198 protein-coding genes, 1 tRNA gene, 1 rRNA gene, 2 pseudogenes, 3 riboswitches and 1 other annotated feature (1 of these 206 running past the window's edge) are annotated in these 221,144 nt (G+C 49.9%); of the genes and pseudogenes, 46 read left to right on the top strand and 156 right to left on the bottom strand.

Going from position 1 to position 221,144, the window contains the following annotated elements; genetic code table 11:
• The 6 genes from ASF12_RS23490 to queC form a co-directional block, all read right to left on the bottom strand.
• A 16S ribosomal RNA gene (locus ASF12_RS23490) occupies nt 1-68 on the bottom strand; the annotation flags it as partial.
• A gap of 531 nt (nt 69-599) precedes the next feature.
• Nucleotides 600-2,399 carry a dockerin type I domain-containing protein gene (locus ASF12_RS23485; RefSeq protein WP_056040080.1) on the bottom strand — a complete coding sequence of 600 codons (1,800 nt, stop codon included), beginning with the start codon at nt 2,397-2,399 and terminating at the stop codon, nt 600-602.
• Nucleotides 2,400-3,006: 607 nt separating this feature from the next.
• A complete protein-coding gene (gene queF / locus ASF12_RS23480) occupies nt 3,007-3,504 on the bottom strand; it encodes a preQ(1) synthase (protein ID WP_056040078.1) in 498 nt (165 codons plus the stop codon).
• A 195-nt stretch (nt 3,505-3,699) separates the two neighbouring features.
• Nucleotides 3,700-4,437, bottom strand: a complete 738-nt coding sequence (gene queE / locus ASF12_RS23475; protein ID WP_056040076.1) for a 7-carboxy-7-deazaguanine synthase QueE — start codon at nt 4,435-4,437, stop codon at nt 3,700-3,702.
• Nucleotides 4,430-4,915, bottom strand: coding sequence for a 6-pyruvoyl trahydropterin synthase family protein (locus tag ASF12_RS23470; protein ID WP_056040074.1), 486 nt, complete (start codon nt 4,913-4,915; stop codon nt 4,430-4,432). The genes queE and ASF12_RS23470 overlap by 8 nt, the downstream gene beginning before the upstream one ends.
• On the bottom strand, nt 4,912-5,625 hold the full coding sequence (queC, locus tag ASF12_RS23465) for a 7-cyano-7-deazaguanine synthase QueC (RefSeq protein WP_056040162.1): 714 nt from the start codon (nt 5,623-5,625) through the stop codon (nt 4,912-4,914). Before queC ends, ASF12_RS23470 begins: the two co-directional genes overlap by 4 nt.
• Before the next feature lie 223 nt (nt 5,626-5,848).
• Nucleotides 5,849-5,892: riboswitch (PreQ1 riboswitch) on the bottom strand.
• A 202-nt stretch (nt 5,893-6,094) separates the two neighbouring features.
• On the opposite strand from queC, the gene ASF12_RS23460 reads away from it, so the two are divergent.
• Complete coding sequence (locus ASF12_RS23460) at nt 6,095-6,889, top strand: AIM24 family protein (RefSeq protein WP_056040072.1); 795 nt, start codon at nt 6,095-6,097, stop codon at nt 6,887-6,889.
• A gap of 81 nt (nt 6,890-6,970) precedes the next feature.
• Here the strand turns inward: ASF12_RS23460 and ASF12_RS23455 are convergent, their stop codons facing one another.
• The 7 genes from ASF12_RS23455 to ASF12_RS23425 all read right to left on the bottom strand — a co-directional run bounded on the left by ASF12_RS23455 (nt 6,971) and on the right by ASF12_RS23425 (nt 13,555).
• Nucleotides 6,971-7,378: a VOC family protein gene (locus ASF12_RS23455; protein ID WP_056040071.1), complete on the bottom strand. Its 408-nt coding sequence runs from the start codon at nt 7,376-7,378 to the stop codon at nt 6,971-6,973.
• Nucleotides 7,379-7,400: 22 nt separating this feature from the next.
• The gene (locus ASF12_RS23450) at nt 7,401-8,126 is read right to left on the bottom strand and encodes a nucleoside phosphorylase (protein ID WP_056040069.1); all 726 of its coding nucleotides are present in this window, start codon (nt 8,124-8,126) and stop codon (nt 7,401-7,403) included.
• A 1-nt stretch (nt 8,127) separates the two neighbouring features.
• A complete protein-coding gene (locus ASF12_RS23445; protein ID WP_056040067.1) occupies nt 8,128-8,799 on the bottom strand; it encodes a sulfite oxidase-like oxidoreductase in 672 nt (223 codons plus the stop codon).
• Between the two features lie 44 nt (nt 8,800-8,843).
• Entirely contained in the window at nt 8,844-9,767 is a 924-nt protein-coding gene (locus tag ASF12_RS23440; RefSeq protein WP_056040066.1) for an ABC transporter permease, read from the bottom strand.
• Nucleotide 9,768: 1 nt separating this feature from the next.
• The gene (locus ASF12_RS23435) at nt 9,769-10,788 is read right to left on the bottom strand and encodes an ABC transporter permease (protein WP_155973407.1); all 1,020 of its coding nucleotides are present in this window, start codon (nt 10,786-10,788) and stop codon (nt 9,769-9,771) included.
• 37 nt (nt 10,789-10,825) lie between these two features.
• Nucleotides 10,826-12,313, bottom strand: coding sequence for an ABC transporter ATP-binding protein (locus ASF12_RS23430; protein ID WP_056040062.1), 1,488 nt, complete (start codon nt 12,311-12,313; stop codon nt 10,826-10,828).
• 171 nt (nt 12,314-12,484) lie between these two features.
• Complete coding sequence (locus ASF12_RS23425) at nt 12,485-13,555, bottom strand: BMP family lipoprotein (protein ID WP_056040061.1); 1,071 nt, start codon at nt 13,553-13,555, stop codon at nt 12,485-12,487.
• Nucleotides 13,556-13,793: 238 nt separating this feature from the next.
• Between ASF12_RS23425 and ASF12_RS23420 the strand changes: the two genes are divergently transcribed.
• Nucleotides 13,794-15,176 (top strand): hypothetical protein, encoded by a 1,383-nt coding sequence (locus ASF12_RS23420; RefSeq protein WP_056040060.1) that lies wholly within the window; start codon nt 13,794-13,796, stop codon nt 15,174-15,176.
• Between the two features lie 127 nt (nt 15,177-15,303).
• Here the strand turns inward: ASF12_RS23420 and ASF12_RS23415 are convergent, their stop codons facing one another.
• Nucleotides 15,304-15,774, bottom strand: a complete 471-nt coding sequence (locus ASF12_RS23415; protein ID WP_056040058.1) for a MarR family winged helix-turn-helix transcriptional regulator — start codon at nt 15,772-15,774, stop codon at nt 15,304-15,306.
• 226 nt (nt 15,775-16,000) lie between these two features.
• Between ASF12_RS23415 and ilvD the strand changes: the two genes are divergently transcribed.
• Nucleotides 16,001-17,686: a dihydroxy-acid dehydratase gene (gene ilvD, locus ASF12_RS23410; protein WP_056040057.1), complete on the top strand. Its 1,686-nt coding sequence runs from the start codon at nt 16,001-16,003 to the stop codon at nt 17,684-17,686.
• A 164-nt stretch (nt 17,687-17,850) separates the two neighbouring features.
• Here ilvD and ASF12_RS23405 read toward each other — a convergent pair whose 3' ends face one another.
• The 3 genes from ASF12_RS23405 to ASF12_RS23395 form a co-directional block, all read right to left on the bottom strand.
• Entirely contained in the window at nt 17,851-18,711 is an 861-nt protein-coding gene (locus ASF12_RS23405; RefSeq protein ID WP_056040056.1) for an anti-sigma factor domain-containing protein, read from the bottom strand.
• Complete coding sequence (locus ASF12_RS23400) at nt 18,708-19,346, bottom strand: RNA polymerase sigma factor (protein WP_235533257.1); 639 nt, start codon at nt 19,344-19,346, stop codon at nt 18,708-18,710. Before ASF12_RS23400 ends, ASF12_RS23405 begins: the two co-directional genes overlap by 4 nt.
• A gap of 62 nt (nt 19,347-19,408) precedes the next feature.
• Entirely contained in the window at nt 19,409-20,806 is a 1,398-nt protein-coding gene (locus ASF12_RS23395) for a polysaccharide deacetylase family protein (RefSeq protein ID WP_056040158.1), read from the bottom strand.
• A gap of 166 nt (nt 20,807-20,972) precedes the next feature.
• Between ASF12_RS23395 and ytvI the strand changes: the two genes are divergently transcribed.
• A complete protein-coding gene (gene ytvI, locus ASF12_RS23390; protein WP_056040055.1) occupies nt 20,973-22,118 on the top strand; it encodes a sporulation integral membrane protein YtvI in 1,146 nt (381 codons plus the stop codon).
• Between the two features lie 7 nt (nt 22,119-22,125).
• On the opposite strand, the gene ASF12_RS23385 is transcribed toward ytvI, so the two are convergent.
• Nucleotides 22,126-23,958, bottom strand: a complete 1,833-nt coding sequence (locus tag ASF12_RS23385) for a peptidoglycan D,D-transpeptidase FtsI family protein (RefSeq protein WP_056040053.1) — start codon at nt 23,956-23,958, stop codon at nt 22,126-22,128.
• A gap of 177 nt (nt 23,959-24,135) precedes the next feature.
• On the opposite strand from ASF12_RS23385, the gene ASF12_RS23380 reads away from it, so the two are divergent.
• Nucleotides 24,136-25,092 (top strand): phosphodiester glycosidase family protein, encoded by a 957-nt coding sequence (locus ASF12_RS23380; protein ID WP_056040051.1) that lies wholly within the window; start codon nt 24,136-24,138, stop codon nt 25,090-25,092.
• A 5-nt stretch (nt 25,093-25,097) separates the two neighbouring features.
• Nucleotides 25,098-26,111 carry a GtrA family protein gene (locus ASF12_RS23375; RefSeq protein WP_056040044.1) on the top strand — a complete coding sequence of 338 codons (1,014 nt, stop codon included), beginning with the start codon at nt 25,098-25,100 and terminating at the stop codon, nt 26,109-26,111.
• A 322-nt stretch (nt 26,112-26,433) separates the two neighbouring features.
• Here ASF12_RS23375 and ASF12_RS23370 read toward each other — a convergent pair whose 3' ends face one another.
• The 10 genes from ASF12_RS23370 to ASF12_RS23325 form a co-directional block, all read right to left on the bottom strand.
• Entirely contained in the window at nt 26,434-28,485 is a 2,052-nt protein-coding gene (locus ASF12_RS23370) for a methyl-accepting chemotaxis protein (protein ID WP_200931662.1), read from the bottom strand.
• A 377-nt stretch (nt 28,486-28,862) separates the two neighbouring features.
• Nucleotides 28,863-30,149, bottom strand: coding sequence for a peptidase U32 family protein (locus tag ASF12_RS23365; RefSeq protein ID WP_056040043.1), 1,287 nt, complete (start codon nt 30,147-30,149; stop codon nt 28,863-28,865).
• A 26-nt stretch (nt 30,150-30,175) separates the two neighbouring features.
• The gene (locus ASF12_RS23360; RefSeq protein WP_056040040.1) at nt 30,176-31,108 is read right to left on the bottom strand and encodes a peptidase U32 family protein; all 933 of its coding nucleotides are present in this window, start codon (nt 31,106-31,108) and stop codon (nt 30,176-30,178) included.
• Nucleotides 31,109-31,122: 14 nt separating this feature from the next.
• Entirely contained in the window at nt 31,123-32,220 is a 1,098-nt protein-coding gene (gene mltG, locus ASF12_RS23355) for an endolytic transglycosylase MltG (RefSeq protein WP_081418980.1), read from the bottom strand.
• Between the two features lie 89 nt (nt 32,221-32,309).
• Nucleotides 32,310-32,624 (bottom strand): DUF1292 domain-containing protein, encoded by a 315-nt coding sequence (locus ASF12_RS23350; protein ID WP_056040039.1) that lies wholly within the window; start codon nt 32,622-32,624, stop codon nt 32,310-32,312.
• A complete protein-coding gene (locus ASF12_RS23345) occupies nt 32,624-32,920 on the bottom strand; it encodes a DUF1292 domain-containing protein (protein WP_046234390.1) in 297 nt (98 codons plus the stop codon). Before ASF12_RS23345 ends, ASF12_RS23350 begins: the two co-directional genes overlap by 1 nt.
• 54 nt (nt 32,921-32,974) lie before the next feature.
• Nucleotides 32,975-33,391 (bottom strand): Holliday junction resolvase RuvX, encoded by a 417-nt coding sequence (gene ruvX, locus ASF12_RS23340; RefSeq protein ID WP_056040037.1) that lies wholly within the window; start codon nt 33,389-33,391, stop codon nt 32,975-32,977.
• A 21-nt stretch (nt 33,392-33,412) separates the two neighbouring features.
• Nucleotides 33,413-33,676 (bottom strand): IreB family regulatory phosphoprotein, encoded by a 264-nt coding sequence (locus ASF12_RS23335; protein WP_056040153.1) that lies wholly within the window; start codon nt 33,674-33,676, stop codon nt 33,413-33,415.
• 59 nt (nt 33,677-33,735) lie between these two features.
• Nucleotides 33,736-36,369 carry an alanine--tRNA ligase gene (gene alaS, locus ASF12_RS23330; RefSeq protein ID WP_056040035.1) on the bottom strand — a complete coding sequence of 878 codons (2,634 nt, stop codon included), beginning with the start codon at nt 36,367-36,369 and terminating at the stop codon, nt 33,736-33,738.
• A gap of 599 nt (nt 36,370-36,968) precedes the next feature.
• Nucleotides 36,969-38,039 carry an AI-2E family transporter gene (locus ASF12_RS23325; protein ID WP_056040033.1) on the bottom strand — a complete coding sequence of 357 codons (1,071 nt, stop codon included), beginning with the start codon at nt 38,037-38,039 and terminating at the stop codon, nt 36,969-36,971.
• 405 nt (nt 38,040-38,444) lie between these two features.
• On the opposite strand from ASF12_RS23325, the gene ASF12_RS23320 reads away from it, so the two are divergent.
• Nucleotides 38,445-39,803: an Nramp family divalent metal transporter gene (locus ASF12_RS23320; RefSeq protein ID WP_056040031.1), complete on the top strand. Its 1,359-nt coding sequence runs from the start codon at nt 38,445-38,447 to the stop codon at nt 39,801-39,803.
• A gap of 27 nt (nt 39,804-39,830) precedes the next feature.
• Here the strand turns inward: ASF12_RS23320 and ASF12_RS23315 are convergent, their stop codons facing one another.
• The 5 genes from ASF12_RS23315 to cymR form a co-directional block, all read right to left on the bottom strand.
• Entirely contained in the window at nt 39,831-40,346 is a 516-nt protein-coding gene (locus ASF12_RS23315) for a HEAT repeat domain-containing protein (protein ID WP_056040030.1), read from the bottom strand.
• Between the two features lie 97 nt (nt 40,347-40,443).
• Entirely contained in the window at nt 40,444-40,641 is a 198-nt protein-coding gene (locus tag ASF12_RS23310; protein WP_046234401.1) for a hypothetical protein, read from the bottom strand.
• A 3-nt stretch (nt 40,642-40,644) separates the two neighbouring features.
• On the bottom strand, nt 40,645-41,190 hold the full coding sequence (locus ASF12_RS23305) for a PRC-barrel domain-containing protein (RefSeq protein ID WP_056040027.1): 546 nt from the start codon (nt 41,188-41,190) through the stop codon (nt 40,645-40,647).
• Between the two features lie 15 nt (nt 41,191-41,205).
• Nucleotides 41,206-42,351, bottom strand: a complete 1,146-nt coding sequence (locus tag ASF12_RS23300; protein ID WP_056040025.1) for a cysteine desulfurase family protein — start codon at nt 42,349-42,351, stop codon at nt 41,206-41,208.
• A gap of 21 nt (nt 42,352-42,372) precedes the next feature.
• Nucleotides 42,373-42,792, bottom strand: a complete 420-nt coding sequence (cymR, locus tag ASF12_RS23295; RefSeq protein WP_056040023.1) for a cysteine metabolism transcriptional regulator CymR — start codon at nt 42,790-42,792, stop codon at nt 42,373-42,375.
• Between the two features lie 218 nt (nt 42,793-43,010).
• Here cymR and mnmA point away from each other — a divergent pair, with 218 nt between their 5' ends.
• Nucleotides 43,011-44,147, top strand: a complete 1,137-nt coding sequence (mnmA, locus tag ASF12_RS23290; protein WP_056040021.1) for a tRNA 2-thiouridine(34) synthase MnmA — start codon at nt 43,011-43,013, stop codon at nt 44,145-44,147.
• Between the two features lie 161 nt (nt 44,148-44,308).
• On the opposite strand, the gene ASF12_RS23285 is transcribed toward mnmA, so the two are convergent.
• On the bottom strand, nt 44,309-45,703 hold the full coding sequence (locus ASF12_RS23285; protein ID WP_056040020.1) for a hemolysin family protein: 1,395 nt from the start codon (nt 45,701-45,703) through the stop codon (nt 44,309-44,311).
• Nucleotides 45,704-45,971: 268 nt separating this feature from the next.
• Here ASF12_RS23285 and ASF12_RS23280 point away from each other — a divergent pair, with 268 nt between their 5' ends.
• Together ASF12_RS23280 and ASF12_RS23275 are read left to right on the top strand one after the other, a co-directional pair.
• Entirely contained in the window at nt 45,972-46,574 is a 603-nt protein-coding gene (locus tag ASF12_RS23280) for a copper resistance CopC family protein (protein ID WP_056040019.1), read from the top strand.
• Nucleotides 46,571-47,656: a copper resistance D family protein gene (locus ASF12_RS23275; protein ID WP_056040017.1), complete on the top strand. Its 1,086-nt coding sequence runs from the start codon at nt 46,571-46,573 to the stop codon at nt 47,654-47,656. The genes ASF12_RS23280 and ASF12_RS23275 overlap by 4 nt, the downstream gene beginning before the upstream one ends.
• Before the next feature lie 97 nt (nt 47,657-47,753).
• Here the strand turns inward: ASF12_RS23275 and ASF12_RS23270 are convergent, their stop codons facing one another.
• The 5 genes from ASF12_RS23270 to ASF12_RS23250 all read right to left on the bottom strand — a co-directional run bounded on the left by ASF12_RS23270 (nt 47,754) and on the right by ASF12_RS23250 (nt 54,930).
• Nucleotides 47,754-48,659, bottom strand: coding sequence for a fumarylacetoacetate hydrolase family protein (locus ASF12_RS23270; RefSeq protein ID WP_056040015.1), 906 nt, complete (start codon nt 48,657-48,659; stop codon nt 47,754-47,756).
• 153 nt (nt 48,660-48,812) lie between these two features.
• Complete coding sequence (locus ASF12_RS23265) at nt 48,813-50,132, bottom strand: replication-associated recombination protein A (protein ID WP_056040013.1); 1,320 nt, start codon at nt 50,130-50,132, stop codon at nt 48,813-48,815.
• 157 nt (nt 50,133-50,289) lie between these two features.
• The gene (locus ASF12_RS23260; RefSeq protein ID WP_056040011.1) at nt 50,290-50,631 is read right to left on the bottom strand and encodes a cupin domain-containing protein; all 342 of its coding nucleotides are present in this window, start codon (nt 50,629-50,631) and stop codon (nt 50,290-50,292) included.
• A 638-nt stretch (nt 50,632-51,269) separates the two neighbouring features.
• Entirely contained in the window at nt 51,270-53,861 is a 2,592-nt protein-coding gene (locus tag ASF12_RS23255) for a glycoside hydrolase family 95 protein (protein ID WP_081418977.1), read from the bottom strand.
• A complete protein-coding gene (locus ASF12_RS23250) occupies nt 53,842-54,930 on the bottom strand; it encodes a Gfo/Idh/MocA family protein (protein ID WP_056040009.1) in 1,089 nt (362 codons plus the stop codon). The genes ASF12_RS23255 and ASF12_RS23250 overlap by 20 nt, the downstream gene beginning before the upstream one ends.
• A 312-nt stretch (nt 54,931-55,242) precedes the next feature.
• Between ASF12_RS23250 and ASF12_RS23245 the strand changes: the two genes are divergently transcribed.
• Both ASF12_RS23245 and ASF12_RS23240 read left to right on the top strand, forming a co-directional pair.
• A complete protein-coding gene (locus tag ASF12_RS23245; protein WP_056040006.1) occupies nt 55,243-56,925 on the top strand; it encodes a hypothetical protein in 1,683 nt (560 codons plus the stop codon).
• A gap of 285 nt (nt 56,926-57,210) precedes the next feature.
• Nucleotides 57,211-57,864, top strand: a complete 654-nt coding sequence (locus ASF12_RS23240) for a FusB/FusC family EF-G-binding protein (RefSeq protein WP_056040004.1) — start codon at nt 57,211-57,213, stop codon at nt 57,862-57,864.
• 176 nt (nt 57,865-58,040) lie between these two features.
• Here ASF12_RS23240 and ASF12_RS23235 read toward each other — a convergent pair whose 3' ends face one another.
• The 5 genes from ASF12_RS23235 to ASF12_RS23215 all read right to left on the bottom strand — a co-directional run bounded on the left by ASF12_RS23235 (nt 58,041) and on the right by ASF12_RS23215 (nt 63,542).
• The gene (locus ASF12_RS23235; RefSeq protein ID WP_081418976.1) at nt 58,041-59,393 is read right to left on the bottom strand and encodes an alpha-L-fucosidase; all 1,353 of its coding nucleotides are present in this window, start codon (nt 59,391-59,393) and stop codon (nt 58,041-58,043) included.
• A 77-nt stretch (nt 59,394-59,470) separates the two neighbouring features.
• Complete coding sequence (locus tag ASF12_RS23230; RefSeq protein WP_056040002.1) at nt 59,471-60,313, bottom strand: AraC family transcriptional regulator; 843 nt, start codon at nt 60,311-60,313, stop codon at nt 59,471-59,473.
• 74 nt (nt 60,314-60,387) lie between these two features.
• A complete protein-coding gene (locus tag ASF12_RS23225; RefSeq protein WP_056040001.1) occupies nt 60,388-61,209 on the bottom strand; it encodes a carbohydrate ABC transporter permease in 822 nt (273 codons plus the stop codon).
• A complete protein-coding gene (locus ASF12_RS23220) occupies nt 61,206-62,081 on the bottom strand; it encodes a carbohydrate ABC transporter permease (protein ID WP_056039999.1) in 876 nt (291 codons plus the stop codon). The genes ASF12_RS23225 and ASF12_RS23220 overlap by 4 nt, the downstream gene beginning before the upstream one ends.
• Before the next feature lie 54 nt (nt 62,082-62,135).
• Nucleotides 62,136-63,542, bottom strand: coding sequence for an ABC transporter substrate-binding protein (locus ASF12_RS23215; RefSeq protein WP_056039997.1), 1,407 nt, complete (start codon nt 63,540-63,542; stop codon nt 62,136-62,138).
• A 184-nt stretch (nt 63,543-63,726) separates the two neighbouring features.
• Between ASF12_RS23215 and ASF12_RS23210 the strand changes: the two genes are divergently transcribed.
• The gene (locus ASF12_RS23210; RefSeq protein ID WP_056039994.1) at nt 63,727-65,658 is read left to right on the top strand and encodes a cache domain-containing sensor histidine kinase; all 1,932 of its coding nucleotides are present in this window, start codon (nt 63,727-63,729) and stop codon (nt 65,656-65,658) included.
• A 24-nt stretch (nt 65,659-65,682) separates the two neighbouring features.
• Nucleotides 65,683-66,441: a response regulator transcription factor gene (locus ASF12_RS23205; protein WP_056039992.1), complete on the top strand. Its 759-nt coding sequence runs from the start codon at nt 65,683-65,685 to the stop codon at nt 66,439-66,441.
• Between the two features lie 83 nt (nt 66,442-66,524).
• Here ASF12_RS23205 and ASF12_RS23200 read toward each other — a convergent pair whose 3' ends face one another.
• The 4 genes from ASF12_RS23200 to ASF12_RS35280 all read right to left on the bottom strand — a co-directional run bounded on the left by ASF12_RS23200 (nt 66,525) and on the right by ASF12_RS35280 (nt 71,453).
• A complete protein-coding gene (locus tag ASF12_RS23200; RefSeq protein ID WP_056039991.1) occupies nt 66,525-67,280 on the bottom strand; it encodes a tRNA threonylcarbamoyladenosine dehydratase in 756 nt (251 codons plus the stop codon).
• 76 nt (nt 67,281-67,356) lie between these two features.
• Complete coding sequence (gene aspS, locus ASF12_RS23195) at nt 67,357-69,168, bottom strand: aspartate--tRNA ligase (protein WP_200931661.1); 1,812 nt, start codon at nt 69,166-69,168, stop codon at nt 67,357-67,359.
• Nucleotides 69,169-69,252: 84 nt separating this feature from the next.
• Nucleotides 69,253-70,503 (bottom strand): histidine--tRNA ligase, encoded by a 1,251-nt coding sequence (gene hisS / locus ASF12_RS23190; RefSeq protein ID WP_056039987.1) that lies wholly within the window; start codon nt 70,501-70,503, stop codon nt 69,253-69,255.
• 776 nt (nt 70,504-71,279) lie between these two features.
• Nucleotides 71,280-71,453 carry a hypothetical protein gene (locus ASF12_RS35280; protein WP_200931660.1) on the bottom strand — a complete coding sequence of 58 codons (174 nt, stop codon included), beginning with the start codon at nt 71,451-71,453 and terminating at the stop codon, nt 71,280-71,282.
• 294 nt (nt 71,454-71,747) lie between these two features.
• On the opposite strand from ASF12_RS35280, the gene ASF12_RS23185 reads away from it, so the two are divergent.
• From ASF12_RS23185 to ASF12_RS23170, 4 genes are all read left to right on the top strand, one after another.
• The gene (locus tag ASF12_RS23185; RefSeq protein WP_056039985.1) at nt 71,748-72,302 is read left to right on the top strand and encodes a M57 family metalloprotease; all 555 of its coding nucleotides are present in this window, start codon (nt 71,748-71,750) and stop codon (nt 72,300-72,302) included.
• An 18-nt stretch (nt 72,303-72,320) separates the two neighbouring features.
• Nucleotides 72,321-73,001 (top strand): hypothetical protein, encoded by a 681-nt coding sequence (locus tag ASF12_RS23180; RefSeq protein WP_056039983.1) that lies wholly within the window; start codon nt 72,321-72,323, stop codon nt 72,999-73,001.
• 166 nt (nt 73,002-73,167) lie between these two features.
• Complete coding sequence (locus ASF12_RS23175; protein WP_056039982.1) at nt 73,168-73,758, top strand: TetR/AcrR family transcriptional regulator; 591 nt, start codon at nt 73,168-73,170, stop codon at nt 73,756-73,758.
• Entirely contained in the window at nt 73,755-74,408 is a 654-nt protein-coding gene (locus ASF12_RS23170) for an HXXEE domain-containing protein (RefSeq protein ID WP_056039980.1), read from the top strand. The genes ASF12_RS23175 and ASF12_RS23170 overlap by 4 nt, the downstream gene beginning before the upstream one ends.
• A gap of 149 nt (nt 74,409-74,557) precedes the next feature.
• On the opposite strand, the gene dtd is transcribed toward ASF12_RS23170, so the two are convergent.
• From dtd to ASF12_RS23135, 8 genes are all read right to left on the bottom strand, one after another.
• Nucleotides 74,558-75,004 (bottom strand): D-aminoacyl-tRNA deacylase, encoded by a 447-nt coding sequence (gene dtd / locus ASF12_RS23165; protein ID WP_056039978.1) that lies wholly within the window; start codon nt 75,002-75,004, stop codon nt 74,558-74,560.
• A 410-nt stretch (nt 75,005-75,414) separates the two neighbouring features.
• On the bottom strand, nt 75,415-77,595 hold the full coding sequence (locus ASF12_RS23160) for a RelA/SpoT family protein (RefSeq protein ID WP_056040147.1): 2,181 nt from the start codon (nt 77,593-77,595) through the stop codon (nt 75,415-75,417).
• A 242-nt stretch (nt 77,596-77,837) separates the two neighbouring features.
• Entirely contained in the window at nt 77,838-78,350 is a 513-nt protein-coding gene (locus ASF12_RS23155) for an adenine phosphoribosyltransferase (RefSeq protein ID WP_056040144.1), read from the bottom strand.
• A gap of 55 nt (nt 78,351-78,405) precedes the next feature.
• The gene (recJ, locus tag ASF12_RS23150) at nt 78,406-80,439 is read right to left on the bottom strand and encodes a single-stranded-DNA-specific exonuclease RecJ (RefSeq protein WP_056039976.1); all 2,034 of its coding nucleotides are present in this window, start codon (nt 80,437-80,439) and stop codon (nt 78,406-78,408) included.
• 31 nt (nt 80,440-80,470) lie between these two features.
• On the bottom strand, nt 80,471-81,400 hold the full coding sequence (locus tag ASF12_RS23145; protein ID WP_056039974.1) for a cation diffusion facilitator family transporter: 930 nt from the start codon (nt 81,398-81,400) through the stop codon (nt 80,471-80,473).
• Nucleotides 81,401-81,420: 20 nt separating this feature from the next.
• Complete coding sequence (gene secF / locus ASF12_RS33930; protein ID WP_074904695.1) at nt 81,421-82,341, bottom strand: protein translocase subunit SecF; 921 nt, start codon at nt 82,339-82,341, stop codon at nt 81,421-81,423.
• A complete protein-coding gene (gene secD / locus ASF12_RS33925) occupies nt 82,331-83,563 on the bottom strand; it encodes a protein translocase subunit SecD (RefSeq protein ID WP_046229348.1) in 1,233 nt (410 codons plus the stop codon). Before secD ends, secF begins: the two co-directional genes overlap by 11 nt.
• Before the next feature lie 82 nt (nt 83,564-83,645).
• The gene (locus ASF12_RS23135) at nt 83,646-83,885 is read right to left on the bottom strand and encodes a post-transcriptional regulator (RefSeq protein ID WP_046229349.1); all 240 of its coding nucleotides are present in this window, start codon (nt 83,883-83,885) and stop codon (nt 83,646-83,648) included.
• A gap of 160 nt (nt 83,886-84,045) precedes the next feature.
• Here ASF12_RS23135 and spoVB point away from each other — a divergent pair, with 160 nt between their 5' ends.
• Nucleotides 84,046-85,611: a stage V sporulation protein B gene (gene spoVB, locus ASF12_RS23130; RefSeq protein WP_056039972.1), complete on the top strand. Its 1,566-nt coding sequence runs from the start codon at nt 84,046-84,048 to the stop codon at nt 85,609-85,611.
• Between the two features lie 82 nt (nt 85,612-85,693).
• Here the strand turns inward: spoVB and ASF12_RS23125 are convergent, their stop codons facing one another.
• Both ASF12_RS23125 and ASF12_RS23120 read right to left on the bottom strand, forming a co-directional pair.
• On the bottom strand, nt 85,694-86,458 hold the full coding sequence (locus tag ASF12_RS23125) for a DUF421 domain-containing protein (protein WP_056040142.1): 765 nt from the start codon (nt 86,456-86,458) through the stop codon (nt 85,694-85,696).
• A gap of 197 nt (nt 86,459-86,655) precedes the next feature.
• Nucleotides 86,656-87,993, bottom strand: a complete 1,338-nt coding sequence (locus ASF12_RS23120) for an SLC13 family permease (protein WP_442952549.1) — start codon at nt 87,991-87,993, stop codon at nt 86,656-86,658.
• A gap of 133 nt (nt 87,994-88,126) precedes the next feature.
• Here ASF12_RS23120 and ASF12_RS23115 point away from each other — a divergent pair, with 133 nt between their 5' ends.
• Nucleotides 88,127-88,519, top strand: a complete 393-nt coding sequence (locus ASF12_RS23115; protein WP_056039970.1) for a TIGR04086 family membrane protein — start codon at nt 88,127-88,129, stop codon at nt 88,517-88,519.
• A 154-nt stretch (nt 88,520-88,673) separates the two neighbouring features.
• On the opposite strand, the gene yajC is transcribed toward ASF12_RS23115, so the two are convergent.
• From yajC to ASF12_RS23045, 14 genes are all read right to left on the bottom strand, one after another.
• Entirely contained in the window at nt 88,674-88,994 is a 321-nt protein-coding gene (yajC, locus tag ASF12_RS23110) for a preprotein translocase subunit YajC (protein WP_056039968.1), read from the bottom strand.
• A 15-nt stretch (nt 88,995-89,009) separates the two neighbouring features.
• The gene (tgt, locus tag ASF12_RS23105; protein WP_056039966.1) at nt 89,010-90,146 is read right to left on the bottom strand and encodes a tRNA guanosine(34) transglycosylase Tgt; all 1,137 of its coding nucleotides are present in this window, start codon (nt 90,144-90,146) and stop codon (nt 89,010-89,012) included.
• 38 nt (nt 90,147-90,184) lie between these two features.
• Nucleotides 90,185-91,231, bottom strand: coding sequence for a tRNA preQ1(34) S-adenosylmethionine ribosyltransferase-isomerase QueA (queA, locus tag ASF12_RS23100; protein WP_056039964.1), 1,047 nt, complete (start codon nt 91,229-91,231; stop codon nt 90,185-90,187).
• 10 nt (nt 91,232-91,241) lie between these two features.
• Complete coding sequence (locus ASF12_RS23095; RefSeq protein ID WP_056039962.1) at nt 91,242-93,338, bottom strand: SpoIID/LytB domain-containing protein; 2,097 nt, start codon at nt 93,336-93,338, stop codon at nt 91,242-91,244.
• Nucleotide 93,339: 1 nt separating this feature from the next.
• Nucleotides 93,340-93,807 carry a thiol-disulfide oxidoreductase DCC family protein gene (locus tag ASF12_RS23090; RefSeq protein WP_056039958.1) on the bottom strand — a complete coding sequence of 156 codons (468 nt, stop codon included), beginning with the start codon at nt 93,805-93,807 and terminating at the stop codon, nt 93,340-93,342.
• A 1-nt stretch (nt 93,808) separates the two neighbouring features.
• The gene (gene ruvB / locus ASF12_RS23085; RefSeq protein WP_056039956.1) at nt 93,809-94,813 is read right to left on the bottom strand and encodes a Holliday junction branch migration DNA helicase RuvB; all 1,005 of its coding nucleotides are present in this window, start codon (nt 94,811-94,813) and stop codon (nt 93,809-93,811) included.
• Nucleotides 94,814-94,833: 20 nt separating this feature from the next.
• The gene (ruvA, locus tag ASF12_RS23080) at nt 94,834-95,472 is read right to left on the bottom strand and encodes a Holliday junction branch migration protein RuvA (protein ID WP_056039954.1); all 639 of its coding nucleotides are present in this window, start codon (nt 95,470-95,472) and stop codon (nt 94,834-94,836) included.
• Nucleotides 95,469-95,972 carry a crossover junction endodeoxyribonuclease RuvC gene (gene ruvC / locus ASF12_RS23075; RefSeq protein WP_046229358.1) on the bottom strand — a complete coding sequence of 168 codons (504 nt, stop codon included), beginning with the start codon at nt 95,970-95,972 and terminating at the stop codon, nt 95,469-95,471. The genes ruvA and ruvC overlap by 4 nt, the downstream gene beginning before the upstream one ends.
• A gap of 178 nt (nt 95,973-96,150) precedes the next feature.
• Nucleotides 96,151-96,867, bottom strand: a complete 717-nt coding sequence (locus ASF12_RS23070) for a BofC C-terminal domain-containing protein (protein WP_056039953.1) — start codon at nt 96,865-96,867, stop codon at nt 96,151-96,153.
• Nucleotides 96,868-96,952: 85 nt separating this feature from the next.
• Entirely contained in the window at nt 96,953-97,810 is an 858-nt protein-coding gene (locus ASF12_RS23065; RefSeq protein ID WP_327204937.1) for an ABC transporter ATP-binding protein, read from the bottom strand.
• Entirely contained in the window at nt 97,807-98,583 is a 777-nt protein-coding gene (locus ASF12_RS23060) for an ATP-binding cassette domain-containing protein (protein ID WP_056039951.1), read from the bottom strand. Before ASF12_RS23060 ends, ASF12_RS23065 begins: the two co-directional genes overlap by 4 nt.
• Before the next feature lies 1 nt (nt 98,584).
• A complete protein-coding gene (gene nikC, locus ASF12_RS23055) occupies nt 98,585-99,412 on the bottom strand; it encodes a nickel transporter permease (protein ID WP_056039949.1) in 828 nt (275 codons plus the stop codon).
• 15 nt (nt 99,413-99,427) lie between these two features.
• Nucleotides 99,428-100,357 carry a nickel ABC transporter permease gene (nikB, locus tag ASF12_RS23050; protein ID WP_056039947.1) on the bottom strand — a complete coding sequence of 310 codons (930 nt, stop codon included), beginning with the start codon at nt 100,355-100,357 and terminating at the stop codon, nt 99,428-99,430.
• Between the two features lie 19 nt (nt 100,358-100,376).
• Nucleotides 100,377-101,951, bottom strand: coding sequence for an ABC transporter substrate-binding protein (locus ASF12_RS23045; protein ID WP_056039945.1), 1,575 nt, complete (start codon nt 101,949-101,951; stop codon nt 100,377-100,379).
• 282 nt (nt 101,952-102,233) lie between these two features.
• Nucleotides 102,234-102,496: riboswitch (cobalamin riboswitch) on the bottom strand.
• A gap of 225 nt (nt 102,497-102,721) precedes the next feature.
• Between ASF12_RS23045 and ASF12_RS23040 the strand changes: the two genes are divergently transcribed.
• Entirely contained in the window at nt 102,722-103,753 is a 1,032-nt protein-coding gene (locus tag ASF12_RS23040) for a hypothetical protein (RefSeq protein WP_056039943.1), read from the top strand.
• A 78-nt stretch (nt 103,754-103,831) separates the two neighbouring features.
• Here the strand turns inward: ASF12_RS23040 and ASF12_RS23035 are convergent, their stop codons facing one another.
• From ASF12_RS23035 to rplU, 12 genes are all read right to left on the bottom strand, one after another.
• Nucleotides 103,832-105,709 (bottom strand): LysM peptidoglycan-binding domain-containing protein, encoded by a 1,878-nt coding sequence (locus ASF12_RS23035; protein WP_056039942.1) that lies wholly within the window; start codon nt 105,707-105,709, stop codon nt 103,832-103,834.
• 261 nt (nt 105,710-105,970) lie between these two features.
• The gene (gene pheA, locus ASF12_RS23030) at nt 105,971-106,864 is read right to left on the bottom strand and encodes a prephenate dehydratase (RefSeq protein ID WP_056039941.1); all 894 of its coding nucleotides are present in this window, start codon (nt 106,862-106,864) and stop codon (nt 105,971-105,973) included.
• Complete coding sequence (gene thrB, locus ASF12_RS23025) at nt 106,861-107,841, bottom strand: homoserine kinase (RefSeq protein ID WP_056039938.1); 981 nt, start codon at nt 107,839-107,841, stop codon at nt 106,861-106,863. Before thrB ends, pheA begins: the two co-directional genes overlap by 4 nt.
• A 35-nt stretch (nt 107,842-107,876) precedes the next feature.
• Nucleotides 107,877-109,163, bottom strand: coding sequence for a homoserine dehydrogenase (locus tag ASF12_RS23020; protein ID WP_056039937.1), 1,287 nt, complete (start codon nt 109,161-109,163; stop codon nt 107,877-107,879).
• Nucleotides 109,164-109,208: 45 nt separating this feature from the next.
• Nucleotides 109,209-109,646 carry an ACT domain-containing protein gene (locus ASF12_RS23015; protein ID WP_056039935.1) on the bottom strand — a complete coding sequence of 146 codons (438 nt, stop codon included), beginning with the start codon at nt 109,644-109,646 and terminating at the stop codon, nt 109,209-109,211.
• A 218-nt stretch (nt 109,647-109,864) separates the two neighbouring features.
• Nucleotides 109,865-110,431, bottom strand: coding sequence for a hypothetical protein (locus tag ASF12_RS23010; RefSeq protein ID WP_056039933.1), 567 nt, complete (start codon nt 110,429-110,431; stop codon nt 109,865-109,867).
• A gap of 208 nt (nt 110,432-110,639) precedes the next feature.
• Nucleotides 110,640-111,167: a hypothetical protein gene (locus ASF12_RS23005; RefSeq protein ID WP_056039931.1), complete on the bottom strand. Its 528-nt coding sequence runs from the start codon at nt 111,165-111,167 to the stop codon at nt 110,640-110,642.
• A gap of 264 nt (nt 111,168-111,431) precedes the next feature.
• The gene (gene obgE, locus ASF12_RS23000) at nt 111,432-112,751 is read right to left on the bottom strand and encodes a GTPase ObgE (protein WP_056039928.1); all 1,320 of its coding nucleotides are present in this window, start codon (nt 112,749-112,751) and stop codon (nt 111,432-111,434) included.
• Nucleotides 112,752-112,764: 13 nt separating this feature from the next.
• Entirely contained in the window at nt 112,765-113,502 is a 738-nt protein-coding gene (locus ASF12_RS22995) for a Spo0B domain-containing protein (protein ID WP_056039926.1), read from the bottom strand.
• A 126-nt stretch (nt 113,503-113,628) separates the two neighbouring features.
• The gene (gene rpmA / locus ASF12_RS22990; RefSeq protein WP_046229372.1) at nt 113,629-113,940 is read right to left on the bottom strand and encodes a 50S ribosomal protein L27; all 312 of its coding nucleotides are present in this window, start codon (nt 113,938-113,940) and stop codon (nt 113,629-113,631) included.
• Nucleotides 113,941-113,954: 14 nt separating this feature from the next.
• Nucleotides 113,955-114,290, bottom strand: a complete 336-nt coding sequence (locus tag ASF12_RS22985) for a ribosomal-processing cysteine protease Prp (protein WP_056039923.1) — start codon at nt 114,288-114,290, stop codon at nt 113,955-113,957.
• Between the two features lie 10 nt (nt 114,291-114,300).
• Nucleotides 114,301-114,612, bottom strand: coding sequence for a 50S ribosomal protein L21 (rplU, locus tag ASF12_RS22980; RefSeq protein WP_056039921.1), 312 nt, complete (start codon nt 114,610-114,612; stop codon nt 114,301-114,303).
• 357 nt (nt 114,613-114,969) lie between these two features.
• On the opposite strand from rplU, the gene ASF12_RS22975 reads away from it, so the two are divergent.
• Nucleotides 114,970-115,833: an AraC family transcriptional regulator gene (locus ASF12_RS22975; RefSeq protein ID WP_056039919.1), complete on the top strand. Its 864-nt coding sequence runs from the start codon at nt 114,970-114,972 to the stop codon at nt 115,831-115,833.
• A gap of 184 nt (nt 115,834-116,017) precedes the next feature.
• Here ASF12_RS22975 and ASF12_RS22970 read toward each other — a convergent pair whose 3' ends face one another.
• The 36 genes from ASF12_RS22970 to ASF12_RS22795 all read right to left on the bottom strand — a co-directional run bounded on the left by ASF12_RS22970 (nt 116,018) and on the right by ASF12_RS22795 (nt 157,814).
• Nucleotides 116,018-117,259 carry an Rne/Rng family ribonuclease gene (locus ASF12_RS22970; protein ID WP_056039917.1) on the bottom strand — a complete coding sequence of 414 codons (1,242 nt, stop codon included), beginning with the start codon at nt 117,257-117,259 and terminating at the stop codon, nt 116,018-116,020.
• An 86-nt stretch (nt 117,260-117,345) separates the two neighbouring features.
• On the bottom strand, nt 117,346-118,227 hold the full coding sequence (locus ASF12_RS22965) for a M50 family metallopeptidase (protein ID WP_056039915.1): 882 nt from the start codon (nt 118,225-118,227) through the stop codon (nt 117,346-117,348).
• The gene (locus ASF12_RS22960) at nt 118,220-119,158 is read right to left on the bottom strand and encodes a M23 family metallopeptidase (RefSeq protein WP_081418972.1); all 939 of its coding nucleotides are present in this window, start codon (nt 119,156-119,158) and stop codon (nt 118,220-118,222) included. Before ASF12_RS22960 ends, ASF12_RS22965 begins: the two co-directional genes overlap by 8 nt.
• 158 nt (nt 119,159-119,316) lie before the next feature.
• Complete coding sequence (locus tag ASF12_RS22955) at nt 119,317-120,462, bottom strand: FtsW/RodA/SpoVE family cell cycle protein (protein ID WP_056039911.1); 1,146 nt, start codon at nt 120,460-120,462, stop codon at nt 119,317-119,319.
• A 7-nt stretch (nt 120,463-120,469) separates the two neighbouring features.
• Complete coding sequence (minD, locus tag ASF12_RS22950; protein ID WP_046229380.1) at nt 120,470-121,261, bottom strand: septum site-determining protein MinD; 792 nt, start codon at nt 121,259-121,261, stop codon at nt 120,470-120,472.
• A 3-nt stretch (nt 121,262-121,264) separates the two neighbouring features.
• Nucleotides 121,265-121,930 (bottom strand): septum site-determining protein MinC, encoded by a 666-nt coding sequence (locus ASF12_RS22945; protein WP_442952551.1) that lies wholly within the window; start codon nt 121,928-121,930, stop codon nt 121,265-121,267.
• A 62-nt stretch (nt 121,931-121,992) separates the two neighbouring features.
• A complete protein-coding gene (gene mreD / locus ASF12_RS22940; RefSeq protein ID WP_081418971.1) occupies nt 121,993-122,526 on the bottom strand; it encodes a rod shape-determining protein MreD in 534 nt (177 codons plus the stop codon).
• Nucleotides 122,523-123,356: a rod shape-determining protein MreC gene (mreC, locus tag ASF12_RS22935; RefSeq protein WP_235533255.1), complete on the bottom strand. Its 834-nt coding sequence runs from the start codon at nt 123,354-123,356 to the stop codon at nt 122,523-122,525. The genes mreD and mreC overlap by 4 nt, the downstream gene beginning before the upstream one ends.
• Nucleotides 123,357-123,455: 99 nt before the next feature.
• Entirely contained in the window at nt 123,456-124,490 is a 1,035-nt protein-coding gene (locus ASF12_RS22930) for a rod shape-determining protein (RefSeq protein WP_056039909.1), read from the bottom strand.
• A 42-nt stretch (nt 124,491-124,532) separates the two neighbouring features.
• Complete coding sequence (gene radC / locus ASF12_RS22925) at nt 124,533-125,222, bottom strand: RadC family protein (RefSeq protein WP_056039907.1); 690 nt, start codon at nt 125,220-125,222, stop codon at nt 124,533-124,535.
• Between the two features lie 40 nt (nt 125,223-125,262).
• On the bottom strand, nt 125,263-125,871 hold the full coding sequence (locus tag ASF12_RS22920) for a Maf family protein (protein ID WP_056039905.1): 609 nt from the start codon (nt 125,869-125,871) through the stop codon (nt 125,263-125,265).
• A 25-nt stretch (nt 125,872-125,896) separates the two neighbouring features.
• Nucleotides 125,897-126,139 carry a DUF4321 domain-containing protein gene (locus ASF12_RS22915; RefSeq protein WP_056039903.1) on the bottom strand — a complete coding sequence of 81 codons (243 nt, stop codon included), beginning with the start codon at nt 126,137-126,139 and terminating at the stop codon, nt 125,897-125,899.
• A gap of 63 nt (nt 126,140-126,202) precedes the next feature.
• The gene (locus tag ASF12_RS22910; protein WP_056039901.1) at nt 126,203-127,666 is read right to left on the bottom strand and encodes a hypothetical protein; all 1,464 of its coding nucleotides are present in this window, start codon (nt 127,664-127,666) and stop codon (nt 126,203-126,205) included.
• A 330-nt stretch (nt 127,667-127,996) separates the two neighbouring features.
• Nucleotides 127,997-129,397 carry a UDP-N-acetylmuramate--L-alanine ligase gene (murC, locus tag ASF12_RS22905; protein ID WP_056039899.1) on the bottom strand — a complete coding sequence of 467 codons (1,401 nt, stop codon included), beginning with the start codon at nt 129,395-129,397 and terminating at the stop codon, nt 127,997-127,999.
• Between the two features lie 7 nt (nt 129,398-129,404).
• Nucleotides 129,405-130,778 (bottom strand): bifunctional folylpolyglutamate synthase/dihydrofolate synthase, encoded by a 1,374-nt coding sequence (locus tag ASF12_RS22900; protein WP_056039898.1) that lies wholly within the window; start codon nt 130,776-130,778, stop codon nt 129,405-129,407.
• A 29-nt stretch (nt 130,779-130,807) separates the two neighbouring features.
• On the bottom strand, nt 130,808-133,468 hold the full coding sequence (locus ASF12_RS22895) for a valine--tRNA ligase (RefSeq protein ID WP_056039896.1): 2,661 nt from the start codon (nt 133,466-133,468) through the stop codon (nt 130,808-130,810).
• 76 nt (nt 133,469-133,544) lie between these two features.
• Nucleotides 133,545-133,777: a binding site (T-box leader), on the bottom strand.
• Nucleotides 133,778-133,933: 156 nt separating this feature from the next.
• Nucleotides 133,934-135,496: a LysM peptidoglycan-binding domain-containing protein gene (locus ASF12_RS22890; protein WP_056039894.1), complete on the bottom strand. Its 1,563-nt coding sequence runs from the start codon at nt 135,494-135,496 to the stop codon at nt 133,934-133,936.
• 131 nt (nt 135,497-135,627) lie between these two features.
• Nucleotides 135,628-136,602, bottom strand: a complete 975-nt coding sequence (locus ASF12_RS22885) for an RluA family pseudouridine synthase (protein WP_056039892.1) — start codon at nt 136,600-136,602, stop codon at nt 135,628-135,630.
• A gap of 54 nt (nt 136,603-136,656) precedes the next feature.
• Nucleotides 136,657-137,958, bottom strand: a complete 1,302-nt coding sequence (hemL, locus tag ASF12_RS22880) for a glutamate-1-semialdehyde 2,1-aminomutase (protein ID WP_056039891.1) — start codon at nt 137,956-137,958, stop codon at nt 136,657-136,659.
• 3 nt (nt 137,959-137,961) lie between these two features.
• Entirely contained in the window at nt 137,962-138,960 is a 999-nt protein-coding gene (hemB, locus tag ASF12_RS22875; protein ID WP_056039889.1) for a porphobilinogen synthase, read from the bottom strand.
• A 102-nt stretch (nt 138,961-139,062) separates the two neighbouring features.
• Nucleotides 139,063-140,610 carry a uroporphyrinogen-III C-methyltransferase gene (gene cobA / locus ASF12_RS22870; protein ID WP_200931659.1) on the bottom strand — a complete coding sequence of 516 codons (1,548 nt, stop codon included), beginning with the start codon at nt 140,608-140,610 and terminating at the stop codon, nt 139,063-139,065.
• Between the two features lie 2 nt (nt 140,611-140,612).
• The gene (hemC, locus tag ASF12_RS22865) at nt 140,613-141,587 is read right to left on the bottom strand and encodes a hydroxymethylbilane synthase (protein WP_056039885.1); all 975 of its coding nucleotides are present in this window, start codon (nt 141,585-141,587) and stop codon (nt 140,613-140,615) included.
• Nucleotides 141,588-142,232: a precorrin-2 dehydrogenase/sirohydrochlorin ferrochelatase family protein gene (locus ASF12_RS22860; protein WP_056039884.1), complete on the bottom strand. Its 645-nt coding sequence runs from the start codon at nt 142,230-142,232 to the stop codon at nt 141,588-141,590.
• Between the two features lie 16 nt (nt 142,233-142,248).
• Complete coding sequence (gene ccsA, locus ASF12_RS22855) at nt 142,249-143,061, bottom strand: cytochrome c biogenesis protein CcsA (protein WP_056039882.1); 813 nt, start codon at nt 143,059-143,061, stop codon at nt 142,249-142,251.
• Between the two features lie 46 nt (nt 143,062-143,107).
• On the bottom strand, nt 143,108-144,490 hold the full coding sequence (hemA, locus tag ASF12_RS22850; protein ID WP_056039880.1) for a glutamyl-tRNA reductase: 1,383 nt from the start codon (nt 144,488-144,490) through the stop codon (nt 143,108-143,110).
• Between the two features lie 189 nt (nt 144,491-144,679).
• Nucleotides 144,680-145,078 (bottom strand): adenosylmethionine decarboxylase, encoded by a 399-nt coding sequence (gene speD / locus ASF12_RS22845; RefSeq protein WP_056039878.1) that lies wholly within the window; start codon nt 145,076-145,078, stop codon nt 144,680-144,682.
• Between the two features lie 197 nt (nt 145,079-145,275).
• Nucleotides 145,276-145,968, bottom strand: coding sequence for a YjgB family protein (locus tag ASF12_RS22840; protein ID WP_056039876.1), 693 nt, complete (start codon nt 145,966-145,968; stop codon nt 145,276-145,278).
• 228 nt (nt 145,969-146,196) lie between these two features.
• Nucleotides 146,197-146,787, bottom strand: coding sequence for a hypothetical protein (locus tag ASF12_RS22835; protein ID WP_056039874.1), 591 nt, complete (start codon nt 146,785-146,787; stop codon nt 146,197-146,199).
• 278 nt (nt 146,788-147,065) lie between these two features.
• Nucleotides 147,066-147,653, bottom strand: a complete 588-nt coding sequence (gene yihA, locus ASF12_RS22830) for a ribosome biogenesis GTP-binding protein YihA/YsxC (RefSeq protein WP_046229401.1) — start codon at nt 147,651-147,653, stop codon at nt 147,066-147,068.
• Nucleotides 147,650-150,181, bottom strand: coding sequence for an endopeptidase La (gene lon / locus ASF12_RS22825; protein WP_056039873.1), 2,532 nt, complete (start codon nt 150,179-150,181; stop codon nt 147,650-147,652). Before lon ends, yihA begins: the two co-directional genes overlap by 4 nt.
• A gap of 37 nt (nt 150,182-150,218) precedes the next feature.
• On the bottom strand, nt 150,219-151,922 hold the full coding sequence (gene lonB, locus ASF12_RS22820; protein ID WP_056039871.1) for an ATP-dependent protease LonB: 1,704 nt from the start codon (nt 151,920-151,922) through the stop codon (nt 150,219-150,221).
• A gap of 298 nt (nt 151,923-152,220) precedes the next feature.
• The gene (ispG, locus tag ASF12_RS22815; RefSeq protein ID WP_056039869.1) at nt 152,221-153,333 is read right to left on the bottom strand and encodes a flavodoxin-dependent (E)-4-hydroxy-3-methylbut-2-enyl-diphosphate synthase; all 1,113 of its coding nucleotides are present in this window, start codon (nt 153,331-153,333) and stop codon (nt 152,221-152,223) included.
• Between the two features lie 94 nt (nt 153,334-153,427).
• A complete protein-coding gene (gene clpX, locus ASF12_RS22810) occupies nt 153,428-154,684 on the bottom strand; it encodes an ATP-dependent protease ATP-binding subunit ClpX (RefSeq protein WP_046229405.1) in 1,257 nt (418 codons plus the stop codon).
• Between the two features lie 23 nt (nt 154,685-154,707).
• Nucleotides 154,708-155,292 carry an ATP-dependent Clp endopeptidase proteolytic subunit ClpP gene (clpP, locus tag ASF12_RS22805; protein WP_056039867.1) on the bottom strand — a complete coding sequence of 195 codons (585 nt, stop codon included), beginning with the start codon at nt 155,290-155,292 and terminating at the stop codon, nt 154,708-154,710.
• Between the two features lie 217 nt (nt 155,293-155,509).
• A complete protein-coding gene (gene tig, locus ASF12_RS22800) occupies nt 155,510-156,817 on the bottom strand; it encodes a trigger factor (protein WP_056039866.1) in 1,308 nt (435 codons plus the stop codon).
• Nucleotides 156,818-156,905: 88 nt separating this feature from the next.
• Nucleotides 156,906-157,814 carry a hypothetical protein gene (locus tag ASF12_RS22795; protein ID WP_442952548.1) on the bottom strand — a complete coding sequence of 303 codons (909 nt, stop codon included), beginning with the start codon at nt 157,812-157,814 and terminating at the stop codon, nt 156,906-156,908.
• A 292-nt stretch (nt 157,815-158,106) separates the two neighbouring features.
• Here ASF12_RS22795 and ASF12_RS22790 point away from each other — a divergent pair.
• A tRNA-Arg gene (locus ASF12_RS22790) sits at nt 158,107-158,180 on the top strand.
• A 111-nt stretch (nt 158,181-158,291) separates the two neighbouring features.
• Here ASF12_RS22790 and ASF12_RS22785 read toward each other — a convergent pair.
• The 6 genes and pseudogenes from ASF12_RS22785 to ASF12_RS22765 all read right to left on the bottom strand — a co-directional run bounded on the left by ASF12_RS22785 (nt 158,292) and on the right by ASF12_RS22765 (nt 163,038).
• A pseudogene (locus ASF12_RS22785) lies at nt 158,292-158,500 on the bottom strand (DMT family transporter).
• A gap of 3 nt (nt 158,501-158,503) precedes the next feature.
• A complete protein-coding gene (locus ASF12_RS22780) occupies nt 158,504-158,839 on the bottom strand; it encodes a DMT family transporter (protein WP_056039862.1) in 336 nt (111 codons plus the stop codon).
• A 100-nt stretch (nt 158,840-158,939) separates the two neighbouring features.
• Nucleotides 158,940-159,041, bottom strand: a riboswitch (guanidine-I (ykkC/yxkD leader).
• A gap of 97 nt (nt 159,042-159,138) precedes the next feature.
• Nucleotides 159,139-160,725: a trypsin-like peptidase domain-containing protein gene (locus tag ASF12_RS22775; RefSeq protein ID WP_162241926.1), complete on the bottom strand. Its 1,587-nt coding sequence runs from the start codon at nt 160,723-160,725 to the stop codon at nt 159,139-159,141.
• Between the two features lie 214 nt (nt 160,726-160,939).
• Complete coding sequence (locus ASF12_RS22770; protein WP_056039858.1) at nt 160,940-162,199, bottom strand: TraB/GumN family protein; 1,260 nt, start codon at nt 162,197-162,199, stop codon at nt 160,940-160,942.
• A 340-nt stretch (nt 162,200-162,539) separates the two neighbouring features.
• The gene (locus ASF12_RS36205; RefSeq protein ID WP_257790761.1) at nt 162,540-162,674 is read right to left on the bottom strand and encodes a hypothetical protein; all 135 of its coding nucleotides are present in this window, start codon (nt 162,672-162,674) and stop codon (nt 162,540-162,542) included.
• Entirely contained in the window at nt 162,658-163,038 is a 381-nt protein-coding gene (locus ASF12_RS22765) for a hypothetical protein (RefSeq protein WP_056039857.1), read from the bottom strand. Before ASF12_RS22765 ends, ASF12_RS36205 begins: the two co-directional genes overlap by 17 nt.
• A gap of 160 nt (nt 163,039-163,198) precedes the next feature.
• On the opposite strand from ASF12_RS22765, the gene asnB reads away from it, so the two are divergent.
• Nucleotides 163,199-165,046 (top strand): asparagine synthase (glutamine-hydrolyzing), encoded by a 1,848-nt coding sequence (asnB, locus tag ASF12_RS22760; protein WP_056039855.1) that lies wholly within the window; start codon nt 163,199-163,201, stop codon nt 165,044-165,046.
• A 117-nt stretch (nt 165,047-165,163) separates the two neighbouring features.
• Complete coding sequence (locus tag ASF12_RS22755; RefSeq protein ID WP_056039853.1) at nt 165,164-165,721, top strand: glycosyltransferase; 558 nt, start codon at nt 165,164-165,166, stop codon at nt 165,719-165,721.
• A gap of 167 nt (nt 165,722-165,888) precedes the next feature.
• Here ASF12_RS22755 and rdgB read toward each other — a convergent pair whose 3' ends face one another.
• From rdgB to ASF12_RS22740, 3 genes are all read right to left on the bottom strand, one after another.
• Nucleotides 165,889-166,524, bottom strand: a complete 636-nt coding sequence (gene rdgB, locus ASF12_RS22750; RefSeq protein ID WP_056039850.1) for an RdgB/HAM1 family non-canonical purine NTP pyrophosphatase — start codon at nt 166,522-166,524, stop codon at nt 165,889-165,891.
• Entirely contained in the window at nt 166,524-167,273 is a 750-nt protein-coding gene (rph, locus tag ASF12_RS22745; RefSeq protein WP_056039848.1) for a ribonuclease PH, read from the bottom strand. Before rph ends, rdgB begins: the two co-directional genes overlap by 1 nt.
• 160 nt (nt 167,274-167,433) lie before the next feature.
• Entirely contained in the window at nt 167,434-168,495 is a 1,062-nt protein-coding gene (locus tag ASF12_RS22740; protein WP_056039846.1) for a GerMN domain-containing protein, read from the bottom strand.
• A 139-nt stretch (nt 168,496-168,634) separates the two neighbouring features.
• Here ASF12_RS22740 and ASF12_RS22735 point away from each other — a divergent pair, with 139 nt between their 5' ends.
• Entirely contained in the window at nt 168,635-169,174 is a 540-nt protein-coding gene (locus ASF12_RS22735) for a phosphatidylglycerophosphatase A family protein (protein WP_056039845.1), read from the top strand.
• A gap of 618 nt (nt 169,175-169,792) precedes the next feature.
• The gene (locus ASF12_RS22730; RefSeq protein ID WP_056039843.1) at nt 169,793-171,619 is read left to right on the top strand and encodes an APC family permease; all 1,827 of its coding nucleotides are present in this window, start codon (nt 169,793-169,795) and stop codon (nt 171,617-171,619) included.
• On the opposite strand, the gene ASF12_RS22725 is transcribed toward ASF12_RS22730, so the two are convergent.
• Complete coding sequence (locus tag ASF12_RS22725) at nt 171,604-172,593, bottom strand: MBL fold metallo-hydrolase (RefSeq protein ID WP_056039841.1); 990 nt, start codon at nt 172,591-172,593, stop codon at nt 171,604-171,606. The genes ASF12_RS22730 and ASF12_RS22725 overlap by 16 nt on opposite strands.
• Complete coding sequence (locus tag ASF12_RS22720; RefSeq protein WP_056039838.1) at nt 172,593-173,342, bottom strand: class I SAM-dependent methyltransferase; 750 nt, start codon at nt 173,340-173,342, stop codon at nt 172,593-172,595. The genes ASF12_RS22725 and ASF12_RS22720 overlap by 1 nt, the downstream gene beginning before the upstream one ends.
• Before the next feature lie 194 nt (nt 173,343-173,536).
• Between ASF12_RS22720 and ASF12_RS22715 the strand changes: the two genes are divergently transcribed.
• Genes ASF12_RS22715 through ASF12_RS22705 form a run of 3 tightly spaced genes read left to right on the top strand, consistent with a single transcriptional unit; the run spans nt 173,537 to nt 177,068 of the window.
• A complete protein-coding gene (locus ASF12_RS22715) occupies nt 173,537-174,868 on the top strand; it encodes a spore germination protein (RefSeq protein WP_056039836.1) in 1,332 nt (443 codons plus the stop codon).
• Complete coding sequence (locus ASF12_RS22710) at nt 174,865-175,965, top strand: GerAB/ArcD/ProY family transporter (protein WP_056039834.1); 1,101 nt, start codon at nt 174,865-174,867, stop codon at nt 175,963-175,965. The genes ASF12_RS22715 and ASF12_RS22710 overlap by 4 nt, the downstream gene beginning before the upstream one ends.
• On the top strand, nt 175,962-177,068 hold the full coding sequence (locus ASF12_RS22705; RefSeq protein WP_056039832.1) for a Ger(x)C family spore germination protein: 1,107 nt from the start codon (nt 175,962-175,964) through the stop codon (nt 177,066-177,068). The genes ASF12_RS22710 and ASF12_RS22705 overlap by 4 nt, the downstream gene beginning before the upstream one ends.
• A gap of 39 nt (nt 177,069-177,107) precedes the next feature.
• Here ASF12_RS22705 and fni read toward each other — a convergent pair whose 3' ends face one another.
• A complete protein-coding gene (gene fni, locus ASF12_RS22700; protein ID WP_056039829.1) occupies nt 177,108-178,187 on the bottom strand; it encodes a type 2 isopentenyl-diphosphate Delta-isomerase in 1,080 nt (359 codons plus the stop codon).
• 166 nt (nt 178,188-178,353) lie between these two features.
• Between fni and nagB the strand changes: the two genes are divergently transcribed.
• The 3 genes from nagB (at nt 178,354) to ASF12_RS22685 (ending at nt 181,969) form a co-directional block, all read left to right on the top strand.
• A complete protein-coding gene (gene nagB / locus ASF12_RS22695; RefSeq protein WP_056040131.1) occupies nt 178,354-179,079 on the top strand; it encodes a glucosamine-6-phosphate deaminase in 726 nt (241 codons plus the stop codon).
• A gap of 1 nt (nt 179,080) precedes the next feature.
• Nucleotides 179,081-180,274, top strand: coding sequence for an N-acetylglucosamine-6-phosphate deacetylase (gene nagA / locus ASF12_RS22690; RefSeq protein ID WP_056039827.1), 1,194 nt, complete (start codon nt 179,081-179,083; stop codon nt 180,272-180,274).
• 297 nt (nt 180,275-180,571) lie between these two features.
• On the top strand, nt 180,572-181,969 hold the full coding sequence (locus ASF12_RS22685) for a glycosyltransferase family 39 protein (protein WP_056039826.1): 1,398 nt from the start codon (nt 180,572-180,574) through the stop codon (nt 181,967-181,969).
• A gap of 133 nt (nt 181,970-182,102) precedes the next feature.
• Here ASF12_RS22685 and ASF12_RS22680 read toward each other — a convergent pair whose 3' ends face one another.
• From ASF12_RS22680 to ASF12_RS22640, 9 genes are all read right to left on the bottom strand, one after another.
• Nucleotides 182,103-182,675, bottom strand: coding sequence for a TetR/AcrR family transcriptional regulator (locus tag ASF12_RS22680; RefSeq protein WP_056039824.1), 573 nt, complete (start codon nt 182,673-182,675; stop codon nt 182,103-182,105).
• Nucleotides 182,676-182,819: 144 nt separating this feature from the next.
• Nucleotides 182,820-183,617 (bottom strand): DeoR/GlpR family DNA-binding transcription regulator, encoded by a 798-nt coding sequence (locus ASF12_RS22675; protein WP_056039822.1) that lies wholly within the window; start codon nt 183,615-183,617, stop codon nt 182,820-182,822.
• A 2-nt stretch (nt 183,618-183,619) separates the two neighbouring features.
• Nucleotides 183,620-184,576: a sugar kinase gene (locus tag ASF12_RS22670; RefSeq protein WP_056039820.1), complete on the bottom strand. Its 957-nt coding sequence runs from the start codon at nt 184,574-184,576 to the stop codon at nt 183,620-183,622.
• 80 nt (nt 184,577-184,656) lie between these two features.
• The gene (locus tag ASF12_RS22665; RefSeq protein ID WP_056039818.1) at nt 184,657-185,088 is read right to left on the bottom strand and encodes a hypothetical protein; all 432 of its coding nucleotides are present in this window, start codon (nt 185,086-185,088) and stop codon (nt 184,657-184,659) included.
• 239 nt (nt 185,089-185,327) lie between these two features.
• Complete coding sequence (gene recQ, locus ASF12_RS22660; RefSeq protein WP_056039817.1) at nt 185,328-187,535, bottom strand: DNA helicase RecQ; 2,208 nt, start codon at nt 187,533-187,535, stop codon at nt 185,328-185,330.
• A gap of 183 nt (nt 187,536-187,718) precedes the next feature.
• Complete coding sequence (gene mdh, locus ASF12_RS22655; protein ID WP_056039815.1) at nt 187,719-188,660, bottom strand: malate dehydrogenase; 942 nt, start codon at nt 188,658-188,660, stop codon at nt 187,719-187,721.
• Nucleotides 188,661-188,689: 29 nt separating this feature from the next.
• A complete protein-coding gene (gene icd, locus ASF12_RS22650; RefSeq protein ID WP_056039812.1) occupies nt 188,690-189,985 on the bottom strand; it encodes an NADP-dependent isocitrate dehydrogenase in 1,296 nt (431 codons plus the stop codon).
• A 48-nt stretch (nt 189,986-190,033) separates the two neighbouring features.
• Nucleotides 190,034-191,146, bottom strand: coding sequence for a citrate synthase (citZ, locus tag ASF12_RS22645; protein ID WP_046229430.1), 1,113 nt, complete (start codon nt 191,144-191,146; stop codon nt 190,034-190,036).
• 450 nt (nt 191,147-191,596) lie between these two features.
• Entirely contained in the window at nt 191,597-191,935 is a 339-nt protein-coding gene (locus tag ASF12_RS22640; RefSeq protein ID WP_056039810.1) for a hypothetical protein, read from the bottom strand.
• Nucleotides 191,936-192,133: 198 nt separating this feature from the next.
• On the opposite strand from ASF12_RS22640, the gene ppx reads away from it, so the two are divergent.
• Entirely contained in the window at nt 192,134-193,669 is a 1,536-nt protein-coding gene (gene ppx / locus ASF12_RS22635) for an exopolyphosphatase (RefSeq protein ID WP_056039809.1), read from the top strand.
• A gap of 87 nt (nt 193,670-193,756) precedes the next feature.
• On the opposite strand, the gene ppk1 is transcribed toward ppx, so the two are convergent.
• From ppk1 to ASF12_RS22590, 9 genes are all read right to left on the bottom strand, one after another.
• The gene (gene ppk1 / locus ASF12_RS22630; RefSeq protein WP_155973388.1) at nt 193,757-195,817 is read right to left on the bottom strand and encodes a polyphosphate kinase 1; all 2,061 of its coding nucleotides are present in this window, start codon (nt 195,815-195,817) and stop codon (nt 193,757-193,759) included.
• Between the two features lie 86 nt (nt 195,818-195,903).
• Nucleotides 195,904-196,296, bottom strand: coding sequence for an FxsA family protein (locus ASF12_RS22625; RefSeq protein WP_056039805.1), 393 nt, complete (start codon nt 196,294-196,296; stop codon nt 195,904-195,906).
• A gap of 46 nt (nt 196,297-196,342) precedes the next feature.
• On the bottom strand, nt 196,343-196,819 hold the full coding sequence (locus tag ASF12_RS22620; RefSeq protein WP_056039803.1) for an acyl-CoA thioesterase: 477 nt from the start codon (nt 196,817-196,819) through the stop codon (nt 196,343-196,345).
• Nucleotides 196,820-197,016: 197 nt separating this feature from the next.
• Complete coding sequence (gene pyk, locus ASF12_RS22615) at nt 197,017-198,771, bottom strand: pyruvate kinase (RefSeq protein WP_056039801.1); 1,755 nt, start codon at nt 198,769-198,771, stop codon at nt 197,017-197,019.
• A gap of 223 nt (nt 198,772-198,994) precedes the next feature.
• On the bottom strand, nt 198,995-200,071 hold the full coding sequence (locus tag ASF12_RS22610; RefSeq protein ID WP_056039799.1) for an acetyl-CoA carboxylase carboxyltransferase subunit alpha: 1,077 nt from the start codon (nt 200,069-200,071) through the stop codon (nt 198,995-198,997).
• Nucleotides 200,061-200,933 carry an acetyl-CoA carboxylase, carboxyltransferase subunit beta gene (gene accD, locus ASF12_RS22605; protein WP_056039797.1) on the bottom strand — a complete coding sequence of 291 codons (873 nt, stop codon included), beginning with the start codon at nt 200,931-200,933 and terminating at the stop codon, nt 200,061-200,063. Before accD ends, ASF12_RS22610 begins: the two co-directional genes overlap by 11 nt.
• 40 nt (nt 200,934-200,973) lie before the next feature.
• Nucleotides 200,974-201,162, bottom strand: a complete 189-nt coding sequence (locus tag ASF12_RS22600) for a hypothetical protein (protein WP_056039796.1) — start codon at nt 201,160-201,162, stop codon at nt 200,974-200,976.
• 98 nt (nt 201,163-201,260) lie between these two features.
• Nucleotides 201,261-201,761: a phosphatidylglycerophosphatase A family protein gene (locus tag ASF12_RS22595; RefSeq protein WP_081418968.1), complete on the bottom strand. Its 501-nt coding sequence runs from the start codon at nt 201,759-201,761 to the stop codon at nt 201,261-201,263.
• Between the two features lie 512 nt (nt 201,762-202,273).
• Nucleotides 202,274-205,936, bottom strand: coding sequence for a DNA polymerase III subunit alpha (locus ASF12_RS22590; RefSeq protein WP_056039793.1), 3,663 nt, complete (start codon nt 205,934-205,936; stop codon nt 202,274-202,276).
• Nucleotides 205,937-206,062: 126 nt separating this feature from the next.
• On the opposite strand from ASF12_RS22590, the gene ASF12_RS22585 reads away from it, so the two are divergent.
• The 3 genes from ASF12_RS22585 to ASF12_RS22575 all read left to right on the top strand — a co-directional run bounded on the left by ASF12_RS22585 (nt 206,063) and on the right by ASF12_RS22575 (nt 207,320).
• Entirely contained in the window at nt 206,063-206,389 is a 327-nt protein-coding gene (locus ASF12_RS22585; protein ID WP_056040129.1) for a YtrH family sporulation protein, read from the top strand.
• A gap of 3 nt (nt 206,390-206,392) precedes the next feature.
• On the top strand, nt 206,393-206,908 hold the full coding sequence (locus ASF12_RS22580) for a hypothetical protein (RefSeq protein ID WP_056039790.1): 516 nt from the start codon (nt 206,393-206,395) through the stop codon (nt 206,906-206,908).
• A gap of 115 nt (nt 206,909-207,023) precedes the next feature.
• Nucleotides 207,024-207,320 (top strand): YtpI family protein, encoded by a 297-nt coding sequence (locus ASF12_RS22575; protein WP_056039788.1) that lies wholly within the window; start codon nt 207,024-207,026, stop codon nt 207,318-207,320.
• A gap of 93 nt (nt 207,321-207,413) precedes the next feature.
• Here the strand turns inward: ASF12_RS22575 and ASF12_RS22570 are convergent, their stop codons facing one another.
• Together ASF12_RS22570 and ASF12_RS22565 are read right to left on the bottom strand one after the other, a co-directional pair.
• Complete coding sequence (locus tag ASF12_RS22570) at nt 207,414-208,754, bottom strand: DRTGG domain-containing protein (RefSeq protein ID WP_056039787.1); 1,341 nt, start codon at nt 208,752-208,754, stop codon at nt 207,414-207,416.
• Nucleotides 208,755-208,788: 34 nt separating this feature from the next.
• Nucleotides 208,789-209,277, bottom strand: coding sequence for a hypothetical protein (locus ASF12_RS22565; RefSeq protein ID WP_056039785.1), 489 nt, complete (start codon nt 209,275-209,277; stop codon nt 208,789-208,791).
• Nucleotides 209,278-209,457: 180 nt separating this feature from the next.
• On the opposite strand from ASF12_RS22565, the gene ASF12_RS22560 reads away from it, so the two are divergent.
• Complete coding sequence (locus tag ASF12_RS22560; RefSeq protein WP_046228758.1) at nt 209,458-209,805, top strand: helix-turn-helix domain-containing protein; 348 nt, start codon at nt 209,458-209,460, stop codon at nt 209,803-209,805.
• A gap of 69 nt (nt 209,806-209,874) precedes the next feature.
• Here the strand turns inward: ASF12_RS22560 and ASF12_RS22555 are convergent, their stop codons facing one another.
• Nucleotides 209,875-210,156, bottom strand: a complete 282-nt coding sequence (locus tag ASF12_RS22555) for a hypothetical protein (RefSeq protein ID WP_056039781.1) — start codon at nt 210,154-210,156, stop codon at nt 209,875-209,877.
• A gap of 70 nt (nt 210,157-210,226) precedes the next feature.
• On the bottom strand, nt 210,227-210,562 hold the full coding sequence (locus ASF12_RS22550; protein WP_056039779.1) for a YlbF family regulator: 336 nt from the start codon (nt 210,560-210,562) through the stop codon (nt 210,227-210,229).
• A 148-nt stretch (nt 210,563-210,710) separates the two neighbouring features.
• Here ASF12_RS22550 and ASF12_RS22545 point away from each other — a divergent pair, with 148 nt between their 5' ends.
• Genes ASF12_RS22545 through ASF12_RS22520 form a run of 6 tightly spaced genes read left to right on the top strand, consistent with a single transcriptional unit; the run spans nt 210,711 to nt 217,454 of the window.
• Nucleotides 210,711-212,075, top strand: coding sequence for a YheC/YheD family endospore coat-associated protein (locus ASF12_RS22545; RefSeq protein WP_056039777.1), 1,365 nt, complete (start codon nt 210,711-210,713; stop codon nt 212,073-212,075).
• Between the two features lie 11 nt (nt 212,076-212,086).
• Nucleotides 212,087-213,274, top strand: a complete 1,188-nt coding sequence (locus ASF12_RS22540; protein WP_056039775.1) for a YheC/YheD family endospore coat-associated protein — start codon at nt 212,087-212,089, stop codon at nt 213,272-213,274.
• Nucleotides 213,271-214,647, top strand: coding sequence for a YheC/YheD family endospore coat-associated protein (locus ASF12_RS22535; RefSeq protein WP_056039773.1), 1,377 nt, complete (start codon nt 213,271-213,273; stop codon nt 214,645-214,647). Before ASF12_RS22540 ends, ASF12_RS22535 begins: the two co-directional genes overlap by 4 nt.
• A complete protein-coding gene (locus tag ASF12_RS22530; RefSeq protein WP_056039771.1) occupies nt 214,647-215,801 on the top strand; it encodes a YheC/YheD family endospore coat-associated protein in 1,155 nt (384 codons plus the stop codon). Before ASF12_RS22535 ends, ASF12_RS22530 begins: the two co-directional genes overlap by 1 nt.
• Nucleotides 215,801-216,304, top strand: a complete 504-nt coding sequence (locus ASF12_RS22525) for a GNAT family N-acetyltransferase (protein WP_155973386.1) — start codon at nt 215,801-215,803, stop codon at nt 216,302-216,304. Before ASF12_RS22530 ends, ASF12_RS22525 begins: the two co-directional genes overlap by 1 nt.
• Nucleotides 216,261-217,454 (top strand): YheC/YheD family endospore coat-associated protein, encoded by a 1,194-nt coding sequence (locus tag ASF12_RS22520; protein ID WP_063892628.1) that lies wholly within the window; start codon nt 216,261-216,263, stop codon nt 217,452-217,454. The genes ASF12_RS22525 and ASF12_RS22520 overlap by 44 nt, the downstream gene beginning before the upstream one ends.
• 82 nt (nt 217,455-217,536) lie before the next feature.
• Here ASF12_RS22520 and ASF12_RS22515 read toward each other — a convergent pair whose 3' ends face one another.
• Nucleotides 217,537-218,217: an HAD family hydrolase gene (locus ASF12_RS22515; RefSeq protein ID WP_056039767.1), complete on the bottom strand. Its 681-nt coding sequence runs from the start codon at nt 218,215-218,217 to the stop codon at nt 217,537-217,539.
• Between the two features lie 350 nt (nt 218,218-218,567).
• Here ASF12_RS22515 and ASF12_RS36655 point away from each other — a divergent pair.
• Both ASF12_RS36655 and ASF12_RS33920 read left to right on the top strand, forming a co-directional pair.
• Nucleotides 218,568-218,744 (top strand): annotated as a pseudogene (locus ASF12_RS36655) (transposase); the annotation flags it as partial.
• Between the two features lie 36 nt (nt 218,745-218,780).
• Nucleotides 218,781-219,443 carry a hypothetical protein gene (locus tag ASF12_RS33920; protein WP_235533252.1) on the top strand — a complete coding sequence of 221 codons (663 nt, stop codon included), beginning with the start codon at nt 218,781-218,783 and terminating at the stop codon, nt 219,441-219,443.
• Nucleotides 219,444-220,729: 1,286 nt separating this feature from the next.
• Here ASF12_RS33920 and yfkAB read toward each other — a convergent pair.
• Nucleotides 220,730-221,144, bottom strand: partial view of a radical SAM/CxCxxxxC motif protein YfkAB gene (yfkAB, locus tag ASF12_RS22510; protein WP_081418966.1) — the 3' end only. The gene runs 749 nt beyond the window's last position; 415 of the gene's 1,164 nt are visible here — the last part of the coding sequence; its start codon lies off the right edge, out of view; the stop codon is at nt 220,730-220,732.

Below are 221,144 nucleotides of genomic sequence, written 5' to 3'. Positions count from 1 at the left end.
CGCTCGACTTGCATGTATTAGGCACGCCGCCAGCGTTCGTCCTGAGCCAGGATCAAACTCTCCATTTAGGATGTCTTTTCTTTCGATCAAGATCGAAGGGGAAAGAGCATTTGGTTTGACTTGCTCATTACTTTTTTTGTATCGCTTTACATTAACTAAGTTAATGTGGCAGTTTCACTCGTTGTTCAGTTTTCAAAGAACAATTTCTCTTGCTGTGTTTCTCTGTCCGAACCGTTTATCTCTCGGCCGGAATTAGAATATACCATGGGTTCCTATGTTATTGCAAGTGTTTTTTGAAAAAAGATTTTAATCTTATAACATTTGTTCAAATATATCTTTGTGAAGCCTACCTTGCACTTATAAAATCAGGACACAATGTCTTGTTTAATTCTTAAACTGACATCATAACCACTCCATACAAATTTGATTTAGAAAAATCTAATGAATCTGCTAATGCTTTTAATTTAACCAAATCAACTGCTTAATCCTATTGCCCGCAAATTGAAAGACGTGCTGCTTCCAGTAAATTAGCTTTGTATAGACTTGTATATAAATAGAGAAGAGGGCAGCAAGGGCCCCCTTCTACTCCAAATGCTATTTTACATTTTATAATTCAACACAATGAATGAAATATCCAGAAGGTCAACTGTATTATCGCGGTTAATGTCAGTGCTGCTCGCTTTTACATTTTGCCAGCCGCTTCCTTTAGATTTGCCGAAATACTTCGCTGCAAGCTGCAAATCTGCTAAATCTATTTCCCCATTTCCATTTACATCACCCGCCTCCAGAGGGCCCACATTATATGTCATATCACCGTTAACCTGAGTAGTGGCCTCAACCGCTATATGTCCAGGAACAACAACGCGTATTTTATACTTTCCTTTAGGAACGTGCAGCGTGTAGCCTCCATTAGCTTGCACCTCGGAGATGGCTGCAACAGAGCCATTCGTGTCAATAGCTTCTACTACAACTTTATGAACGCCATCTGAGCCATTGTACCAAATGCTGCTGTAATCTACAGCGCTGCCGAAAGCTTCAGCGGCTATCTTGCCAGAAAGGGTATGCTTCTGCTCTCCTGGCGCGCTCGTTACTATTACAGTAGTATTTGTCACAGTTTCATAGACAAACGCTTCTGAATAGCTGTTTAATGCTCTCAAATTGGACAGTTCAAAATCAAATGCACCTACCGTACCGCTTGAAAAATGGAACTTCGCAAAGGTACCTGCACCACTGTATCCGTTAATATCGCCTGCCAATGATACTACATAGTCGGTTCGCGCATGTCCATTTCCGAGGTCAATGGTTTTCTCACTCGTTATAAGCGCTGTGCCCGCATTTTCCTGATCCTGATAATTCGTCAGTGTAACACTTGGTTCAACTGTTCCTTTAAGCAACTCGCTGTCATACGTCAAGCTGAATTGAGCTGCATATAAATCGTTGACCTGTGCAAAATCTATGGAAACGTCAAAAGCTTCCCCCGTTACCACATTTGATTTAGAAGCAACAGCAGATATCTCAGGTGAAGGCACCTCTTCCTCTTCTTGATATTCCACATAATATTTCGGGTATTCAAAGCCATTCAACGCGGCATCGTAGATAACAATTTCAAATCCATTCGTTCCGTATTGAATAGGTACCTCAATGCTGAATTGCCCATCATCAGTAAAGATTCCAGAATACCTCGCATCGCGAGAATAAGGAATGGCTACTACAGTAATGCCAGAATAATCGCCCAATATATCAACCAACAAATCGCTAATCACTCTTCCACGTATAGTACCTAGACCATTTGCTACTGTTATAGCTGGATTATTCAATTCGGAAACAGGCTCACTCCAATCAATAATACATTCCGCAAGCTGATTCATCAGCAAGTCTGTCTCTTCCAAACCTATCCGTGGAATAATGACATAGTGGCCTTGACCTAATTCAATGTAATCCGAACCCTTCGTTACCATCCCTGAGAATGTTACTCTATAGCTGCCTGGGCTCGTTCCGTTTGCCTCCTCCATAATTTTGCCTTTCCATGTATAGGTACTACCTTCAACTGTGTACACATCTAGTGAAAAATAAGACAAGGCCGTATTTATTTTATAAGTGACGTCAGCATAATCTTTATTAAAATCCCAATTAGGCGAAAATATATAGGGTGTAAGGTTTAGATCCGAAACCGGATCTAGCTGCAAGGAAGCATTTTGCTTTTCACTGAGATCCATTTGCTTAGAGCTGGATGATAATGTTGCTCGTTCCTTATTAGCTGTGGGTAGCAAGCTTCCTGTCGTCTCTGCCTTTGCTCCCATCACCTCTGCGGGAAACAGGAGCGAAATACTAAACACAAGTACCAGTAATAGGGATAACTGTTTGTTTTTAACTGCTTTACGGTAAAACGATTGCTGCATGAAACCCCTCCTAAAGCGATATCGTAGGACTAAATAGATGAACTGCCCCTATAGCCCCCTTTAAAACCCTACTCCAGACTAAATCATGTATATATTAGGCTGTTCGTCCTTTATTCATAAAAGAAAAACCCGGCATCTTCTATGAAGATTCGGGTTTTTCTGCATTTTCGGCTTATGCAAAATATTAAGCTGCTCGCTTTTTAGCCTTTTGCTTTTTTTACACTTTTCTTAGAAGCTTTCGCTTTCAACATGTAGCTGTGGCCACGGCTTCCGCGACTACTACGACTACCTCGACTTCCACGGCTGCGGCGGCTTTTGTGACAGGAATCTTTAGTCGCATCTACGTCGGAATACTTGTATTCGTACAAATGTTTTTCACATGGAACGCAATGATAGCGGTTTACGACGTTGATTTGATGCACAACCTCAACGATTTGCGGATGAAAGACGTCGTTTACTACCGTTACAGGCGGAACAAATACCCGGACAGTTGGACAAAACGGATCGCAAGACATTCAAGGCATCTCCTTTTCTCATGGTCTACTATAATATCCGAGAATGGGTCAGGCCTTGCTTGTGTTAAAGCCTTGCGAGACAACTATCCCTACTAGCGGTTATCTATTTTTTCCGGGTATAAGTCATGGTTCATCAGGCGGTTTTCCGCCATTTGCTCGTATTTTGTGCCCGGCTTCCCATAATTGCAATAAGGGTCGATAGAAATGCCGCCGCGCGGCGTGAACTTGCCCCAGACCTCAATATAGCGGGGGTCCATCAGCTTGATCAGATCGTTCATAATAATGTTCACACAGTCCTCGTGGAAATCTCCGTGATTGCGGAAGCTGAATAAGTACAGCTTGAGCGACTTGCTTTCTACCATTAACACATCGGGAACATAGGAAATATATATCGTGGCAAAATCCGGCTGACCCGTCATCGGGCAAAGGCTCGTAAACTCCGGGCAGTTAAACTTCACAAAATAATCTCGGTACGGATGCTTGTTGTCAAAGGTCTCCAAAATGTCAGGGGAATATTCGAACGTATAATTCGTTCCCTGATTGCCAAGCAGGCTAATCCCCTGCAGCTCTTCTTCTTTTCTTCCACTCATTCGTTGTTCGCTCCTTCTCTTATCCCTCATTGCAAACCTTCTATTTATAAACCCATCTATCTATGCACAGTGAACAAGCGTAAACGCCTGTCGCCATCCTCTGGCGGCAAAGCTTTCGTTTCGCGTAGAAATATAGAGAATGGATGGAAAGACCATATCCTTTCCTATATTTAAATAAAGCTTTACTCCGCTTGGCTAAACGCCGCGTTTGTTGCCCCACACCCAGGCGTGCAGCTGCGGCAGCACCCTCACCTGATTCATATCGCTGCGCACCATCACGCGCTCAATCAGCCATTCATACCGCTCCACGAGCTTGTCGCGCAGCTTGCCATTGTCGCCTTCGGCAAGGTCATCATTGCCCGCTTGGACGAAAAAAAGCACTCCCGGATACCGCGCGTGGACACTTGCGGCATACGCCAAATCAGCGTCGTCAAATACGACGACCTTCAGGCTAAAGCTGCGTGCCGCCTCCGACAGCCGGCTTACGATCTGGTCCAGCATGTCCCAGTTGGTGACCATGCCGGAGCTGGGCGGCTTGGGCGACAACGTCAGCTCGTCAATGTCGAGCAGCCAGTCCTGCCACTTGCTGCCCTGCGTTTCCAGCGCAACCTGAATGCCTGCGGCATGCAGCCCCTGCACCAGTTCGCCCGCATGGCGAAGCAGCGCCGGATTGCCGCCGGACAGCGTCACATGCGAGAACGCTTCTCCGCCGACGGCGTGCAGCTCCGACATGACTTCCGCTGCGGTGAGCATGCGGATCTCATCCTTGCCTGTGCCGTCCCAAGTAAAGGCAGAATCGCACCAAGCGCAGCTGTAGTCACAGCCGGCTGTGCGGACAAACATCGTTTTTTGCCCGATAACCATGCCTTCCCCTTGCACAGTCGGCCCGAAAATTTCCATAACCGGGATACGCGCTTCGGCCTGCTTAAGCATCGGGAGCAGCAGCCTTATCTTGAATTTGTGTAGCCGCTAGCGGCTGCTCCGTCTTTTTGGGGCGGTAAATGACGTAGCTTGTTGGGGTTTCGCGCAAAAACACTTGAACACAGCGCGGCTTGTTCGCCAGCTGATCCAAATGATTTTGCGTAATTTCATAGATGGTGCGCGCAACGACTTCCGTTGTCGGAAAATACTCCGCGCTTTGCGCATGGAAATGCTCGTTGTCATCATTTAAATACGTATGGTCAAAGCGGTCATGAATAAGCCGCTTAATGAGAGCAAAATTAACAAGAAAGCCGGAAGCATCCAGCTCATCGCCAGCGATCGTCACATTGGCGAAATACGTATGCCCATGAATTTGAGCACATTTGCCCGCCTCGGCGCTAGGAATGCTGTGCGCGGCGGCAAAATGCATGTCTTTGTTCAGCTCATAGCTGAAGGGATGTGTTGCAGAAGGGTAAATTTGCTGAATCACTCGGCCATCTCCTCCTTGCGGGAAGACAAATATTGCCGGAGGCCCTGCGATCTGAGCTTGCATGCCGGGCATTCGCCGCAGCCATCTGCGATGATGCCATTGTAGCAGGTCAGCGTCTTGTTTCTGACGAAATCAAAGGCGCCCAGCTCATCGGCTAGCTGCCACGTTTGCGCTTTATTCAGCCACATTAGAGGGGTCTCAATGACGAACGGGTAGTCCATCGCGAGATTAAGCGTCACATTCGTTGATTTAATAAAGATGTCGCGGCAATCGGGATAGCCGCTGAAATCCGTCTCACATACGCCGGTTACGACCGTATGTGCGCCAATCTGCTTGGCAAGTATCGCTGCGAACGATAGAAACAGCAAATTACGGCCATCTACGAATGTCGTCGGCAGGCCGCCTTCTGTTTGTTCAATGGCAATATCGTCCCTCGTCAGCGCATTTGGCGCCAGCTGATTAAGCAGTGACATATCCAGCACATGATGCTTGACGCCAAGCTCCTCTGCAATTTGTGCAGCAGAGTCTAGCTCCAGCTTGTGGCGCTGTCCATAATTGAACGTCACAGCCTCCACAACGTCATAACGCTTAAGCGCCCAAAATAAACAGGTCGTGCTGTCCTGCCCTCCGCTAAATACGACGACGGCTTTTTTCGCCGCTTGTCCGCCTGATGCTGTTTGATTTTGTGTCACTTCTTGTGCTGCTTGCATTTCTTGTGTTGCTGTCATCTTTCATTCTCCTCTCTTCAATGCCGGCTAGAGCCGGAGCATGCAGAGAGATCCTTCGAACATTTTGCCCATAAAACAAGGTGAAACGGCTGAAAGCCATCCTCTGGCGGCAAAGCTGCCGTTTCGCGATGAAATATAAGAGTGTATAAAGGTGAAACTTATACCTTCTTATATTTTAAAAAACGGAATTCATCTTGCCATTCCATTTTCCTTAGTTTTTTATAGAGGGAGTTCGCGAACCTCTCCTGTCGTGATGCGCCGTGTTCGGCGTTCACTCCAGACTTTATATTTTGATACCTCTCGTACTATAGCACAGCTTCGGGCCGCTGAACAAGGGAAGACATTGGACTACAACAAGGAAAACGAGGCTTTTTGTCGAATATATGGGAGACTTGAAATACTTTACCTTCATCATCCAATATAATGCGTGCAACAGGAGGAAGATACGTCAATGGCTTTTAAATTAAATAATGTAAAAGAAAACAAAAACGTCTTCATTCAAGATCAAATGGGCGGATTCAGCATTTTGGAATACAAAGAGGATCTCAGCTCCACGAATGCGATGGAAGCACAAGCGAACTATTTTATGAATCAAAGCAATATGCGCAAAAAACAGCTGATGATTGAGCTCAGCAACAATGAAATTATGATGAGCGCCGGTGCTATGCAGTATATGATCGGAAATATTGAAATGAATTCCGGCATTAAAGGCGTTGGTGGACTAATGCGAAATTTAGTCGCTGGCGCAGTAACCGGCACGTCCGCCGTCAAACCGGTATACAAAGGGACGGGCACGATTATGCTGGAGCCGACCTATCGCTATTTGTGGCTCATTGACGTGGACAACGACCATATCGTCATCGAGGACGGTCTATTTTTAGCCTGCCACTCGACCCTCGAACTAAGCGTAAGCGCACGCAAGACGCTCTCCTCGGCTGCGCTTGGCGGCGAAGGGCTGTTTAATTTAAGCGTTAGAGGAAAAGGCGTGCTCGCTATAGAAGCGCCGATCCCTTCAGAAGAAGCGGTTGTCGTCGAGCTGCAAAATGATGTGCTTAAGGTAGACGGCAACTTTGCTTTGATGTGGTCGAGCTCCCTTGATTTCACTGTAGAAAAATCAGGAAAATCACTTCTAGGCTCCGCTGCTTCGGGGGAAGGTCTCGTTAACGTATACAGAGGAACGGGTCTGGTATGGCTAGCTCCGCTTACCGACTACAAACCGCTGCCTCAAGCAGGAGCACGACGTTAATCCGATATACACGCAAAAAAGACCGCTCTCCCCTCATAAGGGAGCGCGGTCTTTCGTATGAACGCCTATTAAGAACGCCTATTAGCGGGCAGGCAAGTTCAACTGCCACGATACGCCATATTTATCCTCCAGCCAGCCGAACAACGTGCTGACCGGCGATGGCGACAATGGCATTAATACTTTGCCTTCCTCCGCCAGCTTCGCGAAAACCTCGTTGATTTCCGCCTCGCTGTCGCAATTTACGAATAAGGAAAGCGCGGGAGTAAAGGCATGGGGATGCGAATCGCTGAGCTGATTGTCAATGCACATCACCTGCTGGCCTTTTATCGAGAAAATAGCGTGCAGCACCTTAGGCTTAGCGCCAGGCTCGCTTTGCGGATAATACTTTGCGCTTACAATGTCAGCATCCTCGAACGTGGAAACATATAGCTTCATCGCCTCGTCAGCTTGTCCCGAAAACATCAAAAAGGCAAATACCTTCTGTTCCATTTCTCCTTCACTCCCTCTCCATTTATGCGCTTGCCAGTTTCACTGCTGCGTTCAAAGCAGCAGCGATTTCCCGTTCGATTGCTTCCGCTACAACGTTCGTATGCGGATCATATTCTTGGGCCAAATCTGCATCGGCATAGCCGTCCAAAGTTAGAATCGCCCCAGCGCGTGCCCCGCGCAGCGTGGCAATAATGTAGAGTGCGGCAATTTCCATCTCGACCGCAAGCGCGCCAGCCTGCTTGTACTGCTTATGCGGAATGTCCACCACACCTGTAAAGAAAGCATCCAGCGTGACGGTAATCCCTTTTTTCACGATGCCGCCTTCCGCCACAGCTGCCGCATAAAGGGCGCTGCTTACTTCATGATCGGCAACCGCTGGAAACCCATCCGGCACCAGCTGCCGCGTCAAGCCGTCTGCGCGAACCGCAGCCGTGCTGACAACTAGGCTGCCGGCCGGATAATCGGCCGAATAAGAGCCCGCTGTCCCGACGCGGATCAGCGTCGTAACACCGCCCTTGATCAGCTCCTCAAAGCATACCGCCGCTCCCGGCGAGCCTACACCATGGCTGACTACCGCAAGGCGCACTCCTTTGTAGGTTCCGACGAAGCTGCGGTATTCGCGGCTGAATGCCAGCTCGCGCTTTTCTTCCAAATGCCTTGCAATCGTCTCCGAGCGTTTCGGATCGCCGCAAACGATAGCAATAGCGGGCAAATCTTCTGTATTCACTTGTAAAATCGGCAGCAGCAAGCTAATCCCACTCCTTTTTATGCCATTCATCTTCAGGCAAGTCTATATCTTCTCCCGAGAAACGCTGCTCCTCGAACGGATCAGCGTAATTGTGGAAGCCGTTGCGCTCCCAGAAGCCTGGGCGGTCTTCCGTCATAAATTCAAAGCCGCGAATCCATTTCGCGCTTTTCCAGAAATACAAATGCGGCACCAAGAGGCGCAGCGGCCAGCCATGCTTCGGCGTCAGCTGCTCGCCATCATAGCTATGAGCGAGCAGCACATCCTCCCGCAATAAATCTTCAAGCGGCAAGTTCGTCTCATAATCCTGATCGGCATAAATCATCACATATTTGGCTTCCGGCAACACGCGAAGCAGCGGCAGCAAATCCTTGAATTTGACGCCTTTCCACTCCGTATCCAGCTTCGACCAGCGGGTCACGCAATGAATATCGTTTACTTGCGTCGTTTGCGGCATCGCCATCAGCTGCTCATAGGAAAACACCATTTCCTTCTCTACGGCACCGCTAATTGTCAGCGTCCATTCCGCCATATTATACTCAGGCACTTCATTCTCATGCAAAATCGGAAAACGATCCGTCAGCGCTTGTCCAGGCGGAACCCGGTGGGCGATTTCTGCGGCCACTTCAATATGCCGAACCGGCGCTTTTTTCAAACGTTCAGCTTTACTGATCATGCTCACTTAAACCTCCTTCAATTATGCGGCTTGCAGCAAGGAACCTAGCGCGAGCTTTCGTTCGCCTTGCGCGCTTCCGCCAAATAGCTTTTATCCTTGAAGAAAAACATTGCTATTATCGTTACCACATATGGCAGCATCATCGTAAAATGGACCGGCAGCGCATAGCCCTGCAGCCGGGTGCTGAGCGCATCCATAAAGCCAAACAACAAGCTTGCTCCCGCAACGCCAAGCGGATTAGACTGACCGAGCATCGTCGCAACTAACGCGATAAAGCCGCGGCCAGCCGTCATGCCTTCGGTAAACATCGTAACTTGACCAAGCGACAGCTGCGCTCCGGCAAGCCCGCATAAAACGCCGCACATCAGCACAGCTCCATATTGGATATGCGTCACCTTGATGCCGAGGCTTCTTGCGGCAACCGGATTTTGTCCCGCGGCAAGCAAGCGGAAGCCGGATACGGTTTTAAATAAATAATACTGCAAACAAGCGACGAGAACGATCGATAAATAGACGAGCGGCGAATGGCCGGATACGACATCCCCGACCCAAGGAATATCCTTGATCAGCGGAATATCCCACTTGGGCAGGCCGACCATGCTTTTATCGTAATAAGCGCCTTTGACATCAAAAATCGCCCGCAAGGAAAACGTCGTCAGCCCCAGCGCGAGAAAGTTAAGCGAAATCCCGACGACAATGACGTTCGCCTTCAAATGAATGGCCATATAAGCAAGCAATAAGGAGAACACGAGCACGCAGACGATAGCGAACAATACTGCAAGCCACACGTTGCCCGTCAAATGGTTGCCGACAATCGCCGAGAAGGCGCCAATAAGAATGAGCCCTTCCAAACCGACGTTAAACAGGCCGACCCGCGCGCATAACGCACCGCCGAGCGCTGCAAGCAAAATCGGCGTAATCATGCGGAGTGTCGAAGCGAACAGGGAAACATCAAACAGCTGATCCACCTTAAGCCCCCGCCTTCTTCTTTTTCTTAAAGAACGAATAAGTAAACTTTGCGGAAATAAACAAAATAAGTACGGCCTGAATAATGCTTGATACTTCCAGCGGCACATCGGTATTGCGCTCGACGCCCATGCCGCCAGTTTGCAGCGCAGCCAGCAATATGGCAGCGAGCGCCGTGCCTAGCGGATTCGATCCGGCTAGCAGCGTCGCCATAATACCTGACCAGGCATACCCCGGAGAGGTAAGTGCGCCATCCAAATAACGGTATTGCGTGCCCAGCACCTCTCCGGCTCCGGCAAGACCAGCAAAACCGCCGCTGACGAACATGCTGTACAGCATCAGCCTTCCGCGATTAACGCCGCCATAGCTTGCGAATAACGGATTTCCGCCCATCATGCGAATTTCATAGCCTTTAACCATATAGCGCATAAACCAGGCAAGCGCTATAGCCCCAATGAGCGCAAACAAAAACCCTGCATGCAGGCTCATCCCTTGAAACAGCTTTGGCAGCCACACGCTTTTATCTACCATAACCGTCTGCGCCATTGCTGCGGAGCCGGATCTGTCCATCAATGGGTAGGAAACGACATAGCCGGCAAATAAGGACGCTATATAATTGAGCAATAAGGTCGTAATCAATAAGTTCATGCGAAACCGGGCATCCAGCCATCCGGCAAAAGCGGACCATAGCCCGCCAGCAATGACGCCGGCCAGCAGCGCTGCGACAAGCTTAAGCCAAGCTGGCCCCGGCAAATAAATCGCGGTCACTGCGGCGCTTAGCGCGCCGAGTACCATTTGTCCTTCGGAGCCCATATTGAAAAAGCCTGCGCGGAAGGCGAGCGCCACTCCAAGCCCTATCAACATAATAGGTGTAGCGCGGCTTAATGTATTGGTGAAAAAATAAAAACTGCCGAAAGCGCCCTTCCACATCTCGGCATATGTCTCGGTTATAGAACCGCCAACAATCGCGATAGCGATGGCGCCCGCTCCGAGACCGACAACGATGGCGAGAAGCGGCTGCATTAACGCCCCCAGTATTCCTTTAAGCTTGTCCACCCGTTTATCCTCCCGCCATTAACAGACTAATTTCTTCTTCCGTAGCCGTTAAGCCCGGCAATTCGCCGACGATTCGGCCTTCATTCATAACGAGCACGCGGTCGGACAGCTTTAGTATTTCCGTCAGCTCAGATGACACGAGCAAAATCGCCCCGCCAGCAGCCCGCCGCTTCAACAGCTCGCCATGAATAATTTCCATCGCGCCGATATCGACGCCACGGGTAGGCTCCGCCGCAATTAAAAATGGTGTTTCCTGGGCAAGCTCGCGAGCCACAATCAGCTTCTGCAAATTGCCTCCCGATAAATACTGCGCCTTCGTATGAATCGAGCCTGTCTTGATGCCAAAACGCTCGACCCAGCCGCTTACGAGCTGGCGAATCGCCGCGCCGCGCAATACGCCTCCGCGCTGATAGCGGCTGGCGTGGCCCATAAGGCCATTTTCCAGCACCGTCGCATCCTTCGCCACGCCCCATTGATAGCGGTCCTCTGGTATATGAGCAAGCCCTTGCTCACGAATACTGCGTACAGACTCGCCCGTAACATCTTTGCCCCGCAGCAGAGTTTTGCCAGAATCGACAGGGGCAAGTCCTGAAATCGCCTGCAGCAGCTCCGATTGCCCATTGCCAGAAATACCGGCGATGCCCACAATTTCTCCAGCGTGAACGCTGAGGCTCACTTGATCAAGCTTCGGCTTCCCATGCTCGTCTTTTATCGTTAGCTGCACCGCTTCCAGCACCTTCTCGCCACTAGCCGGGGCTTCCTTCTGCAAATCCAGCAGCTCGCGGCCAACCATCATCCGGGACAGCTCTTCAATGCTCGTATCCGCAACATTGACCGTACCGCTAAGCTTGCCGTCACGCAGCACCGTAATGCGGTCAGCTACATCCATAATTTCCTGCAGCTTATGGCTGATCAGAATGAAGCTTTTGCCTTGTGCCGCCAGCCGCTTGATCGCAACCAGCAGCTCCTTGACCTCAAGAGGAGTCAGCACTGCCGTCGGCTCATCCAAAATAATGATTTCTGCTCCCTGATGCAGCACCTTCAATATTTCTACACGCTGCTGCAAGCCTAGCGAGCAATCCTCTACCTTTTTCCACGGATCAACCGGCATGCCATAAGAAGCGCCCAATTGCTCTGTTATCAGTGCCGCTTGCTTGCGGTCAAAGCGTGCTGCCTTGGCAGGCTCGCGGCCAATGACGATATTTTCAGAAATAGTGAACGTCGGAAAGAGCATAAAATGCTGATGCACCATTCCGATTTTACTGCTAATGGCATCCGATGGACTATGAAACGCCACCTGCTTGCCATCTACAACGATGCTGCCAGAAGTCGGCGTCTCCATGCCGTACAAAATACGCATCAATGTCGTTTTTCCAGCGCCATTTTCTCCGACTAGCGCATGAATTTCCCCTTTACGCAGCGAAAAATCCACTTCGCTATTGGCCTTTAGCGCTCCGTAGGATTTTGTAATCTTATTCATTTGCAGCAGCATGCGGGCAGCTCTCCTCTCACAATAAACCAAGGTGAAACGGCCGAAAGCCGTCTTTTGACGGCGCGCGGCGTTTCAGTCCGAGAAATATAGAGAAAGTATGGCGAAATCATATACTTTCCTATATTTCAAAAACAAGCAAACCGGCTGCCCGCTGGCAGCCGGTGCATCTTCTTATTTCGCCGCTGGAAGCTCTACGACGATTTTGCCTGAAATAATATCATCGGCAATGGCTTTCACTTTTGTAATCGTGTCTTCGCCAACAAATGGGCTTAGCGCTGATTTGCTGTCTTGTGTTACGAATGTAAGACCTACACCTTTTTCCTTCAAGCCGTAGTCAGTCGCTGTAAAGTCGAATTGGTCGTTTGCGAATGCTTTTACCGTTTCATAAGCTACTGCATCTGTACCTTTCAATTGGGAAAGGACGATATGCTCAGGATCAAGCTCCGTACGGTCGATATCTTGACCGGAAGCGTACAGGCCTTTTTCCTTCGCTGCTTCAAATACGCCAAGATCGCCAACAGCCGACATGCCCGCTACGAAATCTGCGCCTTGGGAATATTGCAGCAGCGCAAGCTCCTTGCCTTTTGCCGAATCGTTGAAATTACCTACATAGTTAACCAAGAATTTTGCATCTGGGTTTGTGCTGTTAAGTCCTTGCTCAAAACCATATGTGTATTTCTTAAGCAGTGGTGTATCCATTGCCACTACTGCGCCAACTACATTCGTTTTAGTGGAGAGGCCAGCAGCTGCGCCTAGCAAGTAAGCAGCTTCCTGCTCACGGAATACGACGCTGCGTACGTTCGGCTGATCCACGACTGTATCGATAATCGCGAATGGCTTGTCCGGATTTTCTGGAGCTACTTTATTAAGGGCATCCTCCGCTTGGAAAGTTGCTGTAATAATCAGATCGTAATTGTCAGCTACCGCTGCGCGCAGGTTTTGCTCGAATGCTGCAGGGTCTGTCGACTCAATCGTTTTCACTTCTACATTAAATTCTTCACCGGCTCTTTTGAAGCCTTCATCCATTGATGCGAAAAACGGGTTAACGCCGATTTGCTCAGGAAGCACGAGCGCTACGCGTTTTTGCTTTGCATTTTCAGGAGAAGCTGTTGCTGTTCCAGCATTTGTAGCCGTGCCCGTATTCGTACCGGTGCTGCTGTTGTTTGTTCCATTCGAGCCGCAAGCCGCCAGTAAAACGACAACCATCAATATTGAAAATGTTAACGCCAGTGTCTTTTTCATCTGTGTACGTTTCTCTCCCTTAAAATAACTAGTATTTTTCTCTTTATCCTAGTAAGCTTATCGGATTTTGTCAATAGCGAATTTTCGACAAAACTCTTGTTTATTCTACATGATTTTCATGAAAGTTAGTTATAAAAATACGATGTTGACACAAAATTGTAACAATGCTAGTATAATCGTACTATTCCGAGTCATTTAATATGATTTGGAAAATATTATCCAATACCGGAGGGAATTTATGAGTACAAAATATCCTGCACTAACCAGATCCTTATTGTCCGCTTCTCTGGCCCTATCCATTGCTTTATCATCCGCTGTTCCTATTTATGCAGCTGCTTCTACTACAACAGCAACAAGCACAGCAACTACTGCTGCTTCATCAGAAGCCAAGCTGTTCCTTAAAGAAAAGTTTGGCATAGCTTTCACCACCAGCACGATTACAAAAGGACAGTTCATTAAAGCGGTAGCTGATGCGCTTAAGCTGGAGCAGCCGGAAGAGCTTCCTGCCTTCACCGATTTGGCTGAGACCAGCCCTTATTATGCTGCAGCAGCTGCCCTACATAAACAAGGCATTCTTACTTCAACAACCGTAAACGCTGAGCAAAAATTGACAGCAGCTTCCGCTTTGTATATCGCGGTTAAAGCAGCGGGATTGCAGGAGCTTGCCCATACATACCCGCAAGCGAAAATAACAGCTGGTCTGAAGAAGCTGAACATTCCGGCTTCCTCACTAGGAACAGCAGCATCGCAGGAGCTTGCCGCAGCCGTAGATACGGGCTTGCTGCCAGCCTCCCAGTACAATGCGATCAAAGGCAAAGGGCTGACGCCGCAGCTTGCCGAAACGCTAATCGTGCAAATTCTTTCCTTTAAAGGGGAATACAAGCACTTCATCGGAAACATCAACGATAGCACGATTTACGCCCAATTGAATGATGCTTTCAAAACGTCCAATATTATTCAAGCACCAGAGCTGCAAACGATTGTAGATACGGCGCTCAAAAATAATTTGGTAACGGGCTACAACTTGAAGGATGCGCGTTTTGACGCCAACTTCACGCCATCGCTATCCCTTACTTATGGACACAGCGACCTCAAGCATGTCATCCAGCTTATCGGTCTGCTGCGCAGCGAAGGCATTGACGCCAAAGTTCAGCTTGAGCCAAAAACATCCGCCTACGTCTTCATGAAGGAATGGGGCGAGCCGCCAACAAAGGACACTGAAAACTATAAAGTGGTTCAAATCGAGAATGGCAATTATATTACGTATGCGAAGGAATTCGATATCGCCTTTGAATTCAACAATGCAGCGGATAAAGCCCGCTTCCAGCCTATTATTTTGCAATATGCGAAAAAAGACAAAGCCGATCAGCCGGGCCTGATTTATGGCTCATGGTTCCAGCCTCTTTACTATTCTTCAACCAAGCTTGATGAATACGAGGTCATTACGAACAATAAAATTACGGGCACCGGCTATTATTATGCCCAGTCCTTCTCGCTGAATGATCAGTCGAAAAATATCGTAGAGGGCTTCCGCAAGCTCGATCCAGCTGTCAACATTAAATCCTATACGTTCTGGGTAGACAAGCCATTCCATAACTACTTGAATGGCGAAGGTCTATAAGCATAAGGCCAATCTTCTAGTGATAAAAAGGGATTCCTTCGTGAAAACGAAGCGAATCCCTTTTTTTGATGTGAACGCTGTTGAAAATGATCTGCAAGCAGGCGACAGCCCAGCCTTTCTGCGGGTTTTAAGCGTCGCTGCTGTCCTCGCGCTTGCGCTCCAAATTTTCACTCATTCTCGTGAACATGCTCACCGTAATGTCCATATCCTCCAGCGAAAACCCTTCATACAGCCTGAGCATGAGATCTTCGCGGACGCGCATAATGCCATCAACCAACTGCCGTCCTTCATCCGTTATGGTGAGCAGCACAATACGGCGGTCCTCTTCGCTGCGTTCACGGTCAATATAGCCAAAATTAATTAAACGATCGGCGATACCCGTGACCGCACCGCTCGTAATTTGCAGCAATTCCGCCATAACTGACGCTTTCTGCGGCCCATGCTCGGACAAAAGCAAAACCATCTTTGCATCCGTCATGCCCAGCCCTTTCACATTAAAACGATTCCACTCCGCATGGATTAGCCGTCTGAGCTGGCGAAAAGCCTCATCCATCTCGCGCATTTTTTTTATTCTTGTTTCCGAATTTTCCTGTTTCATCTATATCCCTCACGATACTGGATTTCTTCACGGCCTAATGAAAAATTTTTTTCTAGCCATATGAAAACCACGATAATTATACTTTTCCTACTACTATAGCTTGTTTTTCCTTGATAGCCAAGCCAGAAGCCGTTTAAAGCATATAAGTCCATCAACATTACTAGCCAATGCTTGTCCTCTGTGTTAAACTCAAAGGTATCGACTTTTCATACAGGAGGGAATTTTAATGGCACCTAAGAAGATGCGTTCAGACATGATAAAAAAAGGATTTGACCGTGCACCCCACCGCAGTTTGCTGCGTGCAGCGGGAGTAGCGGAGGAAGATTTCGACAAGCCCTTTATTGCTGTTTGTAATTCCTATATTGATATTGTACCTGGTCACGTTCATTTGCAGGAATTCGGCAAGCTGGTTAAACAAGCGATTCGCGATGCTGGCGGCGTTCCTTTTGAATTCAACACGATTGGCGTTGATGATGGAATCGCTATGGGACACATCGGCATGCGCTACTCGCTGGCGAGCCGCGAAATTATTGCCGACTCCGTAGAAACCGTTGTAAATGCGCACTGGTTCGACGGCATGGTCTGCATTCCAAACTGCGACAAAATTACACCGGGCATGATGATGGGCGCGCTTCGCGTCAACATCCCGACGCTGTTCGTCAGCGGCGGACCGATGAAAGCAGGTAAAACATCCGACGGCCGCTCGATCTCGCTCTCCAGCGTTTTTGAAGGCGTTGGCGCTTACCAAGCAGGCATCATCGATGATAAGGGCTTGCTGGAGCTTGAACAGTTCGGCTGTCCGACTTGCGGCTCATGCTCAGGCATGTTCACAGCCAACTCGATGAACTGTCTTGCTGAAGGCCTTGGCCTCGCGCTTCCAGGCAACGGCACGATTCTTGCCGTAGCACCTGAGCGCAGGGAATTTGTTAAGCAATCGGCTACTCAACTGATGAAGCTGATTGAGCTTGGCATCAAGCCTCGCGATATCGTAACGAAAGATACGATCGATAATGCTTTTGCCCTTGATATGGCAATGGGCGGTTCCACAAATACCGTTCTTCATACGCTGGCACTTGCACATGAAGCAGGCATTGACTACCCAATCGAGCGCATCAATGAAATCGCAGAGCGTGTGCCGCATTTGGCTAAAATCGCTCCGGCTTCCGATTACCACATCGAAGATGTGCATCTTGCTGGCGGCGTTAGTGCTGTACTAAATGAAATGTTCAAAAAAGAAGGCACTCTGCATGGCGATTGCATCACTGTAACGGGCAAGACGCTGCGCGAAAACGTAGAGGGCTGTGAAATTCAAAATACCGACGTTATTCGAACCATTGATAATCCGCATAGTGAGCGTGGCGGACTTGCTGTATTGTTCGGCAACCTTGCTCCAGGCGGCGCAATCATCAAAGTCGGCGCGATCGACAAATCGGTTAACGGCTATCATAAAGGTCCTGCTATTTGCTTTGATTCCCAGGATGAAGCTCTTGCTGGCATCGCTAACGGCAAAGTTAAAGAAGGACATGTTGTCATCATTCGTTATGAAGGACCTAAAGGCGGCCCTGGCATGCCAGAAATGCTCGCTCCTACTTCGCAAATCGCTGGCATGGGCCTTGGCGCTAAAGTCGGTCTCGTAACCGATGGCCGCTTCTCCGGCGCATCCCGCGGCATCAGTATCGGCCACGTTTCACCGGAAGCGGCTGAAGGCGGACCAATCGCTTTCGTACAAGACGGCGATATCGTTGAGCTGGATATGAACAACCGTGGCATGAACGTATTGATCAGCGACGAGGAGTTCGAGAAACGCCGTGCTGCATGGCCGGGCTTCGAACCAAAAATCAAACGCGGTTATCTCGCGCGTTATTCCCACCTCGTTACAAACGCCAGCCGTGGCGGCGTAATGAAAATGTAGTTAAAAGCAAGCAGCGCTTCGGCGCTGCTTTTCTTTTTCCCCTTATATAAATGAATAACGAAAAAGCACGCTTATCCGCATTAACTGCGAACGAGCATGCTTTTTTTGTATGGTCACGCCGATTTGCCGCTTAAAATGAGCTACTCTAGCTGGCCAGCTTGCAATTAGGAGCTCGACGTCTCGCTTTGGCTCAAAACTCCTGCAAGCACCATCGAGCCTCTAGGCTCTACCCCGTTCGCATCCGGCTCCTGCGTAATAGCAATTTGATCATATTCATCCGGATTAAAGGTAAAATAAAGCGCCCCTACCCCTTCATTCGGCAGAAACGTTCCCGCATTAACCGGCTTGCCATCTTTAAGCAGCCAAACCTGGAATGCTTCATCGCCTTGAAGCTTAGGCAGCTGCTCGACCTGAATGATCAAATGCATCCCTTTGCTGTCGACGCTAATCGTCGCCCGCCCCTCGGCTACAATGCCTGCTTCCGCCGGCTTAAGCGAAACGACACCGTTCACCTGTGAAGCAGCAGCTGGACTTTCCGCCGCCGCAATCTGCTGCTGCAGCTGCTCCAGTTGGCTCGATAAATCAGCCGTTTCATTTCTTAGGTGGTTAACCTGCTGCAATAAAAAGCCCGAAAGAATAACAAACGAAGCCGCGACACCGGTCATAACACGAACAATCCAACGTTTTCGCAATTGTGCCTGTGTTTCCGCTGTATGCTGCTGCGTTTGACCGAGCGACGGTTCATTCTCCGCGACGACTGCCGTTGCCCGCGAAGGGGTAGGGTCTGTCGCTGGCTCAGATTGCAGCACAGCAGCCAGAATACGCTGCTTCATACCGGCTGGGGGTTCTACCGAATCAACTGCAAGGGGCAGACGAGTGATTATAGGCTGCAACTCTTCCAACGTCCTCCTGCATTGCTGGCAATGCGACAAATGATGTTCAAATTGCTGTGCTGCTTTTGCATCGAGGCCACCAATTGCATACATCTCCACGTCATCACAAAGTGAATCATTAGGTTTAATCATTGCCGCACTCCCTCCTTCCATGTATGTTCAAACCGTTTGCGAAGCTGGCGTAGCGCCAGCCTGACTCTGCTTTTAACGGTACCAAGCGGAATTTGATGCTTGTCCGCTACCTCTTGCTGCGTATAGCCCATATAATAGATCCATTCAACAACCTGTTTCTGGTCATCATTCAGCTGTCCAATGGCTTCTTTCATTTTTTCCCCTAGCATGCGGTCCTCAACGACCTGTTCCGTTATAAGCGGATCGACGGTTCGCTCCAGGATCATCTCTCCCTGAACCTGCTGTGGGCGTCTTTCTTGCTTTCTAATCCAATCGATTGCAAGGTTGCGCGCGATTGCAAAAATCCAGGTGCTGATCTTTCCGGATGCCTCCTCGGCTTCAACCCGTGAAGCCGCATTCCATATCCGCACAAACAGCTCTTGCACCACTTCCTCCGACGCCATAGCATCCTTCAACATGCGATAAACGAATGAATAGACGGGACGTTCATAACGATCGTACAACTGCTCAAGCGCGGATGCATCTTGCCTTGCAATCTGTTGAATTAAATATTCATCAGATGTCGGTTCCCCCCATGCTGGGATAGCCTCCTCTATAATTAAGTGGTCGTTACTATACCTACCAACGCAGTCCACCAAACGCACCTTTTTCTCTATTTGAAAACTCCGGCTGCCTGTAAACAGACGCCGGAGCTCAATTATATGGCAGAGGTGCTGCCATCCACAGAAACAGAATCCACTGCTGCAGTTTGCGTCTTATGCAAGTTCGCCTCTTGCCCGGAGCTGACGCGCAGCAGTGCTGCATGCATATTTTGATAAGCTTGCATTTTGCTCATTGGCATGAGCAGCAAACAAGGATCAAGCGCTTTTCTGCGCTGTTTGCTTTTCTTATTTCGTTGTTTCTTCGTCAACACGCGCATGAGCAGCCGCAAATAAATTCGGGTCGTGCGAGCAAATAGACCGTTAGGCAAAGGGAACACCTCAAAGCCAAACCGATCGGCTCCCTGATGAATCATCGTAATGCCATACAGCGCCTTCGCCTCCACTGCCGCTGGATCATGCGCTAATTGGCTGGCAAGCATAGGCAATGCAGCTTCGACTTCTCGCAGCATCCGAATTCCAGCGGCAAGTGGCGTTGCCGCTTCTGCGGCAATGCCAGACAGCTTGCGGTTGTCAAAATGCAGCTCCACAACGCGGTCTCCCTTGTTTAAACGCTGGCCATCTGCAAGCTCAATCGGTTGACCGCTGTAAGCAATCGTACGATAATAGAACGCCGGTGGTGAATCCTCCCCTACCTGCTTAAGCTGAAACAGGAAATGGAATACTCGCTCATACTGCAGCCACAGCGTTATAAGTGATTTTTTCCACCAAGACAGCTGGCGCTCCTTCGCCCGTTCTGTCAGCTTAATCATTTCTTCAATCGCAACAAAACGAAAACCTTGCTTGCGGCCTTCCTGCAAATAAGCTTCAAGGGCGACCAGCATATGAGCAGGAGCCTCGTGATGGGCTCCAGGCGTTTGCCCGCAATCATGGAGCAGCAGCACTTCGCCAGGGCGGAGCTTCTTTAGCATTTTTCGCTTAAGCCGCTCAGCGCCCAGCCTCTTGTTCCAATCGCCGAACATCGACGACCATAATACAATTTGCAAATGTCCAATGCCAGCAAAATCAAACACATTGATAATGCCCCAAGGAGGCCGATAATAATTGGAACGGCTCCCCGTTGCCTCTCGTATTATTTCGCATGTACGCTCGATCTGACGCTTGACGGACCTTGGCCGCATAAACCAATTTGTTCGATGAACATAATTGTGTATGCCAAGCGTATGACCTTCCTCATGTATTTTGCGTAACAGCTCCGGGTGCGCTTCGCCATGTGCGCCAACGATGAAAAAAGTCGCTTTCGCATCATAGCGAGCCAGCAACTCGAGCAGCTTTGGCGTATAGACAGCATCCGGGCCATCGTCAAAGGTAAGGGCAATTTCCTTCTTTACCAGGCCTTTCTTAAAAACCCGAAATCCGAAAGTACGACTGATAAAAGCAGGGAGGAAAGCGTAGAACGAGAAAAAATAAAGAGTCCAGACAACCAAGTTCTCCATATATGTTTCCCCACCGTTATTAAAATTTTTGCTGCATGGAATCGGCGATAATCCAACAACGATAACTTTAATTGTATCATAAGGCATCAAAAAATAGGCAGCAAAATTAAAATTATAGTACAATCAAAGCGAGATATACGAAATTGGAAAAGAGAGGTTTTCAGTTATGCTACCGTTTTATAAAAAATATTGGCGAACCGCATTCGACATTGCACTAATCGCACTAACGGTTTATTTAATTATGCTTGCCTTTAGTCATTTTTATCGATTGGCTACACCTATCATTTTCTCCTTTGTTATTTTTATGTGCATTGAGCCGCTGGCACGCAGGCTGAACAAGATCGGCATTAAGAAATCCATCGCTTCAGGCATATCGATTTTATTGTTTTCCATTCTTATTCTTTCCGCCTTCTCCGGGCTCGGTTACATTATTTCGAAGCAGGGCTCCGAGTTTCTGGACAAGCTGCCGGAATATGAGACCATTCTCAAGGAACAGGTGGAGCTTCGCACTTCACAGGTGCAAAATAAAATTCAGGCCCTCCCGCCTGAGCTCGTCACGCAAATTACGGAATACATCCAGGGTGCTGCCGAATATGTGCCGAATTTGGTCAAAACGCTGTTTGCCGGAACCGTTGGCTACGTCTCCTCATTTTCCAGCTTTATGTTTAACTTTCTGGTCGGTATTATATTAGCTTATTTCCTTAGTATTGAAATTAATGACTGGAAAAAAACAGCGGCGGATAAAACGCCAAAAACGTTTAAGAAAGCCTTTTTCTTTTTGCGTGAAAATGTATTGAAAGGCATTACCGGCTATCTGAAGGCACAAACCAAGATGATTACGATTACGTTTTTCGTCATCTTCATCGCCCTGCTGCTGCTCGGTGTCAAAAATGCCCTTGTCGTCGCCGTCATCTCCGCTATTTTTGATGTGCTGCCGCTGCTTGGCGTAGGTACAATCTTCATTCCTTGGGTTATTTATTTGTTTATTGTGGGGCACACCTCGCTTGCGGTATGGCTGTCCGTATTGTATCTCGTCGTCGTACTGGCGAGACAGCTGTTGGAGCCAAAAATTACCGGAGATACGCTCGGCGTATCTGCATTTACGATGCTGGCGTTTATGATTATTTCGCTCAAGCTGTTCGGCATTGCTGGTGTCATCTTATCGCCCGTGCTCATTATTTTGCTCAAAACCTTATATGACCAAGGCTTCTTCCATCGCTGGATCAGAGCGCCGCAAGGCGAATTCGACAACCAGGTGCCGCCTCCAGATGCTGGAGGCCCAGGCAGCCCGCCAGTTCCTCCAAGCGTTTAAATTCGCTTTACCGCTTCGCTATAATATCCATGACGCCGCGAAACAGCTTCGTCGCCTGATTGCTTGTACCAGGACTTCGGTTCTCAGCAAGCACGGCGACGGCGTATCGCGGCGTATTTGTCGGTCCGTAGCCGATGAACCACTGGTGGACGCGCTCCTTCCCGCTGAGCAGCGTCTGTGCCGTACCGGACTTCCCGGCAACGGGCCATAGACCGTCGCGAATAGAGCGGCCCGTTCCACGCTCAGTGACCGCCTTCATCCCTTCCAGCAGCATGCCTGCGGTTCTCGGATGTATCGGCGTCCCTGCCTGCTTGGCCTGCAGGGGCTTCAGCTCCACCATCAGCTGCCCGTTCGCATAACGGATTTCACTCACGATTCGCGGCTCCAGCCGCTGACCGCCATGCAAAATCGTCACGACCAAATTCGCCGCCTGCAGCGGCGTCATCCTGACATCCCGTTGGCCGATACCGCTTTGAGCCATAATGCCCCCGTCTACGTCAAGGGTAGGCTTGTCCTGCAATTGCTGCCAAATGCTCGCAGCAAATAACTGTCCGCCTTCCTCCTCGCCAAGCAGCCGCAAACGCCCGGCAAACGGGCCAAATGCTGATTCGGCATGCCAGCCAGCCGGTGCACCAATGCCAAGCGCCGCCGCGGTCTGATACAGCTCATAGCCGCTCAGCCGCTCAGCAAGCGTTGCAAACACGATGTTGCAGGACTGGGCTAATCCTTCCTCAAGCGTCAAGCTTCCGTGGCCGTCTTGCTTCCAGCACGTTAAACCATATTTTCCATACTTCCCGCTGCATGTGAACACTTCTTTTTCGTCGACAACACCAGCCTCAAGCGCCGCCGCTTCCGTTACGAGCTTAAAAATCGAACCCGGAGCAACCGCTTGGAGCGCATGATTCGACCAATCGGTTGCCTCATTGCGATCCAGCTGCTGCGGGTTCATCTGCGGCCGAGATACCATGCTGACGATATCTGCATTTTGCGCATCCAGCACGACGATCGCTCCTGCTTTCAAGCCATTTGCATCCGCATAAAGCTCAAGCTGCTGCTGGAGCTTTAAATCCAGCGTCGTCTTTACCTTCAGTGGATAATATTCGCTATCCGGCTGAAAAACCCGCAGACCCAGCCCCTGCAGCGGATGGTGCTTTCCATCGAGAAAAAAAGATACCGACGTGGGTCCGTTGCCTCTGAGCAGCGTATCCAGCGATTTTTCAAGTCCAGCCCCACCGATTTCATCTGTCAGCTTGCGCTTGCCTGACGCCAGATCCGCCCCATAGGCCTGCTCCAGCCATTCCGGGTGCTGGCTTATAAAGCCAATAGCTTGTCTGGCATTAAACTGCGGCAAATACCGATTGTGATAAGGGAGCACCTTGGCTCCATTAATATGGAGCTGCGAAAGTCCAGCCAGTTGGCTCGCGGACAAGCTCAAAGGCGCTTTCTGTCCGTCCTCCCGCCAAAAATCGGCACCCTTCAGCGTATCCCATTTTTCCACTAATTGTTCGTAGGACACATGTAATAGCTTCGCCAGTTTGCGCAGCTCTGCCGCATCTCCCCGTGCCTTGCTCTCCACTGGAAACAGCGCCAATACAGAATAGCTTTCCCCTGTAATGGCGCTTCCATAACGATCAATAAAATCGCCGCGTCCTGAATCGAGCACCAAATTTCGCTGCCGCTGAATGGCTGCCTTATGCTTCCAGTCGGTATGCTTGCCAATTGTCTGTACAGCGGGCTGCGCCAAGCTTGGCACCAATTGCAGCGTCGCCAGCCGGATCAAATAACCTGCCATTATAACCGTTAAAAATATTGCTACAATTGCTGCACGTCGCCTGACCATTACCGCAGCCCCCTTTTCCTTTCAGTATGGCCTTAATGCCAACGCATAATCAGCATCTCCCATTCCTTAAGCCCTTCTGCCCCTGCTCCAGCTGCCAAAAAAATAGTTCAGTTTCATTTAAGGTAGCCCAAGTATGATAGCCATCAAGAACTTACAAGAAGAGGTGATGCTTCTATTATGAAGACGCACAAGAAGGCAACCAAAAAGAAGAAACGGATATGGCTGATTGCAACGATCGTAACGCTCTTAGGCCTTGGCTCATTGACATATGGTCTCGCAGACCGTTATTTGATCAAGCACGTTGAAGTCGTCGTAACAGACAATACAGCCGCATCCACCAGCTCAAACGAAACGGCCGCAACTACTGATGTTCAAGCCACTTCAGATGACTGGAATTACACCAGTGACGATATCCAAATCAAAATCAACCAAGTGCAGACCGGCTCTGGCTCAGACCTGATTACGTATTATGTCGCAGATGTCACCGTTAAAGCTGCCAGCAGTCTGCGCTCCGCATTCGCCGATAACAGCTTTGGAACGAATATTGTGGAGGATACATCGGTCATCGCTTCCAGCAATCATGCTATTTTTGCAATCAACGGCGATTATTATGGCTTCCGTGACGACGGAGTTATTATTCGCAACGGCACCGTATATCGCGATGAACCGGTGCGGGATGCGCTGGCACTGCTGGATGACGGAACGATCCAAACCTATGACGAAACAGAAACTTCTTCCTCTGACCTGCTTGCAGAAGGTGTCATCAATACGCTGTCATTCGGGCCGATCCTGATTCAAGATGGCAAAATCACTAGTGATTTCAGCAATGTTAAAATCGATACCAATTTTGGCAACCGCTCCATTCAAAATGCGAATCCAAGAACTGCGATCGGCATGATTGCCCCGAACCATTATGTGTTTGTCGTGGTAGACGGGCGGAAGGAAGGATACAGCCGCGGAATGACACTGACCGAGCTTGCTGACGTCATGGCGGGTCTTGGAGCTACAGAAGCGTACAACTTAGATGGCGGCGGTTCATCGACGATGTATTTTATGGGCAGAGTTGTCAATAATCCGCTTGGCAAAAACCAGGAGCGTGGCGTCAGCGACATCCTTTACATTGGAGAGGAGTAATCATTATGACTATATTAATTCCGTCCTACGAGCCTGATCATAGGCTGCTTGATTTGATCCAGCAGCTGCATGCGTTCCAGCTTGAGCCCATCGTCATTGTCGATGACGGGAGCGGGCCCAGCTACCGCGAAATTTTCGAAGCGGCTGAAGCGTCCGGCTGTACCGTTATAACCCACGAGGTCAACCTCGGGAAAGGACGCGCCTTGAAAACAGGGTTCGGCTATATCCAAGAAGCCGGTTTGCCGGGCCATGTCGTCTGTGCGGATAGTGATGGGCAGCATTTGCCCCATGACATTAAGCGGATTTTCGAAAAGCTGCTCAGCCAGACAACGCCAGGCATTGTGCTGGGCAGCCGTCGTTTCAGTGGAACCATTCCACTGCGCAGCCGCTTTGGCAACTCGGTCACTCGGTCAGTCTTCTCCCTCACTACGGGCACTAAAATTTATGATACGCAAACCGGCTTGCGCGGCTTTTCACTTGCAATGCTGGACTGGCTATGCCAGATTCCCGGCGAACGGTTTGAATATGAAATGAACATGCTGCTGACCGCCCATCGGGATGGATATAAAATTACCGAGGAATTTATCGACACCGTATATTTGGATCATAATAAATCCTCCCATTTTCGTCCGCTGATCGACTCTTTCCGCATTTATTTGCCGATTATAATGTTCAGCACGTCATCCCTGCTGTCGGCGCTGCTAGACTTCACGCTATTATTTCTTATTCAAAGTATTAGCCACAATCTATTCTTATCTGTCGTTGCAGCAAGATTATGCAGCTCCATCTTCAACTATACAATGAACCGAAAGTACGTGTTCACGGGCGGCAAAGTATCCAAGCTTCATCAGTCGCTGCCTAAATATTTTTCGCTGGTCATCCTTGTGCTGCTCTTAAATTATGGCTTGCTATATTTTTATAATGAAACGCTGATTATTCCCCTTGTTATCGCCAAACTGCTGACCGAGGCCTCTATTTTCCTTTTCAGTTATTGGGCCCAGCGCAAATATGTGTATTAGGGTGAAAACGGGCTTCCCTGCATGAAAAGCTTGGCTTCCGATCGCCATTACTCCTCGCATTTCTTCAAATAAGCCTCTATATGTAGAAATGCAAGGGCAAAAACGTACGCTGACGCTTCTCCAGCACAACCTTTTCATTCCGTTTCGCTTTTTTACCATGGTTCAAGGTGAAACGGCTGCCGCCGTCCTTTGACAGTGCGGCGCGTTTCATTCCGAGAAATATAAGCTTATTTATACGTGTGAAACTTATAAATTCTTATATTTTAAAAAAAGCCGTTTGAACGGGAAAGCACCCCGTTCAAACGGCTTAATATACAGCTTGCTATTCGATTTTGAATTTCGCGAGCGAATCTTTCAGCTCGCGCGATACGCTGCCCAGCTCTTCCGACAAGCTGACGAGACCGTCACTAATGCTAAGCTGCTCGCTGCTGAGGGAAGCTACCTCTTCCGATGTCGCCGAAGACTGCTCTGCTACTGCGCTGACATTCGTCATCGCCTCGGACAATACCTCCTGCGACTTGTCCAGCTCCCCGATGGAGTCCGTTACTGAATCCAGCTTGTGTACAAACTGCACCATCTGTTCCTGTACACCTACGAAAATATCTGTCGCTTGCTTCACAGAAACGATTTGCTCCTGGAATAAAGGATAGGCATCCGACAATACGCTAACCGTATTGTCAATTTCCTCTTGGATTTTTTCCGTGATTTGTCCTACGACATCAATCGATTGACGGGATTGATCAGCCAGCTTGCGGATTTCATCAGCTACAACCATAAAGCCTTTGCCCGCTGCACCTGCCCGCGCCGCTTCAATCGCCGCATTCAAGGACAAAATATTTGTTTGCTTCGTCAAATTGTTCAATACATCCAAAATTTTAACGATAGAGCCTGTGCTGTCTTTAAGGCTGTCTACCTTCTCCACCATAGAGCGGGTCATTTGCTCGGTCTGTCCAGTCTTATGGCTCAGCTCGCCCATGTAGGCCGCTCCGCGCTCACTCGCCTTCTCTACCTCACCAGCTGCACGCACAATTTCCGCATTCGCCTGCTTCACCGTTTCCATCTGCGTCGAAATATTGCCGCTCAAATCGCTGCCGCGCTCTGCCTCAACAGCAAGGCTTGAAGCGCCATTTGCGATTTCTTCGGTTGCGACTGATATTTCCCGTGAAGAGATCGCGGTCTTCCGTGATACATCCGTCAGCTCGCCTGCCGTATGCAGCACAGTATCCGCAGATTGCGTAGCCTGCTTCGCCAAATTGGTAATTTGCGTCATCATATCGTTGAAGCTGTCACTCAGCTCGCCGATTTCATCGGAACGTTTGCGAATAGCAGAACGAACCGTCAAATTGCCCCGCTGCCCCTCGTTCATCAAATTGCGCAAGTTCGTTAGTGGCTGTGCAATCGTTTTAATTACGAGGAAGCCAATCGCAATCGCAAGGAATACAGCTACAATTGCAGTAATAATGGTCATATTGCGAATGACTTTTGCATCCTCTACCAACGTATCTACCGGAATGAGGCCCAGCAGCTTCCAATCAACGGAATCAAATGTTTTATAGACTGTCAGCATGGATTCGCCATCGCTAGTATTCAGTTTTTTCGAGCCTTCTATTGCAGCGTCGCCTTCCGTTGGAAGAGCTACTGGAGCCGGCTGACCAATGAGTTCATTATTAGGAGCCGCAATATAGTTATTTTGACCATCTACAATTGAAAGCTCGCTGCCAGGTCCCAAGGATACTTCTTTGAATCTTTCCTGAATACTTGCCAAATTAATTTCAATCAGCAGCATATAGGAAACTTCATTAAGCGTGCTATCCTTCAAAAGACGGCTGATGCCAACCGTTGGCGCTCCGTTCGCACCGCCAAAGCCTTTCGGCTGAGTCGCAATCCATAGCGCCTTGCCGTTCGATTCCTGCACCTTGCCGAACCATTCTTCCTTCTTCATCGCATCGGAAGCAACAGAAGATGCATTTCCTGCTGTTACGACTGGCAGCTTGTCATCCAACGGCAGCAAATAGAGTGCCTTAATGCTAGCATTTCCAAGCACGTAATCCTGCATTTTGTTCGACAGCTCTCGGCTTGCTTCAAACCGGGTATAATCGTCCTCGCCATCACGCATTTTACCAATCAACGTATGTAAGTCTTTGTTAATCAAAATTTGCATCGTCATTTCTTCATAGTTGTCCAAAATAATGTTCAAGTTCGTCGTTACCTGGCTGACGGTCTGAAAGCTAGCCCCGGAAACTTTGCGCTCGACAATCGTTTTCGTTTGGGAATATGCAATTAGTCCTACTGCCAGAACGCAGGCTACGATGCTGGCAAATATAATTAAAAACAGCTTCGTACCTACCGATTTATTAACCTGGTTCAGCTTCATTTCCTTGGACAGCGATAAAAGCTGCTTGGATGAGCTTTTCCCGTATTTGCCTGTCTTAGAGATGATTTTTTTCATAATCGGTTTAGAGCCGCTCCAAAATCCAGAAAGGGCTTTCATAGATTTTCCTGATTCTGCTTTTTCCCTCGTAATTTTCTTCGACTGAGTTTTGTCCTCATTTTTTTTCAATGATGACACCGCCTTTTTTATTTGTTACGGACTAGGTCTCTAGAAGCGTTCAATATGTTGTCAATGAATCCTTGTGCTCTCTTTTCTTATGTAGCCCCTAATTCTATATATCGGTTTTCATCTCACAAATAATTAATAAATAATAAAAAAAACACTATTTTCAAAAATCGAAAACAGTGTCCTGGTCCTAGTTATTTTTTTATCATTAGTTTACGCAGCATATCCATCGGTTCAACAGGTGCCAGCGTCTTGATGTGGATGCGCTGAAGCGGGTGTCTTGCGGCATCCAGCTCCTGCCCCTTGTCATCGGTCATCTGCGTAATCGTCTGTTTGAAGAAGCGTCCGCCGGGTCCTACAAACTCAACTTCCTGTCCCAGTTTGAAGTGATTCCGCTGCTCTACAACCGCAACTCCAGTCTCTTCGTTGTATTCCAGAACAACCCCTGCAAAATCATAAGGAGCTGGCTTATCTTCCGGCTCATAAATATGATCCTCTGCACCCGGTGTATCGAGAAAAAATCCTGTGTTAAGCGGACGATTCGCCGCTTTGAAAATTTCATCCAGCCATTCCTGCTTCAGCACGAAATTTTCCGGGTCCTCAAAATAGGAGTCAATCGCTTGACGATACACATTCACAACCGTAGCAACATAGTGAATGCTCTTCATGCGACCTTCAATCTTGAAGCTGTCTACGCCAACATCAATCAGCTCCGGCAAATATTCTATCATGCACAGGTCTTTAGAACCCATTGTGAATTGATCTTCGCCTTCGGAATACATTGGCACATCATCAACGAACAAATCGTATTTCCAGCGGCATGACTGCGAGCAGCCCCCACGGTTGGAGTCCCGATCGGTAAAGTGATTGCTCAGTACACATCGGCCGGAAAAGGAAGAACACATCGCGCCATGAATAAAAGCTTCAATTTCGATATCGACATGCTTTTTAATTTCTGCGATTTCTTCAAAGCTCGTTTCTCTGGCAAGAACGACGCGCGGCAGTCCTTCTTCCTTCCAAAACTGTACCGCCTGCCAGTTGAGCGTGGATTGCTGAGTGCTCAGATGCGCTTCCAGCTTAGGGGCTACTCGCGCAGCCGTCTCAATAATAATCGGATCAGCTACAATGATCGCTGAAATGCCGACTTCCTCCAGATTGCGCAAATATTGTTCAAGCCCGCCGATATCCTCATTATGCGCGTAAATATTCGTAGCAACGAACACCTTTGCGCCATAGCGATTGGCAAACTCAACGCCTTCCCGCATTTCCTCAAAGCTGAAATTACCTGCGTTGGAACGAAGGCCGTATTTTTGTCCGCCAATGTATACAGCGTCAGCGCCATAATGAATGGCGAATTTCAGCTTTTCCAAATTGCCTGCCGGGGCAAGCAGCTCAGGACGATCGAGCCTATGGCGCTTCCCCTGATAGCGGGTTTTCACCGGGCTCGTTGCCCCTGAATATGTTGTTTCTGCGACTGTCATAGCAGCTGCACCTCCTGCTCAATTCCTCAATACACCTGTTCTTTATAAAAGAAACCAAAGCTCAGCTCACGCTGCGGATCTTGCGCTTCTTTAATCGGATCCAGCCACTCATCCTCAAAACGGTAGCCTTCCGGATCAGCCATATAAGCATCAATAACGTCGCGATATGCCCGAACTACGATTTCGTTATATTCCACCGACTTGAGCAGCCCTTCAATCTTCAAGCTCTCCACGCCGATTTCCATCAGCTCATGCAAGTTTTCCAGCATGCAAATATCATCCGAGCTCAAAATATGCGTGCCATTGGCATCCTCATATATAGGGAAACGCTCGTCTTTACGCTCGGCTTCCATCACGTAAAGCCCCTGCTCCTTGCTGGCGCTGCCAAGCTTGCCGGAGTCATCCTGATGATCCAAATAGCTGTTCACGAGCGAGCGCTTGGAATGATAAATATTCGTCAAGCCATGAACCTGCACCTCGATTGGCATTGTCGAGTTTTCTTTGATTTCAATAACCTGCTCCATATTCAGCTCACGGGCTAGCACAAACCGCGTAGCGCCGCGCTTTCTCCAATATTCAGCAGTCGCATAGTTCGTTGACGTCATCTCGGCATTCCAATGCAGCGGCATGTTAGGAGCAGCAGTCCGCGCAGCCATCAATACAGCGGGGTCACCGAACATAATGCCGTTTACTCCGGCTTCGGCCAGTGCCTGCAAATAGCCAGGCAACGATTCAACGACATGATTGTGAATCAAATTATTGACAGATACATAAATGTTAACTCCATGAGGCGCCGCCAGCTTCACCGCTTGCTTGATCATTTCCAGATCAAATTGTCCAGCAAGGCGCATGCCGTAACGTGCTTCTCCAATCAGGAAAGCATCAGCTCCGGCAGCAATCAGACGCTCCAGCTCCTCTAAGGATGAAGCTGTCGTTAATAATTCAGGCTTTACCGCCATGTTCCTTACACTCCTTACTTAGACTGCGCAGTCTTGTTGCTGTTGGCAATATTATTGTTATGCTCGCTAAAGGTTTTAGCAAACAGATGCTGTCCGGTTCCATCTTTCTTGGTTACATAGAAAAAATATTCCGTTTCCTGCGGATAAAGCGCCGCTTTAATCGAGCTAAGGCTTGGGGCCGCAATCGGTCCCGGCGGGAGCCCATCTACCAAATAGGTGTTATAAGGGCTGTCAACTTTGAGATCCTTATTATATAAGCGTTCCTTCGGCTTATCGAGTGCGTATTGCACCGTTGCATCTATTTGAAGCTTCATTGGCTTGTTCAGGCGATTATAAATAACGCTCGCAACGATTGGACGCTCCTCGTCAACGACCACCTCGCGCTCGACCAGAGATGCAATCGTAAGCAGCTGATGAATCGTCAGCTTGCGTTTCTCCAGCTGAATCGTCCAATCATTCGGAAGCTGGTCAAGCTTGACATCAAGCTCGGAAATCATACGGTTCAATATTTCCTGCTCCGTGCTGCCCTTCTTCATTTCGTACGTTTCTGGAAACAAATAACCTTCCAGCCGGTGGTGCAGCTTGGCGTCAGCTGAAATTTCATTGACCGCCTCCGCATTCGTCCACGTTTGCTGCTTATCGGCCAGCTCCAAAAATTTATCCTTGTCGATCAGCTTCTCTTCCGCCAGCTTATCGGCAATTTGCAGCACCGTAAGCCCCTCTGGAATCGTAAACCGGATCGTCTCCTGCTTGACGGTGCTGCCGCTGTTCAGCATAGCGATGACATCTGCCTTATCCATGCCGGGATTCATCGAATAGGTGCCTGCTTGGAATTTGCCGCCTTCTTTCTCCAGCTTCAAATAATACTTAAAGATTAGGGCATTTTTAATAATCCCTTCCTCCTGAAGCACATCGGAAATTTGGCTCGCTGAGGCGTTGTTCGGAATGACAATCTGCTTGGCCTCTGCCGTCTTAGTTGGCTCTAATTGAAGCCACAAATAAATAAATGCGCCGCCCACCACTGTAGTGATAACGCCTAAAATGCTTAAAAATACGTAAAAAGCGATACGAACCTTGCTAGGCCTAGATGACTGCCTCTTTGCGTTGTCCAACCTGCTTTCCTCCTAATTCCCCAATACGTCGAGAAAAAGAGCGGTGTGCACCGCTCCTTTTCTCGATGTATACGTATAATAAAGCTTGCTTAAGGTCGCTCATCGCCAGCGAATAACAAATCGTCATAAGCTTCAGACGCCAGTTCCCATTCTTCATCATCCTCAATCGTTTCCAGCTCCGGCTCTTGGCCAGCTTCGCCAATGACGCGGAAAAGCTCCACTTCATCCTCGCCCTTCATCGCTTCCGACTGAAGCGCTGCATAAACGTAGGAGCCGAGCTTAAACTCGGCCTTGATGACGAAGGTTTCCATAACGCCGCCGCCCGCGAGCAGCTCGATTTGAGGACCGAAGGCTTCCCGCAGCCGCTCAAGCGGCTGCGGGATCAGTACCTCGCCTTGATCCATTAATTTTCTTCCTCCAATTCGCCGAGAAGCGTATTAAACGTCTCCTCCACGATGTTCCATTCTTCTTCATCTTCAATCGTGTACAGCTTAAGATCGTCGCCATCTTCCTCATAGCGGAAGGCGTAGACCTCATCTTCCTCTTCGCTCTCACCAACGAGCGGAACGACCATCATATATTTCTGATCAGAGCCATCCACTTCAAACTTCATGATGACTTCGAATTCTTCTTCATTGCCGTCTTCATCCGGAATATAAATAATTTCCGGCTCTTCGAACTGCATATCATCCTTTGTCATCTTAACCCTCACCTTTTCGTTTTGTGCATTGCGCCAAAATAGCTTTCGCTCCTGTTAACGCAAGCCCTTAGAATCGAGATAATTTTGTAAAATGAGCGTTGCCGCCATTTTGTCCACTACCAGCTTTCGCTTCTTACGGCTGACATCCGCTTCTATGAGAGTACGCTCTGCGGCTACAGTAGTCAACCGTTCGTCCCAAAGGTGAACAGGCAAGTGTAGTTTCTGTCGAAGCTGCTCTGCGAATTCAATACTAATTTCGCCTCGCGGACCGATGGTGTTATTCATGTTTTTCGGTAGTCCCAAGACGATTTCACTAACCTCATACTGCTGCGCCAATTCGGCAAGCCGATCCAATTCGCCATTGTCACGGCGCTTCTTCACGACCTCGAGCCCTTGCGCAGTCCAGCCAAAAGGATCGCTTACCGCAACACCAATGTTGCGATCGCCGTAATCGAGTCCCATTGTTCTCATTGCTTGTCCGGCTCCTGACTATTATGTTTTCTTATTGTTCAAATAAAACCGGACAAGCTCTTCAATGAGTTCATCGCGTTCCTTCTTGCGAATCAGGCTCCTGGCGTTGTTGTGCCGCGGAATATACGCGGGATCACCGGAGAGCAAATAGCCTACAATCTGATTAATCGGATTGTACTCTTTCTCCAGAAGTGCCTCATGCACAGACAGCAAAATGTCCTGTGAGGAGGTTTCCAAACTTTCCGGCAACACATCAAACTTCATCGTTTTGTCCATGGAACTCATCGCCAGCACCTCGCTTTCCAACTACATTTCAATGAGATTACTATCGATACACATTCCTATCATATCACATTTGCTTGGGCGAGAACCAGTTCTTCCGCAAGTTTCAGTGCTTCTTCCAATTTGGAAGCGTCCTTGCCGCCAGCCTGCGCCATATCAGGACGGCCACCGCCGCTGCCGCCGCACACTGCTGCTGCTTCTTTAATAATTTTGCCAGCGTGAAGACCCTTCTTCACCAAATCAGCCGATACCGACGCTACGAGGCTGACTTTATCCTCTTGAACAGCGCCAAGAATAATGACGGCGGAAGGCAGCTTCAGCTTCAGCTCATCAGAAATGCCGCGCAGCGCGTCCATTGATGGCGCATTTACTTGAGCGCTAAGCACAGTAATTTCGCCAATCTGCTTCGCTTGCTGCTCCAGCGAGCCTGCTTCGATCCGGCTCAGCTTAGCTTGCAGCGATTCGTTCTCGCGGCCAAGCTCCTTCACCTGCGCATGCAGCGCTTCGATACGCTTAGGCACATCCCCATTGCTCGATTTCAGCAATGCTGCTGCTTGCCCCAGCAAATCAAGCTGGCTTTCCGTATAGCTGTAAGCGTGACGGCCTGTAACAGCTTCAATCCGGCGCACGCCGGAACCAATGCCGCTTTCGCTGATCAGCTTGAACACGCCGATTTGCGAAGTGCTGGCTACGTGACAGCCGCCGCAAAGCTCAAGGCTGTAGTCGCCGACTTGCACGACGCGGACGACATCGCCGTATTTTTCACCAAACAAGGCCATTGCGCCCATTTCCTTCGCTTCTGCAAGCGACTTGTTCGTAATGGTCACATCGGTGCTGTTCCAAATTTGTTCATTTACACGGCGCTCGATTTCAACAAGCTCCTCATCGGTAATGCTGCCAAAATGGGAGAAGTCAAAGCGCAGACGCTCCGCTTCCACAAGGGAACCCGCCTGGTTGACATGAGTGCCCAACACTTCCTTGAGCGCTTTATGCAGCAAATGGGTTGCCGTGTGGTTTTTAATGACGTCCTCACGAACCGCTTTCGCTACAGCCGCCTGCACTTTCTCGCCAGTCTTAACGGTTCCCGATACCACGAGCGCATGATGCACGCTTTGGCCATGCGGCGCTTTCGTCACGTCTTTCACTTGCAGCGAGAAGCTTTGGCCCGAAATAATGCCGCGGTCGCCAATTTGTCCGCCGCTCTCCGCATAGAACGGGGTACGGTCCAGCAGCACAAACACTTCGCTACCTTCGCCTGCGCTGTCAATCAGCGCGTCCTCTTGCACGATCGCCGTAATCGTCGATTCAATTACCAATTCATTATAGCCAACAAATTCGCTTTTAACCGTGAATTCGCCGAGTGCGCCGCCTTGAATCTTCATGCCGCCCGTGTCCTGGCGAGCTGCCCGCGCGCGTTCACGCTGCGCTTCCATAGCTGCGTCGAAGCCTGCACGGTCAACGGTCAAGCCATTTTCCGCTGCAAAATCCTCCGTCAGGTCAAACGGGAAGCCATACGTATCATACAGGCGGAATGCATCCTCGCCGCCGATTTCCTTGCCGCCTGCTGCGCGCGCCGTGTCGACAAGCGTCGTGAGCAATGCCAGACCGTCGGATAGCGTTTCGTGGAAACGTTCTTCCTCTGTACGAATAACCTTCTCAATAAATTCGCGTTTGGATACAACCTCGTCGTAGTACACGCCCATCACTTCCCCGACAGTAGCGGTCAGCTCATGCAGGAATGGACGGTCGATGCCGATCGTTTTTCCGTAACGAACCGCTCTGCGAAGCAAACGGCGAATAATATAGCCGCGTCCTTCATTAGAAGGCATAACGCCGTCGCCAACAGCGAAAGCAACCGTACGAATGTGGTCAGCGATTACTTTCAGCGCCACATCATGCTCATCGTTCACATGATATTTTACGCCAGCAAGCTCGCATGTACGCTCAATAATAGGCATGAACAGGTCGGTATCAAAGTTCGAATCGACATCCTGCAAAATCGAAGCGAAACGCTCCAGGCCCGCGCCTGTATCGATGTTTTTGTTTGGAAGCGGCGTATAGCTGCCATCCTTGTTATGGTTGAATTGCGAGAATACGAGGTTCCATACTTCCAGGAAACGCTCGTTTTCGCCGCCCGGCCAGCATTCTGGATCGTTCAAATCACCGTATTTGTCGCCGCGGTCATAGAAAATTTCCGTACATGGTCCGCATGGGCCTTCGCCGATATCCCAGAAGTTTTCATCCAGCTTGTAGATGCGCTCCTCTGGCAGGCCGATTTTTTTGTTCCAGAACGCGTATGCTTCCTCATCCTCTGGGTAAACCGTAACCGACAGGCGTTCTGGATCGAAGCCGATCCACTCCTTGCCCGTTAGAAACTCCCATGCCCACGTAATCGCTTCTTCCTTGAAATAATCGCCGATGGAGAAATTGCCGAGCATTTCAAAAAAAGTATGGTGGCGGCGCGTTTTGCCGACATTTTCAATATCGTTGGTACGAATGCATTTCTGCGAATTCGTAATCCGCGGGTTTTCCGGAATGACCCGTCCGTCAAAATAAGCTTTCAGCGGCGCCATGCCTGCGTTAATCCATAGCAGCGATGGATCGTTGTGCGGCACGAGCGATGCGCTCGGCTCGATCGTATGTCCTTTGCTTTCAAAAAAAGCGAGCCATTTTGCCCGAATTTCACTAGCCTTCATAGTTGATACGCCTCCAATAAGTTTCATTAATTTGCCCCTGCATTTTGCGGCCAAACCTGCTTTAAAACATCAAAAAGTCCCTGTCAGTTATGACAGGGACGAAAACTCGCGGTACCACCCTGGTTATCGCCGGCATAAGCCTTGCCCTATTTCTAGCGGCACAGCCTTGCAGCAGCAATCTCCTCGTATGGACGATAACGGGTCCTCCCGGTGAAGTTCATTCACACTCCGAAAGCAGCTTTCAGCCATCCTTCGCCATAAAAGCTCTTGCAGCCAACGCCGATTAACGGCGAAGAAGCTTCATCTCTGATTGGCGGTCTATAGCTTACTTCTTTTTCATCAACGATTTCCATTTAAAATATAAGAATTTATAAGTTTTGCACTTATACATAGGCTTATATTTCTCCGACAAAGCTCTTCGCTCGTCCCAGAAGGACGACGAAGTCATTTTTGCTTTAAATATAAGAATTTATAAGTTTCACTTTTATAAATGGGCTTATATTTCATCGCGAAACGGAAGCTCTGCCTCCAAAGGACGGCGAAAGCCGTTTACGCTTGAGTTGTACTAAAAATGAGTATATCGGCAGCAAGGCCTGCTGTCAAATAATCTTTCGCCGCACATAATAAGCAAACATATGCTGGACGATGACCTTAAGCGCTGCGAAAATCGGAACGGCGAGAATCATCCCCGCAACGCCCGCGACCTCTCCTCCGACCAGCAGGGCGAAAATAATCGCCAGCGGATGCATATGCAGCGTCCTCCCCACCACCTGTGGGGAAATGATATTGCCCTCTAAAATTTGGCACAGCGTATTGATTACGGCGACGAGAATCATCATTTTGACCGATATGGTCGAGGCCATCAGAATTGCCGGAATCGCCCCCAGAAACGGGCCCAAGTAGGGAATAATGTTCGTAATGGCGACAATGCCGGCAAGCAGCAGCGCATATTCCATTCCAATGATCGTGTAGCCGATATAGGCGAGCACGCCGACGATCAGGCAGACCAGAAACTGCCCGCGTATGTAGCTGCCGAGCGCCGAGTCGATATCCTTCATCAGCCGAACGGTGTTTTGGCGATGCGATTTGGGTACATATGTAATGATCGTCCGCTCAAACACCTCAAAATCCTTCAAAATGTAAAACGCCAGAAACGGCACAATAAAGGCAATAAACACCGTATTCAGCACCGACCCAATATTGTTGATAAAATGGATCAGCGTTTCCGACAGCTTCCGCTCCATATGGAGCAGCGACTGGTTCATGCCATCGCGCAGGCTGTCCGGCAAAAACGACGTATTGTTAATGTCGGTCACCAGATTTTGCGCCTTAATCGTCAGGTCCGGCACCCGCTCGTTGAGCTCCTGCACCTGCATCGCAAGCATTGGAATGACATTGACAAGCAAGACGGTCAGCGCTGTGAAAAATACCGTATAGATGAGCAGCACCGCCATCGTTCGCGGAACTTTACGTTCATGCAGCATCGTCACTACCGGGTTCAGCACGTATGAAATAATCATGGCAACGATAAATGGCGCAAGTATCGCCTTGAGGAAAAAATAAATATTCATAAACATCGGCTTGACCAATATGAGCAAATACAGCGCCAGCAAGCCTAGAATTACATAGACCAACCACACAAACAGACGGCTTTTTGTGAACCGTTCCACTTTCCCTCACCCCCGCTCGCTTACCAAGGTGAAACGGCTGTCGCCGTCCTTTGACGGCGGCTGCGCGTTTCAGTCCGAGAAATATAAGTCCATTTATAAGTGTGAAGCTTATAAATTCTTATATTTCAAAAAAGGCCCCTAGGCCAATCTGCTACAGTATATGTACAAGCGGGGAAAATCATCCATGGTCATTGTAGAATCTCACTTGGAAGCGGGGAGCAAGCTAAATAGAGGTCGTTTTTTCATCATACAAAATTTTCTTATCATTGACATATTGGGCTTTGAGCAGGGACAGGCCTGAGCACTTTTCCATTGACAAAAATGTTTCCCAGGCGCAATATTGTTTCATATCACAAACAAATGAGACAGCTCCAACATCTGAGTGTTAACGAAAGAAGGGTTTTTATGAGCACACAGTCCGATCAACTGGATAAAAAGTCTGGCTGGCTCCGCGCGAGTGGAAGTGTCAGCCTTGAAGAAGTGAATTCCTCTATTCATATACCGAAAAATGCAAGCGACTTTCGCAAATTTCTCGCCTTCGCTGGCCCCGGCATGCTGGTCGCCGTCGGATATATTGACCCCGGCAACTGGGCAACGTCCATTGCGGGCGGCGCACGGTTCGGCTATACGCTGCTTGCCGTTATTCTTATCGCTAATTTAATTGCGATTTTGCTGCAAAACCTGTCGGCAAGGCTCGGCATCGTGACCGGCCGCGATCTTGCCCAAGCGACCCGCGACTCCGTCGGCATCAAGGGCGCTGTCATCCTATGGCTGCTCGCCGAGCTTGCCATTATCGCGACCGATCTGGCCGAGGTTATCGGCTCCGCCATCGCGCTGAATTTGCTCTTCGGCCTGCCCTTAATCGGCGGCATTCTCATTACGACGCTAGATGTTTTTTTGCTGCTGCTCTTGCAGAAGAAAGGCTTCAGGCTTATTGAATCGCTCATCATTGTACTGATGGCTACGATATTCGGGGTATTTGTGTTCGAGGTCATTATTTCGCGGCCGGATATATCAGCGGTGCTTTCCGGGTATGTACCTAAGTTTGAAATCGTGAGCAGCCCAGCTATGCTTTTCGTATCCCTTGGCATCCTTGGCGCAACGGTTATGCCGCATAATCTGTATTTGCATTCCTCCATCATTCAGACGAGAAAATATGAACGGACGGAAACGGGGCGCCGGGAGGCGATTAAATATTCCCAATGGGATTCCGGCGTTTCGCTTACGATTGCTTTTCTGATTAATTCCAGCATTTTGATTTTAGGGGCCGCAGCCTTTTATGGAACTGGCCTCAATGTAACAGAAATCGAAGGCGCCTATCAGCTGCTTAGCCCAACGCTTGGCGTCAGCATTGCCAGCACCTTATTTGCCGTTGCCTTGCTCGCTTCAGGCCAAAGCTCAACGATTACGGGAACTTTAACGGGGCAAATCGTGATGGAGGGTTTTATTAAATTTACGATCCCCTCTTGGCTGCGCCGTATTGTGACACGTTTGCTAGCTGTCATTCCAGCCCTCATCGTCACTTGGCTGTTCGGCACGCGCGGAACGGGAGAGCTGCTGCTGTGGAGCCAGGTCGTTCTCAGCTTGCAGCTTCCCTTCGCCATTATTCCGCTCGTGCTGTTCACAAGCAGCCGCACCAAAATGGGCGTGTTCGCCAACAAGCCTTGGGTCAAAGTGCTGGCCTGGCTATGCGTCGGCGTTATTACAGCGCTAAACCTGTTCCTTGTGCTTTATTTATTCGCCACTGGGCATGAGCTAGGGTAATAAGCGGCTCAACCCAGCGGCCTTCCTTTATTCTGGCTCCACGCGATTAGCCGATATCCAGTCTAGTGCTTCCTTTGCTGCGGAAGCCTCTACCGGGGTATCCGGCTTTTTTTGTGCTTGCTCCAGTCTTTCAAGAACAGAGTCATCCACTAAAGCCGGACTAATAATCGACAACGCCCATGCTGCCCAGAAGCTCGGCTTCTCTTGATTTTGCTTATCTGTCCAGATCTGCTGGAGCGGTTTAACGCTTTCGCTCCCTATTCGAACCAAGGTCAATGCGGCGGCCATACGCAGCTTCTCATTGTCTTCATCAAGCAGCGCCGCAACCTGTTCAGCCGCAGCTCCAGACAGCGGGCCCAGCTCGCCGAGCACAATAACCAGCATCGTGCGCACAGGATCTTTTGCAGCCCGCAGCTGCACAAGCAGCTCGGGCACGATTTTTCCGCCTTCGTTTTTCAGCGCCTGAATCGCTGCAAGCGCATCTAGCGGATTTTCGCTTGCGAGCTTCGCTATTTGTGCCTGCACCTCATTTATTTCGGCCACTTTAACACCTCCTCGCCCTTCCAATTTCATTAAAAAAGAGAACAGTCAAATGACTGTTCCCTTCTAATTGTATGTCAGTATGCAACCATGCATAACACTAGGTTGCATGGATTTGTGGCATTTCATCTTCAAAAAACAGATCATCAAGTGAACTAAGCGTCCCGTCTTCCTCCACTTGGTACACGGACATCTTCTCTCCGTTGACGGTCAGTTCAATGAAGCAGCCCCAGCAATAAAATTGATGGGAACCTATTTTTCCTATATCTTTCGAATTGCAGTTGGGACATCTCATCATCTTTCATTTCTCCCTATTCTCCGAATTGGAAGCTGCGACAGGCTCCAATTCTGCTTCACTGACAGCAGGAACGATAATCGCGTCTTCCCCGAGCAGCACGGCATCTGAATCCTCGGGAGCTCTGAGCCACTTGCGCCCTTCCATCAGATCCGATATAAAACCGTCCGTAAGCTCAAAGCCTACTATTGGTGTACCCATAAATGGATGAAAATAAACGTCCGATACTTGTCCAAGCATCACGCCGTGTATGGTCACCATAGGCATACCCTTGAGCTGTACTTTACTGGTGCAAAACGTTCTGCCCAGCTGCTCAAGCTTTGTTTTCTGCACAGCTGCTTCGTCGGAAATAATAATCGCGTCTACGCCGCATGTCAGCACCGCATTCCAGCTCACCGTCTTGACGACATTAGCGAACCAGCCGCTGCTTTCGAGCACGAGACCTGTAACGTTCCAGTGGGAGTCAAAAATCGCATCCTTGATCGTACCTTCGCGCTTGCCGGAATGAATGACCAGCACGGGCAGACCGATCAATTGCTGTAGTTTAATCACGGCCGGGGAAGCCTCCTAGGCGTTATTACGGATGCGCTGCACAATCGTTGCAACTTTTTGCGCTGCGGCACCCAGTTCCTCCTTAGTATTCCCCAATCCGAAGCTGAATCTTACGGCGGAAGCCAGCCTTTCCTCCGGCAGCTTCATCGCCCGCAAAACGTGGGAACGCTCCAGCGCCCCTGATGTGCAGGCCGATCCGCTTGCCGCTGCAATGCCTGCCATATCGAGATTCATCAGCATCGTCTCGGTATCGACACCGATAAAGCTGATGTTGACGATATGCGGAAGCATCTGCTCCGCCGCGCCATTGATGACGATATTTATATCCACATTTTTCCTAAGCAGCTCTACCCATTCCATACGAAGCTCGTTTAGAAAATGTTGCTTGTTTTGCGCTTCGTTCACACAAATTTCAACAGCTTTAGCGAAACCGGCAATGCCGGCGACATTTTCAGTACCCGCACGGCGCTTGCGCTCTTGTGATCCGCCCTGCGAGGTCGCCTCAAATGGGGTGCCGGCAGCGATATATAACGCGCCAACCCCTTGCGGGCCATTGATTTTGTGGGCGGAAAAGCTCATCAAATCGACCGGCAGCTCATTCAGCTCATAATGGGAAGTCCCCAAAGCTTGCACAGCATCGACATGAAAAATAACGCCTCGCTCATGTGCCAGGCGCCCGATGTCTTCAATCGGCTGCAAACTTCCTACCTCATTATTGCCGTGCATAATGCTAATAAGCGCCGTATTTGGCTTTATAGCCGCAGCCACATCAGCAAGCGATACTTGTCCATGCTCGTCAACGGGCAGCAGCGTCAGCTCGAAGCCTTCGCGCTCAAGCGCTTCGCAGGGATGCAGCACCGCATGATGCTCAGCTTCTGATGTAATGATGTGGTTTTTGCCTTGCAGCGCCAGCGCGCGGACAACACCTTTAATCGCCATATTGTTGCTCTCCGTGCCGCCGGACGTAAATACTAGCTCAGCAGGCTTGCAGCAGATAGCGGCAGCGATCTGGTCGCGAGAGCGGTTAATATGCTGCCGCGCCGCGCGTCCGAAGGCATGCATGCTCGATGCATTGCCTCCCGGACCCTGCATCACTTCCAGCATCGCGCGCGCGACATCTGGATGCATTGGCGTCGTTGCGGCATGATCGAAATAGTGCATAGCTTGTCTAGCTCCTTCTATTTAAATGTAGAACATGTAGCTGTCTGCTTTGCCTGGATCCTGGAAGCTGACCATGTCCTTAAGCGTAGTCGAGTCTAGTACGGAGGCGATGCTGTCGCGAATACGCAGCCACAGATCACGCTTCGCCGGGTCATCCTCTTCGGTGAAATCGACTGGGGAAATCGGGCCTTCCAGTACGCGAATGACATCTCCAGCTGTAATATGCTCAGGCTCCTTGGACAAAATGTAGCCGCCATAGGCGCCGCGAATGCTTTTCACAAGTCCGGCGTTGCGAAGCGGGGCAACGAGCTGCTCCAAATAATGCTCGGACAAGCTATTGCGTTCCGCTATGCTTTTCAAAGAGATCGGTCCTTCGCCAAATTTTCCTGCAAGCTCCATCATTATCGTGAGGCCGTAACGGCCTTTGGTTGATATTTTCATAAAAGGGCACCTCGTTTTCATTAGTTGTGTTGCCTTAAGCAGCCATGACCGAGTTTAAATCATGGTATTCCCATATAGCTTATATGTTAGCATATAGTACAAGGAACATGCGAGAAAAGCTTGTCATTCTTCGTAAAAAAGTTTTTTGTGCAGCGATAAATGTATGCTACAATGAGAGATACTCGTTTTAGAGTTTGAATACAAGGCGGTGTAAGCAAATGGCAAAATCCAAACAAGAAACTAGAGTCGTTGTCGGCATGTCCGGTGGCGTAGACTCTTCTGTAACCGCACTGCTGCTGAAGCAGGAAGGTTATGATGTTGTCGGCATTTTCATGAAAAACTGGGATGATACCGATGAATTTGGTCACTGCACAGCAGAGGAAGACGCGGAAGACGTTCGCCGCGTATGCGACCAGATCGGCATTCCGTATTATACGGTTAATTTTGAGAAGCAATATTTCGATAAAGTATTCACTTATTTTCTCGATGAATACAAGCGCGGCCGTACGCCGAATCCCGACGTCATGTGCAACCGGGAAATCAAGTTCGGCGATTTTCTCAAAAAAGCAAATGAGCTGGGCGCCGACTACTTGGCGACAGGCCATTACGCGCGCGTAGAACGTACGCCGGATGGCGAGACGAAGCTGCTGCGCGGCGTGGACAGCAACAAGGACCAAACTTATTTCCTCAGCGCGCTGAACCAGAAGCAGCTCGCGAAGGCAATGTTCCCGATTGGGCATCTCCCGAAGCCAGAGGTAAGACGGCTTGCTGAAGAGGCAGGCTTGTACACCGCGAAGAAAAAAGACAGCACGGGCGTCTGCTTCATCGGCGAGCGCAACTTCAAAGAATTTCTGAGCGGCTATTTGCCAGCGCAGAAAGGCGACATGGTCGACATTCGCAGCGGTGAAGTCAAAGGCAAGCATGACGGCCTGATGTATTATACGCTTGGACAGCGCCAAGGCCTTGGCATTGGCGGCTCCGGCAATGGCGAGCCATGGTTTGTAGCGGACAAAGATCTTGAGCGCAACATTTTGTATGTGGTGCAAGGGGAGAAGCATCCGAGCATGTATTCGACTGGGCTAATTGCCAGCGGCATGAACTGGATTGCGCCAGAGCAGCCGGAAGGTCCTTTTCGCTGCACAGCCAAGTTCCGCTATCGCCAAGCAGACCAAGGCGTTACCGTGACACCTGGCGCTGACGGAACGGCACATATTGCGTTTGACCAGCCGCAAAAGGCAATTACGCCTGGCCAAGCCGTCGTACTCTATGATGGCGATGTTTGCCTAGCAGGCGGAACCATCGATATCGTAGAGAAGATTGAAGTCGACGAAGCGGCATTCCTCGCCGCTCGTTAAGTATTTCCAGCTTGCATGGCTAGATGCTAGGTGCATATGACATAACAACATTAGCACGACGCAATAAACTCAGATTAAGACAATAAGCTACGGCAAGGAACCTTTCCACCGATGGGCATCGCCCGGAGGAGGAGGTTCCTTTTTTTATACGTGCAGCGCCCTTAGGTTCCAGTTCCTGTCCCCTTTCCTTTGCCATCAACGTTTCCATTGCCACCCTTTACCCCCTCATTTTCCTTGTCTGAAGGGGAAGCAGCGAGCCGGCTCACGCGAATACGGGAAATGCGGTAATGATCCGTCTCCTCGATGACGAGCTCGAAATGGTCGGCTACTTTTACACGGTTGCCTTTGCGGGGCAGGTTTTCCAACTGGGAATACATCCAGCCGCCAATCGTATCAAAGTTGTCAAAGCTAATATTCGTCCCGAGGCAGCTGTTTACCTCCTCAATTTGCATCATTCCGCTAATCGAGTGGCTCCCTTCGCCAAGCGGCTCAATCATCGCCCGCTCCTCGTCAAACTCATCCTGAATTTCACCGACGATTTCCTCCATAATGTCTTCCAGCGTCACGATGCCTGAAGTCCCGCCATATTCATCTATTAAAATCGCAATTTGCGATTTGCTCTCCTGCATTTGGCCCAGCAGCTCCCGAATGAATATCGACTCCGGCACCGTCATAATCGGGCGTAAAATCTGACGGATGTCGGTCAGCGTATGCTGCGCATCCTTCCATAAATCTTTAATATGGACAAAGCCGATAATATCGTCCTTGTCGCTTTCACAGACGGGATACCGCGTATGCATTTCGGCAAGCGCCATCTGTTTATTTTCTTCAAGCGATAGCTGGGCATACAAGCAGATGACCTCCCGGCGGGGAATCATAATTTCTCTCGCATGCGTTTCTGTAAATTTGAAAATATTATCAACAAGCAGCAGCTCCGTATGATGAATGAGTCCGCAACGCTTGCTTTCCTTGAGCAGCAGCCGAATGTCCTGACTGGAGTACGCATGGACGGAGCCGACTCCCATCCGGACATCGCCATCCTTAACTAGCCAACTGGACAATACGTCCAGCAGCCGCGCCATCGGATACACCATTTTATGAAAATAAAATAAAGGTGCGGCTGCAGCCGCAACGACCTGCTCTGCGCGAAGTCCTGCCAGCGCCTTCGGAACGAGTCCGCCGCAGACGCTGTGCAGCACAGCAGCCAGCAGCAAAGCGGCTGCTACAGCGCCCGCTTCCACTACGGCTGGAGCGATTGGGACTCGCCCATTCACTCCAGCAAGCCATGAACCAAAGAGCAGGCGGAATGCAGGAATACCCAGCCAGCCCATTCCAAGCGATGCGACGGTTAGGCCAAGCTGGCAGGCATTTAAATAAATACGAGGCTCGCGCAGCATGGCGGCAGAAACAGCAGCTCTTCTTGATAAACGGCGCCCGGCATGCAGCTTGTGCAGCTGATCGGAACGTAAACGCAGCATAGCTGCCTCCGCCGCGGCGAAAAAACCGTTAGCCAGCAATAACCCTGCAAACAGCACAACCTGAATCGTTTCACCCAATGCGGCTTCGCCTGCCCTGCCCCAGAAAATACTCCGGTGACGGTAGGCGCACCCCCTCGTCCATCTCTCGCCGTTTTCAGTGACGGTAATTATGTGTATTCGTCGTAGTCCGTACATTATTCAGCATAGACCTAGCGTTTTTTTGCAAAAGTTCATAAAGTCGCCTATAATTTGCGGCAAGGTAGGCCGTATGTCACCCCCCTATATCTGATATAATGCTAACAGCTTGCTACAACATATTAAGCTTTGGCTTACAAGGAGGAACAACATGAAACGAATCATTCTAATTATGCTGGCTGTTATTTGGCTAATTCCGGGTGCAGCTTTCGCCCATTCCAAAATCGAGCAATCTACACCTGCCGTAGACGAAACGGTAACCGCGTCACCTGCTCAAATTTCCCTCTCGTTTAATACCGACATTGAGAAGCTGAGCACATTCAAGCTTTTGAACGCGGCTGGCGAGCAAATCGTCACCGATGAAGTCGTTGTAGATGGAAAAACGATGAGCGGTGCCGTTCCAACGGCGCTGGAGAACGGGATATACACGGTAAAATGGGCGATTATTGGCGCTGACAGCCATGCGATTGAGGGCGACTACAGCTTTACTGTCAATGCGCCGGAAGCTGTTTCAAGCGAGCAGCCTGCATCGGCATCCCCTTCACCTGAAAGCTCGTCAACGCCTGATGCAGCGGCAACTGAGTCACCTGCCCTTGAAACGGCAAGTCCTGCGGCAAGCGCTGTGCCAGCAACAGACGCCGCCACCCAAACGGAGGGAAAAGCTAGCAGCTCCACAACGAGCGTTATCATCATTGTCGTCGTCATTCTTCTCATTGCCGTGATCGCTGCCGCTGCGAGAAGACGTAAAAAATGATTTATTTGAGCGAGACGCTTCTATATGTATGCTTTGCGTTGTTAATGGGCGCATTTACTTTGCGTCTCGTGCCGGAGGGCAAGCGTCCGCAGGTTATTGTCCCTGATCGCTTGCTGCTTGCCTGCGCGCTCGCTATTCCTGTGCTTTCGTTTGTCCCGCTTGATCAAACGGCACGCACTTTCGCAGCAGATTTTGAACTCAGCTATGGGCAAATGATGAAAAGCCTGCTGCTTGATGCCGTAGCGGGCAAAGCCTTAATCTGGACGCTGCTTAGCTCCCTCGGCCTATCGGTCCTGCTCGGAATGAAGTCCTTCCGGCAGGACCGCCATATGCCGAAGGTTGGGCTGTTCATAACGTTGCTGCTTGCCGTATGGCTCGGTTATGCCAGCCACGCCTCATCGCTGTATGGGCTGAAAGGGATCGTCATTCACAGCGCCCATTTTATAGCCGTCACGATTTGGCTCGGCATTGTCATTACGATAAGCTTGTTTTCGAAAGATGAAAGCCATTGGGAGCCGTTTTTATCCTGGTTCTCAACGCTCGCCTTCGGCTGTTTTTTCGTAGCCATTTCAGCGGGCATTGCATTAATGACCTTTACGACGCCCGAATACGTAAACGCCTGGATGCTGCCGTATGGGCAGATGTTGTTAATCAAGCACCTATTGCTGCTGCCGCTGCTGCTGCTCGCGTATTCGAACGGCTTTGGCTACAAAAACAAGCTTAAGCATAACGCCGCTTTCCGCCCGCTCCCTTGGATTAAGGCAGAAAGCATCGTCGCATTGCTGATTTTTATCGCCACAAGCGTGCTAGGCCAACAGGCTCCGCCGCATGAGGTGAAGGAAACGCTGCAAACAACAGCACCTTCTTCTCTGTTCACAACGATTTATAAAGGCAGCTTTAGCCCTGATATTACGCTTCATTTTTCACTTGGGCTAGATAGCTGGCTGCTGCTTGCATCAGCTGTTGTGATGATTGTCGGTTTTTTCCGGATGTACCGCAGCGAACAGCTGATGCCTGCTTTTGCGATGGGGCTGCTGGCTGCTGCCTTTGGCTACGGCGCACTCATGTTTGCCATTGCCTGAAGCAATGGATTGGAGAAGCACTTATCATTTTTATAGCAAAAAAAGCAAGGACGCTGGCGGCATTAGCCTAGGCTTCCTTGCTTTTTTATTGCATTCATTATTGTTCCCGAATCATAAGATTCGTCAAGCTGCCGAGCTTTTCAATTTCGATTGTAACGCGGTCCCCTGCCTTGAGGAAGCTTTGCTTGTCCTCCGGATAACCGAGCATGACGCCTTCAGGCGTACCCGTCAAGATGACATCGCCCGGCAACAGCGTCATATGGCGCGAAACATAGCTGACGATTTCCTTGCAGCTGAAAATCATATCGCTCGTGTTCGAATGCTGGCGCACCTCGCCGTTTACGATACATTTCATGTCCAGCTCATTTGGATTTCCGACCTCGTCCGCTGTTACGAGATAAGGGCCGAGCGGCGCAAATTTGTCGCACGTTTTGCCCAGCAGCCACTGGCCTGTCCGCATTTGCAAATCGCGAGCCGACAAATCATTGGCAGCGCAGTAGCCGAATACGTAGCTGAGCGCTTCCTCCTCCGTCACATGCTTCGCTTCTTTGCCAATGACAATCGCTAGCTCCGCCTCATAATCCACCTTCTCGGAGGCAATAGGAAGCGGCACTGCTTCTCCATGGGCAGCGAGCGTATTGTTGAATTTGCTGAACAAAATCGGCACCTCGGGAATGGCCGCATTGGACTCCTCCGCATGCTTGCGGTAATTGAGGCCGATGCAAAGGATTTTGCCAGGGCTTGTCACAGCAGGGGCAAACGTCAGCTCCGCTTCATCGAGAAATACCGGGCCAAGCTCCGCTGCGCGGCTTATCGCTTCGCCTTCCAGACGGTAAAGGGCTTCAACGGCCTCCGCCCCGCCTTCAATGACCTGATGAATATTTTGAGGTACGGATGCACTGCCTTTACAAGCTACGCTGGCTGCCGCCACATCGAGAATGCCTTGCTCCGTCTTTACTCCCAAACGCTCTGCACCTTGCTCCGAAAATGTTAACAGCTTCATAGGTTTTTACAACTCCTTAGTTTGGTGTTATTTTGCGATATCCGGATCGGCGGCCCAGAAAAAGGTATTCGCCGTTTCGTCTTGGTCGCACCCGCGTAAAGTGTAGACCTCATTGGCTGGCATTAGAAGGTTGCCATTCTGTCCCTCAAGCGGCTATTTCTTCCCCTTCGGACGTTTCCGCAGCTCTTGGTTTTGCCGGATTTTATCCTCCATGCCCTGCTCGGTTGCCTGATAAAAGCTCATTTCCCGCAGCTTGTCCGGCAAATATTGCTGCTGCACATAATGCCCCGGATAATCATGCGGGTACTTGTAGCCTTCGTGGCCAAGCTGCGCCGAGCCTTTATAATGGGTATCGCGCAAATGCAGCGGCACCTCGGCTGCGCCAAGCCCCTCCATCATCGTCATCGCCTTGCCGATGGCCAGCGCCGTCGCATTTGATTTTGGGCTTTCTACCGCGAACAAAATCGCTTGCGACACATTGTATTTCGCCTCCGGCCAGCCGATTTTGTGATAGGCGTCCATCGCCGTTACCGCCTGCACCATCGCTTGCGGATTCGCAAGTCCAATGTCTTCGCTGCAGGCGACGATCAGCCGGCGGATAAACGTCATCGGGTCCATGCCAAGCTTCTCCACCGCGTACAAAAACCAGAACAGCGCCGCATCGCTGGAGCCGCGAACGCTTTTATGAAACGCAGACAGCACATCGTATTGCGTCGATTGATCGGCTTTGACCGCGCGATTGCGAATCGATTCCTGCGCAACCTCCAGCGTAATATGTACCGAGCCATCCGGCTCAGAAGGCGTCGTCACCGCGGCCAGCTCCAGCGCGTTCAAGGCGCGGCGAATGTCGCCGCCTGCCATATTCGCAATATGCGCCAGCGCCTCCTCGTCGCAGTGCAGCTCCATGAAGCCCAGCCCGCGTCCCTTATCGGCCAGCGCCCGCTTCATCGATTCCAGCGCATGCTGCGGGCCGAGCGGCTCCAATTGAAACAGCGTCGAGCGCGACAGAAGCGCCCCATTTACATGATGGAACGGATTTTCCGTCGTCGCGCCAATAAAAATAATGATCCCCTGCTCAACCGCTGGCAGCAGCGCATCTTGTCTTGCCGTGTTGAAGCGATGCACCTCATCGAGGAACAAAATGGTTTTTTTTCCATACATCGTCTTGCTTAAACGGGCTTGCTCAATAACTTCACGTACATCCTTCACCGAAGCGTCAACGGCGTTCAGCTTGACGAACTCGCCCGCTGTCCGCTTGGAAATAATGTTGGCCAGCGTCGTCTTGCCGCAGCCCGGCGGGCCATACAGCAAAATGGACGATACCTGATCCCCTTCAATCGCCCGGCGCAGCAGCTTGTCCTCTCCAATGATATGCTCTTGCCCAATATATTCATCCAGCGTCTGCGGCCGCATCCGGTCGGCTAGCAGCCTCGCCCGCGGCGTCTCCGCTTCCTGATAAGAAAATAAATCCATATGCTCACAACCTTCTTCCCTATTCCTATCGATCATAGCATATTCGCTTTTTATTGCGCCAGTTGGTTCCTTTAATGAGAGTATGGCCCCTTGCATATGCAAGCTTCAATTATAGCCAGTCGCGGACAACCCGAACAAGCTGGGGTTTCACATTGGATTAATCGGCTATAATCTTATCGCCTTTGCTATTCGGCTGAGAAATGACGAGAAATTCAATTTCAGCATTGCTCTGATTGGACATTCGATGCGGAATATGAGGGGAAACCTCCATTCCCTCTTGCCCATTTATAATGACAACTTTATCGCCTATTTCCATAGTAGCTGTACCTGATAAAACGAAGAAAAATTGCCGAGCAGTTTGATGATAATGCTTTACTTCCGAAGTATTTGCCGGCATTCGTTCATGAATAATGCTTAAATCTTGGTTTTTAACTAAATGCCAGCCATCACAACGGTCTCCCCAACTATAATGCTCAGCTGTATTTTTGCTTACTTTCATTGTATATCTCCTGTCATAAAATGCTTTTGATCTTTGCCGCTCGAAAAAAGCTGGCTTCTCTGAATATATGAATTATAATACGAATTAAAGAATAAAAATTCAATTTTATGTATGAATATATTCTGTCCCTGCACAGCTACTGGAAAATAGATAGGATTGGTTGTTCCTATAGCTTATATCTTGTTTTTCTATAAAAAAAGACGCACACAGCGGTCCGCTGCGTACGTCTTTGCTAGTGCATTTGTGCTAGTGCATGTGTGCTAGTGCATGTATGCAAACGTAAGCGCGCCAGCTTTAAAAAAGCCAGTGCCAACAGATTCCCGCTACTTCCGAACATTTCACTCTGCCACCTCTCTTGAATATGGGCCTACGTACCGAAAAGCAGCTTCAATCGCTTCGTTTCAGGGGTTTGATCCCTGCACAATGATAGACTTGGTGGACACAGCAGCCGCTATTTCAACCGGATCACGGGTTTCGGCATAGTCTGCGGACCCAGGAGCCGCTAATGTAGTGCCAATAGTCATTTGGACGGGATAATGAGGGCAATAGCGGCTTTCCTGTCCGCGTACGGTCTGAAATCGGAGCAAAAGCCAGATTAGCGGAATCTGTGTCCTTCAAAAAAAGGAAGGAGTATCCATTTATTTTAGATGAATATGATACACATTCCCCTGCTCAGCCTGAAAATAATAATGCAGTGGCGTTTTCTCCTCCACCACCAGCGCCATTTCTTTCCCGTGCGGCTCTATCCGCAGCGCTGTACCTGCATACAGCACACATGGGCCGCTGCGGTGGGCAAGCAGCTCTGCCGCTTGCAGCTTGCCATCACGCCAGGCGATGGCGACCTCGAAGCCGCCGCGGGCGCGGAGGCCGCTGACGCTGCCAGTTGGCCAAGCGTCCGGCAGTGCTGGCAGCAACTGCAGCCTGCCCGCATGCGACTGCACGAGCAGTTCGGCCATTCCAGCTGTTACGCCAAAGTTGCCGTCAATCTGAAAGGGCGGATGCGCATCGAACAAATTCGCATACACGCCGCCCCGCTCAAAATCCATCACCCCATCATCCGGGATAAGCGTAAGCATCCGCTTAATTAACGCATACGCCCGATTGCCATCTCCGAACCTTGCCCATAGATTGACCTTCCAGCCGAGGCTCCAGCCTGTTCCCCCGTCGCCCCGCCGATCCAAGGCGATGCGGGCGGCTTCATAAAGCTTCGGCGTATTTTCCGCTGACCAGCCATCACCCGGATAGACCGCATATAGATGCGATACGTGACGATGGAAACGATCCTCGTCCTCGTAGTCTTGGGACCACTCTTGCAGTTGGCCATGCTTGCCAATGCCTGCCGGCAGCAGCTTAGGCAGAGCAGCTTCCAATTGCTGCAAAAAGAGCCGTTCCTCTTCGGATTGAAATTCCGAGTCCAGATCCGGTTCCCATTCCCGTTTCCGTTCCTGTTCCTGTTCCTGCTCCTGCTCCTGCTCCTGCTCCAGTCCCTGCTTCGATTCAAAGCAGCTTGCCCTTTCGACTGCCGCAGAAGCACAAATTTGCTCATGGGCCGCCAAACAATGCTCAAACAGCTCGCGAATGAGGCTCATATCCATCGTTGAAGCAACACTCAGCGCTGGCGTTCGTCCGTCCTCCAGCCGGAAGCGGTGCTCAGGCGAGGTGGAGGGGGAAGTGACGAGCATGCCCTGCTCGTTTTCGACCAGCCAATCCAAATAAAACTGGGCCGCGCCTTTCATAACCGGATAAGCTCGCTGCGCTAAGTAGTCAATATCCCCGCCAAAGCGATAATGCTCCCATAAATGCTGGCACAGCCAAGCGGCACTCATCGGCCAATTGGCCCATAACGGATTGCCATGCCCGTAATCGCCTGGAGGCGCGGATTGCCGCCAAATATCCGAATTATGATGGGCGGTCCAGCCCCGGGAGCCATAATTAACCGCTGCAGTTGCCTGCCCCGTTACGGACAAATCGGCAATAAAGGCAAGCAGCGGCTCATGGCATTCGGCCAAATGGCACAGCTCCGCAGGCCAATAATTCATTTGCGTATTAATATTGAGCGTATAATTGCTGCTCCAGATCGGCCGGGCATCCTGATTCCATATGCCTTGCAAATTCGTCGGCTGCGTGCCTGATCTGGAGCTCGCGATCATTAAATAACGTCCGTAATGAAACAGCAGCTCTACGAGATGGGGGTCAGTTGCGCTATATGCGGCGATTCTTTGATCCGTCGGAAAGTGTTCGGGCAAGCTGGAGCCTTCTAGCTGAAAAGCAACTCTGCCAAATAACGCTCGGTGATCGTCACCATGCGCACGAAGCAGCGTTTCGAATGGCTTCTCCACAGCCGCTGTCAAATAGGTGCCCGCCGTCAGCTCAGCATCTTTGCCCTCTGTCCCTGGGCAGCGGTCATAGCCATTAAAGCTCGTTGCGGCTGAGACATACAGCGTCGCCGTTGTCGCCCCTTCCACATGAAGCCCATCCGCATCCGCCGACCACGAGCCCCCAGCGGCTCTAATGCCTAGGAGCGCCGCAAAACGCATAGCCTTCGTCGTATCCGGCTGCCCGTATCTAATCGGCTCATCCGTCTCATAATAATTCGGATAAACCTGCTCCGGACAATAACCGGTAAGCAGCAAACCGTCACGTACAGGAGCGGTGCGGCTGCGCAGCGGACTGCTGAGACTTGCCTTGAAGCTCAGCTTCCCGGGCTCGCTTGCGGTCAGGTGGATGACGATTACCTGATCGGGATGCGAAGCGAATACTTCCCGTGTATAAACAACCTTGCCAATTCGATATATCGTTCTCGCGATGCCGTTTGCCATATCCAGCTCGCGCCTATATTCTTCCGTCAATTGCCCGTGATAAAAGCGGAGCTGAACATCGCCTAGCGGCATATAGCTTTGCGTATAAGGCCCCATCGTCGAAGCTTTGCTTATTCGCTCAGCCTCCTCGTAATCGCCCTCTTTAATGCAGCGGCGCATGTCCGCCCAAGCCCCCAACGCTAACGGATTATTCCAATCCTGCGGACTTCCCGACCAAAGCGTATCCTCATTCAGCTGAATGCGCTCCGCATCAACGCCGCCAAAAACCATCCCGCCAAGCCGCCCGTTTCCGACGGGAAGCGCCTCCGTCCAAATGCTTGCCGGCTTGTCATACGTCAGCTTCATGCTGCTCCCCTCCCCATCCGGCCCCAATATGAAGCCTGAAAGCTTGCTAAACAATACCGAATTCATCCTTTATATCCTGAATGCGTACAAGCTGGCCGCCGCCGCTTGCGCTGCGTTCCATTGCTGCCATCAGGGCAAGCGTGTGTATCGCCTCTGAAGCGTCTGGAAGCGGAAGCTCGCCGCTGTCTAAACAATCCGCAAAATATTCAATATAGTTTTGGTACTCGCCTGCATGATGGCTTTTGCCTTCAAAGCGGAAGTAGTAGTCATGCTTGTCTTCAAACGAATAAGAGGCTGTGCCTTGCTCAGAAAAATGCGTATGGTAGCTTAAGTTCGGATATTCCGCACGCGAAATGCCATTCGTGCCGCGCAGCACGCAGCTTATAGATGGCTCGACCGCCTGCCCTAGAGTCGGCATTGTATAATTGCCGGAAATTTGCGCCATTCGTCCCTGCCCATCCCGCAGCAGAAAACGCATCGAGTCCCAAGTATCGACGGTGCCGTTGCCGCTTTCGCCGCTAGCATCTATGCTGCGGCCGAAGCCCACAACCTCCGTTACGCCGGGCAAATACCAGCGAACGAGGTCAACAGCGTGGATCATAAAACCGTACATCCAGCTAAAGCCTTTTTGACGGCTCCAATCTTTTTCAAGAAACCAGCGTCCGTCGGTTATATATTGCGCCTCCACCATTTGGAGTGCGCCATGCCGCTCCTGCTCGTAATCGCTGCGCTGATGAAGCATCGGCTCGAAAAATCGCGAGCTTTGCCCTACAAATAAACGCTTGTCTGTCCCTTTCATGATGGCCAGCAGCTCCTGCGCGCCCTCCAAGGAAGGCAGCAGCGGCTTCGTGCAGATGACATGCTTGCCCGCCTCCAGTGCTTGGCCGATATGCGTCAAATGCAGCTGGTCTGGCGTATATATCGCAATGACGTCAATTAAGGGGTTTTCCAATAAATCGCTATATTTGGTTGTCCAGCCATGAAAGCCGAATTCCTCCGCCCGCTGCTGGCAAAGCTCCTCATTTAAATCACATACCGCCACCAGCTCATACCGCTCGCTCGCCAGCGCCGCCGACATAATGCTGCGTCCTTCCCCAAGCCCAATTACACCTAACCGATAACGCTGTTTAGTCATCTCATTCACGCATCCTTTGCTTTTTGTAAAATGGTAAAAGGCTGCTGATGGCGTGTACGCTGCAGCTCCCGCTTCTTCTCAAGTATAGCGAAGCGCCTTGCAGCTTACTTGTCTGGACAAGGACGTTTATTTGCGATTTTGTTCAAAAATCGGCCTGCCGCCTCCCTTTAGCCTGAGCCAACCCTTCTGCCCCACGCTTTATGAACAAGATTGCAAACCAGCCTGCCTTTTTAGCAAAGAAAGCGTTTCCTCCGCCATGTTAAAATGGAGCCAGCAAAAAATCCGACATCCAAGTAAAGGAGAATTGGGCTCATGAAATTCGGCATGCAAGGAACGGTCATCGGCTGGCAGGACCCTTGGGCGCAGACGGCTTCAGAGCTTTATATGCGCACGGGAACAGGACAAATCTATCCTTCACAGGACCCTCCACCAGGAAGGCAGGCTTTTATGGAGCAGCTTAAGCAGCTGCAGGCCGATTTTTACGTGCATCATGTGTTTCCCGGCCTTGAGGGCCAGCAGGAGCTGCTCGCTGACATGCTTGCCTATGGAATGGAGCTTTGCCTCGGCAATGAATATGGCAACATTAACGGCCCGTGGGAAGAGGGAACGAACCGCTACGACATTCCAGACGACCAAATCCGGCTGGCAGCGGCAAGCGGACTGCTCATTGGGCTGCTCTACGATGAGCCTGAGCATTTGCAGATCAATGCGGCGCAGTATCGCAAGGATGGCTGGTTTCCGCATTGGAGCAGCCCAGCAGGGGAGCAGGAAAAAGTCGCTGCTTTGCGGGAAGCCTTGACCGCTGCGGTTGCGAAGCGCGATGCCCATGTCCGCTCTATTGTGAGCAAGGTACAAGTGCCAAGCCCCTCACCTGGCACTTCTAATGTGCCGCTCATTTCCGAGCAGGTATTTCCCGTGCTGTTCCACGCCCAGGCGCGGGGAGGGATGGCCCTTTGCCCCAAAATAATGAAGGAGTCGTTCCAATCGCTCCAACTCGCCACGGCGCTAGGTGCAGCCAAACAATACCATCGCCCGTTGTGGCTGTGCGCCGATTTATGGGGACCAGATGCCGGCGAATGGCCGATCCGCACGCCGGGCTTTCCTGGCCATTCGCCGGAGGAGTTTGCTTCCGCTCTCCAAATGGGCTATTTAATGAGTCCTACCCATTTATTTGTTGAAAATGTTGATGCGCTGATGCGATTCGACGGACACAGCTTTCAGCAAACTGCGTTTGGAGACGTCTGGCAGCAGTTCAGGCAGGAATTTGTCCCTGCCCACCCGCTGTCCTACAGCCACATGGATGCCAGTGCCGACATTGCCTTCATTCACTCCGACGACAGCAACTATGGCCAAAATGAGCGACCCTTCGGCAGCTTGGCTGCTGCCATGCCGCAGGAAAGCCAGAGCATTTTTCACGTATGGCATTTGCTCAGCCACCGCACCATTCCGGCACATGGCAGCTGTATGCACATTCCCAGCTATACATTCCCGCGCCATCGCTTGAAGGCTGCTATCGCTGAAGAACAATTCCCGCTATGGGAGGGAGCGCAGCTTCCACCAGCCGCAACCGCAACCGCTGCAAACAGGGATGGAACCGCTGCGGTTCATCCATTATTTTTCCCGCTGAACAATGTGCTCGTTTACGATGAATTCGCGGCCGAGCCGCAGCTTGCCGGCGCCAAGCTCATTATTGCGGCCGGAAGCTCGCTGTCATCCGGCACGCTTCGCGCCATGAGGCGGCGCGCCGAGCTCGCAGGCGCGGTCGTCCTTGTCGCGTTGTGGCTGCTGCCCGAAGCGTGGAAGCAGCGCTGCACCTTCCCCGGCGGCGGCGCTTGGCTGCCGACGGCTGACTTTCTCAGCGACGAAACGGCGGAGCTCGCCCGCCCGTTTCTCGGACGGCCCGATTGCTGGGTTCAGCGCTTCGGGAATAAGGAGGTTCATTTTCACAAAGGGGATCACGGCGGATTTACACTGGATTTCGAGCTTAATGGGTAGCGCAAAGAAGCTTGAAAGCATGCTGTGAATGGGATTTGCTATTGAGAAGCGGGGCTGTTTTGACTATAATAAACGGTAATTCAATGAAAAGGAGGTCGGTATGGATGGCAATTAGAGATTGCCGGATTGGCACAGCCCACTGCAGAGCTGGTTTTGGAAGCGATACTTTGCATGGGCGCACTCATAACGGATACGTTATCGCCTAGCCACGCTTATGTCGTTTCTAATACTTGGCTTTGCACCTTATTTACTGCATGATCAAAACAAATAAGGGGCTGAACCTAAATGAGTAAACCATTTATTAGAAACCATCAATATAATGTGATTAAAAAACAAGCCGGCATTTTGCAGCATGCGCTTGGCACAGTTGCCGACCGTAAAATTTTGGAGTCCGTTAAATATACGACCGAATCTAAAATTATGGAAATGTTCCCGGACGCAGCCGCCGAGCAGAAGCAAATGCTTGAAGCCGTCTCGACGCTGCGGACGAAAGAGGATTTTGCCAAGTATTTGCGGGAATTGGAAGGCTATTTAACGGAGTTTCCGACCATTATGGCCAAGCAAATCCAGAAGCTTTTTCCGAAAAATAAAAAGCTCAAGCTGCCCGATCTAGCCGCTATCGACTATCGCTATGTCACTTATTTAAGCTGGATCGATATCGCGAGCAACAAGCTGTTTATCGTTTATCCGGTAAATGGTCAGTTCGTCGGCGTCGAAGGACGCTACAACCCGACGAACAAGAAAAACTATTGCTTTGTGTGCAATCGGTTTGAGGAGCTTGCTTTATTTTCAGCCATAACGAAAAAAAGGCCTGCAGGCGCATCCCCCGACTACTACAAAGCTGTTGGTAACTACATGTGCGCCAAAAGCCATGACTGCAACAACAATATTACCGATACGACCGCACTTGAAAAATTTATTGAGGCGGTAGTTGGGTAAATAGCGGAATGGTGCTGCGCTGTTTGACATGAACACAGCAGACAGTGTCCGGCCATGTAACGGCTTCAAAGCGCGTACCGATACTCAATCGGTACGCGCTTTTTGTATGAAAGCGGAATTGCAAGGGCCGCTGACGGTGAATACCTATGCAGGCATCCTGTCAGCGGCCGATGTGATTATTTTAAAAACAGTTCAATGACCGGAACGGTGACGTTCGGTTTTTTCACTGGCAGCTCCAATGTAAGCGTATCGGCAGCCCGCCCTTCGTTAAAGGCGCCCGCCTCCATCGTCATTTCCTGCTCGCCCTGGACCATCCGGATTTCCGAAGCATCATGGAGCAGCTGGGCATAGGCGATTTTGCCCGAGAAGCCGTATAGGTGCAAATGCTTGAACGGCCAGCTGAAAATATGCAAATACAGCCGATTCGTCGATGGGTTATACGTAAAACGGCAATCCTGCGGACAAGCATATTCCTCCGGCGCTGCCGTACAGCCATAGATGGAACGGTTGTGCCGCCGCATCCAGGCGCCAATTCCTTTCAAGCGCTCCACCGCGCGTTCATCGAATTCGCCTCGCCCTGTCGGCCCGACATTCAGCAGCAAATTGCCGCCTTTGCTTACCGTATCAATCATCATTTGCACGAGCATATCAATGCTTTTCCACGATTCCTCGTCGCGGTAATAGCCCCATGAGCCGCTGAACGTATGGCATGCTTCCCAGACGACACGCTGCCCGTTCACTTTAATCCACTCCCGCGGCTGATATTGCTCCGGCGTCGTAATATCTCCCGCTATTTGCAGGCGGTCATTGAGCATAATATTCGGCTGCAGCTCACGAATCATGCGGACTAGCCGCTCGCTTTGCCATGCCTCCTTGCCTTTGCCCTCAAAGTCCGCTTCGGCGGCAATGGAGAAGTCGTAGAACAGCACATCGATGTTGCCATATTCGCTTAGCAGCTCCTTCGTCTGGCCGAACAGAAACTCAACATATTGGGCAAAATCCCGCTCCTTGCTTTGCGCCAGAAACGCCTCATTATAGCGCAGCGGATGCTTCACATCGACCGTATAATGCGGATGATGCCAGTCGAGCAGCGAATAATACAAGCCCGTGCGAATATCACGCTCGCGAAAAGCGTCCAGCATCGGCCGCAGCAAATCCCGCTTGGCCGGACTATTCACCGCATTATAGGCCGTCAGCTTCGAGTCCCACAGGCAGAAGCCTTCATGATGCTTGGCGGTGACGACCATATATTTCATGCCCGCTTCCGCAGCAAGCTCAGCCCATAGCTCCGGATCATATAAATCCGGATCAAAATGCTTGAAATATTTTTCATATTGCTCATTGCTGAGAAACTCTCTGGACCGCATCCACTCATGCCTCGCGCCAAGCGAATACAGCCCCCAGTGGATGTACATGCCGAAGCGGTCATGGGAGAACCACTTTGCGCGCTGTGCGCTGTCAAGCTCTGTTTGTGAAGGCACACCCCCGCTTGCTCGTATTCCTTCTATGTTCTCCGTTCCCTTCGCCATCTTCTTACGCTCCTCCCTTAGCCGCTTATATGCCTTGTTCGCAAGCCCTGCTTGCTGTTTCTTCTTTTATCTAGCCGCTACATCGCCTGCTTCGCCACTCTGCGGAATTCCCGCGGCGAAACCTCGCTATATTGCTTGAAATGCTTGTTGAAATAATGAATGGAATTGTAGCCGCACTCAAAGGCAATGTCCGTAATCGACTTGCTCGTCGTCTTCAGCAGATGCATCGCAATTTGCAGGCGCAGTCGATGAATAAATTGATTAGGCGTGACGCCAACCGCTTGCTTGAAATGAGTATAAAAATACGTTTTCCCCCGGCCATACAATTCAATTAAATCCCGGACATCAATGTCCTCGGTAATGTGGCGCAAAATATGCTCCACTGCCGACACGACGCCTTCGTCCACCTCTGCCTGCTCGCCTTCCCCAGTCGAGCAGGCAACCGCATAGCGAAACACATGAACCAAAATATCGATAAACCGCATCAATTGCGCGGCCTCCCAGCCCGGCTCCTTCCTCACCTGCTCCTCATAGGCGGCCTTGGCAGCAGCCTGAATGCCCTTGGCATAGGCAGAACTGGCCGGAATAAGCGGACAAGCCCCCTCGGTATAGAACGGGTACAGCAGGCGATAGCCATTTGGAATCATTCGGACGATGGATGGCGAGAACAGCACCATAATCCATTCAATCGGCTTGTCTGCCTCCTGCGCCAAATTATAGTGCGGGGCATAGGGCCGAAACAGAAACACGTCCCCGGCATCACCCGTGTATTCCCGATCCAAAAGCTGAAAGCGGGACTTGTTATGCAGCAGCACATTTATTTCGAGAAAATCATGCATATGCAGCTCATGCTCTACGACACTATCGATGCGGTGCTCGATTTTCAGCTCCCTTTCCAGCTTCAGATCATGGAAAAACATAGCTCCCCCTCCTTCAGCCTCTCTTAGCCTGCTTGCCTTTTCAATCTGTCAACCGAGCCATGGCACAGCCTATATCAGCCTTTTACCGAGCCGGAGGTCATGCCGGAAATGATATATTTTTGACCGAGCAAATAGATGATGATGACCGGCAAAGTTGTCAGCACAATATCAGCGGAAACGAGGTTCCAATTCACCGAAAAACGACCGAAGAAATTATAAACGGCAAGCGTCATCGGCCACATATTCGAGTCATTCAAATAATAGAGCGGCAGTACAAAATCATTCCACGCGCCCATAAAATTCAAGATGCCGACCGTAACAATAACGGGCGTCAGCAGCGGAGCTACGATGGAGTAAAACAGGCGCAGCGGCGAGCAGCCATCAACAATGCCCGCTTCATCCAGCTCTCTTGGCACCGAGCCAACGAAGCCATAAATAAGAAAAACGCTGAAGGGAATCGACATGACGGCAAGCAAAATGACCATGCCAAGCTGCGTATTAATCAAATGGGTGAACTGCATCACCTTCGTCAATGTCACAAAATTAATCGGCATCGCAATGCCCAAAATAACGAAGAAATACATAAACCGGTTCAACCGCGACTGATTGCGGGCAAAAATATAAGCGGCAATTGCAGCGAGCGCGATGCCCAGCACCGTTGAACCGACCGCATACAGCAGGCTGTTCAAAAAAGATTGCAGCAGCTTGCCCTGCTCCACTACGATGGCGTAATTGCTCCAATGCAGCGCCTTCGGCAGCGCAATGCTCATGGAGCTTGCCCCCATCTGATCTTTCAGCGAATTGACAATGATTAAATACAGCGGTAAAAAAGTAACCAGGCTGAGCAGCCAAGCGATGCCGTTGCGCGCCAGCTTTTGAATGAACTTCGGGGTCATTGGTCACGCCCCTCCTCTCTGGCCATCAAGCGGATGACAAAATAACCGACAATCGTCATGAATAGAAAGAGCAGCGAGGACAGCGCGGTGCCAACCCCATAACGGCCCATCGAAAATTCTTTGAAAATCGCTGTATAAAGCACATCTGTTGCATAGCCCGGCCCGCCGTTCGTCAAAACGTAAACCGCCTCGAATACTTTCAGGCCATGCAGCAAGTTCAGCACTGTCGTCACGACAAGCGCCGGCATGAGCAGCGGAAGTGTCACATACTTGAATTTATGCCAGCTGTTCGCCCCGTCGATTTCAGCTGCTTCATAATAGCTTCGCGATATCGACTGCAAGCCCGCCAGCAAAATAATCATAATGTAGCCAGCGCCCTTCCACGTATCAACGCCAATAATCGATTTGAACGCCCAATTGGCGTCAACGAGCCATTTTTGCGCCATAAAATCCAGCCCCAGCCATCTGAGCGCTTCATTCAGCAGCCCCGTCGCCGGATTCAAAATCGACTTAAAGATCAGGCCGACGACGAGCATCGGCACGATCGATGGCATAAAAATCATGACCCGATGAAAGCCTTTAAGCTTGATGCCTTCATTCAGGATAAGGGCGAACAGCAGGCCAATAGCCGTTTTTAAAATAACGGTCGATGCGGTAAAATTCAACGTATTGATAATGTAGCTGACATAATTTTCACCGGACGAAAACAGCGTCTTGAAATTGTCCAATCCGATGAAAGTAATCGTATCCGAATAGCTGTTCCAATCCGTCAGCGAATAATAGAAGCCCATCAGCCCTGGTACGACGAAAAAGATAAAATAAACGCCGACTGTGCCCACAGCAAAGTAAAACGGATAAATTTTATTTCTCATGCAGCATTCATCCCCACTCACTCGTTTGTCGTCTATAGCGGTGGCAGCCGCCTCCTATTTAGCCCATGCCGGATCTTTCGCCACAACCGCCATATCGGCACGGCGCTTGTCGATGCTTTTCAGCACATCCTCCGGCTGTATCGCGTTGCCCAGCATCGCAACCAAATCTTTGCCCATATCCATCCACTGCGGGTTGACATAGTTCACGTAATCCTGAATATCCGTACCTTTTTTCGTATACGTCGCCATCAGCTTCTTCTGCTCTTCATTATATTTGTCTTTCAGCCCTGGGAAGTTCAAATTGGAAATCGTCGAATCATTGTCAAGCATGTACTGCAAGTTATCCGGCTGCGCCAAATATGCGAGGTACTGCTTCGCTTCTTCAATATGCTTCGAACCGGAATAAATAAATTTGCTTGGGCCGCCTGGATTAATGTAATAAATTTGATTGTCCGCGAGCGGAATGACAAAATAACCGAATTGATCCGCTTTGACAGTAGGGTCTGCCTTCTCGATATCGTTGACGATGCTTTGGGCCGCAAGGGTCATTGCATATTTGCCGCTCGCCATCTTCACAGCCGAATCCGCCCCTGTATCGGAAAAAGCGTTGTCGCCCATAAAACCAAGGTCATACATTTCCTTAAACTGTGTAAGAGCCAGCTTCATCGTCGGATCGTCCACAAACTTCTTCTTATTCGCATTCAAATCATCGTATAAGCCCGGCGTTACTTCATCGTAGCGCGGTCCCGGCTCGGCGAACCACAGGACATGATGCCAGCCATCGGCAATCGGCTCATACAGCGGTGTAATGCCGGCATCCAGCAGCTTCTGGGACAGCGCCTTGAACTCCTCGTATGTTTTTGGAATGGAAAGGCCATGCGCTTCAAAAATCTTTTTATTGTACGCAATAACGAAGCTGCTTCCCGTATCCCAAATCGTCTGGGCGTAAACTTTGCCGTTCAGCGTCAACTGCTCAATGCTGAGCGGGTCCTCGCGCTTCACCCATTCTTCCCCGCTCAAATCAACGGCATTTTTCTCGACGTTATAGTTGAGGCTGATTTCGCTTTTGCCGCTTTGCCCGCCAAACAGGTCGGTCGCCTCGCCAGCGTTCAGCTTTGTTTTGAGCACATTGAAATATTGATCGGAAGGAACAATTTGATAATCGATTCGAATGCCGGTCTCGGCTTCAAATTTTTTGGCGAGCTGCATTTCCGCATCCTTTATCCAGCCTTGGCTGGCCAAGTAGGTAAGCGTAATATTTTGCTTCGTCCCTCCCGTATTGCCTGTGCCGCTGTTCGCGCTGCCTGCCGGGGATGATGCATTTCCGCCAGAACCCGAATTGCCGCCCCCACAGCCCGCAACTATAATCGCAACCAAAGCAATAACCGTTAACAGCCACATCGATTTTTTCATCATATCGCTCCCCTTTAATGTTGAATGCTCAGCTGTATGCGTTTTCATTTCCTGCTTCCCCATTATAGATTTCCGATTTTTGATGTGCCATGGATAAAACAGGGGCGTTTTATGCACTTATTTTACCACTCGCCAAATAATTATGAAGCGCTTACAAAAAGTCTTTGACAAAATGCCCGCCTAGCAGCAAAATGAAAGCAACAACGGTGCGCGTGAACGGCTGGAGGTAGTGATGCTTACTAAATTCAAAACGATTCAAGCTGTTCTGTTCTCCACCTACTCTCTTATTATTTTCATCGTGTTTACCGTGCTAGTCGTATGGCTTTGCCTTTGGTCCTCTGATCTGCTCAAGCAAAATGCAACCGATTCGCTTGCCAGCATGGGCCGCTCGATGCAAGAGCATATCGATTCGGAAATTCAAAAAATGAATGATGTTTCGCTCAATGTCATGTACTCCAATTTGGTCAAAAATCATTTCAAGCGTTACACCTCAGAGCTGCCCGATCAAACACAGACGGGAGATGGTAGTGATACGGATACCGATAGGGAGAGCAATAAACAAAAGTTAGGCCTTTCCGGCGGCATGGGCAGCGGATCGTTTCCGAGCGTCTCTAAAAGCCAATCAGTTGAAAATGCCAAGGCGCTGGCTGAAATTTTGACTGCGGCTATTGGCCCTTCGCGCCCGGTGGAGCAGCTGTATTTGTATGATTTTAAAAACAAAATGTATGGCAATGGCTTTGACAATGGCGAACGCACCTACAATCCGGCGACCAAGCCTTGGTTTAAAGCGGTTGTAGCGATGCAAAATGGCAAAATCATTTCGCTGCCCGTACCCGATGAGGAAATGTCCCGTTATATTTCATCTAGCGACATGCAATATTCAGTCTCGCTGTTCCGCCAGTTTTATGACAATTACAATGATCCAACCGGCATTGTTGAAGTGAAGCAATATTACAATCGAATTTTCAGCAGCATCCTTGCTTTTACGGGGGAAAATCCTTACGGTGCGCAGGTACTCGTATACAATGACAATGGCGATATCATTTATCCCCTGCAGGCGGATAAGCAGCACTACGCGGCTTACACCAGCTTGACGGCAGGCAAAACCAATTCGCAGACGCAGGGCAAGGGCAGTTATTTGTCCTTCGTTAATCCCAATACGGGGGCAAAGGAGCTATTGTCGCTGCACCGCTCGGAGCTGACTGGCTGGAATACGCTCATTATCGTGTCCGAGAGCAAGCTGCTCGTCCCTGTATTCGCTTTCGCCAAGCAGACTGTCCTCGTCGCCTTTGTCATTTTGTTGTTTGCGATCATGCTTTCCTATGCGGCATCCAAACGGATTACGTATCCGATCTTGAAAATCCACCGTTCGATCCGCGGCATGCGGCTGGAGGATCTAGGAACCGGCAGAGTAGCCGCCCAGACGCTCGGCAGCGGGCTCAATGAACTGGACCAGCTGCATGTTTCCTTTGTGCGCATGAGCTCGCGGCTGAAGGAATCGATGGACGATTTGCTGCTGTCCCAGTCGCAGGAAATGCAGGCGAAGCTCGTTGCGCTGCAATCCCAGATGAACCCCCATTTCCTGTATAACACGCTCGCGACCATTCATGCGATGGCCGAAGAAAATATGAATGAGCAAATTGTTGCTATGACTGAAAACATGTCCGATTTTCTGCGCTATTTCTCCACAGATGCAGCCATTGTGAGCTTGCAGGATGAGCTGCTGCATACAGGCAAGTTTCTGGATATTAACCAAATTCGCTTCGGCCAGAAGCTTCACTATGAAATGGAGGTGGACGAGCGCATGCGGGAGCTGCGCATCCCTAAGCTGGTCGTGCAGCCGCTTGTTGAAAATGCGCTGAAGTTCGGGACGCAGCATGAGCCGCCATGGCAAATTCGCATTTCCGGCAAAATCGAAGGCGAGGATTGGCACCTGGAGGTGGCAGATAACGGCCCTGGCTTTTCGGAAGAAAGCTTGGCGCATTTATTTGCGCGTATTTGCGAGGTTGATGAGACGCATGTCGTACCCGTGCTCAAGCTGGGCGGCATGGGGCTGCTGAACATTTATATTCGAATGAAGCTCACATATGGAGATGCAGCTGTATTTCAGATTCACAATCGCCCCGAAGGCGGGGCGGCTATTAGAATCGGCGGCAAACTATAGCTAGGCAAAGGGAGGCATTCGCTTATGGCTCAAGCAAACGTCATTAAAGTCGTTGTTGCCGAAGACGAGGATATCATCCGAGGTACGCTGGTGCGCAAGCTCGAAGGTCTGGATGAGGCTATTCAAATTGTCGGCTCCGCCCAAGATGGCAAAGAGGCGCTCGAGCTTGTGAACCGGGAGCAGCCGGATTTGCTCATTACCGACATTCGGATGCCTGTCATGGATGGCATTGAGCTCATTCAGTCTATCCACTGCTATTATCCGCGCATGCGCAAAATCATTACGAGCGGCTTCGCTGATTTTGAATACGCACGGCAAGCGATTCAGTACAATGTCATTGAATATTTGCTGAAGCCGATTGCGACCACTGAGCTTTCGCGGGTATACAATCGCGTAAAGACGCTAATTGAGGCGGAACGGACTGATTTTAAAACCCAGATGAAAAGCCTTCAGCCAAGCGGAGCGGATACGGAGGAATTGGTGCAAATGGTGCAAAGCTTTATGCGCGAGCATTATAGCGAAGATCTCAGCCTGGAGCAAATTGCCCGCAGCTTCAATTTTACGGCGTCCTACTTGAGCAAAATTTTTATTAAGCATACGGAGGAGCCCCCTTCCCGCTACTTGATGTCGCTGCGCATCAACGAAGCGAAATATTTGCTTCGCAATCACTCCCATCTCTCCGTCAAGGAGGTCGGTGAGCAGGTCGGCTATAGCGACCAATTTTATTTCAGCCGCATCTTCAAGCAGATGACGGGCTTTACACCGAAGGAGTTTCAGAAATAAGGATCCAAACAAAAAAACCAGAGCCAATAATATGCCTAGGCATATCCGCTCTGGTTTTTTTTTGGGCTGTAAGCCGCGACTATTTATACGGTAATATCTGCCTTCGCCAGCAGATCCTGCACGACGACGCTGACCATGATCAGCCCCGCTACAGGAGGAACAAAGGCGTTGCTCGCTGGCGGCTGCTGGGCTTTGCGAATTTCCGGCGCGTTCTCGGGCACGATGCGCTGCGTCACATCTTGTCGCGGCTTCTTCGGCGTCTCCGAGGAAAATACGACCTTCACGCCTTTATTAATGCCTTCCTTGCGCAGCTTCTGGCGCACAACGCGGGCAATCGGATCGGTGTGGGTTTTGGAAATATCGACAACTTCAAATTTCGTCGGGTCCATTTTGTTAGCGGCGCCCATGCTCGAAATAATCGGGATTTTGCGCTCCAGGCACTGCTTAATCAAATGGATTTTGTACGAAATGGTATCGGAAGCGTCAATAACATAATCAATCGGGTATTCAAAAAATTTCTCATACGTCTCTTCTGTATAAAACATGCGGAGAGATACCGCGTCGCATTCCGGGTTAATGAGCTTAATGCGGTCGCGCATCAAGTCGGCCTTCGGCTCGCCAACGGTCGTCGTAAGCGCATGAATTTGGCGATTGACGTTCGTAATATCGACAACATCTTTATCGACCAAAATAATACGGCCAATGCCTGTACGGGCCAGCGCCTCTGCAGCAATGCCGCCGACGCCACCGATGCCGAGCACCGCTACCGTACTTCCTTTCATCAGCTCAAGGCCTTCCGGCCCAATTGCCAGCTCCGTGCGTGAAAATTGGTGCAGCATCTAAAATCGCCGTCCCTTCCGTTATCTATTCCAAGCAACTACATAGGAAGGCGGGCTGTTTCGTCCGCCCGCTCCATTAAGCTTGAGGTGCTTCTGGTGCTGCTCCTGCTGGGGCAGGCTGTTTCGCAGGCTTAGGCACTGTACGGATATGAAGCTGCTCCAATTGGGACAGCTCAACTTCGGACGGCGCATTGCACAGCAGATCGGTTGCGTTCGCTGTTTTCGGGAATGCAATCGTTTCACGCAGGTTTGTGCGGCCAGCCAGCAGCATGATGAGACGGTCGAAGCCGAACGCGATTCCGCCATGCGGAGGCGTACCGTATTCGAAAGCATCCAGCAGGTATCCGAAGTTCTCTTGCGCTGTTTCTAGAGATAAGCCGAGTGCAGCAAACATTTTCTCCTGTACTTCACGCTTGTAAATACGCATCGAGCCGCCGCCTACTTCATAACCGTTCAAGACGATATCATAAGCTTGAGCGCGGATTTTGCCTGGATCTGTATCAAACAGGTGCAGGTCATCCTCATGCGGACGTGTGAACGGATGATGCTCGGCTACATAACGCTGTGCATCCTCATCCCAGCCAAGCAGCGGGAAGTCTACGACCCATACGAATTTAAATTTAGTGTCGTCGATCAGACCAAGCTCGCGGCCCACTTTCAGGCGCAGGTTGCCCATGACATCAACAACGACTTTTTTCTTGTCAGCAGAAAATGTGAGCAAGTCGCCATCTTCTACTTGCAAACGCTCAGTCAGCGCCGCGATTTCCTCTGGTTTGAGGAACTTCACGATTGGACCGCGCCATTCGCCATCCTTCACCGTAATCCAAGCCAAGCCTTTACCGCCATAACGAGCAGCGAACGGCTGCAAATCGTCAAGCTCTTTACGGCTCCAGCCGCCACAGCCTTTGGCATTGAACGCCTTCACGACGCCGCCGGATGCTGCTACGCTTGCGAATACCTTCACTTCGCTTGTCGCGACAATATCGGTAATATCTTGAATTTCCATGCCGAAGCGCAGGTCAGGCTTATCGGAGCCATATTTGTTGATGGCATCTTCATACGTAATGCGCTGGAACGGAAGCGCAAGCTCCACGCCTACCGTCTCGCGGAACAATCTTGCAGCAAGCTGCTCCATCATGCCCAGCAATTGATCCTGCGACAGGAAGGACGTTTCGATATCGACTTGTGTGAACTCAGGCTGACGGTCTGCGCGAAGATCCTCATCGCGGAAGCAGCGAGCGATTTGATAATAGCGCTCAATGCCGCCGACCATTAGCAATTGCTTGAAAATTTGCGGCGATTGCGGCAGGGCAAAAAATTCGCCTTCATGCACGCGGCTCGGCACCAAATAATCGCGCGCGCCTTCTGGTGAGCTCTTAGTCAAAATTGGCGTTTCAACGTCAATAAAGCCTTCTCCATCAAGGAAGTCGCGGAAAATTTTCGCTGCTTTCGAACGGAGCAGCAATGTTTTTTGCATTTCCGGACGACGCAGGTCGAGGTAACGGTATTTCAAACGCAGCGACTCGTCAACTTCGACGCCGTCTTCGATTGGGAATGGCGGTGTTTTTGCCGCGTTCATAATTTCGATTTTTTCAACGCGCACTTCGATTTCGCCTGTTTCCAGGTTCGCGTTAACGGTTTCTGGATCACGCTCAACGACTGTTCCTTGAACAGCAAGCACGAACTCGTTGCGGGCACGGTCAGCAATCGCCAGCGCATCGCCGGAAAAATCAGGGTTAAATACTGTTTGAACGATACCTGTACGGTCGCGAAGATCAATAAACAATACGCCACCTAGGTCACGACGACGCTGTACCCAGCCGTTCAAAATGACCGTTTGTCCAATATCGCTTTTTGTTAATTTTCCACATGGATGTGTTTTCAACATAATGGTTATGCTCCTTTTATTTAAAAGATTTAGTGAACGAAGGAGCTGCGAGGAAATTAGCGGTCCTTTATTTCGTCGCAGTCTCTAAGCTTGAATCGCTGCTGCCAGCTCGCTGATGGCTACGGTGCGCTGCTCGCCGCTTTCCATATTTTTCAGCGCAATTTCGCCGCGCTCCAGCTCGTCATCGCCAAGAATGGCAGTAAAACGTGCTTTGAAGCGGTCCGCAGACTTCATCTGTGCCTTCATCTTGCGGTCCGTGTAGTCACGGTCAGCACGCAAGCCTGCTGCACGCAGCTCGTGTACGATCTTCGTCGCCTCACGCTCTGCTGCCTCGCCAAGGCTGATGACGTAAACGTCGACCTGGCTCGCTTCCTTAATGCCTTCCGTCTTCTGATGCTCAAGCAGCAAAATCGTCCGCTCCAGGCCAAGGCCAAGCCCAACGCCCGGCTGATCCGGTCCGCCAATTTCAGCAACGAGCCCATTGTAGCGCCCGCCGCCGCCAATCGTATCGATGGCACCGATGCCCTCCGCTTTATATTCAAAGGCGGTATGTGTGTAATAATCCAGTCCGCGCACCAGCTTCGAATTGACTTCGAACGGAATATTCATCGCCGTCAAATACGCTTTAACCTTTTCAAAATGCGTTGTGCATTCTTCATCCAGACTGTCCAAAATCGACGGAGCGCCTTCAAAATGCTTCTGGTCGACTTTGCAGTCCAGCACACGCAGCGGGTTGCGGTCCATCCGCGATTGGCAATCTTTGCACAGCAGCTCGCGCTTCGGTTCAAGGAAAGCAAGCAGCCGCTCGCGGAAGGCAAGCCTTACTTCCGGCGTTCCGACAGAATTGATTTCGACGCGCACCCCTTTAAGGCCAACCTCGGTATAAAACGTATAGCCCAAAGCGATAACCTCAGCATCAAGTGCCGGATTAACCGAGCCCATCGCCTCTACGCCGAATTGGTGAAACTGGCGGTAACGCCCGGCTTGCTGGCGCTCATAGCGGAACATAGGGCCGATGTAATACAGCTTCGTCAGATCAGGCTCGCCATACAGTTTATTTTCAACGAAGGCCCGAACGACCCCGGCTGTGCCCTCTGGACGAAGCGTCACGCTGCGATTGCCGCGATCCGTGAACGTATACATCTCTTTCTCCACGACGTCCGTCGTTTCGCCTACGCCGCGCTGGAACAGCTCGGTCGCTTCGAAGATCGGCGTGCGAATTTCGCGAAAATTAAAGCGGCGGCAAATTTCGCGTGCCTTCTGCTCTACGAACTGCCAGCTGTCGATTGAGCTTGGCAGCATATCCTGCGTGCCTGGTAATTTTTGAAATGCCATGTCATTTTCCTCCTAACCTGCTGCTAAAAAACGATGAGAACAAGCAAAATGGTGCGCGCCGTGCAATGACGGCAGGGTTCATTTTGCGGTGAAATATAAGCCAGTGGTAAGTATGAGACTTATAACGTCTTATATTTAAAGCAAAAAACTCCCGCCCCTGAACAGCAAATATTGCTGTCAGGGACGAGAGTATAGCTCCCGTGGTACCACCCACATTCCGAGGCAGCTGCCAGAAGGCAGAAGCTCGCTTGAAGACGGTTAACGCCCGTCACCCGCAGTACGGCTACTGAAACAATCGCTTGCCTAGAGCTTAAGCCCCAGCAGGCTAACGTTCACCGTCTGTTCTCCGGAAAGTCTGTTCATCCCGCCATTATAAGAATGCTTGCAGCCTAAGGCATTCCTCTCTGCATATATGCGCATGGATTACTTTGTTCCATCATGAAATCATTATAGTGAATGGTGCTGATGCTTCATTTTACTTGGGCGTGGTCAGAAAGTCAAGATGCGATTCAGCTCTAATCAGCCCGATTGTATAGGAACAGCGGCAAGACCGCCAGAAGGCAGAAAAAAACCTGCAATCACATTGCAGGTCCAAAAGTAAATTATATTTTAAAAAAGGGGGTCGAGGTCTATTATAGGCTTGCGATGTTAAAATAGCGTTATCGTTTGATTACAGTAACATTACAGTTTAGAAAGCGTTTTATTTCCGGCTATTTCGACCTTATTCCCGCTTTTCCGTCAGCATATGCGAGCCGCTGTTTCCACGCTGCGCTTTATTAAGTGTCCTTTAAGTCGCTTCGCTTGCCAGCAGCAGACGGAAATCCTGCCCATTCCTCTGCCGCTTCCATGTCTTCCTCCAGCTGTGACAGCCTTATCGCTTCATGCCGATCGGCATGGAGCAGCTTGCGGCTAATCCGCTCCAGCCCTTGCTCCTTGCGGGATTGATGCATGTGTTCATTCGCCTCCGGTACAAAATAAACAGGCCTCCGGCCGCGGCCAATCGCTGCCGAATGCGCTAAGCGCGCCCATTCTCTCCCCTATTGTATCCAGAAGGCATCTGACCTAATCTTCATCTTGACGCTATTGCTTGCTCTCCAATCGAGCGAAAATAAGCATTAAACCTTTCCCCTCTCATTTTTTGAAAATACATCCATAAATTGAAACATATCCTGTTTTTCGATCGTCATTATGCTACAAGCTTGAGTGATTTGCAGCAAAAAATCAAAAAAAGGGAGAAATTAAATATGCGAAAAAAATCGTTATTAACCGCCATACCCTTCATGCTACTGGCTCTTCTTTTTACGTCATCTGCGTTCGCTTATACGTTTACCGGGCACAAATGGCCCAAATCCGCCAATAATCCTTACAACGTTTATGTGAAATACGCAACTACAAATACAGCTTATAAAGCTGCGTTTGATTCAGCAGCTGCTGATTGGAATAGTGCCCAAAGCAAAATTAAATTTAATCTTTCGGCGCTCAATACTTCAACCTTAAGCAAGGTTGGCACCCAAAATGTCGATGATCCTTCGATGTTTGGCGTATGCATCACTTATGTGAGTCCGGGTACAACTTCAACTAGTTACTTTACCGCCGATATCAATATAGGAAATCCGGCTGTAGCCAATCAATCCAATACGAGAAGAAGCGCTGCAGGACATGAATTAGGCCATGCGCTCGGTCTCGGTCATACGTCACTCCTTGTAAAGGCTATTATGAACTCAAGCAGAGATCGCGAGACCATCTACACACCTCAAACCGATGATAAAAACGGCCTAAATGCGCTTTACCCACTATAAATTAAGGGAGGGTTTAAAATGACCGTAAAATTCAATTTCAGGATGCTCCTAATTGCAGGGCTATGCTTAGCACTTGTGGCTGGGGTGCTGCTATTTACAGCGAAGGAGAAGTATTCGCCCGGCACGTTTCATGTAAATTACTCTCCCGATTATGCCGTAAGCGGGGATGTTGCAGGGTTAGTTCATAATTCCGATTACGTGGTATTCGGCCACTACGAGAAGTTTATAGAAACTTGGGACATGGGGGAAAATCATCTTAGCGAAGTATATTCGTTTGTAGTGGATGAATCGTTGCTGGGCGATGCCAAGGGCACGATTAATGTCTCCATTCCGCATACCGTCTTGTTAAAACATACGTTAAACGATGTGGACTATGAAGCCACTCTCAATTTGCCCAACTACAGCAAACCTGATTTTGATAAAACGTATGTGCTGTTTTTGAAAAAAGCACAGACGAAAGATGTATTCGGCCCGTCTTCCGTACCTTTTCAAGTAGAAGTGGATTCTGCTGGCAACGTTGCATTGAAAGTGAATACAGAAAACAAAGAACTGGCTTTAACGACTAAACAGAGTGGCACAATTCATTTTCAGACTGAGCAGATCGAACTAGCCCATATCGATAAAATAACCGGTTTAACTAAAGAAGGATTATTTGCAGAAATTAAAGCACAAGTCGCCGCGAGGGCGGAAAGCAAGTAGAGGTCGGTGTTGCATAGAAGCCCTTCACTTACTCGTTATTGCGAGTGTGCGGGGCTTATTTTAGTTGACATGTAGAATAAATATAGCGTAATCTAAACACAGATTAAAACATCGATTTAAACAATGTTTGAATTTTGATTTTAATTTTTATTTTATGGAGGAGACCATGACAAAAGAGAAAATTTTCGAAATCGCTATAGCACTTATCAAGTCGGAGGGCATCAAAGGAATTACTACGCGCAAAATAGCCGATCTAGCGGGCACCAATGTCGCGTCTGTCAATTATCATTTTGGTTCAAAGGACAAATTAATCAATGAAGTATTAAGAAGGCATCTTGAGTCATTTCATGTTACTTTCAATCTGTTGGATGATACGGAGGCTCCTCCGCTTGAACGACTAAAAAATTTTTTGCTGGCGTATTCGTCATTATTGCTGGCACACCCAGAACTAGCTAAAAGCCTCCTTTCCCAAGAGCAGCTATTTGAATCACACAATCAATTTATGGAGTTCATGAAAAGCCAGGGTATTGAGAAGCTAATCCGTACTGTAAGCGAGATCGTTGGACTATCCGACCAGGAGAGAATTATGCCCATCATTATTCAAATGTTTGCGGCAATTTTCTTCCCGACCGTCATAAAAAGCAATGCTAATCCAACGTTAACCGCAGCTATGTTAAAGACAGAGCAGTCCATCGAGCAGCAAGTTGATTTATTTTTGGAGCTTTACTTTTACAAATTTAGAGGAAAGGAATCATGAAGTTTTTCAGAAGACATTGGTATAACGTCGGGTTAGTTATCGCGCTTGCTTCGATTGTTTATTTGATTTTTGCTTGGAACGACATGGGAATTTTACAAAAAGTATTATTCATGAATTTTATCGTTATTTTGCTCCATCAATTTGAGGAATATGGTTGGCCTGGCGGTGAACCCGCAATTCTGAACATGGTATTAAAATCCAGCCCTATGCCCAGCCATTATCCTCTTAATCAAAATACGGCAATGGTTACAAATGTACTCGTAAGCTACGTATTCTATTTGCTGCCCATCTTTTTTCCTGAGACGATTTGGCTTGGTTTGCCACCGATTTTATTTGGTTTAGCGCAGTTTGTTGTCCATGGAATCGTGATTCCTAAGAAGCTAGGTCAATTTTACAATCCTGGAATGGCTGCGGCTGTGTTGGGGCATATTCCTTTGGCTTTTTATTATCTCTATCATATCCACTCAACTGGTGTTGTTACAGCAAGGGACTGGCTCTTTGCAATTCTTTACTTGGCCCTGTTCATAGTAGTCATCATGAGCAAAATGACCTTTACATGGCTTGCCGACAAAGCATCTCCTTACCCTTTCGATAATGAGGAAATGAAAAAATTCAATGTTGAAGAAAAGCTTGCCCGTCTTAAAAAATAAACCAGCAATGGCCCATTTCATAGCTAATTTGAAGGACGTAAAAAAGCAGCCGAATATGTTGGCTGCCTTTTTTTTGTCTAGGAACTGACTGGATAAGTTTCTTATATGTACGCCATACCAAGTGAAATTCGGCTGGCGGTTCTATGGATCTATTCCTTGCTGTTCAAAATCAAGGTAAAAGGACCCCAATTGACGAGCGACACGTCCATCATAGCGCCAAAACGCCCCGTCTCCACTTGCAGCCCGTGCTGCTGGCGAAGATAGGCATTAAACTGCTCGTAGAGCGGCTCCGCTTGCTCTGGGCGGGCAGCAGCCATAAAGTTCGGTCTCCGGCCTTTGCGGCTGTCTCCATACAGCGTAAACTGCGATACCGACAAAATAGCGCCACCCTTATCGACGATGGATAAATTCATTTTTCCGGCCTCATCCTCAAAAATGCGCAGGCCCGCGATTTTATCGGCCATCCATTTGATGTCGGCTTCCGTATCTTCATGGGTAATCCCAACGAGCAGTACATATCCAAAGTTGATTGCCCCTGTTACTTCTCCTTCGACGGTCACGCTCGCCTGCTTGCTTCTCTGAATAACAACCTTCATGCTTTCCATCCTCTCTCTAAAAAAGAAGAAGGCGGCAAAATACGCCGCCATCTCTATGCTAATGCTTCCGACTATGCTATTGCTTCCCACTTAGTTTATCGAGCGTAATAAATGTTTTCCCGTTTAACTGCCCTATTAAGATTTAATCAGGGCAGGGGGTTCATGACTTTGTATTTTTAGCTTGTTGCCTACTGGCAAATAGCTAAACTTGCTTTTAAAACCTTTTCGGGGAAAAGGAGGGGGGAGTGGAGTGAAAGGTTTGGGATTGAGGAGCGGAGCGTTCGCTTTTGCTCCTGAATTTCTACCGTGCAACGGTAAATTCGATGAAATTCAGGAGCAATGGCGACCGAAACCCAAACCTTTCACGCAGCGTCCCCCCGCCCTTCCCCACCAAGGCTTTTACAGCAAACTCAGTTATTCATAATCCTTTGGACGGAATAAATATCCTGTACCCGTTTAATCTTCTCCACCACAGAAGAGAGATGCTCAACGTTCTTAATCAGCACAGTCATATGAATCATGACCATTTTATTTTTCACGGAACGACCGGTCACTGCAGAAATATTCGTCTTGCTGCCAGATACGACCTGCAGCACTTCATTGAGCAGACCATTGCGGTCATGGCCGGTAATTTCAATATCGACGCTGTAATTGGCCTCGACCGATTCTTCCCACTCCACCTCTATGACGCGATCAGCTTCCTCACCGTCCATGCCGAACGGAATGTTCTGGCAATCCATTCGATGCACCGAGACGCCGCGGCCACGCGTAATGTAGCCAATGATAGCATCGCCTGGCACCGGATTGCAGCAGCGGGCGAAGCGAACGAGCAAATTGTCGATGCCTCGTACCGTTACGCCATGGTGTTGGCGATTTTTACGGCTGCCTCCCGATTTCGCATCTTTATCCGTACCGAGCTCAATCGTATTGTTTTTCTCGGCTTCCTTGCGCAGCTTCTCCGTTAGACGGGTACAAATCTGCGCAGCGGTCACGCCGCCAAAGTTAACGCCGGACAGCATATCCTCCACATCGTTAAAGGAGAACTTCGACGCAACCTCCTGCAGCTTGTCCTCGGTCAGCCAAGCCGAAGGCTCCAGACCAAGGCGCTTGAGCTCACGCTCGACAGCCTCGCGGCCCTTCGCCACATTTTCCTCGCGCTGCTCCTTCTTGAACCACTGCCTGATTTTGCTGCGGGCATGCGACGATTGTGCAATTTTCACCCAATCCTGGCTCGGTCCGTATGAATGCTTAGAGGTGAGAATTTCAATAATATCACCGGTTTTGAGCTTATGGTCAAGCGGCACAATACGGCCGTTCACCTTGGCGCCAATCGTGCGATTGCCAACCTCCGTGTGAATGCGGTAAGCAAAATCCAGCGGTACAGAGCCGGCTGGCAGCTCAATGACTTCACCGCTCGGCGTAAATACAAAGACGAGATCCGAGAAGAAATCCATTTTCAGCGATTCCATAAACTCCGATGCGTCGCGAGCGTCATTTTGCAGCTCCAATATTTCGCGGAACCAAGACATTTTATCTTCAAAGTTGCGGTTTGGCACGACCGTGCCTTCCTTGTACGCCCAATGCGCCGCAATCCCGTATTCTGAAGTACGATGCATATCCCATGTCCGAATTTGCACTTCGGTCGGCTCGCCATTGGGCCCTACAACCGTCGTATGCAGCGACTGGTACATATTCGCCTTCGGCATCGCGATATAATCCTTGAACCGTCCTGGCATCGGCTTCCACAGCGTGTGGATAATGCCGAGCGTCGCATAACAATCCTTAATGTTCTCAACGATGATCCGAATCGCCATCAGATCATAAATTTCATTAAACTGCTTGTTGCGGTCGGTCATCTTTTTGTAAATGCTGTACAAATGCTTCGGGCGCCCGGAAATATCGCCTTCAATGCCCATCTCGCCAAGCTTCTCTTCAATGCGGTCAATGACATCGGCAATAAACTGCTCGCGCTCCGCCCGTTTTTTCTTCATCAAGTTGGCGATGCGATAATATTGCTGCGGATTCAAATACCGAAGCGCAATATCCTCCATCTCCCACTTAATCGCGGAAATACCGAGCCGATGCGCAATGGGGCAAAAAATTTCCAGCGTCTCATACGCGATGCGCCGCTGCGCCTCCTCCGACTGGAATTTCAGCGTCCGCATATTATGCAGGCGATCGGCGAGCTTAATCAAAATAACGCGGATATCCTGCGCCATCGCCACAAACATTTTCCGATAATTTTCGTTTTGCTGTTCTTCCTTGGAACGAAAACGGATTTTCTCCAGCTTCGTCAGTCCGTCAACCAGCATTGCGCAGGTTTCGCCGAATTTCGCCCGTACCGTCTCCAAATCGACTGTCGTATCTTCAACCACATCATGCAGCAAAGCTGTAATAATGGACAGCACATCCATCTGCATATCCACCAATATATCTGCTACAGCAATCGGATGTAAAATGTAAGGTTCGCCTGATTTCCGCACTTGTCCATGATGAGCCTGATCTGCAAAATGATAGGCTTCCCTTATGCGTAATAAGTCCTGTTCCTTCATATAGGCCGATGCCTTTTCAATTAACTGCTCTATGCCCATGAACATCCCTTTCCGAAATGAGCCCTGCTTCGGCTCCCCTTCGCGCATTTTCCGAGTTTTCTAATATTATGCCTGTAAGCATAGCATGACGTCAACTATGCTGTCGATTGAAGTGTCGATTTAAGTCATGGAAATATTAATATTGTATCCGGTAAAATGGGACTTTATAGGGCGAAAGCCAACCAGCAGCAGCTGGTTGGCTTAAACGTTCAAACGATTTTATTTCATCCTTCAAATAATGGCTAGTAAGTAATGAGAGAAACGACGTCCATATCGCCAAGCTTCTCGCGGCCTGTCAAATAAGACAATTCGATAAGAAAGGCCGAACCAACAATTTCCCCGCCAAGCTGGCGAATTAAATTAATGGAAGTTGCGATTGTGCCGCCTGTTGCAAGCAGATCATCGGCAATCAGTACGCGCTGCCCCGGCTGAATGGCGTCCTTGTGCATAGCGAGCACATCTTTGCCATACTCCAGGTCATAGCTTGCTTCAATCGTTTCGCCTGGCAGCTTGCCGCTTTTGCGAATAGGCGCAAAGCCTACGCCGAGTGCAAGGGCAAGCGGAGCGCCAATAACGAAGCCTCGCGCTTCTGGTCCTGCAACGACATCGATTTTCAAATGCTCAACCGCTTTGCGCATTTCTTCAATGGCAGCTCGGTAAGCCGGGCCATCCTTCAGCAAAGTAGTAATGTCCTTGAAGCGAATGCCTGGCTGTGGGAAATCGGGAATGACCCGAATGTAATCTTTAAAATTAATTTGTGACTCGCTCATTAATTATTCGTCCCTTCTGTCTGTCGCCATTCTGGTGTTGTCAAACCAATATTGTAGCTGCAACCAATGGAGATTGCAATTGTTCGGCTTTACTTTTTGCCTCCTGATAGGCAGTGGCTGTACTTAACTCCCGCTTCTCCGGCGCTTCTGCAACGATCGCCAAACCATCCTCGATGCGGATAAACGAAAGCTCGGTAAATACGCGCAGCATAACCTCGGTCATTTCCTGCGGCCAGCCGCTCATCTCCGCCAGGCGCTTCGCAAGCCCTTCAAGCGGTGCCTGCTTCATTTTACGCAGCAGTTGATACACTTGACCGAAATGCTCACGCTCAGGAAACTTTGCATACGCGCCTCCGCTGAACAGGTCATGAATATGCAGCTGCGGCTTGCGCTGGCCGTTCCATTCATTGATGGACAGCTCGCCTACCAGATCGACAGGACTGCTCGCCAGCAGCCGGTCGGCAATAGCTCCCATGCTGAAGCCTACCGCTTCCAGTACAGCTTGCCCGCTTTTCACGGTCAGCTTAAGATGCTTCGCTTCCTTGCCCATCGTTCGCTTGTCTGCAAGAGCTGCTCCCTGAAAGAGCAGGCGCGGCGACGGATTGCCCGCACCAAACGGCTCCAGCTGCGCTAGCTCATTGATCGTTTGCAAATTAGCTTCTTCAACCTTGCACTGCAGGTCGATGCCTGTTTTTGGAATCCAATCCTGCTCGCTGAGCCATTCCAAAGCAAGCTCGCCAAGCTTACGTTCAAACTCAGCCAGCTGGTCACGATGCAGGCTCATGCCTGCCGCCGCTTGGTGGCCGCCGTAATGGTCCAACAGCTCATCGCAGGCGGTAAGTGCTGCATGCAGGTCGTAGCCGTCAATGGAGCGCGCAGAGCCCTTGCACATGCCGCTCTCCCCATCAATACCGAGAATAATTACAGGCTTGTAATGGCGCTCAAGCAGCTTGGATGCCACAATGCCAATAACGCCAACATTCCAGCCTTCTCCCGCCAGTACAATAACCGCCGGTTCCGCCTCGCCCGCATCCGCAGCCTGCGCTCGCTTCTGCGCCCACTGCTCCTCCGCTTCCTTGACGATGCCTTCCACGATGCGCTGCCGCTCGCGGTTGAGCATATCGAGCGAAGTTGCTGCCAATATAGCCTCGTCGTAGTTGTCGCTTATGAGCAGCTCTACAGCGCGCCGCGCATGATCGAGCCTGCCAGCCGCATTAATGCGCGGTGCCATGCCGAAAGCAACTGTCGTGGAAGTAACTGACGGCAGCTCGATGCCCGTCGACTCAGCCAGCGCTAGAAATCCGGTATTCGTCGTCTGGCGAAGCCGTTCCAGCCCGCTTTTGACTAAAATCCGATTTTCGCCAGTTAAAGGCATTAAATCCGCAATCGTTCCGAGACAGACAATGTCTGTCAGCTCCATAGGCGGGCGTTCCAGCAGCGCTTGCGCCAGCTTGAATGCGACACCAACGCCTGCCAGCCCTTCAAAAGGATAAGTGCAATCATGCCGCTTCGGATTAACTACGGCGCAGGCATCCGGAATACGTGCTGGCGGTTCGTGATGGTCGGTGACAACGACATCAAGCCCAAGCTCCTTGGCGTAGGCAATTTCATCATAGGCGCTGATGCCGGTGTCAACCGTTACGATTAAGCGGATACCCTCGGCGGCCGCCTTTTCCAGCGCCGCCTTGTTTAATCCATAACCTTCTAGAGCACGATGAGGAATATAATAATCAAAATGAAGGCCAAGCTCGCGAAACACATGTACGAGCAGCGAGGTGCTGGATACGCCGTCGGCATCATAATCGCCATAAATACGTATCTTTTCGCCAGCTGAGGCCGCCTCCCGAATACGGGCGACAGCCTCCCTCATATCTTTCAGCAAATACGGGTCATGCAAATGCTCAGAGCCGCCTCTTAAAAACTGCTCCGCCTGTGCGATCTCCTTGTAGCCGCGCTGCACCAAAAGCTTGGCGGCAAGCGGTGACAGGCTAAGAGCTGTCGAAAGCTCTTTCGCCGCCGCGTCTGCCTGCTCATCCCAAGGTGCAAGATTCCAACGTGTTTTTGCTTGAATCACGCCGACTTCAACTCCTTTCTGCCGCGCTGCGCTATTGAAGCAGCGTAGGCATATGTTCCTGATTCGGATCGTGATTGGATTTATAAGGATAACCTGGGTCATAAGGCTCGACATGAATCGTTGCGTCCGTTAGGTGGGTAAAGCGTGTCAACAGCAGTCGTTTCACCCTTTTCGCCACTTCATGCCCTTCAAGCACAGTCACGCGCGGATTAACGCTAATAACCGCCTCCGCAACGACGTAATGGCCCCGCTCGCGAGCATGCAGAGACTGTACGGTGACGACGCCTTCCACCCGTTGAACGAGCTGCATAAGCTCCTCGGTATTTTCGCTGTATACTTCTGCGGCAGCTTCCTCTCTATGAGGGGAAGGCACAATAATGCGATAGCCGCCGTTCATGACGATAACCGATATGACGATAGCAGCTGCCGAATCAAAATAATAAAGCACCGGAAGCGAAATCAGCTTGCCCAGCCACGCGGCTCCTGCACCAATGAACACAGCAAGTGTCGCATACAAGCTGCTGCCATGCTCCCGCTGTTTCCAGACGAGCTCCTTCACGAGCAGGCAGCCAGCCAGAACGACAAGCGCACTCCAATGAGGCGGCTTGCTAATGCCCTCTGCAATGTCCCGAACAGCCGAAATGCCAATTTCCAAGCCAATAAGGAGCAAGGCTGCCGCTAAAACGACATTCATGACGGTTTCTGTCTTCCGTGTTTCCTTATGCTTTCCAGCAGCAGCGCTGCTGGAAGGGGCTTCGCTGCCACTTTCATTACGCTGCGAAACGACCTTTTCCGCAAAAATAGCCGCCGCCTCAGCTGCCGATCGGCAACCATCCGCAAGCAATGCTTTGCTGCCGGACAGCCAGCCTGCTGCCCCTTTCAACAACGCCAACGCCGCATTACCCCAAATTCCTGACCAGCTGGCCGGCTCTGCTTTTGTATATCGTTGGTTCATTGTCATGACTGCCTCCTTCTACGCTGTTAGACCGCAGTCTTGGCAGGCTGCTTTGCTTTAGGCTTTTGTTTGCTTTTAAGAAGAAGCCAGAGCGGGCTCGCAATACAGATCGACGAGTATGCGCCGCTTGTCAGACCGATAATTTTCGCCAAGGCGAACAGCTTGATCGACTCGCTTCCGAAAAGGAATAAACAAACCGCGATAACGAGTACGGCCAGTACCGTATAAATGTTACGCGCCATCGTCTGCCAAAGGCTCTGATTGACCATATCTGCGAGCTGATCACGCGTTTTCAGCTTGCCAAAACGAAGATTTTCACGAATTCGGTCGAAAATAACGATTTTATCATTAATCGAATAACCGATTGTCGTCAATACTGCGGCAATAAACGGCAGATCGACTTCCAGACGGAAAATCGAAAATACAGCGACTACGACAAAAGCATCATACAAAATCGCAATGTTCGCCGCTAAAGCAAAGCGCCATTCAAAACGGATCATGACATAAATCATAATCGCAATACTTGCAATAATAACGGCATAAATCGTCTTGAAGCCAAGCTCACGCGCCATATCCGGGGATACTACGTTGACCTCTGCCGATACTTGATCGCCAAATTTTGCTTTAAACGCATTTTGAATTTCCGTGACCTTCGTTTGCTCCAATACTTCTTCAAAACGAGCTGAAACGCGATCGCCGTTCGTGCCGCCAACAGTCGGTGTAACGTTCGTAACGCCAGCTGTTGCCAAAACTTCCTTCGCTTCCGCTTGGGTCAAAGCTTTGCCGACTGCGATATCCATATTCGTACCCGCTTTAAAATCGACGCCATAGTTCAGGTTGAACAGGAACAGCGAGATAACCCCTAAAACCGTCAAAATAATAGAAGCCATGAAAAACTTTTTGCTATGCTTGATAAAGTCAAAATGCACTGTTGTTTTAAAGTTCACGGATGTCCGCCTCCTTCACGCCGAAATAGCTAGGTTTAGTAAACAGGTTGCTGCGAATCAGCAAATGTATCAGTAGGCGTGAGAAGAAAATGTTTGTAACGATACTGACCAAAATACTCAAAATCATCGTCAGTGCAAAGCCTCTGATCGCACCGTTTCCGATGTAATAAAGCACGCCGCAGGAAATCATGTTCGTAATGTTCGCATCCATAATCGTACGGAACGAGTTTTTGGAGCCTGCTTTAAGGGAGGAAAGCAAGCTTTTGCCGCTGCGGATTTCCTCTTTGATCCGTTCGTACATAATGATATTCGCGTCGACCGCCATCCCAATCCCGAGTACAAATGCGGCAATACCCGGCAGCGTTAACGTGACATTCAGCATCTCGAATACGAGTACCAGCATCCATGTAAATGTAATGACCGTAATACCCGCTACAACGCCCGGTATACGGAACAAAATAATCAGGAACACCAAAATAATCGCCGAGCCGATAACGCCGGCGCGAACGGTATCTTCAAGCGACTGCTGTCCAAGCTTTGCGCCAACGCTTTGCGTGTATTTCTCTGTCAGCTTAAGCGGCAATGCGCCCAAATTAATCGTATCTTTCAAATCATTCGCTTCATCAAGCGTGAAATTGCCGCTAATTTGCGCGCTTCCGCCGCTGATTGGCTGGTTGACGTTCGGATTCGACAGCATTTCATCGTCGAGATAAATCGCAAGCGTCTTGCCCGTCAGTCTTGTCGTAACATCCTCAAACTTCTTCGCATCTTTCAGCTTAATCGAAACGACCGGATTGTTCAGTGAATCATATTCGACCGTAGCTGCATTTTGCACAAAATCATCACCTTGAAGCTCAACCGTGCCATCTGGTGCTCTAAAGGTCAGATTAACCGGCTTCTTGATAATGTTTCTTACCTCATCCTCATTCGTAACGCCTGCAAGCTTGACGCGAATGCGGTTTGTTCCTTCTGTCGTTATCTCCGGCTCGGAAATACCCAGCTTGTCCGCCCGAGCCTCGAGGCTTTTCGCCGTATCCTTCAGCAAAGTAGGCGTTACTTTATCGCCAGCTGCAAGCGGTTCTGCTTCATAAAGCACCTCGAATCCGCCCTTCAAATCAAGGCCTAGCCGAATGCCGTTTACCAGCGATGGGCTCGTCCAAGCGATCACGCCAAACATGATGACAACGATCCCAAGGAAGGCAAATAATCTTTTCCCGTTCATATTTCCTAAGTCCCCCTTATGATCTCAATATTCCTATTATACTTGCGAGCAATTTTTGAGTCAAAAAAAAGAAACCCTTCCCTTAGAAATGGGTTCCCCGGTAGGCGCTAATCGTCAAAAAGTTCATAAAGCTCGTCACCTTCAGCGATAAAATGTCGTTGACCAGCTTGTGCAGCTCCGGCTGCCCGCTCTTTTTATATCCAGCGCTTACGCATGCCCAAATGTCTTTCCCATTCGCATGTTCATAGCCAATAAGCTGAAACTCCTCTGCCTTGCTGTTGCACAGCTGCTCAATTACCTGAACCAGGTCCTGTTCCTCCATAGCCGCGCCTCCCGTGCTTTTTTGCCTTGACTGCTACTATTCGCTGTCCATAGCACATATTCCTGCACATAAAGCGATGTTCATTATCCAATCATGATTCGGACATGCCGTGCATAACTATGATACTGCAACAATACGGCTAATGGAATGAGGGGCGAGTATGACCAAGCAAACGTTTATAAAAGGGGCCATGATTTTACTTGCAGCAGGCGTCATCAATCGAATTCTCGGCTTCGTCCCGCGCATTGCGCTGCCGCGCATTATAGGCGCCGAAGGCGTGGGGCTGTATCAGCTGAGCTATCCGTTTTTGGCGGTTATGCTGACAATAATTACCGGCGGCATTCCGCTCGCCGTTGCCAAATGGATTGCCGAAGCCCAGTCAAACGGAGATGAGGGGCGGGTCCGCCATATTTTCCGCAGTGCTCTGCTGCTTACGATTTTTCTTGCCATCACGCTGACCAGCCTGCTGCTGCTGTTCTCGCCTTGGATTACTGCGCATTTGCTGCCGGACAAGCGTGTGCAGCGCACATTTCTGTTCATGACGCCGATGCTGCTGATCGTCGGCGTCTCATCTGTATTTCGCGGCTACTTCCAGGGCAAGCAAAATATGATTCCCTCCGCCGCTTCCCAAATTGTGGAGACGGTGCTGCGAATTATTTTCTCGCTTAGCTTCGCGATGCTTCTCATGCCCAAAGGGCTGGAATGGGCAGCGGCTGGCGCCATGCTTGGCGTCGTGGTCGGTGAAATCGGCGGCCTAGCCGTCCTGCTGTGGAAATATGCGAGGGAAAAAAGGACTCCCGCTCTGCTGTCTGAGGCAAGCATGCCATCAACAGCTGCTGATAAGGGACCCATTATGGGCAAGCTGCTTAGCCTGTCCATACCGGTTACAGCCAGCCGCCTTGTCGGCTCGCTCTCCTATTTGCTCGAATCTATTTTCACCGCTCGCAGTCTTGCTACGGCAGGCATTGCTACAGGCATTGCTACGGCACAGTACGGGGCGCTGCAAGGAATGGTCATCCCGCTCATCCTGCTGCCAACCGCATTGACCTATTCCCTCGCCTCCTCGCTAATTCCGTCGCTTTCTGAAGCAGCGTCACGCGGCGATATGGCTACGATCCATAAGCGCTTGCACCAATCGATGAGGCTGGCCCTTGTCGCCGGAGCGCCTTTCGTCGTCATTCTCGGCCTATTCGCCGAGCCGATCTGCCGGATGCTGTACAACCACAGCGAGATTGCACCGATGCTGCAGCTGCTTGCTCCTGTCGGCCTTTTTATTTATTTGCAGGCTCCCCTGCAAGCAACTCTTCAGGCGCTCGATAAACCGGGCAAAGCGCTTATGAACACGTTTATTGGGGCTGCTATTAAGCTGGTCTTCATTATATATCTCGCCTCCAAGCCCGAATTTGGCATATATGGCGCTTTAATTGCGATTAATTTGAATATCGTGCTAGTCACTGCGCTGCATGGCATTAGCGTTCTCAAGCTGATCGGCTTCCGGATGAAGCTGCGCGATTTTATGAAGGTCATCTCTGCTATGGTTGTTATGGGGGCCGCAGCACGCTTCGTTATGAATCGGGAGCCCGTAGCTGCGGAATGGGTGAATTTGCTTGTGGCCTGTGCTTGCGGCGCAATTGTATATTTGGCGCTCATGGTTTGGACGAACATTATTGACCGGCATGACCTCACCCGCTTGCCCAAAATCGGCCATTGGTTTTCACGAACCTAGACCATCGCCTGCGATAATGTCTTCATATATTCGTATCGTTAAAAAAAAGCCGCGAGCAGTTTGGGACATCCTTGCTCCCAATCTACTTTCGCGGCTTTTTCGTTTTATCCAAAAACAGCTTGCCTTTATGGTCTATTGTACAAAGGAATACTTCCTTAAAGTCGGTTACCCCTTCATCCTGAAGGACATTTTTCAACCAAAAACGGGTTTTCTCCAGCTTCTCCAAATTTTCATCCTGTACTTTGCCATCCATAATGAGCGGAATAGGCAAAATCTCAAAACGATATTTGGGCGGAATGACCTTAGCATTTTGCTGCATAGACAGCTTGCCCGCCAAATCCGAATTATGCTCAGCCCTACTGCCTTCTTCCGCCTGCTGCTGCAGCTCGTGTCCGCCCCTGCTCCGTTGTTCCTCCACATTCAAACGCTCTTCCGCTATCTCTTCCGGGGACCCTTCTGTACTTTTAGGAATGACCGACAGCTTGCCGCTCGTTTCCAAAATCGCAAATTCCACATCCGAGATTCTTGTAATTTGATTTTCTCTAAGCTGGAGCATAAAATCATCCAGATTATAGCGCTGCTTGCGCATGACATCGCGATTCAGCTTGCCCTTCGCCATAATAACGCTTGGCTTCCCGTCAAATAGCTGCCGCAGCTTGCGATTTTTCAGCGCCACAAAAGCCATTCCCACCTGCACCAGCATTAAAATAACCATCGGCACAATGCCTTCCCACATCGTTCGATCCAAATCCTCTATAACGATCACAGCTATTTCCGCAATCATAACCGAGATAACGAGGTCAAAAACCGACAGCTTGCCGATTTCCCGTTTTCCCATAAACCGCATGATGAGAAATACGATGAAATAAATCAATACGGTACGCAGCACAAGGGTCAGAAATTCCAAGTGGTCCCGCCTCCTTCATCGCTCGCGCCTGCTGCATGTTGGCCTGAGCGGTCTGTACACGTATTCTCACCTGCCGCCATCTCCCTCATACGAAACGGCCAGGCACGAATTTATGGTAAAGGCGGGAAAACATAAAATTACGGGATCAGAATAAAATACACATAAGCCGTAGAGACGAGCAGCGACATAAGCGCAATTGGCGCACCTACTTTAAGAAAGGCTCTAAAATGAAAGCTTTTGCCTTCCCGCAAAGCAAGGCCTGCGGCAATTACGTTTGCGGAAGCGCCAATGAGCGTGCCGTTGCTGCCGAGATTTGCGCCAAGCGACAGCGACCACCACAGCGGCTCCATTTGACCCGCGCTCAGTCCCAGCTCAGCACCCATCGCTTGAATAACGGGAACCATTGCCGTTACAAACGGCACATTATCCATCGTGGCGGAGGCTACACCGGAAATCCACAATAGCAGCAATGACGCTATATCAACATTACCGGAAGTCATTTGCAGCACAACCAAAGCGATTTGGTTGGTCCAATTCGTTGCCGAAAGTCCCGCTACCATAATAAATAAGCCGATAAAAAATAATATCGTACCCCAATCCACCATGCGGAAGGCAATTTCTGCTTCCTTGCGCTTCAAACCTATGACCATGAGCAGTGCCGCACTGCCAAGCGCGATAGCCGCCGGCTCAATGCCTAATGCCGAATGGAGCGTAAAGGCAATAATGGTTAGCAAAAAAACGACGACCGATTTGATCATCAGCGGGCGATTTTTAATGTAGGAGCTGGCGGAAAGCTTCATCAGCTCGCTTGCTTCCTTGCTTTTATGCGTAGGCTTAAAATGCTTGCGGTACACGAACAAAAACAAGCCTATCGTAACGATTAATATAAACAACGATACAGGTCCTAAATGGATGATAAAAGCATTAAACGTCAACTGCTTGTTCGCAGAGCCAATAATCATATTAACCGGATCACCGATTAAAGTAGCAGCACCACCGATGTTGGAAGCAGCAATTTCTGCAAAAATAAAAGGGTAAGGATTCAGCTTCAGCAATTTTGTAATCGACATTGTTACCGGAATGACGAGCAGCATAATCGTTACATTGTCCAGAAAAGCTGAGCTAATGCCGGTTAAGGCAATGAGCAGTATAAAGATTTTCCACGAGCTTCCTTTGACCCACTGGGCCAGCTTGATCGCTATGTATGGGATGACACCTGCCCGGTTCAAAATGCCGACAAGCAGCATCATGCCGATGAGCAGCATAATGACCCGCCAGCCGACCGCCTCCGTAAATGCATAACGCAAGTCCAATATGCCCAGCACCAATATGAGAAATGCGCCTGCAAGCGCCGCCACTGCCCGATTGATTTTATCCGTAATGACAAAGGCATAGGTTACCAAAAAAATAACTGCTACCGCGATAACCTGCCAAGCCGCCGGATTGTAAAGCATTCCTGCTGCCTTGGTTTCCATCTCGCTTCACCCTTTCTTATCCCTCACATTATACGTAATTGGATAGAATTTCGTCCACCCTTCCGCTTGCCTGTACTATTCCGCAGAGCCTGGCCATATGGTTTAAGTAAAAGGAATTTAAAGGAGGAAAACGATGAATCCCATTAAACATGTTCCGCGGCCTCCCCAGATCGCTTCCCCTATGCTGGCGGGTCTCCTGTATGCCATCATTTGGCTTGCTTTAGGCGCATTGCTGCTCTCGCTTTTGCTGCATTTTGGAAATATGAAGGAAAGCAGCCTGCCGACTTTCGCAACATGTATTCATGGCGTATCCGCTTTTGCGGGCGGATTAACGTCCGGCAAGCGATCCGGCATGAAAGGCTGGTATCAGGGCGGATTGCTTGGCCTGCTCTATGGTTTGACCATATTGTTAATTGGCTTTCTGGCTGCCGATGCCGGATTTTCTCTGCATACCGCCATTGTCCTTGGCATTACTTTGCTGCTTGGCGCTTTTGGGGGCGTTATTGGCGTCAATCTTAAAAAGTAATTCGGCAGCCGGCATCATTTTCAGACGGCATAGGAGCGCTAACGGGGAAAAATAGAAGCAGCTTAGCCTAAAGAAGGCTTCTACATACTCATATAAAAAAGCCTGCGTCTTGAAGGATTAACCTTCAAGGCGCAGGCTTTTTGGAGCTATCCTACTAATCTTTCGAAATCGTAGGCGCACTGCTAACGACCGAGCTAATTGCGCTGCGTTCAAACGTCAGCTTAACCGTATCATTGACGCGAAGTACGACTGTGTCATCCGTCAATTCCGTGATTGTACCGTGCATACCGCCGATTGTTGAAATTTTATCGCCTTTTTTCAATTGCGACAACAGCGCTGTACGCTGCTTTTGTTTCTTCTGTTGCGGACGAATAAGCAAGAAATAGAACACGGCAAACATAAGTAGTATCGGCCATGCCATGCCCCAAATGCTATTCGCTGGTGCTCCAGCTGCATCTGCTAACCATAGTGACATTGAAATCCCCCCTTTCTAAAATCCCTTATCGTTATCCCGCAACCCATAGCTGTCAAAAAACTCATCGCGAAAATCAAGGAGCCGATCTTCGGTAATCGCCTGACGCACATCCCTCATGAGTTGAAGCAGGAAATGTAGATTATGATAAGTCGTCAATCTCATACCGAATGTTTCATCGGCCTTCATCAAGTGGCGAATATACGCGCGTGAATAATTCGTGCATGTGTAGCAAGAGCATTTCGGATCAAGTGGACCAAAATCCTCTGCATACTTGGCATTGCGAATAACGAGTCTTCCCTCGCTTGTCATCGTTGTTCCGTTGCGCGCAATTCTCGTAGGAAGCACACAGTCGAACATATCGATGCCGCGAATGGAGCCTTCCAGCAGCGCATCGGGCGAACCAACTCCCATTAAATACCTTGGCTTGCCGGTTGGAAGCAGCGGTACCGTATACTCAAGTGCTTGATACATCAAGTGTTTCGGCTCACCGACACTTAGTCCTCCAATAGCATACCCCGGGAAATCCATGGAAGTCAAATCTTTCGCGCTCTGGATGCGCAGGTCCTCGTACATGCCTCCTTGGACGATCGCAAACAGCCCTTGATCATGAGGACGCGCATGGGATTCGAGGCAGCGCTCCGCCCAGCGCGTCGTGCGCTCAAGCGACTGTTTCACATAAGCATGCTCAGCTGGGTATGGCGGGCATTCGTCAAATGCCATCATAATGTCCGAGCCGAGCGCATTTTGAATTTCCATCGCCTTCTCCGGCGACAAAAACATCTTGTCCCCATTCAGATGAGAGCGGAACTGGACGCCTTCTTCCGTAATTTTACGCATTTCGCTCAAGCTGAACACTTGAAAACCGCCGCTGTCAGTCAAAATCGGACGGTCCCAGTTCATAAACTTATGCAATCCGCCTGCGCGCCCAATCAATTCATGTCCGGGGCGAAGAAACAGATGGTACGTATTGCTCAAAATAATATGGGCATCCATCGTTTTCAGCTCTTCCGGGCTCATCGTCTTTACCGTCGCCTGGGTTCCCACCGGCATAAAAGCCGGCGTCTCAATAACGCCATGGGGCGTATGGACGCGGCCGAGCCGCGCTCCAGACTGCTTGCACACTTTTAACAATTCATAGGTTACAGCCACAATTCACGCTTCCTGTCTTCTTTAATTTTGTTGCTTCATTATTAATAAATAAACATCGCATCGCCGAAGCTAAAAAAGCGGTATTCCTCACGAATCGCTTCTGCATAAGCGCCCATAACCGCATCGCGCCCAGCAAGCGCGCTGACGAGCATAACCAGCGTCGACTTGGGCAAATGGAAATTGGTTAGCAGTGCATTAACGAGCTTGAAGGAGTAGCCCGGAAAAATAAAAATATCAGTCCAGCCGCTGCATGCCTGAATCGCTTCCTTCTCAAAGCGCGCCGCAACGGTTTCCAGCGTCCTTGCAGAGGTTGTCCCTACAGCAACGATGCGTGCGCCCTCGGCCTTCGCCTGATTCAGCAGCGCTGCGGTCTCCTCGCTAAGCTCGTAATATTCCGAATGCATCACATGCTCTTCCACTACGTCTACCGACATCGGCCGAAACGTTCCGAGCCCTACATGCAGCGTCACATAAGCAATGCGCACACCTTTATCCGCAAGCCGCTGCAAAAAGTCTGCTGTAAAATGCAGTCCAGCCGTCGGGGCTGCCGCCGAGCCATCATGCTTGGCATAAACGGTTTGATAGCGCTCACGCTCCTCCAGACGTTCCCGAATGTAAGGCGGAAGCGGCATTTCGCCAAGCCGCTCCAGCAGCTCCTGAAAAATGCCCGTATAGGCAAACCGAATCGTACGGCCGCCCATATCGCCTTCCTCTTCAACAAAAGCACGAAGCAGGGGCTGGCCGCTGCCGTCGTCGCCAAACCATACCTCTGCGCCGATCTTCATGCGTTTGGCCGGCTTCGCGAGCGCCTCCCAGCGGTCACCTTCCAGCTGCTTGAGCAGCAGCAGCTCAATCTTCGCCCCCGTATCCGCCTTCGCGCCAATTAAACGTGCAGGCAGTACCCTGGTGTCATTAAGCACCAGCACATCTCCGGCATGCAAATGCTGCGCCAGATCGGTGAAGTTTTCATGGTTCACCGCGCCATTGCTGCGGTCCAGCGTTAAAAGCCTCGATGAAGTCCGCTGCTGCAGCGGCGTCTGGGCAATTAAACGCTCTGGCAGTTCAAAATCAAACATTTCTACGTTCATCTGTCAGTCATCATTCCTTAGCGATAGTTACATCATTATAATAGTATTTCAGAATATAAGAGTAGTCATACCCTTGCTCGGCAAGGCCAAGCGCCCCATACTGGGACAGACCGATGCCATGACCGAAGCCTGTACCGATGAAACGGAAGCTCGGCGTCTTCGTCGCTTCACGAACCTTGCCTTTGCTGCCCATAATATACAGCTTGGCCTCCATCTGCTTTACTTCGCCGCCTGCCCCAATCGTATAGATCGCACTTGTACTCTCAGGCTTTGCTGTCGTTTTCTTATTCGCTCCAAGTACGTTCACGCGTGCTGTCTCGTCAATTTGGAACAAGGTGCTCGGCAGGCTTCCAAGCGCCGTCCGCAGCATATCCGGATATTTGACCTCCAGCTTTTTGCCGTTCGCCAGCATTTCCGTAGCGCGACCCGACTGTCCTGTCTTGCTCACTTGGAGCGAAGTAATTGGACCGGCTATCGTGGTGACGCTCTTGAGTGAAGCGACCAGCTCCTCTGAGCTGAAAGGGCCTCGTACCCAAGACATCGGACCCGATTGCACTGATTTTTCCAAGACGACTACCTTTGCACCCGCATTGACTTGGCCAACCAACGGAACATCATCCTGGATGAGCGGTATTTTCCGCACCTTTACGCCGTCCGTATTCACCTTCATCAGCTTAATTCCTGCGGCATTCGTTTCGCTTCTCTCCGTGAGCAAATCTTCGCGAATATAGCCGGTTAAGCCGCTTGGAAGCACAACGCGGTACCAGCTGTACAGCCCTTTTTCCGCCGAGCTGTCCGTCGGGCTTTTGACACTCGTCAAATAAGGAACGGCATTGCCCCATACTTCCTTGGCATCCGCTGTAGCCCCGCCGCCATTGGAGGAATAAAGCGCCTCAATCAGCTTGCCTTTATACAGCACGACCTCGCCTTGCGTCGCGTCTACCGCTTGAATCGTGGATTGCTTCTCCGTGCTTGTTCCCGCATAGGCTTGGCTGCTCACACTATCGACCACATGGGCGATTTGAAAGCCCGTGCCTTGATAGAGCGCATACGTTCTAGCGGCAACCGCCTGAGCCTTCAAAGCCTCCTGCGGCCAAGTTGCAACCATTTCCGAACCTACAACCGAATACAAATACTGCTCAAACGGAAGTTCATTTACGACTGCAAGCTTGCCATTAAAATCACTGAACTCAAACGCACCGCGATACGTGCGGCTGTAGCGCTCCGTCAGCTTGATTGTTTCTTTGCCTGCCGGCTCGACCCATACTTTGGCGCTCGTAACGGGGAACGTATACATCGTAAGCGGACTTCCCGACTTGCCTGTGAGCGTATGGTCGTTCTTCAGCAGCAGATAAGGCGATTTGGCGTCAGCCTGCAGCAGGCTGACGCCAGATGCTCCAGACGCTACCTTGATGAGGTCTAGATCAGCACTGCTGGCAGCAGCACCTACCATAACCGAATAACGCAGTCCGCTGGCTGGCTTGCGCACAGCGATATACGTATCAATTCCCGCTGCCTCAAATGATGACGATGCCTTAACAGCCTCAGCTTTAGAAGCATAGCCTGTGCTTTCCAGATGAAGCGGCCCTTGCAGCTCCGGCTGCGAACCGCCGGACAGCTTCGTTAACTCGCTGTCTGACTTCCATTTGCTTAGCGCAGTTTTTGCTTCTTCAACGGTTTTGTAGGTACCTTCTGTTACTTGATATACCGTCTTGCTTTTCTTCGTTAAGGAAGTAATAAAACCGCTGCCCTTCGCCGTCTGCACTCTTTTATAAGCGCTAAGCGCCGTCTCGAAGCTGGTCGTTTCCAGCACCTTGACCTTATAATCGTCCTTGGCAAAGCGGGCCTGTACATTGCCTGCCTCCCGCAGCCATTCCTCCGCGCCGGACGGCTGCTTCATTCCAATGGACAAGCCGCCTGCCGAGCTGAGTGTTGCTGCGGCTGTATTCACCGAATATTTCCCCGGAAATTGCAAAAATATAGCGACTCTTATCGAATCAAGCTGAGGTACGGCTCCTTGAGAAGGCTGTACATGCCACATCGAAATGAGCATTAGCCCAGCTAAAGTTAGAAGCGACAGCCGTCTGATCGAAAAGCGGGCGTTCATCTCACCTTCCCCCTTCTGGGTGATTATTGTTCTGCATTGGCGGCTTCCATTCGCAGCCATCCACCGAGCAGCTTTGCTCTGTTCTGCCAAACCATTCGTAACGTCGGCCCGCAATGATGCGATAAATAGCATCTGCTATTCGCCGCATGCCTGGGATCCGGTACAACAGGGCGAGCGCTCCCAGCCCTTTAACCGTGCGCAGCACGCGTATAACGCCGTCTGCTCCGGCATATAACATGCCATTGCTGTCCGCAACATGCATTTTCTCATAAAGCTGCTGCGTGCTCACCTGCTGAATGCCAGGAACGCTCACCGTTCCCGGCTGTTCCAATTGCTGAATTTGCACAAATTGCAAATGGGCCCGCGACGGAAGCTCCTTGAGCCTTGCAACCGTTGCAATGCATAGATTGCATTCGCCATCATAGACGATAAACAGCTTTTCTGCTGAATGCTTCCCCGCGCCAGCCATTCTAATTTCTCTCCGGGTATGGAATGCCTATATGGCGATACGCCTGCTCGGTCGCCATACGTCCGCGTGGCGTACGCTGGAGAAAGCCAATCTGCATTAAATATGGCTCATATACATCTTCTATCGTCTGGCTTTCCTCGCCAATTGTAGCCGCGATTGTATCCAGGCCTACTGGACGCCCGGCAAATGTCGTCATCATTGCATGCAGCATTTTATGGTCGATGCTGTCCAGTCCCATCGGATCAACCTGCAGAAGCTCCAGCGCCGAGCTTGCTATTTCGTCTGTTATAATGCCATCGCCACGCACCTGGGCAAAATCCCTTACCCGCTTGAGCAGGCGGTTGGCAATTCGCGGTGTTCCACGGGAGCGCAGCGCAATTTCCTGAGATGCTTCGCCTACGATGGAAATATCGAAAATTTCCGCCGAGCGCGAAATAATATAAGCAAGCTCATCAACCGTATAAAACTCCAGCCTGCTGATGACGCCGAAGCGGTCCCGCAGCGGAGCGGAAAGCAGCCCCGCCCTTGTCGTTGCGCCAATTAATGTAAAAGGCGGCAAATCAAGCCGTACGGATCTTGCGCTTGGCCCTTTGCCGATCATAATGTCGAGCGCATAATCCTCCATTGCCGGATAAAGCACTTCTTCTACTGTACGGTGCAGCCTATGGATTTCATCGATAAACAGCACGTCGCCCTCCTGCAAATTCGTCAGCAGGGCAGCGAGATCGCCTGGGCGCTCAATAGCTGGTCCCGATGTCGTACGCAGGTTTACGCCAAGCTCATTGGCGATTATGTTCGACAGCGTTGTTTTTCCAAGTCCGGGCGGCCCGTAAAGCAATACATGATCGAGCGCTTCCTTGCGAAGCTTTGCCGCGTCTATGTATACTTTTAAATTTTCCTTCGCCTTCGATTGACCGATATATTCAGCCAAATAACGAGGACGCAGACTTAGCTCCACCGCCTGATCATCCATCATAAGGTTGGCGGAAATAATTCTTTCGTCCATCCGTGCTCAGCTCCTTTTCGTCAACCTTTAAACAGCTGCTGCAAAGCGCGCTTCATGAGGGAATCAACCGTCTCCTCTGGAATCACCGTCTGCTGCAAGCCATGCCATGCCCGGTCAAGCTCCGCAGCTGTATAACCAAGCGCTGCGAGTGCCTCACGCGCTTCTTCCCAAGCGGTGCCTGCTCCCTGCCCGCTTCCGCTTTGGAATAAATCAGGCTCCAGGTAAGCGCCCGCCGCCGACAGCACTGCCGCATCGCTTGCGATGCCTGCAAGCTTGTCCTTCAAATCCAAAATCATCCGCTGCGCCGTCTTCTTGCCAATGCCCGGCAGCTTCGTAAGAAACGTAATGTTTTCCTGCTGAATGGCAGCAATAACGGTTTCTGGCTTGCCTCCTGCGAGTATGCCCAGCGCCACGCGCGGCCCAATGCCCGATACTTCCAGCAGCTTGCGGAACAGCGTCTGTTCCTCGCGCGTTGCAAACCCGTACAGCAAAATCGCATCCTCGCGAACGGAATGATGAATATATAGGGTTGCAGGCTCTTCCCTTTTCGCTAACGCATAGGGATTCGGCGTAAACACCCGGTAACCGACATCTCGTACATCCAGCACCACATACTCCAGCTCAACATGGGACACTATACCTCGTAAAAAATCAATCATGATCGTCCCGCCTCATTAATTTTTTGGACTAAAACTGCCGAATGGGCATGGCAAATGGCCACTGCCAGCGCATCCGCCACATCATCGGGCTTCGGAATGGCCGATAAATTCAGGAACATCTTGACCATCTCCTGCACTTGGCGCTTTTCCGCCTTGCCGTAGCCTACAACAGCCTGCTTAACTTGCAGCGGCGTATATTCCGCAACCGGAAGCCCGCGCTGCGCCGCCGCCAAAATAATAACCCCCCGCGCCTGACCAACCGCAAACGCCGTTGATACGTTCCGGTTGAAGAACAGCTTCTCCACCGCAACCGAATCGGGCTTGTACTTATCCATTAGGGCAACAGCCGAATCATAAATTTGAATGAGCCGCTCCTCGGGCGGCGTATGCGCCTCCGTCTGAATACAGCCATACTGAACGGGCTTAAGCTTATGACCCTGTTTATCAATGAAACCAAAACCCGCTATCGCAATACCGGGATCTATGCCTAGAACGCGCAAACCGCCAACTCCTTATTCCTGCCGTTTATTTCTCCTATTATACCAAAAGACAGAAAGGATGAGAACATGCGTTTGAGGAAAGTGTCGAGGAGCAGCCGATTTTCTTTACACCATCATTCATTATACAACAAGAAGAGGACGTCCTCTATAAGAACGTCCTCCGGGCTGCTATTTTCATCTAATAAGCGGATCGTTTAGCCGGTTTGCCATGTCCCAGCTCATAGTCGCTAAAGGTAGACAGGACGCTGTTAAACTCTTCGATGTCATTGATTTTAATGCCGTGGGTCAGCTGCTCTACTTTGTCGCGGGGCAAGCTGCTTTCCAAATACCCAATATCCAGTTGAAAAAAAGTTCTTAGCACCTTCTCCTGCTGGGGGGCCCCCTCAAACAGCGATAAATTCCCCTGCCTGTCCACGCCCATATACGCTTCATTCTGGCAATGCTTCGAAAACTCATCCACCGTCTGCTCAACCAGCACCCGGCTCGTTTTTTTATCGAAGCTTGCATGCCATTCGCCATTCGCCTCGAGCAGCCGGATCAGCTGGAGAGAAGTCATGCGCCCAAGCGGCCTGCTCTCCTCGCCGCATAGATAGTAGCGGCGCAGCATGACGCTGACTGGCTCCTGCTGCTCCCGCAGCTCGCGCAGCAGCTCAGAAGAGGGGCCGCTGGCGGCTCCTGCACTAGATGCTGCTCCTACGCCTACGGGATTAGCGCCAGACGCTGAATCGGCAAAATTGGCGACGGCGCTTGCCAGGTTGATGGCCGCAGCCGCCTTCGCAGGATGCCAGACAGTACCCGCTAGCGTGACGGCGAGCAAGGCGATACTGCCTAGCGTCCAAAGCGGACGGCGGCGAAGCTTTCTTTTTAGCTGCTTCCATAAGCTCATTAGCATCATGTTTGAACCCCTTTGTGCCTTTTTATTGCATAGGGTTCCACTGAGTTTCCAATATTATGCGCGTAAGAGAAACACCGAAGGAGGGCTAGCTTTTTACAAGCTCATAGGGCAGTTCCTTCTCCGCGTTTTCAACTGAGCTTTCGTCCACGTGCTCCTCTAGCGTCGCAAATAAAGCATGGGTGTACGGATGCTTAAGCTTGCCTTCCTCCCATTCACTAAACGTTTCCACGATTTCGCCCTGGTACATGACCGCGATCCGGTCGCACAGCTGACGGGCAAGCGCCAAATCATGCGTAATGAACAAGTAGGCCAGCTCTTGCTGCCGCTGAATTTGCTGGAGCATCGACACGATAGAAGTCTGCGATAAAGGATCGAGACTGGCTAACGACTCGTCGAAAATAATCACTTCCGGGCGCACCGCCAGCGCTCTCGCAATGCATACGCGCTGCTTCTGCCCTCCGCTAAGCTGATGCGGCAGCTTGCCTAGAAAGCTCTCGTCCAGGCCAACGGCGCGCATGAGCTGTTTGCTTAAGTCCCGAATTTCCAGCGGATGCTTAGCTCCAAAATTGCGCATTGGCTCTGCCAGCACCTCTTTAACAAGCATCCGGGGATGCAAGGAGGATGCAGAGTCCTGAAGGACAAGCTGTACGCTTTTGTATACCTGCAAATCCTTCATATGATGTCCATGAATAGACTGTCCGCCGAGCAAAATTTGCCCGGAGCTTAGCGTTTCCAGCTTCATAATGAGCCTTGCTAATGTGCTTTTCCCGCTGCCGCTTTCCCCAACAAGCCCAAGCGTTTCTCCGCGATGCAGCGCGAGATCAACCTGCTTCACAGCTTGAACGGCCGTGCTGCTGTCCTTCGCCTTAAGCCCTCTTCGCTTTCTCAGCAGCCGCAGCGGAAACGCCTTGGTCACTTGACGCAATTCCAACACAATCATCATAGGACGCTTCCTTTCGCTTGGACTGAAGCCATCCCGCCCGGCTGCATCGTGATGACACGATCCGCGAATTTGCGGACGCTTTGCTCGTCATGCGAAATGAGCAGCACCGTCAAGCCGAAATCCGCCTGCAGCTGCTTCAGCAAAGCTAACACTCGGTCGCGATTGAGTGCATCCAGCGCCGTCGTCGGCTCATCGGCAATAAACAATGCCGGCTCCGTGCTCAGCATCATTGCAAGCAGCACCCTTTGCCGCATGCCTCCGCTCAGTTCAAAAGGGTATGCGTCCAAAATCGCTGCCGGGTCCGCAAAGCCAATCCGTTCCAGCATCGTGCCCAAATACGCTTCCATTTCTTTGCGCGAACGCTTCGCTTGCAGCTTCAACGTCTCGACCATTTGCCTGCGCACCGTGCGGATCGGATCTAGGCCGCTCAGCGAATGCTGAATAAGAAGGGCGATTTCCTCACGGCGAAGCTTCTGCAAGCGACGCTCATCATAACGGGAAATATCATCCTCCTTATAAAAAATATGCCCGCCTGTCAGGCGCAGCCCGGTTTCCAGCAGCCCGACAAGCGCATGGGCAGTCATGCTTTTGCCGCAGCCGCTCGGCCCTACAAGCGCAGCCATTTCACCGGCATGAAGCTCCAAGGATACATTTTGGATGATAGGCAGCCATTTTCCAGCTTGCTGCCGGGAAATTTCTATATTTTGAACGCAGAGCAGCGGGGTATCGTTAAGGTTGGCGCTGTTGTTAATGTTGGTAGTGTTCGCCGCCATCTTACACCTCCTTCGGAACGTCAGCGTTCTGCTCTTTAAACCGGTCGCCAATTAATTGGCACGATAATACGAAGCTTACGATGGCAAGCCCCGGAAAAATCATGACATGCGGCGCCAGCTGAAAATAACGTGTAGCATCATGCAGCATGACGCCCCATTCAGGAGTAGGCGGCTGAACGCCCAGCCCGAGGAAGGATAGCCCGGCGATGAGCAGCACGATTTTTCCAATGTCAAGCGTACTGAACACAGCGATCGGCGCTGCAATCTGCGGCAAAATATAACGGCGCATAATCCGCAGATGCGAATTGCCGGACATGCGGGCTGTTATTAAATAATCCTCCTTGCTCACCTTAAGCACGAGCCCGCGAATGAGCCGGACATAATTGGCCCACCTCACGATGACAATCGCGATGATCATATTCGCAAACCCGGGTCCGAGTATGCCCACAATGGCAATTGTCAGTACAAAATCAGGAAAAGCGAGCGTGCCATCCATCAGCCGCATAAAAAAATGATCGGTGCGCCCGCCAAAATAGCCTGTTAACAGCCCAATCGGCAAGCTAATGCATAAGCTCAATCCCAAAATGACAAAAGCAATCGTAACCGTCGTCCGAATCCCATATAAAATGCGCGATAAAATGCAGCGCCCCAAATGATCGGTGCCAAAAGGATATTCGCCGCTCGGCGCCAGAAGCCGATTCGGTAGATTCACCTGAAGCGGATTATGAGGCGCGAGCCACGGGGCCAGCAAGCCCAGCAGCACAATACTTGCAAACAGGCCGATGCCAAGCAGCAAGCTTGTATTCTTTTTTTGAAAAAGGGTCCGCATAAAAAAGAGTTCCTCCTAGCTTGCCCGCAGCCGCGGGTCCAAGCGCACATAAAAAACTTCCACCGCCAAATGGATTGCGACAAACAAGAAGGAGGTGAATACGACATAACCTTGAATGACCGGATAATCCCGCGCCGTTATCGCTTCAATAATATATTTGCCTACACCGGGCCAGGAAAAGATCGTCTCAACGATCACATTGCCTCCCAGCATAAAAGCAAAGCTTGTCCCCAGCATCGATAAGATCGGCAAAAAGGCATGCTTGAACACTTGAAAAATGAATATTCTTCCTTTGGATAAGCCTCTCGCACGCGATGCTTTGACGAAGTTCTGGTTGTTCATCTCCAGCATATTCGTCCGCAAAACCCGGGCATAGACCGCGCCAAGCCCTAGGCCAAGCGTAACCGCCGGCATGAGGAGATGAGCAAAGCCCCCGCGTCCCATGGAAGGCAGCCAGCCTAGCCGGACCGAGAAAAAATAAATCAATAAAAAACCGAGCCAAAAGGAGGGGATCGAGGCGCCCAGCAGCGCAAGGATTCGGCCTATCCGGTCCAGCAGCCCTGTTGAAAAGATTGCGGTCACCATGCCTATAAGGCACGTTGCCAGCAGCATGACCAATGCGCCAGCAGAAGCAAGCTCCAGTGTGGCGGGCAGCCTTTTGAGCAGTTCCCCGGCAACCGGCTCCTTGGACATATAAGATGTCCCCCACTGCCATGTAAATACATCGCCTAGCCAGCCTATATATTGACTCCACAAGGAATCCGTCAGTCCCATTTCCTCCCGGAGCGCGTCAATCGCCTCCTGCGAGGCCGGGATATTATGCGTGGTCAGCAAAATTCTCGCCGGATCGCCTGGAGATACCCGCATTAATATGAAGGTAAGCGTCGCTACGCAAAAAATGACGAGCAGCATTTGCGCGACGCGTTCTAGCCAAAAACGAAGCATACTTAAGTTCACCCTTTACTTAAGGGATATCGACTTCAGCCGTCACATAATAATATTCGATCGGATGCGGTATGAAGCCCGTTACCCCTTTTTTCACGCCAAATACATTGTCAGGATGTACGATAAACGACTGCGGCAAATCAGCATTAATAATATCTTGGGCCTGTATCGCAAGCGCATAACGCGCATCGGTATCCGCCGTATCGTTAAGCTTATCGATTACCGTCTCAAGCGGCTTCGATTCATAATGGCTGACATTCGATTCGCTAGCAGCTTGATAGAAAATGTTCAAGAAATATTGCGGATCGCCCGTCTGCGCCGTCAGCATGCTGTACATCGCAAGGTCCCAATCGGACTTCGCAAGCTCAGCGTCAATATTTTCAACCTTGCGTATTTTCACGGTAATTCCTTCATTAAGCAGTTGATTTTGAATAACCTCTGCCATAACCGACAGCTCTGGGCGGTGCGGGAACGTAAGGAGCGTCGCCTCGAACGGCTTGCCTTCCTTCTCCCACATGCCTTCCGCATTTTTCTGCCAGCCGCCAGCGGTCAGCAATTGCTCCGTCGTTTCCCCTGCTGCTTGCTCCGCCACTTTGCCGAATGGCAAAATTTCCGGGAACGGGCTTTTCGCTTTCGTGCCGTAACCACGCATAACCGATTCAATAATCGCCTCGCGCGGAATCGCTTGATCTACAACCTCGCGGTTCGATTTTTCTTTAAACAAAGCAGAATTCATATTAAATAATACCATATGTGTACGAACCGATGGGGCAGACAGCACTTCCAGCTTGCTGTCCTTCTCTACCAGCTCAATGCTGTCAATCGGAATGTCCGTTGCGACATCTACTTCACCAGCTTGCAGCGCCATCAGACGCGTGTTGCCATCGGTTACAAACTTCATCGTCACTTCTGAAAGCTTTGCGGGTTCCCCCCAATAGCCATCATAACGCTCAACAACAAGCGATACGTCTTTCGTAAATTGCTTGATTTTGAAAGCTCCCGTCATGGCCGGGTAGCTGCCCGCTTCCTTCATGCTGTCAACATCAAGAATAATCGTGCTTGGATCAGCCAAGCTGGAAATGATCGCCGAGTTCGGCTGTGTCGTAATCATTTTCAGCTCGTCAGGCGCAAGCACTTCAATATCTTTAACCAGAAGCAAATCCTTCGCCAAATGGCTGTTCGCAATGGAACGCAGCAGCGATGCTTTTACGCTTTCAGCATCCATTTTTTTGCCGTTGTGGAACGTTACGCCCGTTTCCAGCTTGAACGTCCACGTATTAGCATCCTCCTGCTTCCATTCCTTCGCGAGCCAAGCGGATGGCTGCAGCTGCTCATTCAATTTAATCAGCGTTTCCCCTGCGCCCGAGCGCATAACATCCCAGCTATCGTCGCCATGCGGATCAACGCCTGCAGGGTTCCAAGTGTACGCCATTGTTAGTGTTTTTTTAGCGGCAGCAGCGTTGTTTCCCGAGGCAGCATCCGTGCCCTGCTCTGCGTTTTGGCCAGCATTCGTGCTGCATCCTGCAAGGACCAGCATCAAGCAAACGATCATCATTCCAAGTGACAAGCTAAGCGGCTTCTTCGTGTGGTTCATTTTTCTTTTGTCTCCCCTTCTAGTAAGCGTAAACGGCCGAAAGCCGTCCTGTGGCGGCAAAGCTACCGTTTCGCGTAGAAATATAGAGAAAGGATAGAAAAATCATATCTTTTCTCTATATTTAAAAAAAGCATCCCCGACCCTTAAAAAGCAGTCAGAAATGCTTTTATGTTAAATAACTAAACCTTATCTGCGTCTGCTCGCCATGAAGCAACAAATAATCGTTAGACATTTTGCAATAAATGGGCATAACCAACCACCTCCCTAAGCACCGTAGGTCAAACAGTGATGTTAAAACAGGCAGGTCTCCTGACTTGGGGCCTCCCTCTCTTCCCTTCCCAGCTAGGGTAAGCATCTGCTATTCGTCTTGCGACGAAAAGAAGCTCATCAGCCAGTGGCTTATTTGTGAGGGGAGCGCAGCCTGTGTAAGCTGCTGCCCTTTACAGTGGCGGGTCCGTGTCGGCCTTTAACCGAACTTCCCTTTTAAGCGAACGAAGACGTATAAGTTCCAGCCAACATTTCGCACCTATTTTCATTCAAGTATGAAGTTTTGCAGGCTCATAAGCCCGTCCTGTCCGTAATCCATTCTTAATCATAGGGAGGAAGCGGGAATCTGTCAATGGCTTTAATTCGAAAATGAAAGTGTTTTCAACATAAAACTTTCATATTTTTTCCAGTAATGTTATATTGAAATTACTTCACGCATGATGAGCTTATTTATTAAATTAATCCAATAGATAACCTAATCAAATAGAAAAGGAATGATCACAGTGACGGTGAAAATCCTTCCAGTTGAAGAAAAGCAAATTATTGATTCATATTGGTTTTACAGTGATTTTTATTCTATTATCTCGCGTGTGGACTCGAAAAAATTATGGTTTATGAATAATTATATTAATTTATTCGATATTCCTGATCCAAACCAATTATATACCTTTTTCTTCAACGGTTATTATAGAGATAAAATGGTTGAGTTTTATGACTGCCCATTTATTGATTTTCAGCGGATAGCGCTAGATAGGCAAAGCTCAACGATTTTAAATAACGACCTGTTTGATTTTATAAAAGCATCGATTGATGGCGGCTATTATGTAATCGTTATGATCGACCGTTTTCATATTAAAGAGTATGAAATTTCGGCAAGATCCCCACATGAAGTCATGATAAATGGGTATGATGATGCAAATAAAAAGCTGTACTTTTGTGACAATAATGCCAACGGAAAATATTCAACGAATATCACCTGTGATTACGAAGCTTTTCATAGAGCATTTCATATATTAGAAATCGATGCCCATGATTTTAAAGACCATCTTTATTTATTGAAGCCGCTCGAAAATACCGATTATACTTTTTCTCTAACATATGTGAAAAATACGATGAATGCCTACCTCTTGTCTAAGGCACATACGGATGAACATTATAACCAAGCTTTAGGCACACCCGGGCTAACCTTCGGTATTAATGTTTACGACAAGGCCTCCGAGTATTTAAAATATTTGGCTCAAGAAGAGGTAGTATTTGATATTAGATCGTTCCACCTGCTTTACGACCATAAGAAATGCATGACCATGCGATTAAACTACATGATTAATAACCATCATTTGATTGATGATAATCAAATTTTAAGCAGATGGAGAAAGCTGGAGGCTACTGCGCAGGCTGTAAGAAATTCCATCTTAAAATATTGGCTTACTCGAAGCTCGGATACGTTGTACAAGCAAATGGAGCAGCTGCAAAAATTGAAGGAGACGGAAAAGATTTTGCTGCAGGAGATTGTAGATCAGTTGAAGGATGGTTAGATTTATTAACAAATCAGAGAGCACCTCTTCTCCGTTATGAAGAAAAGGTGCTTTGCTATTAACTTATTAATTTAAAAACTAGCGGCTAATCCAAGGGCTGCTGTTTTGCTTGCTCGTTCTAGAACGAGGGGCAACGGTGCGAATTACCGCTTTTTTATTGGATTTGCGCTGCGCATTGTTTTTGCCGTTTTTCACATTGATTGTCGTTGTTTCTTTTACTTGCTCATCCTCTTCGCGCTTATCCTTGCAGCCGCAATTGCATGGCTTTTGTGACTCAACTCCTGCGGTTTGCATAGGATAATATCCGTAAGGCGGGAACGGAGGAAATGCTGAGACGGGATAGCCGTTGCAGTTGTTGCCGATTGGCGACACCATTCCGCCATAACCGTAGCCTTGTGTGTTTGCTGGCGATACGGCTCCACCATAGCCGTAGCCTTGCGTTTCTGCCGGCGATACCATTCCGCCATAGCCTTGCGTGCTTGCTGGCGATACGGCTCCACCATAGCCGTAGCCTTGCGTTTCTGCTGGCGATACGGCTCCACCATAGCCGTAGCCTTGCGTTTCTGCTGGCGATACGGCTCCACCATAGCCGTAGCCTTGTGTTTCTGCCGGCGATACGGCTCCACCATAGCCGTAGCCTTGTGTTTCTGCCGGCGATACGGCTCCACCATAGCCGTAGCCTTGCGTCTCTGCTGGCGATACCATTCCGCCATAGCCGTAGCCTTGCGTCTCTGCCGGCGATACCATTCCGCCATAGCCTTGCGTGCTTGCTGGCGATACGGCTCCACCATAGCCGTAGCCTTGCGTCTCTGCTGGCGATACCATTCCGCCATAGCCGTAGCCTTGCGTCTCTGCCGGCGATACCATTCCGCCATAGCCGTAGCCTTGCGTCTCTGCCGGCGATACCATTCCGCCATAGCCGTAGCCTTGCGTCTCTGCTGGCGATACCATTCCGCCATAGCCGTAGCCACTGCTCATACCGCCTATCGGATACATCCCAGGAGGACACGGATTATAGCCTCCTCCTTGGCTCACAGGGCTGACCATAGTTGGCTGCTGCCAATGACCGTAACCGCCTGTTTGTGCAGGTGATACCGTTGTAGGCATGCTGTAGCCTCCGTATTGCGGCAAAGAAGGAGCCGTTGCAGCGGGCGATACAACTGTTGTCGGGTAAGTCGATGAAGCTTCTACCGCAGGTGTACCGTATTGCATAAACAAGTCAACGCTTTGCTGATGATGGGAATAAACCGGGTACGTCTTTTTCTCCACTGGCTTCTCAATCGGCAGCGGTTTTGGCTGCGGTACAGGTTTTGCCTCCGGTAGCGTAGGTGTCACAATAGGAGCAGTTGGTGTCTTCGTTATTGGCGCAGTTGGCGTCTTCGGAATCGGAGCGGTTGGCGTTTTTTCGGTTACTGGCGCAGTTGGCGTTTTGCCAGGAATTTGCCCTGTTGGCGTTTTGCCAGGAATTTGCCCTGTCGGCTTTTTACCGCCAACCCATTGCTGCACGCCTTGCATGACCGACAGCGGATGAAGAGCATGATGTCCTGTATGACCGCCTGTTCCCGCTGCCGTCGTCCCCATTCCTGCTGCCGTTCCCGTTCCTGTAGACGGTGTAGTCGTCATATGGCCCGCTTTAGGCACATTGACGATTTCGCCCGTCATGAGCACATTGGGATTTTTAAGTTGAGGATTCGCTTTGATCATATCGGCGAGTGGAACTCCCCATGCTTTGGACAGCTTCCACAGCGTATCCCCCTGCTTCACCACGTATTGGTGCATAATGTCCATTCCACCCGTTTCATGGGAAGAAGACGGGATTTTAATTTTCATCCCCACCTCAATGACGTCTGGATTCGTAATGGAAGGATTAAGCTTCAAAATCTCCTCAACCGTAACATGGTGCTTCTGACCGATTAAGTAGAGGGAATCGCCTTTCTTCACTACATAAATTTTCACTTGCCGACAACCTCCTGTCACGTTCTTTAAATAACTAGCATGATTGCTGCCGTGCATGCATGCTTGCTATCAATCTTTATATTCTATGCAGCACATGGGCAGGTGTCCCCAACTTTGAAAAAAAAATAGCGAGCCGCAGCCAGCTTACCAGAAGCTGTGCGTCTCGCTATTAGCAAAATACAATACCATCGGCCTAATCCTGCCGTTTAAACTAACCTTACAATCAGTATGACATGTGTTAATTTGCCGCATATCCATTAGTTACCCATTCGACTGCTGAAGCTGCTCGTACGTAAAGCTTGGATAACAACCAAGCACGCGCACCTGACAACCGATCGCTTCAATTTCAGCAATCGCTGCCGGCAGCAGCACCGTATCAAGCGACATCTCAATGTCGATATAAAAATAAGAATTGCCCAGCTTCTTCTTCGTCGGACGCGATTCAATCCGCGACAGATTGATGCGGCGCCATGCGAACGCTGACAACACCTGATGCAGCGCACCTGGATAGTCATCCGGCAAATTCACCAAAATACTCGTCTTCTTGAAATCAGAATGCCGCGCGGTATAAGGCTGCTCGCCAACGAGCAAAAACCGCGTATAGTTGTTGCTGTGGTCGGTAATGCTCGCCTGCAAAATATCCAGCTCATTGTTCGCCGCCGCTCTTGAAGTACCTATTGCCAGCCAGCCTGCTCCCGGGTTGTCGCGTACGATACGCACCGCTTCAGACGTACTGCCGACATGCTCCGTCTCAGCATGAGGGATTTCGCTTCTAAGAAACTGCAAGCACTGCGCCATAGCAACGGGATGGCTGATTACTTTTTTCACACGGGAATAATCTACGGTGCCATACTCATTCGTCAGCTCCGAACGCCGGCCGATTAAATTTTGTATCGAAGGATATACCCATTCGGCCTGAATCGGCAAGTCCACTTCATGAACCATCCAGTCCATATGCAGGCTAACCGAGCCTTCAATGGTGTTCTCGATCGGGATAATGCTATAGCCGCTTTCCCCTTTAACCGTCGATAGGAACACATCGGCAATGAGCCGATGATGCTTCCACACTACTTCTTCTCCTGCAAAAAGCTGCCGTGCCGCTTCATCTGATACAGAGCCTGCCGGCAGCAAAGCAACTGATTTTGTCGTACTCATACGGCCTCTCCTCTAATCCGCTCAAGCAAACCTAGCGATTTTGTGCCAGCCTTTGCCTGCTCTATAGTCACGCTCGGTCCTTCCGCACATGGCTTCAGCCATAGCGTCTGGGCCTCAATTCCTTCCTGCTTCAACGTCTCCAGCAGAAAATGCTCCAGCTCCTGCTTGCGAGGGCTGTCCGACTCTACAAAAGCGATCAACGTCGGGCCTGCGCCGCTTAAAGCGGCCCCCAGCGCGCCATAATCGGCTGCTTTGTCCAAAATCTCAGCCATGCCGGGAATAAGCGCTGCCCGGTAGGGCTGATGCAGGCAATCCCGCATCGCATGGCGAATGAGCCCAAGCTCGCCGCTGGCAAGAGCCGCAACGAGCAGCGAGCTGCGGCTCACGTTAAAGACCGCATCCTGCATGCTGATTTGTTTCGGCAGCGCATGGCGCGCCTTCTCCGTAGACAGCTGGAAGGAAGGAATCGCAACGAGCGCCTCCAGCTTCTCATGCGGCTCCAGACGAACATAATCTGCCCGCTCTCCATCCCGCCAAGCGGATACGACAATGCCGCCGAACAGCGACGCGCCTACATTGTCCGGATGGCCCTCCAGCGCTGTTGCCATCTGAAACAGCTTATCATCCGACAGCGGACTGCCGATTAACGCATTGGCGGCAACCAGCGCACCAACGATAGCTGAAGCGCTGCTGCCAAGTCCGCGTGTAAGCGGAATATTGCTGTACATCGCAATGTCCAGTTCTGGTACTTGTACGCCCGCTTCCTTGAATACAAGCTGCGCCACTTTATAAATCAAGTTTGACTTATCCTCAGGGATACCTGTCATTTCGTCTCCGTACAAGCGAAAAACCGTATGCTCAGCAACCGACATTTCAACCCAAGCATACAGGGAAAGCGCCATGCCCAGCGTATCGAAGCCTGGACCCAAATTAGCAGTGCTCGCAGGCACCTTTACGATTACTCGACGGTTATTCATAACGTTATAAAGCTCCTTCGATTGCTAGTGTTGGCTTAACCTTCAACGCGATACACGCTTTTCACCTTGCGGATAACATCCAGCTCTTCAAAGGTTTGCAATACCTTCTGCATCGCTGCTTTATTCGCATCATGCGTAATGACGATAATTTCCGCCTCTGGATTGACAGGATTCGGCTGTTGCAGAACCGATTCCAAGCTTACCTCAAAGTCTGCAAATACTTGAGTAATGCGCGCTAGCACGCCTGCGCGATCTGCTACATGGAGAAGCAGGAAATATTTTGAGGAGATTTGCTCATCGGTTTTGAGCTTCTTCTCCTTATAGGTCATAATATTTTGCTTGCCGTTAACGCCAAGCTTCAAGTTTTTCACAACGGCAACGAGATCGGCAACAATCGAGGTAGCCGTAGGCATGCCGCCAGCGCCCGGACCATAAAACATCGTTTCTCCAACCGCTTCGCCATGAACATATACGGCGTTGAATACGCCATTGACTGACGCGATAGGATGCGAATGCTTAACCATCGTTGGCTGTACGCTAATGCTGAATTCGTCATCTTGACGCTCTGCGATGCCAAGCAGCTTAAGCTCATAGCCCAGGCGCTTCGCATATTGGATGTCTTCACGGCTGACCGATGAAATCCCTTGAACGGATACATCATCCAAGGCCACATTGGCACGGAAGCCAAGCGTCGCCAAAATCGTCATTTTGCGCGCAGCATCCAGTCCCTCAACGTCAGAGGTCGGATCGGACTCCGCATAGCCGAGCGCTTGGGCTTCCTTAAGCACATCGGAGTACGAAGCGCCTTCCTGGCTCATCTTCGTCAAAATATAGTTCGTCGTGCCGTTAACGATACCCATAATTTTAGTTATCCGGTCGGAGGAGAAGCCTTCGATTAAAGTGCGGATAATCGGAATGCCGCCAGCTACGCTCGCTTCATAAAGCACATCGCAGCCGTGCTCCTGAGCAACAGCCAGTATTTCCGTTCCATGCAGCGCCATCAAATCTTTATTGGCAGTCACTACATGCTTGCCGCGCGATAAAGCTTCAATAATATATTGCTTCGTCTGTTCAATTCCACCCATTACTTCGACGATCACATCAATGTCCGGATTGTGGATAATTTCCCAAGGGTCCTCTGTCAGCTTGGACGGGTCGATCGAAATGTCGCGCGCTTTGCTTTTGTTGCTGACCAGCACCTTCGCAATTTCAATTGCCGAACCGGTCTGGCTTTGCAGATCCTCCTGATGTCCTTCCACGATGCGGACGACACCTGTTCCTACTGTTCCAAGCCCTAACAAACCTACTTTAATTGGTTTCATATGATTCCCTCCATTTATCCTTCAATAATATAACGTTCTATTTCATCAGCCTTGCCCGATTACGGCGGCTTTACGTACGCCCTGCTGGCTGCGAATAACATCCATTAAAGAGTCCAAATCCCCGCTGAGCTGGGAAACGTCAACTGAAATGACCACATGGGCAAGTCCTTGCAGGGGAATGCTTTGGTTCATAGTCAGCACATTGCCTTCATGCGTCGCCACGAGCGACAGCACCTTTGACAGCACGCCCGAACGATGCTCCAGCTCCATAGAAATCGTCACCAGCCGCTCACGGTTAATCTGATGCATCGCATAAACGCCATCCTTATACTTATAAAAAGCGCTCCTGCTCAGGTTCGCCTTCTCGGCTGCCTCATGCACCGTTGCCGCTTCGCCTCTGGCAAGCATTTCCTTTACCTGCAATGTCTTGAGAATGGCTTCCGGCAGCATATCCTCCCGTACAGCAAAATACCGCTGCGTCACTTCCGTCCCCCCTAAAAAGACATTTGTTCTTCTATAAAGGACATTATAGCGGAATCATAAGGCTGGGGCAATAGGTTTAAATGATAATCCGCTTTTAAACGGGAATAGTATTCAAAAAAAAAACGTTCCCTGCAAAGGCAAGCTTCGCAGGGAACGGATTCAATTACATATAACGGGCCGTTATCACGGCAAAGCGTCTGGCTCGCATGCAGCGCGGTCTACTGCTCTGTCCAACTTACAGTCAGCTCGGAAACTCCTTCTTCTGAAGCTAGTTTACCGCCGATGATTGAAATAAATTCGGAGCCGGAAATCGTTCCTTGAATAATAATATTTTTATCATCGATCGTCTGGGCGCCGTCCTCCAGCCCTTTTTCATTTACATAATCTTTATAGGATTGGCCTAGCTTGGCGAAGTCTTCCTTCGTCTTGAAAACAAGCAAAACCGATTTTTTGCCGTTATCGATATTTTCAGTCGAATTTGTAATAACCGCATCAGCGGGAATCGGGAAATCGGCAGGCAAATAATCGGGTCTTGCACTTGCAGACGATTCTCCGTCACCCTTTGTTTCTGTCTTTCCCTCATCTGAAGGAGCTGGTGATGCAGCAGCATCGCTTGGCGTCGCTTCCGCTCCAGGGCTTGCGCTTTCCGCTGTATTTCCTGGCGCTACGCTCGCTGTTTCCTGTGGAGCTGTATTGGTTCCACCAGCAGCATTATTGCCGCAGGCGCTTACGACACCCGCTATAATAACAACAGACAATAAAGAAAACCATCTATTTTTTTTCATGTTTTAACATCCTCTCATTTCATATGAAAATCTTCATGACAGCAGCAGCTTCCTGTTTAAAATAAGCATGACAATAAAATCGTTAAGCTCATTAATGGCGAGCAAAAGCAATATTACCACATAAAGCAGGAGACGGCCAGCATTCACCATTTCCAAATATATCAATGACGCGGTTTCAGCCAGTCCTCGTAGCTGAGGCTCAACGCAGTCAATTTTCCGACCAGGTCACCGTAATTTGTGAAACGCCGGCTTCTGAAAGTGTCGTACCCAACAGCCAAATGGAATCTGTTTTATCGATTGAGCCCTCAATCATAAGCTTCGAATCTGCAAACGTCACACTGCCGTCTTCCAGCTTTTTATCTATCGCATAAGCTTGATAAAGGTCAGCTAGCTCATCCATCGACTTTTTCGTCGTAAAATTGAACAATATCACTTTTTTGCCCTCATTTACCGATTTCGAGGAAGTCATGAAAACAGCATCAGCGGGAATCGGAAAATCGCTTGGCAAATCAGCCGGTCTCGCAATAGCCGAAGACGGTTCACTGCTCGCTGGCAGCTCGTCTGCCTCCGGCTCCGAAAGCGCTTCTTGTGGAACGGCTGCTGCCATCTCGGGCCATGTCTGGTCCACTGAAGCTGGGGCACTGCTCCCTCCATCCCCCGCCTCCTCGCTGCAAGCTCCAAGCCATACGGAAATACTCACCATTGTAATTAAGGAGAGTACTTTGCTTCTTTTCATTACGTTTAACATCCCTTCAACTGCTATTTTCCTTGGCATCGCAGCTTCTGCTGCCTAAGCCATGCATTCTACTGATTCAGCATACCTCCTAACACTTTTCTCTACTTGCATATGCCTTATTTACGCCGAATCAATATGTTGCTCTGTATAGCTATTACACCTTTTTGAGCAGGTTGTAACAGCTTTAGCGCTATTTTCTGAAAATACAGCTATTGAGCACATAAAAAAAGACGGCTTGCGCCGTCTCCTTGTGCCAATATTCGATTAAGCCATATAGTCGCTGCCTTCGAAAAATTCAAAGGTGAAATCGCCGATTTGCACCGTGTCGCCATCTTTGGCGCCATGCTTGCGCAGCGCTGCATCCACACCCATTTTCCGCATAATTTGGGCAAAACGCATGACTGAGTCATACGAAGTGACCTTCATACGCTTCAAATATTTCTCGATGCTTTCGCTCTCGACAACGTACAGCTCGTTCTCCTTGCGAATCGTATAGCTGGATTCCTCGCGTTTCTCGAACGTAAACACCTTGCGCTCGGTAACATCCTTCACTTCTTCGATTTCCAAATCATCTGGAACCGACTCCAGCGTATCCATCGCCTTGTACAACAGCTCCTGAACACCCTGCTTCGTCAAAGAAGACATCGGCACAATGAGGTATTCCTTCTCGCCGCGCACTTCCTCCAGCTGCTGCTTGAACTTCTCCAAATGCTCTGCCGCTTCCGGCATATCCATCTTGTTAGCCGCAATAATTTGCGGACGGTCGGCCAGCTTCTCATTGTAGAGCACCAGCTCTTCATTGATTTGCAGCCAATCCTCAAACGGATCGCGCCCCTCAGAGCCGGACATATCCAGCACGTGGATGATTACGCGAGTACGCTCGACATGGCGTAAAAACTCATGCCCCAGACCTACGCCCTCATGCGCGCCTTCGATTAATCCCGGTAAATCCGCCATTACGAAGCTGCGGTCATCGCCAACGTCTACAACCCCTAAATTCGGCGTTAGCGTTGTAAAATGATACGCGCCGATTTTCGGCTTGGCCCCGGATACGACCGACAGCAAGGTGGACTTGCCTACGCTTGGGAATCCGACCAGACCTACGTCTGCCATTACCTTAAGCTCAAGCACAATCCAGCGTTCTTGGCCTTCTTCACCCGTCTCGGCAATATCCGGAGCCGGGTTGTTAATCGTTGCAAACCTTGTATTGCCGCGTCCGCCACGTCCGCCCTTTGCTACAATAATTTCCTGGCCATGGCGTGTCATGTCGGCAATGATTTCCTGCGAGTCATCGTCAATAATGATCGTGCCGGGAGGAATGCGTACGATCATATCATCCGCACCTGCACCATGCATGCTCTTCACTTTGCCGCGCTCGCCGCGCTCGCCTTTAAAATGCTTCTGATAGCGGAAATCCATCAGCGTGCGCAAGCCTTCATCTACGCGGAAAATAATATTTCCGCCTTTACCGCCATCGCCACCGGCAGGTCCGCCCTCCGGTACGTATTTCTCACGACGATAGGAGACGATGCCGTCGCCGCCGTTGCCACCTTTTACAAATATTTTCGCTTTATCGACAAACATGTTGTGCCCCCGTTCAAGCGCGCTTTTCCGCCTTAAGCCGTATTTCCTCTTGCGGATGTTCAATATCGACCGCCTGCAGAGTCGCGCCTTTCAACTGCTGTTTTATTTGATCCTTCAATTGTTGCTCGTCAATTAGCTCGCCTTCCAGATCGAAAGCAACGTGGAGCTGCTGCCCGTCCCAATCCAGTGCCAGCGTAAGTACGGCGACTTCGCCAAAACCAGGCTTAACCGCCAGACGATAGCCATTCATTATGCCAATTAATGCTTCGGAGATTTCGGTGCTGGCAAGCGGCAGCTCAACTAAATTCAAATCCTGCTCAATGTCCACCTTCAGCTCAAGCGAGCTTGTCAGTGTACGAAAGCTCTGGATGTAGCTGACGAGCGCTGGCTCCCCAAGCTTTGAAATTTGGCTCTCCGTAAGCATCTTTGCCCTTATTTTCTCCACATATTCCACCGTTTTATCCGGTTTCTGCATCCGTGTGTAGCCATATAGCACTTGCAGGTCGTTCATCCAGTCATGCCGATGATGGTTAAGCGTCCTCATCCCCGCGGCCTGCAGGCTGTGTATCGTAAGCGCGAGCTGCTTCGCGTGCTCACGCCGCTCCGAGCGAATCCAGATGGCTGCAGCAGCCGCAAACCAAAGCATGAAAAGCACAAGCAGCCAGACTGACGAAGGCCATACAAGCATAGCCACAGCCGGTAGCACAATAGAAAAAGCCGCGATGTGCTTTGCCGATTTAATGCGATCCATTCATTGATCCCACTTTCTCCCGCATGTTTCCCAGCTAATTCAGTATAACATGTCGCTGCATTAGCCGATAGGTCTTTAAGCAGCAAATGCCCCGGCCTACACACGAGGCCGGGGCATTTGCTGCTATTATGCTTCTACTGCTGCGGCTACTGGAGCCAGGTCCACTGGATACACGCTCACTTTTTTGCGATCGCGTCCCCAACGCTCAAACTTTACAACGCCTTCGACTTTCGCATAAAGCGTATCGTCTTTGCCGATGCCTACGTTAGTTCCTGGGTGAATTTTTGTTCCGCGTTGGCGGAACAAGATGCTTCCAGCAGATACGGTTTGACCGTCAGCACGTTTAGCGCCAAGACGCTTCGATTGACTGTCACGTCCGTTCTTTGTGGAACCTACACCTTTCTTCGAAGCGAAAAGCTGAAGATTCAGTTTCAACATGAGATTTCCCTCCCTCATTCAAGAGATTGTTGTTTAATCACAACATATTTTCCGTAGGACTCTGCAATCGTATTAAGCATCACGATCATCGACTCCAGCAGCAGCTGCACCTTAAGAGCGGTTTCCTGATCAGCTAAAACCGGAATATCCGATGATAGCCATCCATTGTCCATTGCATAAGGAAGCTTCACATTTGCCAGAGCTTCAATCGAATTGACCGTACCGACTGATACAGCCGATACGCCAGCGCAGACAATGTCTTTGCCGAGCTTCGCATACTTCGCATGACCTTTAATCTTAAACGATGTAATCCGCTTGTCAGCATTTCGTACAATCGTAACCGTGATCATAATAATCCTCTTACGCTTGGATTTTGCCGATCGTTACTTTTGTGTACGGTTGACGATGACCTTGCTTACGACGGTAGTTCTTTTTGGCTTTGTATTTGTAAACGATGATCTTTTGGCCTCTGCCTTGTTTTTCAACAGTAGCAGAAACAGTAGCGCCGGAAATAACTGGAGTACCAGTTACAAGACCGTCAGCACCGGATACAGCCAACACGCGATCAAACGTTACGCTTTCGCCTGCATTGGCGTTCAGTTTTTCGATGAAAAGCACATCGCCTTCCTGAACTTTGTATTGCTTGCCGCCAGTTTCGATAATTGCGAACATTGTGAGTGCACCTCCTTATTGTCGAAGACTCGCCTAATCCAGGTGAATGGCAGCATGGGCTGCTATTGCTTGTACCCGATCGGAGCGGTATCTGCAAGTCCGCTGTATATAACAATCAGACATACTTGAACATTTTAGCATACAAAATAGAATCAAGCAACCTCCTTTCTCCGCAAATGTCTAGCAATAAAACGATTTCTCCCGCTTCATTGTCCCAATAATTTTAATTTTGTATAATGAGGCCAGTCTTATCGAACGCTTTTTATGCAAAAGCATCTGTCTGAGGCGAGCACGCAATGACAGGCAGACGGCTCATCGTTCATGCTACCATTTAAAAGCAAAGGAAGGTTTTGCGGCATGGATGCCATACTTCGAATGAAAGATGCGCTCGACCTCATGGAGCAAAAAATGGAGGAGCGCCTCGACATCGCCGAAATCGCCAAAGCCGCCTATGTATCGCCATTCCATTTTCAGCGGATGTTCCACATGCTGACGGGAATGACGGTAGCGGAATATATTCGCAGGCGCAAGCTAACACTCGCGGCACAGGAGCTGACGTCAAGCGCCATTAAAGTCGTAGATGTTGCTTTAAAATACGGCTATGATTCCCCAGAATCATTTTCCAAGGCGTTTCGCCGCATTCATGGCATTTCGCCGTCGGAAGCGAGAGCACTAGGCGTTTCATTGAAAGCCTTTCCCCGCATTTCATTCCAGCTATCATTGAAAGGAGACAAGGACATGGATTATCGGATCGTGGAAAAAGAAGCTTTTCAAATTGTCGGCTTGTCCTATGAAGTAAGCTGTAAGAACGGACAAAATTTCATCGACATCCCTAAACTATGGGAGGCATTCAACCATAGCGACGCGCCCGCCGAGCTGTACTCCAAAGGAGACGGGGCTATTATCGGTGTCTGCCTGGACGGCCAGCCCGATAAAGAAACCTTTACCTATATGATTGCCACTAAAGTGACGCCTGATGAAGCTGATTCTGAAAAGAAATATACTGCCCGCACCGTTCCTGCGGCTACATGGGCCATATTCACTTCGACCGGTCCTCTGCCGGATTCGCTTCAAAACGTATTCCGCCGGATATTCCAGGAATGGTTTCCCGCAACTGGCTATGAGCATTCTGGAGGCCCGGAGCTGGAGGTTTATTTCGAAGGCGATACTTGCGCTGAGGACTACCACTGCGAAGTGTGGATTCCGATTATGAAAAAATGATCCGCTCACAATGATGCGAATCACTAGTCACCGCGCGAACTAGTCATTGCGCGTTATACTTGCAGGTGAACAACCAAATTAGCTTCAGCCTGCTGAAATCAACAAAAGCGACCACTGGAGGGGAGGCCCTTCAGTGGTCGCTTTCTTCATTTGCACATACCATCTTCATAATGTTATTTCATGCTTAAGCCTGCGACTTCCTGCCGCTTCCTCCGCAGCACGGGCAGCGCTCTGTCAGCTGGCCCGCCGCACCCTCCCGCGCCTTTTTGCGGGTCACTTCCATAAGCCCTAGCCTTGTCCAGCCAACGACCGAGCATTTTGTCCGGTCCCGCCTCGCCCATTCATTCAGGCGCGCCATAATCCGCTCACGGTTTGATTCATTTTCCATATCGATAAAATCAATAATAATGATGCCGCCCACATCACGAAGCCGCAGCAGCCGGGCAATCTCATCAGCCGCCTCTAAATTCGTGCGGAAAACCGTATCTTCTAAATTCGTAGCACCTGTAAATTTGCCCGTATTCACATCAATAACAGTTAAAGCTTCCGTCTCTCCCCATATGAGAGAGCCGCCGCTTGCGAGCCGAATATTCGGCTGGAATGCTTCATGGACCTGCCTAGTGACGTCAAAAGCGTCAAAAAGCGCAAGCGAGGCATTCTTGTCATACAGCTTGAGCCGTTTCTCGAGCTGGGGTGTCATTTCCCTCAGCAGCGCAGCTGCTTCCTGCAGACGGGATGCATCATCAATCCATACCTCTTCCACTTCCATATCCAGCGTATCGCGGACAATTCGCCGCAGCAGCCCGGCTTCCATATGAAGGCCCATTGGTGCTTTGGCTACCTCTGCCTGGGTTATTATACGTTCCCAGTTAGCGCGAAGCTGGGCAACATCAGCGGCAAGCGACTGCTCGGTTTCTCCCGAGGCCGCTGTCCTAAGGATGATGCCTTCCTCGCCTTGCAGCAGCTGTTCGCCAACATTGCGCAGTCTGGCACGCTCGCTGTCGGCAGCAATTTTTCTCGAAACGCCTACATATCCAGCCTGCGGCATGAGTACCAGCCAGCGCCCCGGCAATGTAAAATGGGTCGTCACCCTGGCCCCCTTGCCGCCAAGCGGCTCCTTCATCACCTGTACAATAAGCTCTTGACCTGGCCGAACGAGCTCTTCAATCGAGGGTTTCGTTTCTGGCTGCTTTTCCAAATTGGGATGCAATAAATCATCTATATAAAGAAAAGCATTTTTGCCAAGGCCAATATCTACGAATGCCGCCTGCATGCCAGGCAATACGTTAATAACACGCCCTTTGTAGACATTGCCTACGAGGCCGCTTTTCTCCGACCGTTCCATAAAAAATTCCATGAGCCGGCCATCCTGCAAAACAGCTGTTTGAAGCATTTCTCCGTCACTGTGCATCAACATTTGCTTCATCTCTCAAACATCACCCGCCAGCTCTCACGTTTTCTTTTATATTAACACAAGTCGCGGCGACAGTTCCTTATCTGTTTTTGGATTCCTTAAGGCAGCAGCTCAATAACAGGCCGGTTCGGGTTGCGCTCAAGCAAATAACGGTCCACAATACGCTGCTCCGGAGCCACCCTGGCTATGCTGGAGCCGCGCTCCATTATATAAAACAGGTGATACCGCTCGCGCCACAGCAAACGAACGGCATAAACCGCAGAGTGCCTGCCATCCACCACGATAGGGCTGGCAAGCACGCCTTGCGCCATTTTACGGATGGCTACCTGGTCGCGATGCATGAGAAAGCGAAGGAATAAATACGGGATGCTCCGATTATAGGTCCAGTTCGTCATAAACAGAAACGTTCCAATGACGAGCAGATTCATTTGAATACCGCCGCCGGGACGCAGCAGCCCCAGCAGTGAAACGCTGATCATCAAGCTGCTGAGCACAAGGCTGATGCGTGCCGTCCAGCGCATGACGCTGTAAAAGCTCAAGCTATAGCTAAGGGCAGCCTGCAGCAGCTTCCCGCCATCAAGCGGATAAATCGGCAATAAATTGAATAAGCCAATCATCATATTGGCATTAACGACATAGGCCGACCATTCGGAATCCCACAGCCCCAACTGGCCGAAACCCCAGGCAGCTAGTCCCATCCATACATTTTGCAGCGGTCCGGCTATCGCTACGAGTGCATCCTCTCCTGCTGGCAGGCTGCCCGCATCCTCCACTTCAGCCACACCGCCGAAAGGCAGCAGCTTAACTTCACGAATATGCCAGCCGAAATAACGCGCTACCAGCACATGACCAGCTTCATGGACAATAACGATTGAAAACAAGGTAAACAGCTCGACAAAATAACCTGTTAATACCGAGGCCGCCATTACCAGCACAAACAACGGATGCACCGACCAGCGAATGCCCCTCCATTTAACCAAGCGGGATCACGCTTACCGGATCAATATAGCGGTCGTTTTGCTTAATTGCAAAATAAAGCAGGCTCGGCTCCTCGCCGCTTGCTCTGCGCAGGCTCCCGACCTGGTCGCCCGCTTCCACCCAATCATTCACGCCAACCGATGCATATCCTAGCTTGCCATATACGCTGACTCGTTCATCCGCATGCTGAACTACGACGGTTACTCCATCATCCGATGGCTCCGAGACTACAAGCACTCTGCCCGTTTCCACCGCATTTACCGCTTCCTCCGATGACCCTGCAAGCTCAACACCATTCAGCAGCTCGGCAAATGTACGTACGATAGCACCGCCCTCAAGCGGAGCAACGATAGGCAGCTTGACAGTCCCTTCGGCAGCCGTTGCCTCCTTCTGCTCCTCTTGAAAAATCGGAATAAACGTCGGCGCTCCTGCAAACGTTTCTTTATACCATTTGGCCGCACTTGCAAAATCCAGCTCATCATGAAGCGCCTGTGCCACATATGTTCGGCTCTCCAATGCCCACTCCTCATCGGTCTGGTATAAGCCCCATATGCCGGCGAACAATACAGCAGCCGCAATCATTTTCCAGCGCAGCTCACGAAAAAATGGATGTGGTCGTCCCCCTTTTGGCGGTTCCGCATACGGCGGTTCTCCCGGCTCATTTCTGTATCGATAATCGATACGGCTCGTCCGGCTTCGCTGATCATCCTGTATCTGCGTCCAGCCATCCCAAGGATTTGGGCTCTCTTTCCACAATTTCTCCGGATCCCTCTCCTCCTCATCCAACACGGGATAGGACGGCGGCACAGCCGGCACACTGTATTCCACTCTTGAAAGCCGCTCTTGCATGAATCCATCCCGAACGGGCTGCTCCATCAATCGTCTAATTTTCTCTTCTCGGCGCTTACGCACCGCTTCCTTCGTATCCATCATCCGTTCCTCCCCCTCTCGCTTGTCAGAGAGCTTGTTTCCTTCTACATCCTTATGAGGAAACACGGACAAGTATGCAAATCCAGCAGGCAAAAAGAAAAAGAACGCCGCCTTCTCTTCACAGAGAATGGCAGCGCCCTTCCAAGCAGCAGCTTATGTGGTTATTCAGCCAGCTCATACACTTCCTGATGGGCCTTTATACTGAATACGATACCAATACAAATCATATTCAGCAGCAGTGAAGTGCCGCCGTAACTGATGAATGGCAGCGTGATGCCGGTAATCGGCATTAGGCCGATCATCATGCCGATGTTTTGGAAAATCTGGAATACGAACATCGACGCGATGCCTATCGTCATATAGGATGCCCGTAAATCATGACATTTGAAGGCGATTATTATAATTCGATAAATGAGCAGGAAATACAGCAGCAATAATACAGCTGCCCCCTGAAACCCAAACTCCTCGCCGATGACAGCAAAAATGGAATCCGAATACGGGTAAGGAATGAACTTCCCATTTTTCATCTCGCCCTGAAGATAGCCATCCCCCGTAAGCCCGCCGGAGCCTATTGCAATTTTAGCATTTTGGGATTGATAGCTTGCATCAGCAGATGCTTCCTCAGGATGCATAAACGTATTAATCCGATTATACCAGTGCGTTAATTCTTTTTCTTTCAAATAAGTATATATTTCCGTATTGAACATATTAAACAGCGTCATGAACAAGATCAAACCGCCGACAACGACAGCAAGCCCTACAAGAACATGCTTATATTTAACATTTCCAATCCAAAGCATTCCGAGCACAATAACCAAATAAATAATCGCATTTCCTAAATCGGGCTGCATCATTACAAGCGCAAACGGCAATAGGGAAAAGGCTGCTATCGGTAATAAATCTTGAGAAAAGCCTAATCTATCGCCTTTTCTTCTTCCCATAATGTAGGCAATACCGATAATCAAAAAGATTTTCATGATCTCTGCCGGTTGAAAGGAAAAACTGCCGAGCTTAAACCAGCCTTTCGCTCCATTGATGACAGAGCCGAAGAAATATACCATTATGAGCAATGTAACACCAAATCCGTACAATATATGCCAGGTTTTCAGTAAAATACGATAATCAAACAATGCGGCAAAAATAGCAATAAAAAAGCCTACTGCATAAAATATCATCATTTTATTTTCTGAACCAGCATAATTCGTATCATGAAAAGTTGCACTATGGATAACAAACAAACTAATAACCATCAGACAAACCAGGATTGCAATAATACCCCAGTCAATTTTTTTGAATTTATTTAGCACAAGGCAATCATCCTATTCCCAAAAACTTGCGGAACCGTTTGAAGGCGCCTGCCTTCTCGTCTAGCAGCATGAGCGGAACCATATCACCCAAAATGCGGCGGGCAATGTTGCGGTAAGCAATCGCCGCGCGCGAGGAAGGGTCCATTACGGTTGGCTCCCCCGTATTTGCGGATTTAATAACCTTCTCATCGTCCGGCACGATACCGAGCAAATCAACGGCAAGCACCTGACAAATTTCATCAATATCGAGCATTTCGCCGCTCTTCACCATGTTCTGGCGAATGCGGTTAATGATGATTTTGGCGGCAATGCCTTCTTTTTCAAGCAGACCAATTACCCGGTCTGCATCGCGAACGGCAGCATTTTCTGGTGTTGTAATGACAATAGCGCGATCCGCACCAGCAATCGCATTACGGAAGCCCTGTTCAATTCCGGCTGGGCAATCAATAATGACATAGTCAAATTCCTTCTTTAGCTCCAGCACCATGTCTTTGACCTGTTCGGGCGATACATCATTTTTGTCCTTCGTTTGGGCAGCTGGCAGCATGTACAGCTCGTCAAAGCGCTTGTCCTTGATCAGCGCTTGATTCAAGCGGCAGCGGCCTTCTGCCACATCGATAAGATCATAAATAATGCGGTTTTCCAGTCCCATAACCACATCCAAATTACGCAGTCCGATGTCGGTGTCAACCATACATACCTTCTTGCCAAGCAGAGCCAGTGCCGTTCCCAGATTAGCGGACGTAGTCGTCTTGCCAACGCCGCCTTTTCCAGATGTGACAACAATCGCTTCTCCCATAAGTTACACCCCTCTTAACATAATCGGATTATTGCGTAAACGGTATAATTGCGAAATTTTATCCATTTGCATCGTTCCCTCATTCAAAAAAGCAAATTCCATCGCCGGATCGCCCGACATCCATTCCTCCGGTGGCCTGCTAATGATATCTGCTATGCGCAATTGCGTCGGCCGCATCAGCGATGCCGCAATAATAACGTCCGTTCGGCCGTTCACACCCGCATGAGCAACGCCGCGCAGCGCGCCCATCACATAAATATCGCCGGTGCTTATAATCGTTCCTCCCGGGTTTACATCCCCCGTCAGCAGCAAATCGCCTTCACGCTCCATCGTTTGGCCCGATCGAATAATTCCGCTAATGAGCTGAATGCCCGGCGGCGGCGGCGGCAAGCTGCCTTCCGCGGACTCCGATTCCACCGATTGTACAATCAGATTGCCCTGCGCGCGAATGACCGATCGAATCCGTTCTTTATCCTCATCGCCGAGCTGCCTAGTTCCCAGCTTGACATGGACGTGTACGAGCGGGCCGGTGAGCAGCTGCTGATGGGTTTTCTCGAGCTTGTAGTGCAGCTCATCAAGTAATAAATCAAGCTCACAACTATCGTCGAGAAGGAACACGAGACCTTCCTTGACGCCTTTAATCATAATATGCTGCTTTTCGGCCACGATTGTCCCTCCCCAACGTATTGCATTCTTTTCGAAACAATCGAATTCCTGCTTTTTCCGCCAATTTATTCCTCATCCTGGTCCTGATTAAGCTTCGCATCCTGCTCATACAGCTTTCGAACAGGCACATAAATAATCAAGGCAAAGGCAAGCTGCAAAAATAAGCTAGGCAAAATATGATCCAGCAGCGCGTATGCATACGACTCCTCCGTCAACCGGAAAAGCGAATAAATGAAATAAACGGCTGAATCGTATGCGATGCATGCAAAGCCAATGACGGACAGGCAAGTGAGCAGCGTGCTGCGGCGGCGATCGAACAGCAGTCCGGCAAAATACCCAATCAGCCCCATCATAAACGTATGAACGCCGAGCAAATGACCGTAATAGACGATATCCTGAATAAGTCCGATACCTAAACCAAACAGCAATGCGCGATGGCGACCGCTATACAGAGCAGCATATAAGATAAAGACAAAACTGAAATGCGGGATAATTTTACTCGAATAATCCGCCGGAATGATCCAGGGCATAACGCTGCCTTCTATAATAAAAAGCAGAAACAACAGCAGGATAAGCCGATTTGTGCTCATCATACTCATTTGCCCGCATCCTCCGATGCAGTGACCTCGACGACAAACACCTCTTTAAGCTGGTTCAAATTAGCTGCCATCTCAATAGAAGCCGTATATGTCAAGCCAAAGTTGCCTTCTTCCTTCGTCTCTACTGTTCCAATTACAAGACCACGCGGATAAACGCTGTCGCTCCCTGAAGTAACAACCAGGTCACCCACAATCATTTTGTCGTTCTCGGCGATTCTCGTCATAATTAACCGCTGCGTCTCATCATCATAGCTGGTAACCATGCCGAAAGAGTCGCTTTTGCCGAGAATAGTCGCCGCAATCGCATTGGAAGTCGGCGACTTGTCATCCAGCTCCGTAATCGGCATGACGGTTGCCGTATTCGGCCTTACTTGGCTGATGATACCGATAATGCCGTCAATTGTCGTAACCGCCATATTCTGCTTAATGCCACTCAGCGAGCCTAGATTGATTTCCAGCGTCTTGCTGTACGGATTATTGTCAATAGCAATGACATGGGCAATCCGGTAGTTGTAATTGTTAATTTTTTTCTGCTGCTCGGTAAAATTCAGCTCTTTCTGCAAACGCTCATTTTCTTCCTGCAAAAAGTTATAGCCGATTTTGTCGCGGGCATAAGCCGCTGCTGTCAGTCTAAGGTACTCATTCTCCTCATAAATCGACCGGAGTTTGCCAATATCCTCAAAGAAACCCGCTATTGAAGCAGCGGGCACATAAAACCATTGCTGAACGAATCCGACTGAATCTCCGATAAACTTCTCCGGCATACTCAGCTCCTTACGGTCACTTAGCGAGAAGCCGATGACCACAATGAACAGAATAAACCCGAACATAAGCATAAACATGCGCTTATTTCTAAACAGCTTAAACAGCTCGATCACCTGCCTGTTCTAATCACATTTTCATTTTTGCCTAATGGACGGAAAGCTCTCCTAGCGTCTCGAACGACCGCCTGAGCCGCCTCTGCTCTTGAACAAATGAATATGGTCAAGCGAACGGCCGGTACCTATAGCTACGCAGTCAAGCGGGTTGTCCGCAACAATGACCGGCATGCCTGTCTCGCGCTGCAGCAGCTTGTCCAGATTGCGAAGCAGCGCTCCGCCGCCCGTCAGTACAATGCCGCGATCCATAATATCCGCAGATAGCTCTGGCGGGCATTTTTCAAGTGTAATTTTAACAGCATCTACGATAGCTGTCACCGTATCCGCAAGCGCTTCGCTTACTTCATCCGATGTTATCGCAAGCGTCTTAGGCAGGCCGGATACGAGATCACGACCTCTAATTTCCACCGATTCCGGCGGATCAAGCGGCATTGCTGTACCCAGATCCATCTTAAGCTGCTCCGCCGTACGCTCCCCAATCATCAAATTGTAAAAGCGTTTAATATATTGGATAATCGACTCATCCATTTCATCCCCAGCGACGCGAATCGAACGGCTTGTTACAATGCCGCCAAGCGAGATTACTGCAACCTCTGTCGTTCCGCCTCCAATATCAACGACCATGCTGCCCGTCGGTTCCCAAACTGGCAGATCAGCGCCAATCGCTGCAGCGAACGGCTCTTCAATCGTATAGGCTTCGCGGGCGCCTGCTTGCTTCGCAGCATCTTCAACAGCACGCTTCTCAACTGCAGTAATGCCAGACGGCACGCAAATCATGACGTTCGGATGGCGCGGAAACAAAGATTTCTGCTTTTGCGCTGAACGGATAAAATATTTAATCATCGTTGCTGTCGTTTCAAAGTCGGCAATTACGCCATCTTTCATTGGACGTACTGCGCGAATATTGCCCGGCGTTCTGCCGATCATTTTTTTCGCTTGCTCGCCAACTGCTTCTATCGTTTTCGTATCGGTACGCAGGGCTACCACAGACGGCTCCCTCACGACAATTCCTTTTCCTTTTACGTATACAAGAGTATTAGCTGTTCCCAAGTCAATGCCAAGATCTTTCGATAAACCACCAAACATGTTAGTGCTCCCTTCTGAAATGCCACAATCCTTCTTATTATATTACATGTAGCCTTGTTCCTTCAAACTAATAAACCTTCCATCACCAATCACCAAATGATCCAGCACTTCAATGCCTACTAGCTCGCCAGCAGAGACGAGCCGCTTCGTCAGCGCAATGTCTTCAGCACTGGGCGTAGGATCGCCGCTCGGATGGTTATGCACGCAAATGAGCGAGGCGCTGCTGCATTTAATAGCCGCACGAAATACTTCTCGCGGATGAACGAGCGACGCATTCAGCGTCCCCATCGATAGCGTCTCTTGGGCGATAATGTGATTTTTCGTATTTAGAAAAAGACAGACGAAATGCTCCTTTTTCAAATGACGAAGCTCATCCATGACATAATTCGCCGCATCCTCTGGCCTCCGCACCGTAACAACGTCGCCATTGCCTGTACGAGACACTCTGCGTCCGAGCTCAAGTCCTGCGCGCAATTGAATCGCTTTCGCCGGGCCAATGCCGCGAATCGCTGTCAGCTCTTCCAGACTCATATCCATTAAGTTGCGCAAATTGCCACATTCCTTCATGATATTACCCGCAAGATGGACAACTGATTCCTTTTTTGTACCCGTTCGCAAAAGAATGGCCAATAATTCCGTGTGACTGAGCGCTTCGGCCCCATATTTAATTAATCGCTCTCTTGGACGTTCTTCCTGTGGGACATCACGAATAAATTGGCGCTGCGACTCCATGCCCATCCCTGCTTTCGTAAGTTAGCTTGAAGTACGTGGATCAAAATACATATATGCGATACGCCGCCAGCATATCTGACAGCAGTGACAACGGCAACCCGACAACGTTGAAATAACAGCCCTCGATCCGCTCAACAAGCGTAGCCCCATAACCTTGAATACCATAAGAACCGGCTTTGTCATGCGGCTCTCCAGTAGCTATATACCGATTAATCTGGTCTTCCTTAAGGGGCCTCATATGCACCTTCGTCATGCGATGAGCCGAGGATTGTTCACCATTATGCGTTAAAACACAAGCTACACCTGTATATACTTCATGAGCTCTGCCTTGTAGGCTGCTCAACATCGCAAAAGCATCTGCCTCATCTGCTGGCTTGCCCAGCACATGGCCATCCACAACGACAATCGTGTCCGCGCCAACGACGATAGAGGGTTCCGTATTCCCCTGCATCCGCAAAAGCTCAGCCGTTGCCCGCGCCTTGCGCAAGGAAAGCTGTTCTACAATTTGCTCGGGGCTCCAATCGGAGGGCACACTTTCGTCCGCTTCCGAGGACAAAATATAAACCGGCAAGGAAAGGTCAAGAGAGGCGACCAGTTCCTTCCGGCGCGGAGACGACGATGCCAGCACGAACTGGCTGATCGGATTCATAGGTATAGCGCTCCTTCGTTTAAACTTACAGTTTGCGATAAAGCCATATAGCCACTATAACACCAATAATACTGAATAAGCTAATTTGGAAGTTAATCGTCATTGTAAAGCTCAGTACATACAAATCAACGGCAGGAGACCACGAAGCCTCAATCGCTTTGGTCAAGAAAGTTATTCCCGGTATCGACTCCAGCCAGCGTGCCACCAAGGCCCCCGCAAGCAGACCGAGCACTAGGAAAAGCAATAACATCCAGCCGTTTTTCTTCATTGTTCAACGCCTCTCGCCAAGTAATGACAACTGCTCTCTATTATACCTTAGTATGATTTCCGTTTACAATGCGCGTATAGTCTCAAACCACGATTTTTGTGTCAGGATCGCTTCCATTAGAGCTCGCTGCACCGACCACAAGTGCGCCTGAGAAGGATTTTTATCATATTCCGTAAGCGACGAAGCCGCTGTATTTACCGCTTGAACAACCGCACCCATCGACGCTTTACCCGCCTCGTCTTGAATCCCAGACTCCATCGCCTTTATGCTGAGCGTCCATTTTTGATGCTCCGTCCGCCAAGCCTTCGCCGCATTTTCGCCAAGCGGCGCAAGAACCGGCTGCTCCAGTTGGGCCAGCGCCAAATCATCCAGCATGCTTATCAAGGCATTCGTCTGCTCAAAAAAACTGCTTGCAGCTGCCGCCTTCCCCGTAAAAGGAAACTGCTCTGGTGCCTGAACAATAAGCTCTTTCACATATACCTCGGTACCAGGCAGCATTTTGCTCAGCGCAATTGCCCTGCTGCGATCGCCCGCCATCCCCGCATATACCCGAAAGTCGTCTGCTGTTGTCGCAGCAGCAGAAGCAAGTCCCCTGCTAGCCAGCTCCTCCATTGCGGCATCTCTGCCCTCTGAGTTGCTAAATACGCCATATTGCAGCAAATGGTAGGCCTGTGGCTGAATGGCCAGTTCCACCGTTTCAAGCGGCGCAGCTGAGCTTCCGCTATTTCCCGCACCTGCTCCCGTGCCCAAGCCATTTCCCGCATTTTGCGATGCTGGATTCCCGCTGACCGCGCTCGACTGCCCGCCCGCTGGATTAGAAGAGCTAAGCGAGGAGGAATCCAAAAATAAAGACAACAGCAAATAACCGAATAAGGCTCCCGTTGCCAGCGCCCCTGCTACCGATAAAAAAACATTGATCCAAGATGGCGAATGTCCAAGCCTGCGTATCGAGCGAACCGGACGGTTGCCTAAATCAAGCTCAGGCGAATGCCGCTGGCCGTCATCAGCCCATCCATAGCGGGTATTTTCTGGCCCATGCTCCATTGCATCGCTATTGCGTTTAGAACCGCCGAGAGAAGGCACCTGCTGTTGAAGGTCATTAAATACTCCCTTCTCCTCCACTCTTTGCTGCTCTTCAGAAACGAAAGCAGGCGGCTCATTGTCTGCGACATGTCTGGATGTTTTCGATGCTATGGACGAATCGGCAGGCGAATAGGTACGATTAACAGTCACTGTATTAGATTCGTCAGGCAAGTGATGATCCGACTCGCGAATCAACTGCTCCAGCTGATCCATCTCCTCATCGACCTGGGTGCTCCATGGACTGAACTGCGCATCTGAATAAGAGGCTGTATTTTTATATAAGGGGATGACTCTCGCAAAATCTCCCTGCTTCGAAGCACTAGGCTGCGCAGCAGCAGCTGGAACTTCCACAGCTGGCTCCGCTGCGGCCATCTGCTTGTTTTCGGAGCGCGAAGCTTGTCCGGCTTGGTCGAAACGGTACGTAATGCGGTTTTTTGAGTTCATGTCATTCTCTCCTTGTCTCATTCTTCTATTCCTACTCTATGAGACAATTAAGAGATTTATGATTATGAACAAACGGATACGTAAATAACATTCGCAGCTTACCTCAAGTTTCGTACAGTCGACAACCTTTTTTGCTATAAAAATCTAAGGGAATTGTATCCAGCCCCTCAATGCTGCGCTAGCTCATTGGAAAACTTTATTTAAATGGCGTCAAAGACATTGCCATCGTTTGGGTGCAGCTCCTTCTTATTACGCAACAAAAAACGCTGGAAAACGATTTTCACGTTTTCCAGCGTTTAATGGAGCTGCCTCATGCAGTGGATACCTGCTTTATTTACGGCCTGCCTTTAACCATTTAGCCAAAGCATCCGCTGTTTTCCAAATATCGCCGGCTCCCATCGTGATGACCAGATCGCCAGCCGAAGCAGCTGTCTTCAAATACTCCAGCACTTCTTCCTTTGTTGCAATAAAAGTCGTATTCGCATTGCTGTTCGTCTTAATAAGCTCAACCAGCTTCTGCGAGTTGACGCCCTCAATTTGCTGCTCGCCAGCTGGCGAATAAATGTCGGTAATGATGACCTCGTCCGCTTCCGGAAACGCCCGGCTGAACTGGTCGAGAAGGAAATAGGTACGCGTGTAGCGCTGCGGCTGGAACACAGCTACAATCCGTTTGCCCGTCGCTTTGGCAGCACTGATCGTCGCGCTGATCTCGGTTGGATGATGGGCATAGTCGTCAATAACGAGAATGTCCTCTACTTCGCCGAGCACTTGGAAACGACGCTTGGCCCCAATGAATTCACGAATAGCGCCCGCAATTTGTGCAAATGGCAGCCCTGCTTCCAGACAGGTAATAATAGTAGCCATCGCATTATATACATTATGTTTACCTGGTACAGACAGTTCAACCTCGCCCAAGAGCTTCCCTAGATGGGTTAATTGGAACGATACTTTACGGTCACCCAGTACGACTTGCTCCGCTTTGTATTGGGCCTCGCCATCAATGCCGTAAGTAACGAGCTGAGATGGATCGAGCGATTGACTTGCATACAGCTTGCTAATGATCTCGTCAATATTGTCATCGTCAGCACATACGATAGCTTTGCCATCCGGCTTTACCTGCGACAGAAATTGAACGTAGGCATCTTTCAGCTTGCCAAAATCACCGTCATAATTTTCCAGATGATCCGGCTCAATATTGGTTACAATCGCAATCGACGGATGGTAATGCAGGAAAGAGCCATCGCTCTCATCTGCCTCCGCTACTACGTATTCGCCGCTTCCGGCTTTTGCATTCGTACCCACGTTTACGATCTCGCCGCCAATAATGTAGGTTGGATCCGTTCCGCAGTTTTCCATCACAAGGGCAATCATCGACGAGGTCGTCGTCTTGCCATGAGCGCCTGCAACGGCAACGCCTTTGCCTTCATTCATCAGCTGGGCAAGCATTTGGGAGCGATGCAGCACCGGAATATTTAGCGCCTCCGCTGCGCACCGCTCTACATTGTCTTTGGTCAGTGCTGTGGAGTAAACAACAAGCTCCGCACCTTTAATATTTTCCGGTTCATGACCGATATAGATTTTTGCGCCTTTCGCCACCAGCTTCTCTGTGAGTTCCTGACGAGCGACATCAGAACCAGTTACCGTATAGCCCTTCTCCAGCATGACGCGGGCGATAGCACTCATCCCGTAACCGCCTATTCCGATGAAATGAACATGTTTTGCTGTATTCAAAGACGGTTCACCAACCTTTTTCAGAATCCGAGTTGTACAATAAGCGGGCGCGAACGTCCGCTATTAAATAAAGCGTTCCGGTCACAACCCCAAGGTCTGTTTCCCCGGTCAAATGCTGCAGCTGCTGAAGCGCCGCTTTCCAGTCAGGCTCTACAATCAGCTCAAAAGCCTCTTTCCCCTGCACAGAACGTATGAGATCAGCCAGCGCCTGCGCATCTTTTTTGTTGCGAAAATCAGGCTCGGTCACAATTAGCGTATCTACTATTGGCAGTATATGCTTCATAACCTCACGATGATTCTTATTATCCAGCATACCCATCATTAGGATTAAACGATCATAGCGATAGGTTGTTTTTAGCGCAGCAGCAAGCGTCTCCGCCCCTTCAGGATTATGCGCTCCATCAATGAGAATACGCGGGGAATGCGACACCATTTCCAGACGTCCAGGCCATGCCGCAAGGCGCAGCCCCTCCTCCAGCGCATCATCCTCCACGATAAGCGCCGCATATTGGCGAAGCACCTCAAGCGCCATCACTGCAACCGCTGCATTCGTGCGCTGATGGGCGCCGTTCAGCGTGATCGTGAGCGGATGGATAGGGCGGAAAAGCCCATCGAAACGGAACGTTTGCTCATCCTCGCGAACCGAAAGCGCCGTCTCGCTGAACTGCTCGCCTAACAAATACAGCGAGCTTTTGCTGTCAATCGCCTTTTGCCGAATAACTTCGATCACTTCTGGCTGCGTAACCGCACTCACGACAGGAACGCCAGGCTTAATAATGCCCGCCTTTTCCGCCGCTACCTTCTCCAGCGTATCGCCAAGGCGATCCATATGGTCATGCCCGACATTGGTAATGATGGAGAGAACGGGCGTCACAATATTTGTAACGTCCATTCGTCCGCCGAGCCCCGTTTCCCATACGACATAATCGGGATACGTTACCTTCGCGAAATACAAGATGGCCAGCGCCGTAGACACCTCGAACATCGTCGGAGAGCCCTGCTCGGTTGCCGCAATTTCCTCAACGACAGGCTTTAGCATATTCGACAGTTCAAGCAGTGTCTGCTCTTCAATATCAGCGTTATTATATTGAAAACGATTCGTAAACTTCGTAATGTATGGCGATGTAAACGTACCTACATCATAACCGCATTTAATAAGCGTGCTCGTCAAAAAAGCACAGGTAGAGCCTTTGCCGTTCGTTCCAGCCACATGGATAAATTTCAGTCTGCGATGTGGATTACCCAGCCGCTCCATTAAGAGCAGGACTCGCTCAAGACCAGGTCTTATCCCGAAAGGAATAAGACCATTTATCCAATCTACTGCTTCCTGGTACGACTGCAGCCCGCCGCTTTCCGGCTGGCCCGAGAGCTGATTCGTCATCGTAGAAACGCCTTCTTTCTTCCCGGTGTCTATCCGCGTAAATCCGCGATTCTAGCTTGAACCTTATCGCGTTTGTCCGCATAATCCTTCATTTTGGAGCGTTCCTCTTCGATGACCTTCGCAGGCGCCTTCGCTACAAAGCCCTCATTGCCGAGCTTCTTCTCAATGCGGGTTACTTCGCCGTTCAGCGTCGCAAGCTCTTTCTCAAGGCGGGCAATTTCCTGCGAAATATCAATCAGCCCTGCTAGCGGGAAGTACAGCTCCGCGCCCGTAACAATACTGCTCATCGCCTTATCCGGAGCTGCTAACGCAAGACCTGCCTCCAGCTTCGAGGTTCCGCAGAACCGGCGGACAAATTCATCATTGCGGGTCAAAATGATCGCCTCGGCCTCGCTCGTCGGCTTAATCATCAGTTCGATTTTTTTGCTCATCGGCACGTTTACTTCCGCGCGAACGTTACGCACCGAACGGATAATATCCATCAGCAGCTCCATTTCCTTCACCGCTTCAGGCGCTTCCAGCGCAGCATCGTATTCCGGCCATGCTGCAAGTGTAATCGTCTCGCCTTCATGCGGCAGATGCTGCCAAATTTCCTCACTGATGTAAGGCATAAACGGATGAATCAGACGCTGCGTGCGATCAAGCACATAAGCGAGTACCGATTTAGTCGCTTGTTTCGCTTCTTCATCGCTGCCATAAAGGTTAAGCTTCGCAAACTCGATGTACCAGTCGCATAGGTCATCCCAAATGAAGTTGTACAACTGGCGGCCCGTTTCTCCGAACTCGTAGTTGTCCATCAAGCGGGTTACTTCGCGAACGGTTTCGTTAAGACGGTGCAAAATCCAGCGATCCGCCGTACCCAGCTTGCCGGTAATATTAATGTCGCTTGCGGTGAAGCCTTCCAAATTCATCAGTGCAAAGCGCGACGCATTCCAAATTTTATTGGCAAAGTTGCGCGACTGCTCCACCTTTTCAAAGCGGAAGCGCAAATCCTGCCCCGGTGTACTGCCTGTCGATAGCATATAACGCATCGCATCTGCGCCGTACTGTTCAATGACTTCGAGCGGATCGACGCCGTTGCCAAGCGACTTGGACATTTTATTGCCGTTCGCATCGCGTACAAGACCATGAATCAGCACGTCCTTAAACGGCTTTTGATCTGTGAACTCCAGTGCAGTAAATATCATTCGAGATACCCAGAAAAAGATAATGTCATAGCCCGTCACCAAAACATTCGTCGGATAGAAGCGTTTTAAGTCCTCGGTTTGCTCTGGCCAGCCAAGCGTCGAGAATGGCCATAGACCCGAGCTGAACCATGTATCCAAAACATCCTCGTCCTGGCGCAGCTCCGTGCTGCCACAAGAAGAACAGCTCGTTACATCTTCGTCGGAAACATGCATTTCACCGCAAGCGTCGCAATACCAAGCAGGGATACGGTGTCCCCACCACAGCTGGCGGGAAATACACCAGTCATGTACATTTTCAATCCATTGCAAATAAATTTTCTCAAAACGGTCTGGAACGAAGTTTACGCCTTCGCCGGATTTTTGCGCATTAATCGCCTGCTCCGCGAGCGGCTTCATTTCAACGAACCATTGCGTGGACAAATACGGCTCAACGACCGCACCGCTGCGCTCGCTGTGGCCAACCTGATGCACGTGATCCTCGATTTGAACGCACACGCCCTGCTCCTGCAAATCCTTCACGAGCTGCTTGCGGCAGTCGAAACGGTCCAGTCCCGCATAAGGGCCAGCTTCCGCATTCATCTTGCCGGACTCGTCCATAACGATAATTTGCGGCAAATCATGACGAAGGCCAACCTCGAAGTCATTCGGATCATGGGCAGGCGTAATTTTTACAGCGCCGGAGCCAAATTCCTTGTCAACGTATTCGTCGCCAATAATCGGAATCTCGCGTCCAATGACCGGCAATACGATCATTTGACCAATGAGGTGCTGGTATCGCTCATCTTCAGGATGAACGGCAACCGCGCTATCGCCCAGCATCGTTTCCGGACGCGTTGTCGCAACCGTAATATGCCCTGAGCCGTCCTTCAAAGGATATTGCAAATGATACAAATGACCGTTCAGCTCTTTATGCTCAACCTCAATATCGGACAAAGCCGTTCTAGCAGCCGGATCCCAGTTGATGATTTTTTTGCCGCGGTAAATGAGGCCCTTCTTGTAAAGCTGTACAAACACCTCGCGCACAGCCTTCGACAGCCCCTCATCAAGCGTGAATCGTTCGCGCGAATAATCAAGCGACAGCCCCATTTTTGCCCATTGGCCGCGAATCGTTCCCGCATATTGCTCCTTCCAATCCCAGACCTGCTCCAAAAAAGCCTCGCGTCCCAGATCGTAGCGGGATTGTCCTTGCTCGCGGAGCTTCTGCTCCACTTTCGTCTGTGTCGCAATGCCTGCGTGGTCCGTTCCTGGCAGCCACAAAGCATCAAAGCCCTGCATCCGCTTAAAGCGGATGAGAATATCCTGCAAAGTGAAATCGAGCGCATGCCCAATGTGCAAAATTCCCGTTACATTCGGCGGGGGAATAACGATCGTATAGGTCTTGGCTTCCGGGCGCTTGCCCGCTTCAAAAAATTTTCCATCCATCCAGAAGTCATACCACTTCAGTTCAGCAGCTTTCGGGTCGTAGGTCGTCGGCATCGCCGGCGTCGTTTGATTTTCAGACATAAGCTCCATCCTCCACATATCGCATAATGGCATCATTACTTTAATTTTGAATACAAAAAAACCTTCCGCCCTTATAGCAAAGGACGAAAGGTTAGCTTCCGTGGTACCACCTTTGTTCCGCGCGTCTTGCAGCTGCACGGCACTCAAACAGATAACGGCTGTGGCCGGCTTGAATTAACGAATAACAATCCGCTTGATTCAAGCAACTCCAGGGCGACTTGTACGAGTAAAATCCTGCGGAACTCTCAGCACTAACGGCTCCGCTCTCTGAAGGCTTGGCTGCGTACTCTTCCCCTTCAACGTCGTTCGTTGACTTTAAGACATATTTATTTAATAATACCCTCTTTGTGAAAAAAAGTCAAACAACAAGGCACATTCAAGCTCTTTTATACTTGCTGGGCACATAAAAAAGAGCTTTGACTGTTATTTCACAGGTCAAAGCTCCTTTTATTTAACAGCCTGCTGCTACGGAATATAAAGCAGCTGCCCTTCCGATACCGCCGACTCATTCAAGCCGTTGTACAGCAAAATCTCACGCGGGTTCAAGCTGTAGCGCACTGCAATGGACTCCAGCGTCTCGTCGCGCTGCACGATGCATACCCGGATTTTACGGAATTCATGCTCATCGGATTGCTTCAAAAATAAATTGCGCCACTCGATTTCATCGCCTGCCGGCTGCTGAGCCTTCGTCTGCTCAAGCGCATAATCCGCCGCCTCCTGCTCAGCCTGCCGCGCTAATTGCTCGCGCTTGCTCGTTTGCAGCAGCGTCACAAGCCCGACGCCTGATGCAGGAGCTCCAGTTGCTTCCGGCGCCTTGCTGCCAAAGGCAATGCGCATCTCCTGCTTCTCCGGCTCCGCTTGCTGCTCCGCACCAGCTTCCTCCGCCTCCTGCCATTCGTTCAAACGCTCCAGCTCGCTATCCTGCCACGGGGATGTGTCGTAGCTGCTTTGCTCTGCCCCCGCCGGAATGTAAGTTTCCTCTGCCTGCTGCGGTTGTCCCCCTGGGCTCCAGCCAAAGTCCTCCGCCTGTTGATAGGCAGAAGCTCCCTGCTGCCTTTCCTGCGCAATGCCATGACCAAGCCCAGTTACGGCTGGCTGCTGTGCAAAAGCAGGCGGTGGATTGAAATTAGCGTTAAAGTTCGGCTGTGCCCCGGAATGATCCTGCCCCTGAAACCACTCTGCTGCTGACCAGCCTGCGTCACGCGGCGAAGGCGAGATCGTAACGCCAGCCTTCGGCCCTTCTGCTTCCTCGCTTTCATCAGCCGCTTCATACGTCCGCTCATTATATGCATTACTAGCATTGTAAGCCTCAATCTCGGATTCAGACTCAGCGAACTGTTGAGCCCCAATAAACACTTGAGCCTCATTATACTCTTGTGCCTCATTATACCCTTGTGCCTCATTATACTCTTGTGCCTCATTATAACCTTGATTCTGTTCCTGCTCCCCCCTGAAAGGCAATTGTCCTTCCTGTCCAGCAAAATAGGGTTCAGCTTGCAGCCCATAAGCGGCCTGGTCCGCCACCTGCGCCTCGTCAGCAGCAAATGGTTCGCCGCCGCTACGCTGAAGCTCCTCATCGTACGAAGCCTGGCTCGTATCTACGCGATCATGGACGACGGTGAATGGCTCCTCGCGCCACGCTTCCTCCACTTCCTGCTGCGGCTCCACAAGAATGCCGCGCAGCGACAACACACCGGTAATGTTAAGCGTTCGCGAGGAAAGCAAATCCACGTCAAAATTATCAATTTCCACCGTCACATCGTCCAGCCGTGAAATCCGGTTCATCGGCATCGTAATTTCGACGGGAATGAAATGCTCCAATGCCTGAAGCGGAGCGGCTTCGTTCGTACTGCGATATACCCCGCTTAGTAGCAGCTGGCCTTTCAAAACCGCATGGTCCCCCTGCTCAACAACCTGAATGCGAGGCACAAGCTCAATTTCTTCCAGTTCATCGATATCGGCAACTTCATCCGACAGATGCACGCGTTCATACACGTCAAAGCGCAAGCCTTTCGTTTGATCCGTCACGCTCAAGTCCTCCCTCCCTATACTGACCCATTTCGTCGCAGTCTCTTAGACAATGCTTGGGCTAAAAATGCTACTCTCACTAATTATCTATATGGGCAAAGGGGGGAGAGCATGACTATCTTTTGCAGAGGCTATAATTTAGCTCGCAATTCGGGAAGCCAAGCGGGCTCTGGCGCCGCAACTTCCACAGGCGAATCTGTCCACGGGTGGGCAAAAATAAGGCGTTCGCCATGCAGCGCCTGCGTCTTCAGCAGCTGCACAGAGCCGCCATAAAGCGAATCCCCAATCAGGGGATGGCCCAAGTGGCTCATATGGACGCGTATTTGATGCGTACGTCCCGTCTCCAGCTGCAAACGGACCAGCGTCGCTCCAGCATACATCTCGGCCGTTTCATAATGGGTAACAGCGGCATCGCCGCCCTGGGTCACACGCCGTCTGGAGCGATGATGGCGGTCCTTGCCAATCGGAGCGTCAACGGTTCCCGCAGGCGGACGCAGCCGTCCTTGAACAAACGCCATATAGCGGCGGTCGATCGCCTTGCGGCGCATCGCTTCGTCCAGCTTCCACTGGGCGAAATCATTTTTGGAATAAAGCACGGGGCCCGATGTATCATCATCGAGACGATGGATATGACGGACAGGCAGCGGATCTCCTTGCAGCAGCATATGACGAGCCGCCGCTTCATCCAGCGTTCCCGCCTGATTGGCACCTGTGCCATGCACAGGCATCCCTGCCTCCTTATAAAGCACGAGGCAAAAATCATCCTCGAAAAGAACGGTTGGAACGGGATTGCCTTGCGACAGCCTCGCTTGACGATACAAGGGATCGCTAAGCGGGTCCGCAGCGGGAAAGGCGAGCAAGCCCAGACGCTGCCCATCAAAGCGGATGCCGCCAACGGAGAACAGCCGATTGATCCATTTTTCTGGAAAAAGAGAACGGGCCAGCAGCCACTGCCGCACTTGATGCGGATGACTGCCGGCCTCTAATGTTCCGGTGCGTTCTCCAGGTTGCCCGTCATAATTTGGTGCAGACCATGAGCCTTCTGACAGCTGCTGCCAATCGAGCTCAAGCCACTCCCCCGCCCGCTTATAGTGAAGCATTGGCATGGAATGAAACCTCCTATTTTCGAATGCAATCGCCTAAATTGCTGCTTGCTAGAACTACAACCTGCTCAAAGCAGCCCTGTTTGCAGCAATCGTTGCATCAATATCTTCATCGGTATGGACAGCTGACACAAACATGCCTTCGAACTGCGATGGAGCGACGCTCACGCCAAGCTCCAGCATAGCGGCAAAATACACCTTGAAGCGCTCTAAATCCGCTGTTTTGGCTGTATCGTAATTAATGACATGCGTTTCGGTGAAAAACGGGCAAACCATCGAGCCGACACGGTTGATCGTGGAAGCAATGCCAGCCGCCTGCGCATTCGCTTCAAAGCCGCGCTGCAATCGGACCGCTTGGCGCTCCAGCAGCTCATACGTTTCCGGTGTCAGCAGCTTGAGCGTCGTATAACCAGCAGCCATCGCCAGCGGGTTGCCTGACAGCGTGCCCGCCTGATAAATCGGACCGCTCGGCGCCATAAGCTCCATCAGATCGCGTCTGCCGCCGTATGCGCCGACAGGCAGTCCGCCCCCAATCACCTTGCCGAAGCAAGTGATATCCGGCTTAATGCCATACAGACCTTGCGCACTGCTGTAGTGGACACGAAAGCCCGTCATCACTTCATCAAAAATAAGCAGGCTGCTGTATTGCTCCGTAATGTCGCGCAGTCCTTGCAGAAAGCCCGGAAGCGGCGGGACAACGCCCATGTTTCCGGCAATCGGCTCGACGATGACACAGGCAATTTCCTCGCCGTACTTTTCAAATACGAGCTTGATCGACTCGATATCATTGTAAGGCACCGTAATCGTCTGGGAGGCAATGCTTTCCGGAACGCCGGGACTGTCCGGCAAGCCAAGCGTCGCCACACCGGAACCCGCTTTAATGAGCAGGCTGTCGGCATGTCCGTGGTATGAGCCTTCAAACTTGACGATTTTGCTGCGCTTCGTAAACCCGCGAGCGAGACGCAAGGCGCTCATTGTCGCTTCCGTGCCGGAGTTGACCATCCGGACCACATCTACCGAAGGCACACGCTCGCACACAAGCTCCGCCATCAGCGTCTCCAGTTCCGTTGGCGCCCCAAAGCTGGTGCCTTTTTCCGCGGTACGCTTGATCGCTTCAACGACCTCTGGATGCGCATGGCCCATAATGAGCGGTCCCCATGAAGCAACATAATCGATGTAGCTGTTGCCGTCGATATCAAATACGCGGCTGCCTTGGCCGCGCTCCATATAAACAGGATTCAATCCTACGGATTTAAAAGCGCGAACCGGACTGTTCACGCCGCCCGGAATCACTTGCTTGGCCCGCGCAAATGCCTCGCGTGAGCGAATATCGCTTCTGCCTGAAGATGAATGACTCATCAACTATTCAGCCCCTTTCAACCAACGTGCAGCATCCTTCGCATGGTACGTAATCAAAATGTCCGCGCCCGCGCGCTTCATTCCGGTCAGCGTCTCCAATACGACAGCGCGCTCGTCAATCCAGCCATTTGCCGCTGCCGCTTTTACCATTGCATATTCGCCGCTCACATTGTACGCCGCCACTGGCAGATCAAAATGCTCCTTCAGCAGGCGAATAACGTCCATATACGCAAGCGCTGGCTTAACCATCAGCATATCCGCTCCTTCAACGACGTCGGACTCCGCTTCCCGCAGCGCTTCGCGCGCATTGGCAGGGTCCATCTGATACGTCTTGCGGTCGCCGAATTGCGGTGTTGAATGTGCCGCTTCGCGGAACGGGCCATAAAAAGCTGAAGCATATTTGACCGAGTAGGACAAAATCGGAATATGAGTAAAGCCCGCTTCATCCAAACCTTCGCGAATAGCGCCAACGAAGCCGTCCATCATGTTGGACGGAGCGATCATATCCGCGCCTGCCTCAGCTTGTGAAACCGCTGTGCGAACGAGCTGTACCAGCGAAGCATCGTTATCGACCTCTGCATTGCCTGTACGCTCATGCACATGGATAAGGCCGCAATGACCATGATCAGTAAATTGGCATAGGCAAGTATCTGCTACAACGAGCAGCTCAGGCGCCCAGCCCTTTACAGCACGAATAGCCTCTTGCACAATACCGTCAGGAGCAAATGCGGAAGTGCCTTCGCTATCCTTCGCAGCAGGAACGCCAAACAGCATGACGGATGGAATGCCTAGAGCAACAACTTCCCTGATCTCCTCTTCCAAGCGGTCTAATGAAAAATGATAAACGCCCGGCATCGATGTGATTTCTTCCTTCACGTTCGTGCCCACCGTCACAAAAATCGGATAAATAAAATCATTAGCAGAAAGCGCCGTTTCCCTCACCATACTGCGAAGAGCGGCGGATTGCCGCAATCTCCGATGTCTTACGACAGGAAATGCCATCTTCCATTCCTCCTCCAACTGTTTTGTGAAGCTTGTGTCGCGCCAATTACAGCTTGTGCCCTTGCCTCAACTTATAAATGCTTATATTAAAATAATAATGCCTTATCCCCGTTCCGCGCTGCGGAACTTAATCATCGCATCGATAAGCGATGGTATCGTCGCCTGCTCGGCCTCTGCGGCTACACGCAAGCCTGCTTCCTTCATCGTAGCTGACGTCAGCGGCCCTATGCTGATCGCCGGAATGTCCAATATCGCCTGTACAGGATCGCTAATGCCGCTGCGGCGCAGCTTCTCCAGCAGATTCGTTACGGTCGAGGAACTGGTGAACGTAATCATATGAATCTGCTTCTCGTCGATCCATTCCAGCACCTGATCATCCTGCGTATCGGCAAGTACCGTCTCGTACACGTCGATTTCCGTTGGCAGCAGCCCCTTGGCCGCCAATTCGCGCGGCAGCACCTCGCGTGCCAAATCACCGCGCGGCAGCAGTACCCGCTCGCCAGCTTGCAGCTCTCCTGCAAGCTGCTCCAGCAGCCCTTCTGCCTGAAACTTGGCCGGCAGCAGCTCGGCAGTCAGCCCGCGATTTTCCAGCGCTTCGGCTGTTCTCGGGCCAACGGCCGCGATTCTAGCCTTATGGAAGCGCCGAATATCGATTCCGAAACGCCGCAGCCAACGATAGAAATAGTCCACGCCGTTTACGCTCGTGAACATCAGCCAGCTATATTGCTCCGCTTCCGAAAGCGCAGCGCGCAGCGTAGCGACCGCTGCGGCCTCCTCAGGCTCGCGGATATCAATGACAGGGTATTCGCATGGCTCACCGCCCAGCTCATCTACCAGGTCAGCCAGCTCGCTTGCCTGTGCTCTCGCTCTCGTCACCAGTACGCGCGTACCGAACAGCGGCTTGCTTTCGTACCACTGCAATTGCTCGCGCTGCAGCACGACATCGCCAACGACAATGACAGCCGGCGGCTGAAAATTCGCCTCGCGCACAATTTGCTCGATCGTAGCAAGCGTGCCGACAACCGTCTGCTGCTCGACCCTCGTTCCCCAGCGCACCAGTGCAACTGGCGTTGTGTCAGGCTTGCCATGCTTCATGAGCTGATCGGCAATATAACCAATCTTGGCTACGCCCATCAGAAAAATAAGCGTTCCTGTCGCATTCGTTACTTTGTCCCAATAAATCGAGCGATCCAGCTTATCGGGGCTTTCGTGTCCCGTTATGATCGAAAGGGAGGATGCAAAATCACGATGCGTAACCGGAATGCCAGCATAAGCAGGCACAGCGATCGCCGAAGTAATGCCCGGCACGATTTCAAAACCTATGCCGTTTTCCTTAAGCAGTCCCGCTTCCTCGCCTACGCGGCCAAAAATCGTCGGATCGCCGCCCTTAAGCCGCGTCACCACCTTGCCTTGCAAAGCAAGGTCCACAAGCAGCTGGTTAATTTCCTCCTGCTTCATCGTGTGGCGATCGGGAAGCTTGCCTACGTATACTTTCTCGGCACCCGGCTTCATATGCGCAAGCAGCCTTGGGCTTGCCAAGCGGTCATAGACGACAACATCGCTTTTCTTCAAATATTCCAAGCCGCGCAGCGTAATCAGCTTGGCGTCACCCGGACCCGCCCCAACCAAATAAACGATACCTTTCCCCATCACTACGATCCCCCGATTTCCGCTAAAATGCGGTCCGCTCCTCTTGCTATGAGCGCTGCGGCCACTTCCTTGCCCAGCACCTCTGGATCGCTGCCTGTCTTGATTTCCTTCAGCAGCACTGCTCCATCCGCCGATCCTACAATTCCCGTCAGCTCCAGCTCAGCGCCTTCCAGCGTGCCGTCTGCCCCTTTATGCACAACCGCATGGGCGCCAATCGGAATTTGGCAGCCGCCATTGAGCGCGCCGAGAAAGCTCCGCTCGGCCCGAACCGCATAAGCGGTTTCGCTGTCATTAAATAAATCAAGCAGCTCACGAATCTGCCCGTCATTCCCCCGGCATTCAATGCCAAGCGCGCCTTGCCCAACAGCTGGCACAGACACCTTTTCCGGCAAAAAGGCAGATATGCGGTTTCCCCAGCCCATTCTGCTAAGCCCGGCTGCAGCTAGAACGATCGCATCGAAGCCTTCCGTTTCCAGCTTGCGAATCCGGGAATCAATGTTGCCTCTAATGGATTCCACGACTAGGTCAGGGCGCAAGTTTTTGAGCTGAGAGGAACGGCGCAGACTGCTCGTCCCAACCTTTGCGCCTTGCGGCAAATCAGCGAGACTTTCGCCCTGCTTCATAATGAGGCAATCCCGCGGATCCACGCGTTTCGGAATCGCACCATTCATTAATCCCTCAGGCAGCTCGTACGGCATATCCTTCATGCTGTGAACCGCCATATCGATTTCGCCATCCAGCAGCGCTTGCTCGATTTCCTTGACGAATAATCCTTTACCGCCAACCTTCGATAAGGTCACATCAAGAATTTGATCGCCTTTTGTGACGATTTTTCGAATTTCAAACGAATAGTCAAAGCCATGCTGCTCGCTGATTCGTTTCAGCTCGTCAATCACTTGTCCCGTTTGCGTAAGCGCGAGTGCGCTTTGGCGGGTTCCGACAATAATGGTACGCTTATCCTTATTGTTTGCTGCCATTTATGTATTCCTCCTGTCAGTTGCTGCGATGAGCCGCTCAATCCATACGTCTATATCGCCGTCTTCCTCGCTTTGTCTTGGAGCTTCGCACGCCGCAAGCTTCAGTACTTCGCTGCGCAGCCTGCGGTCGCCAATGGTGAGCTTCACCCGTTCACGAAGCTCTTTCAGCCTAGCTGTGCTGCCGATATATTCCGGACCATACTGCCGCGCCAGCTCCTCCCGAATACGTGAGGACAATGCCGGGCTAGCCCCGGATGCCGACACGGCAACGACCAGCTCGCCGCGCCGCACAACCGACGGATTAATAAAAGTTCCAGCCGAGGCCTCATCTGCCCGATTAACCCAAATGCCCGCCTGCTCGCCATCCAGCGCTATTTGGCAATTCAGCTCCGCCTGATCAGTAGCGGCAAACAGCAGCCGCGCCGCCTTCGCGTCCCCGCTCGCATAAGCTCTTGCTTTTGTCTCGATGTGGCCGCCACGTGCAAGCTCCTCCAGCTGAGGAGTGAAATCAAGCGCAATGACCGTCACCTGATCGGCTCCCGCTTCAAGCAGTCCTAGCACCTTGCGCTCGGCAATCGGGCCGCCGCCGACCACGATGCAGCGGCACCCCTGAAGCTTTAGCATGACCGGATAGTAGCCGTTCATAAACCTCACCTAACTTCTAATGAAAATTAGATACGTAGCTTGCCAGCAAATTGAGAACTAGAAAGCTGAACGCCACAATATGCAGCTTTGCAAGCTGTGTGCTCGTGCGATTAAGCAACGACCGATTTACAACAAAAATAATATATACAATTAGAGCGAGGAAAGAAGTAATAACTTTCCAATCCAGCAGCAGCATCGAACGCCCCTCAATGAGCAGCAGCGTCACTGCAAGCGACAGCGACAAAGCAAGCAGCGGAACGCCGATAATGACAGCGCGATCAGAATATCGCTCAATTTTATCAAGGCTGGGGAGCCTTCTTACATATTTGGACCAGCGTTTCTCCTTCAGCTCCCGATGCAGGAAAATGTACATCCCGGCGAAAAGAACGCCTATCGTCAGCGACACATAGGAAACAAGCACGAGGCTAATATGCACAATCAGCAGCTCTCTTGCTGTTGTGGAAATCGCGAACATCGCCTCATTGCCCGGCTTGCTGTAAAGATTAAGCGCCAGCACGGAAAATCCAATGACGTTTACGAGAAATACAATAAACTCTATTTTGAAAAAACGGCTGATTACAAGCGATATAGAGACCAAGAGCCAGCAAAAACCCAGCCAATATTCAAAGGTTGATATCGTCGCCACTTCAAAATGCGACACAATTCGCGAAATGAGAAACAACGTCTGTAATATCCATACAAAAATAAGTAGCCCTGTACCCATCCGTTTCGCTCTCCGGCTTGCGTCCATAAAATCGGAGAAATAAAACAGAAGGCTCAGGGCGTATACATAAAGTATCGCGTCATACAACCAGTTTAGCGTTGCCATAAATGCCTCCACATCGCCGCCCTATGCGTCTGTCAAGAGCGTGCTTCTACCGAAGGGCAGAAGCCAATGCTGCCGTAGCTGCAGGTGATTGCACATTTTTCATTTTTGCTGCAGCCGCCTCGGCAGCTTCCGCTTTAAGCTCAGCTTGCTGCGACTTGTCCAATTGCTCTTCCAGTGCAAAAAGCTTTACAAACATGTCCATCGCTTCTTCAGCACGTCTTTCTCCGGCCATTTCCTTAATCCGCAAAATAGGGTCCTGCATCATTTGATTGACAATGCTCTTCGTCAGCTTTCTGATTACTTTAAGCTCATGCTCGTCCAGATCCGGGAGCTTGTTCGTCAAGCTGTTGAACGTCTCCTCATGAATCTCTGCCGCTTTCGTCTGAAGCGCCCGAATAAGCGGCACGACTCCCAGCGTTTTGTACCATTGCTCAAACAGATCCATTTCCTGAGCGATCATCGTTTCGATTTTGGCGGCTTCCTTGCGGCGCTGTTCCAAGTTACTTTCCACAATGCCCTCCAAGTCGTCGATGTCATACAAAAAGACGTTGTCCACCGCAGCAATCGTTGGATCAAGATCCCTAGGAACCGCGATATCAATCATGAACAGCGGCTTTGATCTCCGGCGCTGCATGGCGCTTGCGACAACCTGACGCGTAAGCACGAAGTTGTCAGCTCCCGTCGAGCTAATGACAATATCAGCTTCATGCAGCCTATTCGCCGCTTCGTCCATCGAGCAAGCTATTCCGTTAAACTTGTCCGCTAATTGAACGGCACGTTCATACGTCCGGTTCACGACGATAACCCGGTCAGCCCCATTCGCATACAGATGCTTCGCTGTCAGCTCGCCGGTCTCGCCAGCCCCAATCAGCATGACCGTCTTTTTGGAAAATTGGCCGAATATACGCTTGCCAAGTTCAACGGCAGCATAGCTGACCGATACGGCAGATTCGCCAATCGTCGTCTCCGAATGCGCACGCTTCGCCATCGTAATCGCCTGCTTAAACAGCGTATTGAAAAGCGTTCCCGTCGTTCTTTGCTGCTGGGCTAGTGCGAAAGCATCCTTCACTTGTCCGAGAATTTGCGTCTCGCCGATAATCATGGAATCCAAACCGCTTGCAACGCGGAATAGATGCTCAATCGCCTTCTCATCCTCGTACATATATAAATGATTCGTAAATTCTTTCCTTGGCAGGTTGAACCACTGCTCCATAAAGCTGCGGATATAATGCCCGCACAAATGATGCCTGTCCACCACCGCATACAATTCTGTCCGATTGCAGGTCGCTACAATGACACATTCCATAATGCTGTCTGTATTCATAAGCTGTTTGACAGCTTCTGGCAGCTCTTTTTCCGAAAACGCAAAACGTTCTCTCACTTCTACTGGAGCTGTACGGTAGTTAAGACCTACTGTAATAATGTGCATATGTGTCACCTGCCTCCCTTATCAAATTGCCACGTCTCATTCTTTCTACGCCATTATAGCACAGTTCGACATTCATACTTCCTTCATTTATGAATAAAGTTTGAACCACAAATCCATTATTCCCTAATCATACAAAGAAATAACCATGGAAGCTTCCATGGTTATTTCTGTATCATACATGTGAGAGCTTTAAACGAGCTCGATTTGTTTCATTTTCGGTTCTTCAACTTGCAATTCGCCCATACCGCGTATCAGCTTCTTTGCATGAGTTGTTGTTGGCTTCAGCACAGCAATCATATAATCGATAGCCACCTGTGGATCCACGGTTTCACCGCAAGTATAACAATCAAGCGCGGCGAATCCTCTCTCAGGATACGTGTGAATAGAGAGGTGACTCTCTGACAGCAACACGAGTACGGTTGCTCCTTGAGGCTCAAATTGTTTGGATTGCACCGACATTACAGTAGCGCCACAGCTTTCAGCAGCCTCCACCATTTGGGCTTGCAAAAATTCAGCGTTGTTCAGTAGATCGAAATCTACTCCCCAAGTATCAACAGCAACGTGTCTTCCGAAAGTTGAGTATTCCATCTTCCGGTTCCCCCTTCCTAGGAATAAAATGTTTAAAAATTTCATCCGCTAGGACCTACGTCATTCACTTCCCGAGGGAATAATCTCTCGCAACATAACCATGTCCTGAGTGAATCCTGGTTCCTATTATTGTGTTAAACGATGTTTTCAACGAGATTAAAAATAACATCTATCCGTCAGAATTGCAACCTTTTTTTTCAGCCGGCCATATTATTTTTTGCATCCTGCGGACTGAATACGGAAATATGGTCGACCTTTCCGGTTGCTTTCGGGATAATGAATTTGAGCTGGTATTGATCATTCACCTTGTACACATAAATCTGATCGTCGCCATTCGTCGCTGTTTCATCGGCTTTGCCCAGTGACTTCTCAATATCAACGTAAGACAACTGCTGCAAATTGGCCGCGTAGGAACGCATATCGAACACCTTCATGCCTTTGTTGAAGCCGATCGTAACGCCCCGTTTTGTATAGGCTGCGTAAATCCCTTTTCCCGCAGCCTCCGTGCTGTCAGCCTTACCCCAATCCTGCTCAATCTCGTCGAACAGCGCAATATGCGCTGCGTATTTCACCTCGGGAATTTTACCTTCCTTCGCCAAATCAACAAGCTGGCCTATGCTGGGTGTTTCGCTCGCTTGCCCTGCATGTGCCGTCTGACCTGCTTGTCCAGCATCAGACGAGCTTGCCGGCGCTGTTTCCTGACCGTTAGCGGATGTTTCCTGGCTATCTGATGTTTGTCCAGCCTGTTGCTGGCCATCAGGCGTGCTGCTTTGAACGGCAGAGGTAGCAGTCGGTGCAGTATTCCCCGCTCCGCTGCAAGCAGCCAGCAGCAGCATAGAAGCGACTGCCGCCATACAGGCAAACGATTTGAATGCCGTTGTTTTTATCATGCTGTATACCTCCAGATTCACGTGAAGCTCCTGCTTCTTTTACTCGTAAAAGATTGTCCTTCGTTATTATGGACTGCTTCTATCCGCTAAATGTTGCAGTATGCAATCAAAACCAAAAATTACCACTTCATAGTTCTGCCTCAAGCAGCCCTTCCTGAAAATAAAAAAAAGAAACCGCAGCAGCGATTCCTATAAGCTTATGTTTACTGTCTGCAAGCCATGGCATCATTACGCCTCAAGCACAAACAGCTTCTGCGTATGCGAGGCCAAACGCTCATCAATTGCGGCGATTTCCGTCTGATTTTTCGTCTGATTCCGAAGATCAAGCAGCTCGTTAATGGCATTATTCACCATCGAAATCTCGCGTTCAATCAAACGGCTGCGGAATACCCGCTCCAGTTGCCCGATCGTATCCTTGTATTCGAACACAACACGTGCGCCGCTCTTCGTTGTTTCAACGATTTTACGAACGGCTCCCTGTATATAGTGGTAGGTCATTGTATAATGGCTGTAAATGCGATTAACAACGGCGTCCCCATGGAAAGCTGAAACAGCTTTGCGCATAGCATTGGTTAGCTTCTGGTGAACAAGGCGGCAGGTGAGCACACAAACGTAACGGTCTTGTTGACGCTCAAAGATCAGTCTGATCTCTTCCCTCCCTGCTACGTCTTCGAGAACCAGCTCCTGATTGCCGTTATCGAGCACCATCACTTGTAGGTGAAGCTGCTGATCATCAAAAAAACGGACAAATTGGGTCATCTCTTCATTCGTTAACTGCAGTTTGGCATTTACATACTCTGTGGCTAGCCGCTGAGCCATAAAAATCTCCTCAATTCTTTAAACTTGCAATTGGATGCTACAATCAATTCTATTCTTCTATACCCGCTTTGCGTAAATTTGAAACGAATCCGTCGTCCAATGACCATTCGCCCTTTCACGCTTGCTTACCTATATTATACGTGATTGCATCCATTTATTCCTGCCGCTCAGTGCCGAAATTCTCGCATATTTCAGAAAAAACGGGAAAATTATGCGAGGAGACCCACATATCTTCCTGTATTCTCTTTCTTATGTGAAAAGTTGCCGCACTTGCTCCCTTATGTGGATATCGTCTCCGTAATAACGCTCCATAATTCATCGCGGCCTTGGCCGGTCTCCGAGGAATAGAGCACCACTTTATCACGAGGGTCTGCTTGCAGCGTCGTCTTGATCATTTTAATATGCTTGTCCCATTTGCCTTTAGGAATTTTGTCCGCTTTCGTTGCAACAATGCAGGTCGGAATATTGTAATGCTTGAGCCAATTGTACATAAGCTGGTCATCCTTCGACGGCTCATGGCGAATATCGATGATAAGCAGTTGCAGCTTAAGCTCCTTGCGATCGCGAATGTATCTTTCAATCATTTGACCAAAAGCTTCGCGCTGGGTTTTGGAAACTTTGGCATAGCCATAACCGGGAAAATCGACAAAATAGATGCTGTCATTGACGCGGTAATAGTTAAGCTGCTGGGTTTTACCAGGCTGCGAGCTTGTTCTTGCCAAGTTTTTACGCATAATCATTTTATTAATTAATGAGGACTTCCCGACATTCGAACGCCCTGCCAGAGCAATCTCTGGCAAGGCATCCTCCGGGTATTGGTGCGGCTGAACCGCGCTTATAATAAAATCTGCTTGTGTAATCTTCATAATATAGGTGTTCCTGCTTTCTCTTCTGTGTTGGCCGGAAGCAGCGCATGCAGGAGGACTTCATCAATATGCCCAACCGGGACAAACGTTATCTCGCTCCGCACACTGTCTGGAATGTCGCGCAGATCGCGTTCATTATCCTTCGGCAGCAATATTTTCTTAATGCCTGCGCGGTGGGCGGCAAGCGATTTCTCCTTGAGTCCGCCGATTGGCAGTACGCGTCCGCGAAGCGTGATTTCCCCTGTCATCGCGACCTCTTTGGACACATAACGTCCAGTCAAAGCCGATATGAGCGCAGTGGCTATCGTGATGCCTGCAGACGGTCCATCCTTCGGAATCGCACCTTCCGGAATATGAATATGAATATCGTTTTTCTCATGGAACTGCGGGTCAATGCCAAGCTCCAGCGCCTTCGAACGCGTATAGCTGAACGCAGCCTGCGCCGATTCCTTCATGACATCTCCGAGCTGCCCCGTGAGTGTCAGCTTTCCGCTGCCCGGCATAACGGTCACCTCAATAACGAGCGTATCGCCGCCAACCTCCGTCCAGGCCAGGCCTGTAACGGCACCGATCTGATTTTCAGCCTCAGCCATGCCGTAGCGGAACTTCGCAGGTCCAAGCCACTCCTTAAGCAGCTCCAGATCAACGTTGAGCGGCTTCACCTCAGCAGGCTGCTCTGTCTCTGATTGCGGCTCAGACTGCAAGGCAGCCTCTTGCTGCTTCTCTAGACGTCCAGATAGGGATGCAGCTTCTCCGCCCTCGCCAAATGCCGCTTCCAGCACATTCAGAGCAGGCTCATCTTGCTCAGCAGCTTCCTCTGCCTTGATCGGAACCGTGCCCGATGCGACAATTTGCTTCGCTGCCTTGCGGCAAATCGCAGCCATTTGCTGCTCCAAATTCCGCACGCCGGATTCGCGCGTGTAATCGCGAATAAGCTGAAGCAACGTTTCCTCGCTCACATGCAGCTGCTCATCAGTAAGGCCATGCTCCCGCTTCTGCTTCGGCAGCAAATAACGCTCAGCGATTTTCAGCTTCTCAAGCTCGGTATATCCGGGAATGTATAGCACTTCCATCCGGTCCAGAAGGGGACGCGGAATGTTATGCATGGCATTCGCCGTCGTTACGAACATGACGCTCGACAAGTCGAATGGAACCTCAACAAAATGATCGCTAAACGTATTATTTTGCTCCGGATCCAGCACCTCAAGCAATGCAGAGGCCGGATCACCGCGGAAATCCATTGCCATCTTGTCGATTTCATCGAGCAGAAATACCGGGTTGCTTGAACCGGCCGTCTTCATGCCTTGAATAATGCGCCCTGGCATAGCACCCACGTATGTACGGCGATGCCCGCGAATTTCTGCCTCGTCCCGCACCCCGCCAAGCGATATGCGAACGAATTTGCGCCCGAGCGACTTCGCAATGGACCGAGCGAGCGACGTTTTACCAACGCCTGGAGGGCCGACTAGACACAGAATCGGTCCTTTAAGCTTTTTCACAAGCTGCTGGACCGCAAGGTATTCCAGTACCCGCTCCTTCGGCTTTTCAAGCCCGTAATGATCCTGATTGAGAATGTCTTCCGCCTTGGATAGACTGAGATCATCTTCAGTCTCCTTGTTCCATGGCAACGATAAAAGCCAATCGATATAATTGCGTATAACGCCGCCTTCAGCCGAGGTGGTCGGCATTTTTTCCAGACGGTCAATTTCTTTCTCAATCTTTTCTTTCACTTGGTCAGGAACGCCTGCCTGCTCCAGCTGGCTGCGCAGCTCCTCAACCTCGCCGGCGCGTCCTTCCTTCTCGCCAAGCTCCTTCTGGATCGCTTTCATCTGCTCACGCAAATAATATTCCTTCTGCGTTTTCTCCATCTGCTTCTTGACGCGCTGGCTGATTTTGCGCTCCAGCTCCAGCACTTCCCGCTCATTGTTCAAAATATCGAGCAGACGCTCAAGCCGCTGACGGACATCGATCGTCTCCAAAATATCCTGCTTGTCTTTAATCTTGAGCGACAGATGGCTCGTAATGACATCGGCCAGACGCCCTGGATCATCGATATCCGAGACCGCAGCATGCGTCTCTGGCGTAATTTTTTTGGACAAGGAAGTATAATGCTCGAATTGGCTGAGCACCGAGCGCATGAGCGCATCAACCTCAGGGTCGGTTGTTTCCTCTTCCGGGAATTCCTTAACCATAACCTCATAAAATTCTTCTGTCGGCAAATAATCCATAATTTCCGCGCGCAGGACGCCTTCCACCAGCACGCGGATCGTTCCGTTAGGCAGCTTAAGCATCTGCCGTACCTTCGCAATCGTACCGACTCTGTAAATATCTTCCTCGGTCGGCTCCTCTATGTTCACTTCCGATTGCGAGCAAAGCAATATCATATGATCGTCAACCATCGCGCGCTCTAGCGCGCGAACCGATTTATCCCTACCCACATCAAGGTGTAGCACCATGCTGGGATATACCAGTAGCCCCCTGAGCGGAAGCAAGGGCAGCCGACGGTTTTTCGTTTTTCCGGGTCCCACACCAGCACCTCCAAAAGTTCAAGTCTCCCTTATTTTATCATTCTGCGGAATCAGCCTGCAAATAGGGAACAGCCGCCCCCATATACCGTTCGTTTGGAACGTGGTTTTCCACTTCGTTTACGATCGTATTTCCTAGAGGGAACACCAGATTAAATACTTCATCTACACGTTCCACAGGAATGACCTTCAAACCTTTCAGATCAGCAAAAATGGCCTGCCAGTTTTCACGCGGAATAATGACCGTATCTGCCCCTGCCTGAAAAGCAGCCTCAACCTTCGCCAGCACGCCGCCTACAGGCTTGACGTCGCCATGGATGCCAACTTCCCCGGTCATCGCCAGCTTGTTGTCGATGGTCTCGTTTTTGATCGCTGAAGCAATTGCCGTTGCCATTGCAACCCCAGCAGACGGGCCATCAATCGGCGTTCCGCCAGGGAAGTTGATATGCAAGTCATAATCCTGCGGATTGAGACCATACCGGCGCAGCATCGTCAGAACGTTTTCGACAGAGCCTTTCGCCATGCTTTTGCGGCGCAGCGTACGCGAGCCTCCGCCAAGCTCTTCCTCCTCGACCACTCCAGTAATCGTATATTGCCCTTTGCCGCTGGCAGCTGGAATAGCACTGACCTCCACTTCGAGCAGCATGCCCATATTCGGGCCATAGACGGCAAGACCGTTGACAACGCCCACTTGCGGCGCCTCCGGCACCTTGCGCTCTGGACGCGGCGGAATTTGGCTGCTGTTCACAACCCATTCTACATCGGCTGCTGTAATGCGATCTCGTTTCTCGGACAAAGCAACGCCTGCGGCCAGCTGAATGACGTTTACCGCTTCACGGCCATTTGTCGCATAGCGCTGCACGACCTCTACTGCTTCAGGGCATGGGGAAAATCCAATTTTCCGAATCGCATTTTCGGCAATGGAGGAAATTTCACCAGCAAGCAGCGGACGAAAGAAAATTTCCATGCAGCGCGAGCGAATCGCGGGCGGCAGCTCCTGCGGCGAACGTGTCGTTGCACCGACAAGACGGAAATCGGCAGGCAGGCCATTTTGAAAAATATCATGGATATACGAAGGAATGTTAACGTCCTCGGAATTATAATAGGCGCTCTCCAAATACACTTTGCGATCCTCGAGCACTTTTAACAGCTTATTCATTTGGACGGGATGCAATTCCCCGATTTCGTCAATGAACAAAATACCGCCATGCGCCTTCGTTACAGCGCCAGCCTTCGGCTGCGGGATACCTGCAACGCCCATCGCCCCTGCGCCTTGATAAATCGGATCGTGAACGGAACCAATCAAAGGATCCGCAATGCCCCGCTCATCAAATCTCGCAGTAGTTGCATCGATTTCCGTAAACTTCGCTTCAGGCAAAAACGGCGAGGATGCATTTTTCTTCGCTTCCTCCAGCACAACGCGAGCAGCCGCTGTTTTCCCGACGCCCGGCGGTCCATAAATAATGACATGCTGCGGATTTGCGCTGCACAGCGCGGCTTTGAGCGCGCGCAGGCCATCCAGTTGGCCAACGATATCCTGCATCGCTTGCGGCCTTGTCTTCTCGGCAAGCGGCTTCGTCAGCGAGATGGAACGCAGCTTGCGCAGCTTATCCATTTCCTTGCGGGACTCACGGTCAACCGCAGACCGATTCGTTTTTTGATTGCGCAGCAAATTCCAGAAATACAAACCGATAACCACTGCAAAAAACACTTGAATCAACATCAAAATAATACTTAAATTCATTCGTTACCCGCTCCTCTCAAAGGCACACTCCGGCAATAAAGTTCATAACTGGTAGTATTGCCTCATCAGGAGAAAAATAACCATCTATATAAGCGTAAACGGCGTTGCCTTCCGTTGGCGGCAACGCCCGTTTTGCTCAGATATAGAAGCGGATTCAAGGTGAAACGGCTATCGCCGTCCTTTGGCGGCACGGCGAGATTCATTCCGAGATATAGAGAAGGTATCGCGCAATGCTATACTTTCCTATATTTTCAAAAAAACCGTGCCGTCGTTCACATGAACAACAGCACGGCCATGTTTATAAGGCAGGCGTATGATGCTTGCGGCCAGGAATTTCTCCTGTTTCTTCAAAAGCGTGAACGATAATATCAATTTCCTTCTTCAGCTCGTTAAGCAGCTCAGCTTCCGGAACTTTGCGAACCAGCTCTCCGTAACGGAACAGCATCCCTTCGCCTCTAGCTCCTGCAATCCCGATATCTGCTTCACGTGCTTCACCAGGACCATTGACGGCACAGCCAAGCACCGACACCTTGATCGGCACCTTGATTTTCGAAATATATTCCTCGACCTCATTGGCGATCGTGAACAAGTCAATATCAAGCCGTCCGCAAGTTGGACAGGAGACGAGCGTTGCCGCATTCGTAATAAGTCCAAATGTTTTCAGCAGCTCGCGAGCTACCTTTACTTCTTCCACTGGGTCAGCACTTAGACTAATACGCAGCGTATTGCCGATGCCAAGCGTCAGCAGCGCGCCAATACCGGCAGCACTTTTGATCGTGCCCGTATGCAGCGTGCCTGCTTCCGTAATGCCAAGGTGAAGCGGGTAACGAATCTTCTCCGCGGCCATCTTGTAAGCAGCAATAGCCATCGGTACGTCAGAAGCTTTGAGCGACACAATAATATCGTGGAAATCCAGCTCCTCCAAAATACCAATGTGGAACAAAGCGCTCTCCACCATTGCTTCAGGCGTCGGATAGCCGTATTTCTCCAGCAAATGATTTTCTAGGGAGCCCGCATTTACACCGATGCGAATCGGAATGCCTTTTTCCTTGCAAGCTTTCACGACCGCTTCAACACGCTCGCGGCGGCCGATATTGCCGGGATTGATTCTAACCTTGTCAATGCCGTTTTCAATTGCAGCAAGCGCGAGCCTATAATCAAAATGGATATCGGCAACAAGAGGAATATGAATCCGCTTCTTTATTTCCTTAATCGCTTCCGCCGCTTCCTTATTGTTGACGGTCACGCGAACGACCTGACAGCCCGCTTCCTCGAGCCGAAGTATTTCCGCAACAGTTGCCTCTACGTCTGCCGTTTTGGTCGTGCACATACTTTGAATGATGACTTCGTCGCTGCCGCCAATCGTCAAGTTGCCGACTTTGACAGGCACCGTATCTTTACGTGTGTACATACAGTGATCTCTCCCATGAACGTCAAAGTCCACCCTCTTGATGCGAGCTATGAAGCCGCCCAGCGGGTGGAACAGTGACGGTGATGAATATTATTTAGGCGCTTTCTTCCTTCTTCTTGCCCTTCTTCGCAGTCAGCTCAGGCATAATTTTGTCCCGAACAGCCTGCTCCGTAACGAGGCAAGTGTTGACATCATCGCGCGATGGAATTTCATACATCACATCAAGCATAATGCCCTCAATAATGGCACGAAGGCCGCGGGCACCCGTATTGCGCTTGATTGCTTCCTTAGCGATCGCTTCCAAAGCGCCTTCTTCGAAGTCCAATTTTACATTGTCCATCTCCAGCAGCTTCTGGTATTGCTTAACGAGCGCATTTTTAGGTTCGGACAAAATCCGTACCAAAGCCGGCTCATCAAGCGGCTCCAAAGTCGAGATAACAGGCAGACGGCCGACAAACTCGGGGATAAGACCGAATTTGAGCAAATCTTCCGGCAGTACCATCGACAAGTATTCGCCTGCTTTCAAATCCTTCTGTACTTCGCCAGTAGAATTGAAGCCGATCACTTTTTTGCCGATACGACGTTTGATTAGCTGCTCCAGCCCATCGAAGGCACCGCCGCAAATAAACAAAATGTTCGTCGTATCAATTTGGATGAACTCTTGATGTGGATGCTTGCGTCCACCTTGTGGCGGTACAGAGGCTACCGTGCCTTCAAGAATTTTCAGCAGGGCTTGCTGAACGCCTTCACCCGATACATCGCGTGTAATTGAAGGGTTCTCGGATTTACGAGCAACCTTATCAATTTCATCGATATAAATAATGCCGCGCTCCGCTTTCTCAACGTCATAGTCTGCCGCCTGAATAAGCTTGAGCAAAATGTTCTCAACGTCCTCGCCCACATAACCCGCTTCAGTAAGCGAGGTTGCATCAGCAATTGCGAATGGAACGTTCAAAATTTTAGCCATTGTCTGCGCCAGCAGCGTTTTACCCGAGCCTGTAGGGCCAACGAGCAAAATGTTACTCTTTTGCAGTTCAACGTCTTCGATTTTGCTTTGAGAATTTACGCGCTTGTAGTGGTTGTAAACAGCAACTGCAAGCGACTTCTTAGCAAATTCCTGTCCGATCACATAGGAATCAAGAATACCGCGAATATCTTGCGGCTTCGGAATGTCTTTCAGGTCCAGCTCTTCTTCATGACCTAGCTCTTCCTCTACAATCTCCGTGCAGAGCTCGATACATTCATCGCATATATAGACGCCGGGACCGGCAACCAATTTACGCACTTGCTCCTGCGATTTGCCGCAGAATGAGCATTTCAACTGGCCCTTCTCATCGTTGAATTTAAACATGGAATCACCCCTTCATCAAAATCTTATATCGGCGTGGTAATAACCTTGTCGATCAAGCCGTATTCCAACGCTTCCTGCGCACTAAGAAAATAATCGCGATCTGTATCGCGGTCGATTTTATCATAGGGCTGACCGGTACGCTCCACATAAATATTATTCAGCTTATGCTTCGTTTTAAGAATCCAGTCGGCATGAATTTTAATATCCGTAGCCTGACCTCTTACGCCGCCAAGCGGCTGATGAATCATAACTTCGCTGTTAGGCAGCGCAAAACGCTTGCCCTTGGCTCCCGCTGTCAGCAGAAGGGAACCCATGCTCGCAGCCATACCTACACAAATCGTAGACACGTCCGGCTTAATATATTGCATCGTATCAAAAATGCCCATGCCAGCCGTTACAGAACCGCCAGGGGAATTGATGTACAGATGGATGTCTTTCTCAGGATCGTCGGCCGTTAGAAAAAGCAGCTGTGCAATGATGGAGTTTGCAACATCGTCATCAATCGCACTTCCGAGAAAAATAATTCTGTCCTTGAGCAAACGCGAGTAAATATCGTAAGACCTCTCCCCGCGATTCGTTTGTTCGACTACGATAGGTACCAGATTCATCCGACCAACCTCTTTTCGTTTATGGCTTAATTTCCAACTTTATTGTAACACGCCAAAAGCTCACTGTCATTTTTCACTACTACCTTATGCGAACGGCGATGCTTGATATGTACGGAGAACTGCCCCGCGCTTGGTTGTACCATTATGTAGTTTGAAAATAAGGCACGTGGGTAGACGTGCCTTATTCTCAGGTTAATGCTTATATTTAGTTGATTGATTAAGCTTCCTGAGCCGCTTCAACGATCTTGCTATTGTCATTCAGGAACTTGATTGTTTTGCGAAGTTGAACATCTTGCTTCAGGCTGTCGATGTTGCCGTTCTTCGTGAAAAGTTCACGAAGCTCTTCAACTGGACGGTTGTAAGAAGTCGACAGCGTTTCAAGCTCAGCTGTCAAATCCTCGTCTGTAATCTCGATGTTTTCTGCTTTAGCAATCGCTTCAAGAACCAGGTTGTTGCGAACGCGTTTAGCTGCATCGCCTGCCATTTGCTCACGAAGCACAGACTCGTCTTGGCCAGAGAACTGGTAGTACAGGTCCAGCGTCATGCCTTGCATGCGAAGACGGTTTTCGAAATCGCGAAGCATGAAATCCACTTCCGTATCAACCATTGGCTGTGGAATTTCCACTTGCGCAGCTTCGCTTGCTTTTTCAACGAGTTGAACTTCAAGCAATTGCTCTGCATCTTTAGCTTTCTTTTCTTTCAGCTTGCCAGCAAGATCTTGCTTGTACTCTTCAAGCGTATCAAATTCGCTGACATCTTTAGCGAACTCATCGTCAAGAGCAGGCAGGCTTTTGCGTTTGATTTCGTGCAGCTTCACTTTGAAAATCGCTTGCTTACCAGCAAGGTTCTCAGCGTGGTACGCTTCCGGGAAAGTCACTTCAACATCTTTGAAGTCGCCGATTTGCATGCCAACGACTTGATCTTCAAAGCCTGGAATGAACGAATTCGAGCCTAGCTCAAGCGAATAGCCTTCGCTTTTGCCGCCTTCGAACTGCTCGCCATCTACATAACCATCAAAATCAATGACAGTTGTATCGCCGTTCTCAGCTGGACCTTCTTCAAGAACAGTCAGCTCAGCATGACGTTGCTGCAGGCGCTCCAGTTCAGCAGCGATTTCTTCTTCGCTAACTTCTGTGCTTGCAGCTGTAACTTCAAGGCCTTTGTACTCGCCAAGCTCAACTTCTGGCTTAACGATAACTTTAGCTTTGAATTTGAACGTTTGGCCTTTGCCAAATTGTTCAACATCGATTTCAGGACGGTCAACCGGCTGAAGATCGTTTTCTTCGATTGCGTTTGTGTAAGCTTCAGGCAGCAAAATGTCGATTGCATCCTGATAAAGGCTCTCTACGCCAAAGCGCGATTCGAACATGCCCCGTGGAACTTTACCTTTACGGAATCCAGGAACGTTAACCTTTTGAACGACTTTCTTAAACGCCTCATCCAGTGCTACTGCTACTTTCTCAGCACCAACCTCAACATCGATGGATACGATGTTCTTGTCTATTTTTTCCCAAGTTGCTTTCATTTTATGCTTTCCCCTCCAAAAATACGCATACATCCGTAGATTTCACGTTTCATAAACCATTCTATTATAATAGTATTGAGCTTTTTTATCAAGGCTCGGGATCTTCATCCCCTGGCTGCGGTACAACGGCTACCTGACGAAGCGTCCGGCAAGCCTGTTCGTAACGGAATCTAAGTGCTTCTGTAATGCCGTATGTATCTCGAATATCATCATCATTGACGGTGCCATATACGGTAATTAACAAAGTCTGGTGCAGCGCTCCTGCGTAGCAATCCACCGTCTCCTCATCATCCCGCAGCATCCAAGTGTAAGCGGTCGTGCCGTATAAAAATTGCAAGCTATCTTTCCACAACTCTCTTGCAAAATGTGGAAGCGATGGATCATCCGCCTCCGTAATGCTTTCCACGCGCTCCAAAATGCGATTGACAGGCTGCGGGAAATCATCCATTGCAAGCGGCGTTGCCTCAATCTCAAGCTCTACTTGCTCGCCTAGCCTGTCCATAACGAGCCGTCCGGTCGCTCCTCGCTTGCGCAAGCATTGCAGCGCCTTGAACTGCACGATAGGATGAACGTCTGACGCCGTAGTGAGCCACTGTGAAATGATGTCATCCACCTCGGTTGCCCGAATGAATACCGCCCGCTCCAGCGCCAAAATCTGCTGATCAATCATCGGGTGATGCTTCATAATGTAGAGCACCTGTTTCACATAGCCTTCATCCTGCTCAGCAGGATTGAGCAGATCTTCACGTATCGCTTGCTCATCCGCTTCCTGCTCTGCTGGATTCATCGCGTCCTCTTCACCTGGCACGCGATATTCCGGAAAAGCCATGTCTAGCCAGGAAAGCAAGCTTTCCCATTCCTCATAGTGGCGCTCGTCCTCACCTTTGCAGGAAAGCAGGAACTGCAGCAGCCGCTTGGCTTCACCGTATTGCTCGGCTTCAAGCATCCGGGTCAATTGAATTTGATACTGATCCAACATTCGCGGGAACAAATACACGTTTTTTCCTGTGCCTTCATTATGCGAGTCATTGGGAGTTGTAATGGTACCACCACCTTGTCGGTCAAACTCCAGCTTCGTCTGTCCATTGCTTGCGATAGATTATACCATGGAAGCGAGCAATATAAAAATATACGTTTATCCGGCAGCATAATTTCAAAAAAAGCTTGCCCTGCTCATTGAAAATGTGTATATTAATTCATGTGGCTTTTTTACCCAACTGATTTCAAACAGAAACATGAAATTGCCTATTGCGTAAATGCAGGCCGCCATGCTATACTCATTCTTACGTGTCCCAGTAGCTCAGCTGGATAGAGCAACGCCCTTCTAAGGCGTCGGTCGGGAGTTCGAATCTCTCCTGGGACGTTCCCTAAACAAATAAGAATCATTTTAATAAATCAGAAAATCCCCGCAAACGTTGGTATATCAGCGTTTGCGGGGATTTTTGCATTACGAATATTTTTCGAAAATAGTTAGTTAACTTACTAACTTCAAACCTACTGCAGATCCGAGTACCATGGCTATGAACAAAATCTTAAGATATTTCTTGGTTCACCGTAAAATATCATACCCAGAATAGCGCCTCCGGATGCTCCTATTCCAGTCCATACGGCATATAACTTATTGATCATGAGGACTCCGAACATTTCAAATATACCGGCTAAAATAAGAAATACCCAATCCAAGTGTTAGGCCACCTCCTTGTTTTTCTTTTTGCTTAACATTTTCAGCCCAATGACACCCAATAACAGAACTCCAATGAACACCATCTTTGAAATTTCAATCGGATAACCAAACAAAATAATTTCCGCGAATACAGTACCCGCTGTATCTAAACCAACAAAAACAGCATAAACAGTTCCCACAGGAAGTGAGCGAGCAGCTATTATCATCAATGTAAAACTTACAATGATGGCGATCACTGTAGCTCCCCATTCTAGAATCCCGCTTGCATGTTTCAAGCCAATGACCCATCCCACCTCAAATAACGCAGCAATAATGACAGACACCCACGTTTTATTCATTACTATCACCCCCTTTTATAGAATTAGGAGGCATGTAGCATTTACCACATATGGCAAAAAAATAAAAAAGCCTGGGGAACAAACTGTTTTTCAACAGTTTATCTCCCAGGCTTTTATCCCTCCGTGACACAACCTTTAGGCTGTGCGTTTTCTCTCGGACCTGCCGATATATAAATATCGCGGAACCCTAGAAAACTTTTATTATTTAATTTTCATTTAATTATACACATTGTTTTTGAATTTTCAATCCCAAGGGAATGAAAATTATTAGTTTACCGCTTGCAGTTAGATGACGTCCATTAAATCTGGATGGTTATAAGATCATCATCTCCATAAGGGTCTAACGTGTAGGACATTTCCCCCTCATTATAATCCACGATTGCAAGCATAAAATTGTGGAATACGCGGTAGCCCGATCCTTCCCGTTCAATAGAATCAGCTGGGTAACCGCTAGGGTAGCTTTTGGAATAGGTGTCAAAATACAAACCGATTAACGAACTTTCGACATCTAGGTTATCATACAGGTCTTCAGCAATATATTGGACAATATACGGTATAGACGTATCATCCTTATTCTGAAGCTTCATCAAACTCGAATAGGAAGCTGTATCGGTCATAGCCCCGCCAATTAAAATATTTTGTTTATCCTTGGAAAGAGTAGTGAACCATTCAAATTCCAGTTCCAACCCTTCGAAGGTAAAATAGCTGTACTCCTCATTTAAATAATCCTCCACTGCTTCCGCTTTTGCAGCTAGCGACGTTCCGGATGCTGTTTGGCCTGGTGCTGCCGCAGTATAAGATTTAGATTGCTGAGGCTTCTTCAAAAATGTGCTTACATCAGTAGATGGAATTGCTAAATTAATGGCCGCAGAGCTTTCTACAAGCGCAGTTGTAATGCCCACCAGCTCGCCTCTCAAATTAAATAAAGCCCCGCCGCTGCTGCCATGATCGATAGGCGTAGAAATTTGAATATAATTTTGACCGTCGACCGTTCTGCTCTTCGAACTAACCACGCCGGAAGTAAGAGAATTAGTAAAGCCTAGCGGCGATCCGATCGCCACGACCGATTCGCCCAGTTTCAGCTTGGAGGAATCACCAATCGTAACGGTTGGCAAGTTCAAATTAGACGAATCTATTTTGATCAAAGCCAGATCTCTATCCTTATCAGCATTCAAAACAGTGCTGGATACATATTTTACTTCATCACTTGTATAAATGACCGCTTTATGAGCACCTTCGATAACATGATAATTCGTTATAATTTCGCCTTTTGCACCGACAATTACGCCGCTGCCGCTTGCGATTGCTTGATTATTTTGATCGAATACCTCAATATACACAACCCGGTCGGACAGCTCGCCTATTTGCTCAATCGTCATATCCCCCGTTTTCGCAGGATCGGTTGGGGTTGGGGTAGGTGCCGGCGTAGTGGTCGGAGCAGGCGTTTCCGTCGTTGGCGCCGTTGCATTTCCAGCATTCAAATATATTTTTTTGCTTTTCACTTCAATGCCATAGCCTAACGTTTCACTTACAAAACGAAGCGGCACATACGTTACACCCGATATCGCCTTAGGTGCCACATTTAATTTAAAGGATGCCCCATTTGAATAAGCTATCGGATTATTGATCGTTAAAATAATTTCTGTGCTATCTTTTTTGGCATTGATCGTTTTGGTTTTGCCATTGTAGCTAATCGTTGCCCCTAAAGCTTCAAATAAATTGCGGAAGGGCACTAGTGTCGTGCCTTCACTAACAAATGGAGAATTGCTGAATGTCAGCTCTGTACCATCCAAATATACTTTCCATTTCCCTTCTGCTGCATAACTTGTTGTAGCACTTGGAATAAATAACGAAATCATAAGGATAAAAAATACTATTTTCTTCACTTCAAACATCCCTTCAGTTTATATGCTTCCTGCTTATTGAAGTATATTACAACATAGCTATGTAAGTAAAAGATTAATTTTTAAAATAAAAATATTTTTACGAAATTATAGCATTCATTATCCACACGGAAAAAGAAAAGACACCACTTCTTCCCCAATTAACAGGAGAAATGGCGTCTTTAATTCCTAATCATTCAATTATAGCAACGATTTACTACTGTCTTTCAACGGTAAAGCCATCTTTCTCAAGCACCGTCACGATACCGTCAGGGCCCAACATATGCAATGCTCCTACTACTACAAAATAGGTCGATTTATCAGTGCCGTTCAAAAACCCTTTTACTTGATCCGTCATGCCTTTATTGCGGTCTTTAATCAAAGCATTGTAATATTCAGGCTCTTTGGCAACTTCTTCTGTCATTGAAACGAGTACATCATCGCTGCCACTTACCCACATATCCGTTAAAGCATCAATGCCTGTAGGCTCCGAAGGTGCTTGCTGGCTTACTGCATCTAAAGCTTCAACCAGCTGCTTCTCCTGCAATGCATCAGAAAAACGATCAAACATCGACAACTGGCCTTCTGCTGTCTCAAGGGAAATGACAGGGACATTCGCTTTATTCGCTTTTTCTGTAAAATAAAGATCTATGCCATTGCTAGTCTCATAGCCAGTACCCTGCATTTGCAGCGCAGTAATAGATTGTGTTACTGCCCAAGGCTTATAAGGATCAAATGCATTTTCTGGTAATTTATTAGCCTTCAACAAGGCAACGATTTTCGCATACGTTTCAGCCGAGACATGATCCTTCAGCGTCGTGCCATCCGAGTAAGTACCCAGTTTGTTTGCATAAGTTTGCAATGCAGTTGCATCCAGCTTAGTCAAGTCTACTTCTACCGCGAGATGCTGTGCGGTTTTGAATGCCTCTTCAATTTCCGGGCGAAGCGGATACATGCTGTCTTTCGCCACGTGAATCGAACCAAGCAAGTAAACCGTATTGCCGTTCTTTTCTACTTTCCACAGGAAGCCTTTGCTGCCTTCGGCATTGACCTTAACTGTGAAAGTAATCGTGCGAAGCGCTTTGCTCCAGTCTACTTGATAGCCAGCTGCCTCACCGATGAAACGAAGCGGAATGTACGTTACATTTTTAATTGTTTTTGGAGCCACTTCAAGCTGTTTTTTCTCGCCGTTGACCGTAGCCGTTTTGTTGCCAATTTGCAGCGACAGGTCTACGCCCTCTTTGGTAGCGGTTACCGTTTGCGTGCTTTTATTCCACACGACCTTCGCATCAAGCTCTTCCAAAATCGGACGCATTGGCACGAGCGTGCTGCCCTTCTCAATAACAGGCTCGAAATTGTCAAATTTGACTTCGCTGCCATTAATAACGACGCTTATTGGCTTCTCAGCCGCATGTACAGGAGTAAACAGGGAAAAAGCTACAAATAATGACATGATTAAAGCACTAATTTTTTTCATTTGGACTCCTTATAAAACCGTATTAGTAGAGAAGAATGCTGCTTGCCCGTTGTAAAAGCCTAAAAGCCCCCTTTCACACTTTTACATTCCATCCCTCTTGGTAAGTTTACCCTCTTCACCCACAGGTTTCAATACCCGCCGCCGCTGCGTTTTTCAATTAAATCCATATTTAAAGCCTATGGTTTTCTTGAAAAATAAAAAGCGAATGCTTACCGCATTGTACACGCCTTAACCATTCGCTTTTTGGCGAATCCGTAAGACGAAGCAGTAAAGCATTCGCTATTAGGTTATTAATATTTTCGCATACTGCCTTTGGCTGGCTAGCTAACGTCAAAATAGCTTATCTTTGATTGCCGCGACGTTTGCCAGTCGGATTATTTTGCGCATCATGCTTAGGATTTTTATCGACGACCTGCTCGGCAAACTTTGGGTTTACGTCAAATTTCAAGCTTTTATCCTTAGGTGATTGACTCATCTTCTGCTCCCCCTCCCATTGTCGCCTCATGAAGCGGCAGTCCCATCTGCTCGATATGACGTTTCGTTGATTCTGTGCCATACTCATGCAGAAGCTGATAAATTTGGACAATTAAAGAATCGTAGCCGTAGTTCATTTCTTCATCACTAGCTGGGCTGAACGGCGTTTTGGCAAAATGGAAAGTCTGCAATTCATCCATGCTCGAAAGCTCCTCAAATAGCTCCTGCAAGCGGATAAACTCCCGTTCGTTCGCCATAATCTCCAGCTCGTAGGCTGCTGCGCCTTGATCCTCAAGAATTTGCCCAGCCTGGACGGATACATAATATTTTCGGCGGGTTTGATCCAATCCATCGCCTTGTCTCATTTGCAAGCTGACACTCCCTTCCGAATTTATGCCGCAAACACAGCTGCTTGCCGCGCCGCCATCCCTAGCTTCCCCAGATGGACAGACATTTTATGCCTTTTTTCAGCATATGACTATTATTATCGCGACTGGAGTCCTGCAGAAGAGAGGGATGAGGGCAATGTGTGGAATAACCGGCTGGATTGATTGGACGCGCGATCTAACCCAAGACAGCAGCACTTTGGAAAAAATGACAAAAACATTGGAGCTTCGCGGGCCTGACGCCTCAGGCACTTGGATATCAGCGCATTGTGCGCTTGGACACCGGCGGCTTAGTGTCATCGATCCGGAAAATGGCGCCCAGCCAATGATTCGGCGCACTGAAGACGATGATCTATTTGTCATCGTCTATAATGGCGAATTATACAACGCAGGTGAGCTGCGCAAGGAATTGGAGGCTGCTGGAAGCAAATTTACAACGACCTGCGATACAGAGGTGCTGCTCCTTGCTTTTATGCATTGGGGCAAAGCTTGCGTCGAACGGTTTAATGGCATATTCGCCTTCGCAATATGGAATGTGGAAGAGCAGGAGCTTTTTTTGGCTCGCGACAGACTTGGCGTCAAGCCCTTGTTCATTAGTCAAGCCAGCGGGCTGTTTTTATTCGGCTCAGAACCAAAGGCCATTTTAGCACATCCTGACGTGCTGCCGGAGGTCGGTGCAGAAGGGCTTGCTGAACTGTTTATACTTGGTCCTGCACGAACGCCAGGCCATGGCGTCTATAAGCATATTACCGAGTTGCTGCCAGCCGAGTGCATGACCGTGTCACAGGCGGGCATCCGCAAAGCGAAATATTGGAGCCTTGAAAGCTCCCCACATACGGAAAACGTTCAAGAAACGGCCGAGCATGTCCGCGACCTGCTCCGTGATACGACCGAGCGCCAGCTCGTATCGGATGTACCGGTGTGCACACTGCTGTCTGGCGGGCTGGATTCCAGCGCCTTGACGACGCTTGCCGTGCAATATTACGAGCAGACCGGGCAAGGGAACGTTCATACGTTTTCGGTCGATTATGCGGATAATGCCAAGCATTTTAAAGCTCATGCGTTTCAGCCAAACAGCGACGCCCCTTGGATCGAGCGTATGACCACCTACCTCGATACCGTCCATCATTCGGTGCAGTTTGATACGCCGGAGCTGGTAGCCGCTTTGCGGGATGCCACCTTCGCCCGTGACCTGCCAGGCATGGCGGACGTCGATGCTTCGCTGCTTTTGTTTTGCCGTGAAATCAAAAAAGAAGCGACCGTCGCCATTTCTGGCGAGGCGGCCGATGAAATTTTTGGCGGCTATCCATGGTTCCACCGCGAGGATGCGCTGAACGCGTCCACCTTCCCATGGTCGCTCGCCTCAGATATGCGCTCCAGCCTGCTCGCCCCGGATGTAGAAAAATGGATTAAACCGCTCGATTATATCGGCGACCGCTACGCCCAAGCGGTAGCAGAGGTGCCCCATCTGGACGGCGAAAGCGAGGCTGTACGCAAAATGCGGCAAATGTCTTACCTCAACATTACCCGCTTTATGCCAACGCTGCTGGACCGGAAGGACCGGATGAGCATGGCTGCCGGACTGGAAGTCCGGGTGCCATTTTGCGACCATCGCCTCGTGCAGTATGTATGGAATATTCCCTGGGATATTAAAACATCGGGGGACCGCGAAAAAGGTATCTTACGCAAGGCGCTCCGCGGCGTATTGCCAGATGATGTGCTGACTCGCAAAAAAAGTCCGTATCCGAAGACGCATAATCCGAATTATTTGGCGGCAGTCAAAGGGCTGCTGTTTGACCTATTAAACGACTCCTCCTCCCCATTGCTCCCGCTCATTGATGTCAAAAAAGTGCGCGAGCTCGCCGAGTCTGCTGACGCCAGCTCCAATATCCCCTGGTTCGGCCAATTAATGTCTGGCCCCCAGCTGTTTGCTTATTTGTATCAAATGAATCTGTGGCTGAAGGAGTACAGCATTCGTATTAAATGATGCTACCGTTGTCGAATGGCTGGTTTATTGTATAATTAGAGCAGCGAATGTTACAAAATGTGGAACCATTGTTGGCTGCATCCTTTCATTCGTGAATTCAAGCTGGAGGATTAATTCATGGGCGTATCGGCCGCAATGATCGTGAAAAACGGAGAAAGATCAATAGAACGTGCAATAAACAGCATTATGGAGGCAGTAGATGAAATTATAGTCGTTGATACGGGTTCAACAGACGAAACTCTTCCCATTCTCAATCGGCTGGCTGGGGAACATGAAAAAGTACAGCTGCACCATTTTACGTGGATAAATGATTTTTCGGCGGCCCGAAACTACTCGCTTTCTCTCGTCACGCATAAATGGACATTCGTTGTAGATGATGATGATGTACTGCCGCTTGATCAAATTCATAAACTAAGACAATATACTTCTGAAATGGATCAGCAGGGACGCGAGGTCGGCATGTACGTCCGTTATAATAATACTGTAGATGGTGTCGTTAATACCGTTCATGAAAAAGCATATTTACGACTATTTCCAAGCAGATTGCGCTATAAAGATATGATTCATGAAATTGTTGATACACAGGGCATGGAGCTGCTGCAATCTAAATTTAAAAGTAGATCAAGGAAATGCCCGCCTCTGGATGCAGCTTGGAAGGGAAATGAAATCGTTTGACCCCGCCAAGGCGCTTCATTTTTTAAATCGCGCAGAGTCGCTTACAACAAATGAAGGCCTGCTGAAATGGATACGTGAAAGCAAGAACGGTCTATAAAAAAAGGAAGCGACACGCCGCGCAGCGTGCTCGCTTCCTTTTTAGTTATGAGTAGCCCTATATGTGCCACTTAGACCAGCTTCGGCAAAAGCTCCTTAAGCGCATGGCCGCGATGGCTGATCTGCTGCTTCTCTTCCTTGGACAGCTGCGCCATGCCGCGATTAAGCGTTGGCAGCCAAAACAATGGATCGTAGCCGAAGCCGCCATCGCCGCGCGGCTTGTCCATAATAAAGCCGTCAACGGTTCCTTCGGCTTCCATAAACTCGCCCGTCGCTGGATCATACAGCGCCAGCACGCATACAAACTGCGCACGGCTCAGCAGCTTCGTGCCATCCTCCAGTGCCTCCGCCGCTTCAGGCAACGCCAAGCGGTTCAGCTCCGCAAGCAGCTTCGCATTATTCGAGCTGTCCGTAGCTCCTTCGCCAGAATATCTGGCCGAATATACGCCCGGAGCACCGGCAAGCGCTGCTACGCTCAAGCCGGAATCATCGGCGAGCACCGGCACCTGAAAGGCATCGCCCGCCGCCTTCGCTTTAATTCGCGCATTTGCCGAGAATGTATCGCCATCCTCCACAATATCCGCAAACTCTGGGTATGCGTTCAGGCTGACTACACGCTTGCCAAGCTTCGCGAAAGCGTGGGCAAATTCCTTGACCTTGCCCTCATTTTTCGTAGCAATCAGAATGATCTCGCTGCTTAGCTCCATTATTTCTCTGCTCCTCGTCCGATCAGACCTGCTGCTTCCCCAAGCACCTCGCGCTGCTTTGCAATCAGCTCAGCAATGCCGCCCTCCGCCAGTTCCAGAAGCTCATTCAGCTCCTTGCGGGAAAATGGCGCGTCCTCGCCTGTACCTTGAAGCTCCACAAATTGGCCGCTCCCTGTCATTACGACGTTCATGTCCACCTTGGCCTTGGAGTCCTCGTCATAGGCAAGGTCCAGCATCGGCTGATCTTGAATAACGCCCACGCTCACCGAAGCCAAATAATCCGTAATCGGATATTTCGTAAAGGTGACGTTCGTCGACAGCTTGTTCACTGCCAGACAAAGCGCGAGAAAAGCGCCAGTGATCGAGGTCGTGCGCGTACCTCCATCCGCTTGAATGACATCGCAATCGAGCGTAATCGTTCTTTCTCCAAGCGCCTGCAAATCTACGACAGACCGCAAAGCTCTGCCAATGAGACGTTGGATTTCCATCGTACGGCCCGTCAGCTTGCCCTTAGCCGCCTCCCGATGATTGCGCGAATGGGTTGCTCTGGGCAGCATCGAATATTCCGCTGTAATCCAGCCTTTGCCCTGATTTTTCATAAAAGGAGGCACACGCTCCTCCACGCTTGCTGTACAAATGACCTTTGTTTCTCCGACCTCAATTAGGACGGATCCTTCCGCATATTTATTTACGCCCGCCGTAATTGTAACCGGTCGCAGCTCATTGGTTTGACGTCCATCTGTTCTCATCGTAATGCAGCCTCCTAGCCTATGTTTCAACACAATACTACCCATTTTACCAAAGTAAAACTAGAAAAGCATCCGTAACCGCAAAAAGAGAGCGCCCATGCGCCCTCTCCCTGCCTCGAAGCCATCACGTTTGGCTCCATGCCTTGCTTAAATTTTACTTTTATGACTTCATCGCATTCACATGATGCGGTCTGCCGACTGGCTCGTTGTAAGAAGTATTTTGATCATCTACAACGTTCGCTTCACCGTTCAACCGGATTTGAACTTTCGCTGCTCCTGTATTTTCCGTCACAGATAAGACGACGGCCTGCAGCATTTCAGCAGGAGCATTTTGACCGCTCTCATAGGCGGTATCTTGAAGATCTACCGTTACGGTATCATTCTTCTGCTCAATACTTGTAACCTGAACATCATTGGTCATCACGCCATTCAGCTGCTTGCGGTTAAGCGGGCCGGCAATCAGCTCCTCCACCGCTGCCTTCACCGTCGACTCAGGCCTTGCGATCAGCCTTGTAACGGGAACATAATATTGCTCTTCATTGGATGTTTGGGAGGAGAAATACAGCGTAACTGGTGTTGAGTAAGCCGAGCTGACGCCATCCGCTGTTTCCAGGTTGATGCCGACTGAGCGAGTAAGCGGACGGTCCAGGGGGAAACCATCTACCGGCATTTCGCTCAGCTTGCTGCCCTCGTACCATAGCTCCACCTTTTCAATTCCGGTCATCGCCGTCAGCGTCCACGTAATGGCTTCAACGATTTCCCGCTCTTTCGTTGCCGTATAATCTGCAAAAGGAGCGGAAAACTCTACTGTAGCCATCTTCAACTGCGGATCAACATGGTAGGATTTAATTTGAGTACCTTGTGGAATCACAGCCTGAAAATCTTCCGGAAGCTGGCTCGCATAAGCGCCGCCATCGACCATCATTTCCAGCGCCTTCTGCCCGGCAGCTTCTTTGCCGCCAAGCGTCGTAAGCAGCGAGATTGGTGCAAGGTATCCATTTTTGTCCTCTAAGTATACGGTCAACTGCGTTTCTTCTCCCTGTGGATTTACGCTGCTTGTCTGTCCTGTATTCGTACCGTCAATGACGTTGGTTGATTCCGTCTGAGGCGGGTCAATCTCCTTGCTTGTCTCCGTTGAGAACAGCCCGCACCCTGCGGTCAGCAGAGGCACAACCATAACACCGCTTATCGCGGCAAGGCGAATCCATTTCGTTTGAACCATTTTGTTTTTTCCTCCTCTAGTGATTTTTGCCGCATGCGGCTTTGTACAACTCTCATTTTGTAGTAATATGTATACGAGCCCTTCCCCGTTTTAGACCAGTTTTGTCCACAAAATTACATCCAATAAGGGGGACACCAAGATGACAACACCACAACCATACAGCTTGAACAGCCGCAAGGTTGCCGAAGCGACGGAGGAGTGGCTTGTAAAGCGCGGCATTACGAAGATCGCCGTGGCCCAGCTCGTGCATTTTTTGCAAAAGGATTATTTCCCAGAGCTAACAATCGATGAATGCATCGTAAATGTTGACGCTGTTTTATCCAAGCGCGAGGTGCAAAATGCAGTGCTCACCGGCATCCAGCTCGACATGCTCGCCGAAGAAGGCAAGCTGCTGCCGCCGCTTCAGGAAATGATTAAAAACGATGAAGGGCTGTACGGCTGCGATGAAATTCTCGCCTTGTCCATCGTCAATGTATATGGAAGCATCGGCTTCACAAACTTCGGCTATATTGACAAGCTGAAGCCCGGCATTTTGAAAAAGCTTAACGATAAATCGAGCGGCGATGTACACACCTTCCTCGATGATATTATCGGTGCTATTGCAGCCTCAGCTGCAAGCCGCATTGCTCATCGAAAGCAAGCGGAGCGTGAAGGAGCAACTAATCCCCCGCTCGATTAAAAGTCGGATAGATAACGAACAGGCGCCGCGTCTTGCTAAAGATGCGGCGCCTGTTTGATGTCTAAACAAATGCTTTGTGCTTTGTGCTTTGTGCTTTGTGCTTTGTGCTTTGTGCTTTGTGCTTTTTGATTTCTCGTTTGGCCATGCAAATTAGACACTATAATTTTTGCTTTATGCTGTTATCCCCTTAGCTCAGAAACCAGGTTTTCATTTGCAATTCCCCTTTTCTGAGATAAGGGGATAACTCCCCAAAGCGAACAAAAGACAATATTTATTTCCCCTTCACGCTCAGCCATTCCTCACGCTTTCATTGCCCGGAATAGGCAATAATCATTCCTACCGCAAGCTACACCTCGCGCCGCTAAACAGCGTTCATTTGTAATCGCTTACATGATCAAAAGAGAACCTTTCCGCCTCTTTTCAGCTGAAAACGAGATTTTACAAAAAGCATGCCTGGGGACTATGATCATTGCACCTGCCTCAAACCGAGTCGCCTGCGGAGAGATCAAGTAGCTTTTTTTTCCATGGTGAAAAAACTTATAACAGGAGATAGTAGCAATAACGTGCTCTGCAAAAATGCTTTTCACTCTTACAACTAACTGCTGGCGGTGACCTGAAATGATGACTTTTTTAAAACGGCTTGTAATCGGACGGCCGCTCAAATCCAATGAATTGGGCGACCAGAAGCTGATCAAGCTGAAAGCGCTGGCCATTCTTTCGTCGGATGCTCTATCCTCCGTTGCCTATGGACCGGAACAAATTTTGATTGTATTAATAACGGTAAGTGCTGCTGCATTCTGGTATTCAGTACCAATTGCTGCTTTCGTGCTCATTTTGCTGCTGGCGCTTATTCTGTCTTATCGGCAAATTATTTTCGCCTATCCGCACGGCGGGGGCGCATATGTCGTATCCAAAGAAAATCTCGGCATTTTCCCCGGATTAATTTCAGGCGGCTCCTTGCTAGTGGACTACATATTGACGGTAGCGGTCAGCGTCTCCGCGGGAACCGACGCCATTACGTCGGCTTTTCCCAGCCTCCATGAGCATAATGTGTTGATTGCTGTTATTTTCGTCATTTTAATTACGATATTGAATTTGCGTGGCGTGACCGAGTCGGCATCCATTCTCGCCTACCCGGTGTATTTGTTCGTTCTTGCGCTGTTTATTTTAATCGGAGCAGGTATTTACAATATTGCAACCGGCCATGTGCCGCCTGAGCTGCATACGCCGATTGGGACGCCAGTTGCAGGCATCAGCTTGTTCCTGCTGCTGCGCGCCTTTGCTTCTGGCAGCTCCGCGCTCACAGGGGTAGAAGCCATTTCCAATGCGATTCCAAACTTTCGCGACCCGGCTCCCCGAAATGCTGCGAAGACGCTCTCATCAATGGGCATTTTGCTGGCTATTCTCTTCTCTGGCATTGTGTTCCTTGCCTATTATTACGGCATTAAACCGGCGGTAGAAGTAACCGTCGTTTCCCAAATTGCTGAGCATACGTTTGGTCGGCATTTTATGTATTTCTTCATTCAGGGCACTACGGCGCTGATTTTGATTTTGGCAGCAAATACAGGCTATTCGGCTTTTCCGCTGCTCGCGGTGAATTTGGCTAAAGACAAGTTTATTCCGCGGATGTTTACGGTCAGGGGCGACCGCCTTGGCTATTCCAATGGCATTATCAGCCTTGGCGTGCTATCCATCCTTTTGATTATTGCTTTTGGCGGTCAGACCGAGCATTTGATTCCGCTTTATGCGGTCGGGGTATTCATTCCATTTACCTTGTCCCAGACGGGGATGATTGTGAAATGGGTCCGCCAGAAGCCGAAGGGCTGGGTCGTGAAGCTGCTTATAAACTCGGCAGGGGCGCTCATCAGCTTGATCGTCACAATGATGTTCTTTTTGACGAAGTTCGCGCAAGTATGGCCTGTGCTCGTGTTTCTGCCGATTATTATTTATGTGTTTCACCGGATTAAAAAGCATTACAACGCCGTCGGCGAACAGCTGCGGCTCACCACGTGCGAGCCTGCGATGCCCATCGAAGGCAATGTGCTGATTTTGCCTGTGGCCGGAATGACACATGTTGTTGATAATTCCATTGCCTATGCCAAGTCATTGTCCGTGAATCAAATTATTGCGGTGTATGTGCCATTTGAGCGAGAGGAAGGCGAGGCGTTCGAGGAAAAATGGAAGGATTGGCAGCCGGACGTGCGATTAGTCGTATTGCATTCGCCTTATCGTTCGGTCATGCAGCCGCTGCTGAAATTTATTGATACGGTGGAGCGCAAGGCCAGCCAGTCCAGCTACCGAGTGACGGTGATTATTCCGCAATTTATCCCGAAACGCGGCTGGCATAATATTTTGCACAACCAGACGAGCTTTATGATTCGCGCCCTGCTGCTCCACCGCAAAAACGTCGTAGTTACGACCGTTCCCTATCATCTCAAAAAATAAATAACGCCCGCACGCTCCGTTCGCGATATCCGGCCCGACTGCTCCAGCTCATACAAATGGGCGAGCGTCTCGGCCATTGCAAAACGGTGCTGATGCGGGCTTTGTTGTGCCCGTGCACCGAAAGATCGTCCACACACCTCAAAGCCTGTGAGCGGCTCCTGCAGCATCATCAGCATTTGCTCCAGCCGCTGCACATGATGCTGCTTAATTTCTGCGATTCGGCTGGCAAATGTCGTGAACGAATCATAATGCCCTGGAAAAGCGCGCTTAACCTCATATTCGCTTAAGCGATCCAGGCTTGCCAGAAAATCGCCAAGCGGATTCATCTCCTCGCCAGGAACGACGCTAATATTGGGAGTTATGCGCGGCAGCACCTGATCGCCGCATATCATCCATTGTTTATTGGCTTCATAGAAGCAGAGCTGGCCATAGGCATGTCCTGGCGCATCAAGCAGCTCCCACTGTGAACCGCCAAGCTCAAACGTCTCGCCAGCCTCTATATACATGATTTGATCTTGCTGGGGCTGCGGCGAAACTTTTTCCTGGAAACTGCTTAAGTTGCTGCTAATTTCATCAATGTAGTGCTGCGGCATGCCATGCAGAGCAAATAATTCAGCAAGCTCTTCTGACATCGTGCTGCCCTCTCCCCATAAGTACCTAACATAGCGATGGGCACGCCGGGACATCAAGACCGGTGCGCCGCTTAGCTCGGCAAAATAACCCGCGAGACCGTAATGATCGGGATGCTGATGCGTAAGGACGATGCGCGAAATTTGCTCTGGCGCAATCGAATGGTCCGCAAATACCGCTTCCCAGACCGCAAGCGTCTCCTCCGTTCGGAGACCAGGATCGATAAGCGTATATCCTCCCGCAGGCTCAGTAAATACGTAGCTGTTTACCGTTTTTAAGGCAAAGGGCAGCGGAAGCTTTACTTGCAGCAGCCCGTGCTCCCATTGCACCGCTTGAGCCGCCATTACGCATTAGCCCTTCCAAGCATAATAAGGCGCGGCGAGTTCAGCTCATCATAGGCTGAGCCATCGACGTTGCCAAATGTTTTCTCCAGCACAAGGCCTGCCTCGGCGAACGCCTGCTCAAACCATGTGAGCGAATACAGGCGAACCTGCTCATCATAATGGCGATTGTCTGCCTCATCGCTGCTTACGGCAATTTCTATATGCTTTTTGACCCAGCCATCTTCAATTTTACGCTGCTCGCGAATGACCCAGCCGGACTCTGCATCCTTGCGCTCCGATGCCGGAACGAGATTACGCTCTACATAAGCCGGATTCAGAAAATCAATTAGAAATGGCGCACCTGGCTTCAGCATGCGGCGAATTTCCCGCAGCACCTGCACGTTCTCTTTTTCATCTGCAAAATAGCCAAACGACGTAAATAAATTAACCGTTCCCTCGAACGCCCCCGATTCGAAAGGGAGCTGGCGCATGTCGCCCTGCACCCAGGTTACGCGCTGCAACGCATCATGCTTCCTCGCTTCGTTAAGCAGCGGTTCCGACAAATCCATCCCCGTCACTTCATAGCCGCAGTCTGCCAGTGCCAGCGCATGGCGTCCCATACCGCAGCCGATGTCCAGCACCTTTGCCGTAGCCGGAAGCTGGAGCCACTGCGCCATCAGCTGTACCTCCTTGTAGGCGTTATCCCAATCCCGATGCTTATAAACAACCATATAATCGCTTCCAAAACTCTGCTCAAACCAGTTGGACATATGTATTCTCCTCTACCCTTGCAATTCACTTCTCATCCCTTCATTGTACTGCACTTTATGCTACTTAGGCAAAAGGATGCCCTGTAATGATTCACTCCAATGGGTATAATTACAGGTCGCTTGGCGCACCTTAAGCCCGTGAGCGACAAGCTGGAAGCTCACTTTGCCCATTTTGCTGCTAAGGAGGAAGCTCTATGATCGACCACATCCGCCTGCTGTTTGCCCAATCGGTTGATTTAAAGGTGCAACAGCTCAAAAATGACGATTTAATTATCGAAATTGCCTATATCTCCTCTTTATGCGACGAGCAAATGATCAGCAATTATGTGCTAGTACCTTTTATGAAGGAAGAGGTGCCTTACGATAAACAGCTGCGTACGATTAGCGACTATCTAGTCGTTGATGATCCAGCTACGTGGACCGATTTGCTGCTGAAAGGCAATATTTTAATAGAAGCTCAAGGCATCGTTTACTCGCTTTACACAGCGAAAATTATTAGTAATGAAAGTACCCAAACCCAAGTAGAAAGTGCAATTCAAGGACCGCAGCTTGCGTTGAACGAAGATTTGAAAAAATCGCTTAACCTCATCCGCAGCATGTACCACTCTCCTGAGCTGTGTGTAGAGGAACACACCGTTGGGTCGCTGTCGAAGACGGAAATTATTGTGCTGTTCGATCAGCGCCGCGTCGATCCGACTGTATTGAATCAGTTGAGGCAAAGACTGACGAAAGCGCAAACCGAGATGCTGCAGGCCGCAGGCGAGCTGGAAACGATTTTAACCGGAAAGCAGTGGCATCTGTTCCCTACTGTCCTGATTACCGAGCGCCCGGATCGCATTACGACGGCTATCTCCAATGGTAAAATCGCCATTCTCATAAAAGGAAATATGTTCGCTCTAGTGCTGCCTGTCACCTTTTTTGACTTTATGCATGCGGTCGAGGATAACTACGAAGCCTTTTGGATGACCCGCACGCTTATCTTACTGCGCTATGTTGCGGTTGTATTGACCATTACGCTGCCTGCCCTCTATGTATCCATTATCTCTTACAATCCAGAGCTCTTTCGGGTACAGCTGGCACTCTCCATCGCCGGAAGCCGCTCGGCTGTACCCTACCCGTCCTTTATTGAGGTAATGGTTATGCTATTTATGATCGAAGCGCTAATTGAGGCTAGTATTCGGCTGCCCCGCTACATTGGCTCAACGGCTACAACCGTCGGCGGTCTTATTTTGGGACAAGCAGCCCAGCAGGCCGGTCTCGTCAGCAGCATTATGATTATTGTGACATCCGTCGTCGCCATTTCCAATTTTGTCGTTCCGGTCAATTCCTTGTCATTTGCTATCCGCTTTTTGAAATATCCACTCATTGTGATGGCTATCTTTTTCGGCATTACCGGAGTTACCGTCGGCTCATTCATGTACGTGGTCTATTTATGCAATTTGCGAAGCTTCGGCAAGCCTTATTTCCGCATGTTTGCAGGCACAAAATCACAGTCAGGGGACATTGGGCAGGTAAAGGTGGAATGACACGCTACTTCTTTTACAACTTTTTTCTGACCAGCTTCGTCAACTTGATGCTGTATGTGCCGCATATTCTAATCGAACACCGTTACAGTGGCGCCGTCTCCTCGATGCTGATTTCCGGGGCCACCGGAACTTTGCTCACCTATGCCTATACTGCTGCGCTAGCGCATTTTCCCGGCATGGGGCTGCCTGAAATTTTACGGGCCTATTGGCCGCGGTGGCTCGTCTCGCCCATTATGGTTTATGTAGCGATTATTTGCTTCGTATCGTCTACTATTGTCGTGGCCGCCTTTGCGATCATGATCAACCGCTTTTTCAATCCGGAGCTGAATCCGCTGGTCATTTTATGCCTGCTTGTTATTGCCTGCGGCTATGCGGCCTCACGCTCGACGTTATCCGTACAGCATATTATCGAGGTTGGGCTGCTGCTCAATGCGCCGATTATTTTTTTCGTGCTGTTCAAAATGGTGAGAAGCCCGCAGTTAAATTGGGATGCCATTCATACTGTCGCCAATTTTGTGATGGTGCGCCCAGAGCTTGGCTCTATTGCCGCCGGGGTATTTGTATTCACCGGATTTTTCAATCTGTCGATATTTAATCGTCTACTGCCGCCGAATTTCAGCTATACGTATCGCTGGCTCGTACCGATATTTGGCATGATTATTTTGAGCATTTCCTTCTTCGTGCCTATCGGATTCCATGGTACTGAAGCGGTAGATGAATACCTTTATGTATGGAGCATGACTGCTGACTCGATTACACTGCAATACGGTTTTATCGAACGGGTATTGTTTCTGTTCCTGATTGTGTATCTAAATCTATCGCTCATTTATACGATGAGCTGCTGGCATCAAGCGATGGAATTTATTAAAAGCTGCTTCCCCAAGCTGAAAATGGCAACCGACTTCGAGGAAACGCCCGTTATCAACTATATGATTTGCGGCGTGTTTGCTGTAGCTGCCGTAATTTATTTGTTTTTCAGCGATGAACGCTTAGAGTTTATGTTTACGCGCTATTGGCTGACGGCGATGCTGTTTTCTTATATAGCCATCGTGATTTCCGTGTTCATGCTTAGCCGAAAGGAGCGTAAATCCGCATGAAGATGCGCTCGTTAAAGCTCACGCTGCTAGCTTTGTGCATGCTGTTGGCCTGTACAGCATTAAGCGGCTGCGGCTTTAAAGATATTGACAAACGTTATTTTATCGTGGCGATGGGTATCGATTACAGTGGCAAAAAACAAAATCCTTTTCTCATTACGCTGCGCCTGGCCATTGCCTCACCGAAAATCGAGCCCGGCGCTGGCAAAGCGCAAGTAGAAACAATTGAAGCCGCAAGCATCGCCGAAGGTGTGCGTATGCTGAAAGCCCATGTGGACAAGGAATTGGACTTTGGCCATTGCAAAATTTTTCTCATCGGTGAGCGCGTTGCTTATAAGGATTATTCCCCTGTGCTGGATTGGATGAAAAGACGGCGGGATATACAAAGTATTGCGAATTTGGCGATTGGCAAGCCGGATGCCCGGACGATTTTGAAAATTAATCCCCAGGCGGAGCGCTATCCGGGAAATGCGCTGTTTCTAAGCTTCAGTGCAGATGGAACGGACAATCCCTATACGTATGTAGAAAATCTTTCGGATCTGACGAGGCGCGTCATGGAAAAAGGTTTGGACCCCATCATGCCGATTATTCGCAACGAAGGCAACAGCGGCTATGTTATTAACCACACGGCGCTGCTGGATAAAACGAAAATCAAGCTCGTCCTAAAGCCGGAAGAATCACAGCTATTTAACCAGTTGGCTCAAAACTACGAGAAGTCTTCGATTCAAGGAAGTTTCTCAAACAATCGGATTGTGGGAGCCATCAGCAAAATTAAAAGCCATTATCACTTTAGCGAGCATAATGGCAAGCTTCAATTAAACATGGACGTTCGCATAAAAGTGCTTATGGAGGAAGCACCTCCACATTTGTTTGACCAGGGCTGGGGACAGGTGGAGCAAAAGCTAAGCCAAGATTACTCCAAATTGACGGATAAGCTGCTGATAAAAATACAGCAGGCTGGCGTCGATCCTTTCGGCTTTGGCCTGCATTACCGGGCGACTCATGCTGGCGAAGCAGCCTGGCAGCAATGGCAAAATATTTACCCGACGCTGCAATTCGCCGTCAATGCCCGAATCAAAATCGAAGGGACCGGCCTGATTAAATAGGCTGCGGTCCCTTCGTTTGTTATGTAGGCTATGTCATGATTAGTCGGCTTTCGAAGCAAGCCGATCCGTCTGGCGAAGCTGCTCAATTGTGCGGACGCCAATGCCGAACATCGCCGCCTTTAATTCAAACTCAATTCGCTCAAACTGCTGGGTAAGCTGGCGAATTGACAGGTCGGTTGTCCCATGCACCGCTTGCGGCAATAAGACACGCCCAAAGCCAGCGAGATTCGCTCCAAGCGCAATCGCTTTAGCCGCATCAACACCATGCCTTAATCCGCCGCTCGCTATAACGCTCATATGCGGCAATGTGCTGCGAATCGCGCTAACGCTTTCCGCTGTCGGAATGCCCCAATCGGCGAATGCCTCCGCAGCTTGCCGGCGCAATCCTTCACCCGCCCGGTATTTCTCGACCTGGCTCCAGGATGTGCCCCCCGCTCCAGCGGCATCAATAAAGGAAATGCCTGCATTCGCAAGCATTGCGGCGGTACCCGCATCAATGCCCCAGCCTACTTCCTTCACACCGACTGGCACAGGGAGGGCGCGGCATACTTGCTCAATTCGCGTCAGCAAGCCGCGAAAGTCCGTGTTGCCTTCCGGCTGAAAAACCTCCTGCATGCTGTTGACGTGAAGCACGAGGGCATTCGCCTCTGCTATGTCAACTGCACGCAAGCAATCATCGGTACCGAAGCCGTAATTCAGCTGTACCGCTCCGAGATTGGCGATGATCGGTACCGAAGGCGCCTCCATTCTGATATGAAAGGAGGCGGCCAAGTCCTCACGCTCAATAGCGGCCCGCATGGAGCCCAGACCAATCGCCCAGCCTCGTGCCTCGGCAGCCTCTGCCAGGCGGCGGTTAATAGCCCCAGCCTCCGAGGTGCCTCCGGTCATAGAGCTGACGAGCAGCGGCGCTTTCATCGGCGAATTGAACCACTCCGTCTTAAGTTCAATTTCCTCAAATGACAGCTCAGGCAGCGCATTATGACGGAACCGCAGTCGATCAAGCCCTGTATCGATATGCTGGCCGTTCACTTCCTCCTGCAAGCAAATGCGGATATGCTCATTTTTGCGTTTCGCGGTTTTCGCCGCTTCCTCCGCCTCCGTACGCTGCGTTGTCGTCATTGCCTTTACCTCCTGCAAATATTCTATCCGTCCATCATAACATACGCTGTGAGTACATGTTAAATTGATTGTAAAAATCATTAATTTGAACTTTACAATCAAAATTATTGTTAAAAAGATATTTTTAGTTTAAAATAAAATCATAACCTGAAGGAGGCGCTTCATGATGCAAATCATTCACTTTAACGACTGGGAACTGCTTGACGCTTATGCGGCTCAAACCATTATTAATAAAATCCAAGAGAAGCCAAATGCGGTGCTAGGGCTCGCTACAGGCTCGACACCTCTAGGCATCTATGCCAAAATAATAGAAGCATATCGCAGCAAGGAAGTCTCGTTCGCCCAGACGACTACCGTCAATTTGGACGAATATGTAGGCCTGCCTGCCGAGCATGAACAAAGCTATGCTTATTATATGAAGCAGCAGTTATTTTCCCATATTGATATTGCAGACGATCATTATCATTTGCCTAATGGGCTGGCTGAAAATTTGAAAGCCGAATGCGACCGTTACGACCAGCTGCTGGAGCAAAATCCAATCGATATTCAGCTGCTTGGGCTTGGACATAACGGACATATCGGCTTTAATGAGCCTGATGCGTTGCTATCCGCGGGTACCCATGCCGTCCAACTGAAGGCGGCAACGCTGGAAGCAAATGCCCGGTTTTTCTCATCGGCCGCAGAAGTTCCGAAGATGGCGCTGACGATGGGTGTCGGCTCCATCCTGAAAGCACACACCATTATACTCGTGGTTCGCGGCGCAGATAAAGCGGAGATCGTAGAGCAAGCGTTGACCGGCCCTATTACAACTGATGTGCCAGCTTCGCTGCTCCAGACTCATCCCCGGGTTATCGTGCTTCTCGACCGCGAAGCCGGAAGGAAGCTGAAGTAATATGAAAAACTCGCCCTTCTCATGGGTGATTCATCACGTCCATATCGTCTTGGAAGACCGGATCATTGCTGGCAGTGCTGTTATTAAAAATGGCCTCATTTACCGCCTGCTGGAAAATGCTGCTGTTCTTAGTGCTGAAGAACAGGCGCTGCCCGCTATAGATGGAGCCGGCGGCTATTTATTGCCAGGCTTTATCGACGTCCATGTGCATGGCGGCTTTGGCGCCGACTTTATGGATGCCAGCCGCAGCAGCTACGACACGATTACCCGTTTCCACGCCTCCCAGGGCACAACGGGTATGCTGGCGACGACGATGACCGCTTCTAAAGAAGCGATCGAGTCGGTTCTGCATGCCGCAGCGGATTACAGAAGCGGCGACATGCCCTATGCCGCACTGCTTGGTGTCCATCTGGAAGGACCGTTTCTGAATGAAAAATGGATCGGTGCGCAAAATCCCGCTTACCTCTCGCCTCCTCGGCAGGACTGGCTGGAGGCATGGACTGCAGAGTTTCCCGATTTGATTCAAATTTTGACACTTGCGCCTGAACGGGAAGGCTCACTTCCGCTCATTGCCTGGCTTGCTGAAAATAATATCGTCGCCGCTTGCGGCCATACCGATGCCTCCTTCGCGGATATCGAAGCCGCAGCAGACGCTGGAATGTCCCACGCCGTCCATACGTATAATGCGATGCGTCCGCTGCATCACCGCGAGCCGGGAACCGTCGGCGCTGTTCTCAGCGATCCGCGGATATATGCCGAGCTCATAGCCGATGGCCATCATGTCCATCCGGGAGCGATCCGGCTGCTTGCAGCTGCCAAACCGGCAGACAAGCTTATTCTCATTACCGATGCCATGTCGGCAGCGGGCATGCCCGACGGGAATTACTCGCTTGGCGGCTTGGCCGTCGAGATGAAAGATCAGGTTGCCCGCCTGCAAGGCAGCGGCAGTCTCGCAGGCAGCAGTCTGACGATGCTGCGTGCCTTCCGGTACATGCTGGCCAACACTGCGCTGTCTGTCGCCGAAGTCAGCCGCTGCGCCAGCGGTAATGCGGCTAAGCAGCTCGGTATCTACGAGCAGACGGGCTCTATCGCATGCGGCAAGCAAGCAGATGTCATTTTGACGGATGCTGATTTCTCCGCAGTGAGCCATACTTGGGTAGGCGGCAAGCTTGTGTTCGATGCTTCCCGGAATTAAACTATCTTCTCTATTAATAAAGCCGTCCTTGCCTAACAGCAGGGGCGGCTTTATTCGTATGGAATATCCAGCATAAACTTCGCTTTAATTAAGCTTATTTCCGGCAGATGAATCCAATTGCAGCTCACAGCTAGCCTCTTTAACCTATTTCGGATAAAATTGGATAAGTCATTCCGCTTAAAGAAAGGAGAAGCTATGCGCTTATTCCACTCATTCCAATCGATACGTTCTTTTTCTGCTCAAACGCTCACTTTTATAGGAGGCTTATTTTTCGTTGTCGTTTTCGCTGCTTCCTTTATGAATACAGCGCAGCTGCTCCAAAGTCCCTTGCTTGCCGCTAGCGGTGTTTTCCTTACGCTCATCCTTATATTTGCCGCCTCCTGGTTGCTTGGACGCCAAATATCGGCTAAAAGCTATTTGCTCGCACTTATAGCGATCAGCCTGCTGTCCCGGCTCGGCTGGATTATTTGGATCGATACACCTCCCGATTCCGATTTCCTGTTTATGTATAATGCTGCCAAGCTAGCGGCAGCAGGCGATTTTTCATTTAATCAGGATGAATATTTTCTCAGCTGGGTGTACCAGTTTGGCTTTACGATGTATGAAGCAGGTATGATCAAGCTATTTGGCGGAGCAGCGCTGTTCATGCTTAAGCTAGTTAATGTGCTGTTCAGTGCAGCGACCGTGCTGCTCGTTTATTACGCTGCCCTAGAGCTGTTTAACGAGCATACGGCGCGAATTGCGGGGCTGCTGTATGCGCTCTATATTCCCAATATCATCATGTGCTCGGTACTGACGAATCAGCATTGGTCGACATTCTTTTTCACATTCGGCTGCCTGCTCATCATTAGTAAACGCTTCGAAAACAAATATGGCTGGCTTCTAATCGGCCTCGCCTTCGGACTTGCGAACTTGATGAGACCGCTAAGCCTCGTGTATTTAGCTGGCTTTGCTGCCTTTCAACTGCTATTTCGCTTGTTCAAAGCTAAATCGGGCGATTACAGGCCTGCCGGGCTATCGATTGGAAAATCCACTACATTATTGCTTGCCCGTGCCGCCGGCGTGTTTATTATTTTTTATATGGTGCAAGCTTTAGCCAGCTATGCACTCGTGCAAAGCGAAGCCTCGCAATACCCGTTATCTAACCGGGAGCCTTATTGGAAATTCGTCGTAGGATTAAATGCGGAAACAGATGGCAGATGGTCGCTTGAGGATGGCAAGTACGTGCTGCAATTTAAGCTTGGCGAGGAGCGTGACGCAGCAGAGCTGGCATTGATCAAGGAGCGTCTCGCCGATCCGGCCGCAGTCGCCTCACTGTTTGCGCGCAAGCTCGCTATTTTTTGGGGCGAAGAGGATTCGGCGGTTATGTGGAGCTTGAAGGATATGAATCAGGAACAGCTTGCTGCCGTCCTAAAAATAGCGGAGCGCTTCCTCTTCACTGCCATGAGCGCAGCAGGAGTCTATTCGCTGTACAGCTTATGGCGCAGCCGGTTTGCCGAGCAGCATAAGGCCGGCCACATGCTTTTTCTGATTTTACTGCTGGGCTATGCGTTCGTGCAGCTTTGGATTGAAATACAAGCAAGATATCGGCTCGATCTGCTTCCATGCTTTATTTTATTGCAGAGCTACGGTATCTATATGATGCAAATGAAACGAATAGCGCTGCGAAAAATAAAGGCCGACTCCCTGAATTAAAGGCAGCCGACCTTTAAATATTGAGCAGCAGCAGTGGAAGTTGCCATTGTCCGTGTACTTATCGGCACGATTCCGCTGCTTTATATTTAATTAATGAATGATCATTCATTAAACTTAAAAAAAATTTATCGTTTTATCGCTTTATCGCGTCCCAACTCATTTTAATCGCGCTATCCAGCTTTTCAGGCGTAAACTCAAAATCACCTTTAAACTGCTCTTTAACCAGCTCGGCTACCGGCAAAATGGAATACGTAATGAGCATATGATTATCTACATCCTTGAACAGCTGCTGCTGCTTGCCGCTCTCAAAAAACTCAAATATAGGCATATACAGCGCTGCGCTTTCTTCCAAGCACCAATTTTGCAGCAGTGGCGAGTTCGAGATTTGTTCCATAAACAAAAAATAAGATTTGTGCTCCTGTACAAATTGGATAAAATTGCGAATGTACAGATTAAAGCGCTGCTCGATCGGTGCCGAATGGTCTACCCCATTAAACAGCTTATCGCTCATTATTTTTTTCGCTTTTAAATACGTCTTGCCGAGCATATCCTCCTTATTCTCAAAATAAATGTAAATCGTAGCCGCAGACACATTCGCCCGCTTGGCGATTTTAGAAATGGACGTTTCCGAAATGCCAATTTCGTTAATCAACTGAATCGTAGCTTCAAAAATTAATTCTATTTTATTTTCATCTCTTAGTCTCATGCGTCAATAATAAACGATCGTTTATTTATTGTCAATACTAAACGACAGCTGGCAGATTGCCCCCCCATTTTATGCGACAAAGGCTAGGAATGTAAAAAACAGGCAGCAGGAGCCACTTTCCATGCTCCTGCTGCCTTACCATTGCTAACTATTCGTTTCTGCTACGTAAACGTCAATATTGAGCTGCTGTGCCGCCAGCTTAAGCTCGCCTTCAATCGGCTGATCGGTAATGAAAGCTTGCAGCGCTGCAAGCGGCGAAATCGAGAACAGTGACATTTTGCCAACCTTCGTCTGATCGAACACCGCATACGTCTCAACGGATCGCCTAATCAGCGCTTTGGCAATTTGCGCTTCCTGTTCCGAATACGTCGTAATGCCCCCGCCTGCCGATACACCATCAACGCCAATGAACATTTTGCCAATATTCAAATGATCGACCATGCCTTCTCCCAGCGGCCCGCAAAGCTCAAAGCTGTTGTGGCGCATAATGCCGCCCGTGACAACGACTTGAATCGGGCTCCCCGCCAGCTCCATCGCAATATTCACTGCATTCGTCACGACGGTAATGCCGCTTCTGAGTTTAAGCTGCTTGGCAATCAAATAATTGGTCGTGCCGCCGGACAGGCCGATGACATCGCCCTCCTGAATAAGCGATACCGCCTTCGCGGCAATTCTTTCTTTTTCCAGGTACGAAATATCCTGCTTTTCCGAAAAGCCCATATCACGAACGACGCTGAGCCCATCATACATCGCCCCGCCAATCGTGCGAATAATCGGATAGCTGGCTTCCATTTGCTCTAAGTCTCTTCTTGCGGTCGCTTCCGAACAATCGAATTGCTCCACAATCTCGGAAATCGTAACGCGCCCCTGCTGCTTAAGCAGCTGCAGAATCGCCTCGCGGCGGCGCTGTCCTTTAGACGACGGAACATTCGCTTCAGCCATAATTAACGCTCCACCCATGCTTTATCGCTCATTCGCTGCTCGACAACGCTCCATTCTGGAAGCGCCTCCCAATCTCCACGCATTTGAACGACGAGTGAGCCATTGATGCTCGCAAGCTTTACAGCTTCGACAGGCGTCATTCCCTTCATAATCCCTGCCAAAAAGCCAGCGCAAAAACCATCGCCCGCTCCGACCGTATCAATAACCTTGTCCGCCTTATAGAAAGGAACAGCCGTTTCCTCGCTGCCATCCAGCACGATCGTCGCATCATCTTTGCCTTTAATGATCTTCACCGCATCCAGTTCAAGCAGCTTTTGCTTTACAACATCATAGCTATCTGTGTTGTAAAGCAGCATCAGCTCATCCCAGCCCGGCAAAAAGTAATCCGCATCAGCCGCAAAGGGCAGCAGCACCTCCCGCGCTTCTTCGATCGACCAAAGCTTCAGCCGCAAATTGGGATCAAAGCTTACTTTGACGCCAGCATCCTTTGCAATGTCGATGGCTCTGCGCACCGTCCGGCGGCAATTCTCGCTAAGCGCCGCTGTAATTCCCGTTACATGCAGCAGCTTCGATCCTTGAATGTACGCCTCATCAAGATGCTCTGGCTCCATCCGGCTTGCAGCAGAATGCTTGCGGTAATAATGCACGGCCATGCGGCCTGCTACCGTCTCGCGGAACATCATGCCCGTTGGCGCTTCTTCGCTCAGCCTGACGCGGGATACATCTACCCCTTCCCCGCGAAGCGTTTTCAATATAATCCGCCCGAAAGGATCATTACCAAGAGCGCCGAACCAGCCTACCGAGCTTCCTAAGCGTGAAAGGCCAATGGCGACATTGCTTTCCGCCCCGCCGAAGCCCTGCTCCAGTGTAGTCGCCCGTTCAATCGCCTTATGCTCCTGCGGCATAAATAGCGCCATCGATTCTCCGAATGTAATGATGTCTGGTGATGCTTGTCCCACATTCTCCGCCCCCTGCAACGTTGATTTGAGTTCGCTTTCCTTCCATAATCAAACAAACACGGTGTTCACTTGCCGACTTGCTATACTGTAGCAAAAATCGGGAAACGCATAAAATAAATAACAACCAGGTACAGCACCAGCACGATTAGGCTCATGACGCGAGCTTTGCCGATATGTGCGGAAGCGCTTTGACCTTCACGAATAGAAGAAACGATGCGCTTCAGCGGCTTCGTAATAATACCGCCCAATGCGGCAATCCCCAAAAACAAAACCGTTACAATAATCATCCAGATTACGGCATAATCGCCTTTCGACATCATGTAGCCGCCTGTCAGCAGTTGGACAATGAGAAAATATTGTGCGACCCGGTTTGCCGACAGCAGGCCATCAGCCAACCCTTCCTGCCCTACTCCTGCAAGCTTCGATGCCCGGCCAATCATAATCGGCAGCACGATATAAAAACCCATCCCTACAGCGCCCAATAAATGCAGCAAAACCATTACGTTATACATTCAGCTTTCCTCCTAAAAAAATTTGCGGGGCAGCAAGCGCTAGGCAAGCATCGGCTTTATTCTCGCATGGCAAAGCTTGCGCTTAAATGCGCAAGCTTTATTGTTGCGATGCGATGAGTGCCCGCCAGCGCTGCATTAGCACCGTTTTTCTACTAAACACAGTATACTAAATGAACCTAGCAAATACAAAGAACTTCCATAAACCCATTAACTTACTCCGTTAAAAAACTAGCCTTCGCTCAATCCTCTGCCTTCAGGCCGTATTTAAAAATAACGGCATGGATCGCAAAATAATCGACATCGTCCGGCAGCGCATCTTTAATCGGACGCAGCTTCTCGGGACCCAGCTCCATAATGGCTGCTACAATTTCCTCTTCGCGATGGGCGGGAATAATTCGGCTAAAGTCCAGCTCATAGCCCTCCTCCGCACAGCGGATAATATGCCCTTCCACCGTTACCCGGCTGAGGCCGCGCTCTGCGGAAATGTCCTGCGGCGATTTGCCTTCATTAAACAGCTCTAAAGACAGCACATGGCTAGGCGTTTCATCATTCCCTGCCCTGCTGGAAGACTCTGCGGAAGCCGTCCTTGACTGCCCAACAGCAGATGCCTGCCCGGAGCCAAAGGAAGCTGCCCCTCCTGCTGCACCGCCAGCTGCCTCGTTAGGCTTGCCTGCATGCTCGCCAATAATAGCCAGCACCTCGGCACCATATTTCCGCGCCTTGGCTGCACCAATCCCTTTCGTTTGCAGCAGCTCATCTTCCGTGAGTGGTCTGGCATCAGCCAGTTCCTTGAGCGTTGCATCAAAAAACAGCATAAACGGCGGCACATTTTCGCGGGCTGCCGTCTCTTTGCGCCACTGCTTGAGCGCATCGAACAGCGGCGAAGCCATTCCGCCCTGCCCCGAATCCCTGCGTTTTACCGTTGTCCGCAAACGCTGCATGACCGTCTCCTTGCCTTCCAGAACAGGCAAAGCATTCGTCGTGAGCGAGACGGTCGGATATTGCCCATCGCTCATCCGCAAGTAGCCCTCGGCTACAAGCCAATATAGCCAATCGGTAATTTCCTTCTCTGGCCAGCTGCTGAACAGCCCATATGTAGTGAGCTCATCCAGCCTGAACTCCAGCAGCCGTTTGTCGCGTGAGCCTTTAAGAACTTTAGCTGCCATCGTCACGCCAAACCGGCCGCGCATTCTGCCAACGCAGGAAAGGGCCTTCTGCGCTTCTGACGTTCGATCAACCAGCTCGCTTTTATCGAGGCAGTTGCCGCATTTTCCGCACGGCTCTACATTTTTCTCGCCAAAATAATCGACGATAAACTGCTGCAGGCAGCGATGCGTCCGGCTGTAGTTCATCATCGTATTCAGCTTGGACAGCTGAATCGACTTCCGTTCTGTATCGCCGACGCCCTGCTCGATAAGAAACCGCTGCACCTGCACATCCTGAGGCTCGAACAGCAAAATGCATTCGCTTTCCTCGCCGTCGCGTCCCGCCCGGCCCGCTTCCTGATAATACGACTCAACGTCGCCGGGCATTTGCCAGTGCAGCACATAACGCACGTTAGGCTTGTCAATGCCCATGCCAAACGCATTCGTGGCGACCATTACGCGCAGTTCATCGAAACGGAAGCGCTCCTGAGTCGTCGCTCGCTCCTCGTCGGACAAGCCGCCATGATATTTGCCTGCGGCAATCCCTTTGCGTACAAGCTGATCATGCACGGACTCGGCTTCTTTGCGCGTAGCCGTATAAATAATGCCCGACTGCTCTTCGCGCTCGGTTATAAACTTCTGCAAAAATTTCTTTTTGTCCGCCCCGCTAATGACCGACAACGATAAATTCGGCCTAGCAAAGCCGCTCACAAAAATATTCGGATCATGCATGCCCAGCATAGCCGATACATCCCGCGCCACCTCGTCCGTTGCCGTTGCGGTAAAGCCTGCAACTAGCGGACGGTTAGCGAGCTGTCCAATCCAGCCTGCCAGCTGGCGATAGCTTGGGCGGAAATCATGCCCCCACTGCGAGACACAGTGGGCCTCATCAATGGCGATCATCGGAATTTCCATCTGCTCGCTAAGTGAGCTGAACATTGGCGCATCAAGCCGCTCTGGCGCCACATACAGCAGCTTGTAATCGCCTCTGAACGCGCTTCGCAGCACTTCCCGGTATTCTACAGCTCCAAGCGAGCTGTTCAAAAAAGCCGCTGGAATGCCGAGCCTGTTCAGCGCATCGACCTGATCCTTCATAAGCGATATAAGCGGAGAAACAACAAGCGTCGTTCCATTCAGCAGCAAGGACGGTATTTGGTAACAGACGGACTTGCCTCCGCCAGTTGGGAGAATGGCAAGCGTATCCCGGCCTTCCAGTATTCCTTGAATAATGGCTTCCTGTCCAGGTCGAAACGAGTCATAGCCGTACACCCGTTTCAGCTCGGCTCTAGCTTGCTCCAGCATGCTTCTTTCCCTCCCTTTGCACATTAAGCATCCTAAAAAATAGACCCATTACAAATATAAGCCCATTATAAGGGGGAACCTTACAACTTCTTATATTTCAAACGGAAAAACCCTGCCAGCAAAGTGTCAGGGTCCTCCCGTACTAAATCTTTTATAAAAGCCAGCTTGCTTTAGCTAAGTCCATTAAGCAGTTACGATTTGGATAACATTTCGAACCGATTGCGCTGATTGATCAAGCGCAGCCTTTTCTTCTGCCGTCAAATCAAGCTCCAGCACTTTCTCAATGCCATCGCCGCCAATAACCGCGGGTACGCCCATGAACAGATCGTCATAGCCATATTCGCCTTCAAGGTAAGCGATAACTGGAATAATGCGTTTTTTGTCCTTCAAGATCGCTTCCGTCATTTGCACAAGCGCTGCAGCTGGCGCATAATATGCGCTGCCGTTGCCGAGCAAATTAACGATTTCGCCGCCGCCAACACGAGCGCGCTGTACAATCGCTTCAATGCGCTCAGCAGAGATCAGCTTATCGATAGGAATACCGCCAGCGTTGGAATACCGAACAAGTGGAACCATATCATCGCCATGACCGCCAAGCACGAACCCGCGAACATCTTCCACGGAAACGTTAAGCTCTTGCGCAATAAATGTGCAGTAACGAGCAGTGTCAAGAACGCCGGATTGGCCGATAACGCGATTTTTAGGGAAACCAAGCGCTTGGTAAGCAACGTAAGTCATAGCGTCAACCGGGTTGCTAAGAATAATGACATAAGCGTTAGGGCTTGTTGCCTTTACGTTCTCACAAACGGATTTCACGATACCCGCGTTGGTGTTAACAAGATCGTCACGGCTCATGCCGGGTTTACGGGCAATGCCTGCAGTAATTATAACGACATCGGAATCCTTCGTATCTGCATAGTCAGACGTCCCGATAATGTTAACATCAAGGCCTTGTACTGGTGTCGATTCAAGCATGTCAAGCGCTTTGCCCTTTGTCGGGTTTTCCAATTGTGGAATATCGACGAGCACAACGTCGCCTAGCTCTTTTTGTGCTGCCATCAGGGCAGTTGTAGCGCCTGTGAAGCCTGCTCCAACAACAGTAATTTTTCTGCGTTTGATTGCCATTGTCTCATTACCTCCAGCCATTGTTGGTTCTAGAAGTTGTTAATAACCTCGTCAGCGAACTCGGAGCATTTCACTTCTTTAGCGCCATCCATCAAGCGGGCAAAGTCATAAGTTACTGTTTTGTTGTTGATCGATGCTTCCAGACCTTTGTAGATCAGGTCAGCCGCTTCCTGCCAGCCAAGGTGCTCAAGCAGCATTACGCCGGAGAGAATAACCGAGCCTGGGTTAACAACGTCTTTATCTGCATATTTAGGAGCTGTACCATGCGTAGCTTCAAAAATAGCATGTCCAGTCAAGTAGTTGATGTTTGCTCCTGGAGCGATACCGATACCGCCAACTTGCGCTGCAAGTGCATCGGACAGGTAGTCGCCGTTCAGGTTCAGCGTTGCGATTACGTCAAAGTCAGTCGGACGAGTCAGAACTTGCTGCAAAGCGATGTCCGCAATAGCGTCCTTCACGATCAGCTTGCCTGCTGCTTCCGCAGCTGCTTGTGCTGCATTTGCAGCTTCTGTGCCTTCTGCTTCTTTAATTCGGTCATATTGACCCCAAGTGAAGGTTTGCTCTGCAAATTCTGTTTCAGCTACTTCGTAGCCCCAGTTTTTGAAAGCTCCTTCTGTAAATTTCATGATGTTGCCTTTGTGTACCAGTGTAAGCGACTTGCGGCCATGCTTAAGCGCATATTCAATTGCTGCGCGGGCAAGGCGCTGCGAACCTTCTTTGGAAACCGGCTTGATGCCGATACCGGAAGTTTCAGGGAAACGGATTTTGTTAACGCCCATTTCAGTTTGCAGGAAGTTGATCACTTTTTTCACTTCTGCGGAACCTTCTTGGTACTCGATACCTGCATAAATGTCCTCTGTGTTTTCACGGAAAATAACCATGTCAACCAGCTCAGGGCGTTTTACAGGGGAAGGAACGCCGTCGAAGTAACGAACAGGACGCAGACATACGTACAGGTCAAGCTCTTGGCGAAGCGCTACGTTCAGGGAACGGATGCCGCCGCCGATTGGCGTAGTCAAAGGACCTTTGATTGCTACGATATATTCACGAATCGCTGTCAGCGTATCAGCTGGCAGCCACTCGCCGTATTCATTGAATGCTTTCTCGCCGGCAAAAACTTCGTACCAAGCGATCTTTTTGTCGCCGCCGTAAGCTTTCGCTACAGCTGCGTCAAGCACGCGTTTCGAAGCGCGCCAGATGTCGCGGCCTGTGCCGTCGCCTTCGATGAAAGGAATGATTGGATTGCTAGGAACGTTCAGCACACCGTTGTCGATAGTGATTTTGTCGCCTTCAGTAGGTAATGCGAATTTTTCGAATTGAGCCATTGTTTATAATTCCTCCTTTAATTTGTGTAACGGTACTAAAAGCAGCGCTTAGCGCTCGTCGATTGGAATATATTTCGCGTTGACTGGACCGATATAGTCGGCGCGAGGACGAATCAAGCGATTGTTCTCGTATTGCTCAAGAATATGAGCACTCCAGCCGGAAACGCGGCTAATCGCAAAAATTGGCGTAAATAGATCACGAGCAATGCCTAGTGTCGTATAGACGGAAGCAGAGTAGAAATCTACATTTGGCTTAAGGCCTTTTTGACCGGTAACGAGCTCTTCGATCTTGATCGACATTTCATAAAGCTCCAAATTTCCAGTCAGCTTGCCGAGCTCTTGCGACATCTTTTGCAGATGCTTGGCGCGTGGATCGCCGTTTTTGTAAACGCGGTGACCGAAGCCCATAATCTTCTGCTTGTTCGCAAGCGCATTGTTGATATATGGCTCAACATTGGCAAAGGAGCCGATTTCCTCCAGCATAACCATTACCGCTTCATTAGCGCCGCCATGCAGCGGGCCTTTGAGCGCGCCGATTGCCGAGGTAACACCGGAATAAATGTCAGATAAAGTCGCTACCGTTACACGTGCCGCAAATGTAGATGCGTTAAGCTCATGGTCAGCATGCAGCACAAGTGCCTGATCAAGCGCTTTCACTGCAACCTCTTCAGGATCTTTGCCCGTAAGCATGTACAGGAAATTATGGGCGATGGATACGCCTTTCTTCGGAGCAATTGGATCTTTGCCTTCACGAATGCGAGCGAACGCTGCTACAACGGCTGGCAATTGCGCCTGCAACTTAATCGCTTTCAGCTGATTAGCTTCAGCAGTCATTTCATTAGCCGACTCATCATATAGAGCAAGGCTTGAAATGGCTGTACGAAGTGCCGCCATCGAATTCGTGTCCTTCGGGTACAGCTTAATTTGCTGGATAACGCCTTCAGGAATTGCTGTGTATGCATCTAACTGCTCTTGCAGTTTTGCTAGCTCGGAACGATTAGGCAGTTTGCCATACCATAACAAATAGGCAACCTCTTCAAATGTCGCATTTTCTGCCAAATCATCAATATCTATACCGCGGTATGTCAACACTCCGTCAATAATCGAGCTGATTGACGAAGAAGCGGCGACAATTCCTTCCAGACCTTTAGTTGCTGTCATCGTTCTCTCTCCTTTAGCTTGGAAATTTCACATCGCAAAATATCATTCGAATCCATGTCGTCCGTATAATCATAAATGATTTTGACAACAAAGTGAACAAAAGCACATATAAAAATGCTTTATCAGTAAGAAAGAAAATTGTGATGGGGTTGCTGGCATGTGAAATAACCTCACCTTTCGACACCCTGACAGATCTGGTACCTGCTTATGTAGTTAGATGTAAACGCCTGTCTTCTATCTTAACAGAAAAACAGGCAGAGTACTAACCGATCACGATACAAGCTTTAATAATCGTTTGTAAATAGACGAAACGACCGCTCCCCGGCAAAATACCGGGAAACAGCCGCTGCTTCATTTTTGCTGTTATTGATTGATGCCGAAATGACAAGGGCCTGCTGCGCAGCAAGTTTTCTTCCCTATAATAGGCTAAAGAAACAAATGGCTTGAAGGTTAATGATTTAACTCTCCAAACGATGAGCCTTGGTACTGTGGCTGCTGATAAGCAAAGGATTGGTTCGCATTTGAACTGGAAATTTGATTGCAAATGCTAGAAATTTGCTGCATTTGCTGCATCGCCTTTTGGTGACCTTGCAATGAGGTTTGGATAATATGGGCCGCTTGATGCTCACGCTGAGCAATTTGCTCCAACTGGGCGGCATTCGCTTGTTCTTGCTTCAACAATTGCTGATACATGCCTGATGCTTGCTGTGTTTGCTGCATCAGCTGCTGTAGAAGATGCTCGCATTGTGAAAGCTGTTGGCTAATATTCGTTTGTGAAAACTGATTCATTCGTAAAACCTCCAGATTGTTTAATAAACTGCCTCCTTTAATATGTCTTACACATCCATTTTTATTCTTGATTCGACAAATCTCGAATATCGTGATTCGCAACCCTAGAAGCTTGCTTTGAATGTCGCCTTACGCATCTTAGGACATTCTTCATCTGCTATGTTAAAATAAATTATTGCAAAAAATCGGAGGTTCGCTATGAATGAACATCGCATTGGTATTATAGATATAGGCTCCAACTCGGTGAGGCTCGTTGTTTATGAGCGAACAGCACACGGAGCACACCGCGTCATTGATGGGAGCAAACGCCCGGCGCGTCTAAGTGAACGAATTGACGATCAGGGCAATCTATCAGCTGAGGCAATGAGCGAGCTGCTCGGCACACTCAGCCATTTCCGCTTAATTTGCGCCCATAACCGAACTGGAGAAATCCGCGCAGTGGCAACAGCGGCAATTCGCAACGCTTCGAACCGCGCGGTTATTTTGGAAGCGATAAAAGCCGAAACCGGCCTTGATATAGAACTGCTTAGCGGCGAGCAAGAGGCAGCCTTTGGCTTCCTTGGGATGATTAATGCGATGGACCTGGAGGATGGTCTATTAGTTGATATTGGCGGCGGCAGCACGGAGGTATCGCTGTTTCGCGGACGCAAGCTGCAGCACTCCGTCTCCTTTCCTTTTGGCTGCGTGAGCCTGAATCGGCGTTTCGCATCCAAAGGCATGCTCAGCGACGAGGCTTTGCGCGCGCTGGACAATGCAGCGCTTGAAGCCTTCAAGTCCGTTCCATGGCTCGCCAAAGCGCAGGGACTGCCCATGATTGGCGTCGGGGGCACCGCCAGAGCGCTGGGCAAAATCCATCAAGCGGCGACGAACTACCCTTTTCATCAAACACATAATTATGCGATACCCGGAGGGGACGCCGAAATGGTGTTTGATCAGCTGCGGGCCCTGCCGCTGGACAAGCGCAGCAAGTTTCCCGGCCTGTCCAAAGATCGGGTAGACGTTATTGTGCCCGGCTTAGCCGTGCTGCGCCAGCTTTACAAGCTGACTAAAGCTTCGGGCTATATCATTTGTGGTGCCGGATTGCGCGACGGCATTTTTCATGATACACGATTTTCGCAAGAGTCTACTCATCAGGATGTGCTGGGCTTCAGCCTGCATAACATCAGCATGCTTCATCCCGCTGCACCGATGCAGCATGTATCGCAGGTAAACCGGCTTGCTTTGCAGCTGTACGATGAGCTGAGGGAACTGCACCAAATGCCATCGCGAGCGCGGATTTTGCTTGATGCCGCTTCCAGCCTGTTTCGAATTGGCGCTTCCATTGACTACTACGACTACGCCAAGCATACGTTTTATTTAATCGTCAACTCGCATCTGAATGGATTGTCCCATAAGGAAATTTTGATTACGGCTTCGATCGCATCTTATAAAAGCAAAAGTCGGGCACGGCAGCAGCTCCGTCCCTACAAAGAGATGCTTGTCGAATCCGACTATGAGTTAATCTGCAGGCTGGGCACACTACTGCAGCTCGCCTCAGCGCTTGACCGCAGCGAGACACAGGCGCTAAGCAGGCTGGCCGTCTCTCTTACGCCTGAGCAGCTTAAGCTGCATGCCGTACGTCCTAGCAGCTCGCTGACCGTTGAGCGTCTGGAGGTAGGCGAGCTCGCTCCCGAGTTTTCCAAGCTGTGGAAGCTGACTCCTGTGCTCGAACTGCCTGATTATATTCAGGCATAGAAATCGTTGCTTTCCTTAAATATTTTCATAAAAAATAACGCGGTGAAAAAGGAATGGAGCATTCCTTTCTCACCGCGTTTTTCTTTTTTATACTTGTACTTTCCAGCCTGGGATATGTCTAGCCTCGAATTGACTGCGGAACGGTTTATTTTCATTTTCAACATGAACATAAGTGCCGTTTGACTGCAGTTTCCTAGCTTTGACATTGTCATTCAAATTCAAGTTCAGCATGTTGATGAGCGTCTGACGCAAATGCGCGTCGTACACTGGACACATCAGCTCCACCCGCTTCATCAGGTTGCGCGTCATCCAGTCGGCACTGGATAAATAAACTTCCTCTTCCCCGCCATTGTGGAAATACATGACTCTTGCATGCTCCAAATAACGGTCCACAATGCTGATTACCTGAATGTTCTCGCTTCGGCCAGCAACACCAGGACGCAAGCAGCATACGCCGCGGACAATCAAATCGATTTTCACGCCTGCCTGCGAAGCCTCGTACAGCTTATCGACCATCTCTTGATTGGAGAGCGAGTTCATCTTCGCAATGACACGGCCCTTCTTCCCAGCCGCCACATGGGCGATTTCCCGGTCAATAAGGCGGAACAGCTTCTGCTTGAGATCCGTTGGAGCTACGCCAAAAGCTTTCCAGTCATATGGATCGGAATAGCCCGTCACCTCATTGAACAGCGCCGATGCATCGCCGCCGATTGTCGGATGAGATGTAAACAGACCGATATCAGTATACAGCGTCGCTGTGCTGTCATTGTAATTTCCTGTGCCCACATGCACATAACGGCGCAGCGTGTCCTGCTCCCGGCGCACGACGAGCAATATTTTCGCATGGGTTTTCAATCCAATCAGACCGTAGACGACATGGCAGCCCGCTTTCTCCAGCTGGCGCGCCCAAGCAATATTGCGCTCCTCATCGAATCGCGCCTTCAGCTCGACAACAACGGTCACCTGCTTGCCAGATTCGGCTGCTTCAGCCAGCGCTTGAACGAGCGCTGACTTGCCGCTGACCCGATACATCGTCATTTTAATCGCAAGCACATCCGGATCGGTGGCCGCCTGAAGCACAAAATCATTAACCGCATCAAACGATTCATACGGATGGTACATGAGAACGTCCCGCTGGCGAATCACTTCAAACATGTCGTCAGTGTCGTCAAATTCCATCGGATAGACCGGCTCCATTTTGTCATAACGCAAATGGTCATAGCCTGGTATAGCCTGAGCGAACTTCATCATAAAGCTTAAATCGAGCGGTCCATCAATTTCGATCAGGTTATCCTCGATTTCCAGCTCATCCTTGAGAATATCCAGCGCATCCGGATGCATGCCGCGAGCAACCTCAAGCCGTACGGAGATACCCCAACGGCGTTTGCGCAGCTCCTTCTCAATTTCCTCCAGCAAATCCTCGGCATCTTCATTGAGCGTAAAATCAGCATTGCGCGTCAAACGAAACGCATGCACCGCATAAGCTCCATAGCCATTGAAAAGGGTATCGATAAATTGCTCAATCAGATCCTCCAGCAGCACATATTCGCGCTTCTTGCTATTCGGGCGTTCAGGCAGCGGGACAAATCTTGCTAAAATCGATGGTACCTGCACCATCGCGAATAGCGGGTCTTCATCAGGTGCGGCTTCCGGGTGGCGCAATAAAACAGCTAAATATAATTCCTTCGTATGTACAAGTGGAAAAGGCCTGCTCTGATCGACCGCCATCGGTGTCAGGACAGGAAATACAATTTCATGAAAATACTCCGATACGGCCTTGGACTGCGTCATATTCAGCTCGCTCATTGAACGGATGGCAATGCCTTCCCGTCCCAAGCCGCGCAGCACGTCCCGATAAGATTTATATTGATCATGCACCATTTGATTCGTGCGTTTAATTAATCGTTTCCATAAGCCCGCGGGCGTATAGCCTGTAAAATCAATTTTAGAATAGCCTGCTTTAATTTGCTCTTGAATGCCCGCTACACGCACACTCATAAATTCATCTAAATTACTGGATACAATGGCTAGAAACTTGGCCCGCTCAAGCAGCGGATTGTTTACATCCTGCGCCTCTTGAAGCACTCGGCAGTTAAATTCGGCCCAACTTAAATCTCTGTTAACATAGTGGGACAAATGTTTTGTCATTTTGTGCGCCTCCCTCATATATGCCCCTATTATGCGCTACAACTATTCGTGTCGTATTATTAATTTGTAAAGCTAATGTAAACATCTTAGAACTTGCGTATGGAAAAAGATCCTCCGCGTATCCGTTTCTCCAGCCAGTGCAGCATGATCTGCTGATAAAAAGAACGGGTAAACGGCAGCAGAAAGGTCAGACCGATGATATCGCTGAAAAAGCCGGGAATAAGCAGCAGCAAACCGCCAGCCAGCACACATAGACCCTCCAGCAGCTTGCGTCCGGGTATTTGGCCCTGCTGCAGCTGAAGCTGCGCTTCTGCCCACACTCTGCGTCCCTCCGCCAGCGTCAAATAAGCCCCGACCATACTGAACAAAACGATGAGCCCAAACGTCTTCCACCCGCCAAGCCAGCTGCCCACTTGCACGATGCCCCAAAACTCAATCAAAGGCAATATAATCAATGCTGCGATGAGCCATTTTTTCATTATAAATTCCTCCCGTCCAGTTTATGCTGGCAGCAGCCGTCACCATTCAGCTTGTTATCTGCCTCATTAAATCATACAGCGCGGGGAGCCCTTTGTCCAAACGCATAGGTCGCCACTCCTTATTTACCCACACATGCTTGGTTCCTCCCGTAACGAGCCGCTCCCCCGGAAGGCTTTCCTGCTGCTCGTAAAAAGCGGGCTTAAACGACGCCTCATCTACTTTGCGAATTTCCGATTCAAAGGATAAACGCACGGAAGTGAAATCTGAAATGCGCGTGCAAATAAGCAGTGTGTCGTCATAACGCGCCGGCAATGCATAATGGCAATGCAAATCGATGACAGGCAGCAGCATGCCGCTTTGTTCAATAGATTTGTAGTCAAAGCCTGCTGATCGTATCAGCTCGGTGCGCCCAATTTCAAACCAGTTCAAATAGTTCGTGTGAAACACGACCCCCATTTGATCCGTTTCCTGATAACGGACGCGCAGCGGATGCGCGAACCATCCAGACAACGGGCTGCTCATCATGTAAACCTCCCTTTAAGTTCAACAAAAGCGACGGTGAAATCACCATCGCTTGTTGTTGCTCTGTCTATACGAGCAAAGAATATGCAGTTAAGGTGAAACGGCCGAAAGCCGTCCTCTGGCGGCGCGCGGCGTTTCAGTCCGAGAAATATAGAGAAAGTATGACGAAATCATATACTTTCCTATATTTTTGAAAATTATACAGACTTGGATTGGCCGGAGTAAATAACGCCTGTTTCGCCGTAAAGCGTAACTTCCATGCCATCTTCCAAAATAGTTGTAGCATTAGAAATGCCCAGAATAACTGGAATTCCGAGGTTGATGCCGCAAACAGCCGCATGGCTAGTAATGCCGCCTTGCTCCGTTACGACAGCAGCCGCTTTCTCGAATGCAGGCATATATTCTTTATCGGTCGATACGGTTACCAGAATCGAACCTTGTTTTGTTTTTGCAATAGCTTCTTCAGGCGTGCGGGCAACGACTACTGTACCAGTAGCTGTTTGGCTGCCGATGCCTTGTCCATTTGCCAGAAGCTCGCCAATGTGGTGAATTTTGATTAGGTTTGTTGTTCCAGAGCGGCCTACTGGCACACCAGCCGTAATAACGATTGTATCGCCAAGAGCAAGCAAACCAGTGCTGAGTGCGCCGGTTACTGCATTTTCGAACAAACCGTCTGTGGAATCAACGAGTGCGCCTTTAACCGGAATAACGCCCCATACAAGTGCCAGGCGACGCATAACCGTCTCTTCTGTTGTTACCGCAATGATTGGCGCTTTCGGACGGTATTTGGATACCATACGGGAAGTGAAGCCGCTTTGCGTCGAAGTAACGATCGCTTTCGCTTTCAGGTCAAATGCGGAATTAGCTACCGCTTGGGAGATTGCTTCCGTTACGCTTGTTTGCTGTGCATTCGCTTGTTTCGTGAAAATTTCACGGTATTCAAGAGCCGATTCTGCACGCTCAGCGATACGAGCCATCGTTTGTACCGATTCAACTGGATATTTACCAGCAGCTGTTTCGCCGGAAAGCATGATCGCATCTGTACCGTCGAAAATCGCGTTCGCAACGTCGCTCGCCTCAGCACGAGTCGGACGCGGGTTGCGCTGCATCGAATCCAGCATTTGTGTTGCTGTAATAACGGGCTTGCCAGCGCGATTACATTTTTGAATCATCGATTTTTGTACGAGCGGTACTTCTTCTGCTGGAATTTCAACGCCAAGGTCGCCGCGGGCAACCATCAGGCCGTCGGAAACTTCCAAAATTTCATCAAGGTTGTCTACACCTTGCTGGTTCTCAATTTTAGAAATAATTTGAATATGACCCGCATTGTGGCGCTCCAGAAGCTCGCGAATTTCCAAAACATCGCTTGCTTTACGCACGAAGGAAGCCGCGATGAAATCTACGCCTTGCTCAATGCCGAAGACGATGTCGTTCGCGTCTTTCTCAGTAATACCAGGAAGCGAGATGTTTACGCCTGGTACGTTAACGCCCTTCTTGCTTTTAATTTGACCGCTGTTGACGATGCGGCAAATGATTTCTGTTCCTTGCACCTCTTCAACCGTCAAGCCAATTAGGCCGTCATCGATCAAAATGGTCGAACCAACCGAAACGTCGTTAGGCAGATCCGTATAAGTAATCGGAATACGCGTTACGTCGCCAAGAATTTCTTCTGTTGTCAAAGCGATTTTCTCGCCTTGCACCAGTTCAATTGGCTCTTCTTTCAATTTGCCCAGACGAATTTCCGGGCCTTTCGTATCAAGGAGAATGGCAGTTGTTTTGCCGAGTTCGATATTTGCTTGACGAATATTCTTGATGCGGTTACCGTGCTCTTCAAAATCGCCGTGGGAGAAGTTCAGACGAGCGACGTTCATGCCCGCTTGAATAAGCTTCTTCGTGTTTTCAAGTGATTCGCTGGATGGTCCGATTGTACATACAATCTTTGTTTTACGCATGTTTAGTTTTCCTCCGTTATATTGCCTGCTTGAATGGTAGGCCTTGCTAGTTAATATTCTTTTAAAAATATAAGAATTTATAAGTTGTTCACATATAAATAGGCTTATATTTCTCGGACTGAAACGCGCTGTGCCGCCATAGGACGGCGAAAGCCGTTTCACCTTGACCACAACTTAAATTACACGATTACGAGCAGCTTGTACAGTATAAAATATTTGTAAACTATACCTGCGCCGATTCCGGCTGCGCTGCTTTCTCAGTGCTTGGTTCTCCGCCTACTGCTGCTGCCTCGGAAGGCTCGTCTGCCAGCTCAGCGGTTTGCTGCTCTTCTGCCAGCGCCTGCTGGGCAATCTGGAACTTGCCGATTTTGCGGAATTTGCAGTAGCGGTCCTCTTTCAGCTCTTCCGGCGTCATGGCGCGCAGCTCCTGCAAATGGCTCCACAGCTTGGTCTTCAAGTGCTCTGCTGTAAAAGCAAGATCACGATGCGCACCGCCCTGCGGCTCCTCTACAATGTCCTCGATGACTTCAAACGCGAGTAAATCTTTGGCTGTAATCTTCATCGCTTCCGCCGCCTGATCAGCTTTCGATGCATCCTTCCAGAGAATCGAAGCTGCTCCATTCGGCGAAATCGCAGAATAGATCGCATTTTCCAGCATCAGCACCCGGTTGCCTACGCCAAGCGCAAGTGCACCGCCGCTGCCGCCTTCGCCAATAACGACGCATATGATCGGCACGCCGAAACCAGCCATCTCCCGCAAATTACGGGCAATTGCTTCCGATTGGCCCCGTTCCTCAGCAGTATTGCCAGGATAAGCGCCTTTCGTATCAATAAAAGTAATAATGGGACGATTAAATTTATTAGCTTGCTGCATGAAGCGCAGCGCCTTGCGGAAACCTTCCGGGTGGGGACTTCCGAAGAAGCGGGCGATGTTGTCGCGCGTATCCTTGCCGCGTTGGTGTCCGACAACCGTTACCGGTACGCCGTTCAGCTTGGCAAGTCCGCCTACGATAGCCAAATCATCGGCAAACAGGCGGTCGCCATGCAGCTCGATGAAATCGGTAAACACCGCCTGAATGAAATCCAGCGTCGTCGGACGCTGATGGTGGCGCGCTACATGCATTTTTTGCGCAGGGGTCAGCTCCTGGTACATTTCCTGTTCCAGCTGCTTGCAGCGCTCCTCAAGACGGGCAATTTCCTCGGAAAAATCCATGCCATTGCCCGCCGCGAGCGTTTCCAGCGTCTTTATCTTTTCCCTTAAATCACTGAGCGGTTTCTCGAACGGAAGCTCACCCGCCATTAGACAATCCCTCCCCTGCGGTATGCATATCAAGCAGTTTGGTCAGCATTTGCTTCATGTCGTTACGGTGTACAACCATATCAAGCTGGCCATGCTGCAAATTGAATTCCGCCGTCTGGAAGTTGTCCGGCAGCTTCTGACGAATCGTCTGCTCGATTACAATGCGGCCTGCAAAGCCTACTAATGCGCCAGGCTCGGCCAAATTGTAGTCGCCAAGACTTGCGAAGCTCGCCGAGACGCCACCCATCGTTGGATCGGTGAATACCGAGATAAACAAGCCGCCCGCTTCATGAAGCTTGGAGAGCGCTGCGCTTGTTTTCGCCATTTGCATAAGGCTCAGAATACTTTCCTGCATGCGTGCGCCACCCGATGTGGAAAAAATAATAAGCGGCAGGCGCTTGTCAAGCGCCGCTTCTACAGCCCGCGTTATCTTTTCACCTACGACCGAGCCCATGCTGCCGCTGAAAAAGTCAAAGCTCATGACAGCGACAACGACAGGAAGACCGCCGATAGTTCCTTCGCCGGTAACAACTGCTTCACGCAAATTCGGATTTTTAGCCAGTTGCTGCTCCAGCTTGCTTGCATAACCAGGGAAACCAAGCGGATCTTCCGATACAAGGTCCGTATCGTATTCCGTCAGCTGTCCTTCATCAAGCGTCATGGCAATGCGCTCCCAAGCCGAAAGGCGGAAGTGATAGCCACAGGAGGAGCAGACCTTCAGATTCTTCTCCAGCTCTTTGCTGTATTGAATCGTTCCGCACCGCGTACACTTATTCATCAGTCCTTCTGGAATGTCGCGTTTAGGGCGCTCCGAAGGTACTGTCGCGTATTTCTTCTTCGTAAACAAGTCCTTAATTTGCACGTATGACACCTCTCAAGGCGCAATCGAATAAGGGAATCCGTTACAGCTGAAACAAGGAGTTAAACACTTCTTGAACTTCCTCCAGCTCACCCGACGGCACCAATATTTCAAATTGCTGTTTAGACAGATTGACTGGACGGATCTTCACGAGAAATCCTTCTTCCGTAAGCCGTTTCTTGATATTCTCTGCGATTTTTGCTGTTGGCGCGATATAAATGACCGTCCACATTATGGTACCTCCTGAAAACTTTGCTACGGGCAAAGTTTACATCTTAAACATAGCTAAGTCCCGTTAACAGGTCATATGATCTTATAATAGTATCATAATCATGGGGAATCGGGCAAATGGTATTGCTGCGCTTTCGGGTCCTGATGTGCAATTCTTGCCGATGCGGCCGCCGCAAGTCCCGCAACGAGATCATCAAGGAACACATGAATATGCCGCCCTTTTATATTAAGCTGATTAATAATGCCAGGCTTCACTTTATCCAAATAACCAAAACTCGTCAAGCCGATCATCCCGTACACGTTCGTAATGCCAAGCGCCAGCGTCTCATCCACCCCATACAGCGACTCATCATTTTCCATAATCGCCTGCAGCGGTTCAGGCAATAGCTTGCGCTCCGCCAGCTCGTCTAAAGCGATGCCCGTATAAAGCACATACTGCACCTCGCGCTTGCCCAGTACAGCCCGAACGCTGTCCTCGCATTCCTTCATGCATAAGCTCGCATTGTAAGGACGCTGCAGCGTATACACAATCTCAGCAATATCATCGACCTTCACTCCGCGCTTGCCCAGCCACGCTTCAATCTTGGATGTCGAAGCCATGTCCATCCCTCCCATGCTTGTACGCTGTTATGCAGCGTAAGCAGCGGCAATGCGGCTTTCGGGGCCCTAATAACGATGCTGCCTTTCGCGGAAGCTGTATCCCCATAGCCCGCAAGCAACAGCTGACCTCCCGCATTTCTCCGCTTGTATCCCTAAATGTATGCGGATAAAGAAAGATATGTGCATCATTTTGAATTCGCTTGCGCAAGAGGTCGCAGGGTGAAAACTTAGAAAGCGGAGAGGACGAAATAAGAGAAGAAAGCCCGAAATGCGAGGAAAAGAGGTTAACGAAGTAAAAGAAATAAGAGAAGTAAGAGAAATGGGCAGCAATGGCTTGAAAATAGGGCTGGCCTTCGCTGTAGACAGCTAAGGCCAGCCCTATGAGAGATCGCTTTGCCATGTTTAAGCTTCGCGATTATTAAATAAAATCAAACGTTCTAACCTTTGCAGGAGTCCTGTCTACCTAGCTATGAACTCCAGTAATTTATGCTTGCGCCGTATGCTGCTTGCTCCTATTTGACGACGACAGCCCCTTCGCCGAACAGCTGCTCAATCTCGCCGAACAACTCCGGCGACGGCTTGACGCGGTAGCTGTCGCTAAGGGCGATCAGCTTCTGTTCACGCTCGTAGAACAGAACGGTGTCCAACTGGCCGGGGTGCTCGGCCAGCAGCTGCTTGAGCCGCTCCAGCGCGGCAAGCTGCTCGCGCGCGGCTGCGAGCTTGATGTAAACCCGCTGGCGCTTACGCCCAGCGGGTTCCTGCCGCGGTGCCCGCGGAGGCAGCTGCTGCGCTTCGCCCGCAGCAGCAGCGCCGGGCCCGCGGCCCGCCGGGGCGGCTGGCGCTGCCGCCCCACCCTTGCCCTGCCCGGACGGCTTCGCCTGCCCGGGACCGGGCCACGCGCCTCTCGCGGCGCGGGCTTGCGCTTGCCGTTGCAAGCGCTGCGCCTGCTCTGCGAGCGGCGCCCCTGCCGCAGCAGCTCCGCCTGCGAGCGGCACAACATCCTCCAGGATGAGCTTAAACTCCTCATCCTGATGCTGCACGGTCGCCTGCACAATGGCGAGGCCGCCCTTTTCCAGCTTATCCGCGCAGCGTTTCCACACTGCCGGGAACACAACGGCTTCAACGCGGAGGATGCGATCCTCCAGCTCCAGAAACCCCATCGCATTGCCCTTCTTGTTCGTGAACGGCTTCAGCGACACAATATGCACCGCCGCTACCGCCGGCGCGCCTTCCGCGCTATCCGCCAGCTCAAACAGACGGTCGAGCCCGAGCGGCGCAAGCTGCTCCTCCACTGCATCGAGCGGATGCCCTGACAAATACATGCCGAGCAGCTCGCGTTCAAACTCCAGCTGCTCAGCTGTTGAGAACGGCCTGATGTCCGGCAGCTCCACATCCCAGTTCTGCACCTCATCGAAACCAAACAGCTCGATCTGCAGCTCGGCGCGCTCCTTGCGCCATTTCACCGCCGCTTCGACCGTCTCCTCCAGGGCACCGAGCAATTGCGCCCGGTGCCCAGGCAGCGAGTCTAAGGCGCCAGCCTGGATGAGCGACTCCAGCACGCGCTTGTTCACGACGCGCAAATCGACGCGGCGGCACAGGTCGAGCAAGCTTTCAAACGGCTTGTCCGCCCGTTCCTTGCGCAGCGCTTCAATCGCCTGCGTACCGACATTTTTCACCGTCGCCAGCCCAAAGCGCACGGCCCCTTCAATCGGCGTGAACGTCACGCCGCTCTCGTTGACATCGGGCGGCAGCACCTGAATGCCCATTCGGCGGCATTCATCGACGTATTCCGCCGTTTTCCGCTGGTTGCCGTTCACGGATGCCAGCATCGAAGCCATAAAGGGAACCGGATAATGCGCCTTCAGCCATGCCGTCTGAAAAGCCAGTACGCCATAAGCAGCCGCATGCGCCCGCGGGAATCCATAGTCTGCAAAACGCACGATCATATCGTAAACGAGATTCGCCTCGTCCTCTCTGTAGCCCTGCGTCACACTGCCCTTCACAAAATGCTCCCGCTGCTCATCCAGCACCTCGCGCTTTTTCTTCGAAACGGCACGGCGCAGCAAATCCGCTTCGCCCAGCGAGAAGCCGGCCATGCTGGAGGCAATCTGCATAATTTGCTCTTGGTACACGATAATGCCATACGTATCGGATAGAATCGGCTCAAGGGACGGATGAGGGTATTCCACCTGCACCTCGCCATGCTTGCCTTGAATATATTTCGGAATAAATTCCATCGGACCAGGGCGATACAAAGCAAGAACCGATACGATATCCTCGAACTCCGACGCCCTCAAATCCCGCAATACGCGGCGCACACCGGAAGACTCCAATTGAAAAATGCCCGTCGTCTCGCCGCGGCCGAGCATCGCATACGTTTCTGGGTCATTGTCGGGAATCGTGCGAAAATCAATCGTCTCGCCATACTGCTCCTTCACCCAATTCAGCGTTCGCTCCAAAATCGAAAGGGTACGCAGTCCCAGAAAGTCCATCTTGAGCAGCCCAATCGCTTCCAGATGCTCCATCGAATATTGGGTTAAAACAGCCCCTTCGCCGCCCGCTTGCAGCGGCACATACTCCGTCAGCGGCTCGCTGGCAATAACAACACCAGCTGCATGCGTAGAGGCATGGCGCGGCATACCCTCTACCTTAAGCGCCATATCCAGCATCGCCGCCGTCTTCGGCAGGCGCTCCGCCGCCTCGCGCAGCCCTTCAGTCGTCCGCAGCGCCTCGGCAAGCGTAATGCCGAGCTGGCGCGGAATGAGCTTCGCCGCGCGATCCACCTCGGCAAGCGGCACATTCATCGCGCGTCCGACGTCGCGGACCGCTGCTTTCGCCGCCATGGTGCCGAACGTAATAATTTGAGCAACATGCCCTTCGCCGTATTTTTGGGCGACATAGGCAATGACTTCATCCCGGCGCTCATCATTAAAGTCGATATCAATATCGGGCATTGATATGCGCTCCGGATTCAGAAACCGCTCAAAGAGCAGCTTGTATTTCAGCGGATCTACATCGGTGATCCGCAGTGTATAAGCAACTAGAGAGCCGGCTGAAGAGCCCCGTCCCGGGCCTGTACGAATGCCCTGCTCATGGGCAAAACGGATAAAATCCCAGACGATTAGAAAATAATCGCTAAAGCCCATTTTTTCAATAACAGACAGCTCATAGGCTAGCCGCTGCTCTGCCTGCTGGCGGAAGTCCGGCTCCTGCATCCACTCCGGCAGCTGGCTGTATCTTGCAAGCAGTCCTTCGCTGCATAGCTGCTGCAAATACCCTGCTGAGCTTGCTCCCTCTGGCACGGGATGAAATACCGGAAGCGGCGCCCGTCCAAAAGCCAGCTCAAGCGTGCATTTATCCGCGATGGCTGCCGTATTTGCAATAGCCTGCGGCACATGGCGGAATAGGGCCTCCATCTCCTCCCCGCTCTTTAAATACATTTGGTCCGTCTGCATTTTCATACGGTCCTCATCATCGACGGATTTGCCTGTCCCAATGCAAATGAGTACATCCTGCATTTCTGCGTCAGCCGCAGTAATATAATGGACATCGTTCGTAACCGCCAGCTGAATGCCGGTTTCCTGCGCCAGCTCAATCATCGCTAAATTCACTTTTTTCTGCTCCAGCAAATGATGATCCTGAAGCTCCAAATAAAAATCATCGCCGAAAATGTCTCGGTACCGCTGTGCCGCCTTGCGCGCTTCATCGGGCCTGTCATGCAGCAAATGCTGCGAAACTTCGCCTCCAAGGCAGGCACTCAGGCAGACGATGCCTTCCGCATGCTTAGCCAGCATTTCCGGATCGACGCGCGGACGATAATGAAAGCCTTCCAAATGGGCAATCGAGCTCAGCTTCATGAGATTGCGATAGCCTGTTTCATTTTTGGCAAGCAAAATTAAATGATAGATCGGGTTTTCTTTGCGCGAGCCCTTCTCAAACCGCGAGCTTGCGGTCATATACATCTCACAGCCTACAATCGGCTTAATACCATGCTGCTGGCAGGCACGGATGAACGGAATGGCTCCATACATGACGCCATGGTCCGTAAGCGCCAGCGCCTGCATTCCCAGCTCGGCAGCGCGGGCTGTCAAATCGCGAATCCGTGCCGCGCCATCAAGCAAGCTATATTCACTATGAACGTGCAAATGCACGAATGGCGACTCTTTAGCGGTCATTGCGCCTCGCCCCCTCAGGTGTTCCATCTCTATTTGTCTATTTTATCATAATCGCCAAGGCACCGCCCATACAATGATAATAGGAGCCGGACGGGCTCCACTTGGCGAAGAGAGCTGGTGAGCGAAGTGAATTATTTTTTGATGAAGGCAGGGCTCGATTTCTTTATTGCCTTTGGCGTCGTATTAGGCGGCTCAATGCTCGCTGGCATTGGATCGGTTTTTCTGCTGATGCCCCCCACCTCCATGATGGTCAATACAGCGGCAAATTTAAAAATATGGGCTATAGTAGCCGCAGTAGGCGGCTCCATTGATCCGATGCGCGTCATAGAAAGCAATATTATGGAGGGGCATCTGTCCCCAGCGGCACAGCAGGTTGGCTATATTATCGCTGCTTTTCTCGGGGCTCATATGGGCACGGAGCTTGTGAGGCTCATTTGCAAAGGGACGGGCTAAGCGATGCGGCTGCCACCGTTTGACAAATATATTAAAGGGCTGCAAATGTTCGGCATGCTCCTGCTCGGCATGGTTGTCGGCGCGGTCGTTTACAACTCCCTCTACCAAGCACAATTTGAGGCGCTTGTCAGTCTCAAAAGCGAGCTCGAAATTCAATTGGAGCAATATGAGCAGGACATTGGCAATCTTAAAGAGTTCAAGCATCAGCACACGGTTATCAAGAGCATTTTGCCGAGAATTGAGCTGGAAGCCGGGCAAAACGCAGGTCGTCCGCAGCTCGACAAAATGACAGAGGCTGAGCTGATTCGGCGAATCAAAGCCGATCTGTCCGTTTTTATCGGGCAAAGCATTTACGAGATTGATTCCAATGCGCAGTTTGCAAGAAAGCTGCTGAGCAAGAGAGTTTACAACGGGGTACTGGAGAAGGATTACGAGGTCGAGGTCAAAACGATGCTTGTCGTCGATAATGTGCTGCAGCTGTGGGTTAAAGTCCGCCTGCATGATCGCGGACCGAGTTAGCGTAAAGACACCCGCTGCGCTGCTTCTGTTTATGTCCCTATTCATGCTACAATAGCAGCAGAAATGCGGAATATCGCACAATCATTCCGCTCGCAAAGGAGCTGCTTTAGAACGAATGGACTCACTGCTGCAATATTTATTCGCACCCGTCATCTTCCTCACCCTGCTGCTGACCGTTATTTTCAGCTACAGATCCCGTAGAGCCGCTGATGGTGCAAAGCGTATGCTGTACGGGGCCAGAATGAATATAAGCATGGGCGTCATGCTCATATTTATTGCCGGCGTTCAGCTGTTTTTGTCCAATGAATCCACTGTGCGCATCGTCATTGGGGCGCTGTTCATGGTCATTGGCCTATTCAATCTTTTCGCAGGACTGCGCAATCTTAGTATGCTGCGCACGACGCGACGCTAAAAAAAGGCAACGGCGAACGCAGCGCTTTTACAGCTTAGCTCCGTTCACTCCGCTTGCCTTTTTTTCAGAGCGACCGCCCTGGTTGCTTTATGTTTAAGGATCAATCATTTGGGCTGACATCATCGCTTTCGCTGCCAGCCCGCCCCGATCCCTCACTTCAATTTCCAGCTTCGTTGATTTGCGGCTCATCTCCATCGCCCGCGGTATAATCGTTATTTCACTGTCCATTTCTACTGGCTTCACAAAATAAGTCGTCATGCTTTCGAGCAAATAATCGCGTTTCCCCGTCTCGCGAATCATTCTCCTGCCAGCCTGCGTCATAAGCGTAACGAGCACGCCTTCCGATATCATGCCAAGCGAGCCTGACATTTGCGGCGTTACGACCCCTTTATAAACAAACTCGCCAGCCGCATCTTCACTAGCCATAAATCTTGACCACATTAAATCATCGAACGTTTCGCCCGATTCGGGCTGTTTGCCCGCAAACCGCAGCGCATCAATCACCTGCTGGCGGCTAATGACACCAAGCAGCTTGCGATGCCGATCAACGATAGGCAGCAAATCAATCCCTTCCGCCGCCATCGTATGAGCAGCGGATGTAACGGTAATATTCGGTGCTGCCGTAATCGGATGGCGGGTCATCAGCTTATCGACAGTCTGCTCATCCAGTGCGCCGGAGGCATCCTTTGCCGTCATCATGCCAATGACTTTGCCGCGGTCATCCACCACGGGAAAACGAGAATAACCTGTTCTGCGCCGCAGTTCCTTGAAGCTGCCTGCCGTATCTCCGGGATGCAGCACATCGGCTGGTCTGCTGAACGTAACCAAATCTTCAATCAACATCACTTTTCGCTTAATGAGACGGTCGTACATAGCGCGGTTGATCATGGACGCAACGGTAAACGTATCATATCGCGAAGAGAGAATAGGCAGCCCCTTCTCATCCGCAAGCGCTTTAACCTCTTCGCTCGTCTCGAAGCCGCCTGTAATGAGCACACCTGCTCCTTGCTCCAGCGCCCGCTTATGCGCACCGATCCGGTTACCGACAATAAGCAGGCTGTCTTCATCGATATAACGCAGCATAGCATCGAGCTCCATCGCGCCGATAACGAACTTATGCAGCGTTTTTTCAAGGCCAGATGCGCCACCAAACAGCTGGCCTTCTACAATTTCCGCTACTTCGCCAAACGTAAGCTGGTCGAGCGCCTCTTTTCTTTTACGGTCGATGCGCACCGTCCCAATTCGTTCCTTTGTGCTGACGAGTCCGGTTGCTTCCGCTTCTTTAATGGCTTTATAGGCTGTTCCTTCACTGACTCCCAACGTTTTTGCAATCACTCTGACCGAGATTTTCGTTCCGATCTTCAGCTCTTGAATATGTGCAAGAATCAGCTCATGCTTGGTGCTGGTCTCTGAACCGGAACCGACTTTAGACACACCTGTACCTCCCTTTGGCTTTCAACACTGCTGGCTAACTATTAATGTTCTCATTATACCAATCCACCATAACGGCGGCGACCTTAAGTTTCGCGTCTATTTCCTTGCCCTGCTTGTCCACAAAACGATATTTATCGAACACAGGCTGCAATACGCCTTTGCTTAAAGCTGTACTCATGCCTTCAATAATAAAAGCTTGCCAATCGTAAACAATCGGTACCGAATAACGTAATTGATAAGCAGGCACATCCGTCATCTTAACCGATTGCTGCGGAATTTCCTCGTAAATGGTGGAAAATAAAATCGTGGCCTTCTCGCTATAAGGGCGCGATGCGACTTCCGATTCCAAGCTGATACGATATTCAACCAGTTGTGAATGAGGCTCAACCCGGCAGCGCAAAATACCATGCGCGAGCAGAAGTTTCTCTTTTTTATGAAAAATCGTATAGCTTAAACGCACGTGGAATCGCACTTGACGATAATGCAGCTGAACTTTGCGGAAAAACTCAAATTCTTCTACCATCTCCCAATCTCCTTGTAAAAAGAACCTTTTAAGTAAAAAGAAGTTTAATAAGGACCATTTTACATAATTATAATAAAGTCAGGTATTTCCGTCAATGACTTTAGTCATTATATTTAATAGGTTCTATAGAACGTTGTTGGTTGGCATCTAAAGCTCTATCTTTAGGCTGAGGTGAACAATTTGAGTAAATTTGCCCGATACATAGGAGATAACATCCGCACACTGCGCAAAATGAGAGGCCTTAGCCAGGAGCAGCTGGCGCTCAGAGCGGACATTAATGCTTCGTATATGGGGCAAGTCGAGCGAGGAGAGAAAAGTCCTACCGTCGATGTTCTCGGCAAAATTGCCGCAGCGCTCGACTCTCCGCTGGAACAGCTTGTTCATTTGGATGCTTCGCAGCAGACAAGCCCAGAAGACAATAGTTACGCCGACAAAATCGCCCATCAATTACATGGACTAACCGTCAAAGAACAAGAAGCGGTTTACAAATTCGTAAAGCAGCTCGTCCAGTTCAAAGAATTGGATTAATGTTTGAAAAACAAATAAGGCTCAGCGATCATCGCTGGGCCTTATTTGTTTTTGTTTCGCTTTTGCTAGCTAGCCCCGCGCGCGCCGCCCGGCAACAACCTGCTGCAGCTTGCGCTCCAGCGCCCGGCTTTTGGCACGTTTAATGCGCTGCATCTGCTGCCGCCTCGCTTCGCCTTGCATCAGCGCATCGATTTGCGCCGCCACAATGACAAGCGAGAACACCAGCCAGACGATGCCAAATAAGCTTGTCCCGCTCCAAGGAGCGCCCAAATCCAGTCTGGGCACCCCGTAGACTAGCATCGCTACCGCAGCTAGCAAATATAATACATGACGGCTCCTGCCTTTTCTCATATCCCTCAGCTCCTCTGGTAGCACTTCCTCACATTATATGAAGCAAGGACGAGGGTTATGACCGCCGGCGTTAATCAACGATGGATTTTAGCACATCGGACATAATGCGGTTTATGTCCTCAAAAACGATGGAGAAGCGGCGCTCAGCCTCCATCAAGCCGCTGACGAGCGGATTTAGCGAAATGACCTCATACAGCTTGTTCAGCGTATCCATATCGACCGCGGAAGGCTCCTCGCCCGCCATCATTTTCTGCTGAAGCTCGTTTTGGCGCTCGCGAAAATCATCAAGCATCCGTTTTGCATCTGGATCAGCATCTGCAGCCTGCTTTGCCTCTTTGAGCAAACGCGCTTCCTCGCTGTCCTTTAACGCTTTGGCCAGTTCATACGTTTTGTCGTAAACATTCATGGCTTTTCCCCTCCATTATTTGCGTGAACAGCTGTTAGTATCTAATCACCAAGGGATAGATGTCCTCATATGATGAATTAATTCGTGCAAAACACCCAGCGGCTGTTACCCGCTTGCCGGAATCCTCCTGCTTGGAAGGAGATTTACGATGCTCAAATCGAAAGTAGCCGTCCAGGTTATCAGCTCAGGCATGCTCGCCGAGGATACGCTCATGCTGGGCGAAGCCTATATGAAACAGTGGAAGATCCCTCAGGGCCAGCCTGTAGCGATGACCTTCGGCTCACTTAAGCAACATGTCAAAGTATTGCCCGTCACACGTTATGACGGTATTCGAATTAGCCAAAGTCTAGCACGCAAGATGGGCATTTCGAATGGAGCTGCCTTAAGAATCAACTATAAATCCGGATCAGCGACGCTTTCACTTGGCCCGCTTATCGGTATTCTGATCAGCAGGGATTATCCAGGGACGCCAGATAAGCCGTTTGGCTCGATCACCATGTTCTGCAAGGAGTTGGTTGACGGCTGCGCTGCACAGGGCGGGCATGTATGTTTTTTCACCCCCGGCCAACTATCTGGCGGGCAGCAAACCGTGGAAGGATGGATCTATGCGGGCGGCTGGCAAAGAGCGTCGCTTCCCATTCCAAATGTCATTAACAATCGACTAACTTCCCGAAAACTAGAGAACAAACCCAGCGTACAACATTTTTTCAAAGAAGTAAAATCCAGGTTTCAGACAACTGTTTTCAATGAAAAGTTCCTCGATAAAACGGAAGTTTTCGAAGCGCTCAAGAAGGACGAATCCGCCCTTCGCTATTTGCCAGAGTCTTATTCACTGCGCAGCTTTGCCACCTTTAAAGCCATGTGCAGCAAACACGCCAACATCTTTTTGAAGCCTGTCACAGGAAGTCTTGGCAAAGGGATCATTCGAGTATCAAAGACTGAAACGGGCGGCTATCAGGCCCAATTTACGACAACGACAGGCTCGCGCAAGCAGCTTTATCCAAACCAGCTCAAAGTCTATTCCGCCATCTCTGCAAAAATGAAAACCGTCCGCTACCAGGTGCAGCAAGGCCTCCAGCTGATTGAAATCCAGAAGCGGCCCGTCGACTTCCGGGCGCTCGTACAGAAAAATGTCAGCGGAAAATGGAAAATCACTTCGATTGTAGCCCGAACAGCTGGCGGACAGCATTTTGTTTCCAACCTCGCGCGGGGCGGCACATTAAGCACGGTTAGCGAGGCCATTTCTAAATCCAACTTGACGAGCGGCCGAGCGGATACTTCGAGCAGACTGCAGCATGCAGCGCTCCTCATTGCCAAAGGAATTGAGACGCATATTCCCGCCCACTTCGGTGAGCTCGGCATCGATCTGGCTATTGATACGAGCGGCAGGGTATGGCTGCTGGAGGTCAACTCCAAGCCTTCCAAAAATGACAATACGCCGCTGAATGACAACAAAATTCGTCCCTCAGTTCGCATGGTTATTCAATATTCCCGTTTTTTATCGGGCTTCTAGCGGAGGCGCCTATGACAGCAGAAGGCATGACGATCGGATTATATGTTGCTTCCATTGAGATGCATGCCACGCAGGAGGAGCCGCGGCTTCCAGAGCCCGCCTTTTACAAGCAGCTTGCGGAAACCGCTAGAAGGAAAAAAATTGATTTTTACGTCTTTTCTCCCTGCGAATTTAATGAAGTTAACGGTCAGCTCCAGGGCTATCGCTATCTGAATCAAAGATGGGAGAAGGGCCTCTGCAAGCTGCCCGATATTATTTACGATCGGCGCTTCTGCAAAAACACGGAAGAGCAGCTTGCTTGTCGCAGCGCCCTGCAAGCTATTGCAGCGTGCAAGCCGCATATCATTTTGAACGGCAGCCTCCCGTCCAAATGGGAGGTTTACGAAGCGCTGGCGAGCAATGAGCGTATCGAGCCGCTTCTGCCTACTACCCAGCGTTATAGCCATGGCGCTATGCTGCGCAGCCGTCTTTCAGCTCCAGGCGCAGGGCTGTTTCTCAAGCCCGCTTCAGGCATGCAGGGCAAAGGCGCCTTGCTGCTCAGGCGGCATACCGAAGGGTATTGGACCGTTTCAGGACGCAGCAAAAGCAATTTACCTTTTCAGAAGCAGCTCCTTAGCTTGAAAGAGCTGGAGCAATGGCTAGCCCAGTTTATCGGAAATGCCAGCTACATTATTCAGCCGTATTTGCAGCTACAGCTAAAAACAGGCGAACCTTTCGATATAAGGGCTTTGGTACAGAAAGATGCGCATGGACGCTGGCAAGTAACGGGCCTTGCAGCCCGCTGCGGACAGAGCGGCTCGATCACCTCCAACCTCCACGGAGGAGGCGGGGTCAGATCTGCGAAGGAACTGCTTATAGCGGAATACGGTGAAGCCATAAATGATCTTTTATTGAAGCAAATTCACAAAATAAGCCTGTATGCAGCCGAGCAGCTTGAACAGCGCTTCGGCAGACTAGCTGAGCTTGGACTTGATTTTGGCATTGAGCAGGGCAGACGATTATGGCTTCTGGAAGCGAACTCCAGACCAGGAAGATCGGCGTTTAGGCGACTTGGCCTTGAGAGATGGGCTGCACAATCTCTTGAGCGGCCAATAGGCTATGCCCAAATGCTGGCCCGCCGTCTCCATACGCCGTTAATTACTCCATCACCCGTATTAGACCGTTCTCGGTATGACAACGTTCAGGAGGTTCTTCCATGAGTTTGACAACTTGCAACGTACACTTTTCCCAACAAACCGATCGAGTCGTCTATCTGTCCAGTCCGCTTCTTAAAGAACTGAAGCTGTCAGGCAAAAAAACGATGCTCCTCAAGCTAGGCAGAGAAGTCATTACAGCTGCCATCCGCCCAGTCAAGCGCCAAGGCAACCATCTGTATTTATCGGCGGGTGTCCGCCAGTCTATCAAAGTACCGAAGACTGGCAATATTTATTTGCTTCAATCCGAAAATAATGAAATCCAGCTGGGGCCCTTGGTCGGTATCTTAAGCGATATTGGATCCCCTTCCTCCGATAGTGCGCCATTTGGCGCAAGAACCGGCTTCATTAAGCAAGTCATCCGGTCGGGAGAGCGCAAAGCATATTTGTTTGGCTTTACGCCAAACGACATCAACTGGCAGCAGGAAACCGTCAATGGCTACTTTTTGACCGCCCAAGGCAACTGGTATCGCAAAACGGTTCCGCTTCCTGACGTTGTCTACAATCGGCTTCCCAGCCGCAAAGCGGAAACCTCGACCATGATCAACTCGCTGCGCGAGCGGTTTGTAAGGAAGAAAATCCCGTTTTTCAATTGGAGCTTCTTCAATAAATCGGATGTCTACAAGCTGCTCGATAAAGACCCAGAGGCCCTGCAGCATTTACCTGAATCGGTGTCAGGCCCTACGCCGGAGAAAATCAAGGAGATGCTGGAAGAGCATCATTTCTTATATTTCAAGCCTACAGCCGGAAGCCTTGGCATTGGCATTTATCGCTTGACCTATCACCCTAAGCGGGGCTATTTCGCAAGGTACCGCAAAGGGAATCAAAATGTGCTGCTGCGCTTTACTAACTTCCAGAGCATGATCCGCATGCTGCATGCGCGCCACGGCAGCTCGTTAAATAACTATGTCGTCCAACAGGGAATACGGCTCGCCGAAATTGACGGCTGTCCGCTTGATTTCCGTTTTCATATGCATAAAAACGGCCAGAACGAATGGGTGCCCGCAGGAATTGGCGCAAAAAAAGCCGGGCGGGGCAGCGTCACTACCCACGTCAAAAACGGCGGCTCCCTCATGACGCCGCAGCAGGCGCTAAGCCGGACCTTCGGCAGCGAGGCTGCCGATGTGCTCGACAAAGCGAAGCAGGTAGCCATCAACCTTTCGGAAGCCATTGAACGCAACTATCCGCACCGTCTTGGCGAGCTGGGGCTTGATATCGGTATCGATAAAAATAGCGAGATATGGATGTTTGAAGCTAATGCCAAACCTGGCCGTTCTATTTTCAAGCATCCTTCCTTAAAATCGGAAGGTCGCGCCTCACTGGATTATATCATTGAACATTGCCTGTACCTCAGCAAGTTCCAAGGGGGTGACAGCTGATGGAGCAGCTGGTTAAAGAACAGGAATCAACAGCGGAGATCCGGGCCGGAAGGCCCGTACTCGCTATTTTGACTATAGAGGATGATATTCAACTTTTTCGCGGCAACCGCAGCAATTTTGCTGATTTAATCCGTGTCGGCCGGCAGCAGGGCTTTATCGTTTACGTGCTCACTGCCAAAAATCTATTTTTAAGCCGGACCAGTCTGAAGGGCTTCATTTTTGACGAACAGCAGGAAATATGGCAGCAGCGCCTGCTCCCTTTTCCGGACATTATTTATAATCGTATCCCTCAACGGGAGGATGAGCTGCTGCCAGCCGTCAAAAACAAAATCAATGCCTGCATTAAAGATCCCAGAGTGACATTATTCAACCCCTTTTTTTTCAACAAGTGGCATTTATTCGAATGGCTTCGCCAATCCAAAACGACTAAGCCTTACATCCCTTTGACTCGCAAGTTAATGTCTCTCAACGGGCTGGGCAAAATGATGCAAAAACATTCCTTTTTATATTTGAAGCCAGAGAGCGGCAAAGCAGGCAAAGGCATTATGACGATTACCCTTAAAGCCGAGAAGCAGCTGCCCTATCGTTTAAAAATCCAGGAAGAGCGCAAAAGTGCTACCTATAATTGCGCCACGATAACGAAGCTGTGGAGCCGCATCCAAAAGCAAAGCTCAGGCGAGGCCTATATCGCTCAGCAGGGTATCCAGCTTGCTTCCTTCAATGACCGCCGCTTCGACCTCCGTGCCCTTGTCCAGAAGAACGGGGACGGCAGATGGGAAATGACAGGAATCGGCGCAAGGGTCGCCGGCTCCTCGAGCATTACGACTCATGTACCTCGCGGCGGAATGATTGAAGATCCGGAGAAACTGCTCATTAGTTCTTTTAATGCAGAGCAGGCGCGTAGAATACTTCTGAAAGCTAAACGTACCGCCTTGCTGATAGCGAGGCAGATCGAGCGCGGCTCTGGGCAAACGCTTGGCGAGATGTCGATGGACCTTGGAATAGACAGCTTGGGCAGCGTTTGGTTTTTCGAGGCCAATTCCAAGCCAATGAAATTCGACGAACCTCATATCCGTCAAAAATCGCTTGAGCGCATTTTTCAATACGGCTTATATTTAACAAATAAAAAAGCTGGCAAGGCAGGAGGCGTGTAATGATGGAAGTGCAGCTGCTCACTCCGAAACAATGGAACTGCTATCGCAATCGACTGGCTGATTTTGCTGTTCAGTATAGCGATAAGAGATTGACAGCTGCCTCCATTCAAGCCTTTCGCGCCTTGAATTCTGCCCAACTCGTCCCATCAGTTGATGCTGCATATTCCGAGGCGGCCGTTTCAATCGCCAGGCAAGGCTCACGTTTACTTGGCGTGGGCTTCGCAACAAATGGCAGCAAGCAGGAATGCTTTTTCGTCGTCCATCCAGAAGCCCGCGAGCTTGGCGTCGGAACGACTGTCGCTCGGAGTCTAATTAGCAGATTGGGCCAATTAACCTGTCATGTTGCGGTCGACAACATTCCGAGCATGGCACTATGCTTCCGCATTGGAATGAGCGCGGTATCTATGTTCACCGGACCGACCGGCAAGCCGACGCTCCGTTTTGAAAGGAGAACTTTTAATGACGCAGCCTGTACTCGGAATATTGACGTTATACCTCAATGAGAACGGTATGCTTGAAGAACGGGATATTTACCGTAAAATGACAACTGCTGGCCGCAAGCTGGGTCTCGACATTATTATTTTCACCCCTCAAGATGTCAACTACAAACAAAATCGCATTCATGCGTTAATTTATAATGAAACATCCAAAAAATGGTCGCGAAAATGGACCTCGTTTCCGCACATGATTTTTGACCGCTGCCGCATTCAACGTACTTATCGGTTCGATCAACTGCTGCAATTCCGATCCCGCTATAGCCATCTCAACTTCCTCAACCGTCCGCTTCGCAACAAATGGACGATACATCGAACATTGATAAAGGACGCCCGATTTAAAAGCTATCTTCCTGCAGCACGCATTGCAGAAAATGCCCAAGTCGTATCCGAGATGCTGCGCAAACATCCGCTTATTTACCTTAAACCGATTAACGGCACAGGTGGCAGAGGCATTTTGCGCATTGAGCGAAAACAAAGCGGAAACCTTCTCATTCAAGGCCGCGATCAAGCAAGACGAATTATTAGCCCGCAAAAAATAAACGCCGCCTCCTTAAGCGGCTATTTATCCGCATGGGATTTAAAAGGTACCCGTTATATAGCCCAGCAGGGCATCCACCTCAAGCTTCCGAGCGGACGCGTGCATGATTACCGCATGCTCGTCCAAAAAAACGGGGAAGGCGCTTGGAGCGTAACAGGCTGCGCGGGCAGAGTAGGACCTCTCGGCAGCGTAACCTCCAACCTTCACGGAGGAGGCCATGCTGTTCCCATGAATGAACTGCTGCAGCAATGGGTAAGCGATGCCTCACTCGTTAAAGAGATCGAAGCGGACGCCGAACAGTTCAGTATTAATGTCGCCAAACATCTCGAGCAGGTTTATGGACAGCTTTGTGAGCTTGCTCTCGATCTGGCTATTGACCGCAAGGGCCAAATCTGGCTGCTTGAAGTCAATCCCAAACCAGCAAGGGAAGTATTCGCCCAAGCGGGCGAGAAAGAGGCTTACAAACAGGCGATTATTAAACCTTTAGAATATGCCCTATGGCTTTATCGGCAGAAAAAAACTGGAAAAGCCAAAAATACCATTACAAATACCAACAACAGCAGCAGCAGCTTGACCCATATGGATGGCTTAAGCAAATCCTCGACCGATTCCGCCTAATGATTCACATAAAAAAGAACCTGGCTGTGTGACGTCATCTACGAGACGCCATCATAACCAGGTTCTTATTATTACAATTCGTTTAAGCCTCAGCCAACAGCTCTACGATATCCGGCAACTTGGCAATCAGCACATCTGCTCCCGCAAGTTCGGTATCTCGTCCATAGCTTGCATAAGCGCAGCCAATTACTTTAAGCCCGTTTGCTTTTCCCGCCTCCACATCAGAAGAACGGTCCCCAACCATCCATGCCGATGCAATTTGATGATCTTTCAATAATTGAGCAACCAAATCTACTTTCGTCGCCGTTTGGTATTCCCCTGCACTATACAATCCGTCAAACAAATCGTAAATGCCCTTGTAGCGAGCCACACCACGCACATATTCTTCCAGCCCGTTGCTGGCTACGAACAGCTTGATGCCTTGCTCCTTAAGCTTTCTCAGCATTTCTTCCGCTTGAGGATACAATCTGCCTTCCCCTGCTTCCAGCTGTTCCAGCTCATAACGCAGCATCAGCTCGTCAGCGCGTCTATGAGCCGCATCTGAAGCGTCAGGCATAACTTTACGCCAAATATCTTCCAGCAACATGCCAAGGCAGCTGAGCAGCCGCTCAATAGGCGGTGTTGGCTGATTATACAGACCTTCTTCACGCAGCGTTTGAAACAACCGCTCGTGAACAGATACTAACAGTGTATCCGTCTCAAACAACGTTCCATCCATATCAAAAATAACCGCTTCCGGCTTCGTCCATTTCTCCCCCGCCATATGTAAGTGCCTCCTCGAATTATGTGTCCTTATCATACTAATTATGCTGAGCCCCCGCAAGTACCAACGCGTTAGGCCCTTACTCTGCTGCCTAAACACACTATACCTCTGACTCTTTCTAAACCCTTTTAAAAAACTATAACGCCGCATCAAGTAATGGTTATATTTCAAACTTAGAGTCATTCAAGAAAGCGGCTCTGTCCTAGAGAGACTCTGCTGTTTTTGTTGCTTACAGGCATTATCCCCTTAGCTCAGAAAATTTTTTCCATCTACCATCCTAACTAATTGACTTCCTATCATCATTTCGATAAAATAAGAACATAAGTTCCCATCGGAATGAGGTGTTAGCAATGCCTGCCATTTCTGAGTCTATTGCAAAGTTCGATAGTTGCTTTTCCACTAACGAAGCATGCTATTCTTTTTTCTATAGTATTAAATGGCCGGAAGGTTTTCGCTGCCCTCGTTGCAATCACCATGCAGCCTATAGGATCACTTCGCGATTCTCTGATTTATATCAATGCTATTCCTGCCGTCATCAGACGACACTAACCGCTGGAACTCTCATGGCAAAAAGCCGAACACCATTGCGCAAATGGTTGCTTGTGTTATTTCTAATCTCCCTGCACCAATTTCAGATTAACGCTGTTCAAATATCAATAGCTCTGCATGTAACTTATAAAACAGCCTGGGGCATGCTCCACAAAATTCGCCAATTTATAAGCCAAGCCGATGAACATGAAAAGTTATCTGGTGTTATTAAAGCTGCAGTGGAGTTATATGCTAGAAAGCAACATTCATCCAATCATGACTCACCTAAAGAGCGTTCAATTATTATAGCCTGCTCTTCCAGCTTTTGCTCTGCTTCATACTTTAAGTTCAAAGTTATCCCATCTGCTCATTTGAATGAAAGATGCTTATTACGTTCAGGTGTAGCTGCTTTTGCTCGCAACTGCGTTAGCGATTCATACGTTAATAATATAATTATTCAGCCATTGTACCGTATGGCAGATTCGAGATTACTTAGATCACAATATAAACGTTCCATCATTAAATTAAATGCTTGCTTTAAGGGAATTGGCGCTACTCATTTGCAGTCTTATCTGAACTACCTTTGCTTTTTCCTGAATAATCCGAGCCTAGACCCGCATTCTCTCTTGCACGAACTTACATCATTATGCTTGGGCAGACCCTTATCAAAAAACGCCCTATTGCCACTGGCACAGTAAACTCTCCAATTTTTTCATATTATACTATAACCATAAATCAGTTCCTCTTTAAAAATTGCAATCACAGTCTAACCAATTACACCTTTTTGTTAGGGCCCACTCTTTCTCAATGTTTTTGAATTCTTGAAACTTCAATATCACCAATAAAAGATTGAATTTGTCTTTTCTCGCAATCAAATATTACACAGATGTTTTGAGTTTAGTTATTCAGTCTCTCTCTGACCCAATAAAATATTAGATTTTGGCACAAGTTTTCTATTAAATTTTTGTCTTCACTAGTACTATTCTTTAGCATTCCCCTTTATTAATTCAAGGTTTGCATTGACAACAAGTTCAATTCATCCTACTTCCTCTGAAAAAACAAAACAGTTCCTCTCCTTAGTAGCACTTCCATTCCAAAAGTTCGGAACTCCCAAAGCAAGAGCTTTCGAGCTTTTTCTATTTTTCTACGATATTTTATAATCTATTGATTTATCAATCGATGCTTGGATGGGCTAATGTTCTACGTTCTACGTTCTATGGTCCATGCTCGATGTTCTACGTCCACGATCTTGATCTACACTCTTTGTTCATGCTCTAGTTTAACGCTCTATGTTCACACTCTTGGTTCTACGCTACACGTTCATGCTCTATGTTCTACGCTCTATGTTCACACTCTAGATTCTACGCTACATGTTCACACTCTTGGTTCTACGCTCCATGTTCATGCTCTAGGTTCTACGCTCTATGTGCATGCTCTAGGTTCTACGCTCTATGTTCTGCGTTCTACGTTCTGCGCTCTATGTTCTGCGTTCTAGGTTCTGCGCTCTATGTTCTGCGTTCTAGGTTCTGCGCTCTATGTTCTGCGCTCTATGTTCTGCGTTCTAGGTTCTGCGCTCTATGTTCTGCGCTCTATGTTCTGCGTTCTATGTTCTGCGTTCTATGTTCTGCATTCTATGTTCTGCGTTCTAGGTTCTGCGCTCTAGGTTCTGCGTTCTAGGTTCTGCGCTCTATGTTCACACTCTAGGTTCTACGCTACATGTTTACACTCTAGGTTCTACTCTACATGTTCATGCTCTATGTTCTGCGCTTATGTTCTGCGCTCTATAAGGCTACAGGTTTAGTGGTCGTTTTTCTGAGCTAAGGGGATAATGGGCTAAAGCAAAATTTATAGTGAAGGCATCATCCAAAAATCAGAGCTTTTGCAAACATTAATATTTCCTATATTTATGTGCAAGCACGCAAAAATGACTGGCACACGCAAAAGGGTGTCAGTCATTTTTGTTCGTTTTTTATTCATAGCAGCTTTAATCGAAACGGGCCGTGCGTTGGTGGAAATCTACTTCTTTGTAGTACATGTCTTTTACCAGTAAGTTGGGGCCACAGCAAGAGGCAGCAGGGCAATAGCAGTTTACGTCTTGTGCTAACGGATGATCCAGCCATTTTGTGAACAAGTCATCTAGCTTAGAGCTCGCTATGTTTCCAAATGATGGAACATCTGAAAAGTCGGTGACGAATACTTCTCCCGTAAATAAATTGACGTTTAGACGGTTCCGTCCATCTGGGTCATTGCGTACTGTGACATTTGGCTCAGCGGCCAGACGGCTAAGCAGCGCACGTTCCTCTGCATGATTGCTGCACTGATAAAAAGGCAGCGTTCCAAACAACATCCAAACTGACGGGTCGCGGTTATCCAATAACCGCTCAATGGCTTGTCGCATT

The sequence above is a fragment of the Paenibacillus sp. Leaf72 genome (genome assembly GCF_001422685.1).
Lineage (GTDB): Bacteria > Bacillota > Bacilli > Paenibacillales > Paenibacillaceae > Pristimantibacillus.
The sequence above is the reverse complement of the archived record's forward strand: the minus strand, read 5'-3'. Positions and strand labels throughout refer to the sequence as shown.

Excerpts from the sequence above, each read along its gene's own strand:
- ASF12_RS23485 (WP_056040080.1), bottom strand. The coding sequence starts at position 2,399 with ATGCAGCAATCGTTTTACCGTAAAGCAGTTAAAAACAAACAGTTATCC.
- queF (WP_056040078.1), bottom strand. The coding sequence starts at position 3,504 with ATGAGTGGAAGAAAAGAAGAAGAGCTGCAGGGGATTAGCCTGCTTGGC.
- queE (WP_056040076.1), bottom strand. The coding sequence starts at position 4,437 with ATGCTTAAGCAGGCCGAAGCGCGTATCCCGGTTATGGAAATTTTCGGG.
- queC (WP_056040162.1), bottom strand. The coding sequence starts at position 5,625 with ATGCAAGCAGCACAAGAAGTGACACAAAATCAAACAGCATCAGGCGGA.
- ASF12_RS23460 (WP_056040072.1), top strand. The coding sequence starts at position 6,095 with ATGGCTTTTAAATTAAATAATGTAAAAGAAAACAAAAACGTCTTCATT.
- ASF12_RS23455 (WP_056040071.1), bottom strand. The coding sequence starts at position 7,378 with ATGGAACAGAAGGTATTTGCCTTTTTGATGTTTTCGGGACAAGCTGAC.
- ASF12_RS23445 (WP_056040067.1), bottom strand. The coding sequence starts at position 8,799 with ATGATCAGTAAAGCTGAACGTTTGAAAAAAGCGCCGGTTCGGCATATT.
- ASF12_RS23435 (WP_155973407.1), bottom strand. The coding sequence starts at position 10,788 with ATGCAGCCGCTTCTCGCCATCGTTGTCGGTCTCGGAGCGGGCGCCATC.
- ASF12_RS23430 (WP_056040062.1), bottom strand. The coding sequence starts at position 12,313 with ATGCTGCTGCAAATGAATAAGATTACAAAATCCTACGGAGCGCTAAAG.
- ASF12_RS23425 (WP_056040061.1), bottom strand. The coding sequence starts at position 13,555 with ATGAAAAAGACACTGGCGTTAACATTTTCAATATTGATGGTTGTCGTT.
- ASF12_RS23420 (WP_056040060.1), top strand. The coding sequence starts at position 13,794 with ATGAGTACAAAATATCCTGCACTAACCAGATCCTTATTGTCCGCTTCT.
- ASF12_RS23415 (WP_056040058.1), bottom strand. The coding sequence starts at position 15,774 with ATGAAACAGGAAAATTCGGAAACAAGAATAAAAAAAATGCGCGAGATG.
- ilvD (WP_056040057.1), top strand. The coding sequence starts at position 16,001 with ATGGCACCTAAGAAGATGCGTTCAGACATGATAAAAAAAGGATTTGAC.
- ASF12_RS23405 (WP_056040056.1), bottom strand. The coding sequence starts at position 18,711 with ATGATTAAACCTAATGATTCACTTTGTGATGACGTGGAGATGTATGCA.
- ASF12_RS23395 (WP_056040158.1), bottom strand. The coding sequence starts at position 20,806 with ATGGAGAACTTGGTTGTCTGGACTCTTTATTTTTTCTCGTTCTACGCT.
- ytvI (WP_056040055.1), top strand. The coding sequence starts at position 20,973 with ATGCTACCGTTTTATAAAAAATATTGGCGAACCGCATTCGACATTGCA.
- ASF12_RS23385 (WP_056040053.1), bottom strand. The coding sequence starts at position 23,958 with ATGGTCAGGCGACGTGCAGCAATTGTAGCAATATTTTTAACGGTTATA.
- ASF12_RS23380 (WP_056040051.1), top strand. The coding sequence starts at position 24,136 with ATGAAGACGCACAAGAAGGCAACCAAAAAGAAGAAACGGATATGGCTG.
- ASF12_RS23375 (WP_056040044.1), top strand. The coding sequence starts at position 25,098 with ATGACTATATTAATTCCGTCCTACGAGCCTGATCATAGGCTGCTTGAT.
- ASF12_RS23370 (WP_200931662.1), bottom strand. The coding sequence starts at position 28,485 with ATGAAGCTGAACCAGGTTAATAAATCGGTAGGTACGAAGCTGTTTTTA.
- ASF12_RS23365 (WP_056040043.1), bottom strand. The coding sequence starts at position 30,149 with ATGACAGTCGCAGAAACAACATATTCAGGGGCAACGAGCCCGGTGAAA.
- ASF12_RS23360 (WP_056040040.1), bottom strand. The coding sequence starts at position 31,108 with ATGGCGGTAAAGCCTGAATTATTAACGACAGCTTCATCCTTAGAGGAG.
- ASF12_RS23350 (WP_056040039.1), bottom strand. The coding sequence starts at position 32,624 with ATGGATCAAGGCGAGGTACTGATCCCGCAGCCGCTTGAGCGGCTGCGG.
- ASF12_RS23345 (WP_046234390.1), bottom strand. The coding sequence starts at position 32,920 with ATGACAAAGGATGATATGCAGTTCGAAGAGCCGGAAATTATTTATATT.
- ruvX (WP_056040037.1), bottom strand. The coding sequence starts at position 33,391 with ATGAGAACAATGGGACTCGATTACGGCGATCGCAACATTGGTGTTGCG.
- ASF12_RS23335 (WP_056040153.1), bottom strand. The coding sequence starts at position 33,676 with ATGAGTTCCATGGACAAAACGATGAAGTTTGATGTGTTGCCGGAAAGT.
- alaS (WP_056040035.1), bottom strand. The coding sequence starts at position 36,369 with ATGAAGGCTAGTGAAATTCGGGCAAAATGGCTCGCTTTTTTTGAAAGC.
- ASF12_RS23320 (WP_056040031.1), top strand. The coding sequence starts at position 38,445 with ATGAGCACACAGTCCGATCAACTGGATAAAAAGTCTGGCTGGCTCCGC.
- ASF12_RS23310 (WP_046234401.1), bottom strand. The coding sequence starts at position 40,641 with ATGATGAGATGTCCCAACTGCAATTCGAAAGATATAGGAAAAATAGGT.
- ASF12_RS23300 (WP_056040025.1), bottom strand. The coding sequence starts at position 42,351 with ATGCACTATTTCGATCATGCCGCAACGACGCCAATGCATCCAGATGTC.
- cymR (WP_056040023.1), bottom strand. The coding sequence starts at position 42,792 with ATGAAAATATCAACCAAAGGCCGTTACGGCCTCACGATAATGATGGAG.
- mnmA (WP_056040021.1), top strand. The coding sequence starts at position 43,011 with ATGGCAAAATCCAAACAAGAAACTAGAGTCGTTGTCGGCATGTCCGGT.
- ASF12_RS23280 (WP_056040019.1), top strand. The coding sequence starts at position 45,972 with ATGAAACGAATCATTCTAATTATGCTGGCTGTTATTTGGCTAATTCCG.
- ASF12_RS23275 (WP_056040017.1), top strand. The coding sequence starts at position 46,571 with ATGATTTATTTGAGCGAGACGCTTCTATATGTATGCTTTGCGTTGTTA.
- ASF12_RS23270 (WP_056040015.1), bottom strand. The coding sequence starts at position 48,659 with ATGAAGCTGTTAACATTTTCGGAGCAAGGTGCAGAGCGTTTGGGAGTA.
- ASF12_RS23265 (WP_056040013.1), bottom strand. The coding sequence starts at position 50,132 with ATGGATTTATTTTCTTATCAGGAAGCGGAGACGCCGCGGGCGAGGCTG.
- ASF12_RS23260 (WP_056040011.1), bottom strand. The coding sequence starts at position 50,631 with ATGAAAGTAAGCAAAAATACAGCTGAGCATTATAGTTGGGGAGACCGT.
- ASF12_RS23255 (WP_081418977.1), bottom strand. The coding sequence starts at position 53,861 with ATGAATTCGGTATTGTTTAGCAAGCTTTCAGGCTTCATATTGGGGCCG.
- ASF12_RS23250 (WP_056040009.1), bottom strand. The coding sequence starts at position 54,930 with ATGACTAAACAGCGTTATCGGTTAGGTGTAATTGGGCTTGGGGAAGGA.
- ASF12_RS23245 (WP_056040006.1), top strand. The coding sequence starts at position 55,243 with ATGAAATTCGGCATGCAAGGAACGGTCATCGGCTGGCAGGACCCTTGG.
- ASF12_RS23240 (WP_056040004.1), top strand. The coding sequence starts at position 57,211 with ATGAGTAAACCATTTATTAGAAACCATCAATATAATGTGATTAAAAAA.
- ASF12_RS23235 (WP_081418976.1), bottom strand. The coding sequence starts at position 59,393 with ATGGCGAAGGGAACGGAGAACATAGAAGGAATACGAGCAAGCGGGGGT.
- ASF12_RS23230 (WP_056040002.1), bottom strand. The coding sequence starts at position 60,313 with ATGTTTTTCCATGATCTGAAGCTGGAAAGGGAGCTGAAAATCGAGCAC.
- ASF12_RS23225 (WP_056040001.1), bottom strand. The coding sequence starts at position 61,209 with ATGACCCCGAAGTTCATTCAAAAGCTGGCGCGCAACGGCATCGCTTGG.
- ASF12_RS23220 (WP_056039999.1), bottom strand. The coding sequence starts at position 62,081 with ATGAGAAATAAAATTTATCCGTTTTACTTTGCTGTGGGCACAGTCGGC.
- ASF12_RS23215 (WP_056039997.1), bottom strand. The coding sequence starts at position 63,542 with ATGAAAACGCATACAGCTGAGCATTCAACATTAAAGGGGAGCGATATG.
- ASF12_RS23210 (WP_056039994.1), top strand. The coding sequence starts at position 63,727 with ATGCTTACTAAATTCAAAACGATTCAAGCTGTTCTGTTCTCCACCTAC.
- ASF12_RS23205 (WP_056039992.1), top strand. The coding sequence starts at position 65,683 with ATGGCTCAAGCAAACGTCATTAAAGTCGTTGTTGCCGAAGACGAGGAT.
- ASF12_RS23200 (WP_056039991.1), bottom strand. The coding sequence starts at position 67,280 with ATGCTGCACCAATTTTCACGCACGGAGCTGGCAATTGGGCCGGAAGGC.
- aspS (WP_200931661.1), bottom strand. The coding sequence starts at position 69,168 with ATGTTGAAAACACATCCATGTGGAAAATTAACAAAAAGCGATATTGGA.
- hisS (WP_056039987.1), bottom strand. The coding sequence starts at position 70,503 with ATGGCATTTCAAAAATTACCAGGCACGCAGGATATGCTGCCAAGCTCA.
- ASF12_RS35280 (WP_200931660.1), bottom strand. The coding sequence starts at position 71,453 with ATGCATCAATCCCGCAAGGAGCAAGGGCTGGAGCGGATTAGCCGCAAG.
- ASF12_RS23185 (WP_056039985.1), top strand. The coding sequence starts at position 71,748 with ATGCGAAAAAAATCGTTATTAACCGCCATACCCTTCATGCTACTGGCT.
- ASF12_RS23180 (WP_056039983.1), top strand. The coding sequence starts at position 72,321 with ATGACCGTAAAATTCAATTTCAGGATGCTCCTAATTGCAGGGCTATGC.
- ASF12_RS23175 (WP_056039982.1), top strand. The coding sequence starts at position 73,168 with ATGACAAAAGAGAAAATTTTCGAAATCGCTATAGCACTTATCAAGTCG.
- ASF12_RS23170 (WP_056039980.1), top strand. The coding sequence starts at position 73,755 with ATGAAGTTTTTCAGAAGACATTGGTATAACGTCGGGTTAGTTATCGCG.
- dtd (WP_056039978.1), bottom strand. The coding sequence starts at position 75,004 with ATGAAGGTTGTTATTCAGAGAAGCAAGCAGGCGAGCGTGACCGTCGAA.
- ASF12_RS23160 (WP_056040147.1), bottom strand. The coding sequence starts at position 77,595 with ATGGGCATAGAGCAGTTAATTGAAAAGGCATCGGCCTATATGAAGGAA.
- ASF12_RS23145 (WP_056039974.1), bottom strand. The coding sequence starts at position 81,400 with ATGACAATGAACCAACGATATACAAAAGCAGAGCCGGCCAGCTGGTCA.
- secD (WP_046229348.1), bottom strand. The coding sequence starts at position 83,563 with ATGAACGGGAAAAGATTATTTGCCTTCCTTGGGATCGTTGTCATCATG.
- ASF12_RS23135 (WP_046229349.1), bottom strand. The coding sequence starts at position 83,885 with ATGGAGGAACAGGACCTGGTTCAGGTAATTGAGCAGCTGTGCAACAGC.
- spoVB (WP_056039972.1), top strand. The coding sequence starts at position 84,046 with ATGACCAAGCAAACGTTTATAAAAGGGGCCATGATTTTACTTGCAGCA.
- ASF12_RS23125 (WP_056040142.1), bottom strand. The coding sequence starts at position 86,458 with ATGCGGTTTATGGGAAAACGGGAAATCGGCAAGCTGTCGGTTTTTGAC.
- ASF12_RS23120 (WP_442952549.1), bottom strand. The coding sequence starts at position 87,993 with ATGGAAACCAAGGCAGCAGGAATGCTTTACAATCCGGCGGCTTGGCAG.
- ASF12_RS23115 (WP_056039970.1), top strand. The coding sequence starts at position 88,127 with ATGAATCCCATTAAACATGTTCCGCGGCCTCCCCAGATCGCTTCCCCT.
- yajC (WP_056039968.1), bottom strand. The coding sequence starts at position 88,994 with ATGTCACTATGGTTAGCAGATGCAGCTGGAGCACCAGCGAATAGCATT.
- queA (WP_056039964.1), bottom strand. The coding sequence starts at position 91,231 with ATGAACGTAGAAATGTTTGATTTTGAACTGCCAGAGCGTTTAATTGCC.
- ASF12_RS23095 (WP_056039962.1), bottom strand. The coding sequence starts at position 93,338 with ATGAACGCCCGCTTTTCGATCAGACGGCTGTCGCTTCTAACTTTAGCT.
- ASF12_RS23090 (WP_056039958.1), bottom strand. The coding sequence starts at position 93,807 with ATGGCTGGCGCGGGGAAGCATTCAGCAGAAAAGCTGTTTATCGTCTAT.
- ruvB (WP_056039956.1), bottom strand. The coding sequence starts at position 94,813 with ATGGACGAAAGAATTATTTCCGCCAACCTTATGATGGATGATCAGGCG.
- ruvA (WP_056039954.1), bottom strand. The coding sequence starts at position 95,472 with ATGATTGATTTTTTACGAGGTATAGTGTCCCATGTTGAGCTGGAGTAT.
- ASF12_RS23070 (WP_056039953.1), bottom strand. The coding sequence starts at position 96,867 with ATGATGCTAATGAGCTTATGGAAGCAGCTAAAAAGAAAGCTTCGCCGC.
- ASF12_RS23065 (WP_327204937.1), bottom strand. The coding sequence starts at position 97,810 with ATGATGATTGTGTTGGAATTGCGTCAAGTGACCAAGGCGTTTCCGCTG.
- ASF12_RS23060 (WP_056039951.1), bottom strand. The coding sequence starts at position 98,583 with ATGGCGGCGAACACTACCAACATTAACAACAGCGCCAACCTTAACGAT.
- nikC (WP_056039949.1), bottom strand. The coding sequence starts at position 99,412 with ATGCGGACCCTTTTTCAAAAAAAGAATACAAGCTTGCTGCTTGGCATC.
- nikB (WP_056039947.1), bottom strand. The coding sequence starts at position 100,357 with ATGCTTCGTTTTTGGCTAGAACGCGTCGCGCAAATGCTGCTCGTCATT.
- ASF12_RS23045 (WP_056039945.1), bottom strand. The coding sequence starts at position 101,951 with ATGAACCACACGAAGAAGCCGCTTAGCTTGTCACTTGGAATGATGATC.
- pheA (WP_056039941.1), bottom strand. The coding sequence starts at position 106,864 with ATGAGTACGACAAAATCAGTTGCTTTGCTGCCGGCAGGCTCTGTATCA.
- thrB (WP_056039938.1), bottom strand. The coding sequence starts at position 107,841 with ATGAATAACCGTCGAGTAATCGTAAAGGTGCCTGCGAGCACTGCTAAT.
- ASF12_RS23020 (WP_056039937.1), bottom strand. The coding sequence starts at position 109,163 with ATGAAACCAATTAAAGTAGGTTTGTTAGGGCTTGGAACAGTAGGAACA.
- ASF12_RS23010 (WP_056039933.1), bottom strand. The coding sequence starts at position 110,431 with ATGAAAAAAAATAGATGGTTTTCTTTATTGTCTGTTGTTATTATAGCG.
- ASF12_RS23005 (WP_056039931.1), bottom strand. The coding sequence starts at position 111,167 with ATGAAAAGAAGCAAAGTACTCTCCTTAATTACAATGGTGAGTATTTCC.
- obgE (WP_056039928.1), bottom strand. The coding sequence starts at position 112,751 with ATGTTTGTCGATAAAGCGAAAATATTTGTAAAAGGTGGCAACGGCGGC.
- ASF12_RS22995 (WP_056039926.1), bottom strand. The coding sequence starts at position 113,502 with ATGGATCGCATTAAATCGGCAAAGCACATCGCGGCTTTTTCTATTGTG.
- rpmA (WP_046229372.1), bottom strand. The coding sequence starts at position 113,940 with ATGTTGAAACTGAATCTTCAGCTTTTCGCTTCGAAGAAAGGTGTAGGT.
- ASF12_RS22985 (WP_056039923.1), bottom strand. The coding sequence starts at position 114,290 with ATGATCACGGTTACGATTGTACGAAATGCTGACAAGCGGATTACATCG.
- rplU (WP_056039921.1), bottom strand. The coding sequence starts at position 114,612 with ATGTTCGCAATTATCGAAACTGGCGGCAAGCAATACAAAGTTCAGGAA.
- ASF12_RS22975 (WP_056039919.1), top strand. The coding sequence starts at position 114,970 with ATGGATGCCATACTTCGAATGAAAGATGCGCTCGACCTCATGGAGCAA.
- ASF12_RS22970 (WP_056039917.1), bottom strand. The coding sequence starts at position 117,259 with ATGAAGCAAATGTTGATGCACAGTGACGGAGAAATGCTTCAAACAGCT.
- ASF12_RS22960 (WP_081418972.1), bottom strand. The coding sequence starts at position 119,158 with ATGATGGATACGAAGGAAGCGGTGCGTAAGCGCCGAGAAGAGAAAATT.
- minD (WP_046229380.1), bottom strand. The coding sequence starts at position 121,261 with ATGGGAGAAGCGATTGTTGTCACATCTGGAAAAGGCGGCGTTGGCAAG.
- mreD (WP_081418971.1), bottom strand. The coding sequence starts at position 122,526 with ATGAGTATGATGAGCACAAATCGGCTTATCCTGCTGTTGTTTCTGCTT.
- mreC (WP_235533255.1), bottom strand. The coding sequence starts at position 123,356 with ATGTTCGGGTTTATTCTGTTCATTGTGGTCATCGGCTTCTCGCTAAGT.
- ASF12_RS22930 (WP_056039909.1), bottom strand. The coding sequence starts at position 124,490 with ATGTTTGGTGGTTTATCGAAAGATCTTGGCATTGACTTGGGAACAGCT.
- radC (WP_056039907.1), bottom strand. The coding sequence starts at position 125,222 with ATGGAGTCGCAGCGCCAATTTATTCGTGATGTCCCACAGGAAGAACGT.
- ASF12_RS22920 (WP_056039905.1), bottom strand. The coding sequence starts at position 125,871 with ATGAATCCGATCAGCCAGTTCGTGCTGGCATCGTCGTCTCCGCGCCGG.
- ASF12_RS22915 (WP_056039903.1), bottom strand. The coding sequence starts at position 126,139 with ATGAAGAAAAACGGCTGGATGTTATTGCTTTTCCTAGTGCTCGGTCTG.
- ASF12_RS22910 (WP_056039901.1), bottom strand. The coding sequence starts at position 127,666 with ATGAACTCAAAAAACCGCATTACGTACCGTTTCGACCAAGCCGGACAA.
- ASF12_RS22900 (WP_056039898.1), bottom strand. The coding sequence starts at position 130,778 with ATGACGAATCAGCTCTCGGGCCAGCCGGAAAGCGGCGGGCTGCAGTCG.
- ASF12_RS22895 (WP_056039896.1), bottom strand. The coding sequence starts at position 133,468 with ATGTCTGAAAATCAAACGACGCCGGCGATGCCGACGACCTACGACCCG.
- ASF12_RS22885 (WP_056039892.1), bottom strand. The coding sequence starts at position 136,602 with ATGCCAATGCTTCACTATAAGCGGGCGGGGGAGTGGCTTGAGCTCGAT.
- hemL (WP_056039891.1), bottom strand. The coding sequence starts at position 137,958 with ATGAGTCATTCATCTTCAGGCAGAAGCGATATTCGCTCACGCGAGGCA.
- hemB (WP_056039889.1), bottom strand. The coding sequence starts at position 138,960 with ATGGCATTTCCTGTCGTAAGACATCGGAGATTGCGGCAATCCGCCGCT.
- cobA (WP_200931659.1), bottom strand. The coding sequence starts at position 140,610 with ATGGGGAAAGGTATCGTTTATTTGGTTGGGGCGGGTCCGGGTGACGCC.
- hemC (WP_056039885.1), bottom strand. The coding sequence starts at position 141,587 with ATGGCAGCAAACAATAAGGATAAGCGTACCATTATTGTCGGAACCCGC.
- ASF12_RS22860 (WP_056039884.1), bottom strand. The coding sequence starts at position 142,232 with ATGAACGGCTACTATCCGGTCATGCTAAAGCTTCAGGGGTGCCGCTGC.
- ccsA (WP_056039882.1), bottom strand. The coding sequence starts at position 143,061 with ATGGCAACGCTAAACTGGTTGTATGACGCGATACTTTATGTATACGCC.
- hemA (WP_056039880.1), bottom strand. The coding sequence starts at position 144,490 with ATGCACATTATTACAGTAGGTCTTAACTACCGTACAGCTCCAGTAGAA.
- speD (WP_056039878.1), bottom strand. The coding sequence starts at position 145,078 with ATGGAATACTCAACTTTCGGAAGACACGTTGCTGTTGATACTTGGGGA.
- ASF12_RS22840 (WP_056039876.1), bottom strand. The coding sequence starts at position 145,968 with ATGATAAAAACAACGGCATTCAAATCGTTTGCCTGTATGGCGGCAGTC.
- ASF12_RS22835 (WP_056039874.1), bottom strand. The coding sequence starts at position 146,787 with ATGGCTCAGCGGCTAGCCACAGAGTATGTAAATGCCAAACTGCAGTTA.
- yihA (WP_046229401.1), bottom strand. The coding sequence starts at position 147,653 with ATGAAGATTACACAAGCAGATTTTATTATAAGCGCGGTTCAGCCGCAC.
- lonB (WP_056039871.1), bottom strand. The coding sequence starts at position 151,922 with ATGAATTTAAGTATTATTTTGATGTTGATTCAAGTGTTTTTTGCAGTG.
- ispG (WP_056039869.1), bottom strand. The coding sequence starts at position 153,333 with ATGTACACACGTAAAGATACGGTGCCTGTCAAAGTCGGCAACTTGACG.
- clpX (WP_046229405.1), bottom strand. The coding sequence starts at position 154,684 with ATGTTTAAATTCAACGATGAGAAGGGCCAGTTGAAATGCTCATTCTGC.
- clpP (WP_056039867.1), bottom strand. The coding sequence starts at position 155,292 with ATGAATCTGGTACCTATCGTAGTCGAACAAACGAATCGCGGGGAGAGG.
- tig (WP_056039866.1), bottom strand. The coding sequence starts at position 156,817 with ATGAAAGCAACTTGGGAAAAAATAGACAAGAACATCGTATCCATCGAT.
- ASF12_RS22780 (WP_056039862.1), bottom strand. The coding sequence starts at position 158,839 with ATGAATAAAACGTGGGTGTCTGTCATTATTGCTGCGTTATTTGAGGTG.
- ASF12_RS22770 (WP_056039858.1), bottom strand. The coding sequence starts at position 162,199 with ATGAAAAAAATTAGTGCTTTAATCATGTCATTATTTGTAGCTTTTTCC.
- ASF12_RS36205 (WP_257790761.1), bottom strand. The coding sequence starts at position 162,674 with ATGAGTCAATCACCTAAGGATAAAAGCTTGAAATTTGACGTAAACCCA.
- ASF12_RS22765 (WP_056039857.1), bottom strand. The coding sequence starts at position 163,038 with ATGAGACAAGGCGATGGATTGGATCAAACCCGCCGAAAATATTATGTA.
- asnB (WP_056039855.1), top strand. The coding sequence starts at position 163,199 with ATGTGTGGAATAACCGGCTGGATTGATTGGACGCGCGATCTAACCCAA.
- ASF12_RS22755 (WP_056039853.1), top strand. The coding sequence starts at position 165,164 with ATGGGCGTATCGGCCGCAATGATCGTGAAAAACGGAGAAAGATCAATA.
- rdgB (WP_056039850.1), bottom strand. The coding sequence starts at position 166,524 with ATGGAGCTAAGCAGCGAGATCATTCTGATTGCTACGAAAAATGAGGGC.
- rph (WP_056039848.1), bottom strand. The coding sequence starts at position 167,273 with ATGAGAACAGATGGACGTCAAACCAATGAGCTGCGACCGGTTACAATT.
- ASF12_RS22740 (WP_056039846.1), bottom strand. The coding sequence starts at position 168,495 with ATGGTTCAAACGAAATGGATTCGCCTTGCCGCGATAAGCGGTGTTATG.
- ASF12_RS22735 (WP_056039845.1), top strand. The coding sequence starts at position 168,635 with ATGACAACACCACAACCATACAGCTTGAACAGCCGCAAGGTTGCCGAA.
- ASF12_RS22730 (WP_056039843.1), top strand. The coding sequence starts at position 169,793 with ATGATGACTTTTTTAAAACGGCTTGTAATCGGACGGCCGCTCAAATCC.
- ASF12_RS22725 (WP_056039841.1), bottom strand. The coding sequence starts at position 172,593 with ATGGCGGCTCAAGCGGTGCAATGGGAGCACGGGCTGCTGCAAGTAAAG.
- ASF12_RS22720 (WP_056039838.1), bottom strand. The coding sequence starts at position 173,342 with ATGTCCAACTGGTTTGAGCAGAGTTTTGGAAGCGATTATATGGTTGTT.
- ASF12_RS22715 (WP_056039836.1), top strand. The coding sequence starts at position 173,537 with ATGATCGACCACATCCGCCTGCTGTTTGCCCAATCGGTTGATTTAAAG.
- ASF12_RS22710 (WP_056039834.1), top strand. The coding sequence starts at position 174,865 with ATGACACGCTACTTCTTTTACAACTTTTTTCTGACCAGCTTCGTCAAC.
- ASF12_RS22705 (WP_056039832.1), top strand. The coding sequence starts at position 175,962 with ATGAAGATGCGCTCGTTAAAGCTCACGCTGCTAGCTTTGTGCATGCTG.
- fni (WP_056039829.1), bottom strand. The coding sequence starts at position 178,187 with ATGACGACAACGCAGCGTACGGAGGCGGAGGAAGCGGCGAAAACCGCG.
- nagB (WP_056040131.1), top strand. The coding sequence starts at position 178,354 with ATGCAAATCATTCACTTTAACGACTGGGAACTGCTTGACGCTTATGCG.
- nagA (WP_056039827.1), top strand. The coding sequence starts at position 179,081 with ATGAAAAACTCGCCCTTCTCATGGGTGATTCATCACGTCCATATCGTC.
- ASF12_RS22685 (WP_056039826.1), top strand. The coding sequence starts at position 180,572 with ATGAATACAGCGCAGCTGCTCCAAAGTCCCTTGCTTGCCGCTAGCGGT.
- ASF12_RS22680 (WP_056039824.1), bottom strand. The coding sequence starts at position 182,675 with ATGAGACTAAGAGATGAAAATAAAATAGAATTAATTTTTGAAGCTACG.
- ASF12_RS22675 (WP_056039822.1), bottom strand. The coding sequence starts at position 183,617 with ATGGCTGAAGCGAATGTTCCGTCGTCTAAAGGACAGCGCCGCCGCGAG.
- ASF12_RS22665 (WP_056039818.1), bottom strand. The coding sequence starts at position 185,088 with ATGTATAACGTAATGGTTTTGCTGCATTTATTGGGCGCTGTAGGGATG.
- recQ (WP_056039817.1), bottom strand. The coding sequence starts at position 187,535 with ATGCTGGAGCAAGCTAGAGCCGAGCTGAAACGGGTGTACGGCTATGAC.
- mdh (WP_056039815.1), bottom strand. The coding sequence starts at position 188,660 with ATGGCAATCAAACGCAGAAAAATTACTGTTGTTGGAGCAGGCTTCACA.
- icd (WP_056039812.1), bottom strand. The coding sequence starts at position 189,985 with ATGGCTCAATTCGAAAAATTCGCATTACCTACTGAAGGCGACAAAATC.
- citZ (WP_046229430.1), bottom strand. The coding sequence starts at position 191,146 with ATGACAGCAACTAAAGGTCTGGAAGGAATTGTCGCCGCTTCTTCGTCA.
- ASF12_RS22640 (WP_056039810.1), bottom strand. The coding sequence starts at position 191,935 with ATGAATCAGTTTTCACAAACGAATATTAGCCAACAGCTTTCACAATGC.
- ppx (WP_056039809.1), top strand. The coding sequence starts at position 192,134 with ATGAATGAACATCGCATTGGTATTATAGATATAGGCTCCAACTCGGTG.
- ppk1 (WP_155973388.1), bottom strand. The coding sequence starts at position 195,817 with ATGACAAAACATTTGTCCCACTATGTTAACAGAGATTTAAGTTGGGCC.
- ASF12_RS22625 (WP_056039805.1), bottom strand. The coding sequence starts at position 196,296 with ATGAAAAAATGGCTCATCGCAGCATTGATTATATTGCCTTTGATTGAG.
- ASF12_RS22620 (WP_056039803.1), bottom strand. The coding sequence starts at position 196,819 with ATGAGCAGCCCGTTGTCTGGATGGTTCGCGCATCCGCTGCGCGTCCGT.
- pyk (WP_056039801.1), bottom strand. The coding sequence starts at position 198,771 with ATGCGTAAAACAAAGATTGTATGTACAATCGGACCATCCAGCGAATCA.
- ASF12_RS22610 (WP_056039799.1), bottom strand. The coding sequence starts at position 200,071 with ATGGCGGGTGAGCTTCCGTTCGAGAAACCGCTCAGTGATTTAAGGGAA.
- ASF12_RS22600 (WP_056039796.1), bottom strand. The coding sequence starts at position 201,162 with ATGTGGACGGTCATTTATATCGCGCCAACAGCAAAAATCGCAGAGAAT.
- ASF12_RS22595 (WP_081418968.1), bottom strand. The coding sequence starts at position 201,761 with ATGGCTTCGACATCCAAGATTGAAGCGTGGCTGGGCAAGCGCGGAGTG.
- ASF12_RS22590 (WP_056039793.1), bottom strand. The coding sequence starts at position 205,936 with ATGACCGCTAAAGAGTCGCCATTCGTGCATTTGCACGTTCATAGTGAA.
- ASF12_RS22580 (WP_056039790.1), top strand. The coding sequence starts at position 206,393 with ATGCGGCTGCCACCGTTTGACAAATATATTAAAGGGCTGCAAATGTTC.
- ASF12_RS22575 (WP_056039788.1), top strand. The coding sequence starts at position 207,024 with ATGGACTCACTGCTGCAATATTTATTCGCACCCGTCATCTTCCTCACC.
- ASF12_RS22565 (WP_056039785.1), bottom strand. The coding sequence starts at position 209,277 with ATGGTAGAAGAATTTGAGTTTTTCCGCAAAGTTCAGCTGCATTATCGT.
- ASF12_RS22555 (WP_056039781.1), bottom strand. The coding sequence starts at position 210,156 with ATGAGAAAAGGCAGGAGCCGTCATGTATTATATTTGCTAGCTGCGGTA.
- ASF12_RS22550 (WP_056039779.1), bottom strand. The coding sequence starts at position 210,562 with ATGAATGTTTACGACAAAACGTATGAACTGGCCAAAGCGTTAAAGGAC.
- ASF12_RS22545 (WP_056039777.1), top strand. The coding sequence starts at position 210,711 with ATGCTCAAATCGAAAGTAGCCGTCCAGGTTATCAGCTCAGGCATGCTC.
- ASF12_RS22540 (WP_056039775.1), top strand. The coding sequence starts at position 212,087 with ATGACAGCAGAAGGCATGACGATCGGATTATATGTTGCTTCCATTGAG.
- ASF12_RS22535 (WP_056039773.1), top strand. The coding sequence starts at position 213,271 with ATGAGTTTGACAACTTGCAACGTACACTTTTCCCAACAAACCGATCGA.
- ASF12_RS22530 (WP_056039771.1), top strand. The coding sequence starts at position 214,647 with ATGGAGCAGCTGGTTAAAGAACAGGAATCAACAGCGGAGATCCGGGCC.
- ASF12_RS22525 (WP_155973386.1), top strand. The coding sequence starts at position 215,801 with ATGATGGAAGTGCAGCTGCTCACTCCGAAACAATGGAACTGCTATCGC.
- ASF12_RS22520 (WP_063892628.1), top strand. The coding sequence starts at position 216,261 with ATGACGCAGCCTGTACTCGGAATATTGACGTTATACCTCAATGAGAAC.
- ASF12_RS22515 (WP_056039767.1), bottom strand. The coding sequence starts at position 218,217 with ATGGCGGGGGAGAAATGGACGAAGCCGGAAGCGGTTATTTTTGATATG.
- ASF12_RS33920 (WP_235533252.1), top strand. The coding sequence starts at position 218,781 with ATGGCAAAAAGCCGAACACCATTGCGCAAATGGTTGCTTGTGTTATTT.